Annotated in this window: 202 protein-coding genes, 1 tRNA gene, 3 pseudogenes and 1 riboswitch (1 of these 207 running past the window's edge); of the genes and pseudogenes, 125 read left to right on the top strand and 81 right to left on the bottom strand. The window is 72.1% G+C overall.

Annotated elements, in window-relative coordinates:
- From DBP14_RS26230 to DBP14_RS26245, 4 genes are all read left to right on the top strand, one after another.
- On the top strand, positions 1-1,005 hold the 3' portion of the coding sequence (locus DBP14_RS26230; protein WP_129309568.1) for an NYN domain-containing protein. 339 nt of this gene lie to the left of the window's left edge; only the last 1,005 of its 1,344 coding nucleotides appear in the window; its start codon lies off the left edge, out of view; the stop codon is at positions 1,003-1,005.
- 212 nt (positions 1,006-1,217) lie between these two features.
- Positions 1,218-2,252 (top strand): C40 family peptidase, encoded by a 1,035-nt coding sequence (locus tag DBP14_RS26235; RefSeq protein WP_129309569.1) that lies wholly within the window; start codon positions 1,218-1,220, stop codon positions 2,250-2,252.
- 282 nt (positions 2,253-2,534) lie between these two features.
- Positions 2,535-3,548 (top strand): C40 family peptidase, encoded by a 1,014-nt coding sequence (locus DBP14_RS26240; RefSeq protein WP_206739358.1) that lies wholly within the window; start codon positions 2,535-2,537, stop codon positions 3,546-3,548.
- Positions 3,549-3,576: 28 nt separating this feature from the next.
- A complete protein-coding gene (locus tag DBP14_RS26245; RefSeq protein ID WP_206739359.1) occupies positions 3,577-4,761 on the top strand; it encodes a hypothetical protein in 1,185 nt (394 codons plus the stop codon).
- 29 nt (positions 4,762-4,790) lie between these two features.
- Here the strand turns inward: DBP14_RS26245 and DBP14_RS26250 are convergent.
- A pseudogene (locus DBP14_RS26250) lies at positions 4,791-5,039 on the bottom strand (PadR family transcriptional regulator); the annotation flags it as partial.
- A gap of 176 nt (positions 5,040-5,215) precedes the next feature.
- On the opposite strand from DBP14_RS26250, the gene DBP14_RS26255 reads away from it, so the two are divergent.
- Positions 5,216-6,358: a glycosyltransferase family 4 protein gene (locus DBP14_RS26255; protein WP_129309570.1), complete on the top strand. Its 1,143-nt coding sequence runs from the start codon at positions 5,216-5,218 to the stop codon at positions 6,356-6,358.
- Positions 6,359-6,570: 212 nt separating this feature from the next.
- On the top strand, positions 6,571-8,157 hold the full coding sequence (locus DBP14_RS26260; protein ID WP_129312105.1) for a GMC oxidoreductase: 1,587 nt from the start codon (positions 6,571-6,573) through the stop codon (positions 8,155-8,157).
- Between the two features lie 34 nt (positions 8,158-8,191).
- Here DBP14_RS26260 and DBP14_RS26265 read toward each other — a convergent pair whose 3' ends face one another.
- Complete coding sequence (locus DBP14_RS26265) at positions 8,192-9,988, bottom strand: AMP-dependent synthetase/ligase (RefSeq protein WP_129309571.1); 1,797 nt, start codon at positions 9,986-9,988, stop codon at positions 8,192-8,194.
- Positions 9,989-10,285: 297 nt separating this feature from the next.
- Between DBP14_RS26265 and DBP14_RS26270 the strand changes: the two genes are divergently transcribed.
- The 6 genes from DBP14_RS26270 to DBP14_RS26295 all read left to right on the top strand — a co-directional run bounded on the left by DBP14_RS26270 (position 10,286) and on the right by DBP14_RS26295 (position 16,023).
- On the top strand, positions 10,286-11,083 hold the full coding sequence (locus tag DBP14_RS26270; protein WP_129309572.1) for a metallophosphoesterase: 798 nt from the start codon (positions 10,286-10,288) through the stop codon (positions 11,081-11,083).
- Between the two features lie 146 nt (positions 11,084-11,229).
- Positions 11,230-11,670: an SRPBCC family protein gene (locus DBP14_RS26275; RefSeq protein ID WP_129309573.1), complete on the top strand. Its 441-nt coding sequence runs from the start codon at positions 11,230-11,232 to the stop codon at positions 11,668-11,670.
- Positions 11,671-11,970: 300 nt separating this feature from the next.
- Positions 11,971-13,161, top strand: coding sequence for an ArsA-related P-loop ATPase (locus DBP14_RS26280; protein WP_129309574.1), 1,191 nt, complete (start codon positions 11,971-11,973; stop codon positions 13,159-13,161).
- A 57-nt stretch (positions 13,162-13,218) separates the two neighbouring features.
- Positions 13,219-13,719: a DUF5304 domain-containing protein gene (locus DBP14_RS26285; RefSeq protein ID WP_129309575.1), complete on the top strand. Its 501-nt coding sequence runs from the start codon at positions 13,219-13,221 to the stop codon at positions 13,717-13,719.
- Between the two features lie 66 nt (positions 13,720-13,785).
- On the top strand, positions 13,786-14,739 hold the full coding sequence (locus DBP14_RS26290) for an ROK family glucokinase (RefSeq protein WP_129309576.1): 954 nt from the start codon (positions 13,786-13,788) through the stop codon (positions 14,737-14,739).
- A 537-nt stretch (positions 14,740-15,276) separates the two neighbouring features.
- Positions 15,277-16,023 (top strand): endonuclease/exonuclease/phosphatase family protein, encoded by a 747-nt coding sequence (locus tag DBP14_RS26295; protein ID WP_129309577.1) that lies wholly within the window; start codon positions 15,277-15,279, stop codon positions 16,021-16,023.
- Positions 16,024-16,059: 36 nt separating this feature from the next.
- Here the strand turns inward: DBP14_RS26295 and DBP14_RS26300 are convergent, their stop codons facing one another.
- Together DBP14_RS26300 and DBP14_RS26305 are read right to left on the bottom strand one after the other, a co-directional pair.
- Entirely contained in the window at positions 16,060-16,653 is a 594-nt protein-coding gene (locus DBP14_RS26300) for a hypothetical protein (RefSeq protein WP_129309578.1), read from the bottom strand.
- The gene (locus DBP14_RS26305) at positions 16,646-17,425 is read right to left on the bottom strand and encodes an alpha/beta fold hydrolase (protein ID WP_129309579.1); all 780 of its coding nucleotides are present in this window, start codon (positions 17,423-17,425) and stop codon (positions 16,646-16,648) included. Before DBP14_RS26305 ends, DBP14_RS26300 begins: the two co-directional genes overlap by 8 nt.
- A 172-nt stretch (positions 17,426-17,597) precedes the next feature.
- Between DBP14_RS26305 and DBP14_RS26310 the strand changes: the two genes are divergently transcribed.
- From DBP14_RS26310 to DBP14_RS26325, 4 genes are all read left to right on the top strand, one after another.
- Positions 17,598-18,365: a lysophospholipid acyltransferase family protein gene (locus DBP14_RS26310; protein ID WP_129309580.1), complete on the top strand. Its 768-nt coding sequence runs from the start codon at positions 17,598-17,600 to the stop codon at positions 18,363-18,365.
- A 37-nt stretch (positions 18,366-18,402) separates the two neighbouring features.
- Positions 18,403-19,623 (top strand): DUF5931 domain-containing protein, encoded by a 1,221-nt coding sequence (locus DBP14_RS26315; protein WP_129309581.1) that lies wholly within the window; start codon positions 18,403-18,405, stop codon positions 19,621-19,623.
- Positions 19,620-20,297 (top strand): response regulator transcription factor, encoded by a 678-nt coding sequence (locus tag DBP14_RS26320; RefSeq protein WP_129309582.1) that lies wholly within the window; start codon positions 19,620-19,622, stop codon positions 20,295-20,297. Before DBP14_RS26315 ends, DBP14_RS26320 begins: the two co-directional genes overlap by 4 nt.
- A gap of 121 nt (positions 20,298-20,418) precedes the next feature.
- A complete protein-coding gene (locus DBP14_RS26325) occupies positions 20,419-21,447 on the top strand; it encodes a 6-phosphofructokinase (protein WP_129309583.1) in 1,029 nt (342 codons plus the stop codon).
- 275 nt (positions 21,448-21,722) lie between these two features.
- On the opposite strand, the gene DBP14_RS26330 is transcribed toward DBP14_RS26325, so the two are convergent.
- Positions 21,723-23,603 (bottom strand): anthranilate synthase family protein, encoded by a 1,881-nt coding sequence (locus DBP14_RS26330; protein ID WP_129309584.1) that lies wholly within the window; start codon positions 23,601-23,603, stop codon positions 21,723-21,725.
- Positions 23,604-23,862: 259 nt separating this feature from the next.
- On the opposite strand from DBP14_RS26330, the gene DBP14_RS26340 reads away from it, so the two are divergent.
- Together DBP14_RS26340 and DBP14_RS26345 are read left to right on the top strand one after the other, a co-directional pair.
- Entirely contained in the window at positions 23,863-25,215 is a 1,353-nt protein-coding gene (locus DBP14_RS26340) for a 3-deoxy-7-phosphoheptulonate synthase class II (RefSeq protein ID WP_129309586.1), read from the top strand.
- 137 nt (positions 25,216-25,352) lie between these two features.
- On the top strand, positions 25,353-25,592 hold the full coding sequence (locus tag DBP14_RS26345; protein WP_129309587.1) for a (2Fe-2S)-binding protein: 240 nt from the start codon (positions 25,353-25,355) through the stop codon (positions 25,590-25,592).
- On the opposite strand, the gene bfr is transcribed toward DBP14_RS26345, so the two are convergent.
- Complete coding sequence (bfr, locus tag DBP14_RS26350) at positions 25,589-26,068, bottom strand: bacterioferritin (protein WP_129309588.1); 480 nt, start codon at positions 26,066-26,068, stop codon at positions 25,589-25,591. The genes DBP14_RS26345 and bfr overlap by 4 nt on opposite strands.
- A gap of 175 nt (positions 26,069-26,243) precedes the next feature.
- Between bfr and DBP14_RS26355 the strand changes: the two genes are divergently transcribed.
- The gene (locus DBP14_RS26355; RefSeq protein ID WP_129309589.1) at positions 26,244-26,876 is read left to right on the top strand and encodes a sulfite oxidase-like oxidoreductase; all 633 of its coding nucleotides are present in this window, start codon (positions 26,244-26,246) and stop codon (positions 26,874-26,876) included.
- 24 nt (positions 26,877-26,900) lie between these two features.
- Here DBP14_RS26355 and DBP14_RS26360 read toward each other — a convergent pair whose 3' ends face one another.
- Positions 26,901-27,779 carry a deoxyribonuclease IV gene (locus DBP14_RS26360; protein WP_129309590.1) on the bottom strand — a complete coding sequence of 293 codons (879 nt, stop codon included), beginning with the start codon at positions 27,777-27,779 and terminating at the stop codon, positions 26,901-26,903.
- Positions 27,780-27,859: 80 nt separating this feature from the next.
- On the bottom strand, positions 27,860-29,782 hold the full coding sequence (gene pknB / locus DBP14_RS26365; RefSeq protein WP_129309591.1) for a Stk1 family PASTA domain-containing Ser/Thr kinase: 1,923 nt from the start codon (positions 29,780-29,782) through the stop codon (positions 27,860-27,862).
- Between the two features lie 748 nt (positions 29,783-30,530).
- On the opposite strand from pknB, the gene DBP14_RS26370 reads away from it, so the two are divergent.
- Genes DBP14_RS26370 through DBP14_RS26380 form a run of 3 tightly spaced genes read left to right on the top strand, consistent with a single transcriptional unit; the run spans position 30,531 to position 31,570 of the window.
- On the top strand, positions 30,531-30,722 hold the full coding sequence (locus DBP14_RS26370) for a helix-turn-helix transcriptional regulator (protein ID WP_129309592.1): 192 nt from the start codon (positions 30,531-30,533) through the stop codon (positions 30,720-30,722).
- 51 nt (positions 30,723-30,773) lie between these two features.
- Positions 30,774-31,379 carry a DUF5753 domain-containing protein gene (locus tag DBP14_RS26375; protein WP_129309593.1) on the top strand — a complete coding sequence of 202 codons (606 nt, stop codon included), beginning with the start codon at positions 30,774-30,776 and terminating at the stop codon, positions 31,377-31,379.
- A complete protein-coding gene (locus DBP14_RS26380; protein WP_129309594.1) occupies positions 31,358-31,570 on the top strand; it encodes a DUF397 domain-containing protein in 213 nt (70 codons plus the stop codon). Before DBP14_RS26375 ends, DBP14_RS26380 begins: the two co-directional genes overlap by 22 nt.
- A 556-nt stretch (positions 31,571-32,126) precedes the next feature.
- On the opposite strand, the gene DBP14_RS26385 is transcribed toward DBP14_RS26380, so the two are convergent.
- The 5 genes from DBP14_RS26385 to thiO all read right to left on the bottom strand — a co-directional run bounded on the left by DBP14_RS26385 (position 32,127) and on the right by thiO (position 40,481).
- Positions 32,127-32,786, bottom strand: a complete 660-nt coding sequence (locus tag DBP14_RS26385; RefSeq protein WP_129309595.1) for a hypothetical protein — start codon at positions 32,784-32,786, stop codon at positions 32,127-32,129.
- A gap of 14 nt (positions 32,787-32,800) precedes the next feature.
- On the bottom strand, positions 32,801-37,642 hold the full coding sequence (locus DBP14_RS37345; protein ID WP_277752735.1) for an RICIN domain-containing protein: 4,842 nt from the start codon (positions 37,640-37,642) through the stop codon (positions 32,801-32,803).
- Positions 37,643-38,286: 644 nt separating this feature from the next.
- On the bottom strand, positions 38,287-39,081 hold the full coding sequence (locus DBP14_RS26395) for a thiazole synthase (protein ID WP_129309597.1): 795 nt from the start codon (positions 39,079-39,081) through the stop codon (positions 38,287-38,289).
- A gap of 3 nt (positions 39,082-39,084) precedes the next feature.
- Positions 39,085-39,285: a sulfur carrier protein ThiS gene (gene thiS, locus DBP14_RS26400; RefSeq protein ID WP_129312106.1), complete on the bottom strand. Its 201-nt coding sequence runs from the start codon at positions 39,283-39,285 to the stop codon at positions 39,085-39,087.
- 29 nt (positions 39,286-39,314) lie between these two features.
- On the bottom strand, positions 39,315-40,481 hold the full coding sequence (gene thiO / locus DBP14_RS26405) for a glycine oxidase ThiO (RefSeq protein ID WP_129309598.1): 1,167 nt from the start codon (positions 40,479-40,481) through the stop codon (positions 39,315-39,317).
- Positions 40,479-40,590, bottom strand: a riboswitch (TPP riboswitch). It overlaps the preceding gene by 3 nt.
- A 288-nt stretch (positions 40,591-40,878) precedes the next feature.
- Between thiO and DBP14_RS26415 the strand changes: the two genes are divergently transcribed.
- The 5 genes from DBP14_RS26415 (at position 40,879) to DBP14_RS26435 (ending at position 45,336) form a co-directional block, all read left to right on the top strand.
- Positions 40,879-42,111 (top strand): FAD-dependent oxidoreductase, encoded by a 1,233-nt coding sequence (locus DBP14_RS26415; RefSeq protein WP_129309599.1) that lies wholly within the window; start codon positions 40,879-40,881, stop codon positions 42,109-42,111.
- A gap of 66 nt (positions 42,112-42,177) precedes the next feature.
- On the top strand, positions 42,178-42,543 hold the full coding sequence (locus DBP14_RS26420; protein ID WP_129309600.1) for an Rv2175c family DNA-binding protein: 366 nt from the start codon (positions 42,178-42,180) through the stop codon (positions 42,541-42,543).
- A gap of 85 nt (positions 42,544-42,628) precedes the next feature.
- On the top strand, positions 42,629-43,276 hold the full coding sequence (gene thiE, locus DBP14_RS26425) for a thiamine phosphate synthase (RefSeq protein ID WP_129309601.1): 648 nt from the start codon (positions 42,629-42,631) through the stop codon (positions 43,274-43,276).
- Positions 43,277-43,429: 153 nt separating this feature from the next.
- A complete protein-coding gene (gene metF / locus DBP14_RS26430) occupies positions 43,430-44,353 on the top strand; it encodes a methylenetetrahydrofolate reductase [NAD(P)H] (protein ID WP_129309602.1) in 924 nt (307 codons plus the stop codon).
- A 56-nt stretch (positions 44,354-44,409) separates the two neighbouring features.
- Positions 44,410-45,336 carry a hypothetical protein gene (locus DBP14_RS26435; RefSeq protein ID WP_129309603.1) on the top strand — a complete coding sequence of 309 codons (927 nt, stop codon included), beginning with the start codon at positions 44,410-44,412 and terminating at the stop codon, positions 45,334-45,336.
- 20 nt (positions 45,337-45,356) lie between these two features.
- Here the strand turns inward: DBP14_RS26435 and DBP14_RS26440 are convergent, their stop codons facing one another.
- The 5 genes from DBP14_RS26440 to DBP14_RS26460 all read right to left on the bottom strand — a co-directional run bounded on the left by DBP14_RS26440 (position 45,357) and on the right by DBP14_RS26460 (position 51,552).
- Entirely contained in the window at positions 45,357-46,865 is a 1,509-nt protein-coding gene (locus DBP14_RS26440) for an NAD(P)/FAD-dependent oxidoreductase (protein ID WP_129309604.1), read from the bottom strand.
- Between the two features lie 81 nt (positions 46,866-46,946).
- Complete coding sequence (locus tag DBP14_RS26445) at positions 46,947-47,576, bottom strand: DUF4126 domain-containing protein (RefSeq protein WP_129309605.1); 630 nt, start codon at positions 47,574-47,576, stop codon at positions 46,947-46,949.
- Between the two features lie 379 nt (positions 47,577-47,955).
- Entirely contained in the window at positions 47,956-48,585 is a 630-nt protein-coding gene (locus tag DBP14_RS26450) for a TetR/AcrR family transcriptional regulator (protein WP_129309606.1), read from the bottom strand.
- 47 nt (positions 48,586-48,632) lie between these two features.
- Positions 48,633-50,717 carry a YhgE/Pip domain-containing protein gene (locus tag DBP14_RS26455; protein WP_129309607.1) on the bottom strand — a complete coding sequence of 695 codons (2,085 nt, stop codon included), beginning with the start codon at positions 50,715-50,717 and terminating at the stop codon, positions 48,633-48,635.
- A complete protein-coding gene (locus DBP14_RS26460; protein WP_129309608.1) occupies positions 50,689-51,552 on the bottom strand; it encodes an ATP-binding cassette domain-containing protein in 864 nt (287 codons plus the stop codon). The genes DBP14_RS26455 and DBP14_RS26460 overlap by 29 nt, the downstream gene beginning before the upstream one ends.
- A gap of 172 nt (positions 51,553-51,724) precedes the next feature.
- Here DBP14_RS26460 and DBP14_RS26465 point away from each other — a divergent pair, with 172 nt between their 5' ends.
- The 3 genes from DBP14_RS26465 to DBP14_RS26475 all read left to right on the top strand — a co-directional run bounded on the left by DBP14_RS26465 (position 51,725) and on the right by DBP14_RS26475 (position 53,925).
- Positions 51,725-52,288 carry an SAV_6107 family HEPN domain-containing protein gene (locus DBP14_RS26465; RefSeq protein ID WP_129309609.1) on the top strand — a complete coding sequence of 188 codons (564 nt, stop codon included), beginning with the start codon at positions 51,725-51,727 and terminating at the stop codon, positions 52,286-52,288.
- 157 nt (positions 52,289-52,445) lie between these two features.
- Positions 52,446-53,267: a methyltransferase gene (locus DBP14_RS26470; protein WP_164992413.1), complete on the top strand. Its 822-nt coding sequence runs from the start codon at positions 52,446-52,448 to the stop codon at positions 53,265-53,267.
- A gap of 268 nt (positions 53,268-53,535) precedes the next feature.
- Entirely contained in the window at positions 53,536-53,925 is a 390-nt protein-coding gene (locus DBP14_RS26475; protein WP_129309610.1) for a DUF3040 domain-containing protein, read from the top strand.
- Positions 53,926-54,052: 127 nt separating this feature from the next.
- On the opposite strand, the gene DBP14_RS26480 is transcribed toward DBP14_RS26475, so the two are convergent.
- The 4 genes from DBP14_RS26480 to DBP14_RS26495 all read right to left on the bottom strand — a co-directional run bounded on the left by DBP14_RS26480 (position 54,053) and on the right by DBP14_RS26495 (position 59,620).
- Positions 54,053-56,434, bottom strand: coding sequence for a DUF3488 and transglutaminase-like domain-containing protein (locus tag DBP14_RS26480; protein ID WP_129309611.1), 2,382 nt, complete (start codon positions 56,432-56,434; stop codon positions 54,053-54,055).
- Positions 56,434-57,789: a DUF58 domain-containing protein gene (locus DBP14_RS26485; protein ID WP_129309612.1), complete on the bottom strand. Its 1,356-nt coding sequence runs from the start codon at positions 57,787-57,789 to the stop codon at positions 56,434-56,436. The genes DBP14_RS26480 and DBP14_RS26485 overlap by 1 nt, the downstream gene beginning before the upstream one ends.
- Positions 57,789-58,829 carry a MoxR family ATPase gene (locus tag DBP14_RS26490; protein ID WP_129309613.1) on the bottom strand — a complete coding sequence of 347 codons (1,041 nt, stop codon included), beginning with the start codon at positions 58,827-58,829 and terminating at the stop codon, positions 57,789-57,791. Before DBP14_RS26490 ends, DBP14_RS26485 begins: the two co-directional genes overlap by 1 nt.
- A 263-nt stretch (positions 58,830-59,092) precedes the next feature.
- The gene (locus DBP14_RS26495; protein ID WP_129309614.1) at positions 59,093-59,620 is read right to left on the bottom strand and encodes a carbonic anhydrase; all 528 of its coding nucleotides are present in this window, start codon (positions 59,618-59,620) and stop codon (positions 59,093-59,095) included.
- Between the two features lie 419 nt (positions 59,621-60,039).
- Between DBP14_RS26495 and rsmH the strand changes: the two genes are divergently transcribed.
- The 16 genes from rsmH (at position 60,040) to DBP14_RS26575 (ending at position 77,923) form a co-directional block, all read left to right on the top strand.
- On the top strand, positions 60,040-60,996 hold the full coding sequence (gene rsmH / locus DBP14_RS26500) for a 16S rRNA (cytosine(1402)-N(4))-methyltransferase RsmH (RefSeq protein WP_129309615.1): 957 nt from the start codon (positions 60,040-60,042) through the stop codon (positions 60,994-60,996).
- A 63-nt stretch (positions 60,997-61,059) separates the two neighbouring features.
- Positions 61,060-61,617: a septum formation initiator family protein gene (locus tag DBP14_RS26505; RefSeq protein ID WP_129309616.1), complete on the top strand. Its 558-nt coding sequence runs from the start codon at positions 61,060-61,062 to the stop codon at positions 61,615-61,617.
- A gap of 5 nt (positions 61,618-61,622) precedes the next feature.
- On the top strand, positions 61,623-63,635 hold the full coding sequence (locus DBP14_RS26510) for a penicillin-binding protein 2 (RefSeq protein ID WP_277752736.1): 2,013 nt from the start codon (positions 61,623-61,625) through the stop codon (positions 63,633-63,635).
- 213 nt (positions 63,636-63,848) lie between these two features.
- Positions 63,849-65,369, top strand: coding sequence for a UDP-N-acetylmuramoyl-L-alanyl-D-glutamate--2,6-diaminopimelate ligase (locus DBP14_RS26515; RefSeq protein ID WP_129309618.1), 1,521 nt, complete (start codon positions 63,849-63,851; stop codon positions 65,367-65,369).
- 28 nt (positions 65,370-65,397) lie between these two features.
- Positions 65,398-66,804 carry a UDP-N-acetylmuramoyl-tripeptide--D-alanyl-D-alanine ligase gene (gene murF, locus DBP14_RS26520; RefSeq protein WP_129309619.1) on the top strand — a complete coding sequence of 469 codons (1,407 nt, stop codon included), beginning with the start codon at positions 65,398-65,400 and terminating at the stop codon, positions 66,802-66,804.
- The gene (gene mraY / locus DBP14_RS26525) at positions 66,801-67,874 is read left to right on the top strand and encodes a phospho-N-acetylmuramoyl-pentapeptide-transferase (RefSeq protein ID WP_129309620.1); all 1,074 of its coding nucleotides are present in this window, start codon (positions 66,801-66,803) and stop codon (positions 67,872-67,874) included. The genes murF and mraY overlap by 4 nt, the downstream gene beginning before the upstream one ends.
- Positions 67,856-69,292 (top strand): UDP-N-acetylmuramoyl-L-alanine--D-glutamate ligase, encoded by a 1,437-nt coding sequence (murD, locus tag DBP14_RS26530; RefSeq protein WP_129309621.1) that lies wholly within the window; start codon positions 67,856-67,858, stop codon positions 69,290-69,292. The genes mraY and murD overlap by 19 nt, the downstream gene beginning before the upstream one ends.
- 68 nt (positions 69,293-69,360) lie before the next feature.
- Positions 69,361-70,734 carry a putative lipid II flippase FtsW gene (gene ftsW / locus DBP14_RS26535; protein WP_129309622.1) on the top strand — a complete coding sequence of 458 codons (1,374 nt, stop codon included), beginning with the start codon at positions 69,361-69,363 and terminating at the stop codon, positions 70,732-70,734.
- Between the two features lie 6 nt (positions 70,735-70,740).
- Positions 70,741-71,829 carry an undecaprenyldiphospho-muramoylpentapeptide beta-N-acetylglucosaminyltransferase gene (gene murG, locus DBP14_RS26540; protein WP_129309623.1) on the top strand — a complete coding sequence of 363 codons (1,089 nt, stop codon included), beginning with the start codon at positions 70,741-70,743 and terminating at the stop codon, positions 71,827-71,829.
- A gap of 25 nt (positions 71,830-71,854) precedes the next feature.
- On the top strand, positions 71,855-72,649 hold the full coding sequence (locus DBP14_RS26545; RefSeq protein WP_129309624.1) for an FtsQ-type POTRA domain-containing protein: 795 nt from the start codon (positions 71,855-71,857) through the stop codon (positions 72,647-72,649).
- Between the two features lie 278 nt (positions 72,650-72,927).
- Positions 72,928-74,139: a cell division protein FtsZ gene (gene ftsZ, locus DBP14_RS26550; RefSeq protein ID WP_129309625.1), complete on the top strand. Its 1,212-nt coding sequence runs from the start codon at positions 72,928-72,930 to the stop codon at positions 74,137-74,139.
- Positions 74,136-74,864, top strand: coding sequence for a peptidoglycan editing factor PgeF (gene pgeF / locus DBP14_RS26555; protein ID WP_129309626.1), 729 nt, complete (start codon positions 74,136-74,138; stop codon positions 74,862-74,864). Before ftsZ ends, pgeF begins: the two co-directional genes overlap by 4 nt.
- 6 nt (positions 74,865-74,870) lie before the next feature.
- Positions 74,871-75,590, top strand: a complete 720-nt coding sequence (locus DBP14_RS26560) for a YggS family pyridoxal phosphate-dependent enzyme (RefSeq protein WP_129309627.1) — start codon at positions 74,871-74,873, stop codon at positions 75,588-75,590.
- A 128-nt stretch (positions 75,591-75,718) separates the two neighbouring features.
- Entirely contained in the window at positions 75,719-76,360 is a 642-nt protein-coding gene (sepF, locus tag DBP14_RS26565; RefSeq protein WP_129309628.1) for a cell division protein SepF, read from the top strand.
- 50 nt (positions 76,361-76,410) lie between these two features.
- Complete coding sequence (locus tag DBP14_RS26570; RefSeq protein WP_129309629.1) at positions 76,411-76,701, top strand: YggT family protein; 291 nt, start codon at positions 76,411-76,413, stop codon at positions 76,699-76,701.
- A gap of 52 nt (positions 76,702-76,753) precedes the next feature.
- Positions 76,754-77,923 carry a DivIVA domain-containing protein gene (locus tag DBP14_RS26575; protein WP_129309630.1) on the top strand — a complete coding sequence of 390 codons (1,170 nt, stop codon included), beginning with the start codon at positions 76,754-76,756 and terminating at the stop codon, positions 77,921-77,923.
- A gap of 218 nt (positions 77,924-78,141) precedes the next feature.
- Here the strand turns inward: DBP14_RS26575 and ileS are convergent, their stop codons facing one another.
- Positions 78,142-81,285 (bottom strand): isoleucine--tRNA ligase, encoded by a 3,144-nt coding sequence (gene ileS, locus DBP14_RS26580; RefSeq protein ID WP_129309631.1) that lies wholly within the window; start codon positions 81,283-81,285, stop codon positions 78,142-78,144.
- Positions 81,286-81,856: 571 nt separating this feature from the next.
- On the opposite strand from ileS, the gene DBP14_RS26585 reads away from it, so the two are divergent.
- From DBP14_RS26585 to DBP14_RS26605, 5 genes are all read left to right on the top strand, one after another.
- Positions 81,857-82,879, top strand: a complete 1,023-nt coding sequence (locus DBP14_RS26585; protein ID WP_129309632.1) for a TraR/DksA family transcriptional regulator — start codon at positions 81,857-81,859, stop codon at positions 82,877-82,879.
- 67 nt (positions 82,880-82,946) lie between these two features.
- Entirely contained in the window at positions 82,947-83,570 is a 624-nt protein-coding gene (lspA, locus tag DBP14_RS26590; RefSeq protein ID WP_129309633.1) for a signal peptidase II, read from the top strand.
- Positions 83,571-83,645: 75 nt separating this feature from the next.
- Positions 83,646-84,590: an RluA family pseudouridine synthase gene (locus DBP14_RS26595; protein WP_129309634.1), complete on the top strand. Its 945-nt coding sequence runs from the start codon at positions 83,646-83,648 to the stop codon at positions 84,588-84,590.
- The gene (locus tag DBP14_RS26600; protein ID WP_129309635.1) at positions 84,587-85,054 is read left to right on the top strand and encodes a GNAT family N-acetyltransferase; all 468 of its coding nucleotides are present in this window, start codon (positions 84,587-84,589) and stop codon (positions 85,052-85,054) included. The genes DBP14_RS26595 and DBP14_RS26600 overlap by 4 nt, the downstream gene beginning before the upstream one ends.
- A gap of 87 nt (positions 85,055-85,141) precedes the next feature.
- Positions 85,142-86,716, top strand: coding sequence for a Na+/H+ antiporter (locus tag DBP14_RS26605; protein WP_129309636.1), 1,575 nt, complete (start codon positions 85,142-85,144; stop codon positions 86,714-86,716).
- A 39-nt stretch (positions 86,717-86,755) separates the two neighbouring features.
- Here DBP14_RS26605 and DBP14_RS26610 read toward each other — a convergent pair whose 3' ends face one another.
- A complete protein-coding gene (locus DBP14_RS26610) occupies positions 86,756-87,853 on the bottom strand; it encodes a mechanosensitive ion channel domain-containing protein (protein ID WP_129309637.1) in 1,098 nt (365 codons plus the stop codon).
- Positions 87,854-87,958: 105 nt separating this feature from the next.
- On the opposite strand from DBP14_RS26610, the gene DBP14_RS26615 reads away from it, so the two are divergent.
- Entirely contained in the window at positions 87,959-88,528 is a 570-nt protein-coding gene (locus tag DBP14_RS26615; RefSeq protein ID WP_129309638.1) for a dienelactone hydrolase family protein, read from the top strand.
- An 11-nt stretch (positions 88,529-88,539) separates the two neighbouring features.
- Here DBP14_RS26615 and DBP14_RS26620 read toward each other — a convergent pair whose 3' ends face one another.
- The 5 genes from DBP14_RS26620 to DBP14_RS26640 all read right to left on the bottom strand — a co-directional run bounded on the left by DBP14_RS26620 (position 88,540) and on the right by DBP14_RS26640 (position 93,947).
- On the bottom strand, positions 88,540-90,210 hold the full coding sequence (locus DBP14_RS26620; RefSeq protein WP_129309639.1) for an alkaline phosphatase D family protein: 1,671 nt from the start codon (positions 90,208-90,210) through the stop codon (positions 88,540-88,542).
- A gap of 175 nt (positions 90,211-90,385) precedes the next feature.
- Complete coding sequence (locus DBP14_RS26625) at positions 90,386-90,730, bottom strand: hypothetical protein (protein WP_129309640.1); 345 nt, start codon at positions 90,728-90,730, stop codon at positions 90,386-90,388.
- A 240-nt stretch (positions 90,731-90,970) separates the two neighbouring features.
- A complete protein-coding gene (locus DBP14_RS26630) occupies positions 90,971-91,795 on the bottom strand; it encodes a thioredoxin domain-containing protein (RefSeq protein WP_129309641.1) in 825 nt (274 codons plus the stop codon).
- Positions 91,796-91,860: 65 nt separating this feature from the next.
- Entirely contained in the window at positions 91,861-92,553 is a 693-nt protein-coding gene (locus DBP14_RS26635; RefSeq protein ID WP_129309642.1) for a hypothetical protein, read from the bottom strand.
- Between the two features lie 68 nt (positions 92,554-92,621).
- Positions 92,622-93,947 carry a DUF2252 domain-containing protein gene (locus DBP14_RS26640; protein ID WP_129309643.1) on the bottom strand — a complete coding sequence of 442 codons (1,326 nt, stop codon included), beginning with the start codon at positions 93,945-93,947 and terminating at the stop codon, positions 92,622-92,624.
- Positions 93,948-94,217: 270 nt separating this feature from the next.
- On the opposite strand from DBP14_RS26640, the gene dnaE reads away from it, so the two are divergent.
- Complete coding sequence (gene dnaE / locus DBP14_RS26645) at positions 94,218-97,754, top strand: DNA polymerase III subunit alpha (RefSeq protein WP_129309644.1); 3,537 nt, start codon at positions 94,218-94,220, stop codon at positions 97,752-97,754.
- Between the two features lie 120 nt (positions 97,755-97,874).
- Here the strand turns inward: dnaE and DBP14_RS36225 are convergent, their stop codons facing one another.
- Positions 97,875-98,048, bottom strand: a complete 174-nt coding sequence (locus DBP14_RS36225; protein ID WP_164992544.1) for a hypothetical protein — start codon at positions 98,046-98,048, stop codon at positions 97,875-97,877.
- 225 nt (positions 98,049-98,273) lie between these two features.
- Between DBP14_RS36225 and DBP14_RS26650 the strand changes: the two genes are divergently transcribed.
- The 4 genes from DBP14_RS26650 (at position 98,274) to DBP14_RS26665 (ending at position 102,513) form a co-directional block, all read left to right on the top strand.
- The gene (locus tag DBP14_RS26650) at positions 98,274-99,494 is read left to right on the top strand and encodes an NYN domain-containing protein (protein ID WP_129309645.1); all 1,221 of its coding nucleotides are present in this window, start codon (positions 98,274-98,276) and stop codon (positions 99,492-99,494) included.
- Positions 99,495-99,919: 425 nt separating this feature from the next.
- Positions 99,920-100,933: an ABC transporter ATP-binding protein gene (locus DBP14_RS26655; protein ID WP_129309646.1), complete on the top strand. Its 1,014-nt coding sequence runs from the start codon at positions 99,920-99,922 to the stop codon at positions 100,931-100,933.
- A 55-nt stretch (positions 100,934-100,988) separates the two neighbouring features.
- Positions 100,989-101,813 carry an ABC transporter permease gene (locus DBP14_RS26660; protein ID WP_129309647.1) on the top strand — a complete coding sequence of 275 codons (825 nt, stop codon included), beginning with the start codon at positions 100,989-100,991 and terminating at the stop codon, positions 101,811-101,813.
- A gap of 34 nt (positions 101,814-101,847) precedes the next feature.
- Positions 101,848-102,513 (top strand): AAA family ATPase, encoded by a 666-nt coding sequence (locus DBP14_RS26665; RefSeq protein ID WP_129309648.1) that lies wholly within the window; start codon positions 101,848-101,850, stop codon positions 102,511-102,513.
- An 84-nt stretch (positions 102,514-102,597) separates the two neighbouring features.
- Here the strand turns inward: DBP14_RS26665 and ybaK are convergent, their stop codons facing one another.
- The 4 genes from ybaK to DBP14_RS26685 all read right to left on the bottom strand — a co-directional run bounded on the left by ybaK (position 102,598) and on the right by DBP14_RS26685 (position 106,790).
- Positions 102,598-103,116: a Cys-tRNA(Pro) deacylase gene (ybaK, locus tag DBP14_RS26670; protein ID WP_129309649.1), complete on the bottom strand. Its 519-nt coding sequence runs from the start codon at positions 103,114-103,116 to the stop codon at positions 102,598-102,600.
- Positions 103,117-103,123: 7 nt separating this feature from the next.
- Positions 103,124-103,864 carry an LON peptidase substrate-binding domain-containing protein gene (locus tag DBP14_RS26675; RefSeq protein ID WP_129309650.1) on the bottom strand — a complete coding sequence of 247 codons (741 nt, stop codon included), beginning with the start codon at positions 103,862-103,864 and terminating at the stop codon, positions 103,124-103,126.
- An 11-nt stretch (positions 103,865-103,875) separates the two neighbouring features.
- Positions 103,876-104,928 carry a hypothetical protein gene (locus tag DBP14_RS26680; protein ID WP_241741041.1) on the bottom strand — a complete coding sequence of 351 codons (1,053 nt, stop codon included), beginning with the start codon at positions 104,926-104,928 and terminating at the stop codon, positions 103,876-103,878.
- Positions 104,929-105,200: 272 nt separating this feature from the next.
- The gene (locus tag DBP14_RS26685) at positions 105,201-106,790 is read right to left on the bottom strand and encodes an oxidoreductase (RefSeq protein WP_129309651.1); all 1,590 of its coding nucleotides are present in this window, start codon (positions 106,788-106,790) and stop codon (positions 105,201-105,203) included.
- A 219-nt stretch (positions 106,791-107,009) separates the two neighbouring features.
- On the opposite strand from DBP14_RS26685, the gene hisD reads away from it, so the two are divergent.
- From hisD to hisF, 8 genes are read left to right on the top strand one after another with little or no spacing between them, the layout of a single operon-like run.
- Positions 107,010-108,335 (top strand): histidinol dehydrogenase, encoded by a 1,326-nt coding sequence (gene hisD / locus DBP14_RS26690; RefSeq protein ID WP_129309652.1) that lies wholly within the window; start codon positions 107,010-107,012, stop codon positions 108,333-108,335.
- A complete protein-coding gene (locus tag DBP14_RS26695) occupies positions 108,332-109,444 on the top strand; it encodes a histidinol-phosphate transaminase (protein ID WP_129309653.1) in 1,113 nt (370 codons plus the stop codon). Before hisD ends, DBP14_RS26695 begins: the two co-directional genes overlap by 4 nt.
- Positions 109,441-110,034 carry an imidazoleglycerol-phosphate dehydratase HisB gene (hisB, locus tag DBP14_RS26700; RefSeq protein WP_129309654.1) on the top strand — a complete coding sequence of 198 codons (594 nt, stop codon included), beginning with the start codon at positions 109,441-109,443 and terminating at the stop codon, positions 110,032-110,034. Before DBP14_RS26695 ends, hisB begins: the two co-directional genes overlap by 4 nt.
- A 4-nt stretch (positions 110,035-110,038) precedes the next feature.
- Positions 110,039-110,203 carry a hypothetical protein gene (locus DBP14_RS36230; protein ID WP_164992414.1) on the top strand — a complete coding sequence of 55 codons (165 nt, stop codon included), beginning with the start codon at positions 110,039-110,041 and terminating at the stop codon, positions 110,201-110,203.
- Positions 110,194-110,841, top strand: a complete 648-nt coding sequence (hisH, locus tag DBP14_RS26705) for an imidazole glycerol phosphate synthase subunit HisH (protein ID WP_129309655.1) — start codon at positions 110,194-110,196, stop codon at positions 110,839-110,841. The genes DBP14_RS36230 and hisH overlap by 10 nt, the downstream gene beginning before the upstream one ends.
- A complete protein-coding gene (gene priA / locus DBP14_RS26710; protein WP_129309656.1) occupies positions 110,841-111,569 on the top strand; it encodes a bifunctional 1-(5-phosphoribosyl)-5-((5-phosphoribosylamino)methylideneamino)imidazole-4-carboxamide isomerase/phosphoribosylanthranilate isomerase PriA in 729 nt (242 codons plus the stop codon). The genes hisH and priA overlap by 1 nt, the downstream gene beginning before the upstream one ends.
- On the top strand, positions 111,566-111,961 hold the full coding sequence (locus DBP14_RS26715) for a RidA family protein (protein WP_129309657.1): 396 nt from the start codon (positions 111,566-111,568) through the stop codon (positions 111,959-111,961). The genes priA and DBP14_RS26715 overlap by 4 nt, the downstream gene beginning before the upstream one ends.
- On the top strand, positions 111,958-112,713 hold the full coding sequence (gene hisF, locus DBP14_RS26720) for an imidazole glycerol phosphate synthase subunit HisF (protein ID WP_129309658.1): 756 nt from the start codon (positions 111,958-111,960) through the stop codon (positions 112,711-112,713). Before DBP14_RS26715 ends, hisF begins: the two co-directional genes overlap by 4 nt.
- A 125-nt stretch (positions 112,714-112,838) precedes the next feature.
- On the opposite strand, the gene DBP14_RS26725 is transcribed toward hisF, so the two are convergent.
- On the bottom strand, positions 112,839-113,237 hold the full coding sequence (locus DBP14_RS26725) for a VOC family protein (RefSeq protein ID WP_129309659.1): 399 nt from the start codon (positions 113,235-113,237) through the stop codon (positions 112,839-112,841).
- A gap of 16 nt (positions 113,238-113,253) precedes the next feature.
- Positions 113,254-113,889 carry a TIGR03085 family metal-binding protein gene (locus tag DBP14_RS26730; protein ID WP_129309660.1) on the bottom strand — a complete coding sequence of 212 codons (636 nt, stop codon included), beginning with the start codon at positions 113,887-113,889 and terminating at the stop codon, positions 113,254-113,256.
- A gap of 81 nt (positions 113,890-113,970) precedes the next feature.
- Here DBP14_RS26730 and hisI point away from each other — a divergent pair, with 81 nt between their 5' ends.
- From hisI to lgt, 11 genes are all read left to right on the top strand, one after another.
- The gene (gene hisI, locus DBP14_RS26735) at positions 113,971-114,414 is read left to right on the top strand and encodes a phosphoribosyl-AMP cyclohydrolase (protein ID WP_241741042.1); all 444 of its coding nucleotides are present in this window, start codon (positions 113,971-113,973) and stop codon (positions 114,412-114,414) included.
- An 11-nt stretch (positions 114,415-114,425) separates the two neighbouring features.
- Entirely contained in the window at positions 114,426-115,922 is a 1,497-nt protein-coding gene (locus DBP14_RS26740) for an anthranilate synthase component I (protein ID WP_129309661.1), read from the top strand.
- Between the two features lie 61 nt (positions 115,923-115,983).
- The gene (locus DBP14_RS26745; RefSeq protein ID WP_129309662.1) at positions 115,984-116,622 is read left to right on the top strand and encodes a TIGR02234 family membrane protein; all 639 of its coding nucleotides are present in this window, start codon (positions 115,984-115,986) and stop codon (positions 116,620-116,622) included.
- Positions 116,623-116,827: 205 nt separating this feature from the next.
- Complete coding sequence (locus DBP14_RS26750; protein ID WP_129309663.1) at positions 116,828-117,085, top strand: HGxxPAAW family protein; 258 nt, start codon at positions 116,828-116,830, stop codon at positions 117,083-117,085.
- Between the two features lie 127 nt (positions 117,086-117,212).
- Positions 117,213-117,758: a DUF2752 domain-containing protein gene (locus tag DBP14_RS26755; protein WP_129312109.1), complete on the top strand. Its 546-nt coding sequence runs from the start codon at positions 117,213-117,215 to the stop codon at positions 117,756-117,758.
- 134 nt (positions 117,759-117,892) lie between these two features.
- Entirely contained in the window at positions 117,893-118,702 is an 810-nt protein-coding gene (trpC, locus tag DBP14_RS26760; protein ID WP_129309664.1) for an indole-3-glycerol phosphate synthase TrpC, read from the top strand.
- Between the two features lie 21 nt (positions 118,703-118,723).
- Positions 118,724-119,008, top strand: a complete 285-nt coding sequence (locus tag DBP14_RS37475) for a hypothetical protein (RefSeq protein WP_347239674.1) — start codon at positions 118,724-118,726, stop codon at positions 119,006-119,008.
- A 111-nt stretch (positions 119,009-119,119) separates the two neighbouring features.
- Positions 119,120-120,403, top strand: coding sequence for a tryptophan synthase subunit beta (trpB, locus tag DBP14_RS26770; RefSeq protein WP_129309665.1), 1,284 nt, complete (start codon positions 119,120-119,122; stop codon positions 120,401-120,403).
- Positions 120,400-121,218, top strand: coding sequence for a tryptophan synthase subunit alpha (gene trpA / locus DBP14_RS26775; RefSeq protein ID WP_129309666.1), 819 nt, complete (start codon positions 120,400-120,402; stop codon positions 121,216-121,218). The genes trpB and trpA overlap by 4 nt, the downstream gene beginning before the upstream one ends.
- 120 nt (positions 121,219-121,338) lie before the next feature.
- On the top strand, positions 121,339-122,112 hold the full coding sequence (locus DBP14_RS26780; RefSeq protein ID WP_164992415.1) for a thioredoxin domain-containing protein: 774 nt from the start codon (positions 121,339-121,341) through the stop codon (positions 122,110-122,112).
- A gap of 93 nt (positions 122,113-122,205) precedes the next feature.
- Positions 122,206-123,177 (top strand): prolipoprotein diacylglyceryl transferase, encoded by a 972-nt coding sequence (gene lgt / locus DBP14_RS26785; protein WP_129309668.1) that lies wholly within the window; start codon positions 122,206-122,208, stop codon positions 123,175-123,177.
- Between the two features lie 158 nt (positions 123,178-123,335).
- Here the strand turns inward: lgt and DBP14_RS26790 are convergent, their stop codons facing one another.
- Genes DBP14_RS26790 through DBP14_RS37025 form a run of 7 tightly spaced genes read right to left on the bottom strand, consistent with a single transcriptional unit; the run spans position 123,336 to position 131,738 of the window.
- Entirely contained in the window at positions 123,336-124,151 is an 816-nt protein-coding gene (locus DBP14_RS26790) for a CoA ester lyase (RefSeq protein WP_129309669.1), read from the bottom strand.
- The gene (locus DBP14_RS26795; RefSeq protein ID WP_206739360.1) at positions 124,148-125,377 is read right to left on the bottom strand and encodes a CoA transferase; all 1,230 of its coding nucleotides are present in this window, start codon (positions 125,375-125,377) and stop codon (positions 124,148-124,150) included. Before DBP14_RS26795 ends, DBP14_RS26790 begins: the two co-directional genes overlap by 4 nt.
- Positions 125,374-126,267, bottom strand: coding sequence for a ribokinase (gene rbsK / locus DBP14_RS26800; protein WP_129309670.1), 894 nt, complete (start codon positions 126,265-126,267; stop codon positions 125,374-125,376). Before rbsK ends, DBP14_RS26795 begins: the two co-directional genes overlap by 4 nt.
- Complete coding sequence (locus DBP14_RS26805) at positions 126,264-127,754, bottom strand: ADP-ribosylglycohydrolase family protein (RefSeq protein WP_129309671.1); 1,491 nt, start codon at positions 127,752-127,754, stop codon at positions 126,264-126,266. The genes rbsK and DBP14_RS26805 overlap by 4 nt, the downstream gene beginning before the upstream one ends.
- A complete protein-coding gene (locus tag DBP14_RS26810) occupies positions 127,742-128,944 on the bottom strand; it encodes an ADP-ribosylglycohydrolase family protein (protein ID WP_129309672.1) in 1,203 nt (400 codons plus the stop codon). The genes DBP14_RS26805 and DBP14_RS26810 overlap by 13 nt, the downstream gene beginning before the upstream one ends.
- An 8-nt stretch (positions 128,945-128,952) precedes the next feature.
- On the bottom strand, positions 128,953-130,086 hold the full coding sequence (locus DBP14_RS26815; protein WP_129309673.1) for an ADP-ribosylglycohydrolase family protein: 1,134 nt from the start codon (positions 130,084-130,086) through the stop codon (positions 128,953-128,955).
- The gene (locus DBP14_RS37025) at positions 130,083-131,738 is read right to left on the bottom strand and encodes an ADP-ribosylglycohydrolase family protein (RefSeq protein ID WP_241741043.1); all 1,656 of its coding nucleotides are present in this window, start codon (positions 131,736-131,738) and stop codon (positions 130,083-130,085) included. The genes DBP14_RS26815 and DBP14_RS37025 overlap by 4 nt, the downstream gene beginning before the upstream one ends.
- A gap of 280 nt (positions 131,739-132,018) precedes the next feature.
- On the opposite strand from DBP14_RS37025, the gene DBP14_RS26825 reads away from it, so the two are divergent.
- From DBP14_RS26825 to DBP14_RS26835, 3 genes are all read left to right on the top strand, one after another.
- Positions 132,019-132,750 carry a VIT1/CCC1 transporter family protein gene (locus tag DBP14_RS26825; RefSeq protein WP_129309674.1) on the top strand — a complete coding sequence of 244 codons (732 nt, stop codon included), beginning with the start codon at positions 132,019-132,021 and terminating at the stop codon, positions 132,748-132,750.
- A gap of 445 nt (positions 132,751-133,195) precedes the next feature.
- Positions 133,196-137,791, top strand: a complete 4,596-nt coding sequence (gltB, locus tag DBP14_RS26830) for a glutamate synthase large subunit (RefSeq protein WP_206739361.1) — start codon at positions 133,196-133,198, stop codon at positions 137,789-137,791.
- Entirely contained in the window at positions 137,784-139,247 is a 1,464-nt protein-coding gene (locus DBP14_RS26835; protein WP_129309675.1) for a glutamate synthase subunit beta, read from the top strand. Before gltB ends, DBP14_RS26835 begins: the two co-directional genes overlap by 8 nt.
- A gap of 127 nt (positions 139,248-139,374) precedes the next feature.
- Here the strand turns inward: DBP14_RS26835 and DBP14_RS26840 are convergent, their stop codons facing one another.
- Positions 139,375-140,298, bottom strand: a complete 924-nt coding sequence (locus tag DBP14_RS26840; RefSeq protein WP_129309676.1) for a rhomboid family intramembrane serine protease — start codon at positions 140,296-140,298, stop codon at positions 139,375-139,377.
- 148 nt (positions 140,299-140,446) lie between these two features.
- On the opposite strand from DBP14_RS26840, the gene DBP14_RS26845 reads away from it, so the two are divergent.
- The gene (locus DBP14_RS26845) at positions 140,447-141,178 is read left to right on the top strand and encodes a VWA domain-containing protein (RefSeq protein ID WP_129309677.1); all 732 of its coding nucleotides are present in this window, start codon (positions 140,447-140,449) and stop codon (positions 141,176-141,178) included.
- Here DBP14_RS26845 and DBP14_RS26850 read toward each other — a convergent pair.
- Both DBP14_RS26850 and DBP14_RS26855 read right to left on the bottom strand, forming a co-directional pair.
- Positions 141,165-142,124 (bottom strand): acyl-CoA dehydrogenase family protein, encoded by a 960-nt coding sequence (locus DBP14_RS26850; protein ID WP_129309678.1) that lies wholly within the window; start codon positions 142,122-142,124, stop codon positions 141,165-141,167. The two genes, DBP14_RS26845 and DBP14_RS26850, sit on opposite strands and share 14 nt — an antisense overlap.
- A complete protein-coding gene (locus tag DBP14_RS26855) occupies positions 142,124-143,263 on the bottom strand; it encodes an acyl-CoA dehydrogenase family protein (protein WP_129312112.1) in 1,140 nt (379 codons plus the stop codon). The genes DBP14_RS26850 and DBP14_RS26855 overlap by 1 nt, the downstream gene beginning before the upstream one ends.
- A 74-nt stretch (positions 143,264-143,337) precedes the next feature.
- Between DBP14_RS26855 and DBP14_RS26860 the strand changes: the two genes are divergently transcribed.
- The 3 genes from DBP14_RS26860 to DBP14_RS26870 are packed head-to-tail and all read left to right on the top strand — an operon-like array spanning position 143,338 to position 145,958.
- Positions 143,338-144,123 carry an SDR family oxidoreductase gene (locus DBP14_RS26860; protein ID WP_129309679.1) on the top strand — a complete coding sequence of 262 codons (786 nt, stop codon included), beginning with the start codon at positions 143,338-143,340 and terminating at the stop codon, positions 144,121-144,123.
- A 24-nt stretch (positions 144,124-144,147) separates the two neighbouring features.
- Positions 144,148-144,759 (top strand): TetR/AcrR family transcriptional regulator, encoded by a 612-nt coding sequence (locus DBP14_RS26865; protein WP_129309680.1) that lies wholly within the window; start codon positions 144,148-144,150, stop codon positions 144,757-144,759.
- A 41-nt stretch (positions 144,760-144,800) separates the two neighbouring features.
- Entirely contained in the window at positions 144,801-145,958 is a 1,158-nt protein-coding gene (locus tag DBP14_RS26870; protein WP_129309681.1) for an acetyl-CoA C-acetyltransferase, read from the top strand.
- A gap of 59 nt (positions 145,959-146,017) precedes the next feature.
- Here the strand turns inward: DBP14_RS26870 and DBP14_RS26875 are convergent, their stop codons facing one another.
- From DBP14_RS26875 to DBP14_RS26890, 4 genes are read right to left on the bottom strand one after another with little or no spacing between them, the layout of a single operon-like run.
- The gene (locus DBP14_RS26875; RefSeq protein ID WP_129309682.1) at positions 146,018-147,061 is read right to left on the bottom strand and encodes a nitronate monooxygenase; all 1,044 of its coding nucleotides are present in this window, start codon (positions 147,059-147,061) and stop codon (positions 146,018-146,020) included.
- Positions 147,058-147,834: a CoA-transferase gene (locus DBP14_RS26880; protein ID WP_129309683.1), complete on the bottom strand. Its 777-nt coding sequence runs from the start codon at positions 147,832-147,834 to the stop codon at positions 147,058-147,060. Before DBP14_RS26880 ends, DBP14_RS26875 begins: the two co-directional genes overlap by 4 nt.
- Complete coding sequence (locus tag DBP14_RS26885; protein ID WP_129309684.1) at positions 147,815-148,681, bottom strand: CoA-transferase; 867 nt, start codon at positions 148,679-148,681, stop codon at positions 147,815-147,817. Before DBP14_RS26885 ends, DBP14_RS26880 begins: the two co-directional genes overlap by 20 nt.
- The gene (locus DBP14_RS26890; protein WP_129309685.1) at positions 148,682-149,425 is read right to left on the bottom strand and encodes an enoyl-CoA hydratase family protein; all 744 of its coding nucleotides are present in this window, start codon (positions 149,423-149,425) and stop codon (positions 148,682-148,684) included. It abuts the gene before it with no gap.
- 190 nt (positions 149,426-149,615) lie between these two features.
- Here DBP14_RS26890 and DBP14_RS26895 point away from each other — a divergent pair, with 190 nt between their 5' ends.
- A complete protein-coding gene (locus tag DBP14_RS26895; protein ID WP_129312113.1) occupies positions 149,616-150,371 on the top strand; it encodes an SDR family oxidoreductase in 756 nt (251 codons plus the stop codon).
- A complete protein-coding gene (locus DBP14_RS26900) occupies positions 150,368-151,273 on the top strand; it encodes an SDR family oxidoreductase (RefSeq protein ID WP_129309686.1) in 906 nt (301 codons plus the stop codon). Before DBP14_RS26895 ends, DBP14_RS26900 begins: the two co-directional genes overlap by 4 nt.
- 309 nt (positions 151,274-151,582) lie before the next feature.
- Here DBP14_RS26900 and DBP14_RS26905 read toward each other — a convergent pair whose 3' ends face one another.
- Both DBP14_RS26905 and DBP14_RS37480 read right to left on the bottom strand, forming a co-directional pair.
- Positions 151,583-152,464, bottom strand: coding sequence for a hypothetical protein (locus DBP14_RS26905; protein WP_129309687.1), 882 nt, complete (start codon positions 152,462-152,464; stop codon positions 151,583-151,585).
- 139 nt (positions 152,465-152,603) lie between these two features.
- A pseudogene (locus DBP14_RS37480) lies at positions 152,604-152,744 on the bottom strand (hypothetical protein); the annotation flags it as partial.
- Positions 152,745-153,028: 284 nt separating this feature from the next.
- Between DBP14_RS37480 and DBP14_RS26910 the strand changes: the two are divergent.
- The 7 genes from DBP14_RS26910 (at position 153,029) to pyk (ending at position 162,535) form a co-directional block, all read left to right on the top strand.
- Positions 153,029-153,934, top strand: coding sequence for an AraC family transcriptional regulator (locus tag DBP14_RS26910; protein ID WP_129309688.1), 906 nt, complete (start codon positions 153,029-153,031; stop codon positions 153,932-153,934).
- Between the two features lie 19 nt (positions 153,935-153,953).
- The gene (locus tag DBP14_RS26915; protein ID WP_129309689.1) at positions 153,954-154,307 is read left to right on the top strand and encodes a chorismate mutase; all 354 of its coding nucleotides are present in this window, start codon (positions 153,954-153,956) and stop codon (positions 154,305-154,307) included.
- A 125-nt stretch (positions 154,308-154,432) separates the two neighbouring features.
- Positions 154,433-156,928 carry an aminopeptidase N gene (pepN, locus tag DBP14_RS26920; protein WP_129309690.1) on the top strand — a complete coding sequence of 832 codons (2,496 nt, stop codon included), beginning with the start codon at positions 154,433-154,435 and terminating at the stop codon, positions 156,926-156,928.
- Between the two features lie 470 nt (positions 156,929-157,398).
- A complete protein-coding gene (locus tag DBP14_RS26925; protein WP_129309691.1) occupies positions 157,399-158,757 on the top strand; it encodes an aminotransferase class V-fold PLP-dependent enzyme in 1,359 nt (452 codons plus the stop codon).
- Complete coding sequence (locus DBP14_RS26930) at positions 158,754-160,178, top strand: SidA/IucD/PvdA family monooxygenase (RefSeq protein WP_129309692.1); 1,425 nt, start codon at positions 158,754-158,756, stop codon at positions 160,176-160,178. The genes DBP14_RS26925 and DBP14_RS26930 overlap by 4 nt, the downstream gene beginning before the upstream one ends.
- Positions 160,179-160,236: 58 nt before the next feature.
- Positions 160,237-160,932, top strand: a complete 696-nt coding sequence (locus tag DBP14_RS26935) for an SIMPL domain-containing protein (RefSeq protein ID WP_129309693.1) — start codon at positions 160,237-160,239, stop codon at positions 160,930-160,932.
- A gap of 166 nt (positions 160,933-161,098) precedes the next feature.
- Positions 161,099-162,535, top strand: coding sequence for a pyruvate kinase (gene pyk, locus DBP14_RS26940; RefSeq protein WP_129309694.1), 1,437 nt, complete (start codon positions 161,099-161,101; stop codon positions 162,533-162,535).
- A 71-nt stretch (positions 162,536-162,606) separates the two neighbouring features.
- Here the strand turns inward: pyk and DBP14_RS26945 are convergent.
- Positions 162,607-162,689: transfer RNA gene (locus DBP14_RS26945), tRNA-Leu, on the bottom strand.
- A gap of 101 nt (positions 162,690-162,790) precedes the next feature.
- Between DBP14_RS26945 and DBP14_RS26950 the strand changes: the two genes are divergently transcribed.
- Positions 162,791-163,450, top strand: a complete 660-nt coding sequence (locus DBP14_RS26950; RefSeq protein WP_129309695.1) for a response regulator — start codon at positions 162,791-162,793, stop codon at positions 163,448-163,450.
- Between the two features lie 131 nt (positions 163,451-163,581).
- Here the strand turns inward: DBP14_RS26950 and DBP14_RS26955 are convergent, their stop codons facing one another.
- From DBP14_RS26955 to DBP14_RS26985, 7 genes are all read right to left on the bottom strand, one after another.
- The gene (locus DBP14_RS26955) at positions 163,582-164,298 is read right to left on the bottom strand and encodes an ABC transporter ATP-binding protein (protein ID WP_129309696.1); all 717 of its coding nucleotides are present in this window, start codon (positions 164,296-164,298) and stop codon (positions 163,582-163,584) included.
- A complete protein-coding gene (locus DBP14_RS26960; protein ID WP_241741044.1) occupies positions 164,295-165,287 on the bottom strand; it encodes an ABC transporter ATP-binding protein in 993 nt (330 codons plus the stop codon). The genes DBP14_RS26955 and DBP14_RS26960 overlap by 4 nt, the downstream gene beginning before the upstream one ends.
- Positions 165,288-165,293: 6 nt before the next feature.
- A complete protein-coding gene (locus DBP14_RS26965; protein ID WP_129309697.1) occupies positions 165,294-167,114 on the bottom strand; it encodes a branched-chain amino acid ABC transporter permease in 1,821 nt (606 codons plus the stop codon).
- A gap of 5 nt (positions 167,115-167,119) precedes the next feature.
- Complete coding sequence (locus DBP14_RS26970) at positions 167,120-168,049, bottom strand: branched-chain amino acid ABC transporter permease (protein ID WP_129309698.1); 930 nt, start codon at positions 168,047-168,049, stop codon at positions 167,120-167,122.
- 107 nt (positions 168,050-168,156) lie between these two features.
- Positions 168,157-169,365, bottom strand: a complete 1,209-nt coding sequence (locus tag DBP14_RS26975) for a branched-chain amino acid ABC transporter substrate-binding protein (RefSeq protein WP_129312114.1) — start codon at positions 169,363-169,365, stop codon at positions 168,157-168,159.
- 866 nt (positions 169,366-170,231) lie between these two features.
- The gene (locus tag DBP14_RS26980) at positions 170,232-170,726 is read right to left on the bottom strand and encodes a hotdog fold thioesterase (RefSeq protein WP_129309699.1); all 495 of its coding nucleotides are present in this window, start codon (positions 170,724-170,726) and stop codon (positions 170,232-170,234) included.
- A gap of 69 nt (positions 170,727-170,795) precedes the next feature.
- A complete protein-coding gene (locus DBP14_RS26985; RefSeq protein WP_129309700.1) occupies positions 170,796-173,099 on the bottom strand; it encodes an FdhF/YdeP family oxidoreductase in 2,304 nt (767 codons plus the stop codon).
- 406 nt (positions 173,100-173,505) lie between these two features.
- Between DBP14_RS26985 and polA the strand changes: the two genes are divergently transcribed.
- A complete protein-coding gene (gene polA, locus DBP14_RS26990) occupies positions 173,506-176,232 on the top strand; it encodes a DNA polymerase I (protein WP_129309701.1) in 2,727 nt (908 codons plus the stop codon).
- A 496-nt stretch (positions 176,233-176,728) separates the two neighbouring features.
- Positions 176,729-177,133: a hypothetical protein gene (locus DBP14_RS36450; protein ID WP_206739362.1), complete on the top strand. Its 405-nt coding sequence runs from the start codon at positions 176,729-176,731 to the stop codon at positions 177,131-177,133.
- On the opposite strand, the gene DBP14_RS27000 is transcribed toward DBP14_RS36450, so the two are convergent.
- Entirely contained in the window at positions 177,060-177,908 is an 849-nt protein-coding gene (locus DBP14_RS27000; protein WP_129309702.1) for a DUF4184 family protein, read from the bottom strand. The two genes, DBP14_RS36450 and DBP14_RS27000, sit on opposite strands and share 74 nt — an antisense overlap.
- 401 nt (positions 177,909-178,309) lie before the next feature.
- Between DBP14_RS27000 and DBP14_RS27005 the strand changes: the two genes are divergently transcribed.
- The 3 genes from DBP14_RS27005 to DBP14_RS27015 all read left to right on the top strand — a co-directional run bounded on the left by DBP14_RS27005 (position 178,310) and on the right by DBP14_RS27015 (position 181,504).
- A complete protein-coding gene (locus DBP14_RS27005) occupies positions 178,310-180,148 on the top strand; it encodes a lytic transglycosylase domain-containing protein (protein WP_129309703.1) in 1,839 nt (612 codons plus the stop codon).
- A gap of 201 nt (positions 180,149-180,349) precedes the next feature.
- Complete coding sequence (locus DBP14_RS27010; protein WP_129312115.1) at positions 180,350-180,484, top strand: SPW_0924 family protein; 135 nt, start codon at positions 180,350-180,352, stop codon at positions 180,482-180,484.
- 27 nt (positions 180,485-180,511) lie between these two features.
- Positions 180,512-181,504, top strand: coding sequence for a DUF3068 domain-containing protein (locus DBP14_RS27015; protein WP_129309704.1), 993 nt, complete (start codon positions 180,512-180,514; stop codon positions 181,502-181,504).
- A gap of 31 nt (positions 181,505-181,535) precedes the next feature.
- Here the strand turns inward: DBP14_RS27015 and hrpB are convergent, their stop codons facing one another.
- A complete protein-coding gene (hrpB, locus tag DBP14_RS27020) occupies positions 181,536-184,079 on the bottom strand; it encodes an ATP-dependent helicase HrpB (RefSeq protein ID WP_129309705.1) in 2,544 nt (847 codons plus the stop codon).
- 118 nt (positions 184,080-184,197) lie between these two features.
- Entirely contained in the window at positions 184,198-185,025 is an 828-nt protein-coding gene (locus DBP14_RS27025; protein ID WP_129309706.1) for a class I SAM-dependent methyltransferase, read from the bottom strand.
- Between the two features lie 369 nt (positions 185,026-185,394).
- On the opposite strand from DBP14_RS27025, the gene rpsA reads away from it, so the two are divergent.
- Complete coding sequence (gene rpsA, locus DBP14_RS27030) at positions 185,395-186,891, top strand: 30S ribosomal protein S1 (protein WP_079312486.1); 1,497 nt, start codon at positions 185,395-185,397, stop codon at positions 186,889-186,891.
- A gap of 208 nt (positions 186,892-187,099) precedes the next feature.
- Here the strand turns inward: rpsA and DBP14_RS27035 are convergent, their stop codons facing one another.
- Positions 187,100-188,077 (bottom strand): right-handed parallel beta-helix repeat-containing protein, encoded by a 978-nt coding sequence (locus tag DBP14_RS27035; protein WP_129309707.1) that lies wholly within the window; start codon positions 188,075-188,077, stop codon positions 187,100-187,102.
- A 234-nt stretch (positions 188,078-188,311) separates the two neighbouring features.
- On the opposite strand from DBP14_RS27035, the gene DBP14_RS27040 reads away from it, so the two are divergent.
- The 3 genes from DBP14_RS27040 (at position 188,312) to DBP14_RS27050 (ending at position 190,374) form a co-directional block, all read left to right on the top strand.
- Complete coding sequence (locus DBP14_RS27040) at positions 188,312-189,250, top strand: PAC2 family protein (RefSeq protein WP_129309708.1); 939 nt, start codon at positions 188,312-188,314, stop codon at positions 189,248-189,250.
- 58 nt (positions 189,251-189,308) lie between these two features.
- A complete protein-coding gene (gene coaE / locus DBP14_RS27045) occupies positions 189,309-189,914 on the top strand; it encodes a dephospho-CoA kinase (RefSeq protein ID WP_129309709.1) in 606 nt (201 codons plus the stop codon).
- Positions 189,915-189,993: 79 nt separating this feature from the next.
- Complete coding sequence (locus tag DBP14_RS27050) at positions 189,994-190,374, top strand: tetratricopeptide repeat protein (protein ID WP_129309710.1); 381 nt, start codon at positions 189,994-189,996, stop codon at positions 190,372-190,374.
- A gap of 86 nt (positions 190,375-190,460) precedes the next feature.
- Here DBP14_RS27050 and DBP14_RS27055 read toward each other — a convergent pair whose 3' ends face one another.
- On the bottom strand, positions 190,461-190,793 hold the full coding sequence (locus tag DBP14_RS27055) for a DUF6343 family protein (protein WP_241741045.1): 333 nt from the start codon (positions 190,791-190,793) through the stop codon (positions 190,461-190,463).
- Positions 190,794-190,980: 187 nt separating this feature from the next.
- On the opposite strand from DBP14_RS27055, the gene DBP14_RS27060 reads away from it, so the two are divergent.
- From DBP14_RS27060 to DBP14_RS27070, 3 genes are all read left to right on the top strand, one after another.
- Positions 190,981-191,892 carry an acyltransferase domain-containing protein gene (locus DBP14_RS27060; protein ID WP_129309711.1) on the top strand — a complete coding sequence of 304 codons (912 nt, stop codon included), beginning with the start codon at positions 190,981-190,983 and terminating at the stop codon, positions 191,890-191,892.
- A gap of 105 nt (positions 191,893-191,997) precedes the next feature.
- Positions 191,998-192,681, top strand: coding sequence for a class I SAM-dependent methyltransferase (locus DBP14_RS27065; protein ID WP_129309712.1), 684 nt, complete (start codon positions 191,998-192,000; stop codon positions 192,679-192,681).
- A gap of 107 nt (positions 192,682-192,788) precedes the next feature.
- A complete protein-coding gene (locus tag DBP14_RS27070; protein WP_129309713.1) occupies positions 192,789-193,307 on the top strand; it encodes a DoxX family protein in 519 nt (172 codons plus the stop codon).
- Between the two features lie 254 nt (positions 193,308-193,561).
- Here DBP14_RS27070 and DBP14_RS27075 read toward each other — a convergent pair whose 3' ends face one another.
- Positions 193,562-194,215 carry an RNA-binding S4 domain-containing protein gene (locus tag DBP14_RS27075; protein ID WP_129309714.1) on the bottom strand — a complete coding sequence of 218 codons (654 nt, stop codon included), beginning with the start codon at positions 194,213-194,215 and terminating at the stop codon, positions 193,562-193,564.
- A gap of 64 nt (positions 194,216-194,279) precedes the next feature.
- On the opposite strand from DBP14_RS27075, the gene DBP14_RS27080 reads away from it, so the two are divergent.
- The 6 genes from DBP14_RS27080 (at position 194,280) to DBP14_RS27105 (ending at position 200,014) form a co-directional block, all read left to right on the top strand.
- On the top strand, positions 194,280-194,978 hold the full coding sequence (locus DBP14_RS27080) for a uracil-DNA glycosylase (protein ID WP_129309715.1): 699 nt from the start codon (positions 194,280-194,282) through the stop codon (positions 194,976-194,978).
- A gap of 156 nt (positions 194,979-195,134) precedes the next feature.
- On the top strand, positions 195,135-195,605 hold the full coding sequence (locus tag DBP14_RS27085; protein ID WP_129309716.1) for a flavodoxin family protein: 471 nt from the start codon (positions 195,135-195,137) through the stop codon (positions 195,603-195,605).
- A gap of 149 nt (positions 195,606-195,754) precedes the next feature.
- Positions 195,755-196,186 (top strand): hypothetical protein, encoded by a 432-nt coding sequence (locus DBP14_RS27090; protein WP_129309717.1) that lies wholly within the window; start codon positions 195,755-195,757, stop codon positions 196,184-196,186.
- Positions 196,183-197,427 (top strand): hypothetical protein, encoded by a 1,245-nt coding sequence (locus DBP14_RS27095; protein WP_129309718.1) that lies wholly within the window; start codon positions 196,183-196,185, stop codon positions 197,425-197,427. The genes DBP14_RS27090 and DBP14_RS27095 overlap by 4 nt, the downstream gene beginning before the upstream one ends.
- A 405-nt stretch (positions 197,428-197,832) precedes the next feature.
- Positions 197,833-199,602: an FUSC family protein gene (locus tag DBP14_RS27100; RefSeq protein WP_129309719.1), complete on the top strand. Its 1,770-nt coding sequence runs from the start codon at positions 197,833-197,835 to the stop codon at positions 199,600-199,602.
- Positions 199,603-199,834: 232 nt separating this feature from the next.
- Positions 199,835-200,014, top strand: coding sequence for a hypothetical protein (locus DBP14_RS27105; RefSeq protein ID WP_129309720.1), 180 nt, complete (start codon positions 199,835-199,837; stop codon positions 200,012-200,014).
- Between the two features lie 23 nt (positions 200,015-200,037).
- On the opposite strand, the gene DBP14_RS27110 is transcribed toward DBP14_RS27105, so the two are convergent.
- Together DBP14_RS27110 and DBP14_RS27115 are read right to left on the bottom strand one after the other, a co-directional pair.
- Positions 200,038-200,463: a hypothetical protein gene (locus DBP14_RS27110; protein ID WP_129309721.1), complete on the bottom strand. Its 426-nt coding sequence runs from the start codon at positions 200,461-200,463 to the stop codon at positions 200,038-200,040.
- Positions 200,460-201,110, bottom strand: a complete 651-nt coding sequence (locus DBP14_RS27115; RefSeq protein ID WP_129309722.1) for an ATP-binding protein — start codon at positions 201,108-201,110, stop codon at positions 200,460-200,462. The genes DBP14_RS27110 and DBP14_RS27115 overlap by 4 nt, the downstream gene beginning before the upstream one ends.
- Positions 201,111-201,310: 200 nt before the next feature.
- On the opposite strand from DBP14_RS27115, the gene DBP14_RS27120 reads away from it, so the two are divergent.
- Entirely contained in the window at positions 201,311-202,171 is an 861-nt protein-coding gene (locus tag DBP14_RS27120; protein WP_129309723.1) for a helix-turn-helix transcriptional regulator, read from the top strand.
- Positions 202,172-202,426 (top strand): DUF397 domain-containing protein, encoded by a 255-nt coding sequence (locus DBP14_RS27125; protein ID WP_129309724.1) that lies wholly within the window; start codon positions 202,172-202,174, stop codon positions 202,424-202,426.
- 69 nt (positions 202,427-202,495) lie between these two features.
- Here DBP14_RS27125 and DBP14_RS27130 read toward each other — a convergent pair whose 3' ends face one another.
- The 3 genes and pseudogenes from DBP14_RS27130 to DBP14_RS27140 all read right to left on the bottom strand — a co-directional run bounded on the left by DBP14_RS27130 (position 202,496) and on the right by DBP14_RS27140 (position 205,393).
- The gene (locus tag DBP14_RS27130; protein WP_129309725.1) at positions 202,496-203,983 is read right to left on the bottom strand and encodes a glutamate synthase subunit beta; all 1,488 of its coding nucleotides are present in this window, start codon (positions 203,981-203,983) and stop codon (positions 202,496-202,498) included.
- Positions 203,984-204,162: 179 nt separating this feature from the next.
- A pseudogene (locus tag DBP14_RS27135) lies at positions 204,163-204,643 on the bottom strand (anthrone oxygenase family protein).
- Between the two features lie 57 nt (positions 204,644-204,700).
- On the bottom strand, positions 204,701-205,393 hold the full coding sequence (locus tag DBP14_RS27140) for a DUF2293 domain-containing protein (protein WP_129309726.1): 693 nt from the start codon (positions 205,391-205,393) through the stop codon (positions 204,701-204,703).
- A 78-nt stretch (positions 205,394-205,471) separates the two neighbouring features.
- Between DBP14_RS27140 and DBP14_RS27145 the strand changes: the two genes are divergently transcribed.
- Positions 205,472-206,113: a uridine kinase gene (locus DBP14_RS27145; protein WP_206739364.1), complete on the top strand. Its 642-nt coding sequence runs from the start codon at positions 205,472-205,474 to the stop codon at positions 206,111-206,113.
- Positions 206,114-206,193: 80 nt separating this feature from the next.
- Here the strand turns inward: DBP14_RS27145 and DBP14_RS27150 are convergent, their stop codons facing one another.
- A complete protein-coding gene (locus tag DBP14_RS27150) occupies positions 206,194-207,321 on the bottom strand; it encodes a magnesium and cobalt transport protein CorA (protein ID WP_129309728.1) in 1,128 nt (375 codons plus the stop codon).
- Between the two features lie 185 nt (positions 207,322-207,506).
- On the opposite strand from DBP14_RS27150, the gene DBP14_RS27155 reads away from it, so the two are divergent.
- On the top strand, positions 207,507-208,301 hold the full coding sequence (locus tag DBP14_RS27155) for a methyltransferase domain-containing protein (protein WP_129309729.1): 795 nt from the start codon (positions 207,507-207,509) through the stop codon (positions 208,299-208,301).
- A gap of 149 nt (positions 208,302-208,450) precedes the next feature.
- Here DBP14_RS27155 and DBP14_RS27160 read toward each other — a convergent pair whose 3' ends face one another.
- Positions 208,451-209,383: a PfkB family carbohydrate kinase gene (locus DBP14_RS27160; protein WP_129309730.1), complete on the bottom strand. Its 933-nt coding sequence runs from the start codon at positions 209,381-209,383 to the stop codon at positions 208,451-208,453.
- Positions 209,368-210,276, bottom strand: a complete 909-nt coding sequence (locus DBP14_RS27165) for a pseudouridine-5'-phosphate glycosidase (protein ID WP_164992416.1) — start codon at positions 210,274-210,276, stop codon at positions 209,368-209,370. Before DBP14_RS27165 ends, DBP14_RS27160 begins: the two co-directional genes overlap by 16 nt.
- 188 nt (positions 210,277-210,464) lie before the next feature.
- Here DBP14_RS27165 and DBP14_RS27170 point away from each other — a divergent pair, with 188 nt between their 5' ends.
- Positions 210,465-210,893 carry a VOC family protein gene (locus tag DBP14_RS27170; RefSeq protein WP_129309731.1) on the top strand — a complete coding sequence of 143 codons (429 nt, stop codon included), beginning with the start codon at positions 210,465-210,467 and terminating at the stop codon, positions 210,891-210,893.
- Between the two features lie 24 nt (positions 210,894-210,917).
- On the opposite strand, the gene DBP14_RS27175 is transcribed toward DBP14_RS27170, so the two are convergent.
- Together DBP14_RS27175 and DBP14_RS27180 are read right to left on the bottom strand one after the other, a co-directional pair.
- Positions 210,918-211,472, bottom strand: coding sequence for a methylated-DNA--[protein]-cysteine S-methyltransferase (locus tag DBP14_RS27175; RefSeq protein ID WP_129309732.1), 555 nt, complete (start codon positions 211,470-211,472; stop codon positions 210,918-210,920).
- Between the two features lie 57 nt (positions 211,473-211,529).
- Positions 211,530-212,402, bottom strand: coding sequence for a glycerophosphodiester phosphodiesterase family protein (locus DBP14_RS27180; RefSeq protein ID WP_129309733.1), 873 nt, complete (start codon positions 212,400-212,402; stop codon positions 211,530-211,532).
- Positions 212,403-212,679: 277 nt separating this feature from the next.
- Between DBP14_RS27180 and DBP14_RS27185 the strand changes: the two genes are divergently transcribed.
- The 7 genes from DBP14_RS27185 to aroQ all read left to right on the top strand — a co-directional run bounded on the left by DBP14_RS27185 (position 212,680) and on the right by aroQ (position 221,667).
- Positions 212,680-213,558, top strand: coding sequence for an MHYT domain-containing protein (locus tag DBP14_RS27185; RefSeq protein ID WP_129309734.1), 879 nt, complete (start codon positions 212,680-212,682; stop codon positions 213,556-213,558).
- 40 nt (positions 213,559-213,598) lie between these two features.
- Positions 213,599-215,749, top strand: a complete 2,151-nt coding sequence (gene uvrB / locus DBP14_RS27190; protein ID WP_129309735.1) for an excinuclease ABC subunit UvrB — start codon at positions 213,599-213,601, stop codon at positions 215,747-215,749.
- A 156-nt stretch (positions 215,750-215,905) separates the two neighbouring features.
- On the top strand, positions 215,906-216,484 hold the full coding sequence (locus tag DBP14_RS27195; RefSeq protein ID WP_129309736.1) for a TerD family protein: 579 nt from the start codon (positions 215,906-215,908) through the stop codon (positions 216,482-216,484).
- A 61-nt stretch (positions 216,485-216,545) separates the two neighbouring features.
- On the top strand, positions 216,546-218,672 hold the full coding sequence (locus DBP14_RS27200; protein WP_129309737.1) for a TerD family protein: 2,127 nt from the start codon (positions 216,546-216,548) through the stop codon (positions 218,670-218,672).
- A gap of 223 nt (positions 218,673-218,895) precedes the next feature.
- Complete coding sequence (locus DBP14_RS27205; protein WP_129309738.1) at positions 218,896-219,876, top strand: TerC/Alx family metal homeostasis membrane protein; 981 nt, start codon at positions 218,896-218,898, stop codon at positions 219,874-219,876.
- Positions 219,877-219,985: 109 nt separating this feature from the next.
- On the top strand, positions 219,986-221,086 hold the full coding sequence (locus tag DBP14_RS27210) for an ionic transporter y4hA (protein WP_129309739.1): 1,101 nt from the start codon (positions 219,986-219,988) through the stop codon (positions 221,084-221,086).
- Positions 221,087-221,193: 107 nt separating this feature from the next.
- Positions 221,194-221,667, top strand: coding sequence for a type II 3-dehydroquinate dehydratase (aroQ, locus tag DBP14_RS27215; RefSeq protein WP_129309740.1), 474 nt, complete (start codon positions 221,194-221,196; stop codon positions 221,665-221,667).
- A 30-nt stretch (positions 221,668-221,697) separates the two neighbouring features.
- Here the strand turns inward: aroQ and DBP14_RS27220 are convergent, their stop codons facing one another.
- Together DBP14_RS27220 and DBP14_RS27225 are read right to left on the bottom strand one after the other, a co-directional pair.
- A complete protein-coding gene (locus DBP14_RS27220; protein WP_129309741.1) occupies positions 221,698-222,354 on the bottom strand; it encodes an MBL fold metallo-hydrolase in 657 nt (218 codons plus the stop codon).
- 66 nt (positions 222,355-222,420) lie between these two features.
- Positions 222,421-223,110 carry a maleylpyruvate isomerase family mycothiol-dependent enzyme gene (locus tag DBP14_RS27225; protein ID WP_129309742.1) on the bottom strand — a complete coding sequence of 230 codons (690 nt, stop codon included), beginning with the start codon at positions 223,108-223,110 and terminating at the stop codon, positions 222,421-222,423.
- A 223-nt stretch (positions 223,111-223,333) separates the two neighbouring features.
- On the opposite strand from DBP14_RS27225, the gene uvrA reads away from it, so the two are divergent.
- Positions 223,334-226,396 (top strand): excinuclease ABC subunit UvrA, encoded by a 3,063-nt coding sequence (gene uvrA, locus DBP14_RS27230; protein ID WP_129309743.1) that lies wholly within the window; start codon positions 223,334-223,336, stop codon positions 226,394-226,396.
- Between the two features lie 194 nt (positions 226,397-226,590).
- Here the strand turns inward: uvrA and DBP14_RS27235 are convergent, their stop codons facing one another.
- Complete coding sequence (locus DBP14_RS27235) at positions 226,591-227,502, bottom strand: carbohydrate kinase (protein WP_129309744.1); 912 nt, start codon at positions 227,500-227,502, stop codon at positions 226,591-226,593.
- Positions 227,499-228,632 carry a LacI family DNA-binding transcriptional regulator gene (locus tag DBP14_RS27240; RefSeq protein WP_129309745.1) on the bottom strand — a complete coding sequence of 378 codons (1,134 nt, stop codon included), beginning with the start codon at positions 228,630-228,632 and terminating at the stop codon, positions 227,499-227,501. The genes DBP14_RS27235 and DBP14_RS27240 overlap by 4 nt, the downstream gene beginning before the upstream one ends.
- Before the next feature lie 223 nt (positions 228,633-228,855).
- Between DBP14_RS27240 and DBP14_RS27245 the strand changes: the two genes are divergently transcribed.
- The gene (locus DBP14_RS27245) at positions 228,856-229,284 is read left to right on the top strand and encodes a Rieske (2Fe-2S) protein (RefSeq protein WP_129309746.1); all 429 of its coding nucleotides are present in this window, start codon (positions 228,856-228,858) and stop codon (positions 229,282-229,284) included.
- Between the two features lie 90 nt (positions 229,285-229,374).
- Here DBP14_RS27245 and DBP14_RS27250 read toward each other — a convergent pair whose 3' ends face one another.
- Positions 229,375-230,331 carry a hypothetical protein gene (locus DBP14_RS27250; RefSeq protein ID WP_129309747.1) on the bottom strand — a complete coding sequence of 319 codons (957 nt, stop codon included), beginning with the start codon at positions 230,329-230,331 and terminating at the stop codon, positions 229,375-229,377.
- Positions 230,332-230,686 lie beyond the last annotated feature (355 nt).

Genomic DNA, 230,686 nt, shown 5'->3' on the forward strand with positions numbered 1-230,686 from the left:
GCGGCCTATGTGCTGCGCCCCGCGGGCTGGGTGAAGCTGGTCACCGCGGCCGGCGAGGAGGCCCAGCGCGCCGACGCCGAGCGCGTCGGCGAGGAGAGCCGCGCCGAGCTGGAGCGGCTGCGTGAGGAGCTCGCGCAGGCCCGCGGCCAGACCCGCACCGAGACCGAACGGCTGCGCGCGGAGCTGGAGTCGGCGAAACGCGAGGCCGAGGCGCTGCACCGAAAGCTGCGGGCGGCGCTCAGCGACGTCAAGCGCGGCGAGGCCGCCCTGCGCAAGGCGCGGGGCGAGATCGACGCCGTACGGGCCGAGGCGCAGGCGCAGGTGTCCGCCGCGGAGAGCGAGACCCGGCGGCTCAAGGCCCGCCTGGGCGAGGCCGAGGCCGGCCTGGAGGCCACCCGGCGGGCCGCCAGGGAGGGCCGCAGCGTCGAGGACATGCGGGTACGGCTGCTGCTCGACACCCTGCTCGACGCCACCCAGGGGCTGCGCCGGGAACTCGCCCTGCCACCGGTGTCCGTGCGGCCCGCCGAGACCGTGGACGCGGTCGAACCGGGACGGATGACCCCGAAGGACATCGCGGCACGCGCCCTGTCCGAGAACGACCCGGCCATCCTCGACCAGCTGCTCGCGCTGCCGCAGGCCCATCTCGTCGTCGACGGCTACAACGTCACCAAGACCGGCTATCCGCAGATGCCGCTGGAGAAGCAGCGGCTGCGGCTGCTCGGCCAGCTCTCCCAGCTCGCCGCGCAGACCGGCGCGGAGGTCACCTGCGTCTTCGACGGCGCCGAGCTGGCCGCGCCGGTGCTGCTCGCGCCGCCGCGCGGGGTGCGGGTGCTGTTCTCCAAGCCGGGGGTCACCGCGGACGAGCTGATCCGCCAGCTGGTGCGCGCCGAACCGCCGGGCCGTCCGGTCATCGTCGCCTCCACCGACCGCGAGGTGGCCGACGGCGTGGCACGGGCCGGCGCCCGACCGGTCGCCTCTGCGGTACTTCTGAAGCGGTTGTCCTGAACGTTCAACGGGCATACTCAATGCCCGAATTGGCCGTATCGTCACGCAACGTAGTGTCAACCCGGCATCACTGCACGTACGTTGAGTGCAAAGAATGCATTGAGTGACCGTCTTTTTTGGCGTGAGGATTTGAACTGATCACAAGTAGGTCACTAGGGTCTGGGCTCGAACCTCCGAACGGGTGAACACTCACAAGAAGGAGTTCGTCCTCCGTGGCGTCCCACCGTCGACCCAAGCAGCCGAGTCGCACGCGCGTGACCGTGCTGACCACAGCGGCAGCAGCCGCCGTCGCACTGAGTGCGAACGCCGCGAACGCCGCGCCGAGCGAGAAGCCCAGCAAGAGCGAGGTCAAGGCCAAGGTCGACAAGCTCTACGAGCAGGCCGAGCAGGCCACCGAGAAGTACAACGGCGCCAAGGAGAAGCAGGAGAAGCTCCAGAAGGAGATCTCCACCATCCAGGACAACGTCGCCCGCGGCCAGCAGGACCTCAACAAGCTGCGCGACGGCCTGGGTTCACTGGCTACCGCCCAGTACCGGTCCGGCGGCATCGACCCCTCCGTCCAGCTCTTCCTGTCGTCCCACCCGGACGACTTCCTCGACAAGGCCTCCACGCTCGACCAGTTGAGCAGCCAGCAGGTCGAGTCGCTGAAGAAAATCCAGGACAAACAGCGCGAACTCGCCCAGGAGCGCTCCGAGGCCAGCGACAAGCTGAAGGACCTTGCCTCCACCCGCACGGAGCTGGGCAAGAAGAAGAAGGAAGTCCAGGGCAAGCTCGCCGCCGCGCAGAAGCTGCTCAACACCCTCACCGCCAAGGAGAAGGCGCAGCTCGCGGAGCAGCAGGCGCGGGCCAACCGCTCCTCCTCCGAGCGCGTGCACCTCGGCGACGCGCCGCCGGCCTCCGGCATGGCCGGGGCGGCCTTCTCCGCCGCCCAGAGCAAGATCGGCTCGCCCTACGTCTACGGCGCCTCCGGTCCCTCCTCCTTCGACTGCTCGGGCCTCACCTCCTGGGCCTACGCCCAGGCCGGCGTCTCCATACCCCGCACCTCCCAGGCCCAGGCCAACGCGGGCACGAGGATCTACAGCGTCAGCCAGCTCAAGGTCGGCGACCTCGTGCTCTTCTACGGCGACCTGCACCACATCGGCCTCTACGCCGGCAACGGCCAGGTGCTGCACGCCCCGCACACCGGCGCCAGCGTGCGCTACGAGTCGATCAGCAACATGCCGTTCCAGTTCGGCGTCCGCATCTGACCTCCCTCCCGTCGCCGTCGCCGGTACGGCCGTCGAACGCCGCGAAACCCTGACCAGGGGCGCCCGAACGGGCGAATCCCCCGGACCGGAACTGACCCCACGCCCCGCCCATGACCTGCGTCAGCGGCGGGGCGTCGCGTTGTTTCCCCCCGTTTGCCCCCTTGGCGTCTTTGGCCGGGGCCCCTCCGCACGGTTACTGTCTGCCGCGTTTCCCCGGCGCCGCGGCCTCCCCCGCCCCGGCGCCCGGGGAAGCGGTACCTGTCGTCAGCGGGAAGGACGCCCGTGGGGTCTCATCGCCGCCTTGCACCGTCCGGGTTCGACCGGGGCGCCGCCGCGGCCCTGTGCGTGATGTCGGCAGCGGCCGCCGCCCTCGGCGCCGCACCCGCCGACGCGGCGCCGCACGGCGGCACCAAGGCCGAGGTGGACCGCCTCTACCAACAGGCCGAGAAGGCCACCGAGGCCTACGACAAGGCCGGGGAGCGCGCCCACACCCTGCGCCGGCAGATCAACGACGCCCAGGACCGCATCGCCCGGCAGCAGCAGCGCGTCAACACCATGCGCGAACAGCTCGGTTCGGTGGCCGGCGCCCAGTACCGCTCCGGCGGCATCGACCCCACCGTCGCCCTGCTCTTCGCCGACGACCCCGCCGACTACCTCGACAAGGCCTCCACCCTCGACCGCATCGGCGCCCAGCAGGCCGGACAGCTCAAGGAGTTGCGGTCCGCGCTGCGCGACCTCTCCCAGGAACGCGCCGAGGCGGCCGGGAAGCTCGCCGAGCTGGAGAAGAGCCGCAAGGACGTCTCCACGCACAAGCGGGCCGTCGAGAAGAAGCTCGCCAAGGCCCGGCAGCTCATCAACTCGATGCCCGCCGCCGAGCGCGCCGCCTACGAGCGCGCCTCCCGCGGCGGCACCCGCGACCTGCCCGACCTGACCGGGGTCGTCGCCCCCGACGCCCGCGCCGCGGCCGCCGTCGCCGCCGCGCGCTCCGCCCTCGGCCGCCCCTACGTCTGGGGCGCCAACGGCCCCTCCGGTTTCGACTGTTCCGGCCTGATGCAGTGGTCGTACGCGCACTCCGGGATCCACCTGCCGCGCACCTCCCAGGAGCAGCGGCACGCCGGCCGCCGCGTCCCGCTCTCCCAGGCCCAGCCCGGCGACCTCGTCGTCTACCGCTCCGACGCCAGCCACGTCGGCATGTACGTCGGCCACGGGCAGGTCATCCACGCCCCCTACCCGGGCGCCGCCGTACGCTACGACCCGGTCGGCATGATGCCGATCTCCTCGGTCACCCGGCCCTGACCCGCGCCCGGCCCCGTACGATCGGAAAATGGCTGGTCGACGGCGGACGCGGGGAGCGATAGCGCTCTGCCTGCTGCTCACGCCCCTCGCCGGGTGCGGCGGCCCGACGACGGCCGACACCGCCCGCACCGGCGTGCAGCACGTCCTGGACCAGCGCTCCACGGCCCTGCTGCACCACGACGAGACCGCGTACGGCGCGACGGGCAGCCGCGCCGAGTACGCCCGCCTGCGCGCCCTGCCGCTGGCCGCCTGGGCCTACCGGGTCACCGGCGTCCGCACCACCGGCTCCGGCGCCATCGCCGACGCCGAGCTGAGCTACCGGGTCGCCGGCTACGACAAGGCCCCCGTCAGCGTCCACCGCACCCTCACCCTCGGCCGCACGCCCCACGGGCGGTGGTACGTCACCGCGGACCGGCCCGCCGAGAAGGCCGGCAAACAGCTGTGGGACGAGGGCACGGTGACCGCCGTCCGGGGCGCGCACAGCCTGGTCCTCGGCACCGGGCAGTCCGCCGGCACGCTGCGCGGCTACGCCCGGCTCGCCGACCACGCCGTCCCGGCCGTCTCCGGCGCCTGGGGCGCGGACTGGGCCCGGCGGGTCGTCGTCCTCGTCCCCCGCACGCTGCAGGGCATGGCCGGACTGCTCGGCTCGCCCGCCTCCGACTACCGGGGCATCGCCGCCGTCACCACGGGGGAGGTGGGGGGCTCGGGCAAGGCCCCGGCGGACCGGGTCGTCGTCAACCCCGAGGCGTACGCCGTCCTCGGTGACCTCGGCAAACAGGTCGTGCTCACCCACGAGACGACCCACGTCGCCACTCGCGCCCACACCACCCCGGCGACCCCGCTGTGGCTCTCCGAGGGCTACGCCGATTGGATCGGCTACCTCGACACCGGCCGCACGGCCGCCGAGGCGGCCCCGGAACTCGCCCGTGCCGTCCGGGCCGGCCACGCGCCGGCCGCCCTGCCCGCCGACGGGGACTTCGCCTTCACCGGCGACCCGGCGAAGCTCGCCCGGGCCTACGAGGGCGGCTGGCTGGCCTGCCGCATGATCGCCGCCCACTGGGGCAGGGCCCGGCTAGACGCGTTCTACCGTGCCGTAGGAGACCACGGAGAACGCGCCGGCGCGCTGCCCCAGGCCCTGAAGCAGGTCCTCGGCACGACCCCGGCCGCCTTCACGGCCCGCTGGCGCCAGTACGTGCGGGACCAACTGGGCTGACCCGCGCTCAGCGGGCGGCCGAGGCCGGTGATCGCCTCCCGCAGCCAGGCCCGCTCGGCCTCGCCGGTGGCCCTCGCCACCCGCAGCATGCCCTCCCGGAACAGGTCCCCGGCCTCCTCCGCGCGCACGGGCTCGCCGGCCCGGTAGAAGAAGCTCGCCGGGGCTTCGAGGAACGCCGGCCCCCGGCGCAGCACCTCCGCCTGCTCGGCAGGGTCGGGCAGGTGCCGCAGGAAGGCGAGGACGGTGTTACAGCGGACCGGGTCGGTGATCTCCACCTGCGCCGTCGCTGACCGATGGCACGTGTCCGCTCGGCGCCTTGATGCGCTCCCGTGGGGCTCGGGTGGGTGTGGGGAGGGCGTGGGCCGCGCAGCCCGGGGTGTTTTGCCTCGCCTTGTAGCCGGCCGGGTCGGGTGGGCGGGTGGGCAGAAGGAAGCGGCCGGTAGAGTCCGCGGCGATGGACAAGACCCTCATCGTGACCAACGACTTCCCGCCCCGCCCCGGCGGCATCCAGGCGTTCCTGCACAACATGGCCCTCCGCCTGGACCCCGAGCGGCTGGTCGTCTACGCCTCCACCTGGAAGCGGAGCCGGGACGGCATCGAGGCCACCGCCGCCTTCGACGCCGAGCAGCCCTTCACCGTCGTACGCGACCGCACGACCATGCTGCTGCCCACCCCCGGCGCCACCCGGAAGGCCGTCGGCCTGCTGCGGGAGCACGGCTGCACCTCGGTGTGGTTCGGGGCCGCCGCCCCCCTCGGCCTGATGGCTCCCGCCCTGCGGCGCGCCGGTGCCGAGCGGCTCGTCGCCACGACCCACGGCCACGAGGCCGGCTGGGCCCAACTCCCCGCCGCCCGCCAGCTGCTGCGCCGCATCGGGGAGTCCACGGACACGATCACCTACCTCGGCGAGTACACCCGCTCCCGCATCGCGACCGCCCTGACCCCGTCCGCCGCCGCCCGCATGGTCCAGCTCCCGCCCGGCGTCGACGAGAAGACCTTCCACCCCGGTTCCGGCGGAGCCGAGGTCCGCGCCCGGCTCGGCCTCACCGACCGCCCGGTCGTCGTCTGCGTCTCCCGCCTGGTGCCCCGCAAGGGCCAGGACACCCTCATCCGGGCGATGCCCCGCATCCTCGCCGCCGAGCCCGACGCCGTCCTCCTCATCGTGGGCGGCGGCCCCTACGAGGGCGACCTCAGACGGCTGGCCGCCGACACCGGCGTGGCCGGCTCCGTCCGCTTCACCGGCGCCGTCCCCTGGTCCGAGCTGCCCGCCCACTACGGCGCCGGCGACGTCTTCGCCATGCCCTGCCGCACTCGCCGGGGCGGCCTGGACGTCGAGGGCCTCGGCATCGTCTACCTGGAAGCCTCGGCCACCGGCCTCCCGGTCGTCGCCGGCGACTCCGGCGGCGCCCCCGACGCCGTCCTCGACGGAGAAACAGGCTGGGTGGTCCGGGGCGGCGAGCCCCAGGAGGCCGCCGAAAGGATCACCACCCTCCTCGCCGACCCCCAACTCCGCCACCGCATGGGGGAGCGAGGCCGACAGTGGGTAGAGGAACGCTGGCGCTGGGACCTCCTCGCCGAGAACCTGAAATCACTGCTGTAGTGCAGCGCCCCTCAAGGGGCGCGGGGCTGTATCGATATGCGGCTCCGCCGCGTGGGCGCGAACACCACACCCGACCCGCACCCGCCAACGCACCCAGAACCCCCATCCCATAAGGCGCCCACCCCCTTCCCGGAACCGAATAATCCGCCCATGCTCCCCGCATGACAGCAAACTTGACACAACGTCACCTGACGAGACGTCACATCCTCGGCATGGCGGCCCTCCAGACCGCCGCCACCCTCGGCTTCACCCGGATAGGACTCCAGTCCGCCCGCGCCGCCGAACCCACCCCCACCCAGTCGGCGCCGGCCATCGTCATCGGCTCCGGCTACGGCGGCGCCGTAGCCGCCCTCCGCCTCGGCCAGGCCGGCATCCGCACCCTCGTCCTGGAGATGGGCCGCCTCTGGAACACCCCCGGCCCGGACGGCAGGATCTTCTGCTCCACCACTGCCCCCGACCAGCGCTCCATGTGGTTCCGCACCCGCACCGAGGCCCCGCTCGCCACCTTCCTCTGGCTTGACGTGGTCAACCGGGACATCAGCCCCTACCCCGGCGTCCTGGACCGCGTGCACTACGACGCCATGTCCGTGTACGTCGGCCGGGGCGTCGGCGGCGGCTCCCTCGTCAACGGCGGGATGGCCGTCACCCCGGTCAGGTCCTACTTCAGCGAGCAGTTCCCGACCGTGGACGCCGACGAGATGTACGGCACCTACTACCCGCGCGCCCGCGCCATGCTCGGCGTCAACACGATCGACCCGGCCTGGTTCGAGTCCACCGAGTGGTACAAGTTCGCCCGCACCTCCCGCAAGGCCGCCGCCAACGCCGGACTGAAGACCACCTTCGTGCCGAACGTCTACGACTTCGGCTACATGCAGCAGGAGGCCGCCGGCACGGCCACCAGGTCCGCGCTCGCGGGGGAGGTCATCTACGGCAACAACCACGGCAAGCGCAGCCTCGACAAGACGTACCTGGCCGCCGCCCTCGGCACCGGGAACGTCACCCTCCACACCCTGGAACGGGTGACGTCGGTCCACCGGGCGAGCGACGGGTCGTACGTGCTGACCGCCGAACGGATCGACGACACCGGCGCGGTCGTCGCCACCACCCAGTACGGCTGCACGTACCTCTTCCTCGGCGCCGGCAGCCTCGGCACCACCGAACTCCTCGTCCGCGCCCGGGACACCGGCACCCTGCCCGACCTCGCCCCCGAGGTGGGCGCCGGCTGGGGGACCAACGGCAACGTCATGCTCGGCCGCGCCAACCACGTCTGGGACACCGTCGGCGCGAACCAGGCGACCATGCCGGTGCTGGGCATCGACGACTGGGCCAATGCCGACAACCCGGTCTTCGCCGAGATCGCCCCGCTGCCCATCGGCTTCGAGACCTGGATCAGCATGTACCTGGCGATCACCAAGACCCCCGAGCGGGCGTCGTTCTCGTACGACTCCGCCTCCGGCTCGGTGAAGCTCGGCTGGACCGCCGCCCAGAGCGCGGTGTCGGTGGCCATGGCCAAGAAGCTGTTCGACCGGATCAACCTGGCCAACCTCACCATCTACCGCTACGACCTATTCGGCTCCGGCAGCAAGGTGTTCGCCGACGACTTCACCTACCACCCGCTCGGCGGCTGCGTGCTGGGCCGGGCCACCGACGACTACGGCCGGGTGAAGGGATACCCGCGGCTGTACGTCACCGACGGCTCGCTCGTGCCCGGCTCGATCGGCGTCAACCCGTTCGTCACCATCACCGCGCTCGCCGAACGCACGATGGCGCGGGTCCTCGCCGAGGACACCGCGCCATGAGCCGTCGTACGGCCGCGGCCGGGCAACGGGCGCACTACTTCTGGTAGATCGCCTCGATCTCGTCCGCGTAGTCCTTCGCCACCACGTTCCGCTTCAGCTTCAGCGACGGGGTGAGGTGGCCCGACTCCTCCGTGAACTGGGAGGACAGAATGCGGAACTTCCGCACCGATTCCGCCTTCGACACCGCGGCGTTGCCGTCGTTGACCGCCGCCTGGATCGCCGCGTGCAGATCCGGGTCCTCGCGCAGCGACGCTGCGGTGGAACCCGCCGGCTTGCCGTGTTCGGCGGCCCACCGGCCGAGGAACTCGTCGTCGATGGTGACCAGCGCGCCCACGAACGGCCGCCCGTCGCCCACCACCATGCACTCCGCGACCAGCGCGTGCGCGCGGATGCGGTCCTCTATCACCGCCGGCGCCACGTTCTTGCCGCCCGCGGTGACGATGATCTCCTTCTTGCGGCCGGTGATCCTGAGGTAGCCGTCCTCGTCCAGCGTGCCGATGTCACCGGTGTGGAACCAGCCGTCGGCCAGCGCCTCCGCCGTCGCGCCCGGGTTGTTCCAGTACTCCTTGAACAGGTGCTCGCCGTGCAGCAGCACCTCGCCGTCGTCCGCTATCCGCACCACGGAGCCGGGCAGCGGCTGGCCGACCGTGCCGATCTTCTGCCGGTCCCAGGGGTTGAACGCGGTCGCCGCGCAGGACTCGGTCAGGCCGTAGCCCTCCAGCACCGTGAAGCCGATGCCGCGGAAGAAGTGGCCGAGCCGCTCGCCCAGCGGGGCGCCGCCGGAGATGGCGTACTCGCCCCGGCCGCCCAGCACCGCGCGCAGCTTGCTGTAGACCAGCTTGTCGAACACCTTGTGCTTGATCTTCAGGCCCAGCGGCGGGCCCGAGGGGGTGTCCAGGGCCTTGCTGTAGGCGATCGCGGTGTCCGCCGCCTTGTCGAAGACCGCGCCCTTGCCGTCCGCCTGCGCTTTGGCGCGCGCCGAGTTGTACACCTTCTCGAAGACGCGCGGCACGCCCAGGATCAGCGTCGGCCGGAACGCGGCCAGCTCGTCGGTGAGGTTCTTGATGTCCGGGACACAGCCCAGCTTGATCGGCGCCATCATCGGCGCGACCTGCACCAGCCGCCCGAAGACGTGCGCCAGCGGCAGGAACAGCAGGACCGAGCACTCGCCGGTGCGGAACAGCGGGCGCAGCCGCTCCACGACGTTCCCGCACTCGGCGAAGAAGCTGCGGTGGGTGAGCACGCATCCCTTGGGGCGGCCCGTCGTCCCGCTCGTGTACACGATCGTCGCCGGATCGTCGGCACGGGCGAGCGAACTGCGCTCCTCCACGGTCGCGTCCGCGACGCCCTGCCCCAGCCGGCCCAGCTCCTCGACGCCGCCGCCGTCGATCTGCCAGACGTGCTTGAGCGCGGGCAGCGTCTCGCGGACCGACTCCACGGCGGCCGCGTGCGCGTCCGTCTCCACGACGCAGGCGGTCGCGCCCGAGTCGGCCAGGATCCACTGCACCTGCTCCGGCGAGCTGGTCTCGTACACCGGCACGGTGATCGCGCCCGCGCTCCAGATCGCGAAGTCCAGCAGCGTCCACTCGTAGCGCGTGCGCGACATCAGGGCGACCCGGTCGCCCGGCTGCACGCCGGCCGCGATCAGGCCCCTGGCGGCGGTGTGCACCTCGGCGAGGAACTGCCGGGCCGTGACGTCCTGCCAGGTCCCGCCCACCTTGCGGGCGATGACGGCCACGTCGGGATGCTGCGCGGCGTTTCTGCGGACGATGTCGGTCAGATTGCCGTCCGCAGGGACCTCGTACAAAGCCGGAAGGCTGAACTCGCGCAAGACTGCTGCTCCTCATCGGGCGCCGGCGCCACGACATTGTGCGATGCGACGGTGCGGTCCATGGCTCGGGGAGGTGCTCCCGGATTCACATGTCCCTTCACATGTTGAAATCGCGAGCACGACTGGACTGCCCGGACGTTACCCGCCGGTATGGCCGCTGCGACAGGGGGTCCCGGCGAGATGTTCCATGCGTCACACGGGATGGCGTTCCATCGCCGACAGTAGTCCACGGCGAAACGGACCGGCGAGTAACCGGGCGGGCCGCCCGCCGGTGTTCACGGCATATCCTTCATGACCATGGCACCCACACCCACCGGCCACCGCGGAACCCGCGTCCACGTGGTCAGCGACGTGCACGGCAACGCCCGCGACCTGGCCCGCGCCGGCGAGGGCGCGGACGCCCTGATCTGCCTGGGTGACCTGGTGCTCTTCCTCGACTACGCCGACCACTCGCGCGGGATCTTCCCCAACCTGTTCGGCACGGAGAACGCCGACCGCATCGTCGCGCTGCGCACCGCCCGGCGCTTCGAGGAGGCGCGCGCCTTCGGTGCCCGGCTGTGGGCCGGCGTCGGCACCGACCGGGAGAGCCTGATCGAGAAGGCGGTGCGCCGGCAGTACGCCGAGCTGTTCGCCGCGTTCCCCACCCCGACGTACGCCACCTACGGCAACGTCGACATGCCTCCCCTCTGGCAGGAGTACGCCGGCCCCGGCACCACCGTCCTGGACGGCCAGCGGGTGGAGATCGGCGGCTGGACCTTCGGCTTCGTCGGCGGCGGACTGCGCACGCCGATGCGGACGCCGTACGAGATCGGCGACGAGGAGTACGCGGCGAAGATCGAGGCGGTCGGCGAGGTGGACGTGCTGTGCACGCACATCCCGCCGGAGGTCCCCGAGCTGGTCTACGACACCGTCGCGCGCCGTTTCGAGCGGGGCAGCCGGGCGCTGCTGGACGCGATCCGCCGCACCAGACCGCGCTACTCGCTGTTCGGGCACGTGCACCAGCCGCTGGCGCGACGCATGCGGATCGGGGCCACCGAGTGCGTGAACGTGGGGCACTTCGCCGGGACCGGTAAGCCCTGGGCGCTGGAATGGTGAGGGCGGAGGGCGGAGGGCGGCAAGGGTCCGGCGGACGGGGTGAAGGCGGCGGTTCGGGCACGCGATAGCCTTCACGCTGCACAGACGTGCGCACTCGGCGCACGGCGACTTCTCTCTACCGGCCCGCATCTGGAGGAGCCACGGCGATGGCGGAACACACCAGTTCGAGCATCACGATCGAGGCGGCCCCGGCCGATGTCATGGCGGTGATCGCCGACTTCGCGCGATACCCGGACTGGACCGGTGAGGTGAAGGAGGCGGAGGTGCTGGCGTCCGACGAGCGGGGGCGGGCCGAGCAGGTCCGGCTCGTCATGGACGCGGGGGCGATCAAGGACGACCAGACGCTGGCGTACACCTGGACCGGTGAGGACGAGGTGTCGTGGACGCTGGTGAAGTCCCAGATGCTGCGGTCGCTCGACGGGTCGTACTCGCTGGCGGCCGCGGGCGCGTCTTCTACCGAGGTCACCTACCGGCTGACCGTCGACGTCAAGATTCCGATGCTCGGCATGATCAAGCGCAAGGCGGAGAAGGTCATCATCGACCGGGCTCTGGCGGGCCTGAAGAAGAGGGTGGAGTCGGGGCAGTAGTTCTCTGCCCACCCACCCACCCGTTCGCCCAGCCGAGAAGCTCAGCCACCGTCGTGCTCCGGCCGCCATCTGACTGCGGGCGCGTCGTGGCTGGTCGCGCAGTTCCCCGCGCCCCTGACGGGGCACGTCCGCACCGCCCCGCCGTGCTCCCGCCCTCCCGCCGTGGCGAGGCGGGTGCCGCCCCTTCCCCCCCACCGCCGTGGGCAGGCGTTCCGCAGGGCGGGACGGGTGGGCACGGGCTGCAGTGCCGGGGGCCGATGCGGCGCCGGGCAGGGGGAGCGGGGCCGATAGCGTGGGCGTATGCGCTGCATTCTGATCATCGGGGCCGGCGGCAGTGGGCGTAGCACGGTTGCCGCCGCCACCGCGCTGGCCGCCGCTCGCGAGGGCACCCGTACCCTCCTGCTCAGTGCCGACCGCACCGACACCCCGGGTGCGGCACTCGGCGCGGCCACGGGGCCGACCCCGAGCGGCGTCACCGAGAACCTCACCGCCTGGCGGCCCGACGCCACCGACCGCTTCCGGCAGGACCTCACCGCCTTCCAGACCCGCGCCGCGAACGTCCTCGACCTCCTCGGCGCCGCCCGCCTGGACGCCGAGGAAGTCACCCCGCTGCCCGGCGCCGAGGAACTCTCCTTCCTGCGGGCCCTGCGCGACGCCGCCCTCTCCGAGCGCTACGACCTCCTCGTCGTCGACCTCCCGCCCCTCCCGCAGGCCCTCGCCCTCCTCGCCCTCCCCGAGGAACTGCGCCGCTACCTGCGCCGCCTCCTCCCGCCCGAGCGCCAGGCGGCCCGCGCCCTGCGCCCCGTCCTCGGCCGGCTGGCCGGCGTGCCCATGCCCGCCGAGTGGCTGTACGAGACGGCGGCCCGCTGGGACGTCGAACTGGCCGCCGTCCAAGCCGTCCTCACCGACCGGCACACCGCCGTACGCCTCGTCGCCGAACCCGGCCCGGCCGGCGCCGACGCCGTCCGCACCGCCGCCCTCGGCCTCGCCCTGCGCGCCCTGCCCATCGAATCCCTGATCGCCAACCGCGCCCTCCCCGAGACCGCCGACGGCCCCTGGCTCTCCGGACTCCTCGCCCAGCAGCGCAAGACGCTCGCCGAATGGCAGGACACCCCCGACACCCCGCGGCCGTACGACGGCCATACCGTCCCCCACCTGGGCCGCGACCCCCGCGGCCGCGACGACCTCGCCGCCCTCGCCGTCCCCGGCGTCAACCCCGCGCCCGCCCCGGTCGAGTGGCCCGTCACCGACCGGATCGCCGAGGACGGGGTGCTCGTCTGGCACCTGCCGCTGCCCGGCGCGATACGGGACGAGCTGGACCTCATCCGGCGCGGCGACGAACTGGTGATCTCCGCCGGGCCCTTCCGCCGTATCGTTCCGCTGCCCTCCGCGCTGCGCCGCTGCACCGTCGCCGGGGCCGCGCTGCGGGACGGCGAGCTGCGCATCCGGTTCGCGCCGGACCCCGGCCTGTGGCCGGGCGCGGGACGGTGAACGGCGTACGCCCATTCGGGTAACGTCGTAGAGGCGAACCGTAGTCAGGAGTCCGCCATGAGCGAAGAGCGCACCCCGTCCGACCCCGCGCCCGAGGCCGAGCCGCCGCGGGCGACGGACGCCGACGCCTGGGCCACCGCCTGCGCCGAGGACCTCGCCGCCGAGAAGGCCCGCCGCCGCGCCGAGCACGGCCCGCAGCCCGGCGCCGCCGCCGACGAACTGCGCCGCCTCGTGGACACCGTGGCCGACAAGCTGTCCGCGCTGCAGTCCCCGCTGCTCGGCGCGGTCGCCGGACCCGCCGCCCAGCAGGTCGTGCGCCAGGTCGTCCAGCAGGCCAAGGCCGCCGTCGAACCCGTCATCGAACGCAACCCGGACGTCTTCGACCACCTCGCCGCGGCCGGCACCGAACTGCTCGCCGCCTACCGCTCCGCCGTCCAGGCCCAGGAGCACCGCTGGACGTCCCGCGCGGCCGGCCCCGAGGACGGGTGGACCGAGCGCCGCGACGGCCGCGACGACGGCGAGGGCGACGGCCCCGGCGAGCGCATCGATCTGGACTGAAACCCTTCCACGGCAGGGCCTCGGGTACGGTGGCGGTAGCGGGGCTCGACCGAAACTGAGGGATTCATGGGACTCACCATCGGCGTCGACATCGGCGGCACGAAGATCGCGGCCGGCGTGGTCGACGAGGAAGGCAACATCCTCTCGACCTTCAAGGTGCCGACCCCCACCACGCCCGAGGCCATCGTGGACGCCATCGCCTCGGCGGTGGCGGGCGCGCGTGCGGGGCACGAGATCGTCGGCGTGGGCATCGGTGCGGCCGGCTACGTGAACCGGCAGCGCTCCACCGTCTACTTCGCGCCCAACATCGACTGGCGCCAGGAGCCGCTCAAGGAGAAGGTCGAGGCCCGCGTGGGTCTCCCGGTCGTCGTCGAGAACGACGCGAACGCGGCCGCCTGGGGCGAGTACAAGTTCGGCGCGGGCAAGGGCCACCGCAACGTCATCTGCATCACCCTCGGCACCGGCCTCGGCGGCGGCATCATCATCGGCAACAAGCTGCGCCGCGGCCACTTCGGCGTGGCCGCCGAGTTCGGCCACATCCGCATGGTCCCGGACGGCCTGCTGTGCGGCTGCGGCTCCCAGGGCTGCTGGGAGCAGTACGCCTCCGGCCGCGCCCTCGTCCGCTACGCCAAGCAGCGCGCCAACGCCACCCCGGAGCGGGCCGAGGTGCTGCTCTCGCTGGGCGACGGCAGCCCCGAGGGCATCGAGGGCAAGCACATCTCCATGGCCGCCCGCCAGGGCGACCCGGTCGCCGTCGACTCCTACCGCGAGCTGGCCCGCTGGGCCGGCGCCGGCCTCGCCGACCTCGCGTCCCTCTTCGACCCGTCCGCCTTCATCGTCGGCGGCGGCCTCTCCGACGAGGGCGACCTGGTCCTCGACCCCATCCGCAAGTCCTACAAGCGCTGGCTGGTCGGCGGCAACTGGCGCCCCGTCGCCGACGTCATCGCCGCCCGCCTCGGCAACAAGGCCGGCCTGGTAGGAGCAGCAGACCTGGCCCGAGAACCCGACCCGATCATGTAACCCCCACGTTCTGGTTCCGGCCCGGCACGCCCACCTCAGGGGCGCCGGGCCGCACCTTTTCCGCTCCGGCCCACCGTGCCGACCAGAGACGCGGGGCTGTGCCCATATGCGGCTCCACCGCGAGGGCGCGACCGGCGGACCGCACCCTTCTGCTCCGGCCCACCGTGCCGACCAAGGGGCGCGGGGCTGTGCCCATGTGCGGCTCCGCCGCGAGGGCGCGACCGGCGGACCGCACCCTTCTGCTCCGGCCCACCGTGCCGACCAAGGGGCGCGGGGCTGTGCCCATGTGCGGCTCCGCCGCGACGGCGCGACCAGCGGACCACACCTTCTCCGCTCCGGCCCACCGTGCCGACCAAGGGGCGCGGGGCTGTGCCCATGTGCGGCTCCGCCGCGAGGGCGCGACCGGCGGACCACACCTTCTCCGCTCCGGCCCACCGTGCCGACCAAGGGGCGCGGGGAACTGCGCGACAAGCCACGACGCACCGTCAGCCGCGCACGCACCCCGCGCCCCGCCCCAGTGGGCGTACATTGATCCACATGGAGCCGCTCCCCAACTCCCGCACGGACACAGACGGTTCACCCACCCTCCGCGTCCTCACCTACAACATCCGCTCGCTGCGGGACGACGCCGACGCCCTGGCCAGGATCATCGCCGCCTGCGCCCCCGACCTGGTCCTCCTCCAGGAAACCCCCCGCTTCTTCCGCTGGCGCAAGAAGCTGGCCGCCCTCGCCGCGGCCTCCGGCCAGGTCATTCTCACCGGCGGTGCCACAGCGGCCGGCCCCGCCATCCTCTGCAGCCTGCGCGCCACCGTCGAACGCACGGAGGACGTCCTCCTCCCGCTCACCCCCGGCCTGCCCCGCCGTGGCTTCGCCACCGCGGTCGTCCGCTTCGGCGCCGCCCGCCTCGGCGTCCTCAGCTGCCACCTCAGCCTCCAGCAGGCCGAGCGCCACGACCAGGCGGGCCTGCTCCTCGACCGGCTGGCCGGAATGGGCGTGGAGCACGCCGTCGCGGGCGGCGACCTCAACGAGCGCCCGGACGGCCCCGGCTTCCGCCGGCTCGCCGCGGACCTCCAGGACTGCCGGGCCACCGCCCCCTGGGGCGGCGAGCACACCTTCACCCCGTCCGACCCCCGCCGCCGTATCGACGCCCTCTTCGCCACCAAGGGCATCGAGGTCCTCGGCTGCGGCGTCCCCCACGGCCTGCCCGGCATCACCGAAGCGGACTTGAGGGCGGCCACGGACCACCTCCCGGTCCTGGCCGCCCTCAGAATCCCCACTGCCTGAAACCCGGCGCCTCAGGACGCGGCGGCAGCGCCCCGCTCAGACCACCGCTCCGCGCCCGGGGTCGTCGTCCCCGTCCTCGTCCGTCCGCATCCGCGCCACCAGCGTGGCGAACCCGCCCAGGAACCCGCCGATGCTCAGCGTCGCCAGCCACCACGTCATGTCCCAGCCGAGCAGCACGGCCAGCAGCAGCAGGACGGGGCCGCCGATGACACCCAGCCACGCGAACCGGGCCGTCGTGTCGGCGGACGGCAGCGGCGGCGGCTCGGGCGGCTCGAAGTGCCCCTCGTCGTCCTCGTCGAAGTCGTCGTCGGAGGGCTCCGCGACGCTGTAGTCGCGCGGGCCGCCGACGCCGGGCGCGAACGACACCGAGCTGCCCAGCGGCCGGGCGGCCCGTTCGTCGGGAGCGTCCGCGTCCCCCTCGGAGCCACCGGAGCCGGAGCCCTCCGGGACCTCGGAGTTCATCTCGGGCAGCGCGAGGTCCTCCACCGACTTGAACGGCTTCGATCCCGGCGGGTCCGGCGGCTCGTCGCCGTACCCCGCGACGATGGCCCGCCACACGGCGTCCTCGTCGAAGGGCACCCCCTGCTCGTCCGGCTCGCGATCCTCGCGGTCGGACCCGTGCTCAGCCAACTGCCGCCGTCCCTTCCTTGCCGACACCGGGTGCGAGCCGGCCGATGAAGGCGAGGCTCTCCTCGAAGATCCGGTCCGCGTCATGGTCCAACGTCGCCACGTGGTAGCTCTGTTCCAGCACCGTCTCCGTGACGTCCGTCGACGACACCCGGCTGAGGATCCGGGCCGAGTCCGACGCCGGCACCACATGGTCCCGCGCGCTGCGCACCAGCAGCAACGGCTGCGTCACCTGGGGCAGCTCGCGGTCCAGGCCACGCAGGAACACCCGCAGGGAGTGCGCGCAGTGCAGCGGCACCTTGTCGTAGCCCAGCTCGGCCGCGCCGGGCCGGGCGATGTCGCTCGCGATGCCCTTCGTCGTCCGGACGAGATGCCGGGCCACCGGAAGGGCGTACGCCGACAGGCCGTGCACCCGGTTCGCCGGGTTGACGACGACGATCCCGGTGATCGCGTCCCCGTGCCGGGACGCCAGCCGCAGCGCCAGCGCCCCGCCCATCGACAGGCCCGCCACGAACACCCGCGAGCAGCGCTCGGCGAGCAGGCGCAGCTCGCGGTCCACCTCCGCGTACCAGTCCTGCCAGCCGGTGACCTGCATGTCCTCCCAGCGGGTGCCGTGGCCGGGCAGCAGCGGCAGCGACACGGTCAGGCCGTGCGCCGCGTGGTGCTCCGCCCAGGGGCGCAGCGACTGGGGCGAGCCGGTGAAGCCGTGGCAGAGGAGGACACCCACCTCCCCGCCCTCGTGGCGGTACGGCTCGGCTCCGGGGAGAACCGGCACCTTAGGGGCTCCTGTTCCTGGTCAGGGCCGCTTCCGTGGCCGGAAGAGGCGTGCAGAACGGGCGGATGTGCTTCACGGTACGCGACCGCACTGACACCGACCAGGGTCGTCGGGCCCATCCGTGGCGCTCCGGGTTAAGGTCTGATCGACGGAAACGGGAGGCACGCGGGTGATGTACGGCGCGATGAAGGTCGCCATCGGAGGGCCGCTGAAGGTCGCCTTCAGGCCCTGGGTGGAGGGCCTGGAGAACATTCCGGCCGAGGGTGCCGCCATCCTGGCGAGCAATCACCTGTCCTTCTCGGACTCCTTCTTCCTGCCGGCCGTGCTCGACCGCAAGGTCACCTTCATCGCGAAGGCCGAGTACTTCACCACCCCGGGGGTCAAGGGCCGGCTGACCGCCGCGTTCTTCAAGGGCGTCGGCCAGCTCCCGGTGGACCGCTCCGGGGCGCGCGGCGCCGGCGAGGCGGCGGTGCGCAGCGGCATAGAGGTCCTGGAGCGCGGGGAGCTGTTCGGGATCTACCCGGAGGGCACCCGTTCGCCTGACGGCCGGCTGTACCGGGGCAAGCCCGGCGGTCTCGCGCGCGTGGCGCTCGCCACCGGCGCGCCCGTGATCCCCGTCGCCATGATCGACACCGAGAAGATCCAGCCGCCCGGCCAGGTGATGCCGAAGCTGATGCGCCCGGGCATCCGGATCGGCAAGCGGCTGGACTTCAGCCGCTACCAGGGCATGGAGCACGACCGGTTCGTGCTGCGCGCGGTGACCGACGAGGTCATGTACGAGATCATGAAGCTGTCCGGCCAGGAGTACGTCGACATCTACGCGACCGCCGCGAAGCGACGGATCGCGGATGCGGCGAAGGCGGCGAAGGCCGCCGAGAAGGCCAAGGAGGCCAAGGAGAGCGACGAGCCCGGGAGGACGGACGAGGAGCCGGCCACCTAGAGGCCGGGGCCGGGCGGGGAGCCGAGGGGGATCAGCCGTGCCCAAGCGCGAGCGTGTCATGCGGATGTCGGTCGAGCTGCCGCTGTGGCGCGCGCTCACCGGCTACCGCGTGCTGACGATGCTGTACGCCATCGGCCTGTGCGCCACCGCCTACGGCCACTTCACACGCCCCTGGGTCGCCGTCGCCTACTACGCCGTCCTGTTCGTGTGGACGCTCGCCACCCTGCCCCGGGTGGCGAACGCGGCCGCCTGCACCAAACGATTCCTCGCGGCCGACCTGACCGTCGCCGTCGTGGGCATCCTGCTCACCCCGCTCGCCGACAACCACGAGCGGATCGCGGGCGGCGGCCCGACCCTGCCGTCGATATGGACCGCCGGCGCTGTGCTCGCCTTCGCTCTCAAGGGCGGCTGGCGCTGGGCCGCCGTCGCCTCCACGGCCGTCGCCGTGGTCAACCTCGTCGAACGCGGCACCCCCGCCCGGGACACCGTGCACAACGTGATCCTCGTCTGGGTCGCCTCCATCGCCATCGGCTACGTCGTCGAGGTCGCCCGCGCCTCCGAGCGCACCCTCGCCCGCGCCCTGGAGATCGAGGCCGCCACCCGGGAGCGGGAGCGGCTGGCCCGGGACATCCACGACGGTGTGCTCCAGGTGCTGGCCATGGTCCAGCGGCGCGGCGCGGTCCTCGGCGGCGAGGCGGCGGAACTCGGGCGCATGGCGGGGGAGCAGGAGGTCGCGCTGCGCACCCTGGTCTCCGGCGGCCTCGTGCCGGTCTCCCGGGTGTCGGAGGACGCCGCCGCCGGAGCGGTCGTCCGGATGGTCGACGAACCCGAGGACGGCCAGGTCGACCTGCGCACCCTCCTCGCCCGGCACGCCGGCTCCCGGGTCAGCCTCGCCGAACCCGGCGCCCCGGTCCCGCTGCCCCCGGCGGCGGCGCGGGAGCTGGCCGCGGCGGTCGGGGCGGCCCTGGACAACGTGCGCCGGCACGCGGGAGAGGACGCCCGCGCCTGGATCCTCGTCGAGGACGAGCCCGGCGAGATCGTCGTCACGGTACGGGACGACGGGCCCGGCATCCCCGAGGGCCGGCTCGCCCAGGCCGAGGGGGAGGGCCGGCTCGGCGTGGCCCAGTCCATCCGGGGCCGGCTGCGCGACCTGGGCGGCACCGCCGAGCTGATCTCGGTCCCCGGACAGGGCACGGAAGTCGAACTGAAGGTACCCAAGGGCGCCGACCCGGCGCGGGGGAAGGCGGAGAAGCGATGAGCGAGCAGCGGGACCCGATCAAGGTCATGGTGGTGGACGACCACCCCATGTGGCGCGACGCGGTCGCCCGGGACCTGGGCGAGTCCGGCTTCGAGGTGGTCGCCACCGCCGGCGACGGCGAGCAGGCGGTGCGCCGCGCCAAGGCCGCCGCGCCCGACGTCCTCGTGCTGGACCTCAACCTGCCCGCGAAGCCGGGCGTCCAGGTGTGCAAGGAACTCGTCTCCCACAATCCCGCCCTGCGCGTCCTCGTGCTGTCCGCGAGCGGTGAGCACGCCGACGTGCTGGAGGCGGTGAAGTCCGGCGCGACCGGCTACCTGCTGAAGTCCGCCTCCACCGAGGACCTGCTGGACGCGGTGCGCCGTACCGCCGTAGGCGACCCGGTGTTCACGCCGGGCCTCGCCGGGCTGGTCCTCGGCGAGTACCGGCGGCTGGCCTCCGAACCCGCTCCCGCACCGGACGCGGACGAGCCGGGCGCGCCCCGGCTCACCGACCGGGAGACGGAGGTGCTGCGGCTGGTCGCCAAGGGCCTGAGCTACAAGCAGATCGCCGAACGCCTCGTCATCTCCCACCGCACGGTCCAGAACCACGTCCAGAACACCCTGGGCAAGCTCCAGCTGCACAACAGGGTCGAACTGGTGAGGTACGCGATAGAACGCGGGCTTGACGAGGAGTAAAGCGAACTCCCCGCCGTTCACCGGAATTGCCCTACCCGCCTCTCACGGTGTGACGCGAATCACCATTAGCGTGACTGTCCGTCAGCCTGTCCTCAGGCAACCGCGGCGAAGGGACATTTCCATGCGGGTCGGAGTACTGACCGGAGGCGGCGACTGCCCCGGGCTCAACGCCGTCATCCGGGGCATCGTCCGCAAGGGCGTGCAGGAGTACGGCTACGACTTCGTCGGCTTCCGGGACGGCTGGCGCGGCCCCCTCGAAGGGGACAGCGTCCGCCTCGACATCCCCGCGGTGCGCGGCATCCTGCCCCGCGGCGGCACCATCCTCGGCTCCTCGCGCACCAATCCGCTGAAGACGGAGAACGGCATCCGCCGGATCAAGGAGAACCTCGCCAAGCTGGAGGTGGAGGCGCTCGTCGCGATCGGGGGCGAGGACACGCTGGGGGTGGCGGCCCGGCTGTCCGACGAGTACGGGGTGCCGTGTGTCGGCGTGCCGAAGACCATCGACAACGATCTGTCGGCCACGGACTACACCTTCGGTTTCGACACCGCGGTCGGTATCGCGACCGAGGCCATCGACCGGCTGCACACCACCGCGGAATCCCATATGCGGGTGCTGGTCTGCGAGGTGATGGGCCGGCATGCCGGCTGGATCGCCCTCCACTCCGGGCTGGCCGGCGGCGCCAACGTCATCCTCATCCCGGAACAGCGGTTCGACCTCGACCAGGTGTGCTCTTGGATCACTTCCCGGTTCAAGGCGTCGTACGCCCCGATCGTCGTCGTCGCCGAGGGGGCGATGCCGAGGGATGGAGATGTCGTGCTCAAGGACGGGTCGCTGGATTCCTTCGGGCATGTGCGGTTGTCCGGGATCGGGGAGTGGCTGGCGAAAGAGATCGAGAAGCGCACGGGCAAGGAGGCGCGCACCACTGTCCTCGGGCACATTCAGCGGGGCGGCACCCCGAGCGCCTTCGACCGCTGGCTCGCCACCCGCTTCGGCCTGCACGCGATCGACTGCGTGCGCGACGGCGACTTCGGCAAGATGGTCGCTCTGCGCGGCACGGACATCGTCCGCGTCCCCATCTCCGAGGCCACAGCCAAGCTGAAGACAGTCGACCCCGCCCTGTACGCCGAGGTAGGAGTCTTCTTCGGCTGACCCACAGAGGGATTCCGCCCCCGCCGCCCCTACCCGTTCCTGTCCTGGGGGCTCCGCCCCCTGGCCCCCCTTCGCGCAGTTCCCCGCGCCCCTACAGGGGCGCTACCCCTGGTGGGGGCGTGTGGGGGTTGCTCGCGTCCCCGCGGTGGGGGCCCGCGCCCCTTCAGGGGCACGGGGAACTGCGCGAGGAACCCCCACCGGCCTGCACATCCGGGGGCGAAGGGGCAGCGCCCCTTGAAGGGACGGGAACGGGTAGGGGCGGCGGGGCGAGGAGGCTAGTTGCGTACCGGGCGCGCGGTGGACACCAGGTCGCCCACGATTTCCGGGCCGTTCAGGGTGAGGATGGACTCGGGGTGGAACTGCACCCCGGCGAACCCCGGCCCCCGCAGCGCATGCACCTCACCGTTCGAGCCGACGCTCACCTCCACCCCCCGCGCGGCCAACGCCCGCAAGGCACCCTCGCCGCACCGAGCCGTGAAGCTGTTGTAGAACCCCACCGTCTCCGGACGACCGAACAGGTCGATCACCGTCTGCGCCCCCTGATACGGCACCTCCTTGCGGACGACATCCAGCCCCAACTCCGCCGCGATCAGCTCATGCCCCAGGCACACCCCGAGCACCCCACCCCCGTGCTCCCGCAGCAGCACAGCCGAGGTCAGCTCCCGCAGGAACCGCATCTTCGGGTCGGCGAGATCGGACGGATCACCCGGCCCGGGCCCCAGCACCACCGGTCCGGCATGCGCGAGCACCGCCTCCCGCAGCCCCGGCTCGTCGTAGCGCCGGACGGTCACCTCCAGCCCGCCCGAGCGCAGCACGTGCGCGAGCATCGCCGTGAACGTGTCCTCGGCGTCCACCACGAACGCGTGCCCGGCGGCCCCGGCGGCCCCGGCGGCCGCCCCCGGCGCCTCCTCCCGCATCCGCAGCCAGAACGGCGCCAGCGCCGACCTGCGCCCGTCCAGCGCGGCCCGCACCCGGGGGTCGTCGGCCAGCCGGGGGCGCCGTAGCTCCTCGCGCGGCCGGGACGGACGTACCCCCAGGGCGGCCAGGACGCCCGCCGCCTTCGCATGGGTCTCGGCCACCTCGCCCGCCGGATCGGACCCGCGCACCAGCGTCGCGCCGACCGGCACCCGCAGCCGCCCGTCGGCCGAGATGTCGGCGGTGCGGATCAGGATGGGGGAGTCCAGCGTCCGCGCGCCCCCGGAGTCCCGGCCGAGCAGCGCCAGCGCGCCCGCGTAGTAGCCACGCCCGCCCACCTCGTGCCGCTCGATCACCCGGCACGCGTTCTGCACGGGCGACCCGGTGACCGTCGCCGCGAACATGGTCTCCCGCAGCACCTCCCGCACGTCCAGGGAGGACTTCCCGCGCAGCTCGTACTCGGTGTGCGCGAGGTGCGCCATCTCCTTCAGCCGCGGGCCGACGACCACCCCGCCCATGTCGCCGACGGTGCACATCATCTTCAGTTCCTCGTCGACCACCATCGACAGCTCCTCGATCTCCTTGCCGTCGGCGAGGAAGTCCAGGAGGTGCTCGGGCGTCGGCCCCCCGTCGGGATAGCGGTACGTCCCGCTGATCGGGTTCATCACCACGGTGCCGCCGGTCATGCGGACGTGGACCTCCGGGCTGGCCCCCACCAGGGTGCGCTCGGGCGTGTGCACGACGAACGTCCAGTACGCGCCCCGCTCGCCCTCCAGCAGCCGCCGGAACAGTGCCAGCGCGTCCGCCCGCCCGAACCCGGGGATCTCACCCTCGTACGTCCGCCGGATCACGAAGTTGGCGCCCTCGCCCCGGCCGATCTCCTCCCGCAGCACCCGCCCGACGATCTCGCCGTACTCCTCGTCGCCGACGTCGAAACCGCCGCCCTCGACCCGCACCGCGTGCCCCGGCAACTGCCCCAGCGCCTCGGCGAGCGGGATCTCGTACGACTCCTCGGGAGTGAGCACCAGCAGGGGCGTGCCGTCGTCGCGTACGTCGAAGCCGCGCTCGTGGATCTGCCGGAACGGGACGAGGGCCAGTCCCTCGTCGGGCAGGTCGGCCAGCCGGTCGCGGGGCGCGACCGGGCCGAGCAGCACCTCCACCGTCCGCTCGTCCCGGCCGGGAGTACGGCGGCGGAGCAGGGCGAAGGGGCGGGGGTCGTCCAGCAGGCGTGTCAGGTCCATGGTTCCTCTTGACGTCGAGTCGAGTGAGAGGAACGGCCCCGGAAACGCCGAAGGCCGCCCCTCGGGGCGGCCTTCGCGAAGTCGTGCGTACGCGCAGTCAGTGGGCCGCCGAAGGAGCGGTCCACCACCAGTTCCGGGTCGTGTGCGCGAACATGCCGGGAACCCTACCCCACGACCCGGCCGTCCACGGGGCAATCACCGCGTCTCACGTTTCGAGCAGGGGAAAAATGCGGCGACACGACCCCGTAGTGTTGTTGAGGTGACCGTGAACGCTAAGACCAGCCAGAGCGCTGGCAACACCTGGCGAGACCTGCCCGCGGCGCAGCAGCCCGAGTACCCCGACACCGAGGCTCTGCGCGCAGTGATCGCGGACCTTGAGTCGTATCCGCCGCTCGTCTTCGCGGGCGAGTGCGACCAGCTGCGCGCCCGGATGGCGGCCGTCGCCAAGGGAGAGGCGTTCCTGCTCCAGGGCGGCGACTGCGCCGAGGCCTTCGACGCGGTGTCCGCCGACCACATCCGCAACAAGCTCAAGACGCTGCTGCAGATGGGTGCCGTCCTGACCTACGCGGCCTCCGTGCCCGTGGTGAAGGTGGGCCGGATCGCCGGCCAGTACTCCAAGCCGCGCTCCAAGCCGACCGAGACCCGCGACGGCGTGACCCTGCCGACCTACCGCGGCGACTCGGTCAACGGCTTCGACTTCACCGAGGCCGCCCGGATCCCGGACCCCGAGCGGCTGAAGCGGATGTACCACGCGTCCGCGTCCACGCTGAACCTGGTGCGCGCCTTCACCACCGGCGGCTACGCCGACCTGCGCCAGGTGCACGCCTGGAACCAGGACTTCGTGAAGTCGTCCCCGTCGGGCCAGCGCTACGAGCAGCTCGCCCGCGAGATCGACAGCGCGCTGAACTTCATGCGGGCCTGCGGCACCGACCCGGAGGAGTTCAAGACCGTCGAGTTCTACTCCTCGCACGAGGCGCTGCTGCTCGACTACGAGTCGGCGCTCACCCGGGTCGACTCCCGCACGGGCAGGCTGTACGACGTCTCCGGGCACATGGTGTGGATCGGTGAGCGCACCCGGCAGCTGGACCACGCGCACATCGAGTTCGCCTCGAAGATCCGCAACCCGATCGGCATCAAGCTCGGCCCGACGACGACGGCCGAGGAGGCACTGCAGTACATCGAGCGCCTGGACCCCGACCGTGAGCCGGGCCGGCTGACCTTCATCGTGCGCATGGGCGCCGACAAGGTCCGCGACAAGCTGCCCGAGCTGGTCGAGAAGGTCACCGCCTCCGGCGCGACCGTGGCCTGGGTGACCGACCCGATGCACGGCAACACCTTCGAGGCGGCCTCCGGTCACAAGACCCGCCGCTTCGACGACGTCCTCGACGAGGTCAAGGGCTTCTTCGAGGTCCACAAGGAGCTGGGCACCCATCCGGGTGGCATCCACGTGGAGCTGACCGGCGACGACGTCACCGAGTGCGTGGGCGGCGGCGACGAGATCTTCGTCGACGACCTGCACCAGCGCTACGAGACGGCCTGCGACCCGCGCTTGAACCGCAGCCAGTCCCTGGACCTGGCGTTCCTGGTCGCGGAGATGTACCGGGACCAGTGATGATCTGGGGCGCGGATCACACCGGATCCGCGCCCCGGGCACTGTTGCGGCCCGCGGGGGGATGGGTAAGGTTAGGTTTGCCTCACCGGGAAACGGGATGGCAGTAAGAGAGTGATCCCGTCGGGAGGTGGACCCGCGTGTACGTCTGCAGTTGCTTCGGCATCACCGAGCAGCAGGTCAAGCAGCACGCGGAGGACGGCGCCTGCACCCCCCGCCAGATAGCGTCCGCCTGCAAGGCCGGCACCGACTGCGGCTCCTGCGTACGCCGCATCCAGTCCCTCCTCGGCCGGGGCGCCTGCCCCCGCCGAGAACTCGCGGACCAGGGCAGGCCGGCCCTCACGGCACTGGACGAGACCACGCTGGACGAGGCCGCCTAGCTTTCCGGCTGTTCGATCAGCTGGGCGATGTACAGGGCCTCGCCGAGCTTCTCCACCAGCTCCAGCTGGGTGTCGAGGTAGTCGATGTGGTGCTCCTCGTCGGCGAGGATGTCCTCGAAGATGTTCGCCGACGTGATGTCGCCCTTCTCGCGCATCACCTTGATGCCCCGGCGCAGCCGGTCGATCGCCTCCACCTCGACCTGCCGGTCCGCCTCGAACATCTCCTTCACGGTCTGCCCGACCCGCACGTGGAACAGCCGCTGGTAGTTCGGCAGCCCCTCCAGGAACAGGATCCGGTCGGTCAGCACCTCCGCGTGCTTCATCTCGTCGAACGACTCGTGCCGCGTGTACTTGGCGAGCTTCGTCCAGCCGAAGTTCTCCTGCATCTTCGCGTGCAGGAAGTACTGGTTGATCGCGGTCAGCTCGCCGGTGAGCTGCTCGTTGAGGAACTCGATGACCTCGGGGTCGCCCTGCATCGCAGCGGCTCCTTCCACACGGGGGACGGGGGAGGTGTGCCGCCGCATGATTGCACTGGGCGCGAAGATCGTCCAGTAAGTGCGTACTTAGTAAGTACGTGCGTCCTTGATGGGAGTTGTCCGGTTCGGGGAGTGGTGGTCAAGGGCACTGCCCGAGGTCTGTCAGGATGGAGACATGGGTCGACCGGTGGAGCGCGCGTCTGGAGCAACGGCAGGGTCCGAGCTTCCGCCGGGGCAGCGACTCCAGCGCGGCTGGCCGGTCACGCACTACGGACCCGTCCCGAAGTTCCGCCCCGAGCGCTGGGAGTTCCGGGTCTTCGGCGCCACCGCCGACGGCGACAAGCACACCTGGAACCACGAGGAGTTCACGGCGCTGCCGTACACCACCGTCACGGCCGATCTGCACTGCGTGACGAAGTTCAGCATGGTCGGCGCGGAGTGGGGCGGCATCCCCGCCCGGACCGTCCTGGAGCTGGCCCCGCCGGCCCCCGACGCCACCCATGTGATGGTGTGGGCCGAGTACGGCTTCAGCTCCAACCTGCGCCTGTCGGACTTCGCCTCCGACCGCGCGATCTTCGCCACCCACAAGGACGGCGAACTCCTCACCGCCGAGCACGGCTTCCCGGTCCGCCTGATCGTGCCGCACCTGTACGCCTGGAAGGGCCCCAAGTGGATCCGGGGCGTGGAGTACATGACCGCCGACCGCCGCGGCTTCTGGGAGGAACGCGGCTACCACAACGTCGGCGACCCCTGGAAGGAACAGCGCTACTCCTACCAGGAGGAACCGGGCGAGGGCCCGGAGCTGTGACCAGCCACCGGACCGTGCGCCGGCTCAGCCGTCCCTGAGCCTCTTCAGCCGCTCCACGTCCGCCGCGTGCCCCTCCTTGCCGCCGGGCGTCTCGATGACCAGCGGCACCCCGTCGGTGGCCGGGTGCGTCATCAGGGCCCGGAACGGCTCCTCGCCGATGTGGCCCGCGCCGATGTTCTCGTGGCGGTCCTTGTGCGCGCCGGCGACGTCCTTGGAGTCGTTGGCGTGGATCAGCTTCAGCCGGCCCTCGCCGACGGTCCCGACCAGCAGGTCGAGGGTCTGGTGCATGCCGTGCGGGCCGGTCAGGTCGTGGCCGGCGGCGAAGATGTGGCAGGTGTCGAGGCAGACCCCCAGCTTGGGGTGGGCGTCCAGGGCCTCGAAGTACGGCCCGAAGTCCCAGGTGCGCGAACACAGCGAGGCGCCCTGGCCGGCCGTCGACTCCAGCAGCAGGAACGGGTCGTCGTCGTGGGTCAGCTCGTCCAGCAGCGGCAGCATGTGCTGCCGTACCTGCTTCAGCGCCACGTCCCGGTCCCGGCCGCCGGTCGCGCTCCCGGTGTGCACGACCACGCCCAGCGCGCCGATCTCGCGCCCGCGCCGCAGCGAGTGCCGCAGGGACTCCACCGACCGCTCGACCGTCGCCTCGGTGTGCGAGCCGAAGTTGATCAGATAGGGGGCGTGCACGTACGCCGGGACGCTCTCCTCGGCGCAGGCCGCGCGGAACGCCTCGTCCTGCCGGGGATTGCCCGCCGGCGTCGCCCAGCCGCGCGGATTGGCGACGAAGACCTGCACGGTCTCGGCCTTCAGCTCACGGGCGTACGACAGCCCCACGGAGTGCAGGCCACCGGCCACCGGGACATGACCGCCGACGGGGTTGCGGGGGAGGGGCGAGGGACTCGGGCTCACCCGTTCAGGGTGTCATGCCCGCACCGGCCGCCGGACCTCCGCTCCCGGTGACGCCGGTCACCGGGCGGTGATCGTGATCGTCACCGGATGGTGATCGTGATCGTCGACCCCTTGGGCGCGGTGTCGCCGCCCTCCACCGACTGCTTCTTCACGGTGTCGCCGAACAGCCCGAGCAGCCCCCGGTCCTCGTCCACCTTGAAGCCGGCGCCCTCCAGCGCCTTGTGCGCGTCGTCCACGCTGTCCCCGGTCACGTCGGGCACCTCGACCATCTCCGGGCCCTTGGACAGGGTCAGCGTCACCGTGTCGCCCTCGGCGGCCTGGCTGCCGTCCCCCGGGCTCTGCCGGGCGACCTGGCCCTTGTCGTACTCGGAGTTGACCCGGTCGGGCGCGACCTTCACCTTCAGGCCGGCGTCCGTGAGGTCCTGCCGGGCGCTGTCCAGGTCCTCGCCGGTGACGTCCGGCACGTCGACCGGGCTGCCCTTGCTCACGGTGATCGCGATGGCCGACCCGGAGTGCCGCTTGGTGCCGGCCCCCGGGGTCGTACCGATCACGGACCCCTTGGCGACGTCGTCGCTGAACTCGCGGCTGACCATGCCAGGCTCCAGCCCGTCCGCCTTCAGCCGGGCCCGCGCCTTGTCCAGCGGCTGGCCCGCCACGTCCGGCACGTTCACCGTCTCCGGGCCGAGCGAGACGACCAGGGTCACCGAGTCGTTGTCCCGGATGCGGGCGCCCGGACCCGGGTCGGTCCGGACGACCTTGCCCCGGTCGACCGTGTCGCTGTACTCCCGCTTGACCTGCTTCACGTCCAGCCCCGCCGCGTGCAGCCGCTGCCTGGCCTGCGCCTCGGTCCTCGTCAGCAGCGGCGGGACCTTCGTGAACTGCCCCGAGTTGATGTACCAGACCCCGGCGCCCACACCGAACACGACCAGCACGGCGGCGAGGACGGTCACCACCAGCCGCCGCGACCGGCCCCGCCGGCGCTCGGGGACGGGCGGCGTCGCGAGCCGGGTGGTGTGGTCGGCGCCCGCGTCCCCGTCGTCGTCATTGACCGGGAGGGGCCGGGGCACGGTCAGCGAGCGCGGAATGACGCTCGTCCGGTCCTCGGCGTTGTCGTGGCCGTCGGTGAGCGCCTGCGGCGGCAGGGCGTCCAGCTGCTCGGCGCTGAGCGCCGCACGCGTCCGCAGCACCTGGCCGAGCAGCGCCGCCGCGTCCTGCGGCCGGCCCTCGGGGGTGCGCGCGGTGGCCGACGCGACCAGCTCGTCCAGCCCGCCGGCCAGCCCCGGCACCAGGGCGGAGGGCGGCGGCACGTCCTCGTGGATGTGCTTGTAGAGGATCTGCGCGGGGGAGTCCCCGGAGTGCGGCTTGTCGCCGGTCAGCATCTCGTAGAGCACGACCCCGCACGCGTACACGTCCACGCGCGGGTCGGCGGTGCCCTGCTCGATCTGCTCGGGCGCGAGGTAGGAGACGGTGCCGAGGACGGCGCCCGTGGTGCTGGTGACGGTGTCCACCGAGCGGACCAGGCCGAAGTCGGCGACCTTGACCCGGCCGTCGTCCCCTATCAGCACGTTCTCGGGCTTCATGTCCCGGTGCACGAACCCGGCCCGGTGCGCGGCGCCGAGCGCGGCCAGCACGGGCTCCAGGATGTCCAGCGCGGCCCGGGGCTGCAGCGCGCCGCGCTCGCGCAGCACGTCCCGCAGGGTGCAGCCGGCGATGTACTCCATCGCCAGGTACACGTACGACCCGTCGGTCCCCTGGTCGAAGACCTGCACCACATTGGGATGGGCCAGCCGGGCGACCGACTTGGCCTCCCGGATGAACCGCTCCACGAACGAGCCGTCGGCCGCGAGCGTCGGATGCATCACCTTGAGCGCGAGGACCCGGTCGAGGCGGGTGTCCAGGGCCCGGTAGACCGTGGCCATCCCGCCGACGGCGATCCGCGCGTCGACGCGATACCGGCCGTCGAGCACCTGCCCGACGAGGGGGTCCTGAAGGGTCGTATCCACCCGGCGAGTCTACGAGCCCCCACCGCCCCCACACCCCGCCCCACCACCCCCACCCCCCGACTGCAGCCGACCTGTAACGCACCCCACACACCCCCAGCACGCGGGAGGGGCCGTCGGAGACCACGCAAGCCGCCACGTCCGAACAGCGACCACATGACGGCCTTTCCTGCAGGAAGACGGTCTGGCACCTGAAGGGTCCCCCGGGCGGTCGGCCAGCCGAGAGGCCCCGCACGCAGACCCGGCCCCAGGCCGTGCCTGTCAAGGCGGCACACCCCCTCCGTCCGGGGGAAGCACAGCTCTCTTCGTCGGAGCACCTCACTCCGCCTGTGCGCAGTGGCCATGGCGACGCGCGCACGGGCGGCCGCCCCGTCACCACCTTCCGGCTCGACGTCGCCCGGCAACGCCGTCCACTCGACACCCACACCGGGCGGCCGCAGCCACACATACCCGTCGAGGTGATCCATGACGATCCCGCGCCGCTGCGGACGTGTGTCCTAGGCGGCCGGCCGATGGCAAGGCGGGGAATGGCGGGGCGACTCAACTGTGCCTCCTGGGCGGTGTCCGTATCTCGCCGTTCAGCGTCACGGCCCGCACCCACCGCAGACCAGGGTGAAGCTGTTCCGAGTGCGCATCCGGAACACCGCCCACCTGCCCCCTTTCACATTCCGCACCCACACTGTCACCGAACGCGACTACCGTGAACGGCAGATGACGTCCCCTCAGGGACGCGGAACGACCAGGGGGCCTCATGACCCAACCCGCCCGCGACCTCAACCCCGCCCGCTCGGCCCGCGAGCTCTACGGCGTCGAACTCCACCGCCAACGCGAGCTCGCCGGCCTCTCCCTGGACCGCCTGTCGGACATCGTCAACTACAGCAAGACCCACGTGCACGGCGTGGAGACGGGCGAACGGCTCCCCCTGCCCCCGATCTCGGAATAGCTGGACCTGGCCTTCGGCACGGGCGAGTTGTTCCAGGGGCTGTGGGGGACGGTGAAGAGGGAGCACACGGCTCATCGGTTCGATCATTGCCTGGAGTTGGAGGTGCGGGCGGCGCGGATCCAGGCGTTCGGGGCGAGCCTCATCCCGGGGCTGCCGCAAACGAAGGCGTATATGCGGGAGTTGTTTCTGCGAGCCGATCCAGGAAGGACCCCGCAGGAGATCGACGGCCTGGTAGCGGCCCGTCTGGGCCGTCAGGAGATCCTGCGACGCGACTGCCCACCGGACTTCTGGTGGATCCTCGGCGAGGCGACCCTCCGGCAGGCCGTGGGTGGGCCGGCAGTGATGCGTGAACAACTCACCTCGCTCCTGCCCCTGGTGTACGGGCGCCACACAACGATCCAGGTGGCTCCGTTCCAGTTGGGCGCCTGCGCCTTGATGAACGGCACCCTCATCATGCTCACGCTCCCGGACAACTCCACGACCGTGTACCACGAAGGGCCCTGGAACGGGGAGATCTACGACGACCAGGAGACCGTCCGCCGCTGTATGCGAGAGTACGATCGGATGAAGGCCTGCGCCCTCTCTCCACATGAGCCGGCGGCGTTGATCGAAGCAGCGATGGAGACATACGAGCCATGCGAGTCACCCGGGACCTGAACATCGCCCGCTGGCGCAAGTCCTCCTACAGCGGAGGCCAGCAGGGCGCCGAATGCATCGAGATCTCCGACGACTTCCCCGGCACTGTCATCCCCGTCCGAGACAGCAAGAACCCGACCGGCCCCGTCCTCCTGCTCGCCACCACCGCCTGGCGGCCGTTCGTCGGCGGTGTCGCTGACGGGACCCTGTAAGTCGTTCCGGGACCCGTTCGGAACAAGGCTACCGACGACTCTCCGTACCGAAGCGCCGAGCAGCCCAGGCGCCCGTCCGTGGAGCCGATCTTCTAGTCGAAATCGGGAATGCGGACACTCGACCGGGAGCGGCGTTCCTCGGCCGCAAGATCGACTGACAGGTATCCCTCACCGTCTGAATGCTGACGACGTCGACGGCTCAGGGCACCAGCCCGATGTCGCATCCGCGCAGCTGCGCTGCCTCCCACATGGCCGACCCAAGGCCACCCGGAGCGGTCCCGTCCGGGGTCCTCGAACTTGCGGTCCACCTCTCGCCACGCGGGTCCGCAGGAGATGACGAAGCTGTCTCCGTCCGGTTCGATCATCCAGGTGAAGTCCCCATCGTCCGGAGGGGCATCGAGGGGGCCGGAGAGATCACAGTCCATTGTCAACGGAGTTTGAGCGGTGGGACGGTGGGGTGCGTCACGTGGGGCCACGGAGCCGGGACGCTCTTCACGGAGGAAGAAGCCCCGCCAGGGGTTGGCCGGCGGGGCTCGACCTCATCCATCTGTCGAGGTCACTCTTCTGCCAAGGCAGCTCGCAGGTAGGCGATCAGATCACCGCTCGGCACCTCGACCCAGTCGGCCTCGGGCACCTCGACGCGCCTGACCACGTATCGTTCCCCGTTCTCGTCGTACACCAGAACCCGACGGCTCCATGCGTCCATCGCCTTTACACGCAGGCGCACGGCACCGTGCGTGATGGTCGGGAACATGTTCCGCAGCACCTCGTCCGCACGGAGGCGGCGCAGGAGATTCCATTGGTTCCGGTTGAAGTCGGACGACAGGAGTCTGGTCCACTGCGAGGTTGTGGGCTCTCCGCGTTCGAGCGCCCCGACGAATTCGTCGAGCTCCAAGAACCCGAATCTCTCCGCCAGCTCGTCGAACGGTATGCCTTCCCACCATGCGGCGACCGCTTCCACAAGCAGTCCGAGGTCATCCGTGGAGCCGATCTCCCAGTCGAAATCGGGGATGCGGACACTCAACAGGAAGCGGCGTTCCTCGGCCGCAAGATCGACCGACAGAAAACCCCTCGTCGTTTCGATGCTGACGACGTCGACGGCCCACGGCGCCAGCCCTGTGTCGCATCCGCGCAGCTGTGCTGCCTCCCGCATGGCTGGCCCGAGGCCACCCGAGGCGGTCACGTCCGGGTACAAATCTTTCCCAGGGGCGTTCATGTTGGTTGGATCCCTCAGCAGTGGTGGCAGTAATTGAATTTCCCCCCGTCTACGGGGTCAAGCTTCCCCAGCTTTGTCAGATCCGGCGCGTCTATCTTTCTGAGCTCCACGGTGTCATCGGCGCCCGTCGGAAAATAGAACTTCACCGAACTCCATGTGCGCTGACCATTGGCGACGGCTCTCGCGATCAAGGACATCTCATAGTCTGTTGCGGCTGCTCCGCCTTCACCACCCCTCAGGCCGCGCTCGGCGGCGGCCACGAAGTCTCCGTGCAGTTCCAGTCCCGTCATGTTGACGTGCAGCTCCACGTTCGGGTCGGCGATGGCCTTCCTCGCCAGTGCGGCGAAGTCCTCTGGGCGCGCGATGGAGAAGGTGGTGAACTTGTTCCCCGGAAGCCGAGCCCACGCGTCGAGCGCTCCATTTCTCTGCCACCCCAAGGCGACCTTGCAATTGTGAACAAGGACCGGGGTGGTGCCCGCGAGTACGAAGAACGTGTGCAGGTCGTCGACGGTGAGGTCGTAGACCGTGCGCGGAGTCAGGCCCGAGCGGTCGTGGAGGGCGGTCACCGGGTGGACGGAGCCGTCCGGTGTGCGCAGCCGGTCGCCGACGTGCAGGTCGGAAACCAGCGTCCACCCGCGGTCCACCACGTAGAACTTGTGGCCGACGGTGCTGGCCAGCTTCCCTCCGCCGGCAACGGTAATGTCCACCAGCTGCTGGGTGTCGTGCTTGTAGGTGTCGGTCACCTGCCGCGTCTGGAGCCGGCCGGTGACCGGCTCCATGGCCGCGAGACGGTCCCCTACACCTACCTGGCTGATGGGCCGACGTGAGCCGTCCGCCATGAGCACCTCGGTGTCGCCGGGGAAGCTGTTGACCTCGCAGGCTGTGCGAAACTCCTCGGAGATGCGCGCCGACCGCTCGATACCCGCCAACGCGTCCGCGTCGATACGCAGCGTGCGTAGCGCCTTCAGCGCGTCGGCGACTCCGATGCCGGTGCGCATGGCGGCATCGACGGCGCGCACTGCTTCCGCGATCGGCCGGACGGCTTTGCCTGCCAACAGGCTGGCGACGTCGAAGGCGGCCCAGCCACATCCACCCCAGTTGCCTCCGCCGCCCGAGATCCTGAGCATCGAGCCGATCTTCTTGCCGCAGTCGATCCAACTGCCGAAGAGGATGTCGGTCGGATCGATGTCCGCGTTGAATTCCGCAATCGTGATGGTGTGCGTGACCTCTTTGGTCATCTCCTCGGACGGCTGCTGGCCGAGGTACACCGCCGACTCGGAGGGGCAGAGGTTGTACGCCGGGTTGAGGTCCTCCCCGGTGCACAGGTACAGGTTGAGGATCGCCTTGTAGGTGATCTTCGCAGTGACGGTGCAGTTGCCCTTGTAGGCGATCCTGCTCTTCCAGTCGTCGCAGGCCGACGTCTTGGAGAGGGTCTTCGGCTCGCCGACGTTCTCATAGTGGTCGACGACATAGAACACGTTGCCGATGTGGCCGGCCGAGTCGAGGATGGTGCCCGTCTGGATCTGCTTCCCGTTCCCCTTGTTCTGGGTCTCGGTGGCGGCGTCTTGTGCTTCCTTGGCGTACTTGTTCGCGTCCTTGGCTGCCTGTTCGGCCTCTGTTGCGGCGGTGTCTGCTCGGTCGGCTGCGGAGCGGGCGTCCTTGGCGTCCTGTTGGGCCTGGGCTGCTGCGGTGCGGGCGGCGGAGGCGTCGAGTTCGGCGGTGTCGGCGGAGTCGCGGGCGTCTTTGGCGTAGCCCTCGGCCTTGCCGGCGGCCTTGTCGGCTGCGTCGGCGTCGTCGGTGGCTTGTTGGTCGTAGGTGATGGTGCGGGCCAGGGCGGCTGCTGCTTTGGAGGCCGCGGTGGCGGCGTCGGCCGCGTAGGTCAGGGCGTCCTTGGAGTAGGTGAGGGCGTCGGCGGCGTATCGGGCGGCGTTGGCCGCGTGCTGGTAGGCCTCCTTGGCGTCTCCCTTCGCCTGGTCGGCGAGGTTCTTGGCGGCGTCGGCCTCGGCCGTGGCGTTCTTGGCGTGGGCGTCGGCGACGGCTTGCTGCTGTTCGGCGATCGTCTTGGATGCCTGTCCGGTGAGGACGACCAGGCCGGCGGCGGAGTCGGTGGTGATGTAGGGGGAGCCGAGCTGGACGGCGTCGTTGGCCGGGGCGGCGACTTGCTGTGCCGACGTGCCGGCGTCCACGGCGGCCTGGGCGGTGACGTGGGCGTAGCCGACGGCTTTCGCCGCGGCCGCGACCGCGTTGCCGGCTTCCTGGTCCGCCTGGTCCGCCTGGGTTTTGGCGTCCTTGGCGTGTCCTTCGGCCTCGTTCGCGAGTTTGACGGCTGTTTTTGCCTGGGAGGAGGCGTCCTGGGAGGCTTTGATGGCGTCGGCGGCGGCGCTGGTCGCGGTTTTCACGTCCGCGTCGGCCTTGAGTTTGTCGGCCTGGGCGGCGTCGGCGTCGGAGCGGGCGCGTTTGGCGGCTGCTTCGGCGCGGGTGGCCGCGGCGTCGGCGTCGGCTGCCGCCTTGGTGGCGGCGTCGGCCGCGGACTGGGCCTTGGTCGCTGCGGTTTCGGCGTCGTCGGCGTGCTGGTCGGCGTCGTTGGCGGCGGTGCGGGCGGCGTCGGCCGCGTCGCCGGAGTCCAGTGAGTCGGCGTAGGCGTCCTTGGCGTCGGCCTTGGCGCGGGCGGCGTTGGCCTTCTGTTTGGCGTCCCAGGCGTCGTCGCGTTTGTCCCTGGCGTCGCCGGCGGCCTTGACCGCGTCGTCGCGCTTGGAGCCGGCCGTCTTCTCCGCGGCCTCCGCCTTGTCCTTGGCGTCCTTGGCCTTCGTCGCCTCGGACAGGGCCGTCGTCTTGTCGGTGGCGGCTTCCGCCTGTTTCGCGGCGGCGGTCTCCTTCGCCGCCTTGGCGGTCTTCTCCTCGGCCTCGGCGTCGAGGCGCCGGGCGTGGGCGTCGGCGGCGGCCGCCTTCGCGTCGCCCTCCGCCTTGACCGCGACCGTCAGCTTGCTCTCGGCGGTCTCCTTGTCCTTCTTCGCGTTGTCGCGGTGCACCTTCGCCGCGTCCGCCGCGGCCTTGGCCTGCGACTCGGCCGTCTTCGCGGCCTCCTTGCGGAACTCCGCCTTCGACTGCGCCGCCTGGGCGAGCGCACGCTCGGCGACGGTCTGGCTGTCGGCGGCCGAGGCGCGGGTGGCGGCCTCGGCCGTCTCGCCGGCCTTCACCATCGCCGCGAGCGCGGCCACGGCTCCCTTGGTCACCTGTGCTTTCTGCTGACCGACCAGCAGGCCGCGGCCCCGGGGAGCGCCGTTGGCGTCGGCGATGTCGTACGCGGCCTGCATGGCCTGGTCGGAGGTGGTGCCGGCCTTCTGTGCGGCGGTGAGCTGGGCCTTGAGGACGGCGAGTTGCGCCTTCGCTCCGGTTCGGGCGTCGGTGACGCCCTTCTTCGCCTTGCTGAACTGCGCCTTCGACGGGTACGAGAGGGTGTCGGCGCCTTGGTGGCCCTTGGGGACGAGCCGGAACTTCTGCCCGTCGCTGTTGTCGCAGCTCCACAGCCAGGAGTCCTTGCCGTTGGCGAACGAGTTAAGGTCCAGGCACTTGTCCGTAGCGGCATTGCGCAGCTCACTGGCGGCGTGGGCGTCGAAGTTCCACCGCTGGGCCGCCGAGCCGTTGCAGGTCCAGATCTGGATCTTGGTGCCGTTGGCGTCGTCGCTGCTCTTCACGTCCAGGCACTTCTGCGCGTTGATGTTGCGCAGGGCGTAGCCGCCGTCGTCGCCGAAGACCTGCCACCTCTGGGCACTGGTGTCATTGCAGGTGTAGATCTGGACGGGGGTGCCGTTGGTCTTCCCCGAGCCCTGCACGTCCAGGCACTTGCCCCTGGCGGCGACGACCTGGATGACCGCCGGGGAGTCGCCGACCCAGCCGAGGCCACCGGGGCTCCAGTAGTCCTGCCAGCGGGTGAGGTGGTCGGCGACCCAGGAGTGTCCCAGCATGGTGCTGAGCGCCTTCGCCCCCTTGGCGAGCGCGCCGACGGCGTCCTTGTTCGCGTCCAGGACCTCGTCGCGCTGGGTGGCCTGGGAGGCGACCTCCTTCTGCCACTCCTCGGCCGCGGTCGCCGTCACGTTGCCCAGCACACCGTCCGGGTCGAGCGGGTCACGCCAACCGCATGCGGCGAAACGGGACTTCACGTCCTCCACGGCTATGCGGTACTCCGGCGTGCCCGGCGCGGGAGCCACGTGCGGGAAACCGCCCGAGGAGAGGAACAGGCGGGCGTCGTCAGCCCCCGCCTTCGTGCCCGGTCCGCCGTGCATCCACTCGAACGCGTTGTGCTCGGCAAGGGCACGGTTCCACTCCGCGGTCGTCTTGCCGTCCGGGGCCGGATCCTTCCCGTAGAGGGGGGTGCCCAGCGCGTCGACGGCTGTCAGGGTGCTAGTGCCGGCCCTCGGGGTCTCGTCCTGGTAGAAGTCCTCGTCGCTCTGCCAGAACCTGTCGGCCACCCACGCGGACAGGCCCGTCTGGTTGTAGAAACTCTTGTCGCCATCAGGGGGTGAGTGGAACCCGGTCTCGGTGAACCCGGCGGGTGTCTCCAGGCCGGCCAGGGGCTTCTGCCAGCCATCCCGAAGCGCCGACAGACCGGCCATCTCCTTGTCCGCCGCGTCACGGTCGGCCTGATACGCCGTCGCGAGCGGCGTCTTCGCCCAGTTGTCCCGGTCGGCCAGGGCGTGCAGCATGTCGGCCGGCTGGTCGAGGCCGTTCTGCGCGGTGGAGGCCATCGACGGGCCGCCCAGGCGCAGTACGTCGGACATCAGGCACTGGTCCTGGCGCAACTGCTCGGCGCTCGTGTCCTGGTACCAGGGGTAGGAGTCGGCCGAGGGAGCGGTCACCGGGCTCGGCAGGCCACCAGGATGAACCGCCAGTCCGGCCAGAACCGCCAGAGCGGCGACCGAGGTGACGGCGGGCGTGAACTTTCGTGATCTTCGTGATGCGGGCAGGCGGAACCACGGTCTGGGGCGCAAAAGAGCAACCCTTCCTGCGGTCATGGGGGGCGCGGCCGGCGGTGCGGCCGAGGAGCAGAGGTACAGCCGGACGGACCTGAAACGCCCTCAGCAGATCGCTGAGGTGACCTCAGATGCGAGTGCCTTCGACTGACTCGCGGCATGCGGACGTCCGAAAAGACGGCAAGGACGGCAGGACGGCATGACGAAGCGACCCCTCCCCGTGAGCGACGGCGTTCCCCCGGTCGCTGACTGACGCACGTGCGGCTACGGACTGGTCAGGCCCTGATCACGTGCGGTGACAGCCTAGGCGAAAGAGTGCAAGGTCGTACAGAGGTTCGATACTGGGGGACCTGGTCCGCCGCGGGGGCGACGCCGCGCACAGGGCGCAGGGCGGTAGGGTGCTTGTCGCGGATCTGCCCGACGGCCGCGTCCGTGGGCTGGCGGGTCCGACCAGCCCACGACCGAGGTCCCGGTCTGGTCGGAGCGACCGGGCCACACGCGCGGCCGGAGTTGCCGCCTGCGGATTCGGGTCAGAACGCGGGCCGCTCCGGGTCAAGCACGGCCAGGCCAGCCGCAGGCGACGACGCTGAGGCGAAGTGGCGGCGCGGGATGCGTCCCGCCAGCCGTGCCAACCGCCCCGCGGTCACCGCGTGCCGCATCGCACCGGCCATCACCTCCGGCTCCTGCGCCCGCGTCACCGCGGAAGCGAGCATCACCCCCGCACACCCCAGCTCCATCGCCAGCGCCACGTCCGACGCCGTACCGGCCCCCGCGTCCAGGATCACCGGCACCCCCGCCCGCTCCACGATCAACTGGAAGTTGTGCGGGTTGCGGATCCCCAGCCCCGACCCGATCGGCGACCCCAGCGGCATCACCGCCGCGCACCCCACATCCTCCAGCTTCCGCGCCAGCACCGGATCGTCGTTCGTGTACGGCAGCACCGTGAACCCGTCGTCGACCAGCGTCTCCGCCGCCTCCAGCAACTCCACCGGATCCGGCAGCAGCGTCCGCTCGTCGGCGATGACCTCCAGCTTGATCAGATCCGTGCCCAGCGCCTCCCGCGCCAGCCGCGCCGTGAGCACGGCCTCTCCCGCGGTGTAGCACCCCGCGGTGTTCGGCAGCACCCGGATGCCCAGCCGCCGCAGCACGGACAGCACCGATCCGTGCACCCCGGGATCGACCCGCCGCATCGCGACGGTGGTCAGCTCGGTGCCGGAGGCGACCAGCGCCCGCTCCATCACGTCCAGGCTCGGCGCACCCCCCGTGCCCATGATCAGCCGGGACGAGAAGGACGTACCCCCGAGGACGAAGGGATCGTCGGCCATGGGTCAGCCTCCTTGAACGGCGGTGAGGACTTCGACACGGTCGCCGTCGGCGAGGACCGTGCCGGCCCACCGCGTGCGCGGGACGACGGTCTCGTTGAGCGCTGCGGCCACGCCGGACGGCGCCGGCGACAGGGACCGTACGAGCGAGTCGAGCACCGTGCCCGCGGGGACCTCGCGGCGCTCCCCGTTGACGGACACGGTGATGAAGGTGTGGACGGAGTCGACGGAGAGGTTCATGCGGACTGCTCCGAAAGGGCGACGGCGGCGGCGAAGCGCCGGGGCGTGAACGGGCGCGCTTCCTCCGGCAGCTCACCGGTGACCAGCGCGTGCGCCAGCACGTCCCCGGTGACCGGCGTGAGCAGCACCCCGTTGCGGTAGTGCCCGGTGGCCAGCAGCAGCCCGTCCAGGCCGCTCGGCCCGAGCAGCGGCGCGTTGTCGGGGGACGCGGGGCGCAGCCCGGCCCGGGTCTCGGTCAGCGGCAGTTCGGTGATCCCGGGCACCAGCTCATGGGCGTCGCGCAGCAGTTCGTACACCCCGCCGGCGGTCACCGTGGTGTCCCAGCCCAGTTCCTCGCTGGTGGCGCCGACGACCAGTTCGCCGTTCTCCCGGGGCACCAGGTAGACGTGGCTGCCGCGCACCACGGCCCGGACGGTACGGCTCAGGAAGGGCGCGAACCGCGGTGGCACGGTCAGGCGCAGCACCTGCCCCTTCACGGGCCGCACCGGCGGCAGCACGTCGTCGGGGACGCCGGGGAGCCGCCCGCTGAGGCTGCCGGCCGCGAGCACCACCTGTCCGGCGCGCAGCGCGGTGCCGTCCGCGGTGGTGACGCCGACGGCCCGCCCGCCGGCGAGGTCCAGCCGCTCGGCCCACACGCGGTGGAACACGACCCCGGCCTTCTCGCAGGCCGCGACCAGGGCCGTGGCCAGCCGCCGCGGATCGACCTGGTGGTCGCCGTCGACCCGCAGCCCGCCGCGCACCCCGGGTGCGAGCATCGGCTCCAGGCGCCGGCACTCCCGGCCCGACAGCCACACCGAGTCCAGCCCGGAGCGCTGCTGCAGGGCGTGCAGTTCGCGCAGGTGGGCGCGGTCGTCGGCGTCGAGGGCGACGGCGAGGGTGCCGCAGCGGCGGTGCCCCAGGTCGTGCCCGGTCAGCTCGGTCAGCTCGGCGGCGAAGCCGGGATAGCGCCGGGCGGACTCCAGGTTCAGGGCGAGCAGGGTCTCCTCGCCGTAGTGCAGTTCGGTGACCGCGGCCAGCATCCCGGCCGCGACGCGCGCGGCCCCGCCTCCCGGCTCGGGGTCCGCCACGGCCGTGGTGAGCCCGCGTTGCGCGGCCCGCCAGGCCGTGACCAGGCCGATGATCCCGCCCCCGATGACGAGGACGTCGGACGTACGTGACGACATGGGCGTCCAGCCCCTCCCTTCGCCGGCATGACCCGGATCAGGTTCGTACGGTCGGAGGCCGCCAGCCTCCCTCTCAGCCCGGTGCGTCCGGGCTCCCGCGAGTGCGTGTACGGGGGCCACCCTAGCGCCTCCGCTCCGGATCACGCCGGGCTAGGGCCTGTCCGGCGGATCATGCCGCAGACGCGGGGCTTGGCACGCGCATCTGCGGCGTTGTCGTCGGTTGCCGACGCTCCGCGTCGGCGCCCTCCTCCGCCTTGCAGCTGCACGCGCCAAGCCCCGCTCACCGGTGCTGATGAGGCCCGGCCGATTTCCTGCGACCTGATCCGCCGGACAGACCCTAGCCCTCCCCGGGCGGCCCCCGGTGACTGACGGCCTGTCAGTTGTTTATGGTGATCGGGTGACTGAGCAGACACGGGAAGAGGGCGGTTCGCCGGGGCGGCGCGTGGTCGTCGTGGGCGCCGGGATGGCCGGGGTGCAGACCGCGGTCGCGCTGCGGGAACAGGGCTTCACCGGCACCGTCACGGTCGTCGGCGCCGAGCCGCACCAGCCGTACGACCGGCCGCCGCTGTCCAAGGCCGTGCTGCTCGGCAAGGCCGAGGGGTCCGCCTTCGACGTCGACTTCGCGGCGCTCGACGTCGGCCTCCGGCTCGGCTGCGAGGTGCTCGGCTTCCGCCCCGCCGATCACGAGCTGGACACCGAGGCCGGTCCGGTGCCGTACGACGACCTGGTCCTCGCCACCGGTGCCGCACCGATCCTGCTGCCGGGCGCCGAGGGCGTGCCCGGCGTGCACCTGCTGCGCACCCTCGACGACGCCGAACGGCTGCGGCCGGTGCTCGCCCGGCAGCACGACATCGTGGTCGTCGGCGCCGGATGGATCGGCGCCGAGTTCGCCACCGCCGCCCGCCAGGCCGGGTGCGCGGTCACCGTCGTCGAGGCCGCCGACCGCCCCCTCGCGGGCGTGCTGCCCGCCGAGGTCGCCGCCCCGATGGCCGCCTGGTACGCCGACGCCGGCGCCGAACTGCGCACCCACGCGCGCGTGGCGCGCGTGGAACCCGGTGAGGTCGTGCTCGCCGACGGCTCCCGGCTGCCCGCGGGCGCCGTCGTCGTCGGCATCGGCGCCCGGCCCGCCACCGCCTGGCTGGCCGGTTCCGGCGTCGAGCTGGGCGCGCACGGGGAGGTCGTCGCCGACGACCACCTGCGCACCTCCGTGCCCGATGTGTACGCGGTCGGCGACTGCGCCTCCTTCCCGTCGGGCCGGTACGGCGAGCGGCTCCTCGTCCACCACTGGGACAACGCACTCCAGGGCCCGCGCACGGTCGCGGCGAACATCATCGGCCTCACCCCCGCGGCCTACGACCCGGTGCCCTATTTCTGGTCCGAGCAGTTCGGCCGCTTCGTCCAGTACGCGGGCCACCACACCACGGCCGACCGCCTGCTCTGGCGCGGCGACCCCTCCGATCCGGCCTGGACCGTCTGCTGGCTCCGCGAGGACCGCCTGGCCGCCCTCCTGGCCGTGGGCCGCCCGAGAGACCTGGCCCAGGGCCGCCGCCTGATCGAATCGGCCCGCCCCCTGGACCCGGCCGTGGTGGCCGACCCCGCGAAGCCGCTGAAGGGCGCGACGGTTTCCTGACCGGCGCGACCAGCCACGACGGTGCCGCGGAGGGCCACTGTCACACCCCGGCACTACCATCGACACGTGACCGAGATTGACGCAAAGATCGATGCTCTCGTCCCCGCCTGGCTCACCCTCCCCGACATCGCCGAGATGCTCGGTGTCGAGGTGACGCGTGTGCGGCAGCTGGTCAAGGAGGGCCAGCTCGTCGCCGTGCGCCGGGGCGAGAACAGGGCGCTGCACGTGCCCGCCGCCTTCATCGACGGGGACAAGGTCGTCAAGGGCCTCTCCGGAACCCTGACGCTCCTGCGGGACGACGGCTTCACGGTCGAAGAGATGATCGAGTGGCTCTTCACCCCCGACCCGACCCTGCCCGGCACCCCCGCGCAGGCCCTGAGCGAGAATCGCGGCACGGAGGTGAAGCGCCGCGCCCAGGCGCTCGCCGTCTGACCCGAGCCGTACCGGGGTGGCGCGTGGGCCTGCCCACGCGCCACCCGCACGGCACCCGCCGACACCGCCCCCGGGGGACCCACGCATGTCCGACACCGCCCGCACCGCGCTCGCCGACGCCCGCCTGTACCTCTGCACGGACGCCCGCCGGCGCCAGGGCGACCTGCCCGAGTTCCTGGACGCGGTCCTGGCCGGCGGGGTCGACATCGTGCAGCTGCGCGACAAGGGCATGGAGGCCGCCGAGGAGCTGGAGCACCTGGCGGTCCTCGCCGACGCCTGCGCCCGGCACGGCAAGCTGCTCTCCGTCAACGACCGCGCGGACGTCGCCCACGCGGCCGGCGCCGGCGTCCTGCACCTCGGCCAGGGCGACCTCCCGGTCCCCGCGGCCCGCGCCATCCTGGGCGACGACGTCCTGATCGGCCGCTCCACGCACGCCGAGTCCGAGGCCGCCGCGGCCGCCGCACAGAACGGCGTGGACTACTTCTGCACCGGCCCGTGCTGGCCCACCCCCACCAAGCCCGGCCGCCACGCGCCCGGCCTGGACCTGGTCCGGTACACCGCCTCCCTGGGCACCGACCGCCCCTGGTTCGCCATCGGCGGCATCGACCTCGGCAACCTCGACCAGGTGCTGGACGCCGGTGCCCGCAGAGCGGTCGTCGTGCGTGCGCTGACCGAGGCCGACGACCCCGGGGCCGCGGCGGCGGAGTTCGCGAAGCGGCTCCGGCAGGTGTGACGGCCGCGCGGCCGCACCCCGGGACCTTCCCCACCAGCCCCTTCGGGCCCTCCTGTCCACGTTTTTGTCCAAGGGGTGGACGGAGAACGGGCAAATCAGGCAAATTTCCCGCATCTGGTTGGGGGACCGTCCACCCCTGGTTAACCTGCGACTATGGCCCTCGGCACCGCATCCACCAGGTCGGATCACGCCCGCACCGTGCGCGACATGCTCGCGACCGGCAAGACGACGTATTCGTTCGAGTTCTACGCCCCCAAGACGTCCAAGGGCGAGCGGAACCTGTGGAACGCGCTGCGCCGGGTCGAGGCCGTGGCGCCCGACTTCGTCTCCGTCACCTACGGCGCGGGCGGCTCCACCCGCGCCGGCACCGTGAAGGCGACCGAGGCCATCGCCTCGGACACCACCCTCACCCCGATCGCCCACCTCACCGCCGTCGACCACTCGGTGGCCGACCTGCGCAACATCATCGGCCAGTACGCCGACGCCGGGATCCGCAACATGCTGGCGCTGCGCGGCGACCCGCCCGGCGACCCGATGGGCGAGTGGGTGCCGCACCCCCGGGGCCTGACCTACGCCGCCGAACTCGTCGAACTGATCAAGACCTCGGGCGACTTCTGCGTCGGCGTCGCTGCCTTCCCCGCGATGCACCCGCGTTCCGCGGACTGGGACGCCGACGTCCGCCACTTCGTCGACAAGTGCCGCGCGGGCGCCGACTACGCCATCACCCAGATGTTCTTCGACCCGGAGGACTACCTGCGGCTGCGCGACCGGGTCGCGGCCGCCGGCTGCGAGACCCCGATCATCCCCGAGGTCATGCCGATCGCCAGTGCGAAGACCCTCGCCCGGGTGCCGTCCCTCACCAACGCGGTGTTCCCGGATGCCCTGAAAGAGCGGATCCTCACAGCGAAGGACGATCCGGCGGCGGTACGCTCCATCGGTATCGAATTCGCCACGGAGTTCTGCGCACGCTTGCTGGCCGAGGGAGTGCCCGGTCTGCACTTCATCACGCTCAACAACTCCACGGCGACCTTGGAAATCTACGAGAACCTGGGTCTGCACCACCCCCCGCAGGCCTAGACCGGCCGTACCGCGATACGACACACTGCGGAGCGGCCACTGGGAGAGGGGCGTACATGGGCTGGACGGTCCTCTACATCGCGTTCGGCGGCGTCGCGCTGTGGCTGCTGGGCGAAGTGCTGTTGCAGTACAAGGCGCGGCTGCGCTGGCGGCTGCTCGCGTTCGTGGGCTTCCTCGGCGTCGTGCTCGGAGTGCTGATGCCCTCCGTCGTCGTCATCGGCATCGGAGCGATCGCCTTCGCGATCGGGCAGACCTACGTCACGCTGTCGTTCCGCCGCGGCTTCGCCGCCGGCTGGGCCGTGAAGCGCCCGGAGGACGCCGAGGGCGCGGGCGGCGGCAGCAAACGGCGCCGCGGCAGGCGCCAGGAGCCCACCCTGGAGGTCTCCGACCTCGAAGCCGCCGAGGGCACCGGCGACCGGGCCGCCGAGCAGAGCGCCGAGGCCCCCGCCCCGGGCACCGACGACGACTACGACCGCGACGACGTCTTCACCCCGGCCCGGCCCGCCGAGACCACCGCGGTCTACGAGCCGCAGCCCCTGCCCGACGACACCGGCTCCTACGGCGTCTACGGCGACACCGGCGCCTACGCGACCGCCGCCCAGCCGCAGGACCAGGGCTACGCCACGGCCGACCAGGCCTACGCCTACGACTACTCCGGCTACGGCCAGCAGGGCTACGGCTACGACACCGGCGGCGGCCAGCAGAGCTACGCCAACTACTCCGACCCGTACATCGGCAGCCAGTCCTACGGCGGCGGCTCCTACGACACCGGCTACGGCCAGCAGTACGGGCAGCAGACGTACGGACAGGACGCCTACGGCACCGGCGGCTACGGCGAGACCCCGGCCGACGGCGTCTGGGTACCGCAGCAGCGCACCGACGAGACCTACGGCGGCGAACTCCCGCAGGAACAGCCGTACCCCTACCAGCAGGACGGACTGCAGCAGCCGGGCGCCGGCTACGGCGAGCAGTACCGCTTCTGACGGCCCTGCCGCGCCCCGGCCTACCGGGAGCCGCGGAACTCCGGGCCCTCCACGACCAGTCCGGCGACCAGCGCGCCCGACATGCCCGCGTGCGGCAGACCACCGCCGGGGTGCGACCAGCCCCCGGCGGTGAACAGGTTCGGTACCACGGTGCTGTTGGCCGGGTACAGCGAGCCCCCGGCCGCGGCCAGGGAGGGCGGCGGGACGGCACCGCCGGCGGCCCCCGTCTCCCGCTCGGTGTCCACGGGCGTACGGACCTCGCGCCACAGGATCCGCTCGCCGAGTCCCGGCACCGCGCGCTCGGCGGCGGCGAGCATCCGGTCCGCGAAGGCGTCCGCCGCGCCCGGCGCCGCCCAGTCGTACCCCTGGGCGGAGGGCACGGTCGCGGTGAGCACCACCGACTCGTGCGCGTCGTCGGGCCGCAGGGCCGGGTCGCCGGGCCGGTCGACCCGGACCGTCGGGCGCTCCGGTGCCGTCCCCGCGCCGAACAGGCCCAACTCGGCGGTCGCCTCCGGCGAGTGGACCACCGTGCGGTGCGCGGCGTGCGGCTCGCGTGCGCCGCGCAGTGCCAGGCACACCACCACGCGGCCGGTGTGCGGGCCCTCGGCGCCGGGCCGGACCGCGTCCGGGCCGTACGGCTCGCGGCCGCCCAGCAGGCCGCCGAGCCGCCCGGGAGCCGGGCCGACCACGAAGTCCGCCTCGGTCACCGTGCCGTCGGCCAGCTCCACGCCCGCCGCCCGGCCGTCCTTCTCCACGATTCCCGTCACCTCGGCGCCGAAGGTGAACGCGACCCGGCGCCGCACGCACCGCTCGTACACCGCGCGCGCCAACTCCCGGATGCCGCCGCGCACATACCAGGTCCCGAACGCGTGCTCCATGTAGGGCAGCACCGCCGCGCTCGCCGGTGCCGCGACGGGATCGACCCCGTGCGCCAGCGCGTACCCCCCCAACAGGGCCGCGAGGCGGGGGTCGCGCAGCTCCCAGGCACCGATCTCGGCCAGGGTGCTCGCCCGGCGGGTGCGCAGCAGGCGCTTGTGCGGCACCGCCGGATACGGCTCCCGCTCGGTCAGCACCCGCCAGTCGGCCCACAGGGGCTCCTCCAGCAAGGGGCGCCGGGTGCGGTCCCACGCCTCGCGGGCCCGCACCAGGAAGTCGCCCCAGCGCTGTCCCGCGCCGGAACCGAGCGCCTCGTCCAGCGCCGTGACGACACCCGCGCGGGAGGCGTTCGGCAGGGACACCTCGGTGCCGTCCGCGAAGACGTGCCGTGACGCCGGGTCGACCTGGACCAGCTCGACGCAAGTCTCCAGCGACTCCTTGCCGGTCTTCACGAACAGGTCCCGGTACACGGCGGGCAGCGGCAGCAGACCGGGGCCGGTGTCGAAGCCGAACCCGTCCCGCTCGAACCGGCGCACCGCACCGCCGTACGTCTCCGTACGCTCGTACACCGCCACCCGGTGGCCCGCGACGGCCAGCCGGGCAGCGGCCGCCATCGCGCCCATCCCGGCGCCGGTCACCACAATCCGTGCCATGACCGCGACTTTATCGACCGCCACTGACAATCCCGTCCACGGGCGGGCCGGCGGACGGGACCAGGGATGCCTGGAGGGGGCCTACCAGGCGGGCGGCGGGCCCGGCGGGGCCGGCATCCGCGCGGCGAGCCGGCGCTCCTGCCGCCGCTCCGCCCGGCGCCGCAGGTAGCGGCGGATCCGCGAGACGAGGAAGACCAGCAGGACGAGCCCGGAGAGCAGGCACATCCCGGCGACGACCGCCGCCGCCACCGGATGGAAGATCGCGAACGCGACCAGTCCGGCCACCCCGAGGTCCTCGGCGATGCTCAGCACGATGTTGCTGAACGGCTCCGGCGAGGTGTTCACCGCCATCCGCGTCCCGGCCTTGACGACATGGCTGGCCAGTGCCGTCGAACCGCCGATCGCCCCGGCCGCCACGTCCGACAGCGAGCCGCTGTGCCCGGCGAGCAGCGCGCCGACCCAGGCGCCCGCCGCCGGCCGGACCACCGTGTGCACGATGTCCCACACCGAGTCGGCGTAGGGGATCTTGTCGGCGACGGCCTCGCACAGGAACAGCACACCGGCCGCGATCAGCACCTCGGGACGCTGCAGTGCCGCGGGCACGTCGTCGCTCAGGCCGGTCGCGCCGAACAGGCCGAGGAGCAGCACCACCGCGTAGGCGTTGATGCCGCTGGCCCAGCCACTGGTGAACACCAAGGGGAGTACGGACACGGACGCGATCGTAGCCAGGCGCGCGGGCCCGCGTCCTGGGTCCGGGTGCGGACGTCTGAGTACCTGTACCTAGGTGCGGAGATGAGTACCCGCGCGGATGGGCCGCGACCTGCGGGAACGGGAGAGTGGAGGCACGGCAAGCGGGAGCGGGCCCGGCACCGCCGACACGGGGCGGCGGAACGGTGCCCGCACCCCGGCCGCTCCTTCCGCCGATCCGTCGGCGGAAGCGAGACACGGGGAGACCCGGGGGACGACCGGAACGGGGGGTTCCGAGGGTGGACCGTACGGGGAGTGCGGCGACCCACCGGGGGAGAGTGGGCGGGGCGCCGGTCCGGCGACGGACCGGCGCCCTCGCCGTTCCTCCTGGAGGGGCGCCCGCTCAGGCCCTGCCGCTGACCCGTCCCTGGAGCAGCCGGGACAGCGCCGAGTGGACGTCGTCCAGGGAGCGCTCCGGCTGGAAGGACTGCCAGTCCAGGGCGGCCACCAGGACCATGCCGACCAGCGCCGCCGCCGTCAGGGGCACATCGATCTCGTCGCTGAACTCGCCGGCCGCCACGCCCTCGCGCAGCACGCCCTCGACGACCGCGACCGCCTCCTGCCGGACCACCATCAGCGTGGACTGCCAGGCCCGGTTGGTGCGCCACAGCTCGGCCACGTACAGCTGGGTGAACGCCGGGTAGCGGTCGATGAACACGAGTCCCGCCCGGACCATCGCGTCCAGCGCGTCCACCTTGGTGCCGCCCTCGCGCGCGGTGCGCTCGGCCGCCTCGCGCAGGGAGGCGGTGAGGAGGCCGACGCCGTGTCGCAGCAGCTCTTCGAAGAGGACCGACTTGCTCGCGAAGTTGTAGTAGACCGTGCCCTTCGCGACCCCGGCCCGCTCGGCGATCTCGTCCACGGTGGTGGCGGAGAAACCCTGTTCGGCGATGAGCGTGACGGCCGCCTCGTAGAGCTTCTGCCGGGTCGCCTCGCGGCGCGTGCCGCCGCCGGAGGTGGCGCTGCTGCTTTCCATGGCCCCGATTCTCACAGGTACGCGCGCGTGCCGGGCCCTCTTGGGGATCACAGGCTCAGCTCCGGATGCAGCCGGTCGAGGGTCCACACCTGGTGGCGGCGGGCCGACAGCGCCGTCAGCGCGAGGGCGCCCGCGGTGAACGCGGCCAGCACCGCGCACGCCTGCCACACCGGGCCGAGTCCGCCGCCCGTGATCAGCCGGCGCAGGGCGTCGACGACGTGGCTCATCGGCAGGAACGGGTGCAGCGCGTTGAAGAACGCGGGGCTGGTCTGCACCGGGTAGGTGCCGCCCGCCGAGGTCAGCTGCACCATCAGCAGCGCCAGCACGAGGATCCGGCCCGCGGCGCCGAAGCGGGCGTTCAGCCACTGGACGATCGCCGCGAAGCAGGCGGTGACCAGGCACAGGAAGCCGATCGTGCCGGCCGCGCGGGTCATCTGCAGGCCGATCGCCCAGTGCAGGACGGCCATCAGGGCGAGCGTCTGCAGCACGCCCACCGCGACCACCGGCAGCCAGCCCGCCAGCGCGGTCCGCCAGGCCGGCGAACCGACCGCCAGGGCTCGCCGGTTGAGCGGCGGGATCAGCATGTACGCCACCATCGCGCCGACCCACAGGGACAGCGGGATGAAGTACGGGGCGAAGCCGGTGCCGTAGTTGGGTGCCTTGTGCAGGTCGTGGGTGGCGAGCTGGACCGGGTCGGCCATCACGCCGGTGCGGTGCTCGCGGTCGTTCTTGTCGTAGTCGGGGATCTTCCTGGCGCCGGCGTGCAGTCCGCCGGCGAGCTTTCCGGAGCCGTCGGCCAGCTTGTAGATGCCGCTGTGCAGGGTGATGGAACCGGTCTTGGCCGTGCCGAGGCCCTTGTCCAGCTTCGTGGCGCCCGTCTTCGCGGTGCCGAGCCCGGTGTGCAGCTTCTTCGCCCCGTCGGCGACCTTCGCGGCGCCGTCGTTCAGCTTGTTGATCTTCTTGACGGCGTCGTCGACGTCCTCGTAGAGGTGCGGCGAGCGGTCGGCGAGGTCCTGGGCCTGCTTCTGGAGGGTGCCGAGGTTGTCCTTGAGCGTCTTCAGGTCGCCGTTCTGGTCGGCGATCAGCGTGTTGAGGTCGTCGGCGACCGAGGCCACGTCGGCGGCCGCCTGCTTGGCCTTCTTCAGGTCGGGACAGACGGGGTCGGGGAGCGTCGCCTTCTCGCAGCGGGCCTGATAGACCTCGTCGAGGGTGGTGGAGGCGGCGTGGGCGGTCTTGGCGGCGCCCGGGGCGAGCTTCACCAGTTCACCGAGGTTGTCCTTGACGGTCTTGGCGGAGTCCGCGACCAGCTGGGCGGTGTCCCCGATGGTCTTCTCGTTGTCCTTCAGATAGGGGCCGGTCCTGTCGAAGACGCCGTTCACCTTGTCGGCGAGCGCCTGGGTGCCGTCCGCGACCTGCTGCGAACCGTCCTCCAGTGTGCCCGCGCCGGTGTCCAGCTTCTTCAGGCCCTTGGCCAGCTTGCCGCTGCCCTTCTTGGCGTCCTTCAGGCCGTCGGCGAGGTCCTCGGAACCCTTCTTCGCCTTGCCCAGGCCGCCCTTGAGCTTGTCGGCGCCCTCGGCGGCCGTCACCGTCTTGCCGTGGATGTCCGAGAACGACACGAAGATCTTGTCCAGGAAGCCCCGGGACGCGTGCGTGGACGCCGCCGAGCGGACCTCGTTGAAGACGGTGCGGGAGATCTGGCCGACGATGTAGTTGTTCGCGTCGTTCGTCCGGACCTGGAGCGCGCCCGTCTCCGGGGAGTCGCCCGCGCTGGACGCGATCCGCCGGCTGAAGTCGGCCGGCATGGTCAGGGACAGGTAGTAGGTGCCGTCCTCCACGCCCCGGCGGGCCTCGGCGGCGCTCACCTCGTGCCAGTCGAAGGTCCGGCTGTCGCGCAGCCCGTCGACGATGTCGTCGCCCGCCGCGATCCTCTGCCCGTCGGCGGTCGCCCCCTTGTCGTCGTTGACCAGGGCGACCGGGATGCGGTCCAGCCGGCCGTACGGGTCCCAGAAGGACCACAGGTACAGGGCGCCGTACAGCAGGGGCAGCACCAGCAGCGCGACCAGGGCCGCGCGCGGGAGCCGGCCGCGGCCGAAGCGCCGCAGCTCAAGAACGGCCAGCCTCGGCGAGCGCATCGGAGTCCTCCTCTCCGGTGGAGGTGGCGTCGGTGGTGGTTGCGGCGGTGTCGGTCCCGGTGTCCGTGACGGCGTCCGTGTCCGTGTCCGTGTCGGTCTCCGTGTCCGTGGAGACGGTGACGGTGCCGGCGTCCTCGGGGGCGGTGCGGCACACGGCCACGACCGTCGTCCCCGCGCGCGTGAGGGACCGCAGCAGGTTCCACGCCTCCGTGCGCTCGGTGTCCGAGAGCTTCAGGTCGAGGTCGTCGACGCCGAGCAGCCGGGGCCGGCCGATCAGCGCCAGGGCGACGGAGAGGCGCAGGGCCTCCATCCGCTCCAGGTCCCGTACGGCCGTCCGGGAGCCCTTGGGCAGTGTCTCCGGGTCGAGTCCGGCGGCGGCCAGGGCCGCGTCGACGCGCAACCGGGCCCCGTGCGTCCGCTCGGGACGGGGCCGCAGCACCTCGCGCAGGGCGCCGCCGAACCTGCGCTGCAGCAGGGCCCGCTCGCGCAGGTGCTCGCCGACCGTCAGGGCCGGTTCCAGGTCGGTGACCCCGGCGACGTGGGCGAGGGCCGCGACGCGGCGCACGGCGGCCATCCGCCGGGGGAGCGGGAGGCCGCCCGCCTCGGCCGTCCCCTCGGTGGGCTTCATCCGGCCCGTGAGCGCGAGCAGCAGGCACGTACGGCCGGAGCCGGACGGTCCCTCGATCGCGATCAGCGAGCCGGGCTCCGCGTCGAGGGTGACCCCGCGGAAGGCCCAGCCCCGCGACCCCTTGAGCCCCAGGCGGTCGGCCCTGACCCGTACGCCCTCCACGCGGCCGCCCTCCACGCCGCCGCCCCCGCGATCCCCGCCGTCCATCCGCCCCGCCCTGCTTCCCGTGCCCGAGTATTTGAACTGACTGGTCAGTGCAAAAATACTCCCGAACTGTCGGTCGAGGCAAAAGCGCAGGTCAGAACGGATTGTCAGTGCCATACCTCACGATGGGCACATACGGCACCCGTGCCGTCACCCAGACGACAGGAGGTTCGTCATGGCCAACCCGTCCGCGGCCGCCGCCAGCCGGCGCCGCGCCACCGGCCCTGCCCCCTCACTGACCGGTCCGGCGAGCGACGTGCACCCCGTGCTCCGCCGGGCCACGGCCCCGCCCGCCGCCCTCGACCTGCTCGCCCAGGCCCGCGCCGGGCTGGACGAGGCAGCCGTCCTGGACACGCCGAACGAGCGCTATGCGACGGCCCACCTCGCCGCTCTGCGCACCGCCGCCGCCGTGCTCGCGGCCCGGGGCCGCCCCGATCCCGCACCGCGGCGCCGGCCCCGGATCCGCAGCGCCTGGGAGGTGCTGCCGGAGATAGCGCCCGAGCTGACCGAGTGGAGCGCCCTGTTCGCCTCCGGAGCCGCCCGCCGGGCCCGCGCGGAGGCGGGTATCCCGGGCGCCGCCGGCCGCCGGGACGCCGACGACCTCGTACGGGACGTGGCGATGTTCATCCGCCTCGTCGAGCGGATGCTCACCCTCCAGCCGGTCCTGCCCCAGCCCCGGCCGGACACCGGCCGGCCGGCAGCGCCCAGAGCCCGCGACGACCTCCCGGACGCGGGCTGACCCCGGACCGGCCGCAGGCTCGCCCCGTCCCGGCCCGCGCACCGTGTCCGGCGTGCGAGACGGACCCGGCGGCGTGCGGCCGCGATGACCAGGCAGGGCGGCGGAGGCAATAGGGTGGAGGTCGCTCAAGCTTCCGCCCTTCCGAGGAGTCAACGCCGTGTCGGACCCGATGCGCCCGCCCGTCTCCCCCCAGCACCCCCAGGCGGCGTCGCTGCGCTCCGACCCCTCCCGGTCCCGCGCCTCCCTGCGGACCGCCGTGGTGTGGGAGGTCCTCCAGGACGCGCTCGACCGCCGGGTCAAGTCCACCGGACGGGAGTCGCTGGACGTACTCGACACCGGGGGCGGCAGCGGCAACTTCGCCGTGCCCGTCGCCCGCCTCGGCCACCGCGTCACCGTCGTCGACCCCAGCCCCAACGCGCTGTTCGCGCTGGAGCGCCGGGCCGCCGAGGCCGGCGTCGCCGACCGGGTCAAGGGCGTGCAGGGCGATGCGCACGGCCTGTTCGACGTGGTGGAGCGCGGCGGCTACGACGTGGTGCTGTTCCACGGCGTCCTGGAGTACGTCGACGATCCGGCCGAGGGCATCCGCAACGCGGTCGCCGCGCTGCGCGAGGAGGGCGTCCTCAGCCTGCTCGCCGCGGGCCTCGGCGGCGCCGTGCTCGCCCGCGCCCTCGCCGGTCACTTCACCGAGGCCAAGCAGGCCCTGCACGACCCCGAGGGCCGCTGGGGCTCCGGCGACCCGATGCCCCGCCGCTTCACCGCCGACCAGCTCATCGCGCTCGTCGAGGGCGCCGGGCTCACGGTCGGCGCTGTGCACGGCGTGCGGGTCTTCGCCGACCTGGTGCCCGGCGTCCTCGTGGACACCGAGCCGAGCGCCCTGGAAGCCCTGTTGAAGCTGGAGGCCGCCGCGGCCGCGCTGCCCGCGTTCCAGTCCGTGGCCACGCAGCTCCACGTACTCGGTGAGACCGGCGGCGGCGCGTAGACCTGACCCGCCGCTGATCAGCGGCGGGACGGCGGATGGAGTACACCACAAGCCGCCCGAACGAGGGGTTTGCGCCGTATGATCGAGGTGAACCGCCCGGCATGACGGGTCGGCCGCCGGGGAATGGAAGCCTCAGCGAGCCGGGACGTGATGGCGGGCCCCGGTTGGCCGATTGGCGTAGAGGGGCGGGTTTCACGGGGTCGATTCCCTGCCTATCCTGAAGGGACCCCCCGGGTCGCCCCGGCGACTGCACGACGAGGAGGACTCCGTGCCGCTCTCTGACCACGAGCAGCGAATGCTTGAGCAGATGGAGCGAGCGCTGTACGCCGAAGACCCCAAGTTCGCGACAGCGCTTGAGGGAAACGGGCTGCGAACGTACACCCGGCGTCGGGTCTACCAGGCGGTCGCGGGCTTCCTCGTGGGTATCGCGCTCCTCATGGCCGGAATGGTCGCACAGCAGATCTGGATCAGTGTGGTCGGCTTCCTGGTGATGCTGGGCTGCGCCGTCCTCGCCGTCACCGGCTGGCGCAAGGCGCCCAAGCCCGGTGAACAGCCGGCGGCGGGTGCCCCGCGCCGCCAGGTGCGGCCCAAGCGCTCGATGATGGACCGGATCGAGGAGCGCTGGCAGCGCCGCCGCGACGAACAACAGGGCCGCTAGCGACCCGCTCCCGACATCCGTGAGGGGTGCCCACCACCAGGTGGGCACCCCTCACGCGTGTCCTGCCACCGCCACGGGCCCCTCCCCGAGGGGAGAGGGCCCGTGGCTCAGCCCTGCCGGCCCGGCTTCAGCCCTGCTGGCCCGACGGCCTCCGCAGGCTCGGCCGGGTCGCCGTCACCCGGGCCCTGACACCGGCCCAGCGGGCCGATGCCGCCCACAGCAGCCGCACCGCCGAACGCGGTGCGAACCGTGCCCGCAGCCGGCCGCGGCGGCCCAGGCCCGCGTTCAGCGCGGTGACCGCCCGGCGCACATCCTCCGCGAGCCCGGCGACCGCCCCCGGCCGGGGGGCGTACAGCACCCGCTCCACCGCGTCCGCCACCCGGTGCACCGCGGCCCCGGCCGCCGGATCGAGGCGGCCCAGCCGGACGATCCGGGCGGCCGTCCCGCGCGGCGTCTGCGACTCGTCCGGCGGGATGCCGGCGTCCCAGGCGCTGTCGGTCAGCTCCTGCCACACGGCCAGCGTGTGCGCGGCCGCGCCCTCCTCGGACCGCGCGTACCCGCCCAGCCGCAGCGACCGCACCCGCGACCGCCACAGCATCGGCGACAGCGGCACCGCGAGGACGGCCAGAACGGCGAGCCCGATCAGCGCGTACCACCACGGGGGAGTCCCGCCGCCGCCACCGGACGGCGCCGCCGCCGCGGACGGGCTCTCGCACCCGCCCAGCCTGCGCAGGCCCGCCGAGCAGCTCTCCGTCGGGGAGGCCGCCGCCGAGGGCGCCGAAGACGCGTTCCTGGACGGCAGCGCCGGGTCCGGCACCGCCGTGCCCGGCGAGTCCGACTGGGTGTACGACGGCACCGTGCCCCGGGTCGGAGTCGGCTCGAAGCGGGTCCAGCCCACGCCCTCGAAGTACAGCTCGGGCCAGGCGTGCGCGTCCTTCAGGCTCACCGACACCGTGCCGTCCGCCTGCGGGGTGCCCGGCGCGAAACCCACCGCCACGCGGGCCGGGATGCCCAGCGTGCGGGCCATCGCCGCCATGGCGAAGGAGAAGTGCACGCAGAAGCCCTGCTTCTTCCGCAGGAACGCCGCGATCGCGTTCGGGCCCCGGCCGACCTCCACCTGGGTGTCGTAGGTGAAGCCGCCCGACACGGCGAAGTAGTCCTGGAGCTTCACCGCCTCCTCGTAGTGGCTCGACGCGCCCGAGGTGACCTGTCGCGCGGTGTCGGCCACCACCTTCGGCAGCGCCGACGGCACCTTGGTGTACTCGCGCTCCAGGGCCGCGGGCGGCGCCGGGGCGTCGGCCAGCTGCTGCGCCGTCGGCCGCACGTCCAGGCTGGTCACCCGGTACTTCTCGCCGCGCGTCGTCTGCCCGTGGTCGCCGACCAGCGTCATGCCGACCGGCTCGTACCGCCAGCGGCCGCTGATGTCCACGCCGCTCGGCGGGTACGGCATGGGCAGCCAGTCCTGCGCGTACCAGTCCGCCGCCGTGATGGTCGTGCGCACCGTCGTCCGCTTGATGTCCGTGCCCAGGCCCACGGGTGCCGGGAAGGTGTGCGGCACACCGACGATGTGCCGCTGCGACGGCTTCCAGGTGGTGCCGTCGAAGTCGTCCAGCGAGACGATCCGCAGGTACAGGTCCGAGATGTCCTCGCTGCTCGTCCGCACCGAGAGCACCTGGCGGTCGTTGTCCGAGTTGAGGCTGTCCCGCAGCGACACCAGCGGGTTGACCGCCGAGATCGTGCCGCCGTCGCCGCTGCCCGGGCCCACGCCGGTCCCGGCCGCGTCCAGCAGACCGCCCTGCATCGCCGGCAGCGTGAGCGGCACCACCAGCGCGACGCCGAGCGCCACCGCGCCGATCCGGCGCCCGGTGCGCACCGGCGCCACCGCGCCCTCCGGGTCGCCCGGCGTCCGCGGCGCGCCGCCGAACACCCGGCCCCACTGGGCGAGCCGGTCCCGGCCCTCCGCGAGCAGCAGCATCAGATAGCCGCCCGCCGCGACCAGGAACCACAGCCAGTCCGCGCCGCCGTCGGACAGCCCGGCGGCCACCGAGTACAGCGCGAGTAGCGGCAGACCCGCCGGGGCGGCACTGCGGAAGGTCACCGCGAGGGTGTCCACCAGCAGGCCGATCAGCAGGACACCGCCGATCAGCATCAGCTTGATGCCGTCGGTGACCGGCGCCGGTATCGCATACCGGCTGACGTCGTCCGAACCCTGCTGGAGGAGGTCGGCGACGTGCGCGAACGCGTCCGGGCCGGGAATCAGCCCGAGGACCGCCTGCTCCCGGGCGAAGAACACCGTCAGCAGGAGCACGGAGACCAGGAGCTGCGCCGCCACCGTCAGGGGCCGGCCCAGCGGCACCCGGCGGGCGGCCATGCCCACCCCGGTCTGCACGGCGACCAGCAGGGCCGCCTCGAACAGCCAGCTCGGCTGGTCGACCAGGGGGAGCAGCGAGCACGACGCCATCAGCGTGGCCGCGGCGGCACACAGGGCCAGTCGGGCCCGCCCGCTCATCACAGTGCCTCCCCGCTCACGGCGGCCAGGCCCGACCGTTCCCGGTCCGCCCGCCGCCACAGTTCGTTCAGCGCGCCGCCGCGCGGCACGCTCAGCGCCGTCCAGCCGGCCTCGCGCAGCATCCGCAGCCGCTCCTCGTGCCGGCTGCCCGGCGCCGGCACGTCGGTGGGCTCCCGCACCCAGGTGTCCGGGTCCAGGACGAACGCGACGCCGCCGCCGCTGCGCCGGCGCATCCTGGCGACCGTCGCCGCCTGGTCCTCGTCCAGATCGCCCAGGAAGGCGATCAGGAGGCCCTCGTTCCCGCCGCGCAGCACGTCGTAGGCGCGGGACAGGCCCGTGCCGTCGGAGTGGTCGATCACCGCGAGGGTGTCCATCATCAGCCCGGCCGCGTCCGCCGTCTCCTGGCCGCCCGCGAACCCGTCGGAGCCCTCGCCGGGCACCGAGCTCCCGGTGTCCGTCAGCAGCCGCACCGAGAAGCCGCGTTCGAGCATGTGCACGAGCACCGAGGCGGCGGCGGACACCGCCCACTCGAAGGCCGAGTCGGGGCCCGCGCCCTCGTAGCCGATGCCCCGGGTGTCCAGCAGCACCGTGCAGCGGGAGCGGCGCGGCTGCTCCTCACGGCGCACCATCAGCTCGCCGTAGCGCGCGGTGGACCGCCAGTGCACCCGGCGCAGGTCGTCGCCGTACCGGTAGCCGCGCGGGATCACGTCGTCCTCGCCGGCGAGGGCCAGCGAGCGCTGCCGCCCGTCGCCGTACCCCTTGGCCTCGCCGCTGAAGCGGACCGTGGCCAGCGCCTCCACGCGCGGGACGACGGTCAGCGTGTCGTACGCCGAGAAGGAGCGAGTCAGTTCGCACATCCCGAACGGATCGCTGAGCCGCAGTTGCAGCGGGCCCAGCGGATAGCGGCCGCGCAGGTCCGAGCGGACCCGGTAGGACACCTCGCGGCGGCCGCCCGGCTCCACCCGGTCCAGCACGAAGCGGGGCCGCGGCCCGAGGACGTACGGCACCCGGTCCTGAAGCATCAGCAGCCCGGTGGGCAGCCGGGAGACGTTGTCCATCCGCAGATGCACCCGGGCCTCGCTGCCGGCCGGCACGCGCGCGGGGGAGAGGCGGCGGCTGCCGGCCACCCGGTAGCGGGTGCGGAACAGCACGGCCGCGCAGATCAGCGGCAGCGCGGCGAGCAGCAGACCGACCCGGAGCAGGTCGTTCTGCCCCAGCACGTAGGCGCACACCGCCGCGGCGATCCCGGCCGCCAGGAAGGACCGGCCGCGGGTGGTGAGCCCCGCCAGGGCCGTGCGGACGCCGCTCTTCTCGCCGCGGTCGGTCTCCGCCGGTCCCGTCCCCCCCGCGCTCATCACAGACCCCGCGGGGGCTGCTGCGGATACGCCGGCACGCCCCGGCCGAGGCCGCCGAACCCGCTCTGCCGGCCGGGCTCCGCGGGCACCGGGGTGCGCTGCAGGATCTCCTGCACCACCTGCTCGGCGGTGCGCCGGTTCAGCTGGGCCTGCGCGGTGGGCAGCAGGCGGTGCGCGAGGACGGCGACGGCGAGGGCCTGCACGTCGTCCGGCAGCGCGTACTCCCGGCCGGCCAGGGCCGCGGCCGCCTTCGCCGCGCGCAGCAGGTGCAGCGTCGCACGCGGGGAGGCGCCGAGTCTGAGGTCGGGGTGCGCGCGCGTGGCGGCGACCAGGTCCACCGCGTAGCGCCGGACCGGTTCGGCCACGTGGACGCCGCGCACCGCCTCGATCAGCTTCACCACGTCGTGCGCGTGCGCCACCGGCTGCAGGTCCTCCAGCGGGGACACCCCGCCGTGCACGTCCAGCATCCGCAGCTCGGCGTCCGCGCTCGGGTAGCCGACGGAGACGCGGGCCATGAAGCGGTCGCGCTGGGCCTCGGGCAGCGGGTAGGTGCCCTCCATCTCGACCGGGTTCTGCGTGGCCACCACCATGAAGGGGCTCGGCAGCTCGTAGGTCTGCCCGTCGATGGTGACCTGGCGCTCCTCCATGGACTCCAGCAGCGCGGACTGCGTCTTGGGGGAGGCGCGGTTGATCTCGTCGCCGATCACGATCTGCGCGAAGATGGCGCCCGGCTTGAACTCGAAGTCCCGCTGCTGCTGGTCCCAGATGGACACGCCGGTGATGTCCGACGGCAGCAGGTCGGGCGTGAACTGGATGCGCCGCACCGAGCAGTCGATGGACCGGGCCAGCGCCTTGGCGAGCATCGTCTTGCCCACGCCGGGGACATCCTCGATCAGCAGATGCCCCTCGGCGAGCAGCACGGTCAGCGAAAGCCGCACGACCTCGGGCTTGCCCTCGATCACACCCTCCACCGACCTGCGGACACGCTCCACAGTGGCGGTCAGATCAGTGAGGTTCGCTCGATCGTCATAGGTCGTCACCCGGCCCTCCTCGGCCCGTTCTTACTCCGGGCCGACGCTCTGCGATGCGAAACCGGCCCACCCCGAACACGGACACCACGCATGAAAGGTTCTACGCGTGACGCCACACCCCCGCATTCTTGCCGCCGTTACCGATTCGTGTCACTCGCCTGTGGACAACTGCCCGCACTATGTCGGTCTTGCGGCCTTTTCCACCGACGTTCTCGACGTCGCCGGTGGAAGGAGTGCGCAGGTGGGGGCTCGGGACGGGCCGGTACGGCGGGTCAGGCGGGGTCGATCTCGCGCAGCCGGCCGGTCTTCACGTCGAACACGAAGCCGCGCACGTCGTCGGTGTGGAGCAGGAACGGGGAGGTGCGCACGCGCTCCATGGACTGCCGCACGTCCTGGTCGACGTCCTTGAACGCCTCGACCGGCCAGACGGGACGCTGACCGACCTCCAGCTCCAGCTCGTGCCGAAACTCCTCGGTGATCATCTCCATGCCGCAGTTCGAGTGGTGGATGAGGACCACGCTGCGGGTGCCGAGCGCGCGCTGGCTGATGGCCAGCGAGCGGATCACGTCGTCGGTGACGACGCCGCCCGCGTTGCGCAGGGTGTGACAGTCGCCGAGGTGCAGACCGAGCGCGGCGTGCAGGTCGATACGGGCGTCCATGCACGCCACGACCGCGACGTTCAGCACCGGCCGGGCGTCCATCCCGGGGTCGGTGAACTTGTCGGCGTACCGCTCGTTGGCCTCGACGAGCCGGTCGATGGTGCCGTCGGATCCACTGGAAGCTGATGCAGAAGTCGTCATAGACATGACGCTACAAGCGCACCGCCCGGTGGGCCCGGTACCGGAGCGGACAAAAGAACGCCATCGTGGCTTGTTGTGAGCGACTCCACACGCTGGGCAAACCCGGCCGACCGGGTGAATACCGTCCCATCGCGGCACCTGGGGCACTCCCGCGGGCGACGCGCAGGTCGGTTGATTGACCGCGCGACACGGTGGACTAAAGTGACGCGAAGCGAGAGGCGAGGCCCTCCTCGCTGGTGACTTTCCCGCCAGACCCCGGCACGCGTCCGGCGGTCTTCCCACGTGCGCGGCGCGTACGTACGGCTCGGCCTCCTCCCGCTCCCGGCCGGCCGACGCCTCCGGCGCCGGCGGGCCCGCCCCTTGCCGAGCGGGCGGGGACCCGGCGGTGCGCACGACCGGGTCGGACCTGAGAGGCTACTTTGACCCAGAGTCGACATGTTCCGGTGATGCTCCAGCGGTGTCTGGACCTGCTGGCCCCCGCCCTGGAGCGGCCCGGAGCGGTGGTCGTCGACTGCACCCTCGGCCTCGGCGGCCACAGCGAGGCGCTGCTCGCCCGCTTCCCCGAGGCGCGGCTCATCGGCCTCGACCGGGACAAGGAGGCGCTGCGGCTCTCCGGCGAGCGCCTCGCCCCGTACGGCGACCGGGCCACCCTGGTGCACGCCGTCTACGACGAGTTGCCCGAGGTGCTGGACAGACTCGACCTCGCGCGCGTGCAGGGCGTGCTGTTCGATCTCGGGGTGTCCTCCATGCAACTGGACGAGGCCGACCGGGGCTTCGCCTACGCCCAGGACGCCCCGCTGGACATGCGCATGGACCAGACGACCGGCATGAGCGCCGCGGAGGTCCTCAACACCTACCCGGCGGGTGAACTGGTGCGCATCCTGAGGGCGTACGGCGAGGAGAAGCAGGCCAAGCGGATCGTCTCCGCGGTCGTCCGCGAACGCGAGAAGGAGCCGTTCACCAACAGCGCGCGGCTCGTCGAACTGATCCGCGACGCCCTCCCGCAGGCCGCCAAGCGCACCGGGGGCAACCCGGCCAAGCGCACCTTCCAGGCGCTGCGCATCGAGGTCAACGGCGAACTGTCCGTCCTGGAACGGGCGATCCCGGCCGCCGTGAAGGCGCTCGACGTCGACGGACGCCTCGCCGTGCTGTCGTACCACTCGCTCGAAGACCGGCTGGTGAAGCAGGTGTTCGCGGCCGGCGCCGCGTCCACGGCTCCGCCCGGACTGCCCGTCGTGCCCGAGCGCTACCAGCCGAGACTCAAGCTGCTCACGCGTGGTGCCGAACTTCCCACCGAGGAAGAGATCGCGCAGAACCGCCGGGCCGCCCCGGCACGGCTGCGCGGCGCCCAGCGGATCAGGGAGGACGTCGAGTGAGCGGATCGGGTCGGTCCGGTTCCCCAGCCCACCGCAGGTCCGGTGCGACCCGCGGGAGGCCCGGTGAGTAGAAAACCCCAGCTGAAGGGGCGGGCCGCCCGGCTCGCCCGGCTCTTCCCGGCCGGCCGCGCCAAGGCCGCCCGTGCCCCGTTCGTGCTCCTCGTCGTCCTGCTCCTCGGCGGCGGCCTCATCGGTCTGCTGGTGCTGAACTCGGCGCTCAGCGAAGGCTCGTTCAAACTCGACGACCTGCAGAAGAGCACCAAGAACCTCACCGACGAGGAACAGGCCCTCCAGCGGGACATCGACGCCTACTCGGCGCCCGACGCCCTCCAGCGCCGCGCCCGCCAGCTCGGCATGGTCCCCGGCGGCGACCCGGTCTTCCTGGGCCCCGACGGCACCGTGAAGGGCGTACCGAGCCCCGCCGCACCGGAGCCCGCGTCCCTCCACGACCCGGTGGCCCCCGAGGCCCTGCCGCCGGGCGCCACGCCCACCGCGTCCCCGACGCCCACGCCGAGCGCCACCACCCCCGGCCCCACGGCCACCCCCACGCCCACCGCTCCCGCGGTGACCCCCCTCAGCACCCCGGCGCAGCCCGCCCCGACCCCGACCCCCGGCAGGTGACGGAAGTGTCCGACAGGGAACCGCCGCGCCGCCGCGTGCCCAGGCCCGCCACGTCCTCCCCGCGCCCCCGGCCACGCCCGGACCGGGGCGAGCCCCCGCGCGCGCGGGGCGCCGTACGCAGGCAGCCCGGGCCCGGCGCCCGCCCGCCCCGCCGCCCCTCCTCCGCCTCGGCGGCCCGGTCCCCGGTCCGGCGTCCGCTCCGGCTCGGCAGCCCCCGCCCCCGGCTGCGCATGGTCGCGCTCGCCCTGACGCTGGTGCTGGCCGCCTGCGTCGTACGGCTGCTGCAGGTGCAGGCCGTCGACGCGAGCACGTACGCCGCGATGGCCGAGCAGAACCGGTACGTCGTGCACACGCTGGCCGCCGAGCGCGGCGGCATCACCGACCGCAACGGCGTCGCCCTCGCCGTCAGCGAGGACGCGTACGACATCACCGCCGACCCGACGATGTTCACCCGCAAGCAGCTGAAGATCGACGACGGCCCCGAGCAGGCCGCCGCGCTCCTCGCGCCCATCCTCGGGCAGAGCCGGCCCGCCCTGGTGAAGAAGCTGCGGCCCGCGAACAAGGCGTCCCGCTACGCGCGGCTGGCCGTCCGGCAGACCCCGCAGGTCTGGAAGCAGATCAAGGACCTGCGGGCCACCCTCGCCAAGAAGGCCGAGACGGACAACAACACGGCCAACGTGCTCGCCGGTGTCTTCGCCGACCCCAGCAGCAAGCGCGTGTACCCCAACGGCGACCTCGCCGCCGGGGTGCTGGGCTGGGTCAACGCCGACGGCAAGGGCGGCGGCGGCATCGAGCAGGCGCTGAACGGGGAACTGGCCGGCCAGGACGGCAAGATCCGCTACGCCCAGTCCGGCGGCCGTGAGGTGCCCACCGCGGGCTCCACCGAGACCCCGCCCGTGCCCGGCTCCGACATCGAGCTGACGATCGACCGGGACATCCAGTGGGCCGCGCAGAAGGCCATCAGCGAGCAGGTGAAGAAGTCCAAGGCGGACCGCGGCTACGTCATCGTCCAGGACGCCCGCAGCGGCCAGGTCCTCGCCATGGCCAACGCCCCCGGCTTCGACCCCAACGACCTCGCGCACGCCGACGCCGCGGCCATGGGCAACGCGGCCGTCCAGGACGCCTACGAGCCCGGCTCCACCGCCAAGGTGATGTCCATGTCGGCCGTGCTCCAGGCGCACGTCGCCACCCCGCTCACCCACGTCGTCGTACCGAACCGGCTGCACCGCGGCGACCGGCTGTTCTCGGACGACGTCGACCACAAGACCGAGTACCTGACCCTCAACGGGGTGCTCGCCCAGTCCAGCAACATCGGCACCATCCTGGCCACCGGCGAACTGGGCAAGACCCAGCCGGAGGCCAACAAGGTGCTCTACTCGTACCTGCGCGCCTTCGGCATGGGCAGGCCCACCGGACTCGGCTTCCCCGGCGCCACGGCGGGCATCCTCGCCCCGCCGTCGAAGTGGTCGACGTCGCAGCAGTACACGATTCCTTTCGGCCAGGGCTTCTCCCTGAACGCGATGCAGGCGGCGTCCATCTACTCGACGATCGCCAACGGCGGCGTGCGCGTCGAGCCGACCCTGGTGCGCGGCACCCGCGGCGCCGACGGGCGGTTCACCCCCGCCCCCCAGCCCGACAAGAGGCGGGTGGTCAGCGCGAAGACCGCCAAGGCCGTCGCCCAGATGCTGGAGTCCGTCGTCGACGACGAGCACGGCACCGGCAACAAGGCCCGCATCCCCGGCTACCGGGTCGCGGGCAAGACGGGCACCGCCAACCGCGTGGATCCGGCCACCGGCAGGTACCACGGCTACACCTCCTCGTTCGCCGGATTCGCACCCGCGGACAACCCACGCGTCACCGTCTACTGCGCCATCCAGAACGCCACCTCGGGCAGCTACTTCGGCGGCTCCATCTGCGGCCCGATCTACAAGCAGGTGATGGAGTTCGCCCTGAAGACCCTCCAGGTCCCGCCCACCGGCGCCGGTCCGGCGAACCTGCCCGTCACCTACAAGCCCTGACCGGCGGCCCGCCGTACCGCGCCCCCGCGCACCACGGAAAGCACTCGGAAGCACACGGAAAGCACCAGGAACGAGCCCGTGACAACGATCACCCCCGATCCCGGGAACCACGGCGCCCCCGCCCCCTCACTTCGCCCCGGAGCGGGTACGCCCGGTACGCTCACCGCCGTGCCACACGCTGATCAGTCCCAAACCACCCAGAAAGGCGCTTCCGTGACATACCCGGGACCGCCCCGACCGGTTCAGGTCACCGCCACACCCCTCGCGGAGCTGGCCGGTCAGCTGGGTGCCGCCGCTCCCGACGCCGCCGCCGGAGTCACGGGAATCACCCACGACTCGCGCGCCGTGCGCCCCGGCGACCTGTACGCCGCCCTGCCGGGCGCCCGCCTGCACGGCGCGGACTTCGTCACCCAGGCCGCCGGCCTCGGCGCGGTCGCCGTGCTGACCGACCCGTCGGGCGCCGAGCGCGCTTCGGCCACCGGACTGCCCGTGCTGGTCGTCGGCGACCCGCGCGCGCAGATGGGCGAACTCGCGGCCACCATCTACGGCCGGCCGGGCCGCGATCTGCTCCAGATCGGCATCACCGGCACCTCCGGCAAGACCACCACCGCCTACCTCGTCGAGGGCGGCCTGCGCACGGCGAAGTCCACCGGACTGGTCGGCACGGTCGAGATGCGCATCGGCGACGAGCGCATCAAGTCCGAGCGCACCACCCCCGAAGCCACCGATCTGCAGGCCCTGTTCGCGGTCATGCGGGAACGCGGCGTCGAGGCCGTCGCCATGGAGGTCTCCAGCCACGCGCTGGTGCTCGGCCGGGTCGACGGCTGCGTCTTCGACATCGCCGTGTTCACCAACCTCAGCCCGGAGCACATGGAGTTCCACTCCGGCATGGAGGACTACTTCCAGGCCAAGGCCCAGCTGTTCACGCCGGAGCGCAGCAGGCTCGGCGTGGTCAACCTCGACGACGACTACGGCCGCCGGCTCGTCACCGAGGCCACCGTCCCCGTCGTCACCTTCTCCGCCGAGGGCCACCCGGACGCCGACTGGCGCGCCGAGGACGTCCAGGTCGGCCCGGTGGACTCCACGTTCACCGTGCTCGGCCCGAACGGCGAGCGGATCGCCGCCAAGTCCCCGATCGCGGGCCCGTTCAACGTGGCCAACACCCTGGCCGCGATCGTCGCCCTCGCCGCGGCCGGCCTCGACCCGCAGACCGCCGCCGACGGCATCGCCGCCGTGCCGGGCGTGCCCGGCCGCCTGGAGCGCGTGGACGCCGGCCAGCCCTACCTGGCGGTCGTCGACTACGCGCACAAGACCGACGCCGTCGAATCGGTCCTCAAGGCCCTGCGCAAGGTCACCAAGGGCCGGCTGCACGTCGTCCTCGGCTGCGGCGGCGACCGGGACACCACCAAGCGGGCCCCCATGGGCGCCGCGGCGGCCCGGCTCTCCGACACGGCCGTGCTCACCTCCGACAACCCCCGCTCCGAGGATCCGCTCGCGATCCTCGCGACCATGCTCCAGGGCGCGGCCTCCGTGCCCGCGCACGAGCGCGGCGAGGTGCTCCTGTTCGAGGACCGGGCCGCCGCCATCGCCGCCGCCGTGGGCCGCGCCGAGCCCGGCGACACCGTGCTGATCGCGGGCAAGGGCCACGAGCAGGGCCAGGACATCGCCGGGGTGGTGCGTCCCTTCGACGACCGCCAGGTGCTCCGCGAAGCCATCCAGAACACCCAGGGATGAAAATCCTCGAACCCCAGGGGATGAACTTGTGATCGCCCTCTCCCTCGCCGAGATCGTAAGCGTCGTCGGCGGGCAGACGCACGACATACCGGATCCGTCCGTCCAGGTCACGGGACCGGTCGTCCGGGACTCCCGGGAGGTCCGGGACGGCAGCCTCTTCGTCGCCTTCGTCGGCGAGCGCGTGGACGGCCACGACTTCGCGGCGCAGGTGATCGAGGCGGGCGCGGCCGCGGTACTGGCCTCCCGCCCGGTCGGTGTTCCCGCGATCGTCGTGGACGACGTGCAGGCCGCCCTCGGCGCCCTCGCCCGGCACGTCGTACGCCGGCTCGGCGCGACCCTCGTCGCCCTGACCGGCTCGGCGGGCAAGACCAGCACCAAGGACCTCATCGCGCAGGTCCTGATGCGCCACGCGCCGACCGTGTTCACGCCGCAGTCGCTCAACAACGAGATCGGGCTGCCGCTGACCGCCCTGACCGCCACCGAGGAGACCCGGTTCCTCGTGCTGGAGATGGGCGCCCGCGGCCTCGGCCACATCCGCTACCTCACCGAACTGACCCCGCCCCGGATCGGCCTGGTCCTCAACGTCGGCACCGCCCACATCGGCGAGTTCGGCGGGCGCGAGCAGATCGCGCAGGCCAAGGGCGAGATGGTGGAGGCGCTCCCCGAGGACGGGGCCGCGATCCTCAACGCCGACGACCCGCTGGTGCGGGCCATGGCCTCCCGTACCAAGGCGAAGGTGGTCCTTTTCGGAGAGTCGGCCGAAGCGGACGTACGCGCCGAGAACGTACGACTCACGGACAGCGGACAGCCGTCGTTCAGGCTTCACACACCCTCCGGTGCAAGCGATGTGACGATGCGCCTGTACGGTGAGCACCACGTGTCGAACGCGCTCGCCGCGGCCGCCGTCGCCCATGAGCTGGGCATGTCCGCAAGTGAGATCGCCACCGCGCTCTCCGAGGCGGGCTCCCTCTCCCGCTGGCGCATGGAGGTCACCGAGCGCCCGGACGGCGTGACCATCGTCAACGACGCCTACAACGCCAACCCCGAGTCCATGCGGGCCGCCCTCAGGGCTCTCGCGGCCATGGGAAAGGGGCGCCGCACGTGGGCGGTGCTCGGCAAGATGGCCGAGCTGGGGGACGAGGCGCTCGCCGAGCACGACGCCGTCGGACGGCTCGCCGTCCGGCTCAATGTCGGCAAGCTCGTCGCCGTCGGCGGGGTCGAGGCCTCCTGGCTGCAACTGGGCGCATACAACGAGGGTTCGTGGGGTGAGGAGTCGGTGCACGTGTCCGACGCACAGGCGGCGGTCGACCTGTTGCGCAGCGAGTTGCGCCCGGGAGACGTCGTTCTCGTGAAGGCGTCCCGTTCGGTGGGTCTGGAGAGCGTCGCCGAGGCGCTGACCGGGACGGGTGCCGAGGGCGAGGTCGCCGCCCGATGATGAACCAGATCCTGTTCTCGGGAGTCATCGGCCTCTTCCTGACGCTGGTCGGCACCCCGCTGCTGATCAAGCTCCTCGCCCGCAAGGGCTACGGCCAGTACATCCGTGACGACGGCCCGCGCGAGCACGCCAGCAAGCGCGGCACGCCGACCATGGGCGGCATCGCCTTCATCCTGGCGACGGTCGTCGCCTACTTCCTGAGCAAGGTGATCACCGGCAAGCCGCCGACGTTCTCCGGCGTGCTGGTGCTCGGCCTGATGGTCGGCATGGGTCTGGTCGGGTTCCTCGACGACTACATCAAGATCGTCAAGCGCCGGTCGCTGGGCCTGCGGGCGAAGGCCAAGATGGCCGGCCAGCTGATCGTCGGCATCGCCTTCGCCGTGCTGTCGCTGATGTTCTCCGACGCGCGCGGCAACACCCCGGCGTCCACCAAGCTGTCGTTCATCACGGACTTCGGCTGGTCGATCGGCCCCGTGCTGTTCGTCGTCTGGGCGCTGTTCATGATCCTCGCGATGTCGAACGGCGTGAACCTCACCGACGGTCTGGACGGCCTCGCCACCGGCGCCTCCGTCCTGGTCTTCGGCGCCTACACGTTCATCGGCGTCTGGCAGTTCCAGGAATCCTGCGCCAACGCGACGACCCTGACCAACCCGGGCGCCTGCTACGAGGTGCGCGACCCGCTCGACCTGGCCGTGGTCGCCTCCGCGCTGATGGGGGCCTGCCTGGGCTTCCTGTGGTGGAACACCTCGCCGGCCAAGATCTTCATGGGCGACACCGGTTCGCTCGCCCTCGGCGGTGTCCTCACCGGCCTGGCCATCCTCTCGCGCACCGAGCTGCTGGTGGCCATCATGGGCGGCCTGTTCGTCCTCATCACCATGTCGGTCGTCATCCAGGTCGGCTCCTTCCGGCTCACCGGGAAGCGCGTCTTCCGGATGGCGCCCCTCCAGCACCACTTCGAACTCAAGGGCTGGTCCGAGGTCCTGGTGGTGGTCCGCTTCTGGATCATCCAAGGCATCTGTGTGATCGTCGGACTGGGCCTCTTCTACGCGGGATGGGCAGCGGAAAAGTGACCACCGGCTCGGCACCCCTCGACCTCCGGGGCAAGCACGTCACCGTCGCCGGACTCGGCGTCTCCGGTATCCCGGCGGCCAAGGTGCTGCACGCGCGCGGCGCGCGCGTCACGGTCGTCAACGACGGCGACGACGCACGCGCGCGTGCCCAGGCCGAGGAGCTGCGGGCGCTCGGCGTCACCGTGCGCCTGGGCGACGGGGCGACCCTCCCGGAGGGCACCGAGCTGATCGTCACCACACCCGGCTGGAAGCCCGACAAGCCGCTGTTCCTCGCCGCCGCCGAGGCCAGCGTGCCGGTCTGGGGCGACGTGGAGCTGGCCTGGCGGCTGCGCGGGCCCGACGCGGCGCCCTGGCTGGCCGTCACGGGCACCAACGGCAAGACCACCACCGTGCAGATGCTCGCCTCGATCCTGAAGGCGGCCGGGCTGCGCACCGCCGCCGTCGGCAACATCGGCGTCTCCCTGCTCGACGTGGTCCTCGGCGAGGAGACGTATGACGTCCTCGCCGTCGAACTCTCCAGCTACCAGCTGCACTGGGCGCCCTCCCTGCGCGCCCACTCCGCCACCGTCCTCAACCTCGCCCCGGACCACCTCGACTGGCACGGCTCCATGGAGGCCTACGCCGCCGACAAGGGCCGTATCTACGAGGGCAACCGGGTCGCCTGCGTCTACAACGTCGCGGACAAGCGCACTGAGGACCTGGTGCGCGAGGCGGACGTCGAGGAGGGCTGCCGGGCGGTCGGGTTCACCCTGGGCACCCCCGGACCCTCCCAGCTCGGCGTCGTGGAGGGCATCCTCGTCGACCGGGCCTTCGTCGAGAACCGGCACAAGAACGCGCAGGAGCTGGCCGAGGTCGCCGACGTCGACCCGCCGGCCCCGCACAACATCGCCAACGCCCTCGCCGCCGCCGCCCTCGCGCGCGCCTTCGGGGTGCCGGCCGCGGCCGTACGCGACGGACTGCGGGCCTTCCGCCCCGACGCCCACCGCATCACCCACGTCGCCGACCTCGACGGCGTCTCCTACATCGACGACTCCAAGGCCACCAACACCCACGCGGCCGAAGCGTCGTTGGCGGCATACGATCCGATCGTATGGATCGCGGGCGGTCTGGCGAAGGGCGCCACCTTCGACGAACTGGTCGCCAGGTCCGCGCCGCGCCTGCGCGCCGCCGTCCTGATCGGCGCCGACCGCGCCCTCATCCGCGACGCCCTCGCGCGACACGCCCCCGAAGTACCCGTCGTCGACCTCGAACAGACCGACACTGGGGCGATGCTCCGGGCGGTGACGGAGGCCAGGCGGCTCGCGCGGCCCGGCGACACGGTGCTGCTGGCCCCGGCCTGCGCCTCCATGGACATGTTCACCAACTACAACCAGCGCGGTGACGCGTTCGCGGCGGCGGTCCGCGAACTCGGCGCCTGACCCCGGCCGCCTGCCGGGCGGACTTTGGGAGGGACGCGTGGGACGGTCGACGTTCAGTGGAGGCGCCCATGCCCGGTAGCCGTACCGGACGCCCGCCCGTACAGCGGGCGTCCCGGCGCCCAGCGGTGGCCCGCACGCCGCGCGAGAACCCCTTCCAGCGGTTCCTCACGCGCGCGCGGAAGGCCTGGGACCGGCCGCTGACCGCCTACTACCTGATCCTCGGCGGCAGTCTGCTGATCACCGTGCTCGGCCTGGTGATGGTCTACTCGGCCTCCCAGATCACCGCGCTGCAGCTGTCGCTGCCCGGGTCGTACTTCTTCCGCAAGCAGGCCCTCGCCGCGCTCATCGGCGGCGCCCTGCTCCTCGCGGCCGCCCGCATGCCGGTCAGGCTGCACCGGGCGCTCGCCTACCCGATCCTGGCCGGCGCCGTCTTCCTCATGGCCCTGGTGCAGGTGCCGGGGATAGGGATGGCGGTCAACGGCAACCAGAACTGGATCTCCCTCGGCGGCTCCTTCCAGATCCAGCCCAGCGAGTTCGGCAAGCTCGCCCTGGTGCTGTGGGGCGCGGACCTGATCGCCCGCAAGCACGAGAAGAAGCTGCTGACCCAGTGGAAGCACATGCTGGTGCCCCTGGTCCCGGTCGCCTTCCTGCTCCTCGGGCTGATCATGCTCGGCGGCGACATGGGCACGGCGATCATCCTCACCGCGATCCTGTTCGGCCTGCTGTGGCTGGCCGGCGCCCCGACCCGGCTGTTCGTCGGCGTGCTCTCCGTCGCCGGCGCGATCGGCGTGCTGCTGATCAGGACCAGCCCCAACCGGATGGCCCGCCTCGCCTGCATCGGCGCCACCCGGCCCAAGACCTCCGGTGCCGACTGCTGGCAGGCCGTGCACGGCATCTACGCCCTCGCCTCCGGTGGAATCTTTGGCTCCGGGCTCGGTGCGAGTGTGGAGAAATGGGGCCAACTGCCCGAAGCCCACACCGACTTCATCTTCGCCGTCACCGGTGAGGAACTGGGCCTGGCGGGAACACTGTCGGTGCTCGCCCTGTTCGCGGCTCTAGGCTATGCGGGTATCCGCGTGGCCGGACGCACGGAGGACCCCTTCGTGAGGTATGCCGCGGGAGGTGTGACCACCTGGATCACCGCCCAGGCAGTGATCAACATCGGTGCGGTGCTCGGCCTGCTGCCGATCGCCGGTGTCCCCCTCCCGCTGTTCTCCTACGGGGGTTCCGCCCTGCTGCCGACCATGTTCGCCGTCGGGCTGCTGATCGCCTTCGCGCGGGACGAGCCCGCCGCACGGGCGGCGCTTGCGATGCGGCAACCTCGCTTTGGTAGAAAGCGGGCGGGAGGTTCCCGCACCGGGCGCACGTCCGGCCGGGAACCACGGAGATGGAACACGATGCGACGGCGTGCCACCACGGCGCGTTCGTCCGGAGAGCGGTGAATTTCGGTGCATGTCGTACTCGCCGGCGGAGGTACCGCGGGCCACATCGAGCCCGCGCTCGCCCTCGCGGACGCCCTGCGCAGGCAGGACCCGACCGTGGGCATCACGGCCCTCGGCACGGAGCGGGGCCTGGAGACCCGGCTCGTCCCCGAGCGGGGCTACGAGCTGGCGCTGATCCCGGCCGTGCCGCTGCCGCGCAAGCCCACCCCCGAGCTGATCACCGTCCCGGGCCGGCTGCGCGGCACGATCAAGGCCGCCGAGCAGATCCTGGAGCGCACCAAGGCGGACGCCGTGGTCGGCTTCGGCGGCTACGTCGCCCTGCCCGGCTACCTGGCCGCCAAGCGCCTCGGCGTGCCCATCGTGATCCACGAGGCCAACGCCCGGCCCGGACTGGCCAACAAGATCGGCTCCCGGTACGCGGCCCGCGTCGCCGTGTCCACCCCGGACAGCAAGCTGCGTGACGCCCGCTACATCGGCATCCCGCTGCGCCGCGCCATCGCCACCCTGGACCGCGCGGCCGCCCGCCCCGAGGCGCGCCACCGCTTCGGCCTCGACCCGAATCTGCCCACGCTGCTCGTCTCGGGCGGCTCGCAGGGCGCCCGCCGCCTCAACGAGGTGGTCCAGCAGGTCGCTCCCTGGCTCCAGCAGGCCGGTATCCAGATCCTGCACGCGGTCGGTCCGAAGAATGAACTGCCGCAGGTGCACCAGATGCCGGGTATGCCGCCCTATATCCCGGTAAGTTACCTGGACCGGATGGACCTCGCGTACGCCGCGGCCGACATGATGCTGTGCCGCGCGGGCGCGATGACCGTCGCCGAACTCTCCGCCGTCGGACTCCCGGCCGCCTACGTCCCGCTGCCCATCGGCAACGGCGAACAGCGGCTGAACGCCCAGCCGGTGGTCAAGGCCGGGGGCGGACTCCTCGTCGACGACGCGGACCTCACGCCCGAGTGGGTGCAGCACAACGTGCTGCCCGTGCTCGCCGACCCGCACCGGCTGTACGAGATGTCCCGCGCCGCCGGTGAGTTCGGCCGCCGGGACGCCGACGACCTGCTCGTCGGCATGGTGTACGAGGCGATCGCCTCACGCCGATAGGACCGTATGACGAAAGGGCAGTGAGGTGGCCGGACCGACTACCGCCGAGCGCGGTGAACGCCAGCAGGAGTCGTCCGGCCCGCCGCCCGCCCGCCGGTGGCGCAGGCCGCGCGTTCGTACGATCGTCATCCTGGCGGTGCTCGTCGTGCTCCTCAGCGCGGGCGCCCTCTGGGCGTTGTACGGCTCCAACTGGCTGCGCGTCGAGCGCGTCTCGGTCTCCGGCACCCGGGTGCTGACCCCCGCCGACGTGCGCGAGGCCGCCTCCGTCCCGGTCGGCGATCCCATGATCTCCGTCGACACGGACGCCATCGAGGCCCGGCTCCGCCAGAAACTGCCCCGCATCGACACGGTCGACGTCGTCCGGTCCTGGCCGCACGGGATCGGGCTGAGGGTGACGGAGCGTACGCCCGTGCTCCTCGTCCGCAAGGCCGGGAACTATGTCGAAGTCGACCACAAGGGCGTCCGGTTCGCCACGGTTTCACAGGCTCCGAAGAACGTTCCGCTGCTGGAACTGACAGCTTCCCGTTCGGGTTCGGCCGCCGCGAGTTTCCGGCGCTTCGGCACCGATCGGCTGGTGCGCGAGGCGGTCACCGTGGCGGGCGACCTCCCGGCCGCCGTCGCCCAGGACACCCGGACCCTCCAAATCCGCTCCTACGACGCCGTCTCGCTGGAGTTGAGCGGTGGCCGCACGGTGCTGTGGGGCAGCGGCGAGAACGGCCGCGACAAGGCACGGGTCCTCACAGCACTCATGAAAGCAGCTCCGGACGCGCGGCACTTCGACGTGAGTGTGCCCACCGCCCCTGCGTCATCGGGGAGTTGACGCACATCAGCGCAGGCCAGCACCCTGGTTGGGCACTGCTACGCCTGATCACATAGGGTGAAAAGAAAAACGGGAGGTTCGGCGTGTTCGTTGAACGGGCGCCACTTGTCGACTTAGTGTCCTGTTCAGAAGACTCCAGGGAACAGACACACTGGTAACCCTAAACTTCAGGGTTAGGGTTCGGGTCGGCGTTCGGACCGTCCCATTCGGCATCCGTCGTCCCGGCGCGGGACACCGCTCGGCGGCGACAACGTAATTCGAGGCGAGAGGCCTTCGACGTGGCAGCACCGCAGAACTACCTCGCAGTCATCAAGGTCATCGGTGTCGGCGGCGGTGGTGTCAATGCCATCAACCGGATGATCGAAGTCGGTCTCAAGGGTGTCGAGTTCATCGCCATCAACACCGACGCACAGGCGCTGTTGATGAGCGACGCCGACGTCAAGCTCGACGTCGGCCGCGAACTGACCCGCGGACTCGGCGCCGGCGCCAACCCGGCCGTCGGCCGCAAGGCCGCCGAGGACCACCGCGAGGAGATCGAGGAGGTCCTCAAGGGGGCCGACATGGTCTTCGTCACGGCCGGTGAAGGCGGCGGCACCGGCACCGGCGGCGCGCCCGTCGTGGCCAACATCGCGCGCTCGCTCGGCGCCCTCACGATCGGCGTGGTCACGCGCCCGTTCACCTTCGAGGGACGGCGCCGCGCGAACCAGGCCGAGGACGGCATCGCCGAACTCCGCGAAGAGGTCGACACCCTCATCGTCATCCCCAACGACCGGCTGCTGTCCATCTCGGACCGCCAGGTCTCGGTCCTCGACGCCTTCAAGTCGGCGGACCAGGTCCTGCTCTCCGGTGTGCAGGGCATCACCGACCTCATCACCACCCCCGGCCTGATCAACCTCGACTTCGCCGACGTCAAGTCGGTCATGTCCGAGGCCGGCTCCGCCCTCATGGGCATCGGCTCGGCCCGCGGCGACGACCGCGCGGTGGCCGCCGCCGAGATGGCGATCTCCTCCCCGCTGCTGGAGGCGTCCATCGACGGCGCCCGCGGTGTGCTGCTCTCCATCTCCGGCGGCTCCGACCTCGGCCTGTTCGAGATCAACGAGGCCGCCCAGCTGGTCAGCGAGGCCGCCCACCCGGAGGCCAACATCATCTTCGGCGCCGTCATCGACGACGCCCTCGGCGACGAGGTCCGGGTCACCGTCATCGCGGCCGGCTTCGACGGCGGCCAGCCGCCGGCCCGCCGGGACAACGTCCTCGGCTCCGCCTCCTCCTCCACCTCCGCGCCCCGCCGCGAGGAGCCCGCGCCGGCCCGGCAGCCCGAGAGCAGCCGCCCGTCCTTCGGCTCGCTCGGCAGCGTGACGCCGAAGGAGGAGCCGGAGCAGACGCCCGAGCCGGTGGCCGACGTCACCGTCACCCCGGCGGTCCCGCCCGCGCCGCGGACCTACTCGGACAGCTCGGCCGAGGAACTGGACGTGCCGGACTTCCTCAAGTGATAGGACAGCGCGAGAGCGTGAGCGGCGCGCACTTCGCCTTCACCGACCGGTGGGGCGGGGTGAGCGCCGCTCCGTATGAGGAGCTGAACCTCGGCGGGGCCGTCGGCGACGAGCCCGGAGCGGTCCGGACCAACCGGGAACTGGCGGCCACGTCGCTCGGCCTCGACCCCGCCCGGGTCGTCTGGATGCACCAGGTGCATGGCGCCGACGTCGAGGTCGTCGAGGCGCCCTGGGGTGACAGGCCCGCACCGGAGGTCGACGCGGTCGTCACCGCCCGCCGCGGACTCGCCCTCGCCGTCCTCACCGCCGACTGCCTGCCGGTGCTGCTCGCCGACCCGGTCGCCGGGATCGCCGGCGCGGCCCACGCGGGCCGGCCCGGACTGGTCGAGGGCGTGGTCCCCGCCGTCGTACGGGCCATGGCGGAACTCGGCGCCGACCCGGCCCGGATCGTCGCCCGCACCGGGCCGGCCGTCTGCGGCCGGTGCTACGAGGTGCCGGCGGCGATGCGCGCCGAGGTGGCCGCCGTCGAGCCGGCGGCGCACGCCGAGACGAGCTGGGGGACACCGGCCGTCGACGTGAGCGCCGGCGTGCGCGCACAGCTCGACCGGCTCGGCGTGCGCGACCTGGCGCACGCGCCGGTGTGCACGCTGGAATCGGGCGACCACTTCTCGTACCGCCGCGACCGCGCCACCGGGCGGCTCGCGAGCTACGTCTGGCTGGACTGATGAGGCATGACGGACCGTAAGACCGAAATCGCCACGAATCTGGCGCATGTGGAGGACCGCATCACCGCCGCCTGCGTCGCGGCCGGGCGCAAGCGGGAGGAGGTGACCCTGATCGTGGTCACCAAGACCTACCCGGCGAGCGATGTGCGGATCCTGTCGGAACTCGGTGTGCGTCTGGTCGCCGAGAACCGCGACCAGGACGCCGCCCCGAAGGCCGTCGCCTGTGCCGATCTGCCCCTGAAATGGCATTTTGTCGGCCAGTTGCAGACCAACAAGGTCCGTTCCGTGGTCGGCTACGCCGATGTCGTGCAGTCCGTCGACCGGGACCGGCTCGTCGCGGCGCTGTCGAGGGAGGCGGTGCGGACGGAGCGCGAGGTGGGCTGCCTGATCCAGGTCGCGCTGGACGCCGGCGCCGCGGAACGGGGCGAGCGCGGAGGCGTGGCACCGGGCGGTGTCGGGGAGTTGGCCGAGCTGGTCGCCGGGGCCCCCGGGCTGCGGCTCGACGGGCTGATGACCGTCGCCCCGCTCACCGGGGAGTACGCGGGACGCGAACAGGCGGCGTTCCAGCGGCTCATGGATTTGTCGACTGACCTGCGCCGAGCCCATCCGGCTGCAACCATGGTGTCAGCGGGGATGAGTGCGGACCTCGAGCAGGCCGTGGCCGCCGGAGCGACACATGTGCGCGTCGGCAGCGCGGTACTCGGAGTCCGCCCCAGGCTCGGGTAACGTCGCCAGGAAGTCGGACCACAGCAGAAAATATGGTCAATGCCGCCGATGACGGCACAACGACCACGTGGATCGCGGGCACTTGGCACGTCGTCAGTCGATCCACCACAGAGCGGAGGACTCAGAGCATGGCCGGCGCGATGCGCAAGATGGCGGTCTACCTCGGCCTCGTGGAGGACGATGGGTACGACGGCCGCGGATTCGACCCAGACGACGACTTCGAGCCCGAACTGGACCCGGAGCCCGAGCGGGACCACCGACGGCACGAAGTGGTGCACCAGTCTCATGGTGCACACCAGTCCCAAAGGGACGAATCGGTCCGGGTGGTGCAGCCTCCGGCGCCGCGCGATCCGGTCTCCCACTCCACGTCGCTCGCCGCGGAATCCGGGCGTCCGGCGCGCATCGCGCCCGTGGCGTCCATCACACAAGAACGTCAGTCCCTGGAGAAGAACGCACCGGTGATCATGCCCAAGGTCGTGTCCGAACGAGAGCCGTACCGGATCACCACGCTTCACCCCCGGACCTACAACGAGGCCCGTACCATCGGGGAACACTTCCGTGAGGGCACCCCGGTGATCATGAATCTGACTGAGATGGATGACACAGACGCCAAGCGACTTGTCGACTTTGCGGCCGGTTTGGTGTTTGGTCTTCACGGCAGCATCGAGCGGGTGACGCAGAAGGTGTTCCTGTTGTCGCCTGCTAACGTCGATGTCACGGCGGAGGACAAGGCCCGCATCGCAGAGGGCGGGTTCTTCAACCAGAGCTGAGACGTACCACCGGAAACAAGCACGGAACAGGGGAGAGGGAAAGCCAGGCCATGAGCGTGTTCGCGCAGGTGATCTACATCGCGCTGATGGTGTTCCTCATCGTGCTGATCTTCCGGCTGGTCATGGACTACGTCTTCCAGTTCGCCCGCTCGTGGCAACCCGGCAAGGCGATGGTGGTCGTCCTGGAGGCCACCTACACTGTCACCGATCCACCGCTGAAGCTTCTGCGGCGGTTCATCCCGCCGCTGCGTCTCGGGGGCGTGGCGCTCGACCTGTCCTTCTTCGTACTGATGATCATCGTCTACATTCTCATCTCTGTCGCTGGGAACTTCGTGAGATGAGGACGGACGAACCGGTCTTGCCGACTGCCGATGACTACGTTGAGGTGAAGAGATGCCGTTGACCCCCGAGGACGTGCGGAACAAGCAGTTCACGACCGTCCGCCTCCGAGAAGGCTATGACGAGGACGAGGTCGATGCCTTCCTCGACGAGGTCGAAGCCGAACTGACCCGTCTGCTCCGCGAGAACGAGGACCTGCGCGCCAAGCTGGCCGCGGCCACGCGCGCTGCTGCCCAGAACCAGCAGAACATGCGCAAACCTCCCGAGCAGGATCAGCCACATCCGCCGCAGCAGGGCATGCGAGGTCCCGGCGCGCCGGTGCCCGCCGGCATATCGGGCCCGCCGCAGCAGCAGATGGGCGGCCCCATGGGTGGCCCGCCCCAGCTGCCGAGCGGCGCCCCGCAGCTGCCCGCCGGCCCCGGCGGTCAGGGCGGCCCGCAGGGTCCCGGCCCGATGGGCCAGGGGCCGATGGGGCAGGGTCCGATGGGGCAGGGGCCGATGGGGCAGGGCCCGATGGGTCAGGGCCCGATGGGTCAGGGCCCGATGGGCGGCCAGCCGCCCATGCAGCAGCACCCGATGGGCGGCCCCATGGGCGGTCCGATGGGCGGCCCCGGTCAGGGCCCCGGCGGCGACAGTGCCGCCCGTGTCCTCTCTCTGGCCCAGCAGACCGCCGACCAGGCGATCGCCGAGGCCCGTTCCGAGGCCAACAAGATCGTCGGCGAGGCCCGCAGCCGCGCCGAGGGTCTGGAGCGTGACGCCCGTGCCAAGGCGGACGCCCTGGAGCGGGACGCGCAGGAGAAGCACCGCGTCGCGATGGGCTCCCTGGAGTCCGCCCGCGCCACGCTGGAGCGCAAGGTCGAGGACCTGCGCGGCTTCGAGCGCGAGTACCGCACGCGGCTGAAGTCGTACCTGGAGTCCCAGCTGCGCCAGCTGGAGACGCAGGCCGACGACTCCCTGGCCCCGCCGCGCACCCCGGCGACCGCCTCGCTGCCGCCGTCCCCGGCGCCCTCCATGGCACCGGCCGGCGCGAGCGCCCCGTCGTACGGCGGCAACCAGACGATGGGCGGCAACCCCGGCCCGTCGGCCCCGTCCTACGGCGGCCAGCAGCAGATGACCCCGGCCATGACCCAGCCCATGGCCCCGGTCCGTCCGCAGGGCCCGTCCCCGATGGGGCAGGCACCCTCGCCGATGCGGGGGTTCCTGATCGACGAGGACGACAACTGAGGGTCTTTTGGTAGACCGGTACGACAACGGCGTCGGCAGCGTCTGAGAAGTGGTTCGGCCTCTGGTTTCGGAGGCCGGGCCACTTTTCGTTGTGCGGGTGGGTAAACGCATCGTGCGCGGTTCCCCGCGCCCCTTGAGTTGCTGCTGAGCAACTCCTTCAGGGCGCGGGGAACCGCGCACGTCCACTGCACTGAGGGCGCCTCCTCGGCACCCCGTGCCTACGCCTTGCGCAGCCGGAACGTCAGGGACAGACCCTCGTCCACGAACGGCTCGCCGAAGCCGGCCCCGGCCTCAGCCTCACCCTGGCGGAAGTCGGTCGACAAGACCTCCTCGGCGATCAGAGCTGCGTGCTCGGTGAGCGCCGCGATCACCGCGGGGTCGGTCGACGTCCACCGCAGGGCGATGCGGTCGGCCACGTCCAGCCCGCTGTTCTTGCGGGCTTCCTGGATCAGCCGGATCGCGTCGCGGGCGAGTCCCGCCTGCCGCAGCTCCTCGGTGATCTCCAGGTCGAGCGCCACCGTGGCGCCGGAGTCGGACGCCACCGACCAGCCCTCGCGCGGGGTCTCGGTGATGATCACCTCGTCGGGCGCGAGGGTGATCGTCTCACCGTCGACCTCCACGGACGCCGTGCCCGCGCGCAGCGCCAGTGACAGCGCGGCCGCGTCGGCGTTCGCGACGGCCTTGGCGACGTCCTGCACCCGCTTGCCGAACCGCTTGCCCAGGGCCCGGAAGTTGGCCTTGGCGGTGGTGTCGACGAGCGAGCCGCCGACCTCGGAGAGCGAGGCCAGGGAGGACACGTTCAGCTCCTCCGTGATCTGCGCGTGCAGCTCACGGTCCAGCGTGTCGAACCCGGCCGCCGCGACCAGCGCGCGGGACAGCGGCTGGCGGGTCTTGACGCCGGACTCCGCGCGCGTGGCACGGCCCAGCTCCACCAGGCGCCGTACCAGCACCATCTGCCTCGACAGCTCCGGGTCGATCGCGGAGAGGTCCGCCTCGGGCCACGCGGCCAGGTGCACCGACTCCGGGGCGCCGGGGGTCACCGGCACGACCAGGTCCTGCCACACCCGCTCGGTGATGAACGGGGTGATCGGCGCCATCAGCTTCGTGACGGTCTCCAGTACCTCGTGCAGCGTGCGCAGCGCGGCCTTGTCGCCCTGCCAGAACCGGCGGCGGGAACGGCGGACGTACCAGTTCGACAGGTCGTCGACGAACGCGGACAGCAGCTTGCCGGCGCGCTGGGTGTCGTACGCCTCCAGCGCCTGGGTCACCTGGTCGGTGAGGGCGTGCAGTTCGGACAGCAGCCAGCGGTCCAGCAGCGGGCGCCCGGCCGGGGCCGGGTCGGAGGCGGACGGCGCCCAGGCGGACGTGCGGGCGTACAGCGCCTGGAAGGCGACCGTGTTCCAGTACGTCAGGAGCGTCTTGCGGACGACCTCCTGGATCGTGCCGTGGCCGACGCGGCGGGCCGCCCACGGCGAACCGCCGGCCGCCATGAACCAGCGCACCGCGTCCGCGCCGTGCTGGTCCATGAGCGGGATCGGCTGCAGGATGTTGCCCAGGTGCTTGGACATCTTGCGGCCGTCCTCGGCGAGGATGTGGCCGAGGCAGACGACGTTCTCGTACGACGACTCGTCGAAGACCAGGGTGCCGATGGCCATGAGCGTGTAGAACCAGCCGCGGGTCTGGTCGATCGCCTCGGAGATGAACTGCGCCGGGTACCGGCTCTCGAACAGGTCCTTGTTCTTGTACGGGTAGCCCCACTGCGCGAACGGCATCGAGCCCGAGTCGTACCAGGCGTCGATGACCTCCGGCACGCGTGCGGCCGTCTTGCCGCAGCCCTCGTGCGGGCAGGCGAAGGTGACCTCGTCGATGAACGGGCGGTGCGGGTCCAGGTCCGACTGGTCGGTGCCGGTCAGCCCGGTCAGCTCCGCGCGCGAGCCCACGCAGGTGAGGTGGTCGTCCTCGCAGCGCCAGATCGGCAGCGGGGTGCCCCAGTAGCGGTTGCGGGACAGCGCCCAGTCGATGTTGTTGTTCAGCCAGTCCCCGTACCGGCCGTGCTTGACGGTCTCGGGGAACCAGTTGGTCTCCTCGTTCTCCTGGATCAGCCGGTCCTTGACGGCCGTCGTACGGATGTACCAGGAGGGCTGCGCGTAGTAGAGCAGCGCGGTGTGGCAGCGCCAGCAGTGCGGGTAGCTGTGCTCGTACGGCAGGTGCCGGAAGAGCAGGCCGCGCTCCTTGAGGTCGGCGGTGAGCTGTTCGTCGGCTTTCTTGAAGAAGACGCCGCCGACGAGCGGGACGTCCTCCTCGAAGGTGCCGTCGGGGCGGACCGGGTTGACCACGGGCAGGCCGTAGGAGCGGCAGACCTTGAGGTCGTCCTCACCGAAGGCGGGGGACTGGTGGACCAGACCCGTGCCGTCCTCGGTGGTCACGTAGTCGGCGTTGACGACGTAGTGGGCCTCTGCCGGGAACTCGACCAGCTCGAACGGGCGCTGGTACGTCCAGCGCTCCATCTCCGCGCCCGTGAAGGACTGCCCCGTGGTCTCCCAGCCCTCGCCGAGCGCCTTCTCGACCAGCGGGGCGGCGACGACGACCTTCTCCTCGCCGTTCGTGGCGACGACGTAGGCGACCTCCGGGTGGGCGGCCACGGCCGTGTTGGACACCAGGGTCCACGGGGTCGTCGTCCACACCAGGAGCGCGGCCTCGCCGGCCAGCGGGCCGGAGGTCAGCGGGAAGCGGACGTAGACCGAGGGGTCGACGACCGTCTCGTAGCCCTGCGCCAGCTCGTGGTCCGACAGGCCGGTGCCGCAGCGCGGGCACCAGGGGGCGACGCGGTGGTCCTGGACCAGCAGGCCCTTGCCGAAGATCTCCTTCAGCGACCACCAGACCGACTCCACGTACTCCGGGTCCATGGTCCGGTAGGCGTCGTCCAGGTCGACCCAGTAGCCCATGCGGGTCGTCAGCTCGGCGAAGGCGTCGGTGTGCCGGGTCACGGACTCGCGGCACTTGGCGTTGAACTCCGCGATGCCGTACGCCTCGATGTCCTGCTTGCCGGAGAAGCCCAGCTCCTTCTCCACCGCCAGCTCGACGGGCAGGCCGTGGCAGTCCCAGCCGGCCTTGCGGGCCACGTGGTAGCCGCGCATGGTGCGGAAGCGGGGGAAGACGTCCTTGAAGACGCGCGCCTCGATGTGGTGGGCGCCGGGCATGCCGTTGGCGGTGGGCGGACCCTCGTAGAACACCCACTCGGGGCGGCCCGCGGACTGGTCCAGGCTCTTGGCAAAGATCTTCTGCTCGCGCCAGAAGTCGAGCACCGCGTGCTCGAGCGCGGGCAGGTCGACCTGGGCGGGCACCTGGCGGTACTGCGTCATCGATCTTCCTCCGGCGGATGTGCTGCCTTCCGTCGGAGGGACGAGAGCCGTGCTCCCGCGGTACCACCCTCCTTGGCTCCCGGTGCGTCGTGTGCACCGGTGAGCCCCCTCATTGGGGCGCGAGACCGGTTCTACTCGCCCTGACCGGCATGGCCGGGCTTTCTTCCGGCGGCTCCGGGGTGATCTTCACGTCGCGCTCGCCCCCGGGCTCACACCGTCCCCGGGTCGCTCTCGGCCGCGTACGCCGCTACTCGTCCCCATCCACGCTTTTCGCTCCGCCCAGTGTACGGCGCCGCACGGACAGCGGCCGACCGCTTTTCGGGAGGGCCGGGAACGGCGGCGGAAGCCAGGGCGAAATGACTCGAATGGCGCGATACGCGGCTTCTGTCTCTGCGGGCCGGCCCCGGCGGATTACCCGGCGGAGAGCTGGGCACAACGCATGCAGACCGCGTGCGCGGGGGCGTGGGGTGGGCGGATCGGGCGGCGTGCCCCGTTGCCGCGGTTCCCGAGTCGATTTATCGTCCCAGCACGATTCGCGTGCAAGATCACAATATGTGAAGGGGCCGCGGCCATGGTGGCGAAGAAGACCACGCTGACACCGGCGGGCCGGGCCGGGGGAGAGCCGCGGCCGGCCACCAAGAAGGCGGCGAAGAAGACGGCGGCCAAGAAGACGGCGGCCAAGAAGACGGCGGCCAAGAAGGCGGTGGCCGGGAAGACGGCGGCTGAGAAGACGGCGGCCGGGAAGACGGCGGCTGAGAAGACACCGGCCGCCAAGAAGGCGGCAGCCGGGAAAGCGACGGCCAAGAAGGCGGCGGCGAAGGAAACGGCCGCGAAGGAAACGGCCGCCGGGAAGGCGCCGGCCAAGAAGGCCGCTGCCGGGGAAACGGCCGCCAAGAAGGCGGCCGCGGAGAAGAACGTCGCCACGAAGGCCGCCGCGGAGGAGTCGGCCGGTGCGGAAGCGGGCAGGAAGACAGCCGCCGGCAAGAAGGCGGCCGGCACGAAGAAGGCGGCCGCCGGGAAAGCTGCCGTCGGCGGTGGTGCCCCTGCGGGGGCGACGGGGAAGAGCACGGCCAAGAAGGCGGGCGCGGCGCGGGCCGCGAAGCAGACGGGAGCCACGACGGTGGTTGCGAAGAAGACTCCTGGCACGGCCACGGCGGCGCAGGCCGTCCCCAAGGCGCGGATCGCCGCGGCGGACCCCGGCGAGCTGGCCGTACGCGCCGGCGAGGAACCGTGGACCCCGGAAGAGGTCGCGGAGGCCCGCGCGGAGCTGCAGTCCGAGATGGAGAGGCTGCGGGCCGAGATCAGCTCGTCCGAGGAGTCCGTCGCCGGGCTGATGCGGGACTCGGGCGACGGCGCGGGCGACGACCAGGCCGACACCGGCACCAAGAACATCACGCGCGAGCACGAACTGGCCCTGGCCGCCAACGCGCGCGAGATGCTCGTCCAGACCGAACGGGCCATGGACCGGCTGGACGCCGGCACCTACGGCCTGTGCGAGAACTGCGGCAACCCCATCGGGAAGGCCCGCATGCAGGCCTTCCCGCGGGCCACCCTCTGCGTGGAGTGCAAGCAGAAACAGGAACGCCGCTACTGAGCACGAGCGCCCATCGCGGCGTGCCGTAGTCTCGTCCTCAGTCAGGCACCTAGGTTGAGGGACTCACGTGGCAGAGGCGGAGAGCGTCATCGGTACGCCGGACACCCCGGACGACAGCGGCGAGCAGACGGCGGCGGCCGAGGCGCCCGCCGGCCCCGGTGCGTCCGGCGAGGGCGAGCAGCAGACCCCCGAGCGACGCGCCGGCCGCGGACGCCGTGTCGCGGTCCTGTTCGCGGTGGCCGCGTTCGCCTACGCCCTGGACCTCATCAGCAAGACGCTCGTGGTCAAGAAGCTGGAGCACCACGCGCCGGTCCAGGTGATCGGTGACTGGCTGGAGCTGCACGCGATCCGCAACCCCGGCGCGGCCTTCGGCTTCGGCGCGGCGTTCACGGTGATCTTCACGGTGATCGCGGCCGCCGTGATCGTCGTGATCATCCGCCTCGCCCGCAAGCTCTACAGCATCCCCTGGGCGATCGCGCTCGGCCTGCTCCTCGGCGGGGCGCTCGGCAACCTCACCGACCGGATCTTCCGCGCGCCCGGCGTCTTCGAGGGCGAGGTCGTCGACTTCATCGCCCCCAAGGGCTTCGCGGTGTTCAACCTGGCGGACTCGGCGATCGTGTGCGGCGGCATCCTGATCGTGCTGCTGTCCTTCCGCGGCCTCGACCCGGACGGCACCGTCCACAAGGACTGAGCGCCCGAGGTCCTTCGCCGGGGGTTATCCACAGGCTCGTGCGGGGCGGTCCGACCCGTCCGGCATACTCGACGGGTGAGCACGCTTCCCGAGATCCGAACCCTGCCCGTGCCCGACGGCCTGGAGGGCGAGCGCGTCGACGCCGCCATCTCCCGCATGTTCGGCTTCTCCCGTACGAAGGCGGCGGAGCTGGCCGCGGCGGGCAAGGTCCAGGTCGACGGGTCGGTGGTCGGCAAGTCGGAGCGCGTGCGGGGCGGCGCCTGGCTGGAGGTCGAGATGCCGCAGGCGCCCGCGCCCGTCCAGGTGGTCGCGGAGCCGGTCGAGGGCATGGAGATCGTGCACGACGACGACGACGTGGTCGTGATCGTCAAGCCGGTCGGCGTGGCCGCGCACCCCTCGCCGGGCTGGAGCGGCCCGACCGTCATCGGCGGCCTCGCCGCCGCCGGGTACCGGATCTCCACCTCCGGCGCCGCCGAGCGCCAGGGCATCGTGCACCGCCTGGACGTGGGCACCTCCGGCCTGATGGTGGTCGCCAAGTCGGAGCGGGCGTACACCTCGCTCAAGCGCCAGTTCAAGGAGCGCACCGTCGACAAGCGCTACCACACCCTCGTCCAGGGCCACCCGGACCCGACGAGCGGCACGATCGACGCCCCCATCGGCCGCCACCCGCAGCACGACTACAAGTGGGCGGTCACCGCCGACGGCAAGCCCTCCGTGACGCACTACGACCTCATCGAGGCGTTCCGCGCGGCCTCCCTGCTGGACGTGAAGCTGGAGACCGGCCGCACCCACCAGATCCGCGTGCACATGGCCGCCCACCGCCACCCCTGCGTCGGCGACCTGACCTACGGCGCCGACCCCACCCTCGCCAAGCGGCTGCGCCTGACCCGCCAGTGGCTGCACGCCGTCCGGCTCGGCTTCGAGCACCCGGGCGACGGCCAGTGGACCCAGTTCGCGTGCGACTACCCCGAGGACCTGCGCCAGGCGCTGGACCAGGTCCGCGAGGAGACGTACGCGTGAGCACGCCGTACGCGCTGCGGGTCGCCGAGGACCCCGCCGACCGGGACGCGTGCTTCGCCGTGCGCAAGGCCGTCTTCGTCGCCGAACAGGGCGTCCCCGAGGACATCGAGTACGACGCCTACGACGCCGTCGCCGTCCATGTGCTGGCGGTCCGCGCCGACGGCGTGCCGCTCGGCACCGGCCGCCTGCTCCACGGCGAGCAGGCCGCCGCGAAGACCGGCGGGGACGCCTCGGTGGGCTCCCTCGGACGGCTCGCCGTCACCCGCGAGGCGCGCGGACTGGGCATCGGCGTGGCCCTGGTGCGGGCCATCGAGGACGCGGCACGCGCGCGCGGGCTCACGGCCGTGGACCTGCACGCCCAGACCCACGCCCTCGGCTTCTACGAGCGCCTCGGCTACACGGCGTACGGACCGCAGTTCGACGACGCGGACATGCCGCACCGCGCCATGCGCCGCCCCCTGTAACCCCGGAGGGCCGGACAGGGCGGCGGGGCGGGGGCTGTGGCAGTCTTGAGGCCCGCTGTGTGATCGTCGACTCCCGGAGCGCCGGCCGTGGATCAGTTGGCCCTGCTGTTCGTGCTGCTGCTCGGGGCCCTGCTGAGCGTGCCGGTGGGAGACAGGTTCGGGCTGCCCTCGCCGGTGCTGATGACGCTCCTCGGCGGCGCGCTCGCGGTGGCCGACTTCGTGCCCGACGTGAACATCCCGCCCGAACTGATCCTGCCCGCGCTGCTCCCGCCGCTGCTCTACGCCGCCGTACGACGCACCTCCTGGCGTCAGTTCGCCGCCAACAGACGCCCGATCTTCCTGCTGGCCGTGGCCCTGGTGTTCGTGACCATGGCCTGCGTGGCGTTCGTCGCCAACGCGATCGTGCCCGGGCTGCCGCTGGCCGCCGCCGTGGCGCTGGGCGCGCTGATCGCCCCGCCCGACCCGGTCGCCGCGACCGCCGTCGCCGGACAGCTCGGGCTGCCCCGCCGGCTGGTGTCCATCCTGGAGGGCGAGGGACTGTTCAACGACGTCACGGCCATCGTGCTGTACCACGTGGCGATCGCCGCCGCCGTCAGCGGTGAGTTCTCGCCCTGGCGGGCCGGACTGGACCTGGTGCTGTCCGCGGTGGTCGCGGTCGCCGTGGGGCTGGCGCTCGGCTGGGGCGCGAACAAGCTGATGGACCTCCTCGGGGACGCGACCCTCCAGATCGGCCTGACCCTGCTGGTGCCCTACGTCTCCTACGTCGTCGCGGAGGAACTGCACGGCTCCGGCGTGCTCGCCGTGCTCACCACCGCGCTGTTCCTCGCCGAGTACGCCACCGACGCCGACGACGTGATGACCCGGCTGGCCGGGCACACCTTCTGGGACATCGTCGACACCCTGGTCACCGGCGTCGCGTTCGGCCTGATCGGTCTCGAACTGCACAACGCGATCCGGACCGCGTCCGGCAGGTGGGGCGAACTGCTCGGCTGGGCGGCCGCGGTCGTCGGTGTCGTGGTCGTCGTACGACTGCTGTGGCTGCTGCCGGCTACCTGGCTGACGAAACGGCTGCACGCCCGGCGGGACTACGACGAGGAGATCCCGGTCAGCTGGCGGGAGACCGTCGTCATGTGGTGGTCCGGGATGCGCGGGGTGGCCTCCGTGGCGCTGGTGCTGGCGGTGCCGCTGAAGACCGACGACGGGTCGCCGTTCCCCGACCGGGACGAGATGGTGTTCATCGCGTTCGGCGTGATCATCGCCACGCTGGTGCTCCAGGGGCTGACCCTGCCGTGGCTGGTACGGCGGCTCGGGGTGCGGGCCGACTCCGAGCGGGAGAAGGAGTTCGAGAAGGAACTGGCGGTGCGGGCGGCGAAGGCCGCGCGGCGCAGGCTGCGGGAGATCGAGCAGGTGGAGGAGCTGCCGGAGGAGCTGGCCGAGCAGATGATGCGACGGGCGTTCGACATCGGGATCCGGATCAGCCCGGACATCGGGGAGGAGGAGCGGCAGCAGCGGGTGCGGTCGCTGAAGCGGGTGCGGCGGATCCAGGGGGAGATGATGAGCGCGGCCCGCCATGAGGTGCTGGCCGCGCGGAGTGAGCCGGGGGCGGACCCGGAGATCGTGGACCGGGTGCTGCGGCACCTCGACGTGCGCAGCCTGCGGTGACCTTCTTCACCCACCCGCGCACCACCCGTCTCCGCGCGGTCAATTGCCCGCCTGGTGGTCGGCGTAGCGTTTCTGGAGGGGTACCTGGTTCGTGGCCGCGGTGGCCGCGGTGGCCGCCTGGGCCGTGTTGACTCGGGGCAGGGCGTAGGGGTGGTGCTCGGTCAGCCAGGTGATCATCTGTTCGCGGACCGCGACCCGGGCCGTCCAGATGTCGTCGGCGTCCTTGGCCGTCACCAGCGCCCGTACCTGAATGGTGTTCGGGGTGGTGTCCGTCACCACCAGGTTGTAGGCGCGGCCGTCCCAGGCCGGGCACGCGCGCAGGATGTCGCGGAGCCGCTCGCGCATCGCCTCGACGGGGGCGCGGTGGTCGAGGTGCCAGTAGACGATGCCGGTCATCTGCGGGGTGCCCCGGGACCAGTTCTCGAAGGGCTTGGAGGTGAAGTACGACACCGGCATGGTGATCCGGCGTTCGTCCCAGGTGCGGACGGTCAGGAAGGTCAGGGTGATCTCCTCGACGGTGCCCCACTCGCCGTCCACGACGACCGTGTCGCCGATGCGCACCATGTCGCCGAAGGCGATCTGCAGCCCCGCGAACAGGTTCGACAGCGTCGACTGGGCGGCGACCCCGGCGACGATGCCGAGCAGTCCGGCGGAGGCCAGCAGCGAGGCACCGGCGGCGCGCATCTCGGGGAACGTCAGCAGCATCGAGGCGGCGGCCACGACGATGACGATCGCCGACACCACCCGCATGATCAGCTCCACCTGCGTGCGCACCCGGCGCACCCGCGCGGGATCGCGGTGGGCGCGCGCGTACCGGCTGTACGTCGTCTCGACGACGGCCGACGCGATCCTGATCGCCATCCAGGCGGCGGACCCGATCAGCACCAGCGTGAGCGTCCGGCCCAGGGCGACCTGGTGGCGCTCCAGCAGCTGCGCCTGGTCGTAGGAGCCTCTGAGCAGGGCGGTGCACAGCACGAGCTGGTAGGGGATGCGGCCGCGGCGCAGCAGCCCCCACAGCGGGGTGTCGTGGTTCCGTTCGTCGGCCTTGCGCAGCAGCCGGTCCGTGGCCCAGCCGATGACCAGGGTGAGCACGAGCGCGGTGCCGAACACGATCAGCGGGCGGAGTACGTTCTCCATGCCTGGGCTCCTAACCGCCGTCCGGCGGCCATGAACATGTGACTTCCACCCGTTCCTGGGTACGGCGGCGCGGGCCGTGTCACACCCGGCTGGCACCATGGGCGCATGAACATCATGCTTTTCCACTCGGCCTATGGGCTCAGGCCCGCCGTGCGCGAGGCGGCGGACCGGTTGCGCGCGGCGGGCCACGAGGTGTGGACCCCGGACCTCTTCGAGGGGCGCACGTTCGACACGGTCGAGGACGGCATGGAGTTCAAGGACGCCGTCGGCAAGGACGAGCTGCTCAAGCGCGCCGTGCTCGCGGCGGCGCCGTACTCGGAGCGGGGGCTGGTGTACGCGGGCTTCTCGCTCGGCGCCTCCATCGCGCAGACGCTGGCGCTCGGCGACGAGAAGGCCCGGGGCCTTCTTCTCCTGCACGGCACGTCGGACATCGCGCCGAACGCCGAGGCGGACGAGCTGCCGGTGCAGCTGCACGTGGCGGAGCCGGACCCGTTCGAGACGGACGACTGGCTGAGCGCCTGGTACCTGCAGATGGGCCGCACCGGGGCCGACGTCGAGGTGTACCGCTACGCCGGGGCCGGCCACCTCTACACCGACCCCGGCCTCCCCGACTACGACACGGAGGCCGCCGACTCCACCTGGCGGGTGGCCCTCGGCTTCCTCGACTCGCTGTAGCGGGCGGAAGATCACACCGGGTCGTACGTCCGCTCGACCTTCTGGGTGCCGGTGCGGGTGCGGTAGGAGCGTTGCCAGGAGGCGGTCGCGTTCTTGTCCGTGCGGTCGGACAGGACGTAGTAGTCCATCTGGGCGCGGTCGGCGGTGATGTCCAGGACGCCGTAGCCGTGCCGGTCGGTGTCGACCCAGTGGACGTGCCGGTTGGCGGCGCGGATGACCGGTGCGGCGATCGCGGAGACGAAGCCCTCGGGGACCTTCACGATGTCGTCGAGGTTGTCGGAGGTCATCGAGGTGACGACGAACTCGGTGGCCGCCGACGCCGACAGCGGGTAGGTGCCCGCGTCGACGGGCACGTCGTTGGCCCACGCCATGTGGATGTCACCGGTCAGGAAGACGGTGTTGCCGATGGCGTGGGAGCGCAGGTGGGCCAGCAGTTCGCGGCGGTCGTCCGTGTAGCCGTCCCACGCGTCGGTGTCGAGGGCGATGCCCTCCTGCGGCAGCCCGAGCAGCTTGGCCAGCGGCTTGAGGAGGTCCGCGGTCAGGGAGCCCACGACGAACGGGGAGATCATCACGGGGTTGCCGACCAGCCGCCATTTGGTGTCGGACGCCGCCAGGCCCGCCTTCAGCCAGTCGAGCTGGGCCCGGCCGGTGATCGTACGGTCCGGGTCGTCGACCGAGCCGTTGCCCGTGGCGGCCTGCTGGGAGCGGAAGGAGCGCAGGTCCAGCAGGGACAGGTCGGCGAGCTTGCCGAACCGCAGCCGGCGGTAGGTGGTGCCGGCTATGGCCGGGCGGACCGGCATCCACTCGAAGTAGGCCTGCTTCGCGGCGGCCTGACGGTCCTTCCAGGTGCCCTCGGCGCCCTCGGTGTGGTTCACCGCGCCGCCCGACCAGGCGTTGTCGGCGAACTCGTGGTCGTCCCATATCGCGATGACCGGCGCCTTCGCGTGCAGCGCCTGGAGGTCGGGGTCGGTCTTGTACTTCGCGTGCCGGATCCGGTAGTCGGCGAGCGTGATGATCTCGTGGGTGGGCGCGTGCTCGCGGACGACGGTGCCCCGTGCCGCGTACTCACCGGACTTGTACTCGTAGATGTAGTCGCCGAGGTGCAGCCAGGCGTCGAGGTCGCCGCGGGCGGCGAGGTGGCGGTACGGCGCGAAGTAGCCCGCCTCCCAGTTGGCGCAGGAGACCACGCCGAAGCGCAGGCCGGTGACGGCCGCGTCCGCCGCCGGCGCGGTACGGGTGCGCGCGACGGGGGAGTCTGTGCCGCCGGCCGAGAAGCGGAACCAGTAGTCGGTGGCGGGGCGCAGGCCGCGGATGTCGGCCTTCACGGTGTGGTCGGAGGCGGCCGTCGTCGTCGTGGAGCCCTTGGCGACGATCGTGCTGAACGCCTTGTCGGCGGCGACGACCCAGCTCACCTCGGTGTCCGGCCCGGCCCCGGAGCCGGGCGTCGCCTCGGGGGTGGGGGTCACCCGGGTCCACAGCAGGACGCCGTCGGGCAGCGGGTCGCCGGAGGCGACACCGTGCAGGAAGGCGGGGGCGTCGGTGGCGGCGCGGGCCGGCAGCGCGGTGGCGAGGGGCGCGGCCAGCACAGCGGTCGCCGCCGCGGCCTTGACGACCGTACGGCGGCGTGGGGACAGCGAGTTGACGCTGTCGGCGAAGTCGGAAGCTCTGTATCGACTGGTCACGACCGATCAGGTTACTGATCGGTATGCGAAAGGGCGGGCGAACTCCGAAAGTTCGCCCGCCCTTCACGTGGAGGCCGGTCTTCAGCGGGGGACGGTGTCGGCGGCCTTGATCAGGGCATCGCTCTTGCCGCGCGCAGGGCTGGTCCACCGCGATCCGGCCCGGGGTCGTACCGGGTCAGCAGTGCTTCACCGTGCCCGACTTGAGGGCCAGGTGTCCGTTGTAGATCCATCCCTCGTTCACGCGGGTCCACTGGTTGCCGTACTGGTTGATGGTGTAGCACCAGGCGTTCAGGTTGTGGCCCGGCGCCATGCTCATCACGGCCGTGCACGCCGACCCGGGCTCCTTGTACGCCGTCGCGCCGCCCACGACCACGACAACCCCGTTGGATATGTTGCTCGCCGACACGTGATCGCAGGATGCGGCAGCCGCCGTGCCCGCGGTCGCCACGTTCACCGCGATGCCGCTCACGGCCAGCGCCGTCGCTCCCAGTACCGACGCCAGCTTCTTGTGGACTCCCATGTGTACCCCTCGTTCTGGTCAAGATCGTCTTGCGAATCTTGATCAAACCGGCAACCGGCGGAGCCCACCACGGGGTTTCCGGAAAAAATCTGGCCGAAATGTTCGTGGCGGAGCGCGATTTCAACCTCAAGGCGGACGTGTGTTGGCAGGACGGGGCCCACGGGACTCATGAGCGGAAACGGGGAGCGTCCCGGGCCTGAAGTCGGCCCGGGACACTCCCCGTTTCCGTGGGCCGCGGAACTAGGAGTTCAGAGCCTTCTGAATCGCGGTATTGAAGTCGGCGACCGACATGGGGGGATTCTTGCCGTCGCTGCCGGTGAGGACCTTGCCGTCCATGAGCAGCGTCGGGGTCCCCTGGAAACCGTACTTCTTTCCGTCCGTGTTGAACTTGTCGCTCATCACCAGGGCCCACTTGTCGTAGGTCCCCTTCTTCACGGCATTCTGGAACGCCGTGTTGTTCTTGAGGGCGCTCACTGTGTTCGCCACCTTGATCAGGTAGTCGTCGCTCTTGAACTTGTCGTCCTGCTCATCCGGGTGGTACTTCGTCGAGTAGAGAGCGCTCTTGTAGTCGAGGAAGGCCTCGGGGCTGACGTTCAGGGCCGCGCCCAGTGCGCTCAGCGCGTTCTTGGAGCCCTCGCCCGGGATGTTGTTGTCGATGAACGTGGCGCCGACGTACTGAATCTTGAACTTGCCGGCATCGAGATCCTTCTTGACCGTCGAGCCGACCGTCTGCTCGAACTGGGCGCAGACCGGGCAGCGCGGGTCCTCGTACATCACGAGGGTCTTCTTGGCGGTGCTCTTTCCGATGACGACGGTCGTACCGTCCGTCCCCGTGCTGTTGGCCGGCTTGACCAGCTTCTCCTTTTTCACCGCATCCCAGCCGCTGGGCTTGTTGGCCTGGACGACGGCGTAGCCGATGCCGCCTGCCGCGGCCAGGACGACGACGATCGAGGCGGCGACGATGCCCTGCCGCTTGGCCTTGTCGCGCTTGGCCTGGCGCTCGCGCTCCTGGCGCAGCCGCTCCCGGGCCGCGTTCTTCGAGGCCTGGCTGTTCCGCTTGCTCATCTTGGTGATCTCCATGGGGGACGCGCACACGTGGTACGCGGAATACGAAGGGGGACTGGTCGTGCTCAGGCGGAGGCCGGGGAGCACGGCGGTCCACGCCGTCCCAGGGAGTGGGCGAGGAGCAGGTCGCGGGCGGCGGCCGTTCTCGGGGCCGGGCGCGGCAGCCGGCGCGGCGCGGACACTCGTTCCGAGTCGGCGGCGGATGCCGGGAGCAGGGGGCGGACCGCCCTCAGAGCCGTCGCCGCGAGCGCGCGCAGCAGCTGGGTCAGGGCCCGCTCGCCCCGGCGCAGCCAGGCGGCGGCCAGCAGGCCGACCCCGACGTGCACGGCGAGCAGCAGCCAGGCCGCGGCGGGGCTCGCGTGGGCGAGCAGCGCGTCGGCGCGGGTCGCACCGCCGGTCACCTGCGCCAGCGGGGTGCCGACGGCGCCGCCCTCGCAGAGCACGTCGAAGCCGACCGCGTGCAGCGGGCCCGCGACCGGGCCGCCCGCCCTGCCGTAGCAGGCCTGCTGCCCGGTGGTGAACACCGTGTCCGCCGTCAGCTCCAGCGGGATCAGCAGGGCGGCGATCCGGGCGAAGCCGCGCTCCCGGCCGGCCAGCAGGTACGCCGTGGCGAACACGCCGGCGGCGACCGCGGCCACCGTGCCGAACGGCAGGGGGGCCTGGGACAGCAGCACGTGCGACGCGGTGCTGAGCGTCACGACGACGGCCGTGAACAGCGCCGCGCGCACGGCTCTGAGCTGGGTCCCGGATATGTCCATAGCGAGAGGACAGTGTGGCACGCCGGCCGTTAAGGGAGCCCTAAAGGGTGGCTGTGAGTCCGGGAAGGTTACAGGCCCGGAATCCGGCCGTTGCGGAACAGGTCGACGAAGACCTGGTGATCGGCGCGCGCGCGTGCGCCGTAGCTGTGCGCGAAGTCCACCAGGAGGGGTGCGAAGCCCTCCTCGTCGGCCGCGAGGGCCGCGTCGATGGCCCGCTCGGTGGAGAACGGCACCAGGGACTCGCCGGAGGTGTCGTCCGCCGCCGCGTGCATGGTGGCCGTGGCCCGGCCGAGGTCGGCGACGACGGCCGCGATCTCCTCCGGGTCGTCGATGTCGCCCCAGTCCAGGTCCACCGCGTACGGCGAGACCTCGGCGACCAGCTGTCCCGTGCCGTCCAGCTCGGTCCAGCCCAGCCACGGGTCGGCGTGCGCCTGGAGGGCGCGCTGGGAGATCACCGTGCGGTGGCCCTCGTGCTGGAAGTAGCCGCGGATCGCCGGGTCGGTGATGTGGCGGGAGACCGCCGGGTGCTGCGCCTGCTTGATGTAGATCACGACGTCGTTCTCCAGGGCGTCGCTGTGCCCCTCCAGCAGGATGTTGTACGACGGCAGCCCGGCCGAACCGATGCCGATCCCGCGGCGGCCGACGACGTCCTTGACCCGGTAGGAGTCGGGGTGGGCCAGGGAGGTCTCCGGCAGCGTCTCCAGATAGCCGTCGAAGGCGGCCAGGACCTTGTAGCGGGTGGCCGCGTCCAGCTCGATGGAGCCGCCGCCCGGCGCGAAGCGGCGCTCGAAGTCGCGGATCTCCGTCATCGAGTCCAGCAGCCCGAACCGGGTCAGCGAGCGGGCGTCGCGCAGCGCGTCCAGCAGCGGCCCCTGCGCGGTGTCCAGCGTGAACGGCGGCACCTCGTCGCTCTTGGCGCCCGTGGCCAGCGCGTGGATCCGCTCCCGGTAGGCCGCCGCGTAGATCGTCACCAGCTCGGTGATCTGCTCGTCGCTGAGCGCCTTCGCGTACCCGATGAGCGCGATCGACGCCGAGAACCGCTTGACGTCCCAGGTGAACGGGCCGACGTAGGCCTCGTCGAAGTCGTTGACGTTGAAGACCAGGCGGCCGTTGGAGTCCATGTACGTGCCGAAGTTCTCGGCGTGCAGGTCGCCGTGGATCCACACGCGCGAGGTGCGGTCGTCCAGGTACGGGCCGCCGCGCTTCTCCGCGTCGAGATCGTGGTAGAAGAGGCACGCCGTGCCCCGGTAGAACGCGAAGGCCGAGGCCGCCATCTTCCGGAACTTCACCCGGAACGCGGCCGGGTCGGCGGCCAGGAGCCGGCCGAAGGCGGTGTCGAAGACGGCGAGGATCTCCTCGCCGCGCTGCTCGTCGCTGAGCTGGGGGACCGACATCGCTGGGTGCCTCCTGGTACGGAACGGGTGGTGCGTGAACTTCGGATACGGGCCGGACACGGTTCCGACGGCTCTTCCGCCGTCTTCAACGGGCGACGCCACGCGGGAGTGCCCGGTTCCCGCACGACGGTACGTCGGGATGCCCCACGAGTGTCAGTGGCCGGGCATAGACTTCGACGCTGACCCCCAGAGCGTCCGCCAGCCCGTCGTCAGCCGACCGTCAGCATGTCATCCGCCCGTCGCCCAGAGTTTCCGTTGGAGGCCGAAACCGTGTCCAAGCCGCCGTTCACGCACCTGCACGTCCACACCCAGTACTCGCTGCTGGACGGCGCCGCGCGGCTGAAGGACATGTTCAACGCGTGCAACGAGATGGGCATGACGCACATCGCCATGTCCGACCACGGCAACCTCCACGGGGCGTACGACTTCTTCCATTCCGCGAAGAAGGCCGGAATCACCCCGATCATCGGGATCGAGGCGTATGTCGCCCCCGAGTCCCGGCGCAACAAGCGCAAGATCCAGTGGGGCCAGCCGCACCAGAAGCGCGACGACGTCTCCGGCTCCGGCGGTTACACCCACAAGACGATGTGGGCGGTGAACAGCACCGGCCTGCACAACCTCTTCCGCCTCTCCTCCGACGCGTACGCCGAGGGCTGGCTGCAGAAGTGGCCCCGGATGGACAAGGAGACCATCTCCCAGTGGTCCGAGGGCATCGTCGCCTCCACCGGCTGCCCCTCCGGCGAGGTGCAGACCCGGCTGCGCCTCGGCCACTTCGACGAGGCCCTCAAGGCCGCCGCCGACTACCAGGACATCTTCGGCAAGGACCGCTACTTCCTGGAGCTGATGGACCACGGCATCGACATCGAGCACCGGGTCCGCGACGGCCTGCTGGAGATCGGCAAGAAGCTCGGCATCCCCCCGCTGGTCACCAACGACTCGCACTACACCTACGCGCACGAGGCCGGCGCGCACGACGCCCTGCTGTGCATCCAGACCGGCAAGAACCTCTCCGACCCCGACCGCTTCAAGTTCGACGGCACCGGCTACTACCTGAAGTCCACCGACGAGATGTACGCCATCGACTCCTCGGACGCCTGGCAGGAGGGCTGCGCCAACACCCTCCTGGTCGCCGAGATGGTCGACACCGAGGGCATGTTCCTCAAGCGCGACCTCATGCCCAAGTTCGACATCCCCGAGGGCTACACCGAGGTCACCTGGTTCAAGGAGGAGGTCCGCCGCGGCATGGAGCGGCGCTTCCCCGGCGGCGTCCCCGACGACCGCCAGAAGCAGGTCGAGTACGAGATGGACATCATCATCCAGATGGGGTTCCCGGGGTACTTCCTCGTGGTCGCCGACTTCATCATGTGGGCCAAGAACAACGGCATCGCCGTCGGCCCCGGCCGAGGCTCCGCGGCCGGCTCGATCGTCGCCTACGCCATGGGCATCACCGACCTCGACCCGATCCCGCACGGCCTGATCTTCGAGCGGTTCCTCAACCCCGAGCGCGTCTCCATGCCCGACGTCGACATCGACTTCGACGAGCGCAGGCGCGTCGAGGTCATCCGGTACGTCACGGAGAAGTACGGCGCCGACAAGGTCGCCATGATCGGCACCTACGGCAAGATCAAGGCCAAGAACGCCATCAAGGACTCCGCGCGCGTGCTGGGCTACCCGTACGCCATGGGCGACCGCCTCACCAAGGCGATGCCCGCCGACGTCCTCGGCAAGGGCATCGACCTCAACGGCATCACCGACTCCTCGCACCCCCGGTACAACGAGGCGGGCGAGATCCGCTCGATGTACGAGAACGAGCCCGACGTGAAGAAGGTCATCGACACCGCCAAGGGCGTCGAGGGCCTGGTGCGGCAGATGGGCGTGCACGCGGCCGGCGTGATCATGTCCAGCGAGACCATCACCGAGCACGTGCCCGTCTGGGTCCGGCACACCGACGGCGTCACCATCACGCAGTGGGACTACCCGAGCTGCGAGTCGCTCGGCCTGCTGAAGATGGACTTCCTCGGCCTGCGCAACCTGACGATCATGGACGACGCCGTCAAGATGGTGAAGTCCAACAAGGGCACCGACATCGACCTGCTGTCGCTGCCGCTCGACGACCCGACGACGTTCGAACTGCTCCAGCGCGGCGACACCCTCGGCGTCTTCCAGTTCGACGGCGGCCCCATGCGCTCGCTGCTGCGGCTGATGAAGCCCGACAACTTCGAGGACATCTCCGCCGTCTCCGCGCTCTACCGTCCCGGCCCGATGGGCATGGACTCGCACACCAACTACGCGCTGCGCAAGAACAAGCTCCAGGAGATCACCCCCATCCACAAGGAGCTCGAAGAGCCCCTCAAGGAGGTCCTGGACGTCACCTACGGCCTGATCGTCTACCAGGAGCAGGTGCAGAAGGCCGCCCAGATCATCGCCGGCTACTCGCTCGGCGAGGCCGACATCCTGCGCCGCGTGATGGGCAAGAAGAAGCCCGACGAACTGGCGAAGAACTTCACCATCTTCCAGGCCGGCGCGCAGAAGAACGGCTACACCGACGAGGCCATCCAGGCCCTGTGGGACGTGCTGGTCCCGTTCGCCGGCTACGCGTTCAACAAAGCCCACTCCGCCGCCTACGGCCTGGTGTCCTACTGGACCGCCTACCTGAAGGCCAACTACCCCGCCGAGTACATGGCCGCGCTGCTGACCTCCGTCAAGGACGACAAGGACAAGTCGGCGATCTACCTCAACGAGTGCCGCCGCATGGGCATCAAGGTGCTCCCGCCGAACGTCAACGAGTCGGTGCACAACTTCGCCGCCCAGGGCGACGACGTCATCCTGTTCGGCCTCGAAGCCGTGCGCAACGTCGGCACGAACGTCGTCGAGTCCATCATCAGGAGCCGCAAGGCCAAGGGGAAGTACGTCTCCTTCCCCGACTACCTCGACAAGGTCGAGGCGGTCGCCTGCAACAAGCGCACCACCGAGTCGCTGATCAAGGCCGGTGCCTTCGACACGATGGGCCACACCCGCAAGGGGCTCACCGCACAGTACGAACCGATGATCGACAACGTGGTCGCGGTCAAGCGCAAGGAGGCCGAGGGGCAGTTCGACCTCTTCGGCGGCGGCGACGAGGACAGCAGCGAGCCCGGCTTCGGACTCGACGTGGAGTTCACCACCGAGGAGTGGGACAAGACCTACCTGCTCGCCCAGGAGCGGGAGATGCTCGGGCTGTACGTCTCCGACCACCCGCTCTTCGGCCTCGAACACGTGCTGTCCGACAAGGCCGACGCCGGCATCTCCCAGCTCACCGGCGGCGAGCACGCCGACGGCGCGGTCGTCACCATCGGCGGCATCATCTCCGGCCTCCAGCGCAAGATGACCAAGCAGGGCAACGCCTGGGCGATCGCCACGGTCGAGGACCTCGCCGGCTCCATCGAGTGCATGTTCTTCCCGGCGACGTACCAGCTCATCTCGACCCAACTCGTCGAGGACGCCGTCGTGTTCGTCAAGGGCCGCCTCGACAAGCGCGAGGACGTGCCCCGGCTCGTCGCCATGGAGCTGATGGTCCCCGACCTGTCCAACGCCGGCACCAACGCGCCCGTGGTCCTCACCATCCCCGCGACGAGGGTCACCCCGCCGATGGTCAGCAGGCTCGGCGAGATCCTCAGCCACCACAAGGGCGACAGCGAGGTCCGCATCAAGCTCCAGGGTCCGCGCAAGACCACCGTGCTGCGCCTGGACCGGCACCGGGTCAAGCCCGACCCGGCCCTCTTCGGCGACCTGAAGGTGCTGCTCGGCCCGTCCTGCCTGGCCGGCTGAACCGCACAGGCGGGAACCAGCTGAACCGCACGGCGGGGAACCGGCCGAGCCGCACGGGCGAGAAGGGGCGCACCCTCGACGGGTGCGCCCCTTCTGCGTGCCTGGGCCTGAACCGGCCCTTTAGTTGTGGCCGTAGCGCTTCGGCTGTTTACGGCCCGAGTCGCCGGGGTCACCGGGGATGTGGGACACCGGCGCCTCGTGCATGTCCGTCGTCTGCGACTGCTCGCGGGCGGGCATGTTCTGCGGGCCGCGGTTCTTCTGGGCGGGCTGCTTGCGGTTCTTGTTCTTGGCCATGGTGATCTGCCTCCTGAGGGGGATCTAGGGGCCAGGGCCGGATTCAGATTCACATACGCCGACATCGGGCGCATGTCGGATAATTACCGTGTGTGACAGGGAAGGTGGGTGCGCGAGATCCGCAAACGCCACGCCGAAGATCGAGTTCGGGCCGTTAACCCCCGCGCGGTCGGGCAGACTCGAAGGAAGTCCGAAGCAAAGCCTCCCGGGAAGAGGGTGAGTCGCGTGGACCGCTGCATCGTCCTGGTGGACGCCGGATATCTGCTGGGGGCCGCCGCCAGCCTTCTCGCCGGCGAGCCCTCCCGGTCCCGGATCACCGTCGACCACACCGCGCTGATCCAGGCCCTGCGCGAACGCGCGGAGTCCGAGACCGGGCGCCCCCTGCTGCGCATCTACTGGTTCGACGGCGCGCCCGACCGCGTCCCCCAGCCGGAGCACCGCCGGCTGCGCGTGATGCCCCGGGTCACCGTCCGGCTCGGCGCCCTCACCCGCAGCGACGGACGCTGGGCGCAGAAGGGCGTGGACGCCGCCATGCACGCCGAGCTGACCGAGCTGGCCCGCAACCGCGCCTGCTCCGACGTCGTCCTCGTCACCGGCGACGGCGATCTGCTGCCCGGCATGATGGCCGCCAAGGAGCACGGCGTCGCCGTCCACCTGTGGGCCGTACAGGCCGCCGACGGCGACTACAACCAGTCCGAGGACCTCGTCGCCGAGGCCGACGAACGCCGCGTGCTGGACCGGGCCTGGATCACCCAGGCCGTGCGCGCCCGGGAACTGACCGGCGTGTGCGCGCCACAGCCCGCGACCCGGCCCGAGATCGCCGCGATCCTCTCCGCGCCGCTGCCCGAGTCCGGGCTCTCCGCGGCCGGCGAACGGCCCGCCCCCGAGACCGCCCGCCCGCCGGCCGCCGCGGCGACGGAGAACGGCGCGCGGGAGCAGGTGCCCGCCGCCAAGGGCGTCCCCACGCCCAAGGACCTCGCCGCCCTGCGCGCGCCCGGCGCGCAGGCCGTGCAGCACCCGGCGACCGCGACCCTGCGCTGGTCCTCCGACAAGGGCTGGGTAGACCGGCCCGGCACGGTTTCCGAACCGCCCGAGATCGCCTCCATGCCGACGCTGGCCCAGCTGACCACCGCGGAGCAGCGCTGGGCCGACCGGGAGGAGGACATCACCACCGTCGGCGGCGACCCCTTCGAGGTGGGGCAGGTCTTCGCCCGCCGCTGGATGTCCCGGCTGGGCGACCAGAGCCATGTGCAGCGGCTGTCCACGATGTACCCGCGCATCCCGCACCGCGTCGACGGCGAGCTGCTGCGCTACGCCGCCCGGTTCGGCCTCCTCGCCCACAAGGACGACCAGATCGACGAGCACGACCGGTACGCCATCCGGGCCGGCTTCTGGCGCGAGTTCGACGTCCCGGCCACAGCCGAACCCGCGGGCACGCCGGACTGAGCCGCCCGCGACCGGGTGGCCCGGCCGGGGTGAGAGCCGGGGTGAGACCGGCACCGCCGGGTCGCGGGCCGGCGGCCGCGCTCCGCCGCGGGCGCGTTCGGGGCGGAGCGGGCCCGGCAGGCGGCCGAGCGGTCGCGGCGCGTGAGGGGGTGAGCGATCGCGCCACCCGTCGCGCCGCCCACAGCGGCTGAGCGCTGTCGCACAGGACCGCGTGGGCGTGCGCCCGTCCGGAGGCGGGGGCGGCCCGTCCGGCGGCCGAGCGGTCGCGCTGTGTGAGGGCGAGTGATCGCTCCACCCCTCGCGTTCCGTGCGGTGCGGTGGCTGAGCGCCGTCGCCCGGCCACTGCGCGGGTGCACTCGCCCCGGGGGCGTGGGAAGCGGCCCCAAAGGCGAGTAAAGGGGGTGGACCCCGTACCCTCGTGGTTTGTGAGTACGCGCGCGGGACAGGCACTTCGTGGTGACGAGGTCGTACGTGTGCGCGGGCTCGGCAAGACGTACCCGGCCGTGAAGGGGCGGCGCGGCGCGGCGGGGACACCCGAGGTGCGGGCCACCGACGAGGTGGCACTGGATGTGCGCCGCGGCGAGATCTTCGGGCTGCTCGGGCCGAACGGCGCCGGCAAGTCCACCCTCGTGCGGCAGCTCACGGGCCTGCTGCGGCCCGACACCGGCAGCGTGGAGATCCTCGGGCACGACATCGTGCGGCACCCCGAGCGGGCCGCCCGGCTCCTCGCCTACCTGGGGCAGGAGTCCTCCGCCCTGGACGAGCTGACCGTCTCCCTCGCCGCCGAGACCACCGGTCGCCTGCGCGGCCTGGACGCGACCCGGGCGCGGGCCGAGCGGGACGCCGTCCTCGACGAACTCGGCCTCACCCCGATCGCCGGCCGGGCCCTGAAGAAGCTGTCCGGCGGCCAGCGGCGCCTCGCCTGCTTCGCCGCCGCCCTCGTCGGCGAGCGCCCGCTGCTCGTGCTGGACGAGCCGACCACCGGCATGGACCCGGTGGCCCGGCGCGCGGTCTGGGCGGCCGTGGACCGGCGGCGGGCCGAACGCGGCACGACCGTGCTGCTCGTCACCCACAACGTCATCGAGGCCGAGACCGTGCTCGACCGGGTCGCCGTGCTCGACCAGGGCCGGGTCATCGCCTGCGACAGCCCCGCCGGGCTCAAGGAGCGGGTGGCCGGCGAGGTGCGTGTCGAGCTGGTGTGGCGGGACCGGGCGCCGCTGGACGTGCCCGAGGTGGCCGTCCTGCGGGAGCGTGCCGTGGAGTCCGGCCGGCGCTGGACGCTGCGGCTCGCCCCCGAGGAGGCCCGCGCCGCCGTCGCGACCGTGACCGGCGGCGCCGCCTTCGCCGCGCTGGACGACTTCACGCTCGCCACGCCCAGCCTGGAGGACGTCTACCTGGCGCTCGGCGGCGCGGCCCGGCAGGGTCTGGTGAGGACATGAGCGCGGGAGCCGCGGAATGCGTACGGGTGGCCGTGGGGAAGAGGAGCAGCTCGTCGTGAGTGTCGTATCCGCGGAGGTTCTGCCGGACGGTGCCCGGACCGTGCCCGGCACGGCACCGGGTGCCGTGGCCGAGCTGGGCCCGCGCGCCCGGCTGTGGCCGTCGCTGGTGGCCGTCTACCGGGCCCAGCTGTCCCGGGCCCGGGTCGCCAGGATCCCGTTGCTGTTCGTGGCGACCTTCCAGTCCGTCGGCATCGCCGTGATGATGCGGGGCGTCGTGGACAGCACGAGCGAGGCGCAGTCCGTGGTGGCCGGCTCGTCCGTGCTCGTCGTCGCCTACGTGGCGCTCAACCTGCTGTCGCAGTACTTCGGGCAGCTGCGGGCCAGCGGCGGCCTCGACCACTACGCCACCCTGCCCGTGCCGCCCGCGGCGGTCGTGCTCGGCGCGGCCGGGGCGTACGCGTCCTTCACCGTGCCGGGGACCCTGGTGACCGCCGTCTTCGGCTGCGTGCTGTTCGGGCTGCCGCTGTCCAACCTGTGGGTGCTGCTCGCGGTGATCCCCCTCGCGGGGGCCGCCCTGTCGGGCCTCGGCGCCGCCTGCGGGCTGCTCGCGCCCCGGCCCGAGCTGGCCACGCTGCTCGGTCAGCTGGGCATGTCGGCGGCGCTGCTGCTCGGCGTCCTGCCGGCGGACCGGATGCCCGAGGCCGTACGGCTGGCGCGGGACCTGCTGCCCTCCACCTACGGCGTGGAGGCCTACGCCCGGACATTCGGGGCACACCCCGACTGGGCCGTGGCCCTCGTCGATCTGGGGGTGTGCGCGGGTGTCGGAGTGGTCTCGCTGGCGGTGGCGACCTGGGCGTACCGCCGGGCCGCCGTCCGGTGACGCGGCGCGCCGAGCGGCCTGGCACGATGTCAGGGTGACCGCACCGCTGACTCCGCCTCCACCGCCGCACGAGCAGTCCTCCTCCCAGACCTGGCAGGCGCCGCCCGCCGGGACGGTCGGAGGCATGTACGAACAGGACGGCCCCGGGATGAAGACCGAAGTGCGGGAGGCCGCCGTGATCGCGGTGGCGGTGGCGCTGGGCGGTGTGCTGCTCGGGGTGCTGTGGTGGTGGCTGGCGCCGCACGTTCCCCTGGTCGGGCAGCATTCCGGCGACAGCTGGGTGGTGTATTTCAAGAACCCCGAGGACACCGAGGGCGAGCAGGCCATCGGCGTGGACGGAACGTTCACTCTGCTGGCACTGGCGTTCGGAGTCGTCAGCGCGGTCGCGGTGTTCCTGCTGCGACGGCGCGGCGGGGTGCCGCTGGTGGCGGCGCTGGGGCTGGGCGGCCTGCTCGGTTCGGTGCTGGCGTGGCGGCTGGGCGTGTGGATGGGGCCCGACACCGATGTGATCGCCCACGCGAAGGCGGTGGGGGCGGGGGTCGCCTTCTCGACGCCGCTGAAGCTGGGGGCGAAGGGGGCGTTGCTGGCGTGGCCGCTGGCCGCGGGGGTGGTGCATCTGGGGCTGACGGCGCTGTTCGGGCCGCGGGACCCTGAGCCGGGGGCTCCGGGTGAGGGTGGGTACGGGGTGCCGCCCGCGTAGGTTTCCCGCCCCCGCCGCCCGTACCCGTCCCGTCCTCCGGGGGCTCCGCCCCCGGACCCCCGCTATCGGCCTCCGGCCTCGTCCTCAAACGCCGGACGGGCTGGAGGTGCGGCCCACCGGTGCCATCGTCGCGCCGGTCAGTGCTGCCAGGGTTGCGGGGGCCAGCTCCACCTCCATGCCCCTGCGGCCGGCCGAGACGCGGATCGTTTCGTGGGAACGGGCCGAGTCGTCCAGGACCGTGGGGAGCTTCTTGCGCTGGCCGAGGGGGGAGATGCCGCCGCGGACGTAGCCGGTGGTGCGTTCGGCGAGGGCGGGGTCGGCCATCGTGGCGCGTTTGCCGCCGACCGCCGCCGCCAGGGCCTTGAGGTCGAGGGAGCCGGAGACCGGGACCACGGCCACCGTCAGACTGCCGTCGACGTCGGCCACGAGGGTCTTGAACACGCGGTCGGGGGAGACACCCATCGCCTCGGCCGCCTCCTCGCCGTAGGAGGGGTGGGCGGGATCGTGGTCGTAGGAGTGGACGGTGAAGTCCGCGCCCGCCGCCGTCAGCGCCACCGTGGCCGGAGTGCCGCCCGCCTGCTGCTTCTTCGCCTTCTTGGCCATCGATCCCTCAGTTCAGACTCGTCGGCGCCCGCGTCAGCTCGAACGCGGGCAGCGAGGGCAGGCTACGGATGATGGCCGTCTCCGCGCGCAGCAGTCTCAGCTCGTCCCGCAGCCGGGACGCCGTGTCCGGGGCCTGCAGCAGCCGCTGCTTCGTCGGCGTGTCCAGCACCATCGCGGCGGCCACCAGGTACGACACCACGCTCGGGTCGTCCGGCAGGTCCGCCCCCGTGGACAGCGAGCGCTCGCGGGCGCCCGCCAGCCGCTTCTGGTACTGCCGGAACGCCCGCAGGACGCCCTCGGCGAGCGCGCCGGCCTCGTCGCCGGGCTCCTCCGTCAGCTCCTCCAGCTCCGCCGTCAGGAACGGGCCCGAGGCGTCCACGGAGAGCAGCCGTACCCGGGTCGTGCCGGTCGCCAGCACCTCGAACGTGCCGTCGGGCCGCTCCCGCACGGTCGCCGCGTCCGCCACACAGCCCACCGAGTGGAGGCTCTTGAGCGGGTCGGGGCCGAAACCCGCGGCCGCGCCGCGGTCGGGCTGCGCAGTCGGATCGGGCATGCCCGGCTCACTCGGCGCCACCTCGTGGCCGTCGCGGATCGCCACGACGACGAACCGGCGCGGCTCGTCCTCGGGGGCCTTCAGGAGTTCGCGCATCATGGCGCGATAGCGCTCCTCGAAGACGTTCAGAGGAAGGACGAGTCCCGGGAACAGCGCCGAGTTCAGCGGGAAGAGGGGCAGACGGACGGTGGTCACGGCGCCCCAGCCTAATGGTCATCGGCCGCTACGGAGCCCCGCGGGCCCGCCGCGGGCACGGGCACCGGCCCCCCGCCGCCCTGCGCCGCCTCCTCCCGGTCCGCCGCGGCCAGTTCCTCGCGCAGCCGCAGGAAGTGGCCGAGCGGGTCGTCGGACTCCCGCTCCCACGGGAAGGACGTGGCGTACGGGCCCGTCAGGCGCAGTTGGACGAGGGCCTCGCGGCGCCTGCCGAGCCGGACGAGGACGCAGGCGAGGAGGTTGCGCGTCTCGGCCGCGCGGGGGTCGGCGGCCGGCAGCCGCGCGGACAGGGCGGCCGCGCGGTCGGTCGCCGCGTCCAGCCGGGCGCGCGGCACCTCGGTGCCGCCCCCGACGGTCAGGTAGCCGAACGCGGCCCGCACCGGCAGCGCCTGCACCAGCGAGTCCGCCGGGGCGTCCTGCGCGGCCCGGTCGGCGAAGTCGAAGCACTCACGATGCGAGCCCCGCCAGGAGGCGGCGAGGTAGCGCAGGGCGGCGACGTGGCAGCCGTAGTGGTGCGGGGAACGGCGTACCGCCGCCTCCCACAGCTCCCCGAAGTAGCCGTGCCCCGCCCGCGAGCCCCGCGCGTGGTCCAGGGCGATCCGCCACGGCACCGGGTCCCGGTCCTCGGCGCGGGCGGCGGCCGTGATCAGCGGGCTCACCTCGCGCAGCAGTTCCGCGCGGGCCGGCGAGGGCCAGGCCCGGTCCACGGCGAGCTGCGCCGCGACCAGCCGCAGCCCGGGGTCCCCCGGATCGGCCGCACCCCACTCCTCGAACCACTCCGGCCGCGACCGGGCGAACGCGGCGAGGCGCCGCGCGTACCGGTCCCGGTCCTCCCACTCCCGGGCACTCCGGGTGGTGGCGAGCAGCGCGGCGGCCGGCCCGTACTCACCCCGGCCGGCGGCGACCAGCGCGGGGGAGAGGCGGTCGTCGGCCCCGTCCAGCACGGGCTCGTCCTCGGCCGAGGTCCGGCCGGCGAGCCGCGAGGCACGCCGTACGGACCGCGAGGAACGGAGGAACGCGGGCAGCAGAGCCATGGTGTCGACCATTGAAAGTCCGCAGCTCACACCGACGCCAGAGCCTCCGGAAAACTCGTAGAAAGTTGTACAGGCAAAGGTCAAAGAGAGGTAAAGGGTGAGTGCGGCGAGGGGCGCTATTCCAGGTCCCTCCAGGGGGCGCCCCCTAAGGGGCGCGGGGCTGTATCGATATGCGGCTCCGCCGCGTGGGCGCGACCAGCCACGGACGGCCCGCACCCAACACACAACCGAACCGGCACAAGCAGCGCAGCTACCCGCGCCCACCCACAACGCGGACCCGACACTCACCCCCGCCGCAACAACCGAGTCGCGCCCGCCGCAACCGTCGTCGCCAGAATCCACCCCAACAGCACCATCACCGCAGCCAGCCACTGCCAAGCCCCCCGCAGCTGCCACTGCCCCGCCTGGCCCAGGTCGATCACCGGGAGCAGCAGGTCCAGCGCGAACAGCGCCGGGCTCCAGGCCGGATGCCCCCCGGAGTTGATCGGCGGATGGTCGGCGTGCGCGAAGGCGAGCGTGCCCGCCGCCCACAGCACCGCCATCCACACCGCCGCCCGGCCCGGCCGGTAGCCGTACGCCACCGTCCAGTCCTGGAGGTAGCCCCAGAACTTGCCGGCCAGCGGCAGCGTCTCGCGCCGCCGGCGCTGCCTGGCGAGCAGCACCTCGCGCGCGTCCTCGTCCTCCCCGGCGGCGCGCAGCACGGCCGCCAGCCGCTCGTACGGCTCCGGGTTGTACTCGGCGGTCGCCGCGGCCACCCAGTCCAGGCGCCGGTTCAGCGGGAACGGCCCGCGCGGCACCAGCGCCTCGTACGTGAAGCCGCCCATGTGCAGATTGCCGGGGCCCGGCCAGCTGCTCGCGCGGTCCACCAGGGTGACGATCCGCGCCCCGGACAGCAGCACCTTGCCGCGCTGCGGCCGGTCCCCGAGGAAGCGCAGCTCGGGCGTCTGCACCCGGCGCAGCGACAGGTCCTGGTCGTCGGTGAGGACGAACCGGGCCCGCTCCAGGTCCACGGCGTCGCCGAACCGCCCGTCGTCCAGCCGCACCCCGCCCCGGCACTCGAACCGCTGGACGCGCGTCCCGCGTGCCGGGGTCGTCCCGCTCAGCCGGGGGCTGCCGACGCCGGCCGGGGTCAGGTACAGGGTGCGCCCGACGGTCAGCTGCGGCGCGTTCAGCGCGAGACGGGCGTAGGGGTTGGCCAGTTTCGCCCCCCGCAGGCTCAGCGAGACACCGACCTTGGCGCTGCGCAGACTGAACTCGCCGTGCGACTCCAGCAGCTCGGCCTGCAGGTCCTGGCCGACGGTCATGCCGTCCGCCGCTATGGACCGGCCGCTGCGGTCCCGGTGCACGACCGCCTGGTTGAGCAGCAGATCGGTGCCGATGTGCGCGTCGGTGAGCCGTACCCCGTTGCGGAAGCGGCAGCGCGGCAGATGCAGGTCGCCCTCGGTGTGCACCCGGGCGGCCTCCAGGCGGGGCACCGAGCAGTCCACCAGGCGCACGGTGGTGAACCGGGCCTCGGGCAGCAGAACCTGCTGGTCGAAGCGGCAGCCGCGCATCTCGACGTACGGCGTGACCGTGCCGCCCGCCAGCTCCAGCGAGCCGGTGATCCGCACGCCCACGAGCTTCAGCGAGGACACCCGGCCCGCGAGCGCCGGCGGGCCGTCCAGCAGCAGCCAGCACACCACGCGCGCCCGCACGGAGCGCTCGGGGCCCCAGGGCTGCCCGCCGTGCGGGTCGTCCACCTCCGCGTCCCCGCTGCTCAGGTCGTACACGCTGCCACTGCGGAAGGCCTGCCACATGCCCGCCTCGACCGCGGTCAGGTCGTCCGGCAGGCCGTCGGGCAGGTCCCCGACGCGCAGGCCGGTTCCCTCGGTCACCGCTGCTTCCCTCGCTTCCCTCGATGTCCGACGCCGTCCCTCGACGGTCGTACAGCCGTGATGCCCGGTGAGTGACGGCCGGAACACAAGAGGTGAACGGGGACTCCCGGGTTTTGGCCAGGCTCTGTACCAGGCATTGGGCCGCGTTCCGTCCACGCTCTGTATCAGCCATTGATACGTGCGGACGGGTCGCGACCCCGGTCTGAGAGAATTGAGCACGTGATCTCCCGAATCGATCTGCGCGGCGACGCCCTCCCCGAGGGCCCCGCCCTGCGCGACCTGCTGCCCCGAGCCGACTTCGACGTCGCGGCCGCCCTGGAGAAGGTGCGCCCGATCTGCGAGGCCGTGCATCATCGTGGCGACGCGGCGCTGATCGACTTCGCGGAGAAGTTCGACGGAGTCCGGCTGGAATCCGTCCGGGTCCCCGAGCAGGCCCTCAAGGACGCCCTGGAGCAGCTCGACCCGGCCGTGCGCGCGGCCCTGGAGGAGTCCATCCGGCGCGCCCGCATGGTCCACCGCGCGCAGCGCCGCGCCACACACACCACGCAGGTCGTGCCGGGCGGCTCGGTCACCGAGAAGTGGGTGCCGGTCGACCGCGTCGGGCTGTACGCGCCGGGCGGCCGCTCGGTCTACCCCTCCTCCGTGATCATGAACGCGGTGCCGGCGCAGGAGGCGGGCGTCCCGTCCGTCGCGCTCGCCTCACCCGCGCAGGCCGATTTCGGTGGGCTGCCGCACCCCACGATCCTCGCCGCGTGCGCCCTGCTCGGCGTCGACGAGGTCTACGCGGCCGGCGGCGCCACCGCCGTCGCGATGTTCGCGCACGGCACCGAGTCCTGCCCCCCGGCCACCATGGTCACCGGCCCCGGCAACATCTGGGTGGCCGCCGCCAAGCGCTACTTCACCGGGAAGATCGGCATCGACGCGGAGGCCGGTCCGACCGAGATCGCGGTCCTCGCCGACTCCACCGCGGACCCGGTGCACGTGGCCTCCGACCTGATCAGCCAGGCCGAGCACGACCCGCTGGCCGCGGCCGTGCTGGTCACCGACTCCCTCGCCCTGGCCGAGGCCGTGGAGCGGGAGCTCGAACCGCAGGTCGCGGCCACCAAGCACGTCGAGGACCGCATCCGGCCCGCCCTGGCCGGCCGGCAGTCCGCGATCGTGCTGGTCGACGGCATCGAGGAGGGCCTGAAGGTCGTCGACGCGTATGGCGCCGAGCACCTGGAGATCCAGACCGCCGACGCCGCCGCCGTGGCCGACCGCGTCCGCAACGCCGGCGCGATCTTCGTCGGCCCCTGGGCCCCCGTCTCGCTGGGCGACTACGCGGCCGGGTCCAACCACGTCCTGCCCACCGGCGGCTGCGCCTGCCACTCCTCGGGCCTGTCGGTGCAGTCCTTCCTGCGCGGCATCCACATCGTCGACTACACCGAGGACGCGCTGGCCGAGGTCGCGCACCACGTGGTCACGCTGGCGGAGGCGGAGGACCTGCCCGCGCACGGCGCGGCGATCAAGGCACGGTTCGGGTGGAAGGTACCGGCGAGCAAGTGAACGACGTGAGCATCGACGATCTCCCCGTACGGGACGAGCTGCGCGGCAAGTCCCCCTACGGCGCACCCCAGTTGGACGTGCCCGTCCGGCTGAACACGAACGAGAACCCCTACCCGCTGCCCGAGGCGCTCGTCGAGCGGATCACGGAGCGGGTCCGCGAGGCCGCCCGGAACCTGAACCGCTACCCCGACCGGGACGCGGTCGAGCTGCGCACCGAACTGGCCAGGTACCTGACGAAGACCGGCGGCCACCCGCTCGGCGCCGAGAACGTGTGGGCCGCCAACGGCTCCAACGAGGTCATCCAGCAACTGCTGCAGACCTTCGGCGGACCCGGCCGCACCGCGCTCGGCTTCGAGCCGTCGTACTCGATGCACGCGCTCATCGCGCGCGGTACCGGCACCGGCTGGATCTCCGGGCCCCGCGGCGAGGACTTCACGATCGACCTCGCCGCCGCCGAACGGGCGATCGCCGAGCACCGCCCGGACGTCCTCTTCCTCACCACCCCCAACAACCCCACGGGCAACGCGGTCCCGCCCGCCACGGTCCTCGCGCTGTACGAGGCCGCGCAGGCCGCGAAGCCGTCCATGGTGATCCTCGACGAGGCCTACATCGAGTTCAGCCACGGCGACTCGCTGCTGCCGCTGCTGGAGGGCCGGCCGCGTCTGGTCGTCTCCCGCACCATGTCGAAGGCCTTCGGCGCGGCCGGCCTGCGCCTCGGGTACATGGCCGCCCACCCCGCCGTCGTGGACGCCGTCCAGCTCGTCCGGCTGCCGTACCACCTGTCCGCCGTCACCCAGGCGACCGCCCTGGCCGCCCTGGAGCACACCGACACGCTGCTCGGCTACGTCGAGCAGCTGAAGGCGGAGCGCGACCGGCTGGTCACCGAGCTGCGCGCCATCGGCTACGACGTCACCGAGTCGGACGCCAACTTCGTCCAGTTCGGCCGGTTCGAGGACGCCCACCGGGCGTGGCAGAAGATCCTCGACCACGGCGTGCTGGTCCGGGACAACGGCGTACCCGGGTGGCTGCGGGTGTCCGCCGGCACCCCGGAGGAGAACGACGCGTTCCTGGACGCGGTCCGTGAGCTGATGAAGGAGTTGTACGCATGAACCGCGTTGGACGCGTGGAGCGCACCACCAAGGAGACCTCGGTCGTCGTCGAGATCAACCTCGACGGCACCGGGAAGACCGACATCGCCACCGGCGTCGGCTTCTACGACCACATGCTCGACCAGCTCGGCCGGCACGGTCTGTTCGACCTCACCGTGAAGACCGACGGCGACCTGCACATCGACTCCCACCACACCATCGAGGACACCGCCCTCGCGCTCGGCGCCGCCTTCAAGCAGGCCCTCGGCGACAAGGTGGGCATCTACCGCTTCGGCAACTGCACGGTCCCGCTGGACGAGTCCCTCGCCCAGGTCACCGTCGACCTGTCCGGCCGCCCGTACCTCGTGCACACCGAGCCCGAGAAGATGGCGCCGATGATCGGCGAGTACGACACGACGATGACACGGCACATCCTGGAGTCCTTCGTCGCCCAGGCCCAGGTCGCGCTGCACGTGCACGTACCCTACGGACGCAACGCGCACCACATCGTGGAGTGCCAGTTCAAGGCGCTCGCGCGGGCGCTGCGCTACGCCAGCGAGCGCGACCCGCGCGCGGCCGGCATCCTCCCGTCGACGAAGGGCGCGCTGTAAACCCATGAACGGTCTCTCGACCCTCCTGATCGTCGTCGGCCTCTTCCTCGTCGGCGGGATCGTCTCCTTCGTCAAGCAGAAGATGCCCACCAGCCTCATCGTGCTGCTGTCGATCGGCGCGGCCATGTGCCTGGTCGCGGGCGTCATGCGGCTGGAGGTGTGGAGTTGAGCAGCCCCAAGCGGGTGGTCGTCTTCGACTACGGCTTCGGCAACGTCCGCTCCGCCGAGCGCGCCCTCGCGCGCGAGGGCGCCGACGTCGAGATCACCCGCGACTTCGACACGGCGATGAACGCCGACGGCCTGCTGGTGCCGGGCGTCGGCGCGTTCGCCGCCTGTATGAAGGGCCTGCGCGCGGCCCGCGGCGACTGGATCGTCGACCGCCGGCTGTCGGGTGGCCGCCCGGTCATGGGCATCTGCGTAGGCATGCAGATCCTCTTCTCGCGCGGCATCGAGCACGGCGTGGAGGCCGAGGGCCTGGACGAGTGGCCCGGCACGGTGGAGCCGCTCCAGGCCGACGTCGTCCCGCACATGGGCTGGAACACCGTCGACGCCCCGGCCGACTCCCGGCTGTTCGCCGGCCTGGACGCCGACGCCCGCTACTACTTCGTGCACTCCTACGCCGTCCACGACTGGACCCTGGAAACACACCACGCGGCGATGGCGGCGCCCAAGGTCACCTGGTCCACGCACGGCAAGCCGTTCGTGGCCGCCGTGGAGAACGGCGCCCTGTGGGCCACCCAGTTCCACCCCGAGAAGTCCGGCGACGCCGGAGCGCAGCTGCTGAACAACTGGATCGGAACCCTCTGATGGCTTCGAAGCTCGAACTCCTCCCCGCCGTCGACGTCCGCGACGGCCAGGCCGTCCGCCTGGTGCACGGCGAGTCCGGGACCGAGACGTCCTACGGCTCCCCGCTGGAGGCCGCCCTCGCCTGGCAGCGCTCCGGCGCCGAGTGGCTGCACCTGGTCGACCTGGACGCCGCGTTCGGCACCGGAGACAACCGTGAGCTGATCGCCGAGGTCGCGAAGGCCATGGACATCAAGGTGGAGCTGTCCGGGGGCATCCGCGACGACGCCTCCCTGGCCGCCGCGCTCGCCACCGGCTGCACCCGCGTCAACCTCGGCACCGCCGCGCTGGAGACCCCCGAGTGGGTCGCCAAGGTCATCGCCGAGCACGGCGACAAGATCGCCGTCGGCCTCGACGTCCGCGGCACCACGCTCCGCGGCCGCGGCTGGACCCGCGACGGCGGCGACCTCTACGAGACGCTGGAGCGCCTGAACAACGAGGGCTGCGCCCGGTACGTCGTCACCGACATCGCCAAGGACGGCACCCTTCAGGGCCCCAACCTGGAGCTGCTGAAGAACGTCTGCGCGGCCACGGACCGTCCGGTCGTCGCCTCCGGAGGCGTCTCCTCCCTCGACGACCTGCGCGCGATCTCCGGCCTCGTCCCGGCGGGTGTCGAGGGCGCGATCGTCGGGAAGGCGCTGTACGCGAAGGCGTTCACCCTGGAAGAGGCGCTGGAGGCGGTAGCCAAGTGAGCGATCTGCGACGCGTGCCGGGCGGCGGTCCCTGGGAGGAGCAGTTCGGCTACTCCCGTGCGGTGGAGCTGCCGAACGGCCTGGTGCTGGTCTCGGGCTGCACGTCCGTCGTGGACGGGCAGATCGCCGGGGGCGGCCCGTACGAGCAGACGGTGAACGCCTTCGGTGTCGCGTTCGCGGCGCTGGAGCAGCTCGGCCTCGGCCGGAAGGACGTCGTCCGCACGCGCATGTACATCACCCACGCGCGGGACGTGGACGACGTCGGCCGGGCCCACAAGGAGCTGTTCGACGCCGTCCGGCCCGCAGCGTCCATGATCATCGTCTCCGGTTTCGTCGACCCCAGCCTGGTCGTCGAGGTCGAGGTGGAGGCGTTCCGGGGAGGGGCGGCATGACGCTGGCCGTACGGGTCATCCCCTGCCTGGACGTCGACAACGGCCGGGTCGTCAAGGGCGTCAACTTCCAGAACCTGCGCGACGCGGGCGACCCCGTCGAGATGGCCAAGGTGTATGACGCCGAGGGCGCCGACGAGCTGACGTTCCTGGACATCACGGCGTCCTCGGGCAACCGCGAGACGACGTACGACGTGGTCCGCCGCACCGCCGAGCAGGTGTTCATCCCGCTCACGGTCGGCGGCGGCGTCCGCACCGCCGACGACGTGGACAAACTGCTGCGGGCGGGCGCGGACAAGGTGGGCGTCAACACGGCGGCCATCGCGCGCCCGGACCTCATCCGCGAGATCGCCGAACGCTTCGGCCGCCAGGTCCTGGTCCTGTCGGTCGACGCCCGCCGCACGGAGTCCGGCTCCTTCGAGGTCACGACCCACGGCGGCCGCAAGGGCACCGGCATCGACGCCGTCGAGTGGGCGCACCGGGCGGCCGACCTGGGCGCGGGCGAGATCCTGCTGAACTCCATGGACGCCGACGGCACGAAGGACGGCTACGACCTGGAGATGATCGCCGCCGTCCGCAAACACGTCACGGTCCCCGTGATCGCCTCCGGCGGCGCCGGCACCCTCGCCCACTTCCCCCCGGCGATCGACGCGGGCGCCGACGCGGTCCTCGCCGCCTCGGTCTTCCACTTCGGCGACCTGCGCATCGGCGAGGTCAAGGAAACCTTGCGAGGCGCTGGGCATCCCGTGCGGTAGTCCTGGGGTCGCGTCACTCGTCGTTCACGCGAGCGTCGTGCCGTGTGGGATCGCCGGGGTGTGCGGCCTCTGCTGCGGGCCGCTGCGCCGCGCCGAACTGCCGGGCTGAGCTGGGGCGCCGCGGCTCAGCGCGGCGGCCCGGTCAGCTGGATCAGGTTGCCGACGGTGTCGTCGAGGACGGCGGCCAGGACCGGGCCCTGCTCCTGCGGGGGATGCGTGAAGCGGACGCCCAGGGCGCGCAGCCGGCGGTACTCCGCGCGGAGGTCGTCCACGGAGAACACGATGCAGGGGATGCCGGCCTCGTACAGCGCCCGGCGGAACGGCTCCGCGATCGGCCCGTCGCCCGGCTCCAGCAGCAGCTGCACATCCGGCTGGGCGCCCTCACGCGCGCCGACCGTGACGAACAGGGCACCCCCGCCGAGGTCCCGGTGCAGACGTGTCTCGAAGCCGAGGACGTCCGTGTAGAAGGCCTGCGCCCGGGCCACGTCGTCGACGAACACGCCGGTCATCGCGACCTTGATCACGGCCGGGCCGCCCTTCTCAGATGCCCAGCTGCTTCGACTCGTGCAGCCGGGTGATCGCGTCCTTGTCGCCCTCCAGCTCCACGTCCGCCGCGCTCTGCCGCCCGTACGCGAACATCAGCAGCTCCGACGCCTCACCGGTCGCCGTGACCACCGGCGTACCCCGCCGGGCGACCGCCGTCTGCCCGTTCGTGCGGCGCAGCACCAGACCCGTCGGCAGACCCCGGCCCATCAGCCGGGCGGTGCGCTCCAGCCGGGACCACAGGGCCTCCTGGAACACGGGGTCCAGCTCGCGCGGGGACCAGTCCGGCTGGGCCCGGCGGACATCCTCCGCGTGCACGTAGAACTCGACGGTGTTCGCCGCCTCGTCGACCTGCTTGAGCTGGAAGGGCGAGAACCGCGGCGGCCCCGTCCGGATCAGCTGGATCAGCTCCTCGTACGGCTTCGCGGTGAACTCCTCCATCACCCGGTCGAGGCGCGACGCGAGCTGCTTGATCAGCGCGCCCCCGGCCGCGTCCGGGCGCCGCTCGCGCACCACCACGTGCGCGGCCAGGTCACGGGTCCGCCAGCCCTCGCAGAGGGTCGGGGCCTCGGGCCCGGCGGTTTCCAAGAGGTCGGCGAGCAGGAGCCGTTCACGCTTGGCGAAGGTCGACATACCGTCAGCCTACGACCGACCACTCGTCCCGCACAGTGGACACGGCCGTCACTGTCAGTGGCAGGCGGCAGAATGGGGACCATGACCAGTTCGCCCGCCCGTCGCCCGACCACCACCCCTGATGGAGGCGCTTCGCGCCGCAGTGCTCCGCCCACCAGCCTGGACCCCGAGATCGCCGCGCGGCTCAAGCGCGGTGCCGACGGGCTCGTCCCCGCCATCGCCCAGCAGTACGACACCGGTGAGGTGCTGATGCTCGGCTGGATGGACGACGAGGCGCTGCACCGCACGCTGACCACCGGCCGCTGCACCTACTGGTCCCGCAGCCGCCAGGAGTACTGGGTCAAGGGCGACACCTCCGGGCACGTCCAGTGGGTGAAGTCCGTCGCCCTGGACTGCGACGCGGACACGCTGCTGGTCAAGGTCGACCAGGTGGGCGCAGCCTGCCACACGGGCGACCGCACCTGCTTCGACGCCGACGTGCTGACCGGGGACACCGGGTCCGTCGCACCGGCCCGGAATCAGTAGGGTCTGCCGCCATGGACCTCGAGACGTTCCGCAAGCTCGCCGGCGACCGGCGGGTCATCCCGGTCACGCGCAAGCTCCTCGCCGACGGCGACACCCCGGTCGCGCTGTACCGCAAGCTCGCCGCCGAACGCCCCGGCACCTTCCTGCTGGAGTCCGCCGAGAACGGCCGCACCGCGTTCCAGTGGTCCCGGTACTCCTTCGTCGGCGTCCGCTCGGCCGCCACCCTCACCTCCCGCGACGGCCAGGCCCACTGGCTCGGCACTCCTCCCGTCGGCGTCCCCACCGACGGCGACCCGCTCGCGGCCCTGCGCGCCACCATCCAGGCCCTGCACACCCCGCACCAGGAGGGCCTGCCGCCCTTCACCGGCGGCATGGTCGGCTACCTGGGCTACGACATCGTCCGCCGCCTGGAGAAGATCGGCCCCGGCGACCGGGACGACCTGGGGCTGCCCGAGCTGACCATGCTCCTCACCAGCGACCTCGCGGTCCTGGACCACTGGGAGAACTCGGTCCTGCTGATCGCCAACGCGATCAACCACAACGACCTCGACACCGGCGTCGACGAGGCCTACGCCGACGCCGTGGCCCGCCTCGACGCCATGGAGGCGGACCTCGGCCGCCCGGTCGCCCAGCCCCCCGCGCTGCTGCCGCCCTCCGAGCTGCCCGAGTACACCGCCCGCTGGGGCGGCCCGGACTTCCAGGCCGCCGTCGAGGACATCAAGGAGCGCATCCGGGCCGGCGAGGCCTTCCAGGTCGTCCCCTCCCAGCGCTTCGAGACACCGTGCACGGCGAGCGCCCTCGACGTCTACCGCGTCCTCAGGGCCACCAACCCCTCGCCGTACATGTACCTGTTCCGCTTCGACGGCTTCGACGTCGTCGGCTCCTCGCCCGAGGCCCTCGTCAAGGTCGAGGACGGGCGCGCGATGGTCCACCCCATCGCCGGCACCCGGCACCGCGGCGCCACCCCGCAGGAGGACCAGGCCCTCGCCGAGGAACTCCTCGCCGACCCCAAGGAACGCGCCGAGCACCTGATGCTCGTCGACCTCGGCCGCAACGACCTGGGCCGGGTCTGCGAACCGGGCTCGGTGGAGGTCGTCGACTTCATGTCCGTCGAGCGGTACTCGCACGTGATGCACATCGTCTCCACCGTCACCGGCCGCGTCGCCGAGGGCCGTACGGCGTTCGACGTGCTCACCGCCTGCTTCCCCGCGGGCACGCTCTCCGGTGCCCCCAAGCCGCGCGCGATGCAGATCATCGACGAACTGGAGCCGTCCCGGCGCGGACTGTACGGCGGCTGCGTCGGCTACCTGGACTTCGCGGGCGACTCCGACACCGCCATCGCCATCCGTACGGCCCTGCTCCGGGACGGCACGGCCCACGTGCAGGCGGGCGCCGGCATCGTCGCCGATTCCGACCCGGTCGCGGAGGACACCGAGTGCCGCAACAAGGCGGCGGCCGTCCTCCGCGCGGTCCACACGGCCAACCGGCTCGGGTCCGAGAGGTCCTGAAGCCGTCCTGGGGCTGCGTTGACATGCCCCGGGTGACCGTTCGCCCAGGGGTCAGGCGATAGTGGAGTACGTGACTGCCGTACCTCACCCCCGTTCCGAAGCCGCCGCACCCGACCGGTCCGGCCGCCGGAGCCTCGCCCTCGCCCTGCTGTGCGGGGCCCTCGGCGCGGCCGTGGCCCTGCTCGCGACCCGGCAGCGCTGGGCGGCGGGCACCGCCTCGGTGGCCGGCGGCGCCTTCCCGCTGACCGCCAAGGGCAGCGACGTCACGGGCGTCCCCGCGGCCCTGGCCATCGTGGGCCTCGCCGCGCTCGTCGCAGTGTTCGCCGTGCGCCGGGCCGGCCGCCTCGTCGTCTCCGGGGTGCTCGCCCTGTCCGGCGCCGGCATCGTCGTCGCCGCGCTGCTCGGTGCCTCCGACAGCTCCGCGCTGGACGAGAAGGCCGCCCGGGCCAGCGGCGACACGTCCGCCACGGTCGCCACGCTCAGCCATACCGGCTGGCCCTGGGTCGCCGTCGCCGGCGGCGCCCTGATCCTGCTCGCCGGGCTGCTCGCCCTGCGCTACGGCAGCCGCTGGCCCGCCATGTCCGGCCGCTACGAGCGGGGCACCGACCGCCCCCGCCGCCGGCCCCGGCCCGCCGACCCCGAGCGCCCCGAGGAGATCTGGAAGGCCCTGGACCGGGGCGAGGACCCCACCGGCACCTGAGCCCGGACCGGCCGGCCCCGGCGGCCGACCCGGCACCCCGTGGGAGCGCCCTCGCCGCGGTGTGGCGAACCAGACGCGAACTGGAGGCCACCCCCGCTCACGGCACGCGCGGGCGTACGGGACAATGGACGACGAGCGTCCGGCTTCGGACAGTGCGGACGGGCTCGGAAACGCTACGACACGTACAAGCAACGAGGAGCAAGTCATGGCGGACAGCAGCCACGGTCACACCCCGGCCGCCTGGACCGGCGTCATCATCGCCTTCATAGGTTTCTGCGTCTCGGGCGCGTTCATGGTGATGGACCAGCCGGTCGGCTTCTGGGCGGGCATGGTCCTCGTGATCGGCGGCGCTGTCGTGGGCGGCATCATGCGCCTCATGGGCCTGGGCCAGCAGAAGCGCTCCGCCGTCGGCCAGCGCACCACGCCCGCCGCGACGCGCGAGCCGGCCGGCGCCGAGAGCTGACCGCGAGACGCCTCCCGAGGGGCGGTCCGGCATCCCACGAGGGGTGCGGGGCCGCCCCTCGCGCGCGTCCCGGGCACGGGCGGGGCAGAATGCCTGCGTGACCGCCGACAGCCGTACCCCCGCGCGCATGGCTCCACAGACCGCCGTACCCCTGGCGCCGTACGCCGCCCCGCAGCCGGGCCCGCATGCGGTTCCGCACCCGGGACCGTACGCCGTCCCCCATCCGGGCCCGTACGCCGACCGGCCGTACGCCGGCCCGTCCCAGGGCCCGCCCGGCTCCCTGTGGAGCCGGCTCGCCGTGCCGGCCGGGCTGCTCGCGGCCGTCGCCGGGGCGTTCGCCTACGTCGGCTCCGTCGACCCGAACCACCCCGGGCACTACCCGGTCTGCCCGCTGTACGCGTTCACCGGGCTGTACTGCCCCGGCTGCGGCGGTCTGCGCAGCGCGCACGCGTTCATCCACGGGGACTTCCTCGCCGCCCTGCAGGACAACGTGTTCGGCGTGGCCGCCTACCTCGGGTTCGCGGTGCTGTGGGTCGTCTGGGTGGTCCGCGCCGTCCGCGGGCGGCCGATGCGGCTGCAGCTCGGCACCCGGCAGATGTGGGCCGTCGGGGCGGTGCTGATCGTCTTCTCGGTGGTCCGGAACCTGCCGTTCGGCGGCTGGCTGCATCCTTGACGCGGCGGCGGACGTCCAGGTACTGGGACCGCCGTCCACCGGATGCGGGGCCTTTGCCGACCTCCGGATACCATCGCAGTGACCACGGGTTTTCACACCTTGAAGGAACAACCGTCTGAAAGGGGGCCGCTCGCGTGAGTGTGCTCGACGAGATCCTCGACGGAGTCCGTGCCGACCTCGCGGAGCGGCAGGCGCGCGTCAGCCTCGACGAGCTCAAGGAGCGTGCCGCCAAGGCCCGGCCCGCCAAGGACGGGGTCGCCGCGCTGAAGGGCGACGGCGTCAAGGTCATCTGCGAGGTCAAGCGTTCCAGCCCCTCCAAGGGCGCGCTCGCCGCGATCGCCGACCCCGCCGCGCTCGCCGGGGACTACGAGGCGGGCGGCGCCGCCGTCATCTCCGTGCTCACCGAGCAGCGCCGCTTCGGCGGCTCGCTGGCCGACCTGGAGGCCGTCCGCGCGCGCGTGGACATCCCGGTCCTGCGCAAGGACTTCGTCGTCACGTCGTACCAGCTGTGGGAGGCCCGCGCGTACGGCGCCGACCTCGTGCTGCTGATCGTCGCGGCGCTGGAGCAGCCGGCCCTGGAGTCGCTGATCGAGCGGGCCGGGTCCATCGGGCTGACCCCGCTGGTCGAGGTGCACGACGAGGACGAGGTCGAGCGGGCCGTGGACGCGGGCGCCCGGGTGATCGGCGTCAACGCGCGGAACCTGAAGACGCTGGAGGTCGACCGCGGCACGTTCGAGCGGGTCGCCCCGGAGATCCCGGACCACCTGGTACGGGTCGCCGAGTCGGGTGTGCGCGGGCCGCACGACCTCATCGCGTACGCCAACGCGGGCGCCGACGCCGTACTGGTGGGCGAGTCCCTCGTCACCGGGCGCGACCCGAAGGCCGCCGTGTCCGACCTGGTCGCCGCCGGCGAGCATCCCGCGCTGCGGCACGGGCGGGGCTGAGCGTTCGGTAGGCTGACGCCGATGAAGCTTCCGATCACCTCCCTGGCGCCGCGGGACCCGTATGCCCGCCTCGCCCGGGGCTGCCGCCCCCGCGGCTGCCGGGCTCCCGCACGGCGGGTGCACGGGCGCCGGGTGCGGTATGTGATCGGCGACGAGCCGGGCCAGGTGAACGGGATGCGATGGCGTACGGCCGCGTGCGCGCCCCTCGGGGGGCTCCGCCCCCCGAACCCCCCGGCCTCGCCCACCCACCACTCGACTCGGTCGGCTGAATGGGCACCGGCCCGGGTTCCCGCTCCGGTCGGCTGAATGGGCACCGGCCCGGGTTCCCGCCCCGGTCGGCTGAAAATGCAGCGGTCGGGCACCGCAGCGCACGCGTACCCGCAGTCCATGTTCCGTACGCCCCTGCGAGGTATCCGTATGTCCAGTGAGTTCTTCATCCCCGACCCGGAGGGTCAGGTCCCCACGCCCGAGGGCTATTTCGGCGCGTTCGGCGGCAAGTTCATCCCGGAGGCCCTCGTCGCCGCCGTGGACGAGGTCGCCGTCGAGTACGACAAGGCCAAGTCCGACCCCGAGTTCGCCCGCGAGCTGAACGAGCTGATGGTCGACTACACCGGCCGTCCCAGCGCGCTGACCGAAGTGCCGCGGTTCGCCGGGCACGCCGGCGGCGCCCGGATCTTCCTGAAGCGGGAAGACCTCAACCACACCGGCTCCCACAAGATCAACAATGTCCTCGGCCAGGCCCTGCTCACCAAGCGCATGGGCAAGACCCGGGTCATCGCCGAGACCGGCGCAGGCCAGCACGGCGTGGCGACGGCGACCGCCTGCGCGCTGTTCGGCCTCGACTGCACCATCTACATGGGCGAGATCGACACCAAGAGGCAGGCCCTCAACGTCGCCCGCATGCGCATGCTCGGCGCCGAGGTCGTCGCGGTGAAGTCCGGCAGCCGCACCCTCAAGGACGCCATCAACGAGGCGTTCCGCGACTGGGTCGCCAACGTGGACCACACGCACTACCTGTTCGGCACGGTCGCGGGCCCCCACCCCTTCCCGGCGATGGTCCGCGACTTCCACCGCGTGATCGGCGTCGAGGCGCGGCGGCAGCTGCTGGAGCGCGCGGGCCGCCTCCCCGACGCCGCCATCGCCTGCGTCGGCGGCGGCTCCAACGCCATCGGCCTCTTCCACGCCTTCATCCCCGACGCGGGCGTACGCCTCATCGGCTGCGAGCCCGCCGGTCACGGCATCGAGACCGGTGAGCACGCCGCCACCCTCTCGGCCGGTGAGCCCGGCATCCTGCACGGCTCGCGGTCGTACGTCCTCCAGGACGACGAGGGCCAGATCACCGAGCCGTACTCGATCTCGGCCGGCCTGGACTACCCGGGCATCGGCCCGGAGCACTCCTACCTCAAGGACAGCGGCCGCGGCGAGTACCGCGCGGTCACCGACGACGCCGCCATGCAGGCCCTGCGCCTGCTGTCGCGCACCGAGGGCATCATCCCGGCCATCGAGAGCGCCCACGCCCTCGCCGGCGCCCTGGAGGTCGGCCGGGAACTGGGACCGGACGGGCTGATCGTCGTCAACCTGTCCGGCCGCGGCGACAAGGACATGGACACCGCCGCCCGGTACTTCGGCCTCTACGACACCGACGCCGAGGTCGCGGCCGACGCGGCCGACACCGCAGAGATCGAGGGGGACGCCAAGTGAGCGGGAACATTCAGCTGCTGACCGACACCCTCGCCGCCGCCAAGGCGGAGGGCCGGGCCGCGCTCATCGCCTACCTGCCCGCCGGGTTCCCGACCGTGGACGGCGGCATCGAGGCCGTCAAGGCGGCCTTCGACGGCGGCGCCGACGTCGTCGAGGTGGGCCTGCCGCACAGCGACCCGGTCCTGGACGGCCCGGTCATCCAGACCGCCGACGACATCGCGCTGCGCGGCGGCGTCCGGATCGCGGACGTCATGCGGACCGTCCGGGAGGCCCACGAGGCCACCGGCAAGCCGGTCCTGATCATGACGTACTGGAACCCCATCGACCGCTACGGCGTCGAGCGCTTCACCGCCGAACTCGCCGAGGCGGGCGGGGCGGGCTGCATCCTGCCCGACCTGCCGGTCCAGGAGTCCGCCCTGTGGCGGGAGCACGCCGACAAGCACGGCCTCGCGACCGTGTTCGTCGTCGCCCCCAGCAGCAAGGACCAGCGGCTCGCGCAGATCACCGCGGCCGGCAGCGGCTTCGTCTACGCGGCCTCCCTCATGGGGGTCACGGGCACGCGCGAGTCCGTCGGCGCGCAGGCCCAGGACCTGGTGGAACGCACCCGGGCCACCGGCACCGACGTGCCGGTCTGCGTCGGCCTCGGCGTCTCCAACGCCGCCCAGGCCGCCGAGGTGGCCGGCTTCGCCGACGGCGTGATCGTCGGCTCGGCGTTCGTGAAGCGCATGCTGGACGCCCCCGACCACGCGGCCGGCCTCGACGCCGTCCGCGCGCTCGCCGGGGACCTCGCGAAGGGCGTGCGCGGACAGGCGTGACCGCGACGTAGGGGCTGACTTAACGGTCGGTACCTCTCCGTAACGGACATTCGGTCACTCGAACGGGTGGACCTTGGACCGGGGAGGCGCGCTGCGCCTTCCCGGTTCGTTCTGAGGGGTGTGAGCGAGAAGAACCGTGACGGAAAGCGCACCGCCCGGGAGCGGCTGGCGGTCGAGCGCGAGAAGCAGAAGTCCGCGGAGAAGCGGCGGCGCACGCTGATCGTGGGCGCGAGCGTGGTCTGCGTCCTCGGCCTCGCGGCGGTGATCGGCGTGGTCGCCGCGAACGCCGGCAAGGACAAGGGCAGCAGCGCCGGACCGGTCGTCGCGCCCTCCGGCGCGCAGGGCAAGGACAGCCTCGCCATCCCCGTCGGCAAGGACAGCGCCAAGTCCACGCTCACGGTCTGGGAGGACTTCCGCTGCCCGGCCTGCAAGGCCTTCGAGGCGGCGTACCGGCCGACGCTGCACGAGCTGGCGGACTCCGGCAAGCTCAGGATCGAGTACCACCTGGTCCGGCTGATCGACGGAAACACCAACGGCAAGGGCTCCCTGCACGCGGCGAACGCGGCGGCCTGCGCCCAGGACGCCGGAAAGTTCCGCGACTACCACGACGTGCTGTACGAGAACCAGCCCGAGGAGAGCGACGACGCCTTCGCGGACGACGCCAAGCTGATCCAGCTGGCCGGCAAGGTGCCCGGCCTGGACACCCCCGCGTTCCGGGCCTGCGTCAAGGACGGCAAGCACAACGCCTGGGTGAACAAGTCGCACCAGGCGTTCGAGGCCGGCAAGTTCGGCGGCACGCCCACGGTCCTGCTCGGCGACAAGAACATCTACCAGGACCAGACGATGACCCCGGCCAAGCTGAAGCAGATGGTGGAGGCGGCCGACCAGGGGTAAGGGAAATCCCGAGGATTCTCATGTCCCTGTTATGGAGCCGTAGCCGGGCTGGTTGCCGTCGCCCCCGCCCGGCACGGTAGCGTCGACCTTGCCATGGAACTTGCCTACATTCCCAGCCCGTCGCACGGGGTGCTCTACCTCGGCCCCATTCCGCTGCGCGGGTACGCCTTCTGCATCATCATCGGCGTCTTCCTCGCCGTCTGGCTCGGCAACAAGCGCTGGGTCGCCCGCGGCGGGCGACCCGGCACGGTCGCCGACATCGCGGTCTGGGCCGTCCCCTTCGGCCTCGTCGGCGGCCGGCTCTACCACGTGATCACGGACTACGAGCTGTACTTCAGCCCCGGCCGTGACTGGGTGGACGCCTTCAAGGTCTGGCAGGGCGGCCTCGGCATCTGGGGCGCGATCGCGCTCGGCGCGCTCGGCGCGTGGATCGGGGCGCGGCGCCGCGGCATCCCGATGCCCGCGTACGCCGACGCCGTGGCGCCCGGCATCGCCTTCGCCCAGGCCTGCGGCCGCTGGGGCAACTGGTTCAACCAGGAGCTGTACGGGCGCGAGACGCATGTTCCGTGGGCGCTGCACATCACCTCCTCCGAGGGCGGCCGGGTGCCGGGCTACTACCACCCGACCTTCCTGTACGAGTCCCTGTGGTGCATCGGCGTCGCCTTCCTGGTCATCTGGGCCGACCGCCGCTTCAAGCTGGGCCACGGGCGGGCCTTCGCCCTGTACGTAGCGTCCTACTGTGTCGGCCGGGGCTGGATCGAGTACATGCGCGTCGACGACGCCCACCACATCCTCGGCCTCCGCCTGAACGACTGGACCGCGATGATCGTGTTCCTGCTGGCGGTGACGTACATCGTGGTGTCCTCGAAGCTGCGGCCGGGCCGGGAGGCCGTGGTCGAGCCGGGTGCCTCCGGCGGTTCGGCGGAGGGGGCGGATGTCGCCGAGGGTGACTCCGTCGGAAAGGCCGGTGAGGAGCCCGAGTCCGAGTCAGGTTTCGAGCCCGAGCCCGAGTCCGATGCGGCAGAGGCCAAGGACGAGGCCGCTTCGGCGCCGAAGAAGAGCTGAGCGCTGCTGCTTGTACGACGCTGAGGGCGCCCCGGGTCACCCGGGGCGCCCTCAGCGTTCGCGAGGGGGCGGGTGCCGCCCAGTCCGGCACCGCCGGTCCACGCCGCCGTGGCGGGCCGCCGTCGCGGCGGGATGAAGATGAACGGAGTCGAGGGCGTTCATGGTCTGGTGGGGGCCAGGGAGAGGGTTCTGTGGGCTGTGGCTACTACTGCCGCGTCGATGAAGCGGCCGTCGGGGAGGGCTTGGGCGCCCTCGGTTGTCGTCGCCGCCTTGATGATCTCTTCCGCTTGTTCGATCTCGGCAGGGCCGGGGAGGTAGGCCTGGCGGATCACCGGCAGTTGGCGGGGGTGGATCGCCGCCCGGCCCAGGAAGCCGAGGGCGCGGCCGTGGGCGCAGCCGGCGGCGAGGCCGTCGAGGTCGCGGATGTCGGGGTGGACCGACTGGGACGGCGGGGCCAGGCCCGCCGCGCGGGCGGCGACGACCACGCGGGAGCGCGGCCAGTCCAGGCCCGCCTCACCCCGGACGCCCAGGTCGGCCCGCAGGTCCGCCTCGCCGAGGGCGATGCCCCGCACGGCCGGATGCGCGGTGGCGATCGCGTACGCCCGCTCGACGCCGAGGGCCGTCTCCAGCAGCGCGTACAGCGGGAGCGGGGTGGCCACGGCGACCCGCAGCACCTCCTCCGGGGACGTCACCTTCGGCAGCCGTAGCCCGGACAGGCCCCGCAGGGACGGCAGGGTGGCCAGTTCCGCCTCGGCCCACGGTGTGCCCAGTGCGTTGAGCCGGACGTGGACCGGGACCTGCTGGGCCTCGCCGAGCAGCTCGGCGGTGGCGGCGCGGGCGTACTCCTTGCGGTCGGGGGCGACCGCGTCCTCCAGGTCGATCACCACCACGTCCGCGCCCGCCGCCAGCGCCTTGGCCACGATGTGCGGGCGGTCGCCGGGGGCGTAGAGCCAGGTGAGCGGGAACGGGGTCACAGGGCGCCCTCCTCGCGCAGGGCGCGCAGCTCCGCCGGGGTCAGGCCCAGCTCGCCGAGCACGGCGTCGGTGTCGGCGCCGTGCGGCCGGCCGGCCCAGCGGATCGTGCCTGGTGTCGACGACAGCCGGAACAGGACGTTCTGCATGCGCAGCGGGCCCAGCTCGGGGTCGTCGACGGTGGTGACCGTGTGCAGCGCCTGGTACTGCGGGTCGGTCATGACCTCGCGGACGTCCTGGACGGGCGCCGCCGCCGCCTCCGCCTTCTCGAACGCCGTCAGCACCTCGGTGCGGGGCCGGGCGGAGATCCACGCGCCGACCGCCTCGTCCAGGACGCCGGCGTGCGCTGCCCGCTCGGCCCCGGTGGCGAACCACGGCTCGTCGATCAGCTCGGGGCGCCCCACCAGCCGTAGCACCCGTTCCGCCACCGACTGCGCGGAGGTGGACACGGCGACCCAGTGGCCGTCGGCCGTGCGGTAGGTGTTGCGCGGGGCGTTGTTCGCGGACCGGTTGCCGGTGCGCTCCTGGACGTAGCCCAGCTGGTCGTACCAGGTCGGCTGCGGTCCCAGCACGGCGAGGATCGGCTCGATGATCGCCATGTCCACGACCTGCCCCTCGCCGGTGCGCTCCCGGGCGGCCAGCGCGGTCAGCACCGCGTACGCCGTCGCCAGGCCCGCGACGGAGTCGGCGAGACCGAACGGCGGCAGCGTGGGCGGGGCGTCCGGCTCGCCGGTCACCGCCGCGAAGCCGCTCATCGCCTCGGCGAGGGTGCCGAAACCGGGCCGGTGCGCGTACGGGCCGAACTGGCCGAAGGCCGTGACCCGGGTCAGGACCAGCCGCGGGTTGGCCGCGGACAGCACCTCCCAGCCCAGGTCCCACTTCTCCAGCGTGCCGGGGCGGAAGTTCTCGACGATCACGTCGGCGGTGGCGGCGAGCCTCAGGAGGGTGGCACGGCCGCCCCGCTTCGACAGGTCGAGGGTGATCGCGCGTTTGTTGCGGCCCAGCACCTTCCACCACAGGCCGACACCGTCCTTCGCCGGCCCGTGCCCGCGGGACGGGTCCGGCCGCCCCGGATGCTCGACCTTGATCACCTCGGCGCCGAAGTCACCGAGCAGGGTGGCGGCCATCGGCCCGGCGAACAGGGTCGCCAGGTCCAGGACGCGCAGGCCGTCCAGCGGGGTGCCGCAGGTGCCCGTGTCCGTGTCTGGAGTCGTCGGGGTCGCGTTCATGCCGTGTACTGCGCCTCGATCTCGGGGCGGTACGGCATCGAAGCCGACGCGCCTTCCCGCTGCACGGAGAGCGCCGCCGCGGCCGCCGCCCAGGTCAGCGCCTCCCGCACCGGTTTCTCCTCGGCGAGGGCGACGGCGAGCGCGCCGGCGAAGGTGTCGCCCGCGCCCGTGGAGTCGACGGCGGTCACCTGCCGCGCGGGCACCACCAGCGGCTCCGTCCCCCGGGCCAGGTACAGGCTGCCGGCCTCGCCCAGGGTGACCACCACCTCCGGTACGAGATCGAGCAGGGCGGCGGCCGCGGCGCGCGGGTCGGTGAGTCCGGTGAGGGTGATCGCCTCGTACTGGTTGGGCACCAGCAGGTCGGTCACCGCGAGCAGTTCGGGTGGCAGTGGCTGGGCGGGGGCCGGGGTGAGGACCGTACGGACCCCGTGCCGGTGGGCCGCCTGGGCGCCGGCGACGACGGCGGCGAGCGGGATCTCCAGTTGCAGCAGCAGCGCGTCGGCGGACGCGAGGACACCCTCGTCGCCGGGGGAGAGGTGGTCGACCGTGCCGTTGGCGCCGGGGATGACGACGATGGAGTTGCCGCCCTCGTCGTCGACCACGATGTGCGCGGTGCCGGACGGGCCCTCGACCGTGCGCAGGAAGTCCGTGTCCACACCGGAGTGTTCGAGGGTGGCGCGCAGCCGCACGCCGAACGCGTCGTTGCCGACCGCGCCGATCATCGAGACGGTGGCGCCGGCGCGGGCGGCGGCGATCGCCTGGTTGGCGCCCTTGCCGCCGGGGATCGTACGGAACTCCCGTCCCGTGACGGTCTCGCCGCGCTGCGGGGCCTTGGCGACATAGGTGACCAGGTCCATGTTCGTGCTGCCGAGGACGGCGATGTGGGTCATGTGCGGGTCGCCTCCAGGTGGGTGAGGTGGGCGAGGGTGTCGAAGCCGGTGCCGTCGAAGTCGGCGACGGTGGTGGCGAGACGGTTCTTCAGCGGGGTCCGCCAGCGGTCGGGGAGCGCGGTGGGAGTGCCCGCGAGGAGGCCGGCGATGCTGCCGGCGGTCGCGCCGTTGGAGTCGGTGTCCCAGCCGCCGGACACCGCACGGCAGATGGAGCCGGTGAAGTCGCCGTTCGCGTGGGTGAGGGCGGCGGTGATCAGGGCGGTGTTGGGGAGGGCGTGCACCCAGTGGTGGGTGCGCGCGTAGGTGGCGTGCAGTGCGTCCACGACGTCGTCGAAGTCGGCGTGGCGCTGGGCCAGTTGTAGGGCGTGGTCGATCGCCCGCGCCAGCCGGGAGCGGGGCGGGACCACCGCGCGGCCCGCGCGGAGGCAGGCGTGGACGTCGTGGGTGCCGGTGGCGGCCGTGGCGATGGTGGCCGCGATGAACATGGCCGCGTAGACGCCGTTGGCGGTGTGGGTGAGGGTGGCGTCCCGGTGCGCCTGCTCGGCGGCGGCCGCGGGGTCGCCCGGGTTCGTCCAGCCGTGCAGGTCGGCGCGGATGAGGGCGCCGATCCACTCCCGGAAGGGGTTGCGGTGGAGGGCGGTGTGCGGGGGTTCGACACCGCTGAGGAGGTTGCGCAGGGCCAGGCGTTCGGCGGTGAAGGTACGGCCGGGCGGGAGTTCGTCGAGCCACAGGGTGGCCACGTCGGTGGTGGTGAACGTCTTCCCGTGGCGCTGGAGGAGGAGCAGGTTGAGGAGCGGGTAGTTGAGGTCGTCGTCCTCGGGCATGCCGTCGATGTTCTCGGCGAGGGAGGCGGGGGCCGAGCGGCGGTTCCAGGGGTGGGCGGCGAGGAGTTCGGCGGGGACGCCCTTTGCTGTGAAGTAGGTGGTCAGGGGCCAGTTGCCGGTGGCCTGTGCGAGGGCGCGGATGGCGTGGAGGGGGAGCTTCTCGACCGGTTTGCCGAGGAGGCAGCCGATGGCGCGGCCCAGCCAGGCGGCTTCCAGGGCGGGTTCCGGGGCGGATCCCGGGGCGGCCGGGGTGGGAGCTGGGCGGGGGTGGGTTTCGCTTGCCCGCGCTTGCGGGGTGCCTCCCCCACTCTCGGCTTCGCATGAGCGGGGGGACCCCCACCGCCCACCCATGCCGCCCCTTGCGGCACGCATGCCCGCAGGCAACGGGGTGGGCCAGGTGGCCTTGATCGCTGGGAGGTCGTTGGGTTCGGAATCCGCCAGTGTGCTGGGGAGGTCGGCCAGTTCCTCCAAGAGGTCTTCCGCGAGTTGGCGGAGGTAAGGGGAGGCGCGGGTCGGGGAGGCGCCCGCTGCGGGTGGGGCGTCGGGGCCGCCGGCCGCCCGCCATCTCGCCTCGATCCGGGACGGTTCGCGGCCGTCCAGGCGGGCCTGATGCAGTTCGTGGCCGAGGAGGTCCTCCGGCTGGACCCAGGTCAGTCGGAGCATCTCGGGTCCCCGAGCCGGGCGAAGGCCTCCTCGTGGGCACGGCGCCGACGTACGTCCCGTGCGAAGATCTCGTCCGTGACCTCGGTCAGGACCCGCGCCGGTGCCCACAGGTCCAGGCGGCTCGCCTCGGCCACCGGCTTCGACCACTCCTCGGGGACGGGCGAGCCCAGGGCACCCGCGAGGGCACCGGCCATGGTGGCGATGGAGTCGCAGTCGCGGCCGTAGTTGACGGCACCGAGGACCGCGTGCCGGAAGTCGCCGCCGGAGACGAGCAACATGCCCAGCGCGACGGGGAGTTCCTCGATGGAGTGCAGGCGGGAGGGGCGGCGGGCGCCGAGGGAGGGGGCGCGGTAGTCCTCGCCGACCGTGTCGTACGGGGTGACCGCCTCGCGCAGCGGGACGAGCGCCGACTCGAAGTCGCTGTGCCGCGCGGCCACTTCGCAGACCCTCTCGATCGCCGTCCGCGTCCCGTCCTTCGCGAGGGAGAGCGCGGCGGTCACGACCGAGTCCGGGGTCGCGCCGGGTGCCGTGGCCGCCGCGACCGCCGCCGCGAGGACACCGGCCGCCTCCCGGCCGTACGACGACTGGTGCGCACCGGCGACGTCCAGCGCCTCGGCGTACGCGGCGGGCGGGTTGGCCGCGTTGACCAGGCCGACCGGGGCCATGTACATCGCCGCGCCGCAGTTGACGATGTTGCCGACGCCCGCCTCCCGGGGGTCCACGTGCCCGTAGTGCAGCCGGGCCACCAGCCACTTCTCGGCGAGGAAGACGCGGTGCAGGGGGAGAGCCTCGGCCTCCAGCTCGGGGATCCAGCGCGGGTCGGTCATCAGGTCCGGGACGAGATGATCGGCCACGGCGTACGCGTCGAGGTGGTCGCGGACGCGGGCGTAGACCCGTACCAGCGCGTGGGTCATCAAGGTGTCGTCGGTGACGTGGCCGTCGCCCTTGTGGTACGGCGCGAGGGGGCGCGCGGTGCGCCAGTCCGCTCCGTGCCAGGGGCCGACGATGCCGTGCACCCGGCCCCCGTGGCGTTCGAGGATCTGGTCCGGTGAGTAGCCCTCCACGGGGCCGCCGAGCGCGTCGCCGACGGCGGCTCCGACCAGGGCGCCGGTGATCCGCTCGTCGAGCGTGCTCGGCGGCAGCGGATCACCGCCACCAGGCCCGCCGCTTTCATCTCTTTTGGGCGTCATGCCCGGAATCATCCTCCTGGTCGGGCCGGTTGTGCGGCTTCCAGGAGTTCGGCGAGTTCCACCAGGTCGGTGCCGGTGAGGCGGGGCAGGGTGCAGCCGGGCAGGGTGCGGCAGGCGTCCCGCCAGCTCTCCGGGATCGAGGCGCCGCCGCCCAGGGCGCCGGTGAGGGCACCGGCCAGGGCGGGGGCGGAGTCGGCGACCCGGGAGAGGCAGGCGGCGGCGGGGACGGCCTCGGCGATGCGGCCCCGCGCGGCCGTGGTGAGGGCGAGGGCGACGGGGACGGTTTCGGCGGCGGCGATGCCGTAGCTGTAGACATGGTCGACGATCTGGTGTTCCAAGAGGGGGATGAGGGCGAAGGGGGAGGGGCTGTCCTGGGCCAGGGCCATCGCGTTGCGGGCGTTGCGGCCGATCTCCGTCTCCAGGGGGAGTTCGGCGAGCGCCGCGAACACGCAGGCGTCCGTGTCCGCTCCGGCGAGGGCCAGCGCCAGGGCCGCCGCCATCGCCCGGGCACCGTGGACGCCGTCGCCGTCCTGGGTGTAGCGGGCGTCGAACTCGGCGAGGTCGGCGGCGCGGGCGGGGTCTCCGGGGTGGGCGACGGCGAGGGCGCAGGCGCGGACGCAGGCGGCGTCGTCGAAGTAGTGCGGGTTGTCGTGGCCGGTGGCGGGCGGGCGCAGTCCGGTCGCGAGGTTGCCGAGTCCGGCGCGGACGGAGATGCGGGCGCGCAGCGGAAGGACGGCGGACTCGATCTCGGGGGCGCGGTCCGCCGCCGCGGCGACCTCCGAGGCGACGGCGGTCCAGGTCAGGTCGATGGCGGCACGCATACGGCGGTCCCGGCCGAGGTCGCCGAGGATGCCGTCGTCGCCGGCCCGCAGGACCGCTTCCGCGGCGAAGGCGGCCCATTCGGCGTCGTCGGAGGGGCCGAGGCGGAGGGGTTCCGGGGGCTGGTTGAGGGCGATCGGTACGGGGAGGGTGGTGGTCGCGTTCTGCTCGGCGAAGGTGTCCAGTTCGCGGGTGAGGCGGCGGGTCCACTCGGGCATGCGGGCGGCGCGGTGGCGGGCGGCGGGCCAGCCGGCGGCGTCGCCCGCGGCGAGGCCGAGGAGCAGCCCCTCGATACGGCGAGTGTGTCCCGGGCCGCGCGTCACGACGCCCCCTCACTGTCCCCGTGCCCGGCGTTTCCGGCCCCCACCAGGGGGCTCCGCCCCCTGGACCCCCGGCCCTTCGCCCACCCACCACCCGACTCGGTGGGCCGGGCGGTGGCGGGCATCGGCTCGGTGGGCCGGGCGGTGGCGGGCATCGGCTCGGCGGGATGGGAGGCAAGGGGATCGGGGGCGAGGAACTCGGTGGGCTGGGTGCCGGGCGGCTGGAGTCTCGCGGGGGGAGTGGCTGAGGGCGGGGGGCCGGTGGGGGAAGTGGCCGGGGGTAGGGGGCCGGTGGCGGGAAGAAGGTCGCTGGGCAGCAAGGTCCCGGTCGACGAAGAGACGGAAGGCAGCGGGCCCGTGCGGAGGAGGTCGGGAGGCTGGGAGGTGGCGGGCAGTGGCTCGGAGGGGCTGTAGGTGGTGTGCAAGTGGGCGGGCGGGGGCGGCAGGGGATCGGGGGCGGCCGGGCGGAGCGTGGTCGCGGCCGGGCTGGGGCGGACGGCTGAGGGTGGGGGATCGGCGGGGTGGGAGGGCGCCGCGGCCGAGTTGGGGTGGGGACCCGGTGTCGGGGGCCTGGGGGCGCTTGGGTGGGCTTTGGGACGGGTCGAGTTGAGGTGGGAGGCCGGGGGCGGGGTGGGCGTGGCTGCCGCCCATTTGCCTCCCTCCTCCGGGACCAGGAGTTCGGCCACGTCCAGGATGTGGTGGCCGGACATGGAGGGGAGGCAGCGGCCTCGGGCGGGGCCGATCGCGGCGGACCAGTCGGGCGGGATCGCGGACTCGCCGCGGGTCGCGCCGGACAGGGCGCCGGCCACCGCGGCCGTCGTATCGGCGTCGCGGCCCATGTTGACGGCCGTCAGCACCGCCTCCCGGAAGTCGCCGTCGGCCGCCGCGTACGCGCCGAAGGCGAGGGCGACCGCCTCGGGGGCCAGATCGGTCCACGGATAGCCGCCGATGACCACCGCGGAGCGGACCGCGCGTTCGCCGCGGTGGGCGACCGCGGCGGCCCGGCGCAGCGAACGGGCCGTCCAGGAGTCCTCGGGGATCGCGGCGAGGGCCGAGGCGATCACCACCGGCGGCGGCGCGCCCGTCATCGCCGCCGCCACACCCGCCGCGACCGCCTGGCCGCCGTAGATGCCCTCGCCCCCATGGCTGACCGAGCCGTCGATCGCCACCAGCCGGGCCGCCTCCCCGGGGCGGCCCGCCGCGAAGACGCCGAACGGCGCCGCCCGCATCGCCAGTCCGTCGCTCCACGCGTGCCGGTGCTGCGCCGAGATCGGGGCGGCGAGCCCCCGGCGGAGGTTCTCCAGCGTGCCGCGTTCGCTGAAGCCCGCCCCGCGGAACGGCCCCTCCGCCCGGTCGGCGATCCACTCGTGCCACGCGGCCTCCACATGGGCCGGCGTCAGCGCCGAGCCGTGCCGGGCCAGCAGCAGACCCGAGAAGATCGCGTACTCCGTGTCGTCCGTGCCCGACGGCCGCTCGGCGACGTACCCGGTGATGCGGCCCCAGCGCGCCCGGATCTCGGAGGGCTTGAGGTTCTCCGCCGGAGCCCCGAGGGCGTCGCCGACGGCCAGGCCGAGCAGCGCGCCGCGGGCCCGTTCGCGGAGTCCGGCGGCGTCCCCGGGCGCCGGGACCGGGGGGATGCAGGCGATCGATGCCATGGCGGCCTCTCCTTCAGGGCTCCACGACCCTTTGCGGATGTGTCCCACGGCGGCGGGCGCCCCCAGCCCGCGCGCCCTCAGCGTCACCCGGTCGGCATCTGAGCATGCATGATCACGTATGAGCATCCAAGGAACATCCAGCGCCTCAGGAGAAGGTAAAAGCGCAGGTTAGTGGAGCCTTTCCTTGCTGGCGGCGCACGGATTATCGGCGTAGGTTCAGTGGAGTCGAAAAGTAGAACTCGTCCAAAGTTAGCTTTGGCTAAGCTTCCTGGGGGGCCGCATGGCCATCATCGAAACCGAGGCCGCGCTCCACGAAGCGCATCGTGACAACCACACGCACCGCGACGTCAACGGCGGCTGGCTGCGCCCCGCCGTGTTCGGCGCCATGGACGGCCTGGTCTCCAACCTCGCCCTGATGACCGGCGTGGCCGGCGGCGCCGTGAGCCAGCAGACCCTCGTCATCACCGGCCTGGCCGGGCTCGCCGCCGGTGCCTTCTCCATGGCCGCCGGCGAGTACACCTCCGTCGCCTCGCAGCGCGAACTCGTGGAGGCGGAACTCGACGTCGAGCGCCGCGAGCTGCGCAAGCACCCGCAGGACGAGGAGGACGAGCTGGCCGCACTCTACGTGTCCCGCGGCGTCGAGCCCGCCCTGGCCCGGGAGGTGGCCCGGCAGCTGTCCAGGGACCCCGAGCAGGCGCTGGAGATACACGCCCGCGAGGAGCTGGGCATCGACCCCGGCGACCTGCCCTCCCCGCTGGTCGCGGCCGTCTCCTCCTTCGGCTCGTTCGCCCTGGGCGCCCTGCTCCCCGTCCTGCCGTTCCTGCTGGGCGCCACCGTCCTGTGGCCGGCCCTGCTCCTCGCCCTCGCCGGACTGTTCGGCTGCGGCGCGGTGGTGGCCAAGGTGACCGCGCGGAGCTGGTGGTTCAGCGGCCTCAGGCAGCTCGCGCTGGGCGGCGCCGCGGCCGGTGTGACGTACGCCCTGGGCACGCTGTTCGGAACGGCCGTAGGATGACGCGACCGGAACCTATGCGTGGAGTCGTATAAGTTCCCATTTCAACGGCTCATTACTCGCTGGTTTCGACTGTGTGACCACCGGGCATGAGCCGTAAGCGCAGTGGGCAATGACGCCTGCCGCACACCCCTGGGGTGAGCGACGACGCTCCTCCCCGGCCCCCCTTCCCGGGCCGACGGACACCGATCCGACCGATCTCGTCCGGACCGGTCCACCACATACTTTCCGCCACCGCGCGGAGTCATCGCGCGAAGCCGCCGTGCGCGCGGCACCCATGCCGCGCACCGCCACGAAGCCGCACGCGATGTCCGCATGCTGGAACGGAGTATCCGATTCCCGAGATCCGCTCCATCATGTAACCTGCACCAACTTTCGCACTTCACGCAGAGGGCCAACGTCGTCCCTCGGCACCAGCACATGCCACATGACGACGACGGGAGAGCCGATGCGTACGCCGCGCCAGCCGTCCCAGCACTCCGTGAACGACCGCCCGAGCTGGTCTTTCATGGATGCTCGCCCTGCCGCGCAGGGTATGTACGACCCCCGCGACGAGCACGACGCCTGCGGCGTCGGCTTCGTGGCCACCCTCACCGGTGAGGCGAGCCACGCGCTGGTCGAGCAGGCGCTGACTGTTCTGCGCAACCTCGAACACCGCGGTGCCACGGGCTCCGAGCCCGACTCCGGCGACGGCGCCGGCATCCTCTCCCAGGTCCCCGACGCCTTCTTCCGCGAGGTGGCCGGATTCGAGCTGCCCGCGGCCGGTGCGTACGCCGTCGGTATCGCCTTCCTCCCGGAGGACGGCGCCCAGGACGCCGTCTCGAAGATCGAGACGATCGCGGCCGAGGAGAACCTCACCGTCCTCGGCTGGCGCGAGGTCCCCGTCGCCCCCGAACTGCTCGGTGCCACCGCCCGCTCCACCATGCCGGTCTTCCGGCAGGTGTTCGTCGGTGACGGTGCGAGCGAGGGCATCGCCCTGGACCGCAAGGCGTTCGTGCTGCGCAAGCGCGCCGAGCGCGAGGCCGGCGTGTACTTCCCGTCGCTCTCCGCCCGCACGATCGTCTACAAGGGCATGCTGACCACCGGCCAGCTGGAGCCCTTCTTCCCGGACCTGTCCGACCGCCGCTTCGGCTCGGCGATCGCGCTCGTGCACTCCCGGTTCTCCACGAACACCTTCCCGTCGTGGCCGCTCGCGCACCCGTACCGGTTCGTCGCCCACAACGGCGAGATCAACACCGTCAAGGGCAACCGCAACTGGATGCGCGCCCGCGAGTCCCAGCTGGTCTCCGACCTGTTCGGCGACAGGAACCTGGACCGCGTCTTCCCGGTCTGCACCCCGGACGCCTCCGACTCCGCCTCCTTCGACGAGGTCCTGGAGCTGCTCCACCTCGGCGGCCGCTCGCTCCCGCACTCCGTGCTGATGATGATCCCCGAGGCGTGGGAGAGCCACCGCTCCCTGGACCCGGCCCGGCGCGCCTTCTACCAGTTCCACTCCACGATGATGGAGCCCTGGGACGGCCCCGCCTGCGTCACCTTCACCGACGGCACCCAGGTCGGCGCCGTCCTCGACCGCAACGGCCTGCGCCCCGGCCGCTACTGGGTCACCGACGACGGCCTCGTCGTCCTCGGCTCCGAGGTCGGCGTCCTGGACATCGACCCCGCCAAGGTCGTCCGCAAGGGCCGCCTGCAGCCCGGCCGCATGTTCCTCGTGGACACCGCCGAGCACCGCATCATCGAGGACGACGAGATCAAGGCCGCCCTCGCCGCCGAGCAGCCGTACGCCGAGTGGCTGGAGGCCGGCGAGATCGAGCTGGGCGACCTGCCCGAGCGCGAGCACATCGTCCACACCCACGCCTCGGTCACCCGCCGCCAGCAGACCTTCGGCTACACCGAGGAGGAACTCCGCGTCCTCCTCGCCCCGATGGCCAAGGCCGCCGCCGAGCCGATCGGTTCCATGGGCACCGACTCGCCGATCGCCGCGCTGTCCGCGCGCCCGCGCCTGCTCTTCGACTACTTCACCCAGCTGTTCGCGCAGGTCACCAACCCGCCGCTGGACGCCATCCGCGAGGAACTGGTCACCTCGCTGCGCTCGTCGCTGGGCCCGCAGGGCAACCTGCTCGACCCGACCGCAGCCTCCTGCCGGTCCGTCGTGCTGCCCTTCCCGGTCATTGACAACGACGAGCTGGCCAAGCTCATCCACATCAACGCCGACGGCGACATGCCCGGCATGAAGGCCGCGACCCTGTCCGGCCTGTACCGGGTCTCCGGCGGCGGCGAGTCGCTCGCCGCCCGCATCGACGAGATCTGCGCCGAGGCCGACGCCGCCATAGAGAACGGCGCCCGCCTCATCGTCCTCTCGGACCGGCACTCCGACGCCGAGCACGCGCCGATCCCGTCGCTGCTGCTCACCGCCGCCGTCCACCACCACCTCATCCGCACCAAGCAGCGCACTCACGTGGGCCTGCTGGTCGAGGCCGGCGACGTCCGCGAGGTCCACCACGTCGCCCTGCTCATCGGCTTCGGCGCCGCCGCCGTCAACCCGTACCTGGCGATGGAGTCCGTCGAGGACCTGCTGCGCGCCGGCACCTTCATCGACGGCATTGAGCCCGAGCAGGCCATCCGGAACCTGATCTACGCCCTCGGCAAGGGCGTCCTGAAGGTCATGTCCAAGATGGGCATCTCCACCGTCGCCTCCTACCGCGGCGCCCAGGTCTTCGAGGCCGTCGGCCTGGACGAGGCCTTCGTCGAGAAGTACTTCAACGGCACCGCCACCAAGATCGGCGGCGTCGGCATCGACGTCATCGCCGAGGAGGTCGCCGCCCGCCACGCCAAGGCCTACCCGGCCTCCGGCATCGCGCCCGCGCACCGCGCGCTGGAGATCGGCGGCGAGTACCAGTGGCGCCGCGAGGGCGAGCCGCACCTGTTCGACCCGGACACGGTGTTCCGCCTGCAGCACTCCACGCGCACCGGCCGGTACGACATCTTCAAGAAGTACACGGACCGCGTGAACGAGCAGTCCGAGCGCCTGATGACGCTGCGCGGCCTCTTCGGCTTCACCTCCGACCGGCCCTCGATCCCCGTCGACGAGGTCGAGCCGGTCTCCGAGATCGTCAAGCGCTTCTCCACCGGCGCCATGTCGTACGGCTCCATCTCCCGCGAGGCGCACGAGACCCTCGCCATCGCCATGAACCAGCTGGGCGGCAAGTCCAACACCGGTGAGGGCGGCGAGGACCCGGAGCGCCTCTACGACCCGGCCCGGCGCAGCGCCATCAAGCAGGTCGCCTCCGGCCGCTTCGGCGTCACCTCCGAGTACCTGGTCAACGCGGACGACATCCAGATCAAGATGGCCCAGGGCGCCAAGCCCGGCGAGGGCGGCCAGCTGCCCGGCCACAAGGTGTACCCGTGGGTCGCCAAGACCCGGCACTCGACGCCGGGCGTCGGCCTGATCTCCCCGCCGCCGCACCACGACATCTACTCGATCGAGGACCTGGCCCAGCTGATCCACGACCTGAAGAACGCCAACCCCAAGGCGCGCATTCACGTCAAGCTGGTCTCCGAGGTCGGCGTCGGCACGGTCGCGGCCGGCGTGTCCAAGGCGCACGCGGACGTCGTGCTGATCTCCGGCCACGACGGCGGTACGGGCGCCTCGCCGCTCACCTCGCTGAAGCACGCCGGTGGTCCCTGGGAGCTGGGCCTCGCCGAGACCCAGCAGACCCTGCTGCTCAACGGGCTGCGCGACCGCATCGTCGTCCAGACCGACGGCCAGCTGAAGACCGGTCGCGACGTCGTCATCGCCGCGCTGCTCGGCGCCGAGGAGTTCGGTTTCGCGACCGCGCCGCTCGTCGTCTCCGGCTGCGTCATGATGCGCGTCTGCCACCTCGACACCTGCCCCGTCGGCATCGCCACCCAGAACCCGGTCCTGCGCGACCGCTTCTCCGGCAAGGCCGAATACGTGGTGAACTTCTTCAAGTTCATCGCCGAAGAGGTCCGCGAGCTCCTCGCCGAGCTGGGCTTCCGCTCCATCGAGGAGGCCGTCGGCCACGCCGAGGTGCTGGACGTCGAGCGCGCGGTGAACCACTGGAAGGCGCAGGGCCTGGACCTCAAGCCCCTCTTCCACGTGCCCGACCTGCCCGACGGCGCGGTCCGCCACCAGCTGATCGCCCAGGACCACGGCCTGGAGAAGGCCCTGGACAACGAGCTGATCAAGCTCGCCGCCGACGCCCTGGCCGCCTCGGACGCCACCGACGCCCAGCCGGTGCGCGCCCAGGTCGCCATCCGCAACATCAACCGCACCGTCGGCACGATGCTCGGCCACGAGGTGACGAAGAAGTTCGGCGGCGCGGGCCTGCCCGACGACACCATCGACGTCACCTTCACCGGCTCCGCCGGCCAGTCCTTCGGCGCGTTCCTGCCGCGCGGTGTCACGCTGCGCCTGGAGGGCGACGCCAACGACTACGTCGGCAAGGGCCTGTCCGGCGGCCGGATCGTCGTCCGCCCCGACCGGGGCGCCGACCACCTCGCCGAGTACTCGACCATCGCGGGCAACACCATCGGCTACGGCGCCACCGGCGGCGAGCTGTTCCTGCGCGGCCGTACCGGTGAGCGGTTCTGCGTCCGCAACTCCGGCGCCCTGGTCGTCTCCGAGGGCGTGGGCGACCACGGCTGCGAGTACATGACCGGCGGCCACGCCGTCGTCCTCGGCCCGACCGGCCGTAACTTCGCCGCGGGCATGTCCGGCGGTGTCGCCTACGTCATCGACCTGGACCGCGACAACGTCAACATCGGCAACGTGGACGCCGTCGAGGCGCTGGACGACACGGACAGGCAGTGGCTGCACGACGTGGTGCGCCGCCACGCCGAGGAGACCGGCTCGACGGTCGCCGAGAAGCTGCTCGCCGACTGGGACACGGCCGTGGAACGGTTCAGCAAGATCATCCCCAGCACGTACAAGGCAGTGCTCGCCGCCAAGGACGCCGCCGAGCGAGCCGGTCTCACCGAGACCGAGATCACCGAGAAGATGATGGAGGCGGCGATCAATGGCTGACCCGAAGGGCTTCCTGAACCACGGCCGTGAGGTCGCCAAGACCCGCCCCGTCGAGAACCGCGTCAAGGACTGGAACGAGGTCTACGTCCCCGGCTCCCTGCTGCCGATCATCAGCAAGCAGGCCAGCCGCTGCATGGACTGCGGCATCCCGTTCTGCCACAACGGCTGCCCGCTCGGGAACCTGATCCCGGAGTGGAACGACTACGCCTACCGCGAGGACTGGTCGGCCGCGCAGGAGCGCCTGCACGCCACCAACAACTTCCCGGAGTTCACCGGTCGTCTCTGCCCGGCTCCCTGCGAGTCGGCGTGTGTGCTCGGCATCAACCAGCAGCCGGTCACCATCAAGAACGTCGAGGTCTCGATCATCGACAAGGCGTGGGAGACCGGGGACGTCGCCCCGCAGATCCCGGAGCGCCTGTCCGGCAAGACCGTCGCCGTCATCGGCTCCGGCCCGGCCGGACTGGCCGCCGCCCAGCAGCTCACCCGGGCCGGTCACACGGTCGCCGTCTACGAGCGCGCGGACCGCGTCGGAGGCCTCCTCCGGTACGGCATCCCCGAGTTCAAGATGGAGAAGCGGCACATCAACCGCCGTATCGAGCAGATGCGCGCGGAGGGCACCCGCTTCCGCACGGGCGTCGAGATCGGCCGGGACCTGCTGGCCACGGACCTGAAGAAGCGGTACGACGCGGTCGTCATCGCCGCCGGTGCCACGACCGCGCGTGACCTGCCGGTCCCGGGCCGCGAGCTCAAGGGCATCTACCAGGCCATGGAGTACCTGCCGCTGTCCAACAAGGTCCAGGAGGGCGACTACGTCGTGTCGCCCATCTCGGCCGAGGGCAAGCACGTCGTCGTCATCGGCGGCGGCGACACCGGCGCGGACTGCGTGGGCACCGCCCACCGCCAGGGCGCGGCCTCGGTCACCCAGCTGGAGATCATGCCCCGCCCCAACGAGGAGCGGCACCCGACGAACCAGCCCTGGCCGACCTTCCCGATCCTGTACAAGGTCACCTCGGCCCACGAGGAGGGCGGCGAGCGGATCTACTCCGCCTCCACCACCCACTTCGAGGGCGACGAGGACGGCAACGTGCAGTGGCTGCACCTGGCCGAGGTCGAGTTCGTCGAGGGCAGGCTGACCCAGAAGCCGGGCACCGAGCGGAAGATCCCGGCCCAGCTGGTGACGCTGGCCATGGGCTTCACCGGCACCGACCGCGAGAACGGCCTGGTCGAGCAGTTCGGCCTGGACCTCGACGAGCGCGGTAACATCGCCCGCGACGCCGACTTCCAGACCAACGTGCCGGGTGTGTTCGTCGCCGGTGACGCCGGCCGCGGCCAGTCCCTCATCGTGTGGGCTATCGCGGAGGGCCGCTCGGCCGCCCGCGGAGTCGACCGCCTGCTCGCGGGCGCCAGCGACCTGCCGGCCCCGATCCGCCCGACGGACCGCTCCCTGATGGTCTGACGGCCCCGGATACGTCCCGTACAACGGCGTGCGGAACAAAGACGGCGCCTGCCCAACCGTCCCCGACCGGACAACAGGGCGGGCGCCGTCGCATGTCCGCAGCGCCTTTTGAGGAGCGCGGACTGTCTCAGGCCGCCCCGCCCGTCAGCCCCGTCACCTTCACCCAGGCCAGCACCAGCATCAGCATCAGCATCAGCAGGGCCACGCACACGCCCGCCTGGACGAGGGTGCGGCGGCCGTCCCGGGGCGCGTACGCGTACGCCAGCGTGACCACGCCACCCACCAGCAGCCCGCCGAGGTGGCCCTGCCAGGACGTCGCCCACGCCGAGAGCACCAGCCACAGCAGCAGACCCGTCATGTACTGGTTGACCGCCCGCATGTCGTAGCCCAGGCGGCGGCCCATCACCCAGTACGCGGCCCCCAGCCCGAAGATGGCACCGGAGGCGCCGACGGCCCGGCCGTCCGGCGAGATGAGCAGCAACAGGACCGATCCGCCCAGCGCCGACAGCAGGTACAGCGCGAGGTAGCGGGCCCGGCCCAGCTGCGCCTCCACGACCCGGCCGACGCCCCACAGCGAGACCATGTTCATCACGATGTGCAGCACACCGATGCCCTGGTCGGGCGGCAGGTGCAGGAACGCGCTGGTCAGCATCCGCTCCCACTGACCGCCGGCCACGCCCTCGACGTGCATCGACGCGGGATGGACGGACTGGTACACGTAGTGCGCCCCGTCCGCCCCCTTCAGCCCGATGCCCTGCATCCCGAACCGGTCCACGATCGACGGGCGGGCCAACTCGGCCAGGTAGACGAGGACGTTGAGCCCGATCAGCACGTACGTCACCAGCGGCACCGCGCTGACCCGCCCGCCGAACGCGGTCCGCGCCTGACGCACGGACCGGGCGCCCTCCTTCACGCACTCCACGCACTGGTGGCCGACGGCGGCCTCCCGCATGCAGGACGGGCAGATGAAGCGGTCGCAGCGGGTGCAGCGGACGTGCGACTCCACTCTCGGATGGCGGTAGCAGGTGGTCACGGCGGACTCGGCGGTCACGGCCGGCTCCTCGGGACGTTCGGGGACAGGACGAGCCGGTGGGGACGGCGCCGATCAACATAGCCAACGCCTGTGACAGGAGGGGATGCTGGGGCCCTGATCACGTACGCTCGGCCGGGACAGGTGGACGTGGGGGAGGGGCAGGGGCATGGCCGCGATCAGTCTCAGCAAGGTGGAGGAGACGGCGCCCGCGCTCGCCGGCGCCTACCGGTCGGCGGGGGTCTCCCTGCGCAAGCACGGCCTGGACGGGCTGCGCGCCGCCGTCTACCTCGTCGTCGACTACTCCGGCTCCATGAAGCCCTACTACCAGGACGGCAGCGTCCAGGCCCTCGCCGACCGGGTGCTGGGCCTGTCCGCGCACCTGGACGACGACGGCCGGGTCCCGGTGGTGTTCTTCTCCACGGACATCGACGCCGTCACCGACATCGAACTCGCCGACCACCAGGGCCGTGTCGAGCGGATCGTGGCCGGGCTCGGACACATGGGCAAGACCAGCTACCACCTGGCGATGGACGCCGTCATCGACCACTACCTGGACAGCGGCTCCACCGCGCCCGCCCTGGTCGTCTTCCAGACCGACGGCGGCCCCATCAACAAGCTCGCCGCGGAGCGCTACCTGTGCAAGGCGGCGAAGCTCCCGCTGTTCTGGCAGTTCGTCGGCTTCGGCGACCGGCGCAGCAAGCAGTTCGACTTCCTGCGGAAGCTGGACGAACTGGCCGTGCCCGGCAAGCGGATCGTGGACAACGCCGGGTTCTTCCACGCGGGCCACGAGCCGAGCCGCGTCTCCGACTCCGACCTGTACGACCGTCTCGTCGGCGAGTTCCCGCGCTGGCTGGCGTCGGCCCGCGCCGCCGGGATCGTCCCGTTCACCGGGAACTGAGCCCGTCCGCCAGGACCAGGTCCCGGCACTCGTCGGGCCTGCCCCACGCCGCGAGCAGCGCACGGGCTTTCGTCAGCCACAGCGACAGCCCGTACTCCGCCGTGTACCCGATCGCCCCGTGCAGATGGAGCGCCGTGCGGGCGGTGGTGTACGCCGCCTCGCAGGCCGTCAGCTTGGCGGCGGCCACGTCGGCGGGGCGCATCGTCAGGGCCGCCCCGAAGAGCAGGGGGCGGGCGAACTCCAGCGCGACCTTCGCGTCGGCCAGCTGGTGCTTGACCGCCTGGAACGAGCCGACGGGAACACCGAACTGGGTGCGCTGCCCGACGTACTCCACGGTCCGGTCGAGGAGGGCGCACCCCACGCCGAGGGCCTGAGCGGCGGTGGCCAGGCGTATCCAGCCGAGGGCGCGGCCGGCCGCGGGCGCGGGGGTGAGGAGTTCACCGCCGGGGGCGAGCGGGGTCAGCCGGCGGGCGGGGTCGAGGGAGGCGCGGACCGGGCCGGCGCCCGGGGACAGGCGCAGGCCGTCCGCGGTCAGGGACAGTCGCAGGTCCGCCGAGTCGCCGTCCAGGGCGTCCGTGCCGAAAGCCGCCACCGTCGCCATGGTCTCGCCGGCGGCCAGCCCCGGCAGGAACCGCTTGGCCAGGGCCGGTTCACGGAGCAGCAGGGCGGCGCCGACCGTCTCGGCCAGCGGCCCGGGTACGGCGTGCCGGCCCAGCTCGACGAAGGCGACGGCCAGTTCGACGGGCCGGGCGCCCGCCCCGCCGTACTCCTCCGGCACCGCGAGCGCGAACACGCCCGCGTCGCCGATACGGCGCCACAGCGACCGTCCGGGTCCGTGCTCGCCCCGGCTCCAGTCCCGGACGACCGGCTCGGTCCGCGCCGCTGTGAGCATCGCGCCCAGCGAGTCCGCGAAGGCGCGCTGCTCGGCGTCGAGGAGGAAGCGCATCAGCGGCGTCCCTTCGGCAGGCCGAGGAGGCGCTCGGCGATGATGTCGCGCTGGATCTCGTTGGTGCCGGCGTAGACCGGACCGGCGAGGGAGAACACATAGCCCTCCGCCCAGGCGCTCCCGGCCCGTTCGCCCTCCGCGCCGAGGACGTCGAGCGCCGTCTCGTGCAGCGCCAGGTCGTAGTCGGACCAGAACACCTTGTTCATGCTGGACTCGGGGCCGAGAGAGGCGCCATCCAGGACGCGGGAGGCGGCGGCGTAGGTGAACAACTGGTAGGCGCGGGCGCCGATCAGCGCGTCGGCCACCCGCGCGCGGGCGTCCGCCGGGCCGCCCCGCTCCCGCCACAGCTCGTGCAGCCGGGCGGCGGAGGCGAGGAAGCGGCCGGGGGAGCGCAGGGTGAGCCCGCGTTCGTCTGCCGCCGTGGACATCGCGATCCGCCAGCCCTGCCCCGGTTCACCGATCACGTCCTCGTCCGGCACGAACACCTCGTCCAGGAACACCTCCGCGAACGCCGGCTTGCCGTCGAGGCGGCCGACGGGGCGCACGGTGACGCCGGGCGCCCGGAGGTCGAACATCAGATACGTCAGGCCCTGATGGGGTCTCGGCGTGTCCGGGTCGCTGCGGAACAGGCCGAAGGCCCGGTCGGCGAAGGCGGCCCGGGAGGACCAGGTCTTCTGGCCGCTCAGGCGCCAGCCGCCGTCCGTCCGCACCGCCCGGGAGGTGAGCGAGGCCAGGTCGGAGCCCGCCTCCGGTTCGGACCAGGCCTGCGCCCAGACCACCTCGCCGCGGGCCATCGGCGCCAGCACGCGCGCGCGTTGCTCCGCCGTGCCGTGGGCGAACAGGGTCGGCGCGAGCAGGCTGATCCCGTTCTGCCCGACCCGGCCGGGCGCGCCGGCCGCCCAGTACTCCTCCTCGAAGACCAGCCACGCCAGGAGGGAGGCCGCGCGGCCTGCGAACTCCTCCGGCCAGGACACCACCGACCAGCGGTCCGCGGCCAGTTCGGCCTCCCACGCGCGATGGGCCGCGAAGCCCTCCTCGGTCTCCAGGGAGGGCAGGGGGGTGCGGGGCACGTGCGCCGTGAGCCAGGCGCGGGCCTCGGCACGGAACTCCTCGTCGGCCCCGGAGTGCAGCAGGTCCACGATCGCGGTCACCGTCCTTCCCTCTTCACGACACCGACTTCCCTAACAAGTGTTTGGTAGGTTAGCGTGGCCCCATGACAGGCGTCGAGAGTCCGGCGTACGAGCCCGGACACGAGCTGCTGAAGGGGCGCACCGCCGTCATCACCGCGGCGGCCGGCGCGGGCATCGGCGGGGCGACCGCGCGCCGCTTCCTGGAGGAGGGCGCGCGGGTGCTGATCAGCGACGCCCACACGCGCCGCCTGAAGGAGCACGAGAGCGAACTGGCCCGCCGGTTCCCCGGCGCGGTCACCGCGCTGCCCTGCGACGTCACCGACGAGACCCAGGTGCGGGCCCTGTTCGACGCGGCCGTGCGGGAGCACGGAAGGCTCGACATCGTGGTCAACAACGCCGGCCTGGGCGGCACCGCCGACCTCGTCGACATGACCGACGACCAGTGGTCCCGGGTCCTGGACGTGACCCTGGGCGGCACCTTCCGCTGCACCCGGGCCGCCCTGCGCGCCCTGCGCGGCACCGGCGGCGGAGTCATCGTCAACAACGCCTCCGTCGTCGGCTGGCGCGCCCAGGCCGGCCAGGCGCACTACGCCGCCGCCAAGGCCGGGGTGATGGCGCTGACCCGCTGCGCGGCCGTCGAGGCCGCCGCCTACGGCGTCCGCGTCAACGCCGTGGCGCCCAGCCTCGCCATGCACCCGCACCTGGCCAAGGTCACCTCCGCCGAACTCCTGGACGAACTGACCGAACGGGAGGCCTTCGGCCGGTACGCCGAGCCCTGGGAGGTGGCCAACGTCATCGTCTTCCTGGCGTCCGGCTACTCCTCCTACATGACCGGCGAGGTCGTCGCCGTCAGCAGCCAGCGCGCCTGAGGACGGGCAGACCACAATGGACCCGTGCCGACCAAGAAGAAGCCCCTGGTGACCGCCGCCGCGGAGCGCCGCGGTGAACTCCTCCACACCGCCGCCGAGGTGTTCGCCGAGCAGGGCTACAACGCCACCACCGTCCGGAAGATCGCCGACCAGGCCGGGATGCTCGCGGGCAGCCTCTACTACCACTTCGACTCCAAGGAATCGATGCTGGAGGAGATCCTGCGCACCTTCCTCGACGAACTGTGGAGCGGCTACGACACCGTCCTCGCCGCCGGACTCGGGCCCCGCGAGACCCTGCGGGCCCTCGTCACCGAGTCCTTCCGGGAGATCGACCGGCACCGCGCCGCCGTCGCGATCTACCAGAAGGAGTCCAGACAGCTCGTCGCCCAGGACCGGTTCGCGTTCCTCGCCGAGTCCCAGCGCCGCTTCGAGAAGGCGTGGCTGTCCACGCTGGAACGCGGCGTCGCCGAGCGGGTCTTCCGCGCCGACCTCGACGTCCGCCTCACCTACCGGTTCGTGCGCGACACCGTGTGGGTCGCCGCCTCCTGGTACCGGCCCGGCGGACAGCACAGCCCGGAGGAGATCGCCCGCCAGTACCTGTCGATGGTCCTGGACGGGATCGCCGTACGCACCTGACCGCATGTCCGGATCCACCCCTTTCCGTCGAGGGAGTCGCCATGGCCGAGGCCTACATCGTCGAAGCGGTCCGCACACCCGTCGGGCGGCGCGGGGGAGGGCTCGGCGGCGTCCACCCGGCCGACCTCGGCGCGCACGTCCTCACCGCGCTGGTCGAACGGACCGGCATCGACCCGGCCGCCGTGGAGGACGTCGTCTTCGGCTGCCTGGACGCCGTCGGACCGCAGGCCGGTGACATCGCCCGCACCTGCTGGCTGGCCGCCGGACTGCCCGAGGAGGTGCCGGGCGTGACCGTCGACCGGCAGTGCGGCTCCTCCCAGCAGGCCGTGCACTTCGCCGCGCAGGCCGTCCTCTCCGGCACCCAGGACCTCGTGGTCGCCGGCGGTGTGCAGAACATGTCCCAGATCCCCATCGCCTTCGCCTCCCGGCAGGCCGCCGAACCCCTCGGCCTCACCGACGGACCCTTCCTCGGCAGCACCGGCTGGCGCGCCCGCTACGGCGACCGGCCCGTCAACCAGTTCGCCGGCGCCGAGATGATCGCCGCCAAGTGGGGCATCAGCCGCGAGGACCAGGAACGCTTCGCCCTGCGCTCCCACCAGCGGGCCGTACGCGCCCAGGACGAGGGCCGCTTCAGCCGCGAGACCGTCCCCTACGGCGACGTCACCGCCGACGAGGGCCCGCGCCGCGACACCACCCTTGAGAAGATGGCCGCCCTCAAACCGGTCCTGGACGGCGGCACCATCACCGCCGCCTGCTCCTCCCAGGTCTCCGACGGCGCCGCCGCCCTCCTCCTCGCCTCCGAACGCGCCGTCCGGGAACACGGGCTGCGCCCGCGCGCCCGGGTCCACCACCTGTCCGTACGCGGCGAGGACCCCATCCGCATGCTGTCCGCGCCCATCCCGGCGACGGCACACGCCCTGAAGAAGGCCGGCCTCACCATCGACGCCATCGACCTCGTCGAGATCAACGAGGCCTTCGCCCCGGTCGTCCTGGCCTGGCTGAAGGAGACCGGCGCCGAACCGGACAAGGTCAACGTCAACGGTGGCGCCATCGCCCTCGGCCACCCCCTCGGCGCGACCGGTGTCCGCCTGATGACGACCCTCCTGCACGAACTGGAACGCACCGGCGGCCACTACGGCCTCCAGACGATGTGCGAGGGCGGCGGCCAGGCCAATGTGACGGTCATCGAACGCCTGTGAGGTTCCCTTCCGGGACCGGTGTCACCCCGGCCCGGCCCGGCGGCATTCCGCCCCTCGGCTCACCCCAGGCCCCGCATCACCTCCTCCGCCTCCTTCACGATCCGGTCCACCAGTTCCGCGCACGACGGCAGGTCGTCGATCAGTCCGGCGACCTGTCCCGAGGCCATCACCCCGGCGTCCGTACGGCCGTCCACCATCGCCGACTTCAGCAGCATCGGCGTGTTCGCGGCCAGCAGGACCTGGCTCCACGACAGGTCCTTGCCGTGCCGCATCGCCAGCCCGTCCCGCACCATCCGCGGCCAGGTGAGCCCTGACAGCCGCCGGAACCTCGCGGCCCGCCGGACCGCGTGGGCCAGCGCCCGGGTCCGCCCCGACCGCTCCAGCGCCGTCACCAGCTCCGAGCGCAGCATCCGGTGCGGCAGCCCGTCGACCGCCCGGGTGACCGTGACGTCCCGGACCGTCGCCGCCAGGTACCGGGCCTTCACCGCGTCCGGCACCGTCGAGTCCGAGGTGAGCAGGAACCGCGTGCCCATCGCCACCCCGGCCGCCCCGTAGGCCAGCGCCGCGACCAGCCCCCGCCCGTCGAAGAAGCCGCCGGCCGCCACGACCGGTATCCGCACCGCGTCCACCACCTGCGGCAGCAGCACCGTCGACGCCACCTCACCGGTGTGCCCGCCGCCCTCACCGCCCTGTACGACGACCGCGTCCGCGCCCCACGCCGCGACCTTCTCCGCGTGCCGCCGCGCCCCCACCGACGGGATCACGACCACCCCGCCCTCCTTCAGCCGGGAGATCAGCTCGGGCGAGGGTGCCAGCGCGAAGGACGCCACCCGCACACCCTCGTCGAGCATGATCTGCACCCTGTCGCCCGCGTCCCCCGCGTCGGCGCGCAGGTTCACCCCGAACGGCGCGTCGGTACGGGACCGCACCTCCCGTATCGCCTCGCGCAGCCGGTCCGGAGTCATCGTCGCCGAGGCCAGGATGCCGAGCGCGCCCGCGTTCGCCGCCGCCGACACCAGCCGGGGGCCGGCCACCCAGCCCATCCCGGTCTGCACGACCGGATGGCGGACTCCCACCAGCCGGGTGAGCGCCGTCTCTCTCATCCCCGCACCCCCTCCGGCACCTCACGGGCGCGCGCCCCCCGGGGGTCCAGCACCTCGCGGACCAGCCGCAGTTCCTCTCCGGTGGGCTCCCGGGTGCGCGGCACCTCGTCCGGCACGGCGAGCACGAAGCCCGTCGCCTCCCGCAGCTGTTCCACGCTCACCCCGGGATGCAGCGAGGCCACGCGCATCGAGTGGTCCGGGGTCGCGAAGTCGAAGACGCCGAGGTCCGAGACGACCCGGGGGATGCGGTGGAAGCGTGCCGTGACGCCGAGGCCGGCCGCCCGGTCGTAGCCCACCCCGCACACCATGTCCACCCGCTCCACGAACACCCGCCGGGAGTGTCTGGGGATCCAGTAACTCGTCGGGTTGTTCAGCGTGTTCAGGGGCGCACCCCGCACCCCCAGCAGCTGCCGGCGCGGCGCGGACCAGTCGCCGATGCACGAGATGTTCTGGTTGCCGTACCGGTCGATCTGGCTCGCGCCCATCATCACGTGCCGGCGCCCTCCCGCCACCAGCGCCAGGTGCTGCCGGTAGGGCAGCCAGCCCTCCGGGGTGCCGTCCGGGCGGACCAGCAGCGCCTCCCCGTCGGTCAGCAGCAGGTCGGGCGCGAAGGTGAGCCGGGCCAGCCGCGCCCCCAGCGAGGGGATCAGCCCCATCGGACTGGCCAGGATCTCCCCGGCCCCCCGCCAGGCCTCGGCGCAGGCGATCACGCAGTACTCGGCGCGGGTGACCGCACTCGCCCCGCAGTCCCCGTCAGCCGTTGCCTGAGACATCCGTGCCCTCCTTCCGCCACGCCTGGACCGCTTCTCGGTACGCCTCCTCGTCCCCGTCCAGGAACCGCGCCGCGAACTCGGGCCACGGCGTGGACGCGTACCTCCGCTGGAACTCCTCGTCCCGCCCGTAGTCCGGTGCGCAGGAGGTGAAGTGCGCGCCGTTCGGCGCCTCGACCACTCCCGTCACCGCCAGCCGTTTCACCAGTAGGGACTGCGGGCCCGCCTCCTTCGTCAACTCGGCCGTGTCGACGAGCCGTTCACAGGAGACGTAGGCCGCGTCCGCCGCCTCGCAGAACAGGTCGTCGAAGTACGGGTCGGGGCCCAGGTACTGGCCGTTGCCCAGCCGGTCGGCGCGGTTGACGTGCACCAGGGCCGCGTCCAGCCGCAGGGCCGGCATGGCCGCGAACGTCTCCCCGTCCTCGTACGGCGAGGTGACCGTCCGCAGACCGGGGTTCACCCGCGGCACGTCCGAGCCGAGGCCCGCCCGCACCGGCAGGAACGGCAGCCGGTCCGCCGCCGCGCGCAGCCCCGCCATGAACATCCCCTCGTCCACCTCCGTCAGTTCGAACGCGCCGCGCTCCCGGGCCGCCCGGTAGTGCGGCTCCAGCGGGACCGAGTCGAGCGTGACGAAGGCCGTGACCAGTCTGCGGATCCGGCCGGCCGCCGCCAGCATCCCGACGTCCGGGCCGCCGTACGAGACGACCGTGAGGTCCCCGATGTCCGACCGCAGCAGTGCTCTGACCAGGGCCATCGGTTTGCGGCGCGAACCCCAGCCGCCGATCCCGAGGGTCATGCCGCTCGCCAGACGGGAGACCACCTCGTCGGCGGTCATCGACTTGTCGCCCACCTACGCGCCCTCCTTCCCGAACGTGTCCCGGACCCGGTCGGCGAGCCCGCTGAGGTTGGCCTCGAAGGTGAAGCCCTGTTCGAAGCGGTAACTGCGGCGCACGTCGACCGGATCGATGCCGTTGATCGCGGACTTGGCCATGCGCAGCAGCCGGCCGTCCTTGGCGGCGATCTCCCGGGCCAGTTCCAGCGCGGCCGCCCGTAACTCACCGCCCGGCACCACCCGCCACACCGAGCCGTGCGCGTGCAACTCGGCCGCGCTCGCCGTGCGCCCCGTGTAGTACAGGGCGCGCATCAGGTGCTGCGGGACCAGCCGTGCCAGATGCGTGGCGGCACCCAGTGCGCCCCGGTCCAGTTCGGGCAGCCCGAACCTGGCGTCCTCGCTCGCCACGATCGCGTCCGCGTTTCCCGCCAGCCCTATGCCGCCGCCGAGACAGAACCCCTGGACTGCCGCGACCACGGGGGTGTCGCACTCGTACACCGCCGCGAACGCCTCCGCGCAGCCCCGGTTGGCGCCGATCAGCGCCTCCTGCCCGCGCGCCTTTATCTCCTTGATGTCCACGCCCGCGTTGAACCCCCGCCCCTCGGCGGCCAGCACGACGCACCGGACCCGCGGGTCCCGGCCCGCCGCGCGCACCGCCCCGGCCAGCGCGAACCAGCCGTCCACCGGCAGGGCGTTCACCGGCGGGACGTCGACCGTGACGAGCGCGATCCCCTTTTCCGGGACCGAGGTGGAGACACCCATGGAGACATCAGCTACCTTTCCATCAAACATTTGTTAGGTGTGACGCTTCGAAGCTAGCAGCCGCCACGGACAAGCGGGAGGCCCTGTGGACAACTCGGCGGACCAGGCCAACGACCCTGTGGAAAACGCCCTGCGGGACCCGTCACGGGACCCGTCACGGGGCTCCTCGCAGGGCTCTCCCCGGCACTCCCTGCGCGGCAGGACCGTCGTCGTCACCGGCGGCACCCGCGGGGTCGGCGCGGGCATCACCAGAGCCTTCGCCGAGGCCGGCGCGCACGTCCTCATCTGCGCCCGCCGGCCCCCCGAACACCCGCTGCCCGGCGTCGAGTTCACCCCCCTCGACCTGCGCGACCCGCCCGCCGTCCGGGCCTGGTTCGACGCGCTGCCCGGCCTCGACGTCCTGGTCAACAACGCGGGCGGCACCCCGTACCGCCTCCTCGCCGGGACGTCCGCCGAGCGGCACGCCCGGGTCATCGAGCTGAACCTCGTCACCCCGCTCACCGCGTCCCTCGCCGCCTACGAGCACCTCCGTCGCTCGCGCGGCTCGATCGTCATGATCGGCAGCGTCAGCGGCAGCCGCCCCTCACCCGGCTCGGCCGCCTACGGCGCCGCCAAGGCCGGACTCGCCGGACTCGCCGCCTCCATGGCCGTCGAATGGGCGCCCGAGATCCGCGTCAACACCCTCGCGGTCGGCATGGTCCGCACCGAACTGTCCGCCCTCCACTACGGGGGCCCCGAAGGCATCGCCGCCGTGGGGCGCACGGTCCCGCTCGGCCGGCTCGCCACCCCTTCCGACATCGGGGACGCCGCCGTCTTCCTCGCCTCCGATGCCGCCCGCTACATCAGCGGGGCGAGCCTCCTCGTGCACGGCGGCGGCGAACGGCCCGCCTTCCTGGACGCCGCGACCGTCAACAAGGAGAGCCCCGACCAAGGAGAGCTGACATGAGCGGACTCTGCGCGGGGCGCGTCGTGGTCGTCACCGGCGCCGGACGGGGCCTGGGCCGCGCCCACGCCCTCGCCTTCGCCGCCGAGGGCGCCCGGCTCGTCGTCAACGACCTCGGCGTCGGGCTGAACGGGACACCGGACGACGACAGCCCGGCCGCGTCCGTCGCGGCGGAGATCCGGGCCGCCGGCGGCGAGGCCGTCGCGCACGGCGGCGACATCGCCACCACCGAGGGCGCCGCCTCCCTGATCCGGACGGCCGTCGAGACGTACGGCCGCCTCGACACCCTCGTCAACAACGCGGGCTTCCTGCGCGACCGCATGCTCGTCAACCTCGACGAGGACGACTGGGACGCCGTGATCCGGGTCCACCTCAAGGGCCACTTCCTGCCGCTGCGGCACGCCGCCGCGCACTGGCGGGCCGAGGCCAAGGCCGGCCGCGCCCCGGCCGCCCGGATCGTCAACACCAGCAGCGGAGCCGGACTCCTGGGCTCCCTCGGACAGGGGAACTACAGCGCCGCCAAGGCCGGCATCGTCGGGCTCACGCTGGTCGCGGCGGCCGAACTGGCCCGCTACGGCGTCCAGGTCAACGCCGTCGCGCCCGCCGCGCGGACCCGTATGACCGAGCGGACCTTCGCCGAGACCATGGCGGCACCGGCCACCGGATTCGACGCCATGGCCCCCGAGAACGTCTCCCCCCTGGTGGTCTGGCTGGGCTCAGAGGCCAGCGCCGGCGTCACCGGCCGGGTGTTCGAGACGGAGGGCGGACGGATCACCGTCATGGAGGGCTGGCGCCCGGGCCCCACCGCCGACAGCGGCACCCGCCGCACCCCGTCCGACGCAGGCGCCACGACCCTGAAACTCCTGGCCGAATCGGAGCCCCCGGGCGCGGTGTACGGGTCGTGAGCGGTCACCGTGGGCCACCCGCCCACCCAGAAACCCGCTCTCGGGCAGGGCGGGCGTCGTGGGCCGCACGGAGTCCGTCCTGGGACCCGTTGCCCGTGCGGGCGGGCGTGGGCCGAGTCCGTCCTGGGACCTGTGCCCCGGGCGGCGCGGGCGTGCAGGCCGCACCGCTCCCGCACGGCACCCGCCCGCGGGCCCGCTCCTGGGCAGGGCGGGCGTACCGGGCGGACCGAGTCCCGCTTCGGACTCGTTCTTCGGGCACGGCGGGTGCGGGGGCCCTGGAATCGCGTTCCCCGGCCGGGCCGGTGCGGCCTACGTGTCGCACTCCAGCACCGTCCGGCACAGCCCGCACCGCGCCCGGACCCGGCCCCGCACCGGGACCCTGATCCGCTGGTGGCAGGTCGGGCACGGGAAGGACACCCGCAGAGCCCCGTCACTGTCGGCGCTGAACTCGTAGGGACCGCCCGGCTGCCCGGCCGGGGCGTGCCGTCGGTCGTGGGCGTAACGGCGCCGGCCCGCCCAGCCCGCCGCCGACAGCGGCGGCTGCCGCTCGTCCTGCCGGGCCAGGGCCATGCCCTTGCCGTACGCGGTGTACGCCTGCGGGCTGGTGAACCACACCGAGGGGTCCTCCTGGAAGAGCAGCGCCCGCTTGGCGAGGACGTAACCGAACTCCTCCGGAGTGAGGTACCCCAGCTTCTGGGAGGAGACCGCGTCCTCCCGGTACGCGTCCAGCAGCAGCCAGCCCGCGCCGAGGTACGTCGTCACCGTGTCCGTGAGGATCTCGTTGTCCGGCGTCCCCCGGAAGGCCAGGCCGAGGCGGTGCAGATAGACGTGCGCGACCTCGTGGGCGAGCGCCGCGCCGATGTCCCGGCGGTGCGTGCGGAACCGGTCGTTCAGCTCGACGAAGTACTCCGGGCCCGCCGCCAGTTCGACGTTCGCCGCGTGCGTCATCTCCCGGAAGCCGACGATCAGCCGGGCGTCCGGAAGCCGGAAGTGCCGCACCATCTCGTGGGCCACTCGCTGGGCGCCCAGATGCAGGTCGTCGGTGTCGCAGAACGCCACGTCGGCGGGGGCCACACTGGTCGAGAAGGTCAGGACGGTGTCGTACGACAGGCGTCTGTACAACGCCGTGAGGGCCGCCCGCACCGTCTCCAGATGCGGGAAGCCGTGCTGGACCGGTCCGCCGTTCGCCACGTCCGACCCCCAGAAGACGCCGGGAACACCACACCCACTGTAGGCGCGGCCGCCCCGGATTCCGCCGCCCGGCACTCCCCGCCCGCTCTCCGGGCCTCCCCGTCACCCGCGCGGCAGCACCCCGCACCTCGTACTCCCTCTCCCGTGGCAGCGGCCCGGGAACGTACAGCGACCGCCGCGGCCCCACCGACCAGTAGCGGCCCAGGCGGAACCCATTGACCCAGACCAACACGCGCGTACAGCCCGGAAGTTCGAGCCGCGCGGCACCCGCCCCGCGCACCACGCCGCTCCCCGGCCCCCGGGCGGACGATCGTCCACACCCCGGCCCGCCGGACCGCGTCCAGGAACAGGCCGTGCCCGCCTCCTGCTCGCGCACCCTGAAGGAGTGCAGCGCCCCCGGCAGCGGCCGTACCGGCCGCCCACGAGCGGCGAGCAAGCCCGGTTCCCCCACCGCCAACTCGCTCATGCGGCCCAGCCCCACCCCTGGCGGCCCCGTGCGCCATGGACGAAGATCGGCGCTGCCTGGACTCCGCACAGCCCGACACAGGACCGGGAGCAGCGCCGATGTACCACACCTGGATGCGGTTCTTCAGCCCCGGACCCGCCCACCACCGCCTCGGCCTGGTCTGTCTCGGCGTCGGACTCCAGTACGGCATCCTGCCCACCGTCGGCCCCCGCACCCTCCACCACCACGTGGCCGTCGTGATCGGCACCGGCCGCGGCTGGTACCAGGGCGCCGACGGCCGCCGTACGACCGTCGCCGCGCCCGCGCTGCTCTGGCTCACCCCCGGCACACCGCACCACTACGGGCCCGACCCGGACACCGGCTGGGACGAGGGCTTCGTCGACTTCACCGGGCCCGCCACCGCCACCTACACCGACCTCGGCTACATCGAGCCCCACCGGCCCGTCGTCGCTCTCTCCGACGCCTCCGGACCCCGCGCCGTCGTCGCCCGCATCGCCCGCGCCGCCCGCCGCGGCAACCCCCTGCTGGAGGTGGAGACCGCGGCCGCCGTCCACGAACTCCTCGTCGCCCTGCGCCGCGCCCGCGCCGACCTGGCCCCCGACGGCGACCAGGTCCTCCAGGCCCTCGCCCGCGACGCCTGCACACCCATGAGCGTCGCCGACCACGCCGGCCGGCACGGCATGACCCCCGCCGAGCTGCGCACCGCCGTCCGCCGCGCCGCCGGATGCAGCCCCAAGGACTACCTCCTCGGTATCCGCCTGGCCCGCGCCAAGGACCTCCTCGCCACCACCGACCTGCCCGTCGCCGCCGTCGCCCGCCGCGTCGGCTACGACGACCCCGCCTACTTCTCCCGCCTCTTCACCCGCCGCGTCGGCCTCGCCCCCGTCCGCTTCCGCGCCCAGCAGGGCCGCACCGTCCCCGGCGGCTGGAGCGACCGCGTCCCCGACCCCGACGACCCCCCGATGATCCACTCCCCGGACACACCAGGAGGACCACGCCTTTGACCCCCTAAGGTGGGCGCCCATGACCACCAGCAACACCGGTACCGGTGACGTCGACCCAGCGGTCCGCGAGGAACTGGAGCGGCTGCGCGACAGCATCGACAACATCGACGCGGCCGTCGTCCACATGCTCGCCGAACGCTTCAAGTGCACCCAGCGGGTCGGCCGGCTCAAGGCCCACCACCGGCTCCCGCCCGCCGACCAGGCCCGCGAGGCCCGCCAGATCACCCGGCTGCGCGCCCTCGCCGAGAACGCCAAGCTCGACCCCGCGTTCGCCGAGAAGTTCCTGAACTTCATCATCGCCGAGGTGATCCGGCACCACGAGCGCATCGCCGAGGACACCGTCGGCGGGCGCACGGCCACCCCGGAGCACTGAGGCGCGGCACGCGCGAAGGAGGGGGAGACGGGGCGGGGGCGCGGGGAGACGGGGGCGGGGGCGGGGGAACGGACATAAGCCGTGTACCGATCCGCCCCTGTCCGCTGTCGGTCCCATCAGGCAGCATGGCCTGCATGTCCGTACTCACGCGCGACGAAGCGCAGCTCCGAGCAGAGATCCTCGACGTCCACCGCTACACGATCGAACTGGACCTCACGACCGGGGAGGAGACCTTCGACTCCCGCACCGTGATCCGGTTCACCGCACGGTCCGACGGGGACACGTTCGTCGAGCTGAAGCCTGCCAGCCTGCGCACCGTCACGCTCGACGGACAGCCCCTCGACCCCGAGACCCTCGACGGCAACCGGCTCGCCCTGAAGAACCTCACCGCCGGCGAGCACGAACTCCGCGTCGACGCCGCCATGCGCTACTCCCGCACCGGCGAGGGCATGCACCGCTTCACCGATCCCACCGACGGCGAGACCTACACCTACACCCAGCTGTTCATGGAAGACGTCCAGCGCGTCTTCGCCGCGTTCGACCAGCCCGACCTGAAGGCCGTCTTCGAACTGACGGTGACCGCCCCCGAGGGCTGGACCGTCCTCGCCAACGGCATCACCGAACACGTCGGCGGGGGCCGCTGGCAGGCCGCCCCCACCCCGCTGATCTCCACGTACCTCGTCGCCGTCGCCGCCGGACCCTGGCACTCCGTGCGCACCGAACACCGCGGCCTGCCCTTCGGCATCCACTGCCGCCGCTCCCTCGCCCCCCACCTCGACGCCGACGCCGAGGAGATCCTCACCGTCACGCGCGCGTGCTACGACCGCTACCACGAGAAGTTCGAGGAGCCCTACCCCTTCGACTCCTACGACCAGGCGTTCGTCCCCGAGTTCAACGCCGGCGCCATGGAGAACCCCGGACTCGTCACCTTCCGCGACGACTTCGTCTACCGCTCCGCCGTCACCGACACCGAACGCCAGACCCGCGCCATGGTCATCTCCCACGAGATGGCCCACATGTGGTTCGGCGACCTCGTCACCCTCAGGTGGTGGGACGACATCTGGCTGAACGAGTCCTTCGCCGAGTACATGGGCTACCAGACCTGCGCCGAAGCCACCCGTTTCACCGACACCTGGACCGAGTTCGGCGTCTCCCGCAAGGCCTGGGGCTACGACGCCGACTTGCGCCCCTCCACCCACCCCGTCGCCCCCGAAGCCGTCGACGACACCGCAGCCGCGCTCCTCAACTTCGACGGCATCTCCTACGCCAAGGGCGCCTCCGCCCTGCGCCAGCTCGTCGCCTGGCTCGGCGAGAAGGACTTCCTCGCCGGCATCAACATCCACTTCCAGCGGCACAAGTTCGCCAACGCCACCCTCGCCGACTTCATCGACTCCCTCGCCGCCGCCACCGAACGCGACGTCCACGCGTGGGCCGACGCCTGGCTGCGCACCACCGGCGTCGACACGCTCACCGCGTCCACCGACACCCGCCCCGGCCAGTGGACCCTCACCCTCGACCGCGACGGCCACCGCCCCCACCGCGTCACCGTCGGCGTCTACGACCGCGACCTCGCCGACGGCCGCACCCTGACCCTGCGCGAGCGGTACGAGACCGACGTACCCCAGGACGGCGCCGCCGAGCCGCGCCCCGGCATCCGCCCCGCCCTGGTGGTGCCCAACGACCTCGACCTCACCTACGCCAAGATCCGCCTCGACGAGACCTCCCTCGAAACCGTCCTGCGCGGCCTGTCCGGCATCCCCGACGCGATCACCCGCGCGGTGCTCTGGAACACCCTGCGCGACATGGTCCGCGACGGCGACCTCGCCCCCGGCGACTACCTGGAGACCGTCGCGGCCCACCTGCCCGAGGAGACCGACCTCGCCCTCGTCCAGGGCGTCCTGACCTTCGCCGGCGCCCAGGTCGCCGACCGGTACCTCGACCCCGACCGCCGGCCCGCCGCCCTCAGCACGCTCACCGCCCTGTGCCGCGACCTCCTGCGGCGCACCGAGGACGGCGACAACCCGGGCCTGCGCCTGACCGCCGTACGGCACTGCATCGACAGCGCCGCCCACCCCGACACCATCGCCGCCTGGCTCGCCGACGGCACCGTGCCCGGCGGCCCGGAACTCGACCCCGAGCTGCGCTGGCGCATCCTCGGCCGGCTCGCCGTCCTCGACGCCACCGACGAGAGCGCCATCGCCGCCGAGCTGGAACGCGACCCGAGCGCCACCGGCCAGGAGGGCGCCGCCCGCTGCCGCGCCGCGCTGCCCGACGCCGACGCCAAACGCACCGCCTGGGACGCGATGTTCGCCGGCGACGAGCTGTCCAACTACCTGTTCACCGCCACCGCTCAGGGCTTCTGGCAGCCCGAACAGGCCGACCTCCTCGCCGACTACGTCCCGCGCTACTACGAGGACGCGATCGCCCTCGCCGCGCGGCGCGGCCCCGCCATCGCCGAGGCGGCCGGCCGGTGGGCCTTCCCCGCCCACGCGATCGACGCGGACCACCTGCGCCTCGGCGAGGCGTGCCTGCGCGACGGCGACGTACTCCCCGCCCTGCACCGCAAACTCGCCGACCAACTCGACGACCTCGCCCGCGCGCTGCGCGTCCGCGAGGCGTAGAAACCCCGCCCACGGCCCGCGCCCCCTCCCTCGGGCGCGCTTCCGGATGCGTCTTCGGGTGCGCTTTCGGGTGCGGGCCGGTGGGGCTTCTCGCGAAGTTCCCCGCGCCCCTGAAGGGGCTCTGCCCCACCGGCGCCGTGTCCGGCGGCGGGCACGGCGTAGCTTGTCGCGGGGGAGGGGGCGCAGGCCGCCGTACGCCCCCCCCGGGGGGAGGGGGCGTAAACCTGCTGTGCGCGCACACCGCGCCTCTGCCGGCGGCACGGCGGCGCAGACACACTCCCGTGCACGCGGGGCACTCACCGTCCACCCGAGCGGCGAGCCGTGGCAGCGCCGTCCTTTTGTGTTTTCCCCGTGCGCATTACCCCCTTTCGGGTGCGATCGTTGGGCTTTTCGGCCGCGTGGCCGCAAGTCGGGACAAGCTGGAAGTCTCCCTGGACGTCCCGCCGGTCCGCGCCCCGACAGGAGAGCCCATGAGCACGCCGCACCTCGCCTCAGGACCCGACGGCGCCGGCGCGCTGCGGCCGCTCCTCGACACCGTCCTCGACGCCCTCACCACCGGCGCCCGCGCGCGCGGCGGTCCGCTGCCCGCCGGGGGCCCCGAGGCCGTCGCCGCCCGCGTCACCGCCGCCCTCGGCGACGTCCTGCCCGACCGCGGTGAGCCCGACGCCCTGCGCACCCTCGTGCACGCCCTCGCGGAAGGCGCCGCCGACCCCGCGGACCCCCGCTGCGCCGCCCACCTGCACTGCCCGCCCCTCGCCGTCGCCACCGCCGCCGACCTGGCCGTCAGCGCCCTCAACCCGTCCTTGGACTCCTGGGACCAGGCCCCCGCCGCCTCCGTCCTGGAAGCCCAGGTCACCCGCGCCCTCGCCCACGAGATCGGCCTCGCCGACGCCCTCGTCACCACCGGCGGCACCGAGGCCAACGAACTCGCCGTCCTCCTCGCCCGCGAGACCCACGGCGCCGGCCTCCGGCTCGTGTGCGGCGCCAACGCCCACCACTCCCTGCCCCGCGCCGCCTGGCTGCTCGGCCTGCCCGACCCCGTCGTCGTCCCCACCCCCGGCGGCACCCTCGACCCCGCCGCCCTCCACCGGGCCCTCACCCCGCTCACCGGCCCTCTGCTGGTCGCCGCCACCGCCGGCACGACCGACGCCGGCCTCATCGACCCCCTCCCCGAGATCGCCGGGCTGTGCACCGCCCACGGCGCCCGCCTGCACATCGACGCCGCCTACGGCGCCGCCCTCACCTTCAGCGACCGGCACCGCGACAAACTCGCCGGACTCCAGGCCGCCCACACGGTCACCGTCGACCTGCACAAACTCGGCTGGCAGCCGATCGCCGCCGGCCTCCTCGCCGTCGCCCGCCCCCGCGAACTCACCGCCCTCCACCACCACGCCGACTACCTCAACGCCGCCGACGACACCGACGCCGGCCTCCCCGACCTGCTCGGCCGCTCCCTGCGAACCACCCGCCGCCCCGACATCCTCAAGATCGCCGTCACCCTCAAGTCCCTCGGCCGCACCGGCCTCGGCGCCCTCGTCGACCAGGTCTGCGCCCACGCGCGCGACCTCGCCGTACTCGTCCACAACCACCCCGGCTTCGAGCTGTACGGCCGCCCCGTCATCAGCACCGTCCTGTTCCGGCCGGCCCACGCCACCGACGCCGCCGTAGCCGCCGTACGACGGCAGTTGCTGCACGACGGCCGCGCCGTCCTCGGCCGGGCCCGCGCCGACGGCCGCCTCTGGCTCAAGGCCACCCTCCTCAACCCCCACACCCGGCCCGAGCACCTGGCCGGCCTGCTGAAACTCGTGGAAGGAACCACCCCCCGATGAACCCGACGCCCCTGACCCCACGCCACGAACCCGACACCCCCCGCGACCTCGTCGGCATCGGCATCGGGCCCTGCAACCTCTCCCTCGCCGCCCTCGCCCACCCCCTCACCGAACTCGACGCCGTCTTCTACGAACAGCGCCCCGCCTTCCAGTGGCACCCCGGACTGCTCATCGACGGCGCCACGATCCAGGTCCCCTTCCTCGCCGACCTGGTCACCCTCGCCGACCCCACCAACCCCTGGAGCTTCCTCAACCACCTCAGAACCCGCGGCCGGCTCTTCCCCTTCTACTTCGCCGAGCACTTCCACATCCAGCGCGCCGAATACGACGCCTACTGCCGCTGGGTCGCCCAGAACCTGCCCGGCCTCCGCTTCAGCCACCAGGTCGACGCCGTCCGCTGGAACCCCGAACGGGACGTCTTCGAAGTCGACTTCACCCAACTCGACAGCGACGGCGAGGCCGAAGCCCTCGGCCGCACCTACACCCGCAACATCGCCCTCGGCATCGGCACGGCCCCCCACGTCCCCGAGCCCCTCAAGCCCCTCGCCGACGCACCCGGTGTCGCCGTCCACCACGCCGCCGACTACCTCACCCACCGCGAGGCCCTCCTGAGCGCCGGGCACGTCACCGTCGTCGGCTCCGGACAGTCCGGCGCCGAGATCTTCCTCGACCTGCTCCGCCACCGCCCCGCCGGCCAGGAGAAGCTCCACTGGATCGGCCGCACCGAGGCGTTCGCGCCCATGGAGTACTCCAAGCTCGGCCTCGAACACTTCACCCCCGACTACACCCGCTACTTCCACGCCCTCGCCGAACCCGTCCGCGACCGGCTCGTCGCCGCCCAGTGGCAACTCCACAAGGGCATCGACGCCGGCACCCTCGCCGCCATCCACGACGAGCTGTACCGCCGCACCCTCGACGGCGGCTGGCCCGACGCCGTCCTCACCCCCGGCGTCCGCGTCCGCACCGCCGGCCGGCTCGCCACCACCCGCATCGAACTCCACCTGGAACACCTCCAGCAGGGCAGCCGGTCCCGCCTCACCACCGACGCCGTCGTCCTCGCCACCGGCTACCGCGACCGCCCCCTCGACCGCCTCCTCGCCGGACTCGACCCCTACCTGCGGCGCGACAGCGGCGAACGCCCCCGCATCGACGAGGACTTCCGCCTCGTCCTCGACCCCTCGGTCACCGGCGCCGTCCACGTCCAGAACGCCGAACTCCACACCCACGGCGTCGGCGCCCCCGACCTCGGCCTCGCCGCCTGGCGCAGCGCCACCATCCTCAACTCCGTCACCGGCAAGGAGCCGTACCCGCTGCCCGCCCGGACCGCCTTCACCACCTTCGGCCTCGACACACCCGAACGCGTGGTGCCCCAGACCCGGCAGCCGAGCCGCCTCACCCCGCTGGCCGACACCACGCACTAGAACGCGCCCGCCGCCAACTCCGGCCGCTCCGCCGCAACGCCGTGCCACAGTGGGGCACATGACCTCACCGTCGACCCCCGCCCACGGCACCCCCGACGCCCCCTTCCTCACGGTCCGCGGCGAGGCCGAACTCGACGCCGAGCCCGACACCGCGAGCATCACCCTCACCCTCACCGCCCGGGGCCGCGACCGCCGCACCACCCTCGACGACCTCACCCACCGCAACACCACCGCCCTCGGCCTCCTCACCTCCTACGGCGACGCCGTCCAGAACCTGTCCACCGGCGCCTTCTCCCTCGCCCCCGAACTCACCGAACGCGGCCGCGGCGAACGCGTCCGCCACTACCAGGGCCACGTCCGTATCAGCGCCGAATTCACCGACTTCACCCTCCTCGGTGAACTCACCACCCGGCTGGCCGACCTCGACCTCACCCGGGTCGACGGCCCCTGGTGGACCCTGCGCCCCGACGCCCCCGTCCACGCGGAGGCCCGGCGGCAGGCGGTCCGCGACGCCGTCGGACGGGCCCGGGAGTACGCCGAGGCCCTCGGCACCACCCTCGCCGCCCTCGTCGAACTCGCCGACACCGGCACCCAACCGCCCCGGCCGGGCCGGGCGGCCTTCGAACGCGGCGGCCGGCGTATGTCCTTCGCCGGCGGCGGCGAACCCCCCGAACCCCTCGACCTCGAACCACCCCGGCTGCACGTCACCGCACAGGTGACCGCCCAATTCACCATGGGCCCGCCCGTGCTCTGAAATGCCCACGCTCTCAAGGAGGCCTTACCGCCATTGCGGTCCGCCCATGCTCAAAGGAGCGGCCCGTCGCACAATTCAACACTTGTCAAGAACGCTGTACGGAAAGGTTGTTGAGCAGTCATGAAGGGCCAAATATCTACCCATCGGTAAGCCCTAGGCTCGTTGCATGCGCCGAGCAAAGATCGTCTGTACCCTGGGGCCCGCCACCGACTCGTACGACCAGATCAAGGCACTCGTCGAGGCCGGAATGGACGTCGCCCGATTCAACCTCAGCCACGGCAGCCACGCCGAGCACGAGGAGCGCTACCACCAGGTACGGAAGGCCTCCGACGAGACCGGCCGCAGCGTGGGGATCCTCGCCGACCTTCAAGGCCCGAAGATCCGGCTCGGCCACTTCGGCGAAGGCCCCGTACTCCTTGAACGCGGCGACTCCTTCACCCTCACCGTCGAGGACGGCGTCGAAGGCGACCGCCACCGGTGCGGCACCACCTACGCCGGCCTCGCCGCGGACGTCACCCCCGGCGAACGCGTCCTCGTCGACGACGGCAAGGTCTGCCTCGAAGTCACCGCCGTCGACGGCCCCCTCGTCCACACCCGCGTCGTCGAGGGCGGCATGGTCTCCGACCACAAGGGCCTCAACCTCCCAGGCGTCGCCGTCTCCGTTCCCGCGCTCTCCGACAAGGACGAGGACGACCTCCGCTGGGCCCTGCGCACCGGCTTCGACGTCATCGCCCTGTCCTTCGTCCGCAGCGGCAAGGACGCCGAGGACGTGCACCGCATCATGGGCGAAGAGGGCCGGCGCCTCCCCGTCATCGCGAAGGTGGAAAAGCCGCAGGCCGTCGAGAACATCGAGGAGATCGTCGACGCCTTCGACGGCATCATGGTCGCCCGCGGGGACCTCGGCGTCGAAATGCCCCTCGAACAGGTCCCCATCGTCCAGAAGCGGGCCGTCAAACTCGCCAAGCGCAACGCCAAACCCGTCATCGTGGCGACCCAGATGCTCGACTCCATGATCGACAACTCCCGCCCGACCCGCGCCGAGGCATCCGACGTGGCCAACGCCGTCATCGACGGCACGGACGCGGTGATGCTGTCCGGCGAGACGAGCGTGGGCAAGCACCCCGTCGAGACGGTGCGCACGATGGCCCGCATCGTCGAGGCGGCGGAGGAGGACATCCTCGCCAAGGGCCTCCCGCCCCTGACCGAGCGCAACAAGCCCCGCACCCAGGGCGGCGCCGTCGCCCGGGCCGCCGCCGAGACCGGCGACTTCCTCGGTGCCCGGTTCCTGGTCGCCTTCACCCAGTCCGGCGACACCGCCCGCCGCCTCTCCCGCTACCGCTCCCCGATCCCGCTCCTCGCCTTCACCCCCGAACCGGCCACCCGCTCCCAGCTCAGCCTCACCTGGGGTGCCGAGACCTTCCTCGGCCCCGCGGTGGCCTCCACCGACGCGATGGTCGACCAGGTCGACGAACTGCTCCTGAAGTACGGCCGCTGCGACAAGGGCGACGTCGTGATCATCACGGCGGGCTCGCCGCCCGGCGTCTCCGGCTCCACGAACATGGTCCGCGTCCACCGCATCGGCGAGGACGACCGCCCGGAGTAGCCGGTCGGCATGGCCCCGGGTACGCCGAAAGGCGGAGGACCACGCGAACGTGTTCCTCCGCCTTTTCTCGGTACCGGGTGCGGGATTCGAACCCGCAAGCCCTCACGGGCAGAGGTGTTTGAGACCTCCGTGTATACCGTTCCACCAACCCGGCGGGACTGGCTGGTCGGAAGCATACCGGGTCACCGCGGCCGCCCGCCTCTAGGTAGGCTGCATAAGCAGCAGAACCTGCCCGGCCCGCACCAAGGAGCCCCCGTGACCTCCCCCGAGTCGCCCCAGCCCGTTGACGTGCCTGATGAGGACAAGTCGCACGTGCCTCCGCTGACGACCCGTGTCGTCATCGCCGAGGACGAGGCGCTGATCCGGCTCGACCTGAAAGAGATGCTGGAGGAGGAGGGCTACACGGTCGTCGGTGAGGCCGGGGACGGTGAGCGGGCCGTGGAGCTGGCCCGGGAGCACCGGCCGGACCTGGTGATCCTGGACGTGAAGATGCCCAAGCTGGACGGCATCTCCGCGGCCGAGAAGATCGCCGAGGAGTCCATCGCCCCGGTGCTGATGCTGACCGCCTTCTCGCAGCGCGACCTCGTCGAGCGGGCGCGGGACGCCGGGGCCATGGCGTACCTGGTGAAGCCGTTCAGCAAGAGCGATGTCGTCCCGGCGATCGAGATGGCTGTCTCGCGGTTCACGGAGCTGAAGGAGCTGGAGAAGGAGGTCGCCGACCTCACCCTGCGGCTGGAGACCCGCAAGCTCGTGGACCGGGCGAAGTCGGTCCTGCAGACCGAGTACGGGCTGACCGAGCCGGCCGCGTTCCGCTGGATCCAGAAGACCTCGATGGACCGCCGCATGTCCATGCAGCAGGTCGCGGAGGCGGTCATCGCGGACAGCGAGGAGAAGAAGGCCGCCAAGAAGGACTGAGCCCGGCTGGACTCGGCCCGGCTGGACTCGGTCCGGCTGGATCGAGCCGGGCAGGACTCACGTCCCGGCACGGATGAGGCCCGCGCCCCGGAGAAGGGGGCGCGGGCCTCGTCGTGTGCGGCGGAGGGTGTTCAGTCCTCGCCGAGGTACGCCTTGCGTACCGATTCGTCGTGCAGCAGGTCCTGGCCGCTGCCGGACAGGACGATGTTGCCGACCTCCATGACATGGCCCTGGTCGGCGAGCGAGAGGGCCGCCTGGGCGTTCTGCTCGACCAGGAGGATGGTCGTGCCCTGGGACTTCAGCTCGGCGATGGTGGACATGATCTTCTGCATCATGATCGGCGACAGACCCATCGAGGGCTCGTCGAGCATGAGCAGTTTGGGCTGGGACATCAGGGCGCGGCCCATGGCGAGCATCTGCTGTTCGCCGCCGGAGAGGGTGCCGGCGGCCTGCTTGCGCCTCTCACCCAGGATGGGGAAGAGGTCGTAGGCGCGCTGGATGTCCTTCTCGATGCCGTCCTTGTCCTTGCGGAGGAAGGCCCCGAGCTGGAGGTTCTCGGCGATGGTCAGCCGCGGGAAGATGTGCCGGCCTTCGGGGGAGTGCGCGAGCCCGAGGGCGACGATCTTGTGCGCGGGGATGCTGGTCAGGGGCTTGCCGTCGAAGACGATCTTCCCCGAGGTGGGCTTGAGGAGGCCCGAGAGGGTGCGCAGGGTGGTCGTCTTGCCGGCGCCGTTGGTGCCGATGAGGGTGACGACCTGGCCGGCCTCGACGCTGAACGAGATGCCCTTGACGGCCTCGATCTTGCCGTAGGCGACCCTGAGGTCTTCGACCTCCAGCAGTGCGGTCACTGGGGCTCTCCCTTGGTGGTGCTGGTGCTCTCCTCGGCGGCCGTCTCGCTCTCGGCGGCGGGGGCGGTGTCGTCGCCGTTCCCGTCGCCGGCGCTGTCGTCGCCGCCGTCGGCCTCGGCCTCGGGAGCCGCCTCGGCGTCAGCCGTGTCAGCCGCTTCCGCCGCTTCAGCGGCGTCGGCCTCGGCCGCCTCGACCTCCGCCACCTCCGCCTGCCCGGGCTCGCCCTCGAAGGGCTCGCCGAGATAGGCGGCGACGACACGCTCGTCGGCCTGGACGACGTCGGAGGTGCCCTCGATGAGCTTCTCGCCCTGGACGAGGACGGCGACCCGGTCGCACAGGTTGAAGATGAACCGCATGTCGTGCTCGATGACGAGGACGGCGATGCCGCGGTCCCGGATGGCGAAGACGAGTTCCTCGGTGGTCCGGGTCTCCTGCGGGTTCATGCCCGCGGTCGGCTCGTCGAGGAGCAGCAGGCCGGGCTCGGAGGCCAGCGCCCGCGCGATCTCCAGCTTGCGCTGCTCGCCGTAGGGGAGGTTGCGCGCGAGGTGGTCGCGTTTGGCGTCGAGTCCGACGAACTCCAGGAGCTCCATCGCGCGTGCCTCGGAGTCCTTCTCGGCCCTGCGGAAGCCGGGGCCGCGCACGAGTGCCGACCACAGGCCTTCCTTGGTGCGGGTGTGCCGGCCGACGAGGACGTTCTCCAGAACGGTCATGTTGGCGAAGAGCCGGATGTTCTGGAAGGTACGGGCGATGCCGGCCTGGGTCACCAGGTGCGGCTTGGGCGGCAGGACCTTGCTCTCGTAGGCGACGGTGCCCTCGGTGGGGACGTACAGGCCGGTGAGGCAGTTGAAGAAGGTGGTCTTGCCGGCGCCGTTGGGGCCGATCAGGCCGACGATCTCGCCGCTGTTGACCGTGAAGTCGACGGACTTGACGGCGGTGAGGCCGCCGAAGCGCATCGTGACGTCACGGGCTTGGAGTACAGGTGTCGTCATGGTTCGTTACGCCCCTGCCTTGGTGCCGGCGGGTTCGTCGGTCAGGGTTTTCTGGTCGGGTACGTCGAGTTGGCCGATCTCGTGGAACTCCAGCTGGCGGCGGCGGTTGGCGATGATGCCCTCCGGCCGGAACCGCATGAGCAGGACGAGGGCGAGGCCGAAGGCGAGCAGCTCGTAGTTCTGCAGGAACTGGAGCTTCTCGGGGACCAGGTAGAGCACGGCGGCGCCGAGCAGCGGGCCGCTGACGGTGCCCATGCCGCCGAGGACGACCGCGGCGAGCAGGAACGCGGAGTTGGGCGGGGCGGCGCCGGCGAACTGGTAGGGTTGCGGGTTGACGCTGAAGTTGACGTGCGCCATGACGGTGCCGGCGAGGCCGGCGAGGGAGGCGCCGAGGGCGAAGGCGACCAGCTTGACGCGGAAGCCGTTGATGCCCATGGCGGTCGCCGCGGTCTCGTCCTCGCGGATGGCGATCCAGGAGCGGCCGATCCGGGAGTCGGCGGCGCGGGTGAAGACGAGGACGACGATCGCGGTGACGATCAGCATCAGGAACAGGTAGTTGGCGAACCGGCCGAGGTGGAATCCGGCGAAGTCGTGGGCCTCACCGAGCTGGAACCCGAAGATGTCCAGGTCGGGGATCTGGGTGATGCCGTTGGGGCCGCGGGTGACGTTCGGACCGGAGGTGCCGTCGAGGTTGTTGACGGTGATACGGAAGATCTCTCCGAAACCGAGGGTCACGATGGCCAGGTAGTCGCCGCGCAGTCGCAGGGTCGGTGCGCCGATGAGGACACCGAAGACCAGCGAGGCGGCCATGCCGGTGAGCGCGGCGGCCCAGAAGGGGAAGTGCACGCCGGAGACCGGGGAGTACTCGGAGCCGGAGACGATCGCGGCGGCGTAGGCGCCCACACCGAGGAAGGCGACGTAGCCGAGGTCGAGGAGGCCGGTGAGGCCGACGACGATGTTCAGGCCGAGGGCCACGGTCGCGAAGATGAGGATGTTGACGCCGACGTTGGCGTTGTGGTCCTCGCTCTGGGTGAACGGGAAGATCACGGCGGCGACGAAGCCGAGGGTGGCGGCGAAGCCCTTGTGCCGCGCGCACAGGGTGGAGTACCGCTCCAGGAGGCCGGCGTGGGTCAGGGCCCAGGCGCCGAGGCCGATGGCGATGAGGTAGCCGATGAAGGTCTCGCTGGCCTGGTTGTCGATGCCGATGCCGTAGGTGAAGACGACCAGCCCGATCCCGGTACCGACGGTGATGATGATCCGTTCCACCGCGGTCTTGGCGCGGGGCGTGCGGGGGAGCGCGGGCTTGGCCAGCCGCAGGAAGCGGAGCGCGTGGTGGAACACGCCGAGGAAGCGTCGTTCCGCCCAGGACGGCTTGGTCAGCGATTCCTCGGTCTTGCGGTCGAGGGTGAGGCCGAGCGCGCCGACGGCGAGGACGAGGGAGCCCACGGCGGCGACGAAACCGCCCGGGTCCACGTTGACCAGGCCGTTGAGGTCGACGGCGATCGCGATGACCGTGTACCAGACGACACCGAACGTGCCGAGTGCGAAGAGGGCCGGCGTGTTGTTGCTGCCGCTGGGGTTGATGCGCTCCAGTCCGCGGATGTTGTAACCGGCGAGCGTGTAGGCCAGGGCGATCAGCGCGCTGACCAGGGTGATCACCTGGAGGCCCGCGGGGTAGCCGTAGACGGTCAGGTCACCGGGGAAGTCGGAGGTCCAGGTCCACGACATGAACGTGGACGCGATGGTGACCACGGCGCCGGCCGCGGCCAGCGGGCGGGCGAGCGCGGGCGGCAGCGGGATGACGGGGGTCTTCTCGGTGTCGGTCATGCCGCTCACGCCCTGTCCGCGACGCGTTCGCCCAGCAGACCCTGTGGTCTGAAGAGGAGGACGAGGATGAGCAGGACGAAGGCCCACACCGGCGCCCAGCCCTGGCCGCCGAGCTGGTCCATGCCGGGGATGTTGGAGATGTAGGCGGTGGCCATGGCCTCGGCGATGCCGAGGACGAGACCGCCGAGCATGGCGCCGTAGACATTGCCGATGCCGCCGAGGACGGCCGCGGTGAAGGCCTTCAGACCGGCGATGAAGCCCATGTCGTAGGAGACGGACCCGTACTTGAGGCCGTACGACAGACCCGCGACCGCCGCGAAGAGACCGCCGATGGCGAACGCGATGACGATGATGCGGTTGGTGTCGATGCCCATCAGTTGCGCGGTGTCGGGGTCCTGCGAAGTGGCCTGCATGGCGCGACCGGTGCGGGAGAGCCGGACGAAGAGGGCCAGGATGGCCATGGAGATCGGGGCGGCCACGATCAGGAAGACGTCACCGCTCTGCACGGTGACGGACCCGACGTGGAACGGCCCGAACGGCAGCTGCGGGAAGACCCGGGCGCTCTTGGCGTGCGGGTACCAGTTGAAGACGGCCTGCTGCAGGGCGAGGGAGAGGCCGATGGCGGTGATGAGTGGTGCGAGGCGTGGCGCGCCGCGCAGGGGGCGGTAGGCGAAGCGTTCGGCACCGACGGCGATGAGGACGGAGACGAGTGCGCCGCCGAGGAGCATCGCCGGCAGGGCTATCCACATGGATATGCCGTGCGGGAGGGCGAGGTAGACCGTGAGGGCGCCGAAGCCTCCGGTCATGAAGATCTCGCCGTGGGCGAAGTTGATGAGCTGGACGATGCCGTACACCATCGTGTAGCCGATGGCGATCAGACCGTACATCGAGCCGAGGAACAGCCCGTTGGCCAGCTGCTGCGGCAGGGTGTTCACCGCATGGCCTCCATGTGGTGGGGAGAGTCAAGGGGGTAGAAGGCGGGCCGCGCGGTGACGGTGGTCTGCGCCGCGCGGCCCATGGTGGTGCGGGTGTTCCGGTGGATCTACTTCGGGTTGGCGACGCCGCTCTTGACGGACTTCCACTCGCCCTTGACGACCTGGTAGACGGTCAGCTGCTTGTTCGTCGTGTCGCCGTACTGGTCGAACGAGATCTTGCCGGAGATGCCGTCGAAGGAGGTCTTCTGGACGGCGTCCACGATCTGGGAGCGGGCGTCGGAGGGGACCTTGCCGTCCTTCACGACCTGTCCGACGGCCTTGATGATCGCGGTGGTGGCGTCGTAGGAGTACGTGCCGTACGTGCCGTAGTCACCGGGGTACTTCTTGGCCTTGTAGGTGGCCACGAAGTCCTTGGCGGCGGGCAGGGTGTCGACCGGGACGCCGATCGAGGTGGCGAGGTCGCCTTCGGCGTCCTTGCCGGCGGTCTTGATGTAGGTCGGGGTGAACATGCCGTCGCCGCCGAACAGCGGGATCTTGGCGCCGGCGTCCTTGAGCTGCTTGGTCAGCACCTGCGACTCGTCGTACTGGCCGCCGTAGTACAGGATGTCGGCGCCGGAGTTCTTGATCTTGGTGACGAGGGTGGAGAAGTCACGGTCGCCGACGTTGACGTGGTCGGTGCCGATGACCTTGCCGCCCTGCTTGGCGAACTGCTCCGTGAAGATCTTGGAGAGGCCCGCGCCGTAGGTCTGCTTGTCGTCGACGACGAAGGCCTTCTTCTTCTTGAGGCCGTTGTAGGCGTAGTCGGCGGCGAAGGCACCCTGCAGGGCGTCCGTGGTCGACGTACGGAAGTACGTCTTGAACGGCCGCTTCGGGTCCGTCTGCCAGTTCTTGCCCTGGGTCAGCTCGGGGGCGGTGTTGGCCGGGGAGATCTCCACCAGGTTGGCCGTGGCGAAGACCTGCTGCATCTGCGTGGCCACACCGGAGTTGAGGGGGCCGATCACGCCGAGGACGTCCTTCTCGGCGACGAACTGGCTGGCGTTCGACTGGCCGGTGGCCGGGATGGCCTTGTCGTCCAGGGCCTGGATCTTGAAGGTGACGCCGGGGACGGTGTGGTTCTTGTTGGCGTCGTCGACGGCTATCTGCGCGCCGTACTGGAGGCCGAGGCCCGTGGCCGAGTTCTGGCCGGTCAGGGGGGCGTCGACGCCGATCGTGACCGTCACGTTGCCGCTGTCGCCGCTCTTGCTGTCCTTGTCACGGGAGCCGCAGGCGGTGAGAGTCAGAGCTCCGGTGGTCAGCACGGAGGTAAGAATCACCAGAGAACGCTTACGCACAATCGATCCTTTCCGCAGGCACTCCCACCCCGTACGGGGTGCGACGGGTGCCGCGCCGGTACCGAACTCCCGATGGAGCGGTGACTGGCCGTGACTCTAAGCCCGGGGTGGAGGCCTGAGCATCGCTGTGCGCTGGCTTGTGACTTTCTTGTTATGACGACACGGATCACCGACTTCCGGACAGAGGGCTCTCAGCCGTTTTGGCGGAATTTCCGATCGGTCCACATTTTGAGAACCCGCACTTCCGGTCGGCCGTAGGGCCCGAACGGCGCTCTGCCCGGCCGCGGGGCCCGCGAGGGGGCCTGGAAAGGGTCCGGACGGACTCCCGGGTGGCGGAGGAAACGCCGGTGGTGTATCACGCGTGCGTCACTGAGTGTTACACCCGTAAAAGGGAGGGTCGTATTCGCCAATACCGGGCGGTCAGTTTCCGGAATCCGGTTGGGCCTGATCAATGATCGATCATTGTTCGTCACGTGTGACGCTGCGCGAGCGATGGCGGACGGTGGAATTCCGTTTGGTCGGGAAATGCCCTCCGTGGTGTCCGGGGCGGACGGGAGGCCGGGGATGCATGGTGAGAGTGCGGCCCAACCACCGCTGCTGCCAGGGGGGTTGGGCGGCTGCCGGGGGAACAGGGCGGCCCGGGGCCCGGCTTCGGGTCCTCGTCTCTTGTTATCGGGACGACGACGGCGGCGGACCGGGGCGGTGCCGGAGCGCCCCCGGGGTCGCGCCGGGGCCGCGCGGGATCGTCGGGGGCGGACGCGCGGCCGGGGCGGCCAGGAGGGGTGAGGCGCCTGCGGGTCAGGGCCCAACAGGCAACGCAGAGTCAGGAGGTGGCGGTCAGGAGGTGGCGGTCAGGAGGTGGCGTTTCCGCCGGCCTGGGCGCCGTCCGACGCGTTGAGGTCCCGCAGCAGGCAGGTCAGCCGGGCGGTGCACACGCGCCGGCCCTCCTCGTCGCTGATCACGATCTCGTACGTCGCGGTCGACCGCCCCCGGTGCACGGGCGTGGCCACGCCGGTCACCAGGCCGGAGCGGACGCCCCGGTGGTGCGTGCAGTTCAGGTCCACGCCGACCGCGATCTTCGAGCTGCCGCCGTGCAGCATGGAGCCGACCGAGCCCAGGGTCTCGGCGAGGACGGCCGAGGCGCCGCCGTGCAGCAGGCCGTAGGGCTGGGTGTTGCCCTCGACGGGCATCGTGCCGACGACCCGGTCCGCGGCGGCCTCCACGATCTGCACGCCCATCCGCGTGCCGAGATGGCCGGCGGAGAACAGGGCGGGGAGATCGACGCCGAGCGCGGCGTACTCGTCGATGACCTCCTGCGGGAACGTCACTTGCTGCTGTTCACCCATGGCCCGGCTCCGTTCGTCGTGCGGCCGGCTGCCCGCCGCCCGTCAGCTGTCTCTGTGCTGAGCAAACGCTCAGTCGGTCGCCGATTGTTCCAGACGGTCTCCCGGACGGCCTTCGAGGCGGACCACGACGGACTTGCTGGCCGGGGTGTTGCTGGTGTCGGCGGTGGCGTCCAGCGGGACGAGCACGTTCGTCTCGGGGTAGTACGCCGCCGCGCACCCGCGGGCCGTCGGATAGTGCACGACACGGAAGCCGGGCGCCCGCCGCTCCACGCCGTCCTTCCACTCGCTCACCAGATCGACGTACGACCCCTCGGCGATCCCCAGTGCCCGCGCGTCCTCGGGGTTGACCAGCACCACCCGGCGGCCGTTGGTGATGCCCCGGTAGCGGTCGTCGAGCCCGTAGATCGTGGTGTTGTACTGGTCGTGCGAACGCAGGGTCTGCAGCAGCAGCCGGCCCTCGGGCAGTTCCGGGTACTCCACCGGCGCGGCCGTGAAGTTGGCCTTGCCCGTGGCCGTCGGAAAGCGCCGCTCGTCGCGCGGGGCGTGGGGGAGCGCGAATCCGCCGGGGTGGGCCACGCGCGTGTTGAAGTCCTCGAAGCCGGGGACCACGCGGGAGATCCGGTCCCGGATGGTCGCGTAGTCCTTCTCGAACTCCTCCCACGGCACCGTGCTGCCCTCGCCGAGCACCCGGCGCGCCAGCCGGCACACGATCGCCGGCTCGGACAGCAGGTGCGGGCTCGCGGGCCGCAGTCGGCCGCGGGAGGCGTGCACCATGCCCATGGAGTCCTCGACGGTGACGAACTGCTCACCGCTGCCCTGCAGATCCCGCTCGGTCCGGCCGAGGGTGGGCAGGATCAGGGCGCGCGCGCCCGTGACGGCGTGCGAGCGGTTCAGCTTGGTCGACACGTGCACGGTCAGCCGCGCGCGCCGCATGGCCGCCTCGGTGACGTCGGTGTCGGGGGAGGCGGAGACGAAGTTGCCGCCCATGGCGAAGAAGACCTTCGCCTCGCCGTCGCGCAGCGCACGGATGGCCCGCACGACGTCGTAGCCGTGCTCGCGCGGGGGCCCGAACCCGAACTCCTTCTCCAGGGCGTCCAGGAAGGCGGGCGCGGGCCGCTCGAAGATGCCCATGGTGCGGTCGCCCTGCACGTTCGAGTGGCCGCGCACCGGGCACACGCCCGCGCCGGGGCGGCCGATGTTGCCGCGCAGCAGGAGGAAGTTGACGACCTCGCGGATGGTCGGGACGGAGTGCTTGTGCTGGGTGAGGCCCATGGCCCAGCAGACGATGGTCCGCTCGGAGGCGAGGACCATCCGGAGCGCCTGCTCGATCTCCGCGCGCGTGAGCCCCGTCGCGGCCAGCGTCTCGTCCCAGTCGGCGGTGCGGGCGGCGGTGACGAACTCGTCGTAGCCGTGGGTGTGTTCGCGGACGAACTCCTCGTCGACGGCGCCTTCCGTGTCCAGGACCAGCTTGTTCAGGAGGCGGAAGAGGGCCTGGTCGCCGCCGATGCGGATCTGCAGGAACAGGTCGGTGAGGGCGGCGCCCTTGAGCATGCCCTGCGGGGTCTGCGGGTTCTTGAACCGCTCCAGGCCGGCCTCGGGCAGCGGGTTGACGCTGATGATCTTCGCGCCGTTGGCCTTGGCCTTCTCCAGCGCGGAGAGCATCCGGGGGTGGTTGGTGCCGGGGTTCTGGCCCGCGACGATGATCAGGTCGGCCTGGTACAGGTCGTCCAGCAGGACGCTGCCCTTGCCGATGCCGATGGTCTCGGAGAGCGCGGAGCCCGAGGACTCGTGGCACATGTTCGAGCAGTCCGGCAGGTTGTTGGTGCCCAGCTCACGCGCGAACAGCTGGTACAGGAACGCGGCCTCGTTGCCGGTGCGGCCGGAGGTGTAGAACACGGCCTCGTCCGGCGAGGCGAGGGCCGTGATCTCCTCGGCGATGATGTCGAAGGCCCGCTCCCAGGTCACCGGCTCGTAGCGCTCCCCGCCCTCGGGGAGGTACATGGGGTGCGTGAGCCGGCCCTGCTGGCCCAGCCAGTACCCGCTCCGGGTGGCCAGGTCGGCGACGGGGTGCGCGGCGAAGAACTCGGGGGTGACCCGGCGCAGGGTGGCCTCCTCGGCCACCGCCTTCGCGCCGTTCTCGCAGAACTCGGCCTTGTGCCGGTGGTCCGGCTCGGGCCAGGCGCAGCCGGGGCAGTCGAAGCCGTCCTTCTGGTTCACCCGCAGCAGGGTCAGCGCGGTGCGCTTCACGCCCATCTGCTGCCTCGCGATGCGCAGGGTGTGCCCGATGGCGGGCAGCCCGGCCGCGGCGTGCTGCGGCTCCGCGACCTGCGGCGCGTCCTGGACCGGATCCCCCTTGGGCGGCTTCGTCGCCATCCCGTGCTCCCCTCCGCCGAGGCATGAAAAGTACGAGACCGATCCTCGCACGCGGCACTGACAACCGGACCCGCCGGGCCGCTGCCCGGCCCGTTCCGGGCCCGGCGGGGGAGCCGCCGGTGGCGCCGCGTGTGCTGCGCCGGGCAGCACCGCCGGCCGGCTGGGGCCCGCCGACCGCCCCGCGCTGGGCCCTTTTGGCCACCCTGCGCCGGGCCCGTCGGCCACCCTGCGCCGGGCCGCCTGCCACCCTGCGCCGGGCCCGTCGGCCACCCTGCGCCGGGCCGCCTGCCACCCCGCGGCGGGCCCGCCTGCCACCCTGCGGCGGACCCGCCGGCCGCCCTGCGCCAGGTCCGGTCGACGAGTGGTCCGGGCCGGAGTGTCAGTGGGCCGTGGCAGGATCGGGGGCGTGGCAGAGACAGCACCGAAGCAGACCGACCAGACCCCCGGCGGGTCCCGTCCCCGGCTGATGCTCATGGACGGGCACTCGCTGGCCTACCGCGCGTTCTTCGCGCTGCCCGCGGAGAACTTCACGACCGCGACGGGCCAGCCGACGAACGCGATCTACGGCTTCGCGTCGATGCTGGCCAACACCCTGCGTGACGAGGCGCCCACGCACTTCGCGGTGGCCTTCGACGTCTCCCGCAAGACCTGGCGCTCGGAGCGCTTCACCGAGTACAAGGCGAACCGGTCCAAGACCCCGGACGAGTTCAAGGGCCAGGTCCAGCTGATCGGTGAGCTGCTCGACGCGATGGGGGCCCAGCGCTTCGCGGTCGACGGCTTCGAGGCGGACGACGTCATCGCCACTCTCGCCACCCAGGCCGAGGCCGCCGGTTTCGAGGTGCTGATCGTCACCGGCGACCGCGACTCCTTCCAGCTGATCACCGACAACATCACGGTGCTGTACCCGACGAAGGGCGTCTCGGAGCTGACCCGGTTCACCCCGGAGAAGGTTTTCGAGAAGTACGGCTTGACGCCCGCCCAGTACCCGGACTTCGCGGCCCTGCGCGGCGACCCGTCCGACAACCTGCCGGGCATCCCCGGTGTCGGTGAGAAGACCGCCGCGAAGTGGATCAACCAGTTCGGTTCGTTCGCGGAGCTGGTCGAGCGCGCCGAGGAGGTCAAGGGCAAGGCCGGCCAGAACCTCCGTGACCACCTGGAGTCGGTCAAGCTCAACCGTGTGCTGACCGAGCTGGAGCGCGAGGTCGAGCTGCCGAGGACGGTCGCCGACCTGGAGCGCGCGGCGTACGACCGCAAGGCCGTCGCGCTGGTCCTGGACACCCTGGAGATCCGCAACCCGTCCCTGCGTGAGCGCCTCTTCGCCGTCGACCCCGGCGCCGAGGAGGCCGAGGCCACACCCGTTGTCGCGGAGGGTGTGGAGCTGGACGGCACGGTGCTCGGCACCGGCGAGCTGGCCCCCTGGCTGGCCGAGCACGGCACGGGGACGCTGGGCGTGGCCACCGTCGACACCTGGGCGCTGGGCACCGGCTCGGTCGCCGAGGTCGCGCTCGCCGCCGCCGGGGGAGCGGCCGCCTGGTTCGACCCCGCCGAGCTGGACGAGGCCGACGAGAACGCGTTCTCGGCCTGGCTGGCGGACGCCGGCCGGCCCAAGGTGTTCCACAACGCCAAGGGCGCGATGCGAGTCTTCGCCGAGCACGGCTGGAGCATCGACGGCGTCGGCATGGACACCGCGCTCGCCGCCTACCTGGTCAAGCCGGGCCGCCGCTCCTTCGATCTGGACGCGCTGTCCCTGGAGTACCTGCACCGCGAGCTGGCCCCCGCCGCCGCGGCCGACGGGCAGCTGGCCTTCGGAGCGGACGACGGCGCCGAGGCCGAGGCGCTGATGATCCAGGCCCGCGCCGTCCTCGACCTGGGCGAGGCCTTCGGCATCCGCCTTCAGGAAGTGGGCGCCGCCGACCTGCTGCGCGACGTGGAGCTGCCCACCTCCGCGCTGCTCGCCCGCCTGGAGCGTGCCGGTATCGCGGCCGACCGCGCCCACCTCGAAGCGATGGAACAGATGTTCGCGGGCGCGGTGCAGCAGGCCGTGAAGGAGGCGCACGCGGCCGCCGGGCACGAGTTCAACCTGGGCTCGCCCAAGCAGCTCCAGGAGGTCCTCTTCGGCGAGCTGGCCCTGCCGAAGACGAAAAAGACCAAGACGGGCTACACCACCGACGCGGACGCCCTGGCGTGGCTCGCCGGCCAGACGGACAACGAACTGCCGGTGATCATGCTCCGGCACCGCGAGCAGGCAAAGCTCCGCGTCACCGTCGAGGGCCTGATCAAGACCATCGCCGGAGACGGCCGTATCCACACCACCTTCAACCAGACGGTGGCCGCGACCGGCCGGCTCTCCTCCACCGACCCGAACCTGCAGAACATCCCGGTCCGCACGGACGAGGGCCGGGCCATCCGGCGCGGGTTCGTGGTCGGCGAGGGCTTCGAGTCGCTGATGACGGCCGACTACAGCCAGATCGAGCTGCGCGTGATGGCCCACCTCTCCGAGGACGCCGGCCTGATCGAGGCCTTCACCTCCGGGGAGGACCTGCACACCACGGTCGCCTCCCAGGTGTTCTCCGTCGAGCGGGACGCTGTGGACGCGGAGATGCGGCGCAAGATCAAGGCGATGTCGTACGGCCTGGCCTACGGCCTCTCCGCGTTCGGCCTCTCCCAGCAGCTGAACATCGAGGCGGCCGAGGCGCGTGCCCTGATGGACACCTACTTCGAGCGGTTCGGCGGGGTACGGGACTATCTGCGCCGCGCGGTCGACGAGGCGAGGGCGACCGGGTACACCGCCACCCTCTTCGGGCGCCGGCGCTACCTGCCCGACCTCAACAGCGACAACCGACAGCGTCGAGAGGCGGCCGAGCGCATGGCCCTGAACGCGCCGATCCAGGGCACGGCGGCCGACATCGTCAAGATCGCCATGCTCAACGTGGATCGCGCCCTCCGCGAGGCCGACCTCAAGTCCCGCATGCTCCTCCAGGTCCACGACGAAATCGTCCTGGAGATCGCCCCCGGCGAGCGCGCCTCCACCGAGCAGATCGTCCGCCAAGAAATGTCCACCGCAGTCCAACTCCGCGCCCCCCTCGACGTCTCAGTAGGCGCAGGCCCCGACTGGGAATCAGCAGCCCACTGACCCGCGCCCCTTAGGGGCGCGGGGCTGTGTCCATATGCGGCTCCGCCGCGCGGGCGCGCCCAGCCACGACGCCGCGGCAGTCGCACGGACCCCCGAACCGCGCCTCACGGGGCGGACAGGGGCGACCCCTCGCGCCCTGGGGCGGGCCGTGCCTTGAAGGGGCGCGGGGAACTGCGCGACTGCCGCGACGCCGCCGCAGCCGCACGACCACCTGCACCGCGCCTCACGGGGCGGACAGGGGCGACCCCTCGCGCCCTGGGGCGGGCCGTGCCTTGAAGGGGCGCGGGGAACTGCGCGACCAGCCGCGACGCCGCCGCAGCCGCACAACCACCCGCACCGCCCCCCCACCAGAGCGCACCGCCCCCGCAGCACCCCACCCAACCTCCAAACGCACCCCCACCCCCCGCACCCCCCGGCCAAACCCCCGGACGGGCCCTTCACTCACGTGGCCCCCGCCAAAACGCCCCCCGCCGCCCCCCGGCCGCAAGATGCGGGCATGGGTATACGCATGCTCCACCGCCGGACGCCCGAGGCGGGCACCCCGGCCCGGGCGGTCACCGCCTCGGCCCCGTTCGCCCCCGCCTCGCCGGTCCAGGCCTTCGCGGCCGACGCAAGCACCGCCCGCATCCCCGCCGACCTGGCCCTCACCGTCCGCAGAGCCGCCAAACGCCTCCGCCGCGAACTCGCCGGCCGAACCGCACCGGCCCGCCGCGCCCCCGACTGGCGCGCCTGGGCCGACCTGACCCGCGGCTACCTCGCGCTGCTGATCGCCCTGGTCCCGAGGTCGCGCCCGAGACCCACGATCACCGTCTTCGTCGCGGCCCCCCTCAGCGGACGACCGTCCGCCCCCGCGCGGAACCCGGGGTCCCGCCCGGGACCGGGGCCGGACGCCAGGCCCTGACCCCGAGGGCGTACAGCAGCAGCCCCAGCACGAGCCCGGCGCCCGCCCCGAAGCACAGGGTGGGCACCAGGTCCCACGGCCGGGCCGTCGAACCCCAGTACGCCCACCAGCGGCACGCCCGCTGCACGGCAGCGACCAGCGCGCAGCCGCCGACCACCGCACCGGCCCACCACCGGTCCCGTACGGACAGCACGGGCACCCCGGCCGGCTCCCCGTCGGGCGCCCGCCGCAGCGCCCGTACGGCGAACACGGCCAGCACCACCGCCGCCACCGCCGAGCTGCCGTACTGCAGCCAGAGGAAGCCGGGCAGGCCCGCGCGGTCCCGGGTGAGGGCCGGGACCAGCCGGACGCCCCAGCGGTCGTGGTGCGTGAACGCGTCCCACACGACGTGTGTCAGCGCGCCGAGCACGGCGGAGACGTACCACCACGCCACGGACCCGGCCCGCACGCGCGCGCGTGGCGCCCCGCAGCGCAGCAGCGCGGCCGGCCGGCCCTGCCGTGCCCGGGGCGCCAGCGCCACCAACGGCTCCCGCACCAGCAGCCAGAGCCCCACCAGAGCCCATGAGATGAGCGCGTCCACGCTCACGACACCGGCGAACGAGTGGGTGACGGAGCCGAATTCCATCCCGCCGGGCACGACACTCGCCGCGTAGTACGTCATGTCGGGCGCGAAGGAACCCGCGACGAGGACCGAGGCCACCAGCCGGCCCCGCCCGCCGCCGTCACGCCGGACCGCGGGCAGAACGGCGGCCGCATGGCTGAGAGTGAACGGCAACAGGTCCCCCTGGAACGGTCGTCGAACGGTCACCGGCCCTGCCACGGACCCGGCGGGCGGGCCTGGCGAGCGGGCCCGGCGACCGGACCGCCCAGTATGGCCGTCCGCCGCGCCGAACCGCGTGCCATGGGCGCCCCCCTGGACGGCAGTCGGCACACCCTGGCCGAACATAGGCGGCCAAGAGGTGAATACCGGGCGTGAACGACTGCCCCCGCCAAGCAAGTTGCCGTAGGGTCGCCTGGGTCGTCGCGCCGGGACGCGCGGTGGCACACACGTCACATCGCGGAAAAGGCGGAACAGGGGCAACCAGAGCACCGGGTCAACCGTCAGACCAAGGCGAGCACACAGACGGAGAAGGTCGGAACGGACGTTTCCGGACGTCCACGGGAGGGGTTCACTCTATGGCGGCGCATTTCGGCAGGCGGCTGCGCAAGGGAGCGGCGACCACGGCCGTGGCCGCGGCAGCGGTCGCGGCACTGTCCGCGTCCCAGGCTCCGGGAGCGACGGGAGAGGACCACGGCAGACAGGCAGCGGCCGGCGCCGCCACCTCCGCGCCGGACACCGGTGCCGACGGCAACGCCACGGGCGACTCGCCGTACTACACGGACCTGCCGCCGCTGAACAGCCCCGACCCCAGCCCGCCCGCCGCAACCGGCACCCCCGTCTCCCCGGGGGCCACCGAGGCGGGCATACCGGCCACAGTCCTGGACGCCTACAAGAGGGCCGCGACCGAGCTGCGCGGCTCCAAGCGGGGCTGCAACCTGCCTTGGCAGCTGCTGGCCGCCATCGGCAAGGTCGAGTCGGGCCAGGCCCGCGGCGGCAGGGTCGACGCCGACGGCACGACGATCGGCCGCATCCTCGGCCCGCAGCTGGACGGCAACGGCTTCGCGCTCATCAAGGACACCGATCACGGCGAGTACGACGGCAACAGCTCCTACGACCAGGCCGTCGGCCCGATGCAGTTCATCCCCTCCACCTGGCGGTGGGCCGGCCGCGACGGCAACGGCGACGGCAAGAAGGACCCCAACAACGTCTACGACGCCGCCCTCGCCGCCGGCCACTACCTGTGCCGCAACGACTGGGACCTCGCCCGCGAGGCCGACCTGCACAGCGCGATCCTCAGCTACAACGGCTCGCAGGAGTACCTGAACACGGTCCTGACCTGGCTGGAGTACTACCGCAAGGGCACCCACTCCGTCCCCGACGGCACCGGCGGCCTGCCGTCCCACCGCAGCGACACCCCCGCGGGCGACGACCCGCACACCGGCACCGGGAAGACGCCGAAGACCTCCCCGCCGTCCACGAAGCCCCCGAAGAAGCAGACTCCGCGCCCGCACAAGCCGGGCGGCGGCACCCACTCGACCGATCCGGCCCCGCCCACTCCGCCCGCCCCGCCGACTCCGCAGACGCCCACCGACACCGTGGACCACCTCCAGGACGCGGGTACGACCGAGCTCACCGCGATGGCGGGCGACGCGTTCACCCAGAGGATCAGCACCCGGGCCGAGACGAAGGCCGGCGCGGCCGTCGGCAAGGTCAGGGTCCGGTTCACCATCACCGGTGACACCGACGCCACCTTCACCGGCGGCGAGACCGTGGCCACCGTCACCACCGACGCCAAGGGCGTGGCACTCGCGCCGGCGCTCCAGGCGGGCGAGAAGACCGGCGACTTCACCGTGCACACCGCCGTCGTGGGCCGCTCCGTCAAGGGAGTCGACTACACGGCCACCGTCACCGCGCGCGCGGCCGACACCCTGGCCCGCACCAGCGACACCCCGCTGACCTGTACCCCCGGCGGCGAGTTCGCCGAACAGGTCCAGCTGAAGGCGACGTACAAGGGCGCGATCGCGCACGACGTCGCGGCCACCGCAACCCTCGTCAAGTCCACCGACGACCCCGCCGCCGAGCCGGTCGAGAACGACAAGGGCCCCTACTTCCAGGTCAAGGACCCCAAGGACGGCAGCACCAAGACCGTACGCACCCTCACCGGCCTCAAGACGGACGACAAGGGCCTGCTCACCCTGCCGAAGCTGTACGCGGACGACACCGCCGGCACCTTCCTGCTCCGCGTCACCACCACCGGCGGGGCGACGCTCACCGTCGAACTGACGGTCGCGGCCGCCGACACGGGCACCGGCACCGGCACGGATACCAGCACCGGCACTGGTACCGACACGGGCACGGGCACGGGGACCTCCACCAGCCCGTCGCCGGACCCGAGCCCGTCCCAGAAGCCGTAATCAGGCGACGCGGGAACCCCGCACGCGCGGCAGGGCGCCGACCGCCCGAGCGGTCGGCGCCCTGCCGCGTTCGTGGGTGCCGTCCCGCGCCCGGCCCTTCTCCTCCTGTCCGACGTGTTCTCATCTCGGCCGCCCCTTGCTACCGTGCCGGACCTGACGACCCGTCAGGACCCGTCAGGAACCGTCCGCCGGGAGGCCGAGATGCGCGCCCTGATCGCCGCCGCAACCGGTCTCGCCCTCGCGTTCGCCCTCGTCCTGACGATCACCGCCGTGGGCACGCCGACGGGCCGCACGTCCCCCAGGCCGCTGCTGACGACCGTGCCCGCACACCCCTAGCCGCGCCCGTCCGGGAGGGAGCCCGCCATGCGCCGCACGGCAAGCCTGGTCCTGCTCGCCTGCGCCGTGTTCTGCGCGGCGCTGTCCCCGCTGATGCGCTGGTACGCCTTTCCGCGGCTGGCCAGGATCCCCGCGAACCAGTACCAGGACATGGTCCTGGAGGCCAAGGGGGCGACCCTCCTCGACTACGGCACCATGCGCGCGAAGAAGGTCTCCGAGGTCACCATCGTGCAGACCCTCAAGGGCGACGTGGCGGCCGCGCAGCGGATCGAGCGGACGGCGGGACGGCCGGTCGTCGTCTGGGACTGTCTGTCCTACGTCCAGGGCCCCGACGGCAAGATGGTCTCCAAGGTCCCCGAGCGCTACATCTTCGACGCGCACAGCCAGGACCCCGTCCACGCCACCGGCGAGATGGTCGACGGCGACCCCGTCAGACGGGACGGCATCGAGTTCAAGTGGCCCTTCCTGACCCAGAAGCGGGACTACGAGTACTTCGACGCGCAGACCCGCACCACCAACCCCATCCACTACAAGGGGACGCGCACCTTCCGGGGCCTGAAGGTCTACTACTTCGAGCAGACCGTCCCGTGGACCAAGGTGCCCCTCCCGAAGAGCATGCCCGTCAAGGGCATCACCCCGGAGGCGGTGGCCAAGACCGGCACCACCCGCTGGTACACCACCGTCCGCAGGTTCTGGGTCGAACCGGTCACCGGGGCACCCGTCTACGGCGAGGAGCTCCACAAGGAGGAGCTGCGCGGCGGCACCCTGCTCGGCGGACGCGACAGGGTCACCGCGTTCGCGGGGGACGTGAAGATGCGCCAGGACTACATCGAGCACACGGTCGCCCTCGTCAAGCACAACCGCACACTCGTCCTGATGCTCACCTCGTACCTGCCGTGGGGTCTGCTCTCCCTCGGTCTGCTGCTCCTCGCCCTCTCCCTCTGGCTGGAGGCACGTGGGCGCCGCCCGGAGGACCCGGCGCCCACGGAGACTGCGACGCCCGAACCGGTCAGCGTCTGAGGCGATACCGGTCAGAGCCCGAGGCGACCGGTCAGCGCCTGAGGCGCGCGTTCGTGTGCCGGGTGGGCTCGGCGCCGGCCGGGTCCTCGGGCCACGGATGCTTCGGATAGCGCCCGCGCAACTCCGCGCGTACGGCCCGGTAGCCGTCCTGCCAGAAGGAGGCGAGGTCGGCGGTCACGGCGGCGGGACGCCCGGCGGGGGAGAGCAGGTGCACGAGCAGCGGAACACCGGCCACGGCAGGCGTCCGGTCCAGCCCGAACATCTCCTGCAGCTTCACCGCGAGCACGGGCCGCTCCGGGTCGCCGTAGTCGATCCGGATTCTGGACCCACTCGGTACGGCCATCCGCTCGGGCGCCAGCTCGTCCAGCCGGGCGGCCTCCCCGCTCGCCCAGGGCAGCAGCCGCGTCAGCGCCTGCCCGGCGTCGATCCGCGCGAGATCGCTCCGCCGCCGGGCCCGGCTCAACTCCGGCTCCAGCCACTCGTCCACGCGCGCGTGGAGCGCGCTGTCCGACACGTCGGGCCAGGGCTCCCCCAGGTGCGCCCGCAGGAACGCGATCCGCTGCCGCAGCAGTACGGCGTCCGCCGGCCACGGCAACAACCCGAGCCCCTCCTCCCGCAGCCCCTCCAGCAGCGAGCCCCGCACGAGCGCGGGGTCGGCTTCGCCGAGCGGCCGCACCGTCAGCTCGACGGCCCCCAGCCGCTCGACCCGCCGGGCTACGACGTCCCCCTCGGCCCACCGCACCTCGTCCCGCACGCCCACCAGCGCCGAGGCGGCGTCCCGGGCCACGTCCTCGTCCACGGCGACCCCGAGCCGCACCCGCCCGTGCGCCGTCCCGGCGCCCCGGCCGGCGACCGCGACAACGATCCACGGCGACCCCCGCAGCCCCGACCCCTCACCCACCTCGACCCGGGTCCCGGAGGCCATCAGATACGACCCCCCGTCCCACTTGGCCACCCGCTCGGGAAACGCCAGCGCGACGACCCTCCCGGCATTCGCCCGCGCGGGAGCGACCTCCGCGGTGGGGCTGCCGTTCCGCGCCCCACCCCCGGGCGCGTCGACCGGCGGGTGGGCGAACTCGGCCGCCGCGGACCGCAGCCGCCGTACCTCCGCACGCCACCGGGTGCCGTAGGCATCGTCCCCGCCCCGGGCCCGCCGCAGCGCCGCCTCCAGATCGTCGCCGTACTCCCGGGGAACCTCCTCGGACAGCAGGGCCACCACCTCGGCCCCTCCGCCGGACGTGTCCAGCAGTGCCCGCCCCAGCCGGGGATGCACCCCCAGCCGGGCCAGCCGCGTCCCCGCCGGGGTGGCGCGGCCGGTGGGCTCCACCGCGCCGACCGCCCGCAGCACCTCCCGGGCGGCGGCCATCGCGCCGGCCGGCGGAGCGTCCAGCAGCGCCAGCCCGGCGGCGTCGGGGTCGCCCCAGCAGGCCGCCTGGAGGGCGAACGCCGTCAGGTCGGCCACCTTGATCTCCGGCGCGGGGAAGGCCGGCCGGCGCCCGTCCTCGGCCTCCGCCCAGCACCGGTACACCGTGCCCGGCGCCTCACGCCCGGCCCGGCCCGCACGCTGCCGCCCCGCCGCGCGGGACGCCCGTACCGTGGTCAGTCCGCTCAGCCCGCGCGCGTGGTCCACCCGCGGCTCCCGGGCGAGCCCGGAGTCCACCACCACCCGCACCCCGGGCACCGTCAGGGACGACTCCGCCACCGACGTGGCCAGCACCACCCGGCGCCGCGTCCCCGGTGCCAGCACCGCGTCCTGCACGGCCGCCGGCGCGCGCCCGTGCACCTGGAGCACGTCCACGCCGCCGCCCGGGCCTCCGGCATCCCGCAGCTGTGCGGCCACCCGCGCGATCTCGCCCACGCCCGGCAGGAAACACAGCACGTCCCCGGTCCGCTCGGCCAGCGCCCGCCGGACCACCGACGCCACGTGCGCCAGCAGCGCCGGGTCGACCCGCATTCCGTCCGGCGGCCGTACCGGACGCGCGGGTGGCGCCCAGACCGTCTCGACGGGGTGCGCGGTCCCCGCCGCCTCCACAACCGGCGCCCCGCCGAGCAACCGCGCCCATCCCTGGGCGTCCGTGGTCGCCGACGCGGCCACCAGCCCCAGCTCCGGCCGCAGGGTCTGCCGTACGTCCCACAGGAACGCGGCCGCCGTGTCCGCGTCCAGATGCCGTTCATGGCACTCGTCGAGGACGACCACGTCGACGCCGGGCAGCTCCTGGTCCCGCTGGAGGCGCTGCAGCAGCACGCCGGTCGTCACGACCTCCACGCGCGTGTGCCGCCCCACGACCCGCTCGCCGCGCACGGTGTGGCCGACGCTCCGGCCCGGCTGCTCGCCCAGCAGCCACGCCATCCGCCGCGCGGCGGCCCGGGCGGCGATCCGCCGCGGCTCCGCCACCACCACCCGGCGCGCCGGGCCGCCCCCGACCAGGCCCGCCAGCACCAGCGGCACCAGCGTCGTCTTGCCAGTGCCGGGCGGGGCCACCAGGACGGCGGTGCCGTCCTCCTCCAGGGCCGCGGTCAGGACAGGCAGCGCGGAGCGTACGGGCAGTGCGTCCAGGGCGTCGTAACGGATCACGCCCCCCAGTGTCGTACGACCCGGAAATCAGCCTCTACGCGCGCGTGGGCCGTGCACGAGCCGTCACGCTCGTGTGCGCCATGCGTGAGCCGTCACGCGCGCGTGCCTTCAGTCCCGCTCAGTCCCGCTCGCAGACGAAGATCGCCGTTCCCGGGATCAGGTTGCCCCGCAGGGGAGACCAGCCGCCCCACTCCGAGCTGTTCCAGGCCGGCCACTCCGGCTCGACCAGGTCCACCAGCCGGAAGCCCGCGGCCACGATGTCCCGGATCCGGTCGCCGAGCGTCCGGTGGTGTTCCACGTACACCGCGCGGCCGGCGTCGTCCTGCTCGACGTACGGGGTCCGGTCGAAGTAGGACGACGCCACCGCGAGCCCCTCCGGGCCCGGTTCGTCGGGGAAGGCCCAGCGGATCGGGTGCGTCACGGAGAACACGAAGCGCCCGCCCGGCCGCAGCACCCGGCGCACCTCGCGCAGCACCTCCCGCGGATCCGCGACGAACGGCAGCGCCCCGTACGCCGAGCACGCCAGGTCGAAGGAGCCGTCCGCGAAGGGCAGCGCGGCGGCGTCGGCGCAGACCAGGGGAAACGGTCCGCCGATGCGCAGCGCGTGCTGCAGCTGCCGGTGCGAGAGGTCCAGGGCGACCGGACGTGCGCCCTGCGCGGCCAGCCAGCGCGCGCACTGGGCCGCGCCGGCCCCGATCTCCAGGACCTCCTTGCCCTTCAGCTCCTCGGGCGGCCCGAGGAGCTCGGCCTCCACCTCGTCCAGGCCCTCGGGCCCCCATACGAAGCGGTCGTCGCCCAGGAACGTGCCGTGCTCGATCTGGTACTCGTCGGCGTTGCGGTCCCACCAGCCACGGTTGGCCCGCGCGCTCTCCGCGACCCCGGCGTCACGCCGGGTGGCCTCGGGCTCGGGTGCCTCGGGGACGTACGGTTCCGGCTCTTGGATGATCGGCTCCCTCGTCGTACTCTTCCGTCCAACCGACGGGCCGCGGCGCGTGTCACGGAGGGGTTCCGTACGCCTGCACGGCGTGATGGGACGTTTCTTGTGCCGGGTATGCGGCGATCTGCCCCGGGTGTGCGCCTTCGCGCATTGACCCTGCTCGGCTGCCCCCGTATGCTACAAGTTGCGCTGCGGGCCTGCGCACCTCAGACGTAGCAGGCTGCGCTCGCATCTGTTGTATGTCCCCTCGGTTGTCGAGGCGCCGTCACCAGTGTCTGGTGGGGCGCTTCCTTGGCTGTCCGGCTTCTACAGAGCGATACGGGCTCCCGGCGTAGCAGTACCTACGACTTCAATGTCCGTACCGGAGCCCTTTCCCACATGACGAGCAGCACCGAGACCACCGCCACCACCCCGCAGGTTGCGGTCAACGACATCGGTAACGAGGAAGCCTTCCTCGCCGCGATCGACGAGACGATCAAGTACTTCAACGACGGCGACATCGTCGACGGCGTCATCGTGAAGGTCGACCGGGACGAGGTCCTGCTCGACATCGGTTACAAGACCGAAGGTGTCATCCCGAGCCGCGAGCTCTCGATCAAGCACGACGTCGACCCGAACGAGGTCGTCGCCGTCGGTGACGAGATCGAGGCCCTGGTCCTCCAGAAGGAGGACAAGGAAGGCCGCCTGATCCTCTCGAAGAAGCGCGCCCAGTACGAGCGCGCCTGGGGCACCATCGAGAAGATCAAGGAAGAGGACGGCATCGTCACCGGTACCGTCATCGAGGTCGTCAAGGGTGGTCTCATCCTCGACATCGGCCTCCGTGGCTTCCTGCCGGCCTCCCTCGTCGAGATGCGCCGTGTCCGCGACCTCCAGCCCTACGTGGGCAAGGAGCTCGAGGCCAAGATCATCGAGCTGGACAAGAACCGCAACAACGTGGTCCTGTCCCGCCGCGCCTGGCTGGAGCAGACCCAGTCCGAGGTCCGCCAGACGTTCCTCACGACCCTCCAGAAGGGTCAGGTCCGCTCCGGTGTGGTCTCCTCGATCGTCAACTTCGGTGCCTTCGTGGACCTGGGTGGCGTCGACGGTCTGGTCCACGTCTCCGAGCTCTCCTGGAAGCACATCGACCACCCCTCCGAGGTCGTCGAGGTCGGCCAGGAGGTCACCGTCGAGGTCCTCGACGTCGACATGGACCGCGAGCGTGTCTCCCTGTCGCTGAAGGCGACCCAGGAAGACCCGTGGCAGCAGTTCGCCCGCACCCACCAGATCGGCCAGGTCGTGCCCGGCAAGGTCACGAAGCTGGTTCCGTTCGGTGCGTTCGTCCGCGTGGACGAGGGCATCGAGGGTCTGGTCCACATCTCCGAGCTGGCCGAGCGCCACGTGGAGATCCCGGAGCAGGTCGTCCAGGTCAACGACGAGATCTTCGTCAAGGTCATCGACATCGACCTCGAGCGCCGTCGCATCAGCCTCTCGCTGAAGCAGGCCAACGAGTCCTTCGGTGCCGACCCGGCCTCGGTCGAGTTCGACCCGACCCTGTACGGCATGGCCGCGTCCTACGACGACCAGGGCAACTACATCTACCCCGAGGGCTTCGACCCCGAGACCAACGACTGGCTTGAGGGCTACGAGAAGCAGCGCGAGGAGTGGGAGCGCCAGTACGCCGAGGCGCAGACCCGCTTCGAGCAGCACCAGCAGCAGGTCATCAAGTCCCGCGAGGCCGACGCGGCTGCAGCCGCCGAGGGCGGGGACGCCGCGGGTGCCGCTCCGGTCGCGGGTGGCGGTTCGTACTCCTCCGAGGGTGCGGACACCTCCGGTGCGCTGGCCTCGGACGAGGCGCTGGCCGCGCTGCGCGAGAAGCTGGCCGGGGGCCAGAGCTGAGCTCCCCCAGAGGGGGCACCCCCAGCCGCTGAGGCTTAGCCGTTGAGGCTGAGGGGCCGTACCTTTTGAGGTACGGCCCCTCGGTGTTTTTTGGGGCGCCTGTTGTGTTCTGGGTGCGGATGAGTTGTGGCTTGTCGCGCCCGCGCGGCGGAGCCACATATCGATACAGTCCCGCGCCCCTTAGGGGCGCCTGCAGGTCGGCCGGCTCCTAGGACGTGACCGGGATGTTGGTCAGGCCCTTGCCTGCTGTCACGGTGTTGGAGTCGTAGACCGTTGTCGTGCAGGTCGGCTTGTAGTTGGCGGCGTTGATGGCCAGTTGGGTGTCTCCCGTGGCGCCCGTCAGGTCTGAGCTGTTGTTCCGGAACACCGTGCCGCAGCCCCAGCCGGAGCGTTGGGTGTGGGTCTGGTAGCCGTCGTTCGTGGTGTTCGCGCCGGTGTTGTCCTGGACGAGGACGTCGTTGCCCTTCACGTCGACCCAGGAGTCGTCGTAGTTCGCGTCGGTCAGCCCGCTGCCGTCGAAGACGTTGCCGATGATCTGCGCGCCGGTGGTTCCCTCCTTGATGTCGACGTTCTCGCCGCCGACGTCCGGCCCGATGGTGTTGTCGAGGATCCGCACGTTGTCGCTGCGGTCCGAGAGCGTGTTGGCCGTGCCCACGTAGACGCCCTCGCCCATGCCCCTGCCGTCGTTCCCGGTGTCGTAGATCGTCGAGTTCTCGATCACGCCGTCCGTGCTGGACTTGCGGAAGTGCACCCCCTCCATGTCCAGGCCGTGCACCGTCACGCCGTCGATCACGACCCCCGTGGCCGTGTCGATCACGATCCCCTTCTGGCCGCCGGTCACGGTCAGGCCGCTGACCGTCCAGTAGGAGGCGCCGTCGAGATGCAGGCCGTAGCCGCCGCCCGCGGTGAGTACGGCCCTGGGGGAGCCGGTGAGCGTGATGCGGGCGCCTGACGTGGCCGGCGTCGTCGCCTTGAAGTTGCCGGTGTAAGTCCCGTCGGCGAGGTGGATCGTGTCCCCGGGCCGCGCGTCGCCGAGCGCGGTCTTGAGCTGCGCGGCCGTGGAGACCTCGATGGTCGCGGAGGGGGACCTGGTGGGGGAGGCGGAGGCCGGGGCGGTGCTGGCCAGGAGGAGGAGGCCACCGGTGGCGGTGGCGAGCAGGGAGGTGAGCAGCGGGCGCTGACGCATGGGGGGTGCCTTCCTGTCGTGTTCCTTCGTGACTCCGTCAGGACTTCGCGCGGATGCAAGCGTTCATGAACCTGTATCTCGATCGTGTATGTGAACGCGTTCCTGGTGAAGGTACGGACCAGGTGACGAGGCGTCAAGGTGTGCCGCGCGAGATGCCTGATCAGAGGCCCGGCCCGGGAATGCCCACGCTCCAGGGGGCGTTGTCGAGTACGGACAAGAGGAGGAGCGGTCACTGTGCTTGATCCGCAGGGTTTGTACACGTGGGAGCCGAAGGGGCTGGCCGTCGTCGACATGGCGCTCGCCCAGGAGTCGGCCGGCCTTGTCATGCTCTACCACTTCGACGGATACATCGACGCGGGGGAGACCGGCGACCAGATCGTCGAGCGGCTCCTCGACGCGCATCCCCACCAGCTCGTGGCCCGCTTCGACCACGACCGGCTCGTGGACTACCGGGCCCGCCGGCCCCTGCTGACGTTCAAGCGGGACCGCTGGACCGAGTACGAGGTGCCGGCCATCGAGGTCCGCATCGTCCAGGACACCACCGGCGCGCCCTTCCTGCTGCTGTCCGGTCCCGAGCCGGACGTGGAGTGGGAGCGCTTCGCGGCCGCCGTGGGGCAGATCGTCGAGCGGCTCGGCGTCCGCCTGTCCGTGAACTTCCACGGCATCCCCATGGGGGTCCCGCACACCCGCCCCGTCGGCCTCACCCCGCACGGCAACCGGACCGACCTCGTTCCCGGTCACCGCAGCCCGTTCGACGAGGCGCAGGTGCCCGGCAGCGCCGAGTCGCTGCTGGAGTACCGCCTGCTGGAGGCGGGGCACGACGTGCTCGGTGTCGCCGCACACGTTCCGCACTACATCGCGCGTTCGCCGTACCCCGACGCGGCGCTCACCGTCCTGGAGGCCGTCACCGGCGCCACCGGCCTGGTCCTCCCCGGCGTCGCGCACGCGCTGCGCACGGACGCACACCGCACGCAGACGGAGATCGACCGGCAGATCCGGGAGGGCGACGAGGAGCTCACCGCACTCGTCCAGGGCCTGGAGCACCAGTACGACGCGGCGGCGGGCGCCGAGAGCCGTGGCAACATGCTCGCCGAGCCGGTCGACATCCCCTCCGCGGACGAGATCGGCCGCGAGTTCGAACGCTTCCTGGCGGAGCGGGAGGGCGAGGGCTGATCAGCGCCGCCGGAAGGCGCCCCACTCGGCAGCCGGCGAAGCACCTATGCTTCGGCTCATGCTGAAAGTGGGCCTGACCGGCGGAATCGGCGCCGGCAAGAGCGAGGTGTCCCGGCTGCTGGTGGAGCACGGCGCCGTACTGATCGACGCGGACCGCATCGCGCGTGAGGTCGTCGCTCCCGGCACGCCCGGCCTCGCGGCCGTCGTCGAGGCCTTCGGCACGGACGTCCTGACCGCCGACGGCAGCCTGGACCGGCCGCGGCTCGGCTCGATCGTCTTCGCCGACCCCGGGAGACTGGCCGTCCTCAACTCGATCGTGCACCCCCTCGTGGGCGCCCGCTCCGGCGAACTGGAGAGCGCCGCCGCCGAGGACGCCGTGGTCGTGCACGACGTCCCGCTGCTCACGGAGAACGGGCTGGCGCCGCTGTACGACGTCGTGGTCGTCGTCGACGCGAGCCCCGAGACCCAGCTGGACCGGCTGGTACGGCTGCGCGGGATGACCGAGGACGACGCACGCGCGCGTATGGCCGCGCAGGCGACCCGTGAACAGCGCCTGCGGATCGCGGACATCGTGATCGACAACGACGTACCGCTGGACGCCCTGCACAAGCGCGTCGGCGAGGTCTGGGACGACCTCACGCGCCGGGCACGCGAGTCCCGGTGACCCGCGCCCGGAGGTCCGGCACGGAATAGCGGCCCGGTGGTACGGCGTTGAACCACTTCAGAGAGGGAAGGACTTCGCCGTGCCCGAGACCAGCGGTTCCAGCGGACAGACCCCGGAGACGCATGTCATCGACTACCGCGCCGCCGAGCACCTGCTCAGCGCACGGGACCCCCGGGGAGCGGTGAAGCTGCTCGACGGGGTCATCGCCGCGCATCCGGAGAACACGGCCGCGCGTCTGCTCCGCGCGCGTGCCTTCTTCGCGGCGGCGCAACTGCGACCGGCGGAGCTGGAGTTCACGATCGTCCTGGAGCGCGAGCCGGACAACGCCTTCGCGCACTTCGCGCTCGCCCGCACCTATGAGCGGCAGGGCCGCCCCGACCAGGCCAAACGGCACTTCCGGCTGGCCGCGGCGCTGGACCCGAACCCCGAGTACCTGAAGGCGGCCCGGTTCGACTCCTGACGTCCCCGGACCGTCCTCGCCCTTCCCCCCTGCCCCGCAGGTCGACTACGGGTGAGCGCGTGGGCCCTGTGGGCGGGCGAGAGGTGTCACGGATGCCCGTGGCGCGGTGGCCGGCCGAACGGCCGCCTGTTCCGGTACGGCCGTCTCGGCCCGTATCGCAGGTCGCCGTCCACCGGCCGGTACGGCGGGATGTCCGGGCCGGGCTGGTAGTGCGGGCCCTGCCGGCGGTGCCGGACGATCAAGGCCAGGTCGATGGTGGCCACGAGCCACAGCGCCCCGCAGGCGGCCGCCCAGCCGGTGCGCCCGGCGAACGCGAACGCCGCCGTACCGAAGATCGCCCAGGCGACCCCCCACAGGCTCAGCCAGAACCGCGCCCGCAGTGCGCTGCGCGCGGTCGCCGGTTCACTGCCTGTACGCATCCGGATCATCACTCCCACTTGCAACGTACTCTTCGACGGGGACGTTCACCAACGACGGCCAGGCGCCCGAAGGGGCTCCCGAGAGGGCCCGGCAGATGCCGAACGACCTGGGAGACGCCGAGGGGGCCGGATCGACGCCGCGCGGACGTCCCCGCCAGGGAAACCGCGCACCTAGGGGGACCGCGCTGTGCTGCCGGACGCCGACGACCTGCCCGAACTGCTTCTCGATCTCAGTGTGCCGCACGAGGACATCAACGAACTCGTCGGGCTGCGGCGCACCCTCGCCGGGGACCCGGGCGCACTGAGACTCCTCCACGCGTGCGTGACGGAGCTGCTGGAAGAACCGGCGGAGACGGGCCGCACGCCCGATCTCGGCGACCTGTTCGCGGCGTCGCCCGCCGCACTGGGCGGTTCCTTCGCCGTCTTCGTCTTCGTCGCCGCCCTCCCGCACACCCTCGCTCTCCACCGGCGACGTGGCATCCCGGCCGAGGTCTCCCGCCGCACCCTGGCGGACCTGGGCCGGAACCTGACGGTGTACCGCCGACGGCACGGAGTGATCGGGCTGCACCACAAACGCTGGCTCGTCCGGCACTTCCGCGGCGAGCTGTTCCAGCTGGGCCGGCTGCAGTTCGAGCGGGCGCGGCTCGGACAGCGCGGCTCCACGGCGATCGCGGCGGCCGGCCTGGACGCGGCCCCGGGCATGCCCTGCCTGAACCTCCACATCCCCGACTTCCTCGGTCCCCTGACCCCGTCGGCCTGCGACCGTTCGCTGGACCTGGCCCGGGACTTCTTCGGCCGGCACTTCCCCGAGGAACGCGTCGAGACCGCCCTGTGCCATTCCTGGCTGCTGGACCCGCAGTTGAAGCGCTACCTGCCGGCCGAGTCCAACATCGTCCGCTTCCAGGAACGGTTCCGGCCCGCACGGGAGGACAACGAACGCGCCGACACCGAGCCCGTCCGGTTCGTCTTCGGGGATCCGGACCTGCCGGTGGCGGAGTTGCCGCGGCGCACCTCGGTGGAGCGGGCGGTCGGGGACCATCTGCGGGCGGGCGGCCACTGGCACATCGGACACGGATGGTTCCCGCTGGAGCTCGAATGACTCGAACGAGTGAACTGGCGGTGGGCGGGAACGGGCGGGCGGCGCCGGGCCGTTGTTCGGTCGACGGGACTAAAAGGCGGGAGCACGAGAGGGGGAGGACAAGCGATGCGTGAGGGATACGAGGGCACGGGACCCGGCGTGATCACCCCGGACGGCTGCGCGGTGGAGCTGTACGAACGGCTGCCGGTGGGCGACGAACCGGACATCATCGCCGCGGCGGTACCGGCCGGTGCGCACATCCTGGAACTGGGCAGCGGAGTGGGACGGGTGACCCATCCGCTGCTGGAGCGGGGGTTCACGGTCACCGCCGTGGACGAGTCGGCCGAGATGCTCGCCCGTGTCCGTGGCGCGCGCACCGTGTGCGGCCCGATCGAGGAACTGGACCTGGCCGAGAGGTTCGACGTGGTGATGCTCGCGTCGTTCCTCGTCCACGCCGGCGACATCGACGTGCGCCGGGGGCTGTTGCGCACCTGCGCCCGCCATGTGGCCAAGGGCGGCTATGTCCTCATCCAGCGGGAGGGCGAGGACTACCACACGGACCTGCCGAGAGTGCGCGTCGACCCGAGAGGCTTCACCGTGCGGATCGTCTCGGCGGAGCCGGTCGGCGACGGTGTGAACTCGGTCCGCGCCGAGTACGAGTTCCCGGACGCGGCCTGGACGCAGACGTTCCTGTCGAGACCCCTGTCCAAGGACGACTTCGAAGCAGCCCTGGCGGAAGCGGGACTGGAGGTGGACACGGATCTGACACCGGACGGGGTGTGGGTGAGGGCGGTGCCCCGAAATTCCTGAGACGGGGGGACCGTTCACCGATGAGTTCCCGGGCGTGGCCGGGTCCATCTCTGTGACAGCGAGCGAGAGCACCTCGCACACGTCACACAGCAGACCAGGAGCCTTCCATGTCCGAGACCACCGTCCCCGTAGTCCCCACCGCGCCGTCCGCCGCGAACGCTCCCTCCAGCCGGTCGGACCACGCCACCCGCTCTGCTGCCTCCGGGGCAGGGAGGCGTCGTGCAGGACGGGTCGCGCTCCGCTCCGTACAGGTGCTGCTCGCGCTGTTCTTCGGTCTGGCGAGCGCGCTGCCCAAGCTGATCGCACACCCCTCGGCCGTCGAGTCCTTCGACCGGATGGGCTGGGGCAGCGCGGGCATGTACACCATCGGCCTGCTCGAACTGGCCGGTGCGGTCGCCCTGTTGGTGCCGGTCCTGCAGTCGGTGGCGGCGACGGCGCTGAGCGCGCTGATGGTGGGCGCGTTCATCGTCCAGCTCACCGTCTTCGACGGGCAGAACGCGGCCACGCCGCTGGTCCTGATCGTTCCGCTCGCGCTGATCGCCTGGGCCCGGCGCGGTCACAACGCGGCCCTGCCGGCCCTCCTGCGCCGGACGGCAGGCCGGGCGCGACCGGCGCGATCCGCGTGACCTGTGCGATCCGCGTGACCGCACGGGAGACCGCCGGGCAGGGGCCGGCCGGGCCCCCGCGCCCGGCCGGCATCGCCCGGCGGTCTGCCGGGCAGGGGCCGGGCGGGACGCGAGTTCGTACCAGGCATTCGTAGCGGCAGGCGTCGTAGCGGCAGGCGTCGTTAGGCCGGGCCCAGGCCCTCCCCGGGGGCTACGGGCCCGTTCCTACAGGCACGTGCCGTCGGACGGAGGTTCGGCCGGCCCTCCCCCAGGGACTACCGGCCGGTTCGGCCGCCGCCCTGTCTCCTGGGCCGGCCGGCGCCCCGGGATTCGATGGGGCCGCCGGGCTCGCCGGGGCCACCCGGTCCGGCGGGCCCTCCGAGCCCACGGAGGCGTTCCATCTCGCGGCGGTCCCGCTTGGTGGGGCGGCCGGTGCCACGGTCGCGCAGGCCGGCGGGGGCAACGGCCTCGCGCGGCGGGGGAGGAGGGGAGTTGTCGACGTAGCACTGGACGGCGACCGGGGCACCGACCCGCTTGCGGATGAGGCGCTTGACGATCACGATCCGTTCCCGGCCCTCGTTCCGGAGCCGCACCTCGTCGCCGACGCGGACCGAGTAGGCGGGCTTCACGCGCTCGCCGTTCACGTGGACGTGTCCACCGCGGCAGGCTGCGGCGCCCAGGGAGCGGGTCTTGATCAGACGTACGGCCCAGATCCAGCTGTCGATCCGCACGGTCTCGCCCTGGGCCGGACCGGCGGCCTCGGCGGCGGCCACCGCGGCGGCGACCTTGGGGTCGACCGTGGGGTGGACACCTTGCTCGCCGCCGGTGCCCTCGGCGCTGCCACCACCGGCCGCAGCCTGGCCGGCACCCCGGTCCGCCGGTCCGCCGGTCCCGGGGTTCACGTTCCCACCCGCATCCTCCGTAGCCATGGCCCCGACCCTAACGCGCCGGGCCGGACCAGTGGGCCGGGCCGGCCGGGCATACGGTGGGCCTATGCACGACGACAGCGCTGGCCTGGCGCGGCTCGACCGGCGGGTCGCGGACTGCAGGGCCTGTCCGCGGCTCGTCGCCTGGCGGGAGGAGGTCGCCCGGACCAAGCGGGCCGCGTTCACCGACTGGACCTACTGGGGGCGGCCGGTGCCGGGATTCGGGGCGGCCGATGCCCGGCTGGTGATCATCGGGCTCGCCCCCGCGGCGCACGGCGGGAACCGCACCGGCCGCATGTTCACCGGTGACCGTTCGGGAGACGTGCTCTACCAGGCGCTGTACGACGTGGGCCTCGCCTCACAGCCCACCTCCGTCAGTGCCGACGACGGCCTGGAGCTGCACGGCGTCCGGGTCACCGCACCGGTGCACTGCGCGCCGCCCGCCAACAAGCCGACACCAGGGGAGCGCGACACCTGCCGCCCCTGGCTGGTCCAGGAACTCAAGCTGCTGCGCCCGACCCTCAAGGCAGCTGTCGTGCTCGGAGCCTTCGGCTGGCAGGCGGCGCTGCCCGCGTTCGCCGAGGCAGGCTGGACGGTGCCCAGGCCCCGGCCCGCGTTCGGGCACGGCACCCGGGTCGCCCTCGATGGCCTGGACCTCTTCGGCTGCTTCCACGTCAGCCAGCGCAACACCTTCACCGGCCGCCTGACCACCGAGATGCTGCGCGAGGTGCTGCGCACGGCAGCGGACGCGGCCGGCCTGCCGTAACCGGCCGCCGCGCGCCCCGAGCCGCCTCACGAAAACCCCGCCCGCGCCATTCGGGGGCGAGGTACCGCACCTTGGAATTCGCACCCCCTGGGATGTCACATCCGCGCATCCCCGACTCGTCCTCAATGACAGAAGCGAGAGAAGGGAAACGTGAGGATGAAATCCGTCATCGTGTGCGCCTCCGTGTCGCACGGCAACACGCGCCGTGTCGCCGACAGCATGGCCCGGGTGCTCGACGCCGAGGTCGTCTCCCCGGAACAGGCCGACCCGGCCGAACTGGCCGTAGCGGACCTAGTGGGATTCGGCTCGGGTGTCTTCTACGGCAGGCTGCACCCCAGCCTGACCGACCTGGTCAGGGCGCTGCCTGCCGGCACGGGCCGGGCGTTCGTGTTCGCCACCAGCGGGCTTCCCGAGCTGCCGCCGGCGCCGTTCACCCGTCCCGTGGTCCGGCTCCTGCGAGCCAAGGGCTTCTCGGTGGACGGCAGTTACACGTGCCGCGCGTTCGACACCTGGGCGCCGTTCAAAATCGTCGGCGGGATCCGCAAGCAACGGCCGAACCCCGGTGACCTGGCCGCCGCGCGGGCCTTCGCCGAACGGCTGCGGGACGGCCGGGGACCGGAGGCCTGATCGACCGGCGCCGGGGGTGTTTGCGCGGCGGACGGGACTGGAATGACAACGTCACTGCGCCCGAGCCGAGTTGGGCTAGTGTGGCTGGCTCAGTCCTCGTACCAGGGCCGGGACAGCGCGGTCCGGGCCGTCACCTCGGGGGAGAAACCATGGATCCCACTCTGCTCACCCTGGCCGGCGAAGCCGGCACGGCGGTGGTCACCCTCGCCGTCACGGAGGCCTGGCAGCAGGCGCGGGACGGCATCGTCACGGTCTGGCGCAGGTACCGCCCGCAAGCCGCGGACGAGGTCGGTGAGGAGCTGGAGACTTCGCGCCGCGCCCTCCTGGCCGCCGCGGCCGACGGCGACGACAACGACGCGGCGGCCGCCGGTCAGCGCATCGCCGACGCCTGGCAGCTGCGCCTCGCGGCCCTCCTCGCCGACCACCCCGGCGCCGCCGACGACCTGCGCACCCTCCTGGCCGCGCTGGACCCGGGCCCCGCCCGGCAGAACGTCCGGGGCGACGTCCGGCTCCAGGCGCGGGCGTCCGGCAGCGCCCGGATCTACCAGTCCATGGGTGACCAGCACATCACCGAACGATGAGCGCTCCGGACGAACCGGGCACGGAGGTCGGGAAACGGTCCGAACTCTGGGGCAGCGCGTCCGAGGAGGGGCGCGTCTACCAGGCCAGGGGCAGCCAGTTCATCACCAACCTGCACGTGTACGGCTGGGACGACGGCCCCGGCGACTCACTGGCCCGGGCCGTGGCCCGCGGCGACGCCCTGGAGTACATGCAGGGACGCGTCAACCACCTGATCCGCGGGCTCCGCACGACACAGGCCGAGTGGCAGGCCCGTCTCACCGAGTTGGAGGAGAGGGCGGAGCGCGCGCGGACCGAGGGGCGCGAACAGGCCCTCGCCGAGGTGCAGGAGCAACTGCAGGCCGCGGAACTGCGGGTCATCAAGGCGCAGCAGATGATGCGCGAGGCCGTCCAGGAGCGCGAACACACCGAGGCGCTGCTGGCGCAGGCCCAGGAGGAACTGGCCCGGCGGCGGCGTGCCGAGGAACAGCGGCGGCTGGAGGAGGAACGGGACCGCAACGAGCCGGACGCGGTCGCCGTCCCCGAGGAGGAGCCCTGGGACCCGGCGGAGCCGGCCGAGGAGAACGAGCAGTACGACGAGTTCCTGGAGCGGGTCGAAGCGGAACTCGGCGCCGTGCGCGACGATCTGCGCCTCCTGGGCGAGGGACTGCAGGGTGCCGACGGCGGGCCGGCCGAGAAGGACGTGCTCGCGGGCGAGTGGGTGCGCAAGCCGGTGGAGACGGACGAGGCGGCTCCGGCCGGCGAAGGGGCGACGGGGACGGGGACGGACGAGCCCAGCACCGGTACGGTGCACTCCGGCGGGGGCGCGGCAGGCGCGGGGCCGTCGGGCACCGGCAAGCCCGACCGGCAGCGGGCGCCCAGACCCGGGCCGCCCCGTCCCCTGCGGATCGGTGTCGTGTGCACGATCGTGGTCGCCCTGCAGCCCTGGGTGCCGCTGCTCGTCGTCACGTCGAACCGGGTGGCGTACGCGTCGCACCAGGCCATCTGGCAGAAGGCGGCGTTCACGGTCGTGACGATCCTGCTCGGCGCGGTGCTGCTCCTGGTCACCCTCGTCATCGCGTTCGCCGTCGTGGCCCTGACGCTGGAACGGAACCGGGAGGAGACTCCCGCCTTCTGGGGACTGGGGCTGTGCGTCGCCGCCGCGCTCGCCGGGCTGATCACCGCCTTCTGGTCCCCGCTCGCCTGGCCCGGCCCGGCCGGTGAGTGGGCGCACGGGATCGCGGCTCTCGGAGGCCTCGGATAGCCGCCCGGCGAGGCATGTCCCGGCAGGCCGCCGTTCACCGCCGCGCCGGTGCGAGCACGCGCCGTCCGCGTTGTGTTCATAACGAAGGCGGGCTCCCCGGCACCTTTCACCTCGCCGAAACGTGAACGTGCGGTCCGGTACGGGAACGCGCCGTATCGTGGCCTGACACCTGACACCTGACACCTGACACCTGACACCTGACACCTGACACCTGCGCCCTGACGCCCCGGTCACTGTCGTCCGAAGGCGAGGCGAGCGCCGCCCCGTTTCCCAGGCCTCGCCCAACCCCTGCCCCGCCCCCGCCCTCGCCCTCGTACGAACAGGAGTTCCGTGTCGCGCCCCGTCGTGCCTCCCTGGCTCGCTCACGCTCTGCGTGCCCAGCGCGGGCCCGTGTACTGGAGTGCCGTGTCGCGCGGTGCGCTGGCCGTGGGCCCGCTGGCGCTCGCCGGGGTGGCGAGTGGCCGTGTCGCCGCAGGTGTCGTGGCCGCCATCGGCGCGATGCTCGGCGGGGTCAACGACCGGCCCGGCAGCCGGCGGGCATCGGTCCAGAACCTCGGGGTGCCGGGGCTGGCGGGGGCACTCGGGCTGGCCGTCGGGACGTACGGCGGACAGGGCCTGGCCGCCGTACCGCTGACGCTGCTGCTCACCCTGCTCGGGCTGGTCGTCGGCGCCGTCAGTGCCGTCGGGCCCGTCGCGTCCGCCGCCGGTTCGCAGCTGCTCGTCATGGCCGCCGTCGGCGCGGGCATGCAACTCCCGGAGACCGGCTGGCAGTCGGCGCTCGCCTTCCTCGCCGGCACCGGCTGGCTGCTGGCGCTGCGCCTGCTGCTGCCCACGCCGGGCTCGCTCGCCGGGGACTTCCGGTTCGACGGGGAACGCGAGGCGGTGGCCGACGTGTACGACGCCGTCGCCGGCCTGCTCGACGCGGTCGGCGGCGACACCGCCCTGACCCGGCGGGCCGCGCTCACCGCCGCCCTCGATCACGCCCAGGACGCCCTCGCCGGACCCCGGATCCGGCGCTTCGCCAGTTCCGCCGCCGAGCGCAGGCTGCACGCCCAGTTCGCCGCCGCACTGCCCCTCGCCGAAGCGGCCACCGCGCTGGCCTGGGCCGGAAAGCCCGTCTCCGCGCGGGCGGCGCAAGGGCCCCGGCGGCTCGCGGCCGCCGTGCGCGGCAACACCGGCGCGGGACCGCTGCCGGCGCCGGTCCGGGCCGCTCCCGCGCTGCGCGCCCTGGACGACGCCCTGCTGCGGGCCGCCGAGGTGTTCGACCGGATGGACGAGGGGCAGGGCCTGTACCGCAGGCGCCGTAGCGTGCGGGCCGCCGTCCGGGCCGTGTCCGGCCCCGGCGGGCGGGAGTACGGGATGCGGGTCGCCCTCTGCTTCGGCGCCGGCGCGGCCATCGCCCAGGCGCTGCACCACGCCCACTGGGACGGGCACCACCCGCACTGGTACTGGCTGCCCATGACCATCGTCTTCCTGGTCAAGCCCGACCTCGGACCGCTCGCCTCCCGCGTGTTGTCCCGGGCCGCCGGCACGGTGCTGGGTGCACTGGTGTTCGCCTCCTGCGCCGCGCTGCTGCCCCGGCCGGCCGGACTCCTCGTCCTCGTGACAGTCTGCGGGGCGCTCGTCCCAGTCGCCACGCGGCACTTCGCGGCCGTGACGGCCGTCGTCACCGTCCTCGTCCTCGCCCTGATCATGGTGACCGGCGAGCCGCAGGCCTCCGCCGGCCGCATCGGAGAGACCCTGCTGGCCTGTGCGATCGTCCTCGTCGTCGGGCATCTGCCGATGCCGGGGGAGCGGGGCGGAGGGGTGCGGTCGCGGCTCGCCGTGGCGCAGGACGCAGCGCACGCCTACCTCGTCCACGTCCTCGGCGAGTCCGGCGACCGCGCCGAGCGGTGGGCGCTGCGCCGCGAGGCGTACCGCACCCTCGCCGAGGCCCGCACGGCCATCACGCTCTCGGCCGCCGAACTGCCCGCCCTCGCCCGGCACACCGAGGGCACGGACGCGGTCGCGGCCGTACTGGAACGGCTCGTCGACACGACGACCGCCTGCGCCGTCCATCTGGATGTGACCGGCCGACTCACCCCACGGCACGTCCGGCAACTGCACGAGGCGCTGGAGGAGTTGGAGGCGGGTCGACAGCGGATCACGGCGCCCGCCCGGCCCGCCGCACTTTAGACCGCCGGTGTCGTACGGGTGGCAGCGGACCAATGGTCACGATCCGTGCGTGATACGGCACATACGGTCGATCATTGGGACCGATCATGTCCGGTTCGCGTCGCAAAGTGAGCGGAGCTTCACCGTCCGCGCCGAACGGGTGTCGACAATGTCTCAGTACCGCCACTGAGCGAGCCGTTTCCCCTCTCCGGAGCGTTAACTCCTACAGGTACGACGCTTCTGGAGGTGCAGGATGGTGAACGGGCGAACGGTGCTCGAACGCTTTCCCGCCGGCGGCCCGCGCGGCTCCTGGCCCGCTGAGGAGTTCGCCCACGCGCGACGTCTGGAGGGCCTGCCGGCCGAAGTGGTCATGGACCTCGCGACGGACGCCTTCCTGGTGATCGTCCGGGGCGCCGCCGAGGCCGTGGAGTGACCTGTGCGAGCCCGGACCGCTGATCAGGCGGAGACCGCTCGCGACCAGTCGGGGGTCGTGCCCGTCACCCGGCACAGGGACAGGTAGAGCGGGATCGGCGGGGTGTAGGGGATCGTGCCCTCGGGGCGGTGGATGAGGCGGGCCGTGGCGGGCACGGGGGCGCCGGGCGCGTAGTGGGCCGGGGCCGGCCAGGGCAGGGCGTAGTCGGAGTCCGACGGGACGATCCACCACCAGTGCGCGCCATCGGCGTACACGCACCCCACGCGCGGCAGCCGCGGTACGACCAGTGGACCGAGGCGGTCGGGTACGGCCACCGCGTCGCAGCCCAGCGGAGCGGTCATGCCGTCGGGAACCGGCAGCCTTCGCACCCCGTCCGGCGTCTGCTGCCGGCGGCGCAACCGCACCAGCGTGCCCAGCCCGAGCGGCTGACCCGAGCCGAGCCCGTTCACGGCCGCCCCCACCCTCCGCGCTGCTCCCAGGGGCCCTCGTGCCGGGCCTTCGCGCGCTCCGCCCGCTCCTCCTCGCCCGAGCCGCCGTGCGAAGGGGCCGGCTTCGGGCGGGCACCCCAGCCCAGGTCGTTGCGCGGCTCGGCGGTTCCCCGGACCGCGTCGGTCTGGCGGGCCAGTTCGGCCCAGACCAGCAGCCCGGGGCCGCGTTCCTGCGCACCCCAGGACTCACACAGGGCGTCGACGAGGAGCAACCCCCTCCCTTGCTCCTCCTCGGGCCGCTGCGCCGCCGGCCGCGGCTGACCGGGGGCACAGCCCTCGTCGTGCACGGCTATGCGGACCGTGTCGTCGTGGTCGTGCAGCTCGCACACCACCCGGCTGCTCGCCGTGTGCACGATCGCGTTCGTCACCAGCTCGGATATGACGAGCGCCGCGGTGTCACAGGTGTCCGCGCATACCGACCAGCCGGTCAGCCGAGCTCGCGCCAGCCGTCTAGCCTGTGCGGGGGAACCCGGATGTGCGGCCAACTCGAAGCGGAACCGGCGCTCGGCAGCGCCCCCACCTGGGGTTGCCGCCCTTGCGGCACCGAGACCGGGACGGTCTGCGGCAGCGTCTGTTCCTAAGGGCGCGGACGGAATCACGTTTGCCACTATCTCCCCGCCGTGAACACTTGGCAAGTGTCACTCTGAAAAATGCAGAGTGCGGGGTGATGCGGTAAGGGGGCGTGGCACACTGCTCGCAACAGCATGTTGAGCGGCGCCAGTTGGGATCATCGACGATCAACCGATCATCGAATGAATCTTCGAATGGCGCCGCAGGGCTGTCAGGATCGATGTGTGGAGGTGGGAGCGTGAGCGAACCGCGGTCCGCGCCGACGGTGGGCCAGGTGGTTCTCGGCCGGCGCCTGCTGGACCTGCGGGAGCGCGCCGGGCTGAAACGGGAGGAAGCCGCACGCATCCTCCGCGTCGCCCCCGCCACCGTCCGCCGCATGGAGATGGCCGAGGTCTCCTTCAAAATCCCCTATCTGCAACTCCTGTTGAAGGCCTACGGCATCCCCGACGACGAGGCCGAACTCTTCGTCCAGCTCGCCGACGAGGCCAACAAGCCCGGCTGGTGGCAGCGGTTCCACGACATCCTGCCGGGCTGGTTCTCGATGTACGTCAGCCTGGAGGGCGCGGCCGCCCTCATCCGCTCCTACGAACCGCACTTCGTCCCCGGCCTGTTGCAGACCGAGGACTACGCGCGCGGAGTGCTCAGGTCCGGCGCCGTCGGCCAGACCAGCCCCGAGGACATCGAGCGCCACGTCGCCCTGCGCATGCAGCGCCAGGACCTGCTCACGCGAACCGACGCACCCCGGTTCTGGGCGGTGCTGGACGAGACCGTGCTGCGCCGGCCGGTCGGCGGCCCGGAGGTGATGCGCGCCCAGGTCGACAAACTGCTCGACGCCACGAGGCTGCCCAACGTGACGCTCCAGATCGCCCCGTTCGCGAGCGGTCCGCACCCGGGGACGTACGGGCCCTTCGTGCTGTTCCGATTCGCCATGTCAGAACTGCCGGACATGGTCTACAGCGAGTACCTGACCGGCGCCGTCTACCTGGACGCGCGCTCCGAGGTGGCGACCCACCTGGAGGTCATGGACCGCATGGCGGCGCAGGCCGCGACGGCACAACGCACGAAGGAGATCCTCCGGGATCTCCGCAAGGAGCTGTGAATGGATCGCATCAATCCCCGCGGTCGCGTCTACAACGGCATGCCCGCACGGGAGTTGGGCACCGAGGGCTGGCACAAACCCTGGAGCGGCGGCAACGGCGGAAACTGCCTGGAGGCGATGAAGCTGGCCGACGGCCGGATCGCCGTACGGCAGTCGACCGACCCCGACGGGCCCGCGCTGATCTACACCACCGACGAGATGACCGCGTTCATCGAGGGCGCCAAGGCGGGGGAGGCGGACTTCCTGCTGTCCTGAATGCGTTGACCTCCTGTTCTGTTGCTCTGCTGAACGTGCTGTGCTTGTAATTGATCATGTGACCTGGTGCTAGACCGTCATCGGGCGGTCGTACGCCGATATCGGGGCCGGCAGCCGTGCGCTGCCCGTCAGATAGTGGTCGACGGCCGCCGCCACGGCCCGGCCCTCCGCGATCGCCCAGACGATGAGCGACTGGCCGCGTGCCGCGTCGCCCGCGGCGAACACCCCGGGAACGCCGGTCGTGAAGTCGGCGCCCCGGGCGATCGTGCCGCGCGGCTCCAGCGTGAGGCCGAGCTGGTCGACGAGGCCGTCCGCCCGGTCGGGCCCGGAGAAGCCGAGCGCGAGCAGCACGAGGTCGGCGGGCAGGCTCCGGCCGCTGTCCGGCACCGCCCGGCGGCGCGCGTCGACCTCGACCAGGTGCAGCGCCCGCACATGGCCTTTGGTGTCCCCGTCGAAGCGGAGCGTGGAGGCCGCGAACAGCCGCGCGTCCGCGTCCGCCGCCGGCGCCGTCCGCAGATCCCGCGCCTCCTCGTGAGCGGCCGACAGCCGGTACAGCTTCGGATACGTCGGCCATGGTTCCGTGTCCTCGTCCCGCTCCGCACCCGGCTGCGCGTAGATGTCCAGCTGCGTCACCGACGCGGCTCCCTCCCGCACCGCCGTCCCCAGGCAGTCCGCGCCCGTGTCCCCACCGCCGACGATGACGACATGCCGGCCGGCCGCGGACAGCGGTGAGACCTCCAGGTCCCCCTCGCAGACCCGGTTGGCCAACGGGAGGTACTGCATCGCCTGATGTACGCCGTCCAGCTCGCGCCCGGGCACCGGGAGTTCCCGCCACGCGGTCGCCCCGGTGGCGATCACCACCGCGTCGTAGCGCGTGCGCAGATCCGTCGCCGGGACGTCCCGACCGACCGTCGTCGACGTACGGAACCTCGTCCCCTCGGCCCGCATCTGCTCGATCCGTCGTTCCAGGTGCCGCCGCTCCATCTTGAACGCGGGAATGCCGTACCGCATCAGCCCGCCGATCCGGTCGTCCCGCTCGTACACGGCGACCGTGTGCCCCGCCCGCGTCAGCTGCTGCGCCGCCGCGAGCCCGGTCGGCCCCGAACCGACCACCGCCACCGTCTTCCCACTGAGCCGCTCCGGCGGCCGCGGGGGCGCGAAGCCCTCCTCCCAGGCCCGGTCGGCGATGGCGCACTCGACGTTCTTGATGGTGACCGCCGGCTGGTTGATCGCGAGCACACACCCCGCCTCGCACGGCGCCGGGCACAACCGGCCGGTGAACTCGGGGAAGTTGTTCGTCGCGTGCAGCCGTTCGCTCGCCGCCCGCCAGTCCTCGCGGGAGACCAGGTCGTTCCACTCGGGGATCAGATTGCCCAGCGGACAGGCGTCGTGGCAGAACGGCACCCCGCAGTCCATGCAGCGGTCGGCCTGCTTGCTGACGATGGGCAGCAGCGCCCCGGGGACGTAGACCTCGTCCCAGTCCCGCACCCGCTCCCCGACGGGCCGCCGCGGCCACTCCTCGCGCGGCGTCGTCATGAACCCCTTGGGATCGGCCATGGTCGTCTTCCTCGCGTCCGCACACCAGGGGCACCCGGTGTACGACGGGCCGTGCGTCCTGCGAGCCGCACTCCTTTCGCCACGATACGTCCGCACCCCTGCCCTCGCCCCCGCAGAGCGGCGACCGCCGGCCGCTGTGCGGCGAGGACCAGCGAGGGAGGGGGCTCGGCGGGAGCGGGTCAGGTGAGGGCCAGGACATAGGAAACGGTGGCCGCCGCCGCTGCCGTCATGCGCACGTGATTCCAGAACGTCCACTGCCGTATGTACGCCGGCCAGTACTCGGCCGCCTCCGGGGACCCGGGGGGCCAGGCCGGCGAGCCGGTCGTTGCGCGGCACGTTCGCGGTCACCGTGACCACGAACGAACCGAACAGATACAGCGCACTGCCCCCTAGCAGCGCCGCCTTCCCCTCGCCCGGCCACACCACGAACGTCACCACGGCGATCATCACGGACACCACCGCCGTGCCGAGGAACACGCCCATGAAGGCCGGCCGCGGGGCGACCCGGTTGACCGAGTTCATCGCGGCGACGCCCTGCGCGGGCGGCAGCCCGGCCAGCCCGCTCATCACCAGCGTCGAGAACGCGCAGAACACCCCGGCCATCACCCCGGTCGTCAGCACGCCGACCACGACCAGCGCGAAGTACGGTCCGCCGATCACGCTCCCCACCTCGACCCCGCGCGCCGTGGTCCGGCCGTCCGGCCCGGATCCCCCGTGTCAGCCCACATCCGCCGCCTCCTCCCACTCCCGCACCACATCCCACACCGCCGCCGCGATCCGCCGCCGCGCCTCATGCCTCTCCACCCCGCTCATCAGCAACTGGTCGTACGGCGTGTCCACATGCCGCACGGACGCCACCACCGCGGAGATCACCGCCTCCCGCGACAGCGCCCGCCCCGCCGCGCTGCGCCCCACCCGTCCACTGCCCCGCACCGACGCGTGGGTCGCGATGGCTACGGCCCGGTCGGCCGGGCAGCCGGGCAGCAGCCGCAGGATCTCCGCTGCGAACGCCGCCGTGAACCGCTCGTCCTCCACCGCCCGGCGCCTCGCGTCCCGCGCCCGCCGCCGGCGCCGTACCTCGGCATCCGCGAGACACCGCGCCTCGGCCCGGGCCAGCGCGGCCTCCTCCACCAGCACGCCCTGCCGTTCGTACCGGCCTTTGCGCCGGTTGAACCGCACCACTACGGCGGACAGCGTGCTCTCCTCCCGCGACCTGCGGGTCAACGCGGTGTCCCCGCGCGGTAGGAACACCAGATGCCCGAGATCCGCGCAGTCGAGGCACCGCGGCGCGCCCTGCTCCAGGACGAGCAGCGGCAACGGCCCCCGCCGGCACCCGCGGCACCGGGTGTGCCTGAGCGGCCGCACGACCACAAGTCCGCCGAAGGAGCGAGAAATCACCGACCCTGCCATACGCGCTTCATTCCCCGCGTCCCTCGCCGCCTCCCGTCCCGCCGCTCTCCTCTCTCCGCGCCCGACCGGCGAGGCATCATGGGCCCTGTGCGACTCGAAGCGATCACCTGGGAGCGGCTCGGTGGGCTGCTCGCCGACCGGCTGACCGGCCTGAGCCCGGCCGACGGCGGCGACTGGCTGCGCGTCGGCGTCGACGGGGCCCCGGCCGCCCGCCCCCAGGACCTCGCCGAGCGCGTCGGGGAGGCGCTGCGCGTACGAGGGCGGCCCTCGCTCATCGTCGGCACCGAAGGTTTCCTGCGCCCCGCCTCGCTCCGGCTGGAGCACGGCCGACGCGACGCGGAGTCGTACTACGGCGGCTGGTTCGACACCGGCGCCCTGTGGCGCGAGGTCTTCGGACCGCTCGACCCCGGAGGGGACGGCCGCGTCCTGTCCGACCTCTGGGACCCGGCCACCGACCGCGCCACCCGCAGCCCCTACGTCCAACTCCCGCCCGGCGGAATCCTGCTGGTGCACGGCCCCCTCCTGCTGCGCCACTGGTTCCCCTTCGACCTGACCGTCCACCTCCTCCTCTCCCCGGGCGCCCTGCGCCGCCGCACGCCCGACGCCGAGCACTGGACGCTCCCCGCCTTCGAGCGCTACGACACCGAGACCGACCCGGCCGGCACGGCCGACGTCCTCGTCCGCGCCGACGACCCCCGCCACCCCGCCTGGAGCGGCTGACCGGCGCCGGCCGTGACAAGTGCCGGCTGTGAAGAGCGCCGGCCGTGAAGAGTGCCGGCCGTGATCAGCGCCGGTTGTGATCAGAGCCAGCCGTTGCGCCGGAAGCCCCGGTACAGCACCAGGCACGCCCCTGCTATCACGGCTATGACGAGGGGGTAGCCGAACCGCCAGTGCAACTCCGGCATGTGGTCGAAGTTCATGCCGTACACCCCGCACACCATCGTCGGCACGGCGATCACCGCGGCCCAGGCCGTGATCTTCCGCATGTCCTCGTTCTGCGCGACCGTCACCTGCGCGAGATGCGCCTGCAGAATGGAGTTCAGGAGTTCGTCGAACGCGGCGATCTGCTCCTTGGCCCTCATCAGATGGTCGAGGACGTCCCGGAAGTAGGCCTGTATCTCCGGGTCGACCACTCGGATGGGCCGGGTCGCCAGGTCCTCCACGGGACGGGCCAGCGGCACCACCGCCCGCTTCAGCTCCAGCAGTTCCCGCTTCATCTGGTAGATGCGCCCCGGGTCCGTCCGCGCACCGCTCTCGGAGAACACCTCCGTCTCGACCTGGTCGATGTCGGCCTGCACCGCGTCCGTGACGTGCAGGTAGTCGTCGACGACGTGGTCCGCTATCGCGTGCAGCACCGCCGCCGGCCCCTTCGCGAGCTGCTGCGGGTCCGACTCCAGCTCCTCACGCAGCGGGCCCAGGGAGCCGTGCCGCCCGTGCCGTACCGTGATGACGAAGTCCGCGCCCGTGAACACCATGATCTCCCCGGTGTTCACCACCTCGCTCGTCGCGGTCAGTTGCTCGTGCTCCACGTAGCAGACGGTCTTGAACACCGCGAACAGCGTCTCGCCGTACCGCTCCAGCTTGGGCCGCTGATGGGCCTCGACCGCGTCCTCCACGGCCAGTGGATGCAGGTCGAACAGCTCGGCGACGCCCGCGAACTCACCGTCCGTCGGCTCGTGCAGTCCCAGCCAGACGAAGCCCTCGCCGCTCTTGCGCACCATCCGGACCGCGTCCACCAGGTCCGCGCAGCCGGGGACCCGCCGGCCGTCCTGGTACATCACGCAGTTCACCACGGAGGAGCCCAGCGGCGACCGGGCGGGATGGCTCAGGTCCACGCGCGGCCGCCGCCGGGCCAGCCGCGCCACCTTGCGCAGGCCGCCGACCCTGCTCAGCCCCGTGACCTTGCGCAGATTCCCCGCCATTGACATCTCTGTCTCCCCTGGATCTCCTCGTGTGCATCCCCTCGCACCACGCTTCCGCGTCGTGGACCGCCAGTGTGCCAGCCAGGGCCGATCCGTGTGCGGGCCTGTGGGAACAGGAGATTCCGCTTTGTTCCCGCCTGTGGACAGAGAGCCGACCGGCCGGGTGCGCGGAGCGCTGAGATGATTCCGCCATGACGCCATCCGACGGTTATCTCCTCGACAACCAGCAGGCCGAGGCGGCAGAACGCTTCGAAGCCTTCGCCCACCTCTTCGACCCCACGACCTTCCGGCACATCGAAGGCCTGGGCGCGGTGACCGGCTGGCGTTGCTGGGAGGTCGGGGCCGGCGGCACTTCCGTGGTGTCCTGGCTCGCCCAGCGGGTCGGACCCACCGGGCAGGTCGTCGCCACCGACATCGACACCTCACGGCTCGTGGCGGCCGCCCGCCCGCCGGTCGAGGTGCGCGTCCACGACGTGAGCGCCGAGGAACCGCCGGGGGAGGGGTTCGATCTGGTGCACGCCCGGCTCGTCCTCGTCCATGTGCCGGACCGGGAAAGAGCCTTGAGGTCCATGGTCGAGGCGCTGCGGCCCGGCGGATGGCTGCTCGTCGAGGATGCCGACCCGGCCCTGCAGCCGCTGACCTGCCCCGACGAGTACGGTCCGGAGCAGCGGCTCGCCAACCGGCTGCGGCAGGGCTTCCGCAGCCTGCTCGCCGAGCGCGGCGCCGACCTGGCCTACGGCCGCAGGCTCCCGCGACTGCTGCGCGAGGCGGGGCTGCTTGAGGTCCACGCCGACGCCTACTTCCCCATGACCTCTCCCGCCTGCACCGCCCTGGAGTCCGCCACCGTCCGGCAGATTCGCGACCGGCTGGTGGCCGTCGGACTGGCCACCGACCAGGAGATCGACCGGCACCTGGCCAACGTCGAGTCCGGCGGCATGGACCTGACCACCGCGCCGATGATCTCCGCCTGGGGGCGCAAGGCCTGAGCCGACCCGTGGGGAAGACCTGCTGAACCGCCCGGCTGAACCGCCCGGCTGAACCGCCAGGCCGAACCGCCCGGCCGGGCGACGGGATGGGACGACCGGTCGGGGCGCACCCGCCTCGTGGCGGCCCCCGAGTTACGGCCTCCCTTCCGTCAGTTCGAGCCCGGATGGGGCGGTCTGCCGCCCACTCGTTCCACCGCCCGTGCCCCCGCCCGGCAGCCGCGGGCCGCCGCCTCCTCAGGGTCCGCCCCCGCGACGAGCGCGGCGAGGAACGCACCGGTGAAGGCGTCCCCCGCGCCCGTCGAGTCCCGGGGAGTCGCCGGCGCCGCCGGGACCCGCGCGAGCACGTTCCCGGCCCGCGCCACCAGCGCACCCCGCACACCCGACTTGGCCACGACCAGGGGGAACAGGCGGCTCAGCTTGGCCGCCGCGTCCGCCGGATCGGACAGCCCCGTCAGCAGGCACGCCTCGTCCCGGCTCGGCAGCAGCACGTCCAGCCCTTCCGCGAACGCCAGGAAACGGTCCACGCCCAGCTCCACGAGAAACCCCGCCGACGCCGGATCCATGCTGACCGGAACCCCACGCGCGCGTGCCGCCGCGAGCGCCACCGCCGCGAGAGCCCGGCTCGGCTCCGAGAACAGCAGGTAGCCCGACAGATGCAGCCGGGCGACGCCGTCGAGCATCGCGTCCGACCAGTCGTCCGGTTCGAGCCGCAGGGACGCACCGCTGTCCGTGAGGAAGGTGCGTTCGGCCGCCGCGCCCCCGTCGACCAGACAGATCACGGTGCCGGTCGCCGCCCGCGGGTCGACCACCAGACGGGGGCGCACCCCGGCCGCGACCAGCTCCCGCTCGTGCCATGCCGCCGAGTCCGCGCCGACCCGCCCCAGCAGGCGTACGTCCGCGCAGCCGGTGTGGGCGGCCCAGCAGGCCACGTTCGCGCCGGCCCCGCCCGGCAGCATCCGGATCGCGGCGACCGTGTCCGTACCGGTGGCGAGCGGCCCCCGGTGCCGGGCCACGACATCGGTGACGACGTCGCCGACGACCAGCAGCGCACCGTTCCGCCCCGACGTCACACTTTCGTCCACGCCGCGGCGATCCGTGCGGCCAGTCTTACATTGCCGCGCACCGCTGCGAGGTTGGCGCTCAGCGAGGCCCCGTCGGTGTGCCGCACCAGGTAGTCCAGCAGGAACGGCGTGATCGCCTGGCCGGTGATGCCCGCCTCCGCGCAGGCGTTCAGCGCGTCGGCGAGGACGCGCGCGTGGAGACCCGGATCGAGTTGCTCCGCCTCCGGAACGGGATTGGCGACGATCAGTGCCGAGTGGGGCGCGCGGAGCGCCTCCTGGGCCCGCATGACATCGGCGACCTGCTCAGGGCTGCTCAGTGTCCAGTCGACCGGGTGCCCGGAGTCGGCGAGGTAGAACCCGGGGAACCGGTCCGTGCCGTACCCGGCGACCGACACCCCCAGCGTTTCCAGGCGTTGCAGGGTCGCCGGCACGTCCAGGATCGACTTCACCCCCGCGCACACCACAGTGATCCGGGTGCGCGCCAGCAGACGCAGGTCGGCGGACTCGTCCTGCGTCACCGTCCACTCCCGGTGCACACCGCCCAGTCCGCCGGTCGCGAACACCCGCAGGCCCGCCAGCGCCGCGAGCCGCGCGGTCGCCGACACCGTCGTCGCTCCGCTCGCCCCGGTCGCCATCGCCAGGGGCAGGTCCCGGTGCCCCAGCTTGCGGATGCCGTCCTCGTTCGCCACCCGTTCCAACTGCTCCTTGTCCAGGCCCACATGAGGATGCCCGTCCAACACGGCGATGGTCGCGGGTACGGCGCCCTCCTGCCGTACCGACTCCTCCAGTTCCCTAGCCACCCGCAGATTGCGCGGCCGGGGCAGCCCGTGCGCGATGATCGTGGACTCCAGGGCCACCACCGGCCGCCGTGCGCCCAGGGCCTCCCGGACCTCTTCCGACACCATCAGCACCACGCACCGCCTCCTGTCCGTCGGTCCTTCCTCATCTCTGGCGGGCTCGGCACCGGTGTAAACGTGGGCCGCGCACTCCGCCGGCCCGAGGTGAACGGTCGCCGCAGCGGTACGCCGCCCGGGAGGCGCGGTTGCGATGCGTCGGGGACGCACGGTTGCGATGCGCCGGCGATGCCGCCAGCCTGGGCCGCATGACGAACTACCGCACCCGTCTCGACCACATCGTCCTGTGGGTGACCGATCCGGTCGCCGCTGCCGGGTTCTACGAGCGGACGGTCGGCCTGGAGCCCCTGCGCGTCGCCGAGTTCACGGAGGGAAAGGTGACGTTCCCCTCCGTGCGGGTCAACGAGGAGACCATCCTCGACCTCGCCCCGCGCACCGTCGCGGAGCGCATGAACATGCTGCCCGGCGCGGCCGACAGCGCCGGCCACCCCGTCAACCACGTCTGCCTGGCCCTGCCGGCCGGGGACTTCGACGCCCTGCGCGCCCGCCTCCACGAGCACGGTGTCCCCATGAGCGACATCGGCCACGACTCCTACGGGGCCCGGGGGAACGCCGACCGCAGCTTCTACTTCCGGGACCCCGACGGCAACATCGTCGAAGCCCGGCACTACGCGTAGCGGCCCGGCCCGAGGGGGCGACCGTCAGAACAGCGGCTCGGGCAGCACGCCCTCCAGGGCGAGCAGCTTCCGCTTGGTCTCCAGCCCGCCCCCGAACCCGCCGATACCGCCGTCACTCTCCACCACTCGGTGGCACGGCACCACCACCGGCAGCGGATTGGCCCCCATGGCCGCGCCCACCGCCTGGGCACCGCCCGGCTGCCCGACCCGGCCGGCCAGATCGCCGTACCCCACCACCGTGCCGTACGGCACCCCGGCGGCCAGTTCGCGCAGCACCTGCCGGTTGAAGCCGGAGATCAGCGACCAGTCCAGCGGCAGGTCGAAAGCGTGGCGCTCACCCGCGAGGTACTCCTCGACCTGGCGTATGGCCTCGGCCAGCAGCGGCGAAGCGGGATCCTCGACCGGCTCGCCGCCCAGCCGGGCCGCCAGCCGCTCCAGGGTGCGGTCGCGCACCCCGTCCGTCGCGTGGAAGACGACGTTGACCAGCCCGTCACGGGTCGCCACCAGCATCAGGGGACCGATGCCGGTGGCCACCACGGCCCACACCACCCGCTGCTCGTCCTGCCCATCCGTGTCCATGCGCCCACGGTACGGCCCACCACTGACAACGCCGTCCGCCCGGCCCCTTCGGCCCGCTCAGTGCGCGGCGTTCAGCGCCGCCCGCACCACGTCGGGCTTGTTGGTGATCACGCCGTCCACGCCGTACGCGGCGACCTTCGACGCGGTCGCCGCGTCATTCACCGTCCAGGCGAACACGCCGAGCGGCCTGCCGTGCGGTCCGTCGAGGGCGTGCACCGTCGAGACGTAGGCGCCGGTGAGTTTCCCGTACGAGGGATTGATCAGATCGGTGAAGTCCGCGTAGCCCTGCAGCTGGCCCACGGAGGGCCGGCCGAGGTAGGCGGTGGTGACCGCGGGCTCCAGCCGGTGGACGGTGCGGATGCTGTCCGCGCTGAAGCTCTGCACGATCAGACGCGCGCGGTGGCGCCCGTCCAGCCAGCCCTCGTTGTCGAGGAGCTTCATGGTCTGCTTCTCGATGCCCGGGTACAGCTCCGGGTTCTTGATCTCCAGGAGCAGTTTCTCGTGGTTGTGCTCGACCCGGCGCATGTACTGCGCGAGCGTCGGCACGCGCGTGCCCGCGAACGCGGGGGAGAACCAGCTGCCCGCGTCCAGCCGGGCGATCTCGGCGGCGGTGAAGTCCTTCACCTTCCAGGGGGCCCGGCCGGGGAAGACCTGCTCGACGTTCGTGGTGCGCTTCAGACTGTCGTCGTGGATGACGACGAGACTGCCGTCCTTGGTGCGCTGGACGTCGTTCTCCACCCAGTGGAAGCCCAGCGCGGCCGCCTTGTCGATCGAGGCCAGGGTGTTCTCCGGGGCGTACGCGGAGGCGCCGCGGTGAGCGATCACCGTCGGTTCGCCGGTATCGCCGGCCCGGGCGTCCGAGGTCGGGCTCATCAGGGCTGCCGTCCCCAGGACCGCGGTGGCCGTGACGGCAACTGCGCGCGCGTGCATGCGTCCTCCTCACGTCGGCGAACACGGACAGCTTCAGACTGACAGCAGAGCGTCAGTGCCGCCTGGGCGCAGGAGGTCCACAGGGGGCATACGGATGACCAGGAGTGCACACCGGTGCCGCACAACTGGGGCAAGCCCGTGTTTCTTTGCCGGAAAATCGTTCGACCATTCCGGCTCGGGTCATACTCTCTGCGTCAACCCTGGCCGCGGGGGCGGTCCGGGGAGGGGGAACATTTTCTGGCATTCCGGGATGTAAAAGGCGGAAAGGCAGCCGCACATGCAAGGCACGGTCGACGGATTCAGCTACGGGGCCGTCACGCCGCTGGTGGCCTACCTGATGGCCTGCCTCGGGGGTGCTCTCGGCCTGCGCTGTACCACCCGGTCCTTGCTGGTCAGGCACTCCCGCCGACCCGCCTGGCTGGCCCTGGGCTCGGCCGCCATCGGATCCGGCATATGGACCATGCACTTCGTCGCCATGATGGGCTTCACCATCGACGAGGCACCCATCCACTACGACAAGCCGATCACCTACGCGAGCCTCGGCCTCGCCATCGTCATGGTCGGCGTAGGGATCTTCATCGTCGGCTACCGGGGTGCCACCGGGACCGCGCTGTTCACCGGCGGCACAATCACCGGTCTGGGCGTCGCCTCGATGCACTACCTCGGCATGGCCGGCATGCAGTTCGACGGGCGGTTCACCTACAACACCTTCACCGTCGCCGTCTCCGTCGTCATCGCGGTCGTCGCCGCCACCGCCGCCCTCTGGGCTGCCGGTCAGGTCAGAGGCTTCCTGTGGAGCGTCGGAGCGAGCCTGGTGATGGGGCTCGCCGTGAGCGGCATGCACTACACCGGCATGGCCGCGCTCACCGTCCACCTGCACGGCACCTCCGACGCCGGCACGGGCGCGTCGGCGGCCTCCGCGCTCGCCCCGATGCTGATCGGCCCCCTCACGTTCCTGCTCATCGCGGGCATCGTGGTCATGTTCGACCCGCACATGGTCGCGGGCCGGCCCGACTGGACCCCGGTCGAACGCAAACCCGGCGTCCCGGCCGCCGCCGTCGCCTCCCACCTAGGACGCCGCCACCCGCTCCGCCCCGCCCGCCTCCCCTCCCGCCGGCCCGGCCACCACAGCCCGCGCACCCCGCAGAACCGCTGATCAGACCCCGTTGTCAGTGCGGGGTCGTACGGTGGAACCCATGCGGCCCGTTTCCCACATCGAACGCACGGTGGCGCCCTTCGAGGTCGTCAGCCCCTACCAGCCCAGCGGCGACCAGCCGACCGCCATCGCCGACCTGGCCCAGCGCATCCAGGCCGGGGAAAAGGACGTCGTCCTGCTCGGCGCCACCGGCACCGGCAAGTCCGCCACCACGGCGTGGATGATCGAGAAGCTCCAGCGCCCCACGCTCGTCATGGCGCCGAACAAGACCCTGGCCGCCCAGCTGGCCAACGAGTTCCGCGAGCTCCTCCCGAACAACGCGGTCGAATACTTCGTCTCGTACTACGACTACTACCAGCCCGAGGCCTACGTCCCGCAGTCGGACACCTACATCGAGAAGGACTCCTCGATCAACGAGGAGGTCGAACGCCTGCGCCACTCCGCCACCAACTCGCTGCTGACCCGGCGTGACGTCATCGTGGTCGCCTCGGTGTCCTGCATCTACGGCCTCGGCACGCCGCAGGAGTACGTCGACCGCATGGTCCCCCTCCGCGTGGGCGACGAGATCGACCGGGACCAGTTGCTGCGCCGCTTCGTCGAGATCCAGTACACGCGCAACGACCTGGCGTTCAGCCGCGGCACCTTCCGGGTCCGCGGCGACACCATCGAGATCTTCCCGGTCTACGAGGAGCTGGCCGTCCGCATCGAGATGTTCGGCGACGAGATCGAGGCGCTGTCCACGCTGCACCCGGTCACCGGCGAGATCATCAGCGACGACCAGCAGCTGTACGTGTTCCCCGCCTCCCACTACGTCGCCGGCCCCGAACGCATGGAGCGGGCCGTCAACGACATCGAGAAGGAGCTGGGGGAGCGCCTGGCCGAGCTGGAGAAGCAGGGCAAGCTCCTGGAGGCCCAGCGCCTGCGGATGCGCACGACGTACGACATCGAGATGCTCCGCCAGATCGGCACCTGCTCGGGTGTGGAGAACTACTCGATGCACTTCGACGGCCGCCTGCCCGGCTCCCCGCCCAACACCCTGCTGGACTACTTCCCGGACGACTTCCTGCTCGTCATCGACGAGTCCCATGTCACCGTCCCGCAGATCGGCGCCATGTACGAGGGCGACGCCTCCCGCAAGCGCACCCTCGTCGACCACGGGTTCCGGCTGCCCTCCGCCCTCGACAACCGGCCCCTGAAGTGGGAGGAGTTCCAGGAGCGCATCGGACAGACCGTCTACCTGTCGGCGACCCCCGGGACGTACGAGCTGTCCCGCGGGGACGGCGTCGTGGAGCAGATCATCCGCCCGACCGGACTCGTCGACCCGGAGGTCGTCGTCAAGCCCACCGAGGGCCAGATCGACGACCTGGTGCACGAGATCCGCACGCGCACCGACAAGGACGAGCGCGTCCTGGTCACCACGCTTACCAAGAAGATGGCCGAGGACCTCACCGACTACTTCCTGGAGCTGGGCATCCAGGTGCGCTACCTCCACAGCGACGTCGACACCCTGCGCCGCGTCGAGCTGCTGCGTGAACTGCGCGCCGGCGAGTTCGACGTCCTGGTGGGCATCAACCTCCTGCGGGAGGGCCTCGACCTGCCCGAGGTGTCCCTGGTGGCGATCCTCGACGCGGACAAGGAAGGCTTCCTGCGGTCGGGTACCTCCCTGATCCAGACCATCGGCCGCGCGGCCCGGAACGTCTCCGGCCAGGTCCACATGTACGCCGACAAGATCACCCCGGCGATGGAGAAGGCCATCGACGAGACCAACCGCCGCCGGGAGAAGCAGGTCGCGTACAACAAGGCCAACGGCATCGACCCGCAGCCGCTCCGCAAGAAGATCAACGACATCGTCGCCCAGATCGCCCGCGAGCAGGTCGACACCGAACAACTGCTCGGCTCCGGCTATCGCAACCTGAAGGACGGCAAGGGCGCCAAGGCGCCCGTCCCGTCGCTCGGCGACAAGGCGGCCAAGGGCGCGAAGGCCGGCCAGACCGCCAAGTCCGCGAAGGGCGGGGCCACAGTGCCCACGGACCGCCCCGCGGCCGAACTCTCCGAACAGATCGAGCAGATGACCGAACGCATGCGTGCCGCCGCCGCGGAACTGCAGTTCGAGATCGCTGCACGGCTGCGTGACGAGGTCTCCGAGATGAAGAAGGAACTGCGGCAGATGCGGGAGGCGGGCCTGGCCTGACCGGCCCTGCCGGACCGGACCCCGGCCGGCCTGCCGAGTGTTGCAACACCGCCACAAAGCACCAGCCGGGGTTCGGCACTGTCAGTGCCCCTGCGTAGGGTTCTGGACAACCGCGCACGCGCGGCAACAGGGGAACACCGAGAAGGGAATTCAGCCGTGACCGTCAACTTGACCAAGGGTCAGGCCATCAGCCTGGAGAAGAAGGACGGGGGCACCCTGACCGCGGTCCGGATGGGGCTCGGCTGGCAGGCGGCCAAGCGGCGTGGCCTGTTCGGCTCGCGCACGCGCGAGATCGACCTGGACGCCTCGGCGGTGCTCTTCGCCGACAAGCAGCCGGTCGACGTGGTGTTCTTCCGCCACCTGGTGAGCGACGACGGCTCCGTGCGGCACACCGGCGACAATCTCGTCGGCGGCGTCGGCCAGGGCGGTGACGACGAGGCCATCCTCGTCGACCTCCAGCGCGTCCCGGTCCACGTCGACCAGATCGTGTTCACCGTGAACTCGTTCACCGGCCAGACCTTCCAGGAGGTGGAGAACGCGTTCTGCCGCCTCGTCGACGAGACCAACGGCCAGGAACTCGCCCGGTACACCCTCGCGGGAGGCGGCCAGTACACCGCCCAGATCATGGCCAAGGTGCACCGCGCCGGTGCGGGCTGGACGATGACCGCCCTCGGCACCGCGGCCAACGGACGCACCTTCCAGGACCTGATGCCGGCGATCCAGCCGCACCTGTAGGACAAGCCGCCCGCGCAGAGGGCGGCCCGGCGACGACACCATGACGCAGGGGGCGACGGCGATGACCGCCGAACTGGTGCGGGGGCAGAACCATCCGCTGACCCAGCTCCGGCTGGAGATCCGGATCTCCGCCGGAGCACCGGTCCTCGCGGGAGCCACGCTCGGCGACGAGAACGGCGTCGTGCACGGCGCCGAGTGGGTGGCCCACCCCGGCGCCCCCGCCCTGCCCGGCATCGAGGTCTCCCAGCAGGCAGCCGCCGAGCACCGGCTGGCCGTCGACCTGGCCGCCCTGCCCGAGGCCGTGCACCGGGTCACCGTGCTGCTCGCCCTGCCGGACCAGGCGGGCGGCCCGGTCCGCTTCGGTGCCGTCGCCGCCCCGTGCGCGACGGTCACCGGCCTCGATGGCACCTGTATCGCCCGCTTCGCCCTCACCGGTCTGGACGCCGAGTCGGCCGTCGTCGCCCTGGAGCTCTATCGCAGACAGGGTGCCTGGAAGGTACGGGCGGTGGGGCAGGGCTACGCGGGCGGCCTGACCGCGCTCCTCACCGACCAGGGTCTGCCCGGGGCCGCTGAGCTCGCGGCGGTCGTCCAGGACGCGGTGGACCGGGGCCTCTCCCGCGCGATACCCGCACAGTCCTCGGCACCGCTCCAGGACCCGGTTCCACCCCACGCGGCGGACCGTATCCTGGGCGCGGCGCAGCAGGCGGACGCTCCGCCGCAACTGGGCCCGACGCAGCACGGGGGCGGCACGCTGCCGCGGCATCACGACGGCCTGACACAGCCTCACAACGGCCTGACACAGCCTCACAACGGCCTGACACAGCCTCACAACGGCCTGGCACAGCCTCACGACGGCCTGCCGCCGCAGGGCACAGTGCCGCTTCAGGAGGGCGTGCCCTCCCAGGACCCGCCGCCCGCGCCGGGCCGCGGGGGGCCCGTCGACTACACCCACCCCCGCCGCGGTCAGCCGAGTGCCCCGCTCTCGTCACCGGCAGCCCTGTCACCGGCAGCCCCGCCACCGGTAGCCTCGGCGCCGTCGGAGCCCGGCGGTCAGGCGGCGCGGCCCGTCGCGGGAGACGCGACCGGCTGGTCCATGGACGAGCGGCTCTACAACCAGGTGTGGGGCATGTTCGAGGACCTGGCCCGCACCACGGCCGCCTATCGAAGCGCCGTGGACTTCGCCGACTCCCGGATGGAGAAGGAACTCGACCAGGCCCTCGCGGACCCGCGCAAACGGCTCGGCGGGGCGGGGGAGGCCGCACGCGAGGCGGCCCACGCCCGGCGTTCACAGCTCGTCGATCAGGCGCGGGCGGTGCTCGACCGGGACCTCGCCCAGCTCACCGCCGAGGCGGAGGTCGTCGAGCCCGCCCTTCCCCCGGCGTACGCGCGCTGGGACAACCCCGTCTGGCACGCCTACCGTGTGCCCGACGAGCAGCCGATGGCCCTGCGGCTGGGCGATCTGCACCTGCCCGAGAGCGCCCCGCTGCGCATTCCGATGCTGGTGAGACTGCCGTTGGAGCGGGGTCTGTGGATCGACTGCGGTCCCGCGACGGCGCCCGACGGGACCTTCCTGGACTCGGACGAGGTGCGCCCGCTCGCGCTGCGGACGGCTGTGGCCCTCGCGGCCCGGCTGCTCGTCGTTCACCCGGCGGGGGAGTTCGCCGTCGAGGTCATCGACCCGGCGGGTGCGGCTGCCCGGACCCTGGAACCCCTGACGCGGTCCGGAGCACCGGTGACGCCCCCGGCCGCGGGCGCGGCAGGTGTCACAGACGTCCTGGAGCGGCTCACCCGCCGCGTCGACCTCGTGCAGATGGCGGTTCGCGGCGGCGCGGCCGAGTCCCTGCCGCCCGACCTGGACACGGCCCGGCAGTTGCTGATCGTCAACGACTTCCCGCACGGCTTCGACGACCGTGCCGTGACCCGGCTGCGTTATCTCGCCGACGAGGGCCCGGCCGTCGGGGTGCACTTGCTGATGGTGGCGGACCGCGAGGACGCCGCTGCCTACGGTCCCTTGCTCGACCCGCTGTGGCGTTCGCTCATGCGACTGACGCCCGTCCCCGACGACCACCTCGCCGACCCGTGGATCGGTCACGCCTGGACGTACGAACCCTCGCTCGTCCCACCGGACAGCGGGATCCTCGCGCAGGTGCTCGGGGAGATCGCCGCGGCGTACGTCAAAGACAAGTAAAGGCACTCCGAACTGCTAGTTTGGGTTTTTCTTTACTTTGCACTTTACCTTTCCTTGGTGATTGAGGTACTGTTTCCGCACGGAGGGGAGTACTCCCTGACTGCGGCGCACCCGTCAGTACGGATCGGTCCGATCCCGGGGCGTCGACCCGTTCCCGGGTGGAAGAGACCTCCGGCAGCGGTGACGCTGGCTTTGTTTGCCGTGACGTAATGCCGGAGGAGCAGTGAACGTTTCCGTGACCCTGTGGGTGCTCACCGTCGTAGGACTCGCCGCGCTGATCGCGGTGGACTTCTTCATCGGCCGCAAGCCCCACGACGTGTCGATCAAGGAAGCCGGGATCTGGACGGTCGTCTGGATCACCCTGGCCGGCCTCTTCGGCCTCGGCCTGCTCGTCTTCGGTGGCGGGCAGCCGGCCGGTGAGTTCTTCGCCGGGTTCATCACCGAGAAGTCGCTCAGCGTCGACAACCTCTTCGTCTTCGTCCTGATCATGGCGAAGTTCGCGGTGCCCTCGCAGTACCAGCAGCGGGTCCTGCTCGTCGGGGTGCTCATAGCCCTGGTCCTGCGGGCCGTCTTCATCGCCGCGGGAGCCGCGATCATCGCCAGCTTCTCCTGGGTCTTCTTCCTCTTCGGTGCCTTCCTGATCTGGACCGCCGTCAAGCTCGTCCAGGAGGCCCGCGCCGACGCGGAGGACGAGGAGTACGAGGAGAACAAGCTGCTCAAGGCCGCCGAGCGCAGGTTCGGAGTGGCCGACGGCTACCACGGCACCAAGCTGTGGATCCAGCAGAACGGCAAGCGCGTCATGACTCCGATGCTGGTCGTGATGCTCGCCATCGGCACCACGGACGTCCTGTTCGCGCTGGACTCCATCCCCGCGATCTTCGGCCTCACGCAGGACCCGTACATCGTCTTCACCGCCAACGCCTTCGCCCTGATGGGGCTGCGGCAGCTGTACTTCCTCATCGGCGGTCTGCTCAGGAAGCTGGTCCACCTGTCGTACGGCCTGTCGATCATCCTCGGATTCATCGGCGTGAAGCTCGTGCTGCACGCGCTGCACGAGTCCGGGGTGCACGTGCCCGAGATCAGCATTCCGGTCTCGCTCGGCGTGATCTGCGCGGTCCTGGCGGTCACCACGGTCACCAGCCTGATGGCCTCCCGTAAGCAGGCGGAGGCTGACACGGAGGCCAAGGACCGCGTGGACGCCTGACGCGGGAAGCCGACCCCTGGGCAGGGGGCATGACCCCGACATGGAGAAAGGAGCACGCATCCGAAAGGGACGGAATGCGAAGGAGGGGGCGGTCTGCCACCATCGCCCCATGATCACTCGGCTCAGGACGCTCACCGGCCAGTGGACGCTCCTCGTGCCGGTGCTCGCAGCCGTCCTCCTCCTCTTCACCTGGGGCCGGGAGCTGCCCGGCGCCGTCGTCGCATTGGTGACCGTGGTCCTCGCGGGATGCGTGCTGGCCGCGGTGCACCACGCCGAGGTGGTCGCCCACCGCGTCGGCGAGCCCTTCGGTTCCCTGGTCCTCGCCATCGCCGTGACGATCATCGAGGTGGCCCTGATCGTCACCCTCATGGCCGACGGCGGCGACAAGAGTTCCACCCTCGCGCGGGACACCGTCTTCGCCGCTGTGATGATCACCTGCAACGGCATCGTCGGGATCTGCCTGCTCGTCGCCTCCCTCCGGCACGGCACGGCGGTGTTCAACCCCGAGGGCACCGGCGCCGCCCTGGCAACCGTGGCGACGCTGGCCACGCTCAGCCTCGTGCTGCCGACCTTCACCACCAGCAAGCCGGGCCCCGAGTTCTCCGCCGTGCAACTGACGTTCGCCGCGCTGTCCTCGCTGGTCCTCTACGGCCTCTTCGTGGCGACCCAGACCGTACGGCACCGGGACTATTTCCTGCCGATCACGCGGCAGGGCGACGTCATCACGGCGGACGACCACGCCGAGGCCCCGTCCGCGCGCACCGCCTGGACCAGCCTCGGCCTGCTGGGCCTGGCCCTGGTGGGCGTGGTCGGCCTGGCGAAAGGCGTGTCACCCACCATCGAGTCCGGTGTGGCGGCGGCCGGCCTCCACCAGGCTGTCGTCGGCGTGATCATCGCCTTGCTGGTCCTGCTGCCCGAGACGATCGCCGCGCTCCGCTCCGCCCGCCGGGACCGCGTGCAGACCAGCCTCAACCTGGCGCTAGGCTCGGCGATGGCCAGTATCGGCCTGACCATCCCCGCCGTCGCCCTCGCCTCGATCTGGCTGTCGGGCCCGCTGGTCCTTGGCCTGGGATCCACCCACATGCTGCTGCTCGCGCTCACCGTGGTGGTCAGCTCGCTGACGGTGGTGCCGGGCCGGGCGACGCCCCTGCAGGGTGGCGTTCACCTGGTGCTGTTCGCCGCGTACCTGGAGCTGGCGATCAACCCGTAGCGTGATCAACCCGCAGCGCGATCGCCCCGTCGTGCGCTCCGGCGGCCGTGATAGACCGAGTCCGAGCAGCGGTCGTAGTCGTACGGCCACGAACGGACGGAGGAACCGTGCCCCGCACCCTGGCCAACGCCCCGATCATGATCCTCAACGGGCCCAACCTGAACCTGCTCGGCCGGCGCCAGCCCGAGATCTACGGCAGGGACACCCTGGCCGAGGTCGAGGCGATGTGCGCCAAGGCGGCGGCGGCACACGGCGGCACGGTGGACTTCCGGCAGTCGAACCACGAGGGCGAACTCGTCGATTGGATCCACGAGGCACGGCTCGGCCACTGCGGCATCGTCATCAACCCCGGCGCCTACTCCCACACCTCGATCGCGATCCTGGACGCGCTCAACACCTGCGACGGCCTCCCCGTCCTGGAGGTCCACATCTCCAACATCCACCAGCGGGAGACGTTCCGGCACCACTCGTACGTCTCCCTCCGTGCCGACGGGGTGATCGCGGGCTGCGGAGTGCAGGGATATGTGTTCGGCGTCGAGAGGGTCGCCGCGCTGGCCGGGGCGGCACAGGCGGACGCATAACCCCTGGGCGACTGCGCCCACCCCATGGGGTTACCAGCCGCGCGCGTGCCACTCCGGCAGATGCGGCCGCTCCGCGCCCAGCGTCGTGTCGTTGCCGTGCCCGGGATAGACCCAGGTCTCGTCCGGCAGCACGTCGAAGATCTTCGTCTCGACGTCGTGGATCAGGGTGGCGAACGCCTTGGCGTTCTTGAAGGTGTTACCGACCCCGCCCGGGAAGAGGCAGTCCCCGGTGAAGACGTGCGGGTGCCCGTGCGGGTCGTCGTAGACCAGGGCGATGGAGCCGGGTGTGTGCCCGACGATGTGGCGCGCCGTGAGTTCCACGCGCCCCACCTTGATCACGTCCCCGTCGTCCACCTGGACGTCGGTGGGGACCGGGATGCCGGCCGCGTCGTCCCGCCCGGCGTACGTACGCGCGCGCGTGGCGGAGACGACCTCGGCGAGTGCCTGCCAGTGGTCGCCGTGCTGGTGGGTGGTGACGACGGACGCGATGCCGTCGTCACCGATCATCCCGAGGAGCGTCCCGGCGTCGTTGGCGGCGTCGATCAGGAGCTGTTCGTCGGTGGCGCGGCACCGCAGCAGATAGGCGTTGTTGTCCATCGGGCCGACCGCGATCTTGGTGATCATCAGGTCCTTCAGCTCGTGCACGTCCGCCGGTCCGCCGACCTTGACCTCTCCGCTGTACGTCATGGCGATCAGCCTATAGCCGCCCGGCGGACGGGGCTGTTCGCGCCTGACGGCCGGGCCGTTCACGCGTCAGAGCGGAGGCAGCTGTGGAAGGTCGCCGCCCCGCACCGTGAGCCGGGAGCCGTCGCGACGCCCTGCCAGCCACCCGAGCAGGTCCGGGGCCGTCCCCTCGACCTCCACGGGCCCGCCCGGGGCGCCTCCGCCGGTGGTCCAGGCGCGGCCGGATCCGGATGTCAGGCCCGTCGAGGGCACGTCCTTGTGCCGGGCGAACCGCTGGGTCAGGAAGTCGATCTCCCGCTCCGTGAACTCCGCCGGGAGGTCCTCCAGCTCGTAGCCGATTCCGAGGTCCACGTGGTGCAGGTCCACCTCGGCCCACCGCCGGAACGGCACGCGGGCCGCGGAGTCGGTGACACCGTTGCGCAGCTCCACCGTGCGCGCCCAGTCCGCGGGCGCGGCCCCCAGCTCCTGGAAGCGGGCCGCGCTCTCGCGCAGGTCGGAGAGCTGGACGTCGAGGGAGCGTGCGGCGCCTTCCTCGATGTCGCCGTCGCGTGCCGCCGCGCTCGCGTACATCGGGCGGCCCTCCAGGACGTTCACGAGCGCGTCGGCGTTGCGGGAGAGGTGCGCGAGGACGTGCCCGCGCGTCCAGCCCGGAAGGCGTGACGGCTCGGCGAGTGAGGCGTTGTCCAGTTCGGCGACAGCGGTGAGGAGCCGTTCGGTCGCCTCGCGTACACAGTCCAGGTCATGAGCGTGATCAATCATGCACCTGACCCTAGTGCCGCCACACCTTCGGGTGAAGGTGGTGAAGCTCGTCCGCAAATCGAATGCGCGTGCTATATCGTCGAGGGCGGCGTCGGGCATGCTGGATGGCCGGGGATTGTTATGCCTCCCGGAATCCGACCGGCGTTGTCAGTGGCTCCCCCTAGTCTGAAGAAGCACGGGGGCCTCGCCCCTGTCACTTCTCTCAAGAAAGGTGCGGACCGGCGTGGCCGACCGTCTCATCGTCCGTGGCGCGCGCGAGCACAACCTGAAGAACGTCTCGCTCGACCTGCCGCGTGACTCGCTCATCGTCTTCACGGGCCTGTCCGGGTCGGGCAAGTCCTCCCTGGCCTTCGACACGATCTTCGCCGAGGGCCAGCGGCGCTACGTGGAATCGCTGTCCTCGTACGCGCGCCAGTTCCTCGGGCAGATGGACAAGCCGGACGTCGACTTCATCGAGGGCCTCTCCCCGGCGGTCTCCATCGACCAGAAGTCGACCTCGCGCAACCCGCGCTCGACGGTCGGCACCATCACCGAGGTCTACGACTACCTCCGCCTGCTCTTCGCGCGCATCGGCAAGCCGCACTGCCCCGAGTGCGGTCGCCCCATCTCGCGCCAGTCGCCGCAGGCCATCGTCGACAAGGTCCTGGAACTGCCGGAGGGCAGCCGCTTCCAGGTGCTGTCGCCGCTGGTGCGTGAGCGCAAGGGCGAGTTCGTCGACCTCTTGGCCGACCTGCAGACCAAGGGCTACTCCCGCGCGCGCGTGGACGGACAGACGATCCAGCTGTCCGAACCGCCGGCCCTGAAGAAGCAGGAGAAGCACACCATCGAGGTGGTCGTCGACCGCCTGACGGTCAAGGACTCCGCCAAGCGGCGCCTGACCGACTCGGTGGAAACGGCCCTCGGCCTGTCCGGCGGCATGGTCGTCCTCGACTTCGTCGACCTCCCCGAGGACGACCCCGAGCGCGAGCGCATGTACTCGGAGCACCTGTACTGCCCGTACGACGACCTGTCCTTCGAGGAACTGGAGCCGCGCTCCTTCTCCTTCAACTCGCCCTTCGGCGCCTGCCCCGAGTGCACCGGCATCGGCACGCGGATGGAGGTCGACCCGGAACTGATCGTCCCGGACGAGGACAAGAGCCTCGACGAGGGAGCCATCCACCCGTGGTCCCACGGCCACACCAAGGACTACTTCGGGCGTCTCGTCGGCGCCCTCGCGGACGCGCTCGGATTCCGCACGGACATCCCCTTCGCGGGTCTGCCGCAGCGGGCGCGCAAGGCCCTGCTGCACGGGCACAAGACCCAGATCGAGGTGCGGTACCGCAACCGGTACGGCCGCGAGCGGGTGTACACCACGCCGTTCGAGGGCGCCGTGCCGTTCGTGAAGCGGCGGCACAGTGAGGCCGAGAGCGACGCCAGCCGCGAGCGCTTCGAGGGCTACATGCGCGAGGTGCCCTGCCCCTCCTGCGAGGGCACGCGGCTGAAGCCGATCGTCCTCGCGGTCACCGTCATGGGGAAGTCGATCGCCGAGGTCTCCGCGATGTCGATCAGCGACTGCGCGGACTTCCTGGGCGAACTGAAGCTCAACGCCCGCGACAAGAAGATCGCCGAGCGGGTGCTGAAGGAGGTCAACGAGCGGCTGCGGTTCCTGGTCGACGTCGGCCTGGACTACCTGTCGCTGAACCGGGCGGCCGGCACCCTCTCCGGTGGCGAGGCCCAGCGGATCCGCCTGGCGACCCAGATCGGCTCCGGCCTCGTCGGCGTCCTGTACGTGCTGGACGAGCCGTCCATCGGCCTGCACCAGCGGGACAACCACCGGCTGATCGAGACCCTGGTCCGGCTGCGCGACATGGGCAACACGCTCATCGTCGTCGAGCACGACGAGGACACCATCAAGGTCGCCGACTGGATCGTGGACATCGGCCCCGGCGCGGGCGAGCATGGCGGCAAGGTCGTGCACAGCGGATCCCTGAAGGAACTGCTCGCCAACACCGAGTCGGAGACCGGCCGGTACCTCTCCGGACGCAAGGCGATCCCGCTCCCGGACGTACGACGGCCGCACGACCCGAGCCGCAAGCTCACCGTGCACGGCGCCCGCGAGAACAACCTGCAGGACATCGACGTGTCCTTCCCGCTCGGGGTGTTCACAGCCGTCACCGGCGTCTCCGGATCCGGCAAGTCGACGCTGGTCAACGACATCCTGTACACGCACCTCGCCCGCGAGCTGAACGGCGCGCGGACCGTTCCCGGGCGGCACACGCGCGTGGCGGGCGACGACCTTGTCGACAAGGTCGTCCACGTCGACCAGTCGCCCATCGGCCGCACCCCGCGGTCCAACCCGGCGACGTACACCGGTGTCTTCGACCACGTCCGCAAGCTGTTCGCCGAGACCACCGAGGCGAAGGTCCGCGGCTATCTGCCCGGCCGCTTCTCCTTCAACGTCAAGGGCGGTCGCTGCGAGAACTGCGCCGGTGACGGCACCATCAAGATCGAGATGAACTTCCTCCCGGACGTCTACGTGCCGTGCGAGGTCTGCCACGGCGCCCGCTACAACCGGGAGACCCTGGAGGTCCACTACAAGGGCAAGTCCATCTCCGAGGTCCTGAACATGCCGATCGAAGAGGCCATGCACTTCTTCGAGGCGGTCCCGGCGATCTCCCGCCACCTCAGGACGCTCAACGACGTCGGACTCGGCTACGTCCGGCTCGGCCAGTCCGCGACGACCCTGTCCGGTGGCGAGGCCCAGCGCGTGAAGCTCGCCAGCGAACTGCAGAAGCGTTCCACGGGACGCACGGTGTACGTGCTGGACGAGCCCACCACGGGGCTGCACTTCGAGGACATCAGCAAGCTGCTGACGGTCCTGGCCGGCCTGGTCGACAAGGGCAACACGGTCATCGTCATCGAGCACAACCTCGACGTGATCAAGACGGCCGACTGGGTCGTCGACATGGGTCCGGAAGGCGGTGCCGGCGGCGGTCTGGTGATCGCGGAGGGCACGCCCGAGGAGGTCGCCGGGGTTCCCGCCAGCCACACCGGCAAGTTCCTGCGCGAGATCCTGGGCGCCGACCGCATCAGCGACGCGCAGTCCGTGAAGGCTCCGCGCTCCACGGCGGGAAGGAAGACCGCGGCCGGGAAGACGGCGGCGGCCAAGTCGACGGCGAAGAAGACCGTCACGGCCAAGGCCGACGGTGAGGCCGTCACGGCGAGCACGGCAGCCAAGAAGGCCGCCGCCCCCGCCACGAAGAAGGCGGCAGCGACGAAGAAGACGACGCGCGCCCGCAAGGCGTGACGGCGACGCCGGACCTGCCCTGACACTTCATCCATTCGAGTGACGCCTCGCCGGAACCACCGGCGAGGCGTCACTCGTTCTCCGATCAGCCACCCCGGCTCCGCCGTCCGACGGCCCCACGGACCACGGTGCCGGCCGATCCTTGACAAGAGAAGAGCAAGAGACGAGCGGCGGTCGCACCCGCCGCCGACTGCTCACACCTCGCCGAGTTCGGAGGCGTACGGCGGCTGCGCCCCCGCCCGTGAGCAGGTGACCGCGGCCGCACGCGCCGCGAACCGCAGCAGGCGCGTCCAGCCGTCCCCGCCCAGGGCGGCGAGCGCTCCCGGAGAGAGCGCGTCCTGGGCGCGAAGTCCGTGCAGCAGGGCCGCGTTGACCGTGTCACCGGCGCCGATGGTGTCCACGACATCGACCTTCTCACCCGGTACGGAGTACTCCCCGCCGTGCCGGGTGAACACGGTCAGGCCGTCGCCGCCCCGGGTGACCACCACGGCCGTCGGTCCCGCGGCCAGCCAGTCGCGGGGGGCGCCACCCAGCCACTCCGCGTCCTCCGCGGACAGCTTCAGCAGCGTCATCGAGGGCAGCCAGCTCTTGAACCGCGCCCGGTAGGCGTCCGCGTCCGGGATCAGTCCCGCCCGGACATTGGGGTCGAGGGCCGTGAACAGGCCCTGTCCGGCCGCTGTCCGCATCAGCTCCTCATAGGCACTCGCTCCCGGTTCCAGGACGAGCGAACAGGTGCCGAAGGACACCGCCCGGGCCGCGGCGGGCAGCGTGGCCGGAGCGGTGAACAGACGGTCGGCGGTGCCGTCGACGTAGAAGGAGTAGGCCGCCGAACCACCGGCGTCGAGGGTGGCGACAGCGAGGGTCGTCGGCTCAGGGCCGCGCTGCACGGCCGAGACGTCCACTCCCTCCCGTCGCAGCCCGTCCAGCAGGGCTTCGCCGAAGGCGTCCTGTGAGGCGCGCGAGCAGAAGGCGGTCGGCGTACCGAGGCGGCCGAGGGCGACGGCGGTGTTGTACGGCCCTCCGCCGAGCGCCGGCTTCAGGTCCGCCAGGGCGCCCGGGCCCTGCGGTACCAGGTCGATCAGTGCCTCACCGGCGACGACGATCACGAGGGGTCCTCTTCTCGGACAGCTGGGTCGGTTTCGGTGACGCCGGTCCCGTCGGCGTCGCGTTGCTCCTCCGGGCAGCCGCAGGACGTGCGGTGGACGAACGTGCACGGCAGCCGCACGGTCCGGGCGGGCTGATCCGGTGCGGCAAGGCGGTTTAGCAGGACCCGTACGGCGGTGGCGCCGATCTCCTTGCCGGGCTGGGCGACGGCGGTGAGCCGGGGCGAGAACAGGTCGGCCCAGGCGAAGTCGTCGAAGCAGCACAGGGCGATGTCGTCCGGTACGGACAGGCCCCGTCGGCGCAGGGCTCGGAGTGCGCCGATGGTCATGGCGTCGTTGGCGGTGACGAGGGCGGTGGGCGGATGGGCCAGGGACAGCAGGGCGTCCGTGGCCTGCGGGGCGCCGGCCGAGTCGGAGTCGCCGGTCACGACGAGGCGTTCCTCGTGGGGGAGACCGGCCGCGGCGAGTCCCTGCCGGTAGCCGGTGACCCGCTCGGCGGTGGTGCTCAGCCCGGGCAGCCCCGCGATCAGCCCGATCCGGCGGTGGCCCAGCCCGGCGAGGTGGGTGACGAGCCCGGCCATGGGTGCGGCGTTCTCACCGCAGACCTGGTCGAAGCCAGGGGCACCGGCGTCGGCACCGGGGGTACCGGCCCCGTGGGCACCCGTGTTATCCGGGTCGGCCGGGACGTTTACCACCCGGTCGAGGAACACGGCCGGCACGGCGTGGCGGCGGAGGTAGGCGACGAGGTCGTGCGGCTGTGCGGAGGGTGCGACGATCATGCCGTCCACGCGGCGCTCGTGCAGGAACTCGACGACCTTGCGCTCGTGCAGGGGATCATCATGCGGATCCGCGACGAGCAGACTGTAGCCCGCCTCCAGAGCGGCGGCCTCGACGCCTTGCAGGATCTCCGTGAAGTATGGGTTGCTGATCACCGGCACCGCCAGACCGATGGACCGGGTACGGGAGGTCACCAGGGAGCGGGCCAGGGTGTTGGGCGTGTAGCCGAGGGCGTCGACGGCGTCCAGCACGGCCTGCCGGGTGTGGGGCAGTACGGGGCGCGTGCCGTTGAGCACGTGCGAGACGGTGGCCACGGAGACTCCGGCGCTCCGGGCGACGTCGGCCATGGTGGGCATCTCGTACCCCTTTCCGAGTCGCCGCAGTTCCCTCCGGCCGGGAACGTATCCCATCGGGGCCCTCGGCGTAAACGCTTGCGCAAGCGTTTACGCTCCCGCGGCGCAATCCTCTGCGGCACACCGCCGCGATTCCCGGCCGTAACCGCCCCGACCCGCCCCGGGGCCGGTCGATCTGCCCCGGTATCGTCGGCGTGCACGCCCCTCCCCGACCCCTGGAGACCAGATGTCCGCCGGATCTGCCGCGAGCCGCCGTACCGTCCTGAGGGGAGCCGCCGCGGCGCCGGTCGCGGGGCTCGCGCTGGCCGCTTGCTCGGCCCCGGGCAACGGCACCTCGGCCGATCCCACGCCGACCTCACCGGTCGACCTCGGGGCGGAGACCGAGATCGCCAAGGGCGGGGCCAAGCTCTTCCGGGACCACAACGTGGTGGTCAGCCGGGACGCGAAGGGGGCGCTCAAGGCGTACAGCACGATCTGCACGCACGCGGGGTGCGCCATCGACCGGCTCCAGAAGACGACCCTGACCTGCCCCTGCCACGGCAGCGAGTTCGACGCGGTCACCGGCAAGGTGGTCCAGTCGCCGGCCACCGAGCCGCTGCACGAGCTGCCGGTCACCGCGAAGAACGGCAGGATCATCGCGGGCCCGGGGGCCTGAGGAACAGGCCAACGGCCCGGACGGGCCCTGCTCCCGCCCGGCCCCGCCGACGCCCTCACTCCCGGGCGGCGGTTCAGCCGCCCGCTCCGCTCACTCCCAGTCCCAGGCGATTCCCACGAGGCCGGGGCGGACCCGGGGTTCGACCACGTGGACGCTGTGGTGCGGGCCCGTGACGGACAGTTCTTGACGGCCGCCGCGCGGAGCCGCGGGGGAGTGCTGGGTGAAGTGGTGGCAGCGGGACGGCAGTGCCCCGGCGTCGAAGCGGACCTGGAGCGCGTACTGGCCACCGGGAAAGCCGAACCCGTGGAGGTACTCGCGGCAGACTCCGGCCGTGCCGTCCTCGATGCCGTAGCGGAACAGGAAGGTGTCGCCCGAGCGCAGCCGGGTGCCGAAGAGCAGCTCGGCCACCAGAACGCCCGTGTCCTGGTCCCAACGGACGCGCCCGGTACGGCAGTTCTCCAGGGCGTGCACGTTCATGAGCTGCGGGCTGCAGCCGGGGTCGCCGTGATAGACGGCCACGAAGCGGTCGATGCCGTCGCGGTGCGCGCGCACGATGTGGTGCGACTCCCGGCCCGCCAGCTCGCGATGGGCGCCGATCCGGACGCGCTCGTGGTGCCCCAGGGTGTGCAGTCCGCCGTCGAGGGCCCAGCCCAGCTCGCTCTTGAGCCGGCCCAGGACGTCGGAGGCCGCCACCAGGGAACGGTACGAACGCGCCGCCGGACGGCGGGCGGCAGCGCGCTCGCCGGACGCCGCGAGGAGCCGGATCAGCGACTCGTCGGGCAGTTGGAGGATCTCCTCCAGCGCGCGCACGGCACGCAGGGACTCGGGGCGCTGCGGGCGGCGGGCGCCCTGCTGCCAGTAACTCAGGCTCGTGACGCCGACCTTGACCCCGTGGCGCGAAAGGTGGTGCTGCACGCGCTGGAGCGGCAGTCCGCGGGCGGCGATCGCGGCGCGCAGCGCCACGTGGAAGGGACCGCCCCGCAGAACCGTGTCCAGTTCCGCGGGGGCGGCCGGGGTGACGTCCGTGTGCTCTGTGACAGACAGCATGCACAGGAGCCTTTCTGTGAGTGTCACGACGGCTGGTCAGACCGTTGGCGCGGGCCGGGGCCACCCCCGTGGGCGCCCTTCCGGGCGTACGCCGCATGCGTCCGGCGGCGTGCACGGCCCCGAGTTCCCCCGCATTGAAGCGTGTTGACCATGCCCCGACAACACTTCGGCCCACACCTGGCCGAGCCTCGACCCCCGGCACACCGGACACGGGCCGGTCCGGGACTCCCGGCGGAGCTCACGCGCGGCCGGGAACCTCCGCCACTGGACTCCCACTGGACTCCCGCCGGACTCCCGAGGGGCGCTCGCGGGACGCTTCCGCCGGCCGGTACTCCGAGCCGGTGAAGGCGCCGGT

The organism is Streptomyces sp. L2, from assembly GCF_004124325.1.
Taxonomy (GTDB): Bacteria; Actinomycetota; Actinomycetes; order Streptomycetales; family Streptomycetaceae; genus Streptomyces.

Bases quoted from the DNA above. Each gene is read 5' to 3' on its own strand.
- DBP14_RS26795 (WP_206739360.1), bottom strand. From the start codon at position 125,377: ATGAACGCGACCCCGACGACTCCAGACACGGACACGGGCACCTGCGGC.
- DBP14_RS27070 (WP_129309713.1), top strand. From the start codon at position 192,789: ATGTCCGAGACCACCGTCCCCGTAGTCCCCACCGCGCCGTCCGCCGCG.
- DBP14_RS27005 (WP_129309703.1), top strand. From the start codon at position 178,310: ATGGCGGCGCATTTCGGCAGGCGGCTGCGCAAGGGAGCGGCGACCACG.
- DBP14_RS27240 (WP_129309745.1), bottom strand. From the start codon at position 228,632: ATGCCCACCATGGCCGACGTCGCCCGGAGCGCCGGAGTCTCCGTGGCC.
- DBP14_RS26810 (WP_129309672.1), bottom strand. From the start codon at position 128,944: ATGACGCCCAAAAGAGATGAAAGCGGCGGGCCTGGTGGCGGTGATCCG.
- DBP14_RS26480 (WP_129309611.1), bottom strand. From the start codon at position 56,434: ATGAGCGGGCGGGCCCGACTGGCCCTGTGTGCCGCCGCGGCCACGCTG.
- DBP14_RS26935 (WP_129309693.1), top strand. From the start codon at position 160,237: ATGACCTCACCGTCGACCCCCGCCCACGGCACCCCCGACGCCCCCTTC.
- DBP14_RS27090 (WP_129309717.1), top strand. From the start codon at position 195,755: ATGGATCCCACTCTGCTCACCCTGGCCGGCGAAGCCGGCACGGCGGTG.
- DBP14_RS26850 (WP_129309678.1), bottom strand. From the start codon at position 142,124: ATGCGCTTCCTCCTCGACGCCGAGCAGCGCGCCTTCGCGGACTCGCTG.
- hisF (WP_129309658.1), top strand. From the start codon at position 111,958: ATGACGCTGGCCGTACGGGTCATCCCCTGCCTGGACGTCGACAACGGC.
- DBP14_RS26570 (WP_129309629.1), top strand. From the start codon at position 76,411: ATGAGCGTGTTCGCGCAGGTGATCTACATCGCGCTGATGGTGTTCCTC.
- DBP14_RS27085 (WP_129309716.1), top strand. From the start codon at position 195,135: ATGAAATCCGTCATCGTGTGCGCCTCCGTGTCGCACGGCAACACGCGC.
- rbsK (WP_129309670.1), bottom strand. From the start codon at position 126,267: ATGACCCACATCGCCGTCCTCGGCAGCACGAACATGGACCTGGTCACC.
- DBP14_RS37025 (WP_241741043.1), bottom strand. From the start codon at position 131,738: ATGGCATCGATCGCCTGCATCCCCCCGGTCCCGGCGCCCGGGGACGCC.
- DBP14_RS27155 (WP_129309729.1), top strand. From the start codon at position 207,507: ATGACGCCATCCGACGGTTATCTCCTCGACAACCAGCAGGCCGAGGCG.
- DBP14_RS26635 (WP_129309642.1), bottom strand. From the start codon at position 92,553: ATGGACATATCCGGGACCCAGCTCAGAGCCGTGCGCGCGGCGCTGTTC.
- DBP14_RS27200 (WP_129309737.1), top strand. From the start codon at position 216,546: ATGACCGCCGAACTGGTGCGGGGGCAGAACCATCCGCTGACCCAGCTC.
- DBP14_RS26615 (WP_129309638.1), top strand. From the start codon at position 87,959: ATGAACATCATGCTTTTCCACTCGGCCTATGGGCTCAGGCCCGCCGTG.
- DBP14_RS26910 (WP_129309688.1), top strand. From the start codon at position 153,029: ATGTACCACACCTGGATGCGGTTCTTCAGCCCCGGACCCGCCCACCAC.
- DBP14_RS26330 (WP_129309584.1), bottom strand. From the start codon at position 23,603: ATGGACCTGACACGCCTGCTGGACGACCCCCGCCCCTTCGCCCTGCTC.
- DBP14_RS27055 (WP_241741045.1), bottom strand. From the start codon at position 190,793: ATGCGTACAGGCAGTGAACCGGCGACCGCGCGCAGCGCACTGCGGGCG.
- DBP14_RS26960 (WP_241741044.1), bottom strand. From the start codon at position 165,287: ATGACGACACCTGTACTCCAAGCCCGTGACGTCACGATGCGCTTCGGC.
- DBP14_RS26985 (WP_129309700.1), bottom strand. From the start codon at position 173,099: ATGGCGACGAAGCCGCCCAAGGGGGATCCGGTCCAGGACGCGCCGCAG.
- DBP14_RS26295 (WP_129309577.1), top strand. From the start codon at position 15,277: ATGGAGCCGCTCCCCAACTCCCGCACGGACACAGACGGTTCACCCACC.
- DBP14_RS26915 (WP_129309689.1), top strand. From the start codon at position 153,954: ATGACCACCAGCAACACCGGTACCGGTGACGTCGACCCAGCGGTCCGC.
- rpsA (WP_079312486.1), top strand. From the start codon at position 185,395: ATGACGAGCAGCACCGAGACCACCGCCACCACCCCGCAGGTTGCGGTC.
- DBP14_RS27225 (WP_129309742.1), bottom strand. From the start codon at position 223,110: ATGATTGATCACGCTCATGACCTGGACTGTGTACGCGAGGCGACCGAA.
- DBP14_RS26900 (WP_129309686.1), top strand. From the start codon at position 150,368: ATGAGCGGACTCTGCGCGGGGCGCGTCGTGGTCGTCACCGGCGCCGGA.
- DBP14_RS26440 (WP_129309604.1), bottom strand. From the start codon at position 46,865: ATGGCACGGATTGTGGTGACCGGCGCCGGGATGGGCGCGATGGCGGCC.
- pepN (WP_129309690.1), top strand. From the start codon at position 154,433: ATGGCCTGCATGTCCGTACTCACGCGCGACGAAGCGCAGCTCCGAGCA.
- DBP14_RS26380 (WP_129309594.1), top strand. From the start codon at position 31,358: ATGCGAGTCACCCGGGACCTGAACATCGCCCGCTGGCGCAAGTCCTCC.
- DBP14_RS27220 (WP_129309741.1), bottom strand. From the start codon at position 222,354: ATGACGTACAGCGGAGAGGTCAAGGTCGGCGGACCGGCGGACGTGCAC.
- DBP14_RS26965 (WP_129309697.1), bottom strand. From the start codon at position 167,114: ATGACCGACACCGAGAAGACCCCCGTCATCCCGCTGCCGCCCGCGCTC.
- DBP14_RS27185 (WP_129309734.1), top strand. From the start codon at position 212,680: ATGCAAGGCACGGTCGACGGATTCAGCTACGGGGCCGTCACGCCGCTG.
- DBP14_RS26485 (WP_129309612.1), bottom strand. From the start codon at position 57,789: ATGAGCGCGGGGGGGACGGGACCGGCGGAGACCGACCGCGGCGAGAAG.
- DBP14_RS26740 (WP_129309661.1), top strand. From the start codon at position 114,426: ATGGACCTCGAGACGTTCCGCAAGCTCGCCGGCGACCGGCGGGTCATC.
- ileS (WP_129309631.1), bottom strand. From the start codon at position 81,285: ATGACGCAGTACCGCCAGGTGCCCGCCCAGGTCGACCTGCCCGCGCTC.
- DBP14_RS36450 (WP_206739362.1), top strand. From the start codon at position 176,729: ATGGGTATACGCATGCTCCACCGCCGGACGCCCGAGGCGGGCACCCCG.
- DBP14_RS27245 (WP_129309746.1), top strand. From the start codon at position 228,856: ATGTCCGCCGGATCTGCCGCGAGCCGCCGTACCGTCCTGAGGGGAGCC.
- DBP14_RS27065 (WP_129309712.1), top strand. From the start codon at position 191,998: ATGCGTGAGGGATACGAGGGCACGGGACCCGGCGTGATCACCCCGGAC.
- DBP14_RS27210 (WP_129309739.1), top strand. From the start codon at position 219,986: ATGATCACTCGGCTCAGGACGCTCACCGGCCAGTGGACGCTCCTCGTG.
- DBP14_RS26460 (WP_129309608.1), bottom strand. From the start codon at position 51,552: ATGGACGGCGGGGATCGCGGGGGCGGCGGCGTGGAGGGCGGCCGCGTG.
- hisI (WP_241741042.1), top strand. From the start codon at position 113,971: ATGACCAGTTCGCCCGCCCGTCGCCCGACCACCACCCCTGATGGAGGC.
- DBP14_RS26245 (WP_206739359.1), top strand. From the start codon at position 3,577: ATGGCTGGTCGACGGCGGACGCGGGGAGCGATAGCGCTCTGCCTGCTG.
- DBP14_RS26290 (WP_129309576.1), top strand. From the start codon at position 13,786: ATGGGACTCACCATCGGCGTCGACATCGGCGGCACGAAGATCGCGGCC.
- DBP14_RS27105 (WP_129309720.1), top strand. From the start codon at position 199,835: ATGGTGAACGGGCGAACGGTGCTCGAACGCTTTCCCGCCGGCGGCCCG.
- hisB (WP_129309654.1), top strand. From the start codon at position 109,441: ATGAACCGCGTTGGACGCGTGGAGCGCACCACCAAGGAGACCTCGGTC.
- DBP14_RS26310 (WP_129309580.1), top strand. From the start codon at position 17,598: ATGTACGGCGCGATGAAGGTCGCCATCGGAGGGCCGCTGAAGGTCGCC.
- DBP14_RS36230 (WP_164992414.1), top strand. From the start codon at position 110,039: ATGAACGGTCTCTCGACCCTCCTGATCGTCGTCGGCCTCTTCCTCGTC.
- DBP14_RS26835 (WP_129309675.1), top strand. From the start codon at position 137,784: ATGGCTGACCCGAAGGGCTTCCTGAACCACGGCCGTGAGGTCGCCAAG.
- DBP14_RS26495 (WP_129309614.1), bottom strand. From the start codon at position 59,620: ATGACGACTTCTGCATCAGCTTCCAGTGGATCCGACGGCACCATCGAC.
- DBP14_RS26925 (WP_129309691.1), top strand. From the start codon at position 157,399: ATGAGCACGCCGCACCTCGCCTCAGGACCCGACGGCGCCGGCGCGCTG.
- DBP14_RS36225 (WP_164992544.1), bottom strand. From the start codon at position 98,048: ATGGCCAAGAACAAGAACCGCAAGCAGCCCGCCCAGAAGAACCGCGGC.
- DBP14_RS27095 (WP_129309718.1), top strand. From the start codon at position 196,183: ATGAGCGCTCCGGACGAACCGGGCACGGAGGTCGGGAAACGGTCCGAA.
- thiO (WP_129309598.1), bottom strand. From the start codon at position 40,481: ATGTCGTCACGTACGTCCGACGTCCTCGTCATCGGGGGCGGGATCATC.
- DBP14_RS26805 (WP_129309671.1), bottom strand. From the start codon at position 127,754: ATGCTCCGACTGACCTGGGTCCAGCCGGAGGACCTCCTCGGCCACGAA.
- DBP14_RS26450 (WP_129309606.1), bottom strand. From the start codon at position 48,585: ATGGAAAGCAGCAGCGCCACCTCCGGCGGCGGCACGCGCCGCGAGGCG.
- DBP14_RS26930 (WP_129309692.1), top strand. From the start codon at position 158,754: ATGAACCCGACGCCCCTGACCCCACGCCACGAACCCGACACCCCCCGC.
- murD (WP_129309621.1), top strand. From the start codon at position 67,856: ATGGGCAGCGGAAAAGTGACCACCGGCTCGGCACCCCTCGACCTCCGG.
- ybaK (WP_129309649.1), bottom strand. From the start codon at position 103,116: ATGGCCAAGAAGGCGAAGAAGCAGCAGGCGGGCGGCACTCCGGCCACG.
- DBP14_RS26845 (WP_129309677.1), top strand. From the start codon at position 140,447: ATGGCCGCGATCAGTCTCAGCAAGGTGGAGGAGACGGCGCCCGCGCTC.
- DBP14_RS26860 (WP_129309679.1), top strand. From the start codon at position 143,338: ATGACAGGCGTCGAGAGTCCGGCGTACGAGCCCGGACACGAGCTGCTG.
- DBP14_RS27145 (WP_206739364.1), top strand. From the start codon at position 205,472: ATGGGCCCTGTGCGACTCGAAGCGATCACCTGGGAGCGGCTCGGTGGG.
- DBP14_RS26755 (WP_129312109.1), top strand. From the start codon at position 117,213: ATGGCTCCACAGACCGCCGTACCCCTGGCGCCGTACGCCGCCCCGCAG.
- DBP14_RS27140 (WP_129309726.1), bottom strand. From the start codon at position 205,393: ATGGCAGGGTCGGTGATTTCTCGCTCCTTCGGCGGACTTGTGGTCGTG.
- DBP14_RS26255 (WP_129309570.1), top strand. From the start codon at position 5,216: ATGGACAAGACCCTCATCGTGACCAACGACTTCCCGCCCCGCCCCGGC.
- DBP14_RS26750 (WP_129309663.1), top strand. From the start codon at position 116,828: ATGGCGGACAGCAGCCACGGTCACACCCCGGCCGCCTGGACCGGCGTC.
- DBP14_RS26730 (WP_129309660.1), bottom strand. From the start codon at position 113,889: ATGTCGACCTTCGCCAAGCGTGAACGGCTCCTGCTCGCCGACCTCTTG.
- DBP14_RS26455 (WP_129309607.1), bottom strand. From the start codon at position 50,717: ATGCGCTCGCCGAGGCTGGCCGTTCTTGAGCTGCGGCGCTTCGGCCGC.
- DBP14_RS26385 (WP_129309595.1), bottom strand. From the start codon at position 32,786: ATGAACGCCCCTGGGAAAGATTTGTACCCGGACGTGACCGCCTCGGGT.
- DBP14_RS26280 (WP_129309574.1), top strand. From the start codon at position 11,971: ATGCGCTGCATTCTGATCATCGGGGCCGGCGGCAGTGGGCGTAGCACG.
- coaE (WP_129309709.1), top strand. From the start codon at position 189,309: ATGCTGAAAGTGGGCCTGACCGGCGGAATCGGCGCCGGCAAGAGCGAG.
- DBP14_RS26320 (WP_129309582.1), top strand. From the start codon at position 19,620: ATGAGCGAGCAGCGGGACCCGATCAAGGTCATGGTGGTGGACGACCAC.
- DBP14_RS26585 (WP_129309632.1), top strand. From the start codon at position 81,857: ATGGTGGCGAAGAAGACCACGCTGACACCGGCGGGCCGGGCCGGGGGA.
- DBP14_RS26395 (WP_129309597.1), bottom strand. From the start codon at position 39,081: ATGGCCGACGATCCCTTCGTCCTCGGGGGTACGTCCTTCTCGTCCCGG.
- DBP14_RS26370 (WP_129309592.1), top strand. From the start codon at position 30,531: ATGACCCAACCCGCCCGCGACCTCAACCCCGCCCGCTCGGCCCGCGAG.
- priA (WP_129309656.1), top strand. From the start codon at position 110,841: ATGGCTTCGAAGCTCGAACTCCTCCCCGCCGTCGACGTCCGCGACGGC.
- mraY (WP_129309620.1), top strand. From the start codon at position 66,801: ATGATGAACCAGATCCTGTTCTCGGGAGTCATCGGCCTCTTCCTGACG.
- DBP14_RS26875 (WP_129309682.1), bottom strand. From the start codon at position 147,061: ATGAGAGAGACGGCGCTCACCCGGCTGGTGGGAGTCCGCCATCCGGTC.
- sepF (WP_129309628.1), top strand. From the start codon at position 75,719: ATGGCCGGCGCGATGCGCAAGATGGCGGTCTACCTCGGCCTCGTGGAG.
- DBP14_RS27150 (WP_129309728.1), bottom strand. From the start codon at position 207,321: ATGTCAATGGCGGGGAATCTGCGCAAGGTCACGGGGCTGAGCAGGGTC.
- DBP14_RS27080 (WP_129309715.1), top strand. From the start codon at position 194,280: ATGCACGACGACAGCGCTGGCCTGGCGCGGCTCGACCGGCGGGTCGCG.
- DBP14_RS26610 (WP_129309637.1), bottom strand. From the start codon at position 87,853: ATGGAGAACGTACTCCGCCCGCTGATCGTGTTCGGCACCGCGCTCGTG.
- DBP14_RS26680 (WP_241741041.1), bottom strand. From the start codon at position 104,928: ATGGTCGACACCATGGCTCTGCTGCCCGCGTTCCTCCGTTCCTCGCGG.
- metF (WP_129309602.1), top strand. From the start codon at position 43,430: ATGGCCCTCGGCACCGCATCCACCAGGTCGGATCACGCCCGCACCGTG.
- DBP14_RS26640 (WP_129309643.1), bottom strand. From the start codon at position 93,947: ATGTCGGTCCCCCAGCTCAGCGACGAGCAGCGCGGCGAGGAGATCCTC.
- DBP14_RS27180 (WP_129309733.1), bottom strand. From the start codon at position 212,402: ATGCACGCGCGCGCAGTTGCCGTCACGGCCACCGCGGTCCTGGGGACG.
- DBP14_RS27010 (WP_129312115.1), top strand. From the start codon at position 180,350: ATGCGCGCCCTGATCGCCGCCGCAACCGGTCTCGCCCTCGCGTTCGCC.
- DBP14_RS26285 (WP_129309575.1), top strand. From the start codon at position 13,219: ATGAGCGAAGAGCGCACCCCGTCCGACCCCGCGCCCGAGGCCGAGCCG.
- DBP14_RS26270 (WP_129309572.1), top strand. From the start codon at position 10,286: ATGGCACCCACACCCACCGGCCACCGCGGAACCCGCGTCCACGTGGTC.
- DBP14_RS27075 (WP_129309714.1), bottom strand. From the start codon at position 194,215: ATGGCTACGGAGGATGCGGGTGGGAACGTGAACCCCGGGACCGGCGGA.
- DBP14_RS26325 (WP_129309583.1), top strand. From the start codon at position 20,419: ATGCGGGTCGGAGTACTGACCGGAGGCGGCGACTGCCCCGGGCTCAAC.
- DBP14_RS27015 (WP_129309704.1), top strand. From the start codon at position 180,512: ATGCGCCGCACGGCAAGCCTGGTCCTGCTCGCCTGCGCCGTGTTCTGC.
- trpB (WP_129309665.1), top strand. From the start codon at position 119,120: ATGTCCAGTGAGTTCTTCATCCCCGACCCGGAGGGTCAGGTCCCCACG.
- thiE (WP_129309601.1), top strand. From the start codon at position 42,629: ATGTCCGACACCGCCCGCACCGCGCTCGCCGACGCCCGCCTGTACCTC.
- DBP14_RS37475 (WP_347239674.1), top strand. From the start codon at position 118,724: ATGAAGCTTCCGATCACCTCCCTGGCGCCGCGGGACCCGTATGCCCGC.
- DBP14_RS27125 (WP_129309724.1), top strand. From the start codon at position 202,172: ATGGATCGCATCAATCCCCGCGGTCGCGTCTACAACGGCATGCCCGCA.
- DBP14_RS26260 (WP_129312105.1), top strand. From the start codon at position 6,571: ATGGCGGCCCTCCAGACCGCCGCCACCCTCGGCTTCACCCGGATAGGA.
- DBP14_RS26355 (WP_129309589.1), top strand. From the start codon at position 26,244: ATGGGTCGACCGGTGGAGCGCGCGTCTGGAGCAACGGCAGGGTCCGAG.
- DBP14_RS26630 (WP_129309641.1), bottom strand. From the start codon at position 91,795: ATGAGCAAGCGGAACAGCCAGGCCTCGAAGAACGCGGCCCGGGAGCGG.
- DBP14_RS27170 (WP_129309731.1), top strand. From the start codon at position 210,465: ATGACGAACTACCGCACCCGTCTCGACCACATCGTCCTGTGGGTGACC.
- DBP14_RS26560 (WP_129309627.1), top strand. From the start codon at position 74,871: ATGACGGACCGTAAGACCGAAATCGCCACGAATCTGGCGCATGTGGAG.
- DBP14_RS26435 (WP_129309603.1), top strand. From the start codon at position 44,410: ATGGGCTGGACGGTCCTCTACATCGCGTTCGGCGGCGTCGCGCTGTGG.
- DBP14_RS26870 (WP_129309681.1), top strand. From the start codon at position 144,801: ATGGCCGAGGCCTACATCGTCGAAGCGGTCCGCACACCCGTCGGGCGG.
- DBP14_RS27035 (WP_129309707.1), bottom strand. From the start codon at position 188,077: ATGCGTCAGCGCCCGCTGCTCACCTCCCTGCTCGCCACCGCCACCGGT.
- lgt (WP_129309668.1), top strand. From the start codon at position 122,206: ATGGAACTTGCCTACATTCCCAGCCCGTCGCACGGGGTGCTCTACCTC.
- pyk (WP_129309694.1), top strand. From the start codon at position 161,099: ATGCGCCGAGCAAAGATCGTCTGTACCCTGGGGCCCGCCACCGACTCG.
- DBP14_RS26465 (WP_129309609.1), top strand. From the start codon at position 51,725: ATGGCCAACCCGTCCGCGGCCGCCGCCAGCCGGCGCCGCGCCACCGGC.
- gltB (WP_206739361.1), top strand. From the start codon at position 133,196: ATGCGTACGCCGCGCCAGCCGTCCCAGCACTCCGTGAACGACCGCCCG.
- DBP14_RS26980 (WP_129309699.1), bottom strand. From the start codon at position 170,726: ATGGGTGAACAGCAGCAAGTGACGTTCCCGCAGGAGGTCATCGACGAG.
- DBP14_RS26880 (WP_129309683.1), bottom strand. From the start codon at position 147,834: ATGTCTCAGGCAACGGCTGACGGGGACTGCGGGGCGAGTGCGGTCACC.
- DBP14_RS27175 (WP_129309732.1), bottom strand. From the start codon at position 211,472: ATGGACACGGATGGGCAGGACGAGCAGCGGGTGGTGTGGGCCGTGGTG.
- uvrB (WP_129309735.1), top strand. From the start codon at position 213,599: ATGCGGCCCGTTTCCCACATCGAACGCACGGTGGCGCCCTTCGAGGTC.
- DBP14_RS26625 (WP_129309640.1), bottom strand. From the start codon at position 90,730: ATGGGAGTCCACAAGAAGCTGGCGTCGGTACTGGGAGCGACGGCGCTG.
- DBP14_RS26890 (WP_129309685.1), bottom strand. From the start codon at position 149,425: ATGGGTGTCTCCACCTCGGTCCCGGAAAAGGGGATCGCGCTCGTCACG.
- DBP14_RS26275 (WP_129309573.1), top strand. From the start codon at position 11,230: ATGGCGGAACACACCAGTTCGAGCATCACGATCGAGGCGGCCCCGGCC.
- DBP14_RS26825 (WP_129309674.1), top strand. From the start codon at position 132,019: ATGGCCATCATCGAAACCGAGGCCGCGCTCCACGAAGCGCATCGTGAC.
- DBP14_RS27250 (WP_129309747.1), bottom strand. From the start codon at position 230,331: ATGCTGTCTGTCACAGAGCACACGGACGTCACCCCGGCCGCCCCCGCG.
- DBP14_RS26575 (WP_129309630.1), top strand. From the start codon at position 76,754: ATGCCGTTGACCCCCGAGGACGTGCGGAACAAGCAGTTCACGACCGTC.
- DBP14_RS27130 (WP_129309725.1), bottom strand. From the start codon at position 203,983: ATGGCCGATCCCAAGGGGTTCATGACGACGCCGCGCGAGGAGTGGCCG.
- bfr (WP_129309588.1), bottom strand. From the start codon at position 26,068: ATGCAGGGCGACCCCGAGGTCATCGAGTTCCTCAACGAGCAGCTCACC.
- ftsW (WP_129309622.1), top strand. From the start codon at position 69,361: ATGCCCGGTAGCCGTACCGGACGCCCGCCCGTACAGCGGGCGTCCCGG.